We start from the raw sequence: 230,686 nt of genomic DNA, 5'->3' as shown, positions 1-230,686 counted from the left end.
TCCGATGCTGTCCGGAACGCCGTGCTCCGGGGACAAGTGGATCGTCTGGAAATAGACGCAGAGGGCAGGCTGGTGATTGTCGACCTCAAGACGGGCAAACGGCAGCCGGGCAAGGCCGAACTCGCCAGGCACCCCCAGCTCGGTGCCTATCAGGCGGCCGTGTTGCACGGGGCGTTCCAGGAAACCGTTCCAGGATCCGTTCCTGGCGGTGCCGTGCTCGCACAGCTGGGGACCAAGACGAAGACTCCGGCGGTCCAGGTGCAGGAGCCCCTGGATCCGGGAGATAACTGGGCACAGGACCTTGTCAGCGAGGCCGCTGTGCTCATGGCCGGAGCAAGCTTCGAAGCACGTCACGATCCCTCAAAAGGCAGCCACGGAGGCCACGGCTGCCGGCTACCCGATATTTGCCCGTTGTGCGCCAGGGGAAAGCAGGTCACTGAATGAGCGTCCAGACACTCGCAGGAATCGAGGCGGAAGAGTCCGCCGCGGTTGGCGCGGTCTTGCCGGAACCCCGGTTTTCGCCCGGCGAATTGGCCGATATCCTCGGCGAACGGAACCGTCCGACGGAAGAGCAGTCCGCCATCATTGCGTCGCCGTTGACCCCCCGGTTGGTCATCGCCGGAGCCGGATCCGGGAAAACCGCAACCATGGCAGACCGTGTGGTGTGGCTTGTGGCGAATGGATGGGTTCGCCCTGAAGAGGTCCTGGGCGTCACCTTCACCCGGAAGGCGGCAGGGGAGCTGGCCAGCCGTATCCGTGCCAAATTGGCCACCCTGCAACGCATCGCGTCGCCGGGCAACGGGCAGTACGGCTTCCCGGAGGGAGTCGCGGGTTCCGATGAGCTTGAACCCAAAGTCTCCACTTACCACTCCTACGCCAGCGGCATCGTGTCCGACTACGGCTTGCGCCTGGGTATTGAGCGCGATGTGGTGCTGCTCGGCGGCGCCCAGGCCTGGCAGCTGGCGAGCGAAGTGGTTGAAGCGTACGACGGCGACTATGAGCACTTCAGCGCTGCCAAGTCCACCTTGGTCAACGCCGTGATGCAGTTGGCCGGCGAGTGCGCCGAACACTTGCGAGAACCGGCCGAGGTTCAGCGTTGGTTGATGGACCGCGTGTCCGAATTCGCGCAACTGCCCTATACGTCCGCGGCGAAAAAGAACCCGTCCCAGGCTGCGGGCGATCTCGGCGCCATGTTGCGGACCAGGGCCAGCGTCGCGGACATGGTGGGGCGTTACCAAGAGGCCAAGCGAAACCGCGGAGTCCTCGACTTTGGCGACCTCGTGGCGCTCGCTGCGAAGATTGCCCAGGACATACCACTGGCAGCTGCCACCGAACGGGCCCGCTACAAGGTGGTGTTGCTGGATGAATTCCAGGACACCTCACACGCGCAACTTGTCCTGTTTTCCCGCCTGTTCGGGGGAGGTCATGCCGTGACGGCGGTGGGGGATCCCAACCAGTCTATCTACGGATTCAGGGGTGCTTCGGCCGGCCAACTATTCCACTTCGTCCAGGAATTTCCGGTCCGGGTGGAAGATGGCTTCGGAACGGCATCCCTTGCGACGGCACCCACCTCGTACCTGACCACTGCCTGGCGGAACGGGCGCAGCATCCTGGCCGCCGCCAATGTCATCTCTGCGCCGCTCAACAAGGCCGCCGCCACTGAAGGAGCCCCGGGCTCCAGGGCCGAAGACACTGCTGTGGCCGTGCCGCCGCTGCAACCGAGCCCGGCGGCCGTGGACGGCAATGTTGTCCTCGGACGTTTTGGCACGGACGAAGACGAAGCCGCGGCGATTGGGCGGGATGTCCGCCGTTATCGGCGCACCGTCTTTGAAACCGCGGCCGACGGTACGCCGGTTTCCCCCACCATGGCAGTACTTTGCCGCCGTCGGGCACAGATGGAATGCTTGCGGCGTGAATTCGAGGTCCAAGGGATTCCGTATGAAATAGTCGGCCTCGGCGGACTCCTCGACACCCCTGAAGTGGTGGATCTCGTGGCGGCGCTCCGGGTCCTCGCGGATCCCGGCCGTTCAGATGCGCTGATGCGTTTGCTGGCCGGGGCCCGGTGGAGGATCGGGACTGCGGATTTGATGGCTTTCCGCGACTGGTCCCAATTCCTGGCCAGGCGGCGATCACAAGGCGCTACGGTGGACAGCGGTGCCGGAGACGAGGCGTCGGGTGCGGACGAAAGCCCGATGGAGACGGTCGTCGAAAGCGACATTACGGATGCAGCCAGCCTTGTGGAAGCGCTGGACTTCCTGCCGCGTCCAGGATGGACTTCCGGCCATGGGCGCTCCCTCAGCGCGGCAGCCTTGGACCGGCTTGGCCGCTTGTCTGCGGAGCTTCGGAACCTGCGGGGGTTCATCGGAGATGATCTGACCACGTTGATCGGCGAGGTGGAGCGCGCCATGCTGCTGGACATTGAGGTCGCTGCGAAGCCCGGGACGAGCATCCACCAGGCCCGCCGGAACCTGGACGCGTTCCATGACGCCGCGGCGGGTTTCCTGCAGACTTCACAGCGCGTGGACCTGCTGGCTTTCCTGGGGTGGCTTGAAGCGGCCGCAACAGAAGAAGGCGGACTCGACATGGCCGACGCCGAGGTGAACCACGAGGCCGTGCAATTGCTGACCGTCCATGCCTCCAAAGGCTTGGAATGGGACGTTGTCTTTGTCCCCGGCCTCAATGCCGGGGCCTTCCCGAGCAACCGGAACTCCCGGTGGAGCAGCGGTACCGCGGCCCTGCCATGGCCGCTCCGAGGCGACCGGGCGGATCTCCCCCAATGGGATCTGGACCAGCCGGACCAAAAGGGCTGGCTTGACGCCGAAAAGGACTTCAAATCGGAAGTCCAGCACCACGGCGAGGCCGAAGAGCGGAGACTCGCCTACGTTGCCTACACCCGGGCAAAGTTCGTCCTGTGGGCATCGAGCGCCGCGTGGAATGGTTCCCGGGCCGGGATAGCCGAGACTTCGCCCTTCCTTGCTGAGCTGGCGTGCCTTGCCGGCGAGGCAGGCAGCGATTCCGGTGGAGCATCGGCCGCTGCCATCCACCCCCAGTCCCTCAGCGAAGACGCGCTGCCCACAGAGAGCCCCCTGACTGTCGGCACCGAGGTGGCGATCTTCCCCTATGATCCGCTCGAGGGCCCGAGCGACCCTCGAACGGGGGAACGGCTCCGCTTGGTCCCCGGCCGGCGGGCCGCCATGGAGGCGGCGGCGACCAGGGTCAGGAACGCCGTCGACGGACTGCAGAAGGATTCGCCGCTGGTCATGGACGCCTCGCTGGGCTCACTCCGCGGGGCGGCGGCCGGCTGGGCCGCCGAAGCGGAGTTGTTGTTGGAACGGCAACTGCGGCGGAAGCCGGTCCAAGACGTCCATTTGCCCGGACACATCTCGGCATCGATGTTCGTCGACCTGGGAGACGATCCGGCCGCTGTCCTGGGCCAGCTCCGGCGCCCGGTGCCCCGGCAACCCGGGATCTCGGCACGCAAAGGCACCGCCTTCCACTCCTGGGTCGAGGAATACTTCGGAACCACAGGAATGCTGGATCTCGACGAAGCGCCCGGCTCTGACTCCCACATCGACGAAGCCTACGGACTTGATGACATGGTGGCGACGTTCAGTACTTCAGAATGGGCCCACCGGTCCCCGGCCTTCGTCGAAGTTCCCGTGGAAACGAGGATCGGGGACGTCGTGGTGCGCGGACGGATTGATGCTGTCTTCCGCGGGGCGGACGGCACATGGGAACTGGTGGACTGGAAAACGGGCAGGCGCCCGTCCGGCAGGCAACTCAAGACCCGCGCCGTGCAGCTGGCGGTGTACCGGCTGGCATGGGCGCGCCTCAAGGGTGTGCCGTTGGAGCACGTCAGCGCAGCGTTCTACTACGTTGCCGATGACGCTGTGGTGAGGCCCCACGACCTGGGCACGGCCGAAGAACTGGAGAACATCATCGCTTCCGCGCTGGGCCACTGAAACCGCTGGGCAACTGAAACCACCGCAGCCAAGCCGGGACGGACTAGTGGTCCTTGGCGTCCTGCAACGGTGCGGGCTCCACTACTTGGAGGGCCGTCGTCGAGGTGTCGTCTGATTCGGACGGCGCCTCGGGTGCCGGGGCTGTCCCGTTTGTCGATTCTCCCGAACCGTCCTCGGCGGCGACGCCCGTGGCAGCTTCCCCGAGGGGTGCAACCGTGACTGACGGCGTTGCCGCGGCAGTTTCCGGACGGGCCGCGGGAAGGTCGTCGTCAGCAGATTCCGGGATGGCTGTGACACTTACCGTGGGCTTCGCTGAGTCGCCCTCAGCGGCCGCGGCTTCCGAAACCATGACAACTGCGGGTGCCGCAAGCGCGTCCGCAGCGGCAAGCTCCGCGGCTGCGGCCTCGGCCTCCTCGGCTGCCAACGCGTTTTGCTGTTCGATGTCGTCGGCGAGGGACTTGAGCATCGCCTCGGCTTCTGCCGTCATTTCACTGTGGCCGGCCGCCAAGGCCTTGACGAGATACTGGGCCAGGGCGAATTCGGCAAGGAGCGCCGAGCGTCGGAGCAGGTGGCCGTCCGGAGTGTCGCGTCGGGCTTCCGTGTAGTGCCGCATGACGGATTCCACGAATCCCTGTTCGTTTGACGCCACGAGCCAGGCAAAGTCATCGGCGGGATCGCCGATGCGCAGATCGGTCCATCCCGTCACGGCCGTGACACTGTCGCCATCGACCAGCAGATTGTCTTCGTGCAGATCGCCGTGGACCACGCACGGGTTGAAGCGCCACAACGCCACATCCTCGAGTGCGTGCTCCCAGCGACGCAGCAGGGCGGGCGGTATCTTGCCCGTTGTGGCAGCCTGGTCCAGCTCGTTCAACTTGCGCTGGCGGAATTCGTTGGCCGTGTAGCTGGGAAGGTCGGCGTTGTTCACGAGCGATTGGGGGAGGTCGTGGACGGCGGCCAGCGCCGCACCGATCTCCTTGGCCAAGGAGTCACTGCAGGTGGACAGTTCTTCGATGCTGCGCGTGGCCCCGGCCAAGTGGGCATAGACAAAGGTGCTCAGCGCGCCTTGGCGCACCGTTCCGGCGACAGTGGGCATCAGAAAAGGCAGTTCGGCCCGGATTGCCGGCGCGAAAGCCCGCAGAATCATGAATTCGGTTTCCAGCCGCGCGCTGGCTTCCGGATGGCGTGGCGAACGGACGCGCCAACGCTTGCCCTCGGAGTCCACCAGGAGCGCCGAATCGAAATCGGCAGCATCATCCGGGGCAGAGGCGGCAGCCATCGGCGTCAGGCCGGGCACCGCCGCAGTAGCTACAGCGGCCAGTTCGAACGGTGTTCTTCTCACGTCTTCCACGGTAGATTGACATGCGCCTCTGGCAGCGATGCAGTGCGGCGAGTCTTGAGATCCGCTGGAAAACAGCATTCAGGGGTGTGCATCGCTGAAGGTTCCAAATGTCAATTGTCGGTGCGAGTCAGTACGGTAGGTACATGAGTTTCACCGAGTTCCAGGCGCCGGCAAACCACCTTATCGATACCGTTCTTCCGGTGCGCCCAGCCATGGTTGACCGCGGATCTGCCGAACGCCTGAAGCCAGGCATGCTGGATGAAGTGATCTCCTCGGGCGCGGCCAAAGCCATGGTGTTGTCCCAGCGCCAAGCCCTCGTCGTGGGCGACAAGCTGTGGCTGGGCGACGCCGCGCCGCTCTTCGACGCCCTTCAAGCGGCTGGCGGACCGCTCACTGCCATCTATCTCGGCCGGACCCTCGCTGCTTCATCGGCCCCGGAGAAAACGCCCATCGTCCTCTTTGTGCCCGCCGAGCCGCTTTCGCCCGGAGCCGCGGGCCTTCCGGCCGACGGTTCCTGGGCAGGATTCCGGGAGGTCGCTGCCCGTCTCGGTGCCATGGACACGGCCTTGTTTGTTGAGGCCAGCGCCATTTCCAACTGGCATGCAACCCATACCCACTGCCCGCAGTGTGGAACTCCCACGGAAATCGAAGCCGGCGGCTGGGTCCGGCGGTGCCCGCGGGACAAATCGGAACACTATCCAAGGACCGATCCGGCCATCATCGTCACCGTGGTCGGTTCCGACGGCAGGCTGCTCCTGGGCGGAGGAGGGCCGCTTGACGCCAAGAACTACTCCACGCTGGCCGGCTTCGTGGAGCCGGGGGAATCGCTTGAACAGGCCGTGGTCCGCGAAATCGGCGAAGAAGTGGGCGTGCGGGTCACCGCGTGCCAGTACCTTGGATCGCAGTCGTGGCCGTTTCCGGCCTCCCTCATGCTCGGGTTCACCGCAACAACGGACGACGTCGAGGCCCGGCCCGACGGCGTCGAGGTCACCCGGGCGCGCTGGTTCAGCCGCGCGGAACTGCAGGCAGCCGTGCTCAGCGGTGAAATCACGATCTCCACGAGGCTTTCGATTGCGCGTTCCCTGATCGAGCACTGGTACGGCGGCGTCATCGAGGACCTCCAGCAGTGACAGACGGTATTTTCAGCGAGACCGTTTCACTCGAGGACCGGATTCTCGGCGGCCTTGATGCCGAGCAGCGGGAAGTCGCCAGCAACCTCAACGGGCCGATGTGCGTCCTGGCCGGAGCGGGTACGGGAAAAACCCGGGCCATTACGCACCGCATTGCCTACGGTGTGCACTCCGGTGTCTACAGCCCGCAGCGCCTCCTGGCCGTCACCTTCACGTCCCGGGCGGCCGCCGAGATGCGCAGCCGGCTGCGGGATCTCGGCGTCGGAAACGTCCAGGCACGCACCTTTCACGCTGCGGCGCTCAGGCAACTCCAGTTCTTCTGGCCGCAGGCAATCGGCGGCGTCCTGCCGAACTTGCTGGACCACAAGGCGAACATGATCGCCGAAGCCGCGCGGCGGCTCCGGTTGAGTACGGACCGGGCATCCATCCGTGATCTTGCTGCTGAGATCGAGTGGGCCAAGGTTTCCATGCTGACGCCGGCCAACTACCTTGAGAACGCGCACGGCCGCGGCACTCCGGGAGGCTTCGACCTCACCGCCGTCGCACGGGTTTTCCAGTCTTACGAGGACGTGAAGACGGACCGCAATGTGATCGACTTCGAGGACGTCCTGTTGATCACGGTGGGCATCCTCCAGGAGGACCCGAAAGTGGCAGCCACGGTCCGCGAGCAGTACCGGCACTTTGTGGTGGACGAGTACCAGGACGTTTCCCCGCTCCAGCAGAGGCTTCTGGAGCTGTGGCTCGGCGGCCGCGACGAACTCTGCGTAGTGGGCGACTCCAGCCAGACCATCTACTCCTTCACGGGAGCCTCTCCCAAGCATCTCCTCGGATTCAAGGGCCATTACCCTTCGGCGACGGTCGTCAAACTCGTTCGCGACTACCGTTCCACGCCCCAAGTGGTGAAGCTCGCCAACGATCTCCTGGGATCCCGCCGCAGTGGTGGGACGGTTGCCGACGCCGCTTGGGCCAAGCCCCTGCAGTTGGTAGCCCAGCGCCCGGCCGGACCTGAGCCCCGGTTCATGGAATGCCCCGACGACGAAGCCGAGGCGGCGGTGGTCGCGGGCCGGATCCGGGAATTGATCGACGCCGGCACCAAGGCGAGCGAGATTGCCGTGCTTTTCCGCACCAACGGCCAGTCGGAAGCGTACGAACAAGCTCTTGCCTCTGCGGGTATCGGCTACCAGTTGCGGGGCGGTGAGCGTTTCTTCGCCCGCAAGGAAGTCCGCGACGCCATCCTGCAGCTGCGGGCGGCCACGCGTGCCGTTGCCGAGGATTCCGGCAAGGAACCGCTCGGCCAACTGGTCCGGGACATCGTGGCTTCGCTCGGCTACACGGATGCCGCCCCACATAGCGGCGGTGCCCTCCGCGAACGCTGGGAGTCGCTGGCAGCACTGGTGGCACTCGCGGACGAACTTGTTGTCAGCCGTGGGCCGGAATTCACCTTGATGGAATTCGTCAACGAACTCCAGGAACGTTCGGTTGCGCAGCACGCGCCGACGGTCCAGGGCGTGACCCTCGCATCGCTGCACGCCGCGAAGGGCCTGGAATGGGATGCCGTGTTCCTGGTCGGCTTGAGCGAAGGACTCATGCCTATTTCCTTTGCCGACACTCCCGAGAGCGTGGACGAAGAACGCCGACTTCTCTACGTCGGGATCACGCGGGCGCGCGAGCACCTGAACCTGTCCTGGTCCACGGCCCGCACGCCGGGCGGCCGTGCCAACCGCAAGCCTTCGCGCTTCCTCGACGGGCTCCGTCCCGATTCGGTGCTCGGAGCCAGCGCGCGCAGCCGCGCCACTCCACGGCGCAAGGCGGCAGCACCGGCGTCGTGCAGGGTCTGCGGCACGATGCTCGCCACTGGCGCCGAACGCAAAGTGGGTCGCTGTAGCCAGTGCCCGCCTACGTACGAAGAACAGACTTTTGAGGCCTTGCGGCAATGGCGCAAGGAAGAGGCCTTGAGCAACGATGTCCCCGCCTACGTGGTCTTCACGGACGCGACATTGACGGCCATCGCCGAAGCCCGGCCCACTTCGCTTGAGGAGCTTGCGAAACTCGCCGGCGTCGGACCCTCCAAGCTGGAAAAGTACGGCGAAGCCGTGCTGGCGGTTCTGGTCGAGAACGGGTCTGCCTAGTGCCTCCGGTCGCGCGCCAGCCGGCTTTGCCGCTGACCACCGACGACGGCATGCCTGTCGTCGTTCGTCGCTCCGCCCGCCGTCGTCGTACCGTGGCGGCCTTCTGGGAGGACGGGAATGCCGTTATTGCGATCCCTGCCCACTTCACGAAGGCACAGGAGAATGAATGGGTCCGGCGGATGCTGGACAAGCTCAAGAGGCAGGGGGAGCGGGGCGCTCAGGGTTCCGGCAGGAGGAGGCCCGCGAGCGACGCGGCCCTTGCCGCTCACGCCGCGGAACTCTCGTCACGGTACCTGGGCGGGCGTGCGGCCCCGACGTCGGTCCGCTGGGTCAGCAACCAGAAGTCACGGTGGGGCTCGGCGACTCCCGCGGACGGGACCATCCGGCTTTCGGACAAGCTCCGGGCCATGCCCCAATGGGTGATCGACTACGTGTTGCTCCACGAACTCGCGCACCTTCTGGTGGCCGGGCACAATGCCGCGTTTTGGCGCCTGCTGGAGGCGTACCCCGAAACGCAGCCGGCGAAGGCCTTCCTGGAGGGCGTCGCCTTTGCGACGTCGCGGGGGCTTGGACCGGATGAAGAAGGCGCCGGCGCACCAGCCGGGGGCTGGGACGCCGACGCCGACTAGGCGTTTCAGGAGCGGCTATCCTTTGGGCTCTTCGGGTCCCGTGTTGTCGGGGGAATCTCCGTCTTCAGGCTTCGGAGCCTCCGGGGTGCCCTCTGTGTTCTCCTCATCCTTCGGAGCGTCGTAGCCGCCTTCAAGGAGCTTCTGCAATGCATCGTCCACCTCGGTGTCGCTGGCTTCAGCCAAGCGGCGCCGTTCGGTGAAGCCCGCCGGGTCGTCGAGGTCATGCGCGGTGGGGAGCAGGTCGGGGTGCTGCCAGATGGCGTCGCGGCCGGCGATTCCACGTTCGTCCTTCAAAGCGGCCCAGAGCGTCGCGGCTTCGCGCAGGCGCCGCGGGCGCAGCTCGAGTCCCACCAGCGAGGAGAACGCGTGTTCGGCGGGTCCTCCCGTGGCGCGGCGCCTGCGCACGGTCTCGCGGAGGGCGACGGCGGATGGCAGCACGTTCTCGGTGGCGGCGGCCGTGAGTTCGTCCACCCAGCCCTCAACCAGCGCCAGGGCGGTTTCGAGTTTCTCGAGGGCAGCCGACTGTTCGGGAGTGCGTTCGGGGGTGAATACCCCTTGGGAGAGGGCTTCTTGAATGCCCTCGGGGTTGCCGGGATCCAGGTCCCGGGCGAGATCCTCCACGCGGGACAAGTCGATATGGATGCCCCGGGCATACGCTTCAATCGCTCCGAGGAGATGGCCGCGCAGCCAAGGAACCTGCACAAAGAGCCGGGCATGTGCGGCTTCACGGACGGCGAGGAACAACCGGACGTCGTTCTCAGGGACGCTCAGGCCTTCGCCGAACTTCGCCACATTGGCTGGCAGCAACGCCATTTCGAGGTCGGCGAGTGGGACGCCGATGTCGGTGGAGCTGACCACTTCGGCGGACAGGGCGCCGATGGCCTGGCCCAGTTGCATTCCGAAGATTGCTCCACCCATGTTCTGCAACATGGACGAGGTGCCGCCCATCATGGCCTTCATTTCTTCCGGCATCTGCTGGGTCAGCGCGTCCGACAGGGCGTTGGCGATGCTGTTGGCCACCGGCTCCGTGAGCCGTTTCCACGTAGCGAGGGTAGCTTCCACCCATTCAGCGCGGGACCAAGCGCGGCCGATGAGGCCGGTTGCCTGAAGATCGGTCACCGGATCGAGCCAGAGTTCCGCGAGCCGGAGCGCTTCGTCGACCTCGCGCGCCTGCACGGCGTTCACCGAGGGATCAGTGCCGGCAGCGGCAACCCGGCGGGCGTTCTCGTGGGCGAGCTGCCAATTGACAGGGCCCTCGGAAGTGGAGCTCATCATGGCCTGTACCTGGGCGAACATTTGCTGCAGCATGTTGGGGTCGTTTGGCAGCCCTGCGGCCTTTGCCAGTTCGGCGGGGTCGATGTTGCCCATGCCTTGCCCGCCCATCAGGTTCTTCAGCATTTCTGCCAAGGGATCCACGGGTGAATCGTCTCCATTAGGAGGGGTATTGGGGTTGGAGGTCATGGTGCCGCCGATCGTCGGTGTGACTGGTGATCACTTTCAAGGTACCGCGATGCCCGGGGGCTGTCTGCCTCAGGAACGCGTCGTTCGCTCTAGGCAAAGCACGTCTGGCAGGCACAGCAAGTAGGGTGGATCGTTGGTATGTTTACTGGCCTCCACCCTGAGGGGGTCGAAACGGTAGCGTTGGGCACACAGTTCCCGGCGCGGAGAGGCCTTTCATTGACTAGTTTGCCGAGCCCCGGAGCTGCCGCGGAACCCGGACAGCCTCTCGGCCCCTCCACCCCCCAGGGCGTCCCGACGTCGGACGGCCGTTTCGCGGCGGGGGACGCCGCGCCATCGCAGGAACCGCCCCAACCGCCACGTCGCCGGGACGGACGGTACATCGCGATGCTGGTCTCCGGCGCGCTGACCATCGTCCTGGGAATCGCCGCGGCTGTCCTCCCTGTTCCCTACGTCGTGGAATCTCCCGGTCCGACGTTCAACACCTTGGGCACCGACCACAACAAACCGGTCATCAGCATCACGGGACACGCGACATATCCCGCCAAGGGCAACCTGGACCTGACCACCGTCTACATCAACGGCGGCCCCAACGGACCCGTCAACATTTTCGAGGCGTTCCAAGCATGGCTGGACGGTTCGAAGGCGGTATATCCCGAAGAACTTCTCTATCCCAAGGGCACCACCAGGCAGCAATCCGAACAGGAAAGCGCGGTTGCCATGACCACCTCCCAGGAGAACGCCGTTGCCTCGGCCCTCCAGGAGGAAAACATTCCGTACGGGCAGAAGCTTGAAGTCGCGGGGCTGTCCGACGGCTCGGCCTCCTCAGGCAAACTCCAAGCGGGGGATGTCTTTACCTCGATCAACGGCAAGGCGATCACGTCCCTGAACGTCGTCCAAACCGCACTGGCGGCCGGCGCGGGGGCGCCGGCCGCCGTCGTGGTCGACCGGAACGGCAAGCCCGTAACGGTGAGCATCACCCCGGGCAAGGGCTCAAACGGCAAGTACATCCTGGGCGTACTGCTGCAGTACAAGTTCACCTTCCCGTTCGACGTCAAGATCTCCCTGGACCAGGTGGGCGGACCGAGTGCCGGCATGATGTTCGCACTGGGCATCATCGATAGCATCACCCCCGGCGACCTCACGGGGGGCAAGCATGTGGCCGGCACGGGCACCATTTCGCCGGACGGCACCGTCGGCCCGATTGGTGGAATCGCCCAGAAAATGCGCGGAGCCCGCAATGGCGGCGCCACCCTTTTCCTGGCGCCCGCCGCCAACTGCGACGAGGTCGTGGGGCACATTCCGGACGGGCTGCAGGTAGTCAAAGTGGATACTCTGGCGGACGCAAAATCAGCCGTTGAACGACTCGCCTCGGGCCAGGACATGTCCCGCCTCCCGGCATGCTCCAACAACTAGACTGATGATGGAACTTAGCTCCACTGCCACTCGTGGCACTAATGACGGCCTCCGCCATTAGCACCCGGCACCGGGGCCGACGAACACACACGCACTGATGACCGTAAACTGACGACCAGCGATGAGGTATCGAGTTTGTCCCGTCCAGCCAGCACCAGCCCGCCCGGAAGACCGCAGCGGAGACGGGGTGCCCTCACTCCAACTTTGATCATCGTCGCCGTCGTGGTGGTGGGATTCATTTTCTTCGCCAATGTGTGGACAGACGTCCTCTGGTATCAGCAGTTGGGCTTCTTCGAAGTCTATTTCCGGGAGAACCTGGCCCGGATCCTGATCTTCCTCGCGGGCTTCGTGCTGATGGCCGTGCCGATTTTCTACGCAATCCGCGTCGCCTATCACGCACGGCCTGTCTACGCCCCGGACGCCGAGGTCAGGGACAACCTGAACCGGTACCAGGCTCAACTCGAACCTGTGCGGCGCGTGGTCATGATCGGCATCCCCGTGCTGTTCGGCCTCTTCGCCGGCAGCGCGGCCGCGAGCCAGTGGCAAGCGGTGCTCTTGTTCTTCAACCAGGTGCCGTTCGGCCAGAGCGACCCGCAATTTGGCCTGGACATCAGTTTCTATCTCATGACCTTGCCGTTCCTCGGCTTCGCCACAGGCTTCCTCATGAGTGTTGTGGTGATCGCCGGCATCGCCGGAATCCTCACCCACTATCTCTATGGAAGCATCCGGCTCATGGAGCGCGGCATCTTCACCAGCCGTGCAGCCCAAATCCACCTCGCCGTGACCGGAGCCGTTTTCCTGCTGCTGCTTGGAGCCAACTTCTGGCTCAACGTCTACGACACCGTTCAAAACCAAGGCGGTCACTGGGCCGGCGCCCTCTATACCGACGTCAACGCGGTGATCCCCACACAGACAATCCTGGCCGTTGCCGCGGGTCTGGTGGCTATCCTCTTCATTGTGGCCGCCGTGATCGGGCGTTGGCGCCTGCCGGTCATCGGCACGGCCATGCTGATCATCACGTCCATCCTCGCGGGAGGGGTCTACCCCTGGGTCATCCAACAGTTCCAGGTCCGCCCCTCTGAGCAGACGTTGGAAAACAAGTACATCGATCGCAATATTTCGATGACCCGGGCAGCGTACGGTTTGGACAAGATTCAGGTATCCCCGTATAACGCCACCACGGACGCCAAGACCGGGGCGCTTGCCAAGGATGCGCAGACCACCGCCAATATCCGGTTGTTGGACCCGAACCTTGTCTCTTCTGCGTTCTCCCAGTTGGAGCAGTACCGTCCGTATTACCAGTTCCCCAAGTCCCTGAACGTCGACCGCTACACCGTGGACGGCAAGACCCAGGACACCGTGATCGCAGTCCGTGAGTTGAACCAGGACGGGCTCAACGCAAGCCAGCAGACCTGGGTCAACCGGCACATCGTCTACACACACGGTTACGGCGTCGTGGCTGCCAAGGGCAACACGGTCACCGTCGACGGCAAGCCGGACTTCCTGTTGTCCGGGATTCCGTCCATGGGTATCCTAGGCAGCGATACGAGCTACCAACCCCGCATCTACTTCGGTGAGGATTCGCCTGACTACTCGGTTGTCGGCGCCCCGGACGGTGCTCCTCAGCGCGAGCAGGACCGTCCTGCCGCCACGGACAGCACCACCGAGACGCAGTACACCTTCACCGGCAATGGTGGCCCCAGCGTGGGCAACTGGTTCAACCGCCTCCTGTACTCCATCAAGTTCCAGTCCTCGGATCTGCTGCTGTCTGACGGCGTCAATGTGAAGTCCCAGATCCTCTACGACCGCTCTCCGCGAGATCGAGTTGAAAAGGTCGCTCCGTACCTGACCGTGGATGGCAGCGCCTATCCGGCGGTTATTGATGGCCGGGTGAAGTGGATCGTGGACGGTTACACCACCAGCCAGTACTTCCCCTACTCCCAGCAGCAACAACTGCAAACCGCCACCGCTGACTCGCAAACGACCTCCGGGCGCACTGCGGTCTTGCCGAACAGCTCCGTCAACTACATCAGGAACTCGGTCAAAGCGACTGTTGACGCCTATGACGGCTCAGTGACGCTGTACGCCTGGGACGACCAGGACCCCATTCTGAAGTCCTGGCAGAAGATCTTCCCCAGCACCATCAAACCGATCTCGGAGATGTCCGGACAGCTGATGAGCCACGTGCGTTATCCGGAGGATCTCTTCAAGGTCCAGCAGGAGCTGCTTGGCCGTTACCACGTGACCAACGCGGACAGCTTCTACCAGAACAACGACGCGTGGAGCGTGCCGAACGATCCTACAGTCACTGATCCCGTCCGGCAGCCTCCGTATTACCTGTCCCTGCAGATGCCCGGCCAGACCAAGCCGGCGTTCCAGCTGACCTCCTCGTTCATTCCACAGGTAGTCAACGGAAACGCCCGGAACATCCTGTATGGCTTCCTGGCTGCCGACTCCGACGCCGGCAACCAGAAGGGGGTGAAGGCGGACTCATATGGCCAGTTGCGATTGCTCCAATTGCCCACGGATACCCAGGTTCCGGGCCCGGGCCAGGCGCAGAACAAGTTCAACTCTGATCCTGAGGTGTCGCAGCAACTCAACCTGCTCAGGCAAGGAGCTTCCGATGTGCTCAACGGCAACCTTCTGACATTGCCGGTGGGTGGCGGCCTGCTTTACGTGCAGCCGGTTTACGTGAAGTCAACTGGCGAAACGTCCTACCCGACGCTTCAGCGAGTGCTCGTAGCCTTTGGTGACAAGGTAGGTTTCGCGTCCACCTTGGATGCGGCGCTGAAGGTCTTGTTCGGCGGCGATTCCGGTGCCTCGGCAGGAGACTCGGCCAATAACGGCCAGACCACCACCACTCCGCCAGGGAGTACTACACCCCCTGCCGCGGCGGATGCCCAGGCTCAGCTGAAGGCTGCGTTGGATCAGGCAAACAAGGCCATCCAAGATGGACAGGCCGCCCTGGCCAAGGGTGACTTCGCGGGATACGGCGCCCAGCAGAACCTTCTGTCCGCAGCAATACAGAAAGCTCTCGACGCCGAGTCGCGGCTTGGCGTCGCCCCGGCTCCGTCAGCGAGTGCAAGCCCGTCGGCGAGCCCGTTGCCGACGCCGTCCCCTTCGCCGAGCAAGTAGGCAATTCTCCAGCCGGCTGATTTCGCCCTGGCCGGGGGTATGAAAGACCGGGCCAGCCCATAGTGAACTGGTCCCCGAAAGTTGGACTGGCTAAGTAAGATCCTAAGCCGCGAGGGCCTGGGCACGGTATTGCGCCGGGCTCAGGCCCTCGAGCTTTGTCGAGATCCGTTCGGTGTTGTACCAGCGGATGTACTCGTGCAGTGCCGCTGTCAGTGCGTCGGTGCTGATGAACCGGACACGATGGAAGAGTTCTTCTTTGAGATGACCGAAGAAGTTTTCCATCACGGCATTGTCGTAGCAGTTGGCCTTGCGTGACATTGATTGGACCGCTCCGGCAACGCTGAGGAGAGTCCGCCAGGAGTGATGCTGGTACTGGAATCCCTGGTCGGAATGCACCAGCGGTTTCTCACCGTCCTTGAGGGTCGTCAGCGCCTTACTCAGCGATGTGTTGGTGAGCTCCAGGTTCGGCGAGATGCCCAGGGTGTACGAGATGATCTGCCGGTCGAAGAGGTCCATGACCGGTGAGAGGTAGAGCTTGCGATCGCTGACGCTGAATTCGGTCACGTCCGTCACCCACTTCTGGTTCGGGGCGGTCGCTTCGAAATCCCGGTTGAGCACGTTCGGAGCGACGGCGCCTTGTTCGCCGCGGTAGGAGTTGTAGCGCTTCTTCCGCCGGACCTTGCAGACCAGCCCGAGTGTCCGCATCAGCTTCAGCACGGTCTTCTTCGCGGTCCTCCAGCCTTGCTTGGCCAGCTCGATGTGGACGCGTCGGTGCCCGTACCTGCCATGGTTCTTCTTAAAGATCTCCGTGACCGCGCTCTTGAGAGCCTCTTGCGGATCGGGGGCCTGGAGCCGGGCCTGGTGATAGAAGAACGTCGAGCGGGCAATGCCAGCGATGTCCAGGAGCAATTCCAGGCGATGTTGGGCCTTGAGAGCGATGACGGCGCGGACCTTTACCGCGGATCCTCGTCCCTCAAGGCCTGCACTTTTCCCAGGAACGCCACCTCTGCCCGCAAGCGCTCGTTCTCACGGCGCAACCTTTGCAGTTCTGACTCAGGCTGCGACGGCGCCTCGAAAGGCGACTTCGGGCGGCCCCTGGGCTTCGGACGCAGTCCGTCTTCGCCTTCATTCCGATACAGGCTTGCCCACTTCTTGATCAGAAGCGGGGACGACAGCTGGAACTCCTGCGCCAAGGCCACCTGGGTCTCTCCAGCCAGAAACCGCTGCACAACAGCGAGTTTGAACTCAAACGAAAACTGCCGCTTGGTTGGCTTGGCCACTAGCGTTGTACCTCCGCGAACTCTCCACCGGTCATATAACCGGCCTATGGCCCGCTTGCTCACCCCGAGCTTTGTGGCAACGGACTTCGCGCCCCAACCGGTCTCAAACAACGCTACCGCGGCCGCGCGCTGCTCCTCGGACAACGAACTGCTTTTTAACATGAAACTGCTCCCCGTAAGTCAGAACTGAATTCTCAGTCCAACTTTCGGGGAGCAGTTCATAGTGGGTTGGCCCGGTCTTTCTTTTGATCGGGAGGCCGGGGCGAGGGAGACGGAGGTCACGTCGTCTGGATTTGGCCTGACATTCACCTGCGGGTAAAGTAGTTCTTGCGACGCGGGGTGGAGCAGTTCGGTAGCTCGCTGGGCTCATAACCCAGAGGTCACAGGTTCAAATCCTGTCCCCGCAACTGGAGAAAAGATCCGGCACAGTGGAAACACTGTGCCGGATCTTTTTTGTTTTCCGCCGATGTGTGGCTGGGGAGGGCGGAATGGGTAGAGCGCATGCCTGGGACGGCGCCGAGTCCCAACGTGCCGCAGCCCACACCCGGGTGGTCAGAGGTGTCCTTGAATGTGCGGTAGAGTTGATTTTGCGACGCGGGGTGGAGCAGTTCGGTAGCTCGCTGGGCTCATAACCCAGAGGTCACAGGTTCAAATCCTGTCCCCGCAACTAAATAACGAAAGAGTCCGCCCGCCTGGGCGGACTCTTTCGTTTAACTCCTGCTCTTGCGGCTTTCCCGCTTTCCCGGGGGTATGGGACACAGCGTGTGTACTGCCTGGGGACGTCTTGGACACAGTCTTTGACGGCTATGCGGGCCATTCCGGGTGATTCGTTTTTCCACACGTAGAAGCGCTGAGATCCACACTGAGATTGCCGGAAAGTACACTGATTTTGGGCCATTTTGCACGGATTTTGGCCACTTCGCCCCCTGAAAGGCGCAATTTAGGGCTAGTTTCTTGGGCGGGGGATTGTGGCAGTGTTCTCCCGGGTACCGAAGCTTGACGAGTTCCAAGCGGAGCGCCGGGAACAACTCCCGGGGGCGCTCCGCGTTGGCCGGTTCGAGGAGGATCTTTCGATGAAAAAGCTTTTGAAGGTCGTGGGCGCGTCGGCGGATGGAGCGGCTGCGGGCGTCGCACTGGTTTTTGTCCTGTGTATTGCTACCGGCTTGATCGCCATCTTGACAGGTTCGCCCGTCAGTTTGCCCGGATTCCTGGCGGTCGCCGCTGGAAGTGAAAATGGCGCCTTGGCCCTGGAAGCCCGGCCCACGTTTGCCGGATTCGCCGTTGTCGTTGCCTTGACGATGTTGGCCAGGATGATCCAGTTCGCCCGACGCCGGGACCCTGCGACTCCCGCTCCGCGCTGACGATCCAACCCCCTGGAGGCCGCACGCTTGAGGGACTGCGCCTGGGACGCATACCAAAGACGCATACCAAAACCGATGCGGAAAAGCCCGCCTCCCGGAAGAATCACTAGGAGTTCCAAGTATTCCTTCCTTCGCTCCATGGTAAATACTAGGAGTTCCTAGTATTCTCGATTCCAAGCGTCAGCCATTTGCATCGAGGGAGCTGTTGAATGAAGATCGTCGTGCTCGTCAAACAAGTGCCGGATACGGCTGAGGAACGGAAGCTCGACCCGGCAACCGGGCAGCTGGACCGTGAGTCCACCGATTTGGTTGTCGATGAGATCAACGAGCGCGCCCTCGAAACCGCGTTGCGCATCAAAGATACGAACAAGGGCACTGAAGTAGTGGCCATGACCATGGGGCCCGATCAAGCCACCCAGTCGCTGCGCAAGGCCCTTTCCATGGGAGCCGATTCAGGCGTCCATGTCGTGGATGATTCCCTCAGCGGCGCCGATACCGGGCGTACAGCCGCGACCTTGGCGGCAGCGCTGAGGTCCACAGGATTTGACGTGGTGGTGGCCGGGAACGAATCGACGGATGGCCGCGCCGGCGTCGTGCCTGCCATGATTGCCGAACATCTCCAGTTGCCGCTGTTGGGATCGCTGATCTCCGCGGAAATCGCCGACGACGGCGTACGCGGCGTTCGCCAGGGCGAGGGCGGGACTCTCAACGTCCGCGCCGGACTGCCCGCCATCCTCACGGTGACCGAACGTTTCCCGGAGGCCAGGTTTCCCAACTTCAAGGGCATCCTGACGGCCAAGCGCAAACCCGTGATCACCTTGTCCGTCGCAGATCTCGGCGTCGCGGCGACCCCCAGCCGCAGCGTGGTGATCTCCACCGCTGAACGCCCGCCGCGCGCAGCCGGACGGAAACTCATCGATGACGGGGACGCAGCCAGCGAACTGGCCGAGTTCCTCGTCGCCAACCGACTGGTCTGAGGGAGGACAAGAAAATGACGAACATCCTGACACTCATTGAAGTTTCCCACCGCGGCGGGATTGCCGCTTCCGCCCGCGGACTGCTGGCTGCCGCAGCGACGCTCGGTTCGCCGGTCGCCGTCGTCGTGTCGGCTGCTCCCTTGGCGGACGACGACGTCGCGCGCCTCGGCGAGCTGGGCGCGGTCAAGGTCTACTCGGCTGTGACCGCTGCCGCCGGCAGTGTCTTGGTGGCACCCGCAGTGGATGCACTGAGCGGGGCCGTCGATGCCTATAGGCCGGCTGCGGTCCTCACCGCGAACTCCGTGGACGGCCGCGAAGCAGCCGCCCGGCTTGCAGTGCGGGTCGGCGGAAGCGTGCTCGCCGACGTGGTTCGCGTGCGCAGCGACAACGGAACCGTTGTCGCCCAACATTCTGTGTTTGGCGGTGCCTACACCGTCGAGTCCGTGGTGGAAGGCGGACTGCCCGTCCTCACCATCCGGCAGGGGGCGATCGAAGGGGAGGCTCCTGCGGCCACGGCAGAAGTGGACACAGTGTCCCTGGAAGCCACGACGGACGCTGCCACTGTCATTGACCAGTTCAACGACGACGTTGCCGTCTCCGTCCGGCCCGAGCTGCGAACTGCCGCCACGGTGGTCTCCGGCGGACGGGGCCTGGGCTCGTCCGAGAACTTCGTGCTGGTCGAACAGCTCGCCGACGCCCTGGGGGCTGCGATCGGTGCGTCACGTGCCGCCGTCGACGCCGGTTACATAGCCCAGACGGCCCAGGTGGGCCAGACCGGCGTGAGCGTGTCCCCGCAGCTGTACATCGCACTGGGAATTTCCGGAGCCATCCAGCACCGCGCAGGCATGCAGACTGCAAAGACCATCGTGGCCATCAACAAAGACGAGGACGCGCCCATTTTCGAGGTGGCCGACTTCGGAATCGTGGGCGATATCTTCACGGTGGTTCCGAAACTCATCGAGGCCGTCAAAGCCCGTTCCAACTGACGGCGTAACAGGCTTTGGCCGCTTCGGTCCAAAGTCTGTTAGCTTGATGCGTCCCTGATTGCGAAGTTCTTCCGAGAGGTGTCTGAGAAGATGTCCACCCCCGCCAAAAAGTCGACAGCAGCCAAGAGAAAATGGTCCCAACCCCTCTGGGTGGTTCCAGGCGTGCTGCTGGCACTTTTGCTCATCGTCTTGTTGGCCAAATGGTTGACGGGCCTGTCGGGTGTGCAGTCGTTCTTGCACGACTTCCCGGGCGCCTCCAGCCTCCCCGGGAACGCTCCTGTGGGTTTCCCGGCATGGCTCGGATGGCAGCACTTCCTGAATGTCTTCTTCATGGTGCTCATCGTTCGATCCGGTTGGCAGGTCCGCACGGCCAAGAGGCCGCCTGCCCAATGGACCCGCAACAACAAAGGATTCATCCGGACCAAGAATGCGCCGACCAAGATCAGCCTGGACCTGTGGTTCCACCTGACCCTGGATGCCCTGTGGGTGCTGAATGGCATCGTCTTCATCATCGTGATTTTTGCTACCGGGCAGTGGATGCGGATCATCCCCACCAGCTGGGATGTCTTCCCGAATGCCGTTTCCGCCGCCCTTCAGTACGCCTCGTTGAACTGGCCCACTGAGGACGGCTGGGTGAACTACAACGCCCTGCAGTTGCTGACCTACTTCGTCACGGTCTTCATCGCCGCCCCGCTTGCCATCATCACCGGCCTGCGCACCTCCTCTGCCTGGCCCAAGAAGGCCGGGACGGTCAACAAGATCTATCCCATCGAGCTTGCCCGGGCGGTGCATTTCCCGGTGATGGTGTACTTCGTGCTCTTCACCATCGTGCACGTCACCTTGGTCCTCGCTACCGGGGCCCTGCGCAACCTGAACCACATGTACGGCGGCAGCGACGATATCAACTGGGTTGGTTTCGGCATTTTCGCCGTATCCCTCTTGGTCATTGTGGGCGCGTGGTTCCTCGCGCGGCCTCTGTTCCTTCGCCCCGTCGCTTCGCTGATGGGCAAAGTCAGCAAGTAAAAGCATCGAATAGCCAGTAGAACCGGACAACCCGGAGAACTGGGAAGAACTGCAAAGGAGTGCCAATGTTTGAGCTCACGGAGGACCAGCGCGCGGTGGTCGAGATGGTGCGCGACTTCGCCACAACGGCCATCGCGCCCCACGCCGCGGAATGGGACGAGACCAAGCATTTCCCTGTGGATGTCCTGCGTGAAGCGGGCACCCTCGGCATGGGCGGCATCTATGTGAGGGAAGAGTTCGGCGGCTCGGGGCTTTCCCGCACGGATGCGGCGCTGATCTTCGAGGAGTTGTCCAAGGCAGACCCCACCATCGCGGCCTACATTTCGATCCACAACATGGTGGTGTGGATGATCGACGCCTTCGGCAACGATGAGCAACGGGCGCAATGGGTGCCGCAGCTTGCATCCATGGAGGCGCTGGGCAGTTACTGCCTCACGGAGCCCGGGGCCGGTTCGGACGCCGCCGCGCTGAGCACCAAAGCAGTGCTCGACGGCGACAGCTACGTTCTCAACGGCACCAAACAATTCATTTCGGGCGCGGGAGTTTCCAGTGTCTACGTGGTCATGGCACGGACTGCGGACACAGGCAGCCAGGGCATCACCGCAATCGTTGTGCCTGCGGACGCGCCGGGACTGTCCTTCGGTCCGAATGAAAAGAAAATGGGATGGAACGCCCAGCCCACCCGGCAGGTCATCTTCGAAAACGTACGCGTCCCCGTGGCGAACAGGCTTGGCGAGGAAGGCACGGGATTCGGCATAGCCATGAAAGGCCTCAACGGAGGCCGGGTCAACATGGGCGCTTGTTCCCTGGGAGGTGGCCAGGCGGCCCTGGAGAAGTCCATCGCCTACCTCAAGTCCCGATCGGCTTTTGGCGGCCCGCTCATCAACCAGCAATCCCTGCTGTTTGATATCGCCGACATGGATACGGAACTCGAAACCGCCAGGACCCTTGTCCTCCGGGCAGCAGACGCCTTGGATCGCGGCGCTCCGGACACCGTCAGGTTATGCGCAATGGCCAAGCGCGTCGCTACGGACGCCGGTTTCAATGTCGCCAACAAGGCCATCCAGCTGCATGGCGGCTACGGCTACTTGTCCGAGTACGGCCTTGAGAAGATTGCCAGGGACCTGCGCGTGCACCAGATCCTGGAAGGCAGCAACGAAATCATGCGACTCATCGTTGGACGGCTCGCTGTCGGGGCATAAGGCGCGCAACAAAAACGAATGGCCGGGCCTCATGGAAACTGGAGGCCCGGCCATTCGTTTGGCTGGACTAGAGCTTGTCGAAGTCTGCTTCGTCCACAGTGTCATCTTCCGGAGCAGCAGCGCCGGCGCCGATCGCGGCCTTTGAACCACCCGACTTCAAGGCGGCCAACCGGGCCTCGATCTCCGTCTGCTCTCCGAGATCCTCAAGCTGGTTGAATTGTGCGTCCAGGCTGGAGGCGGCCAGCTCCTGCTGGCCGAGGACCTTGGCTTCTTCGCGGCGGATCTTCTCTTCGAAGCGGCCCACCTCGCTGGTGGGATCCATGATGTCGATGCTCTTCAGGGCGTCGTGCACCTGGGTCTGCGCAGCGACCGTCTTGGAGCGGGCAACCAGCTCGTTGCGCTTGCTGGTGAGCTCGTTGAGTTTGCCCTTCATCTGGTCGAGGCCGCTCTTGAGCTTGTCCACGACCTCCGACTGGGAGGCGATGTTGGGCTCGGCCGCCTTGGCCTCGTTCTCGGCCGACATCTGGCGCTGAATGGCCACCTTGGCAAGGTTGTCGAACTTCACTGCGTCGGTTGCGTTGCCTGCCGCGCGGTACTCGTCCGCCTTGCGGGAGGCTGCGAGGGCCTTGTTGCCCCAGTCCTGGGCGTTCTTGATGTCCTCGTTGTAGTCGGCCTGGAGCATGCGGAGGTTCCCGATGGTCTGCGCCACAGCGGATTCGGCCTCGGCGATGTTGTTCGAGTAGTCGCGGACCATCTGGTCCAGCATCTTCTGGGGGTCCTCAGCCTGGTCGAGCAAGGCATTGATGTTCGCCTTGGCGAGCTGTGCGATCCGCCCGAAAATGGACTGCTTAACCATGGTGTTGCCTTTCGTCCTGCTCAGTGGTGCCCACTGAATCCAGTGATCAGTTCTTGTACCGCTTCTACGTGGGGGACCGGCCCCCACCTAGTCTTCGCGAGCTAGAAGCTCCCGTCACCGCCGGAGTCGCCGCCCCAGCCTCCACCGCCGCCGTCGCCGCCGAAGAAGCCTCCGCCGCCACCGCCGTCGCCGCCGAAGAAGCCTCCGCCGCCTCCGCCGTCGTTGTTTCCGCCGCCCCAGCCGCCTCCGCCGCCGTGGAGGATGGAGTTGATGAGGATGCCGCCGAGGATCGCTCCGCCGAGGCCGCCACCATTTCCCCCGCCACCGAACATGCCGCCCCGGCCGTAGCCTTGGTTGGCGAAGCCGCCGAACTGATCGACGTCGGACTGGGCCAGTTGCGCGGCTTGTGCCGCGAGCGCCTGGGCCTGCTGGGCGTACGTCAGCGCCGTCACCGGGTCATTGCTGGAAATGGACAGGGCGTAGTCGAGATTCCGCTGGGCTTCGGCCAAGCGCGTACGGGCTTCGGTGCCGACCCCGCCGCGTCGCGCCGCAATGTAGTCCGAGGTAGCGCTGATCTGGGACTGGGCCGCCATGATGGTCTGCTGGAGCGCGGCCTGTGCACGCCTTGCCTGTTCCTGCTGGTCGCGGATGCCCGAGAGGGACTGGTCCAAGGCCTGGTGGGCCTTCTCCACGCGGTCCAGGGTGGCAATGGGATCGATCTTCCCGCCCTGGATTTCAATCTTGACTTGCGCCAGCGCTGCTTCGACTCCGGCCACCGGACCGGCCAGCTCCGGGTGTTCGCCGGACTGGATCATCGCTTTGGCCTGGGCCAGGTCCTGGCTGGTGTCCGCCACGGCGCCGTCCAGCGAATTCCGGGCTTCGTCGAGGCTGCCAGCGACCTTGGAGATGGCCCCGATCAGCACGTTGGTCTGGTGCAGGCCTTCTTCCGCGGCGCGGACCGCTACCGCGGCAAGGCTGCTCTCGCCGGTGGCAAGCTTTTCCTGTGCCGTGGTGGTCGCATGCCGGACGAAGGCAAGCCGGTCCTTTGCCTGGGTGATGTTGTCGCTCACGTGCCCCAGCGCGCTGTCTGCGTACTTCTCGCGCAAGCCGTCGAGCGATTGCTCCGCGCTGCTGATCTTTGCCTCGGCGTCGTCGGCGCCGGCAGCAACCGTGGCCAAAGCCTGGGGCGCGTTCTTCTCAAGTTCGCGCAGGGAATCGAAATCGGCCTTCTGCTCGCGCAGTGATTCGAGGGCAGCCTCGGAGCGTCGGATGATTTCGCCAAGCCAACTGCGCTGCTGCTCCTCGGTGTCCGGGATGTGGTCATCAAGTTGTTGCTGTAGCTTGAAGGATTCTGTCATGTGGTTCTTTGCGTCCAGCAGCGCCTTGGTGAAGTTCCCGACGGCGGCATCGCCGTATTGCGCCTGGGCGAATCCGAGTTCCTGCTCGCTGGACTTGATGGTGTCATCCGCTTCGATGAGCAAGGATCCGGCTTTGCGCCGCAGGTCCGCGATGCTCAAGGAGGCCAGGGGATCGAGCTGTTCTCCCCGCGGTCCGTAACCCGCAGCGGAGGCCGGGCTCTTCTTGCGACGGTTGCGGAAGTACAAGTACGTGCCTACGCCTCCGGCCGCAACCACGGCGGCACCGACGAGCACGGCCGTGCCTGCGCCGGAATTCTGGGTGTCTCCGATGGCCTTGGCGGCATCGATCACGGCTTGGTCGTAGTTTTTCTTGCCCTGGACAAGGTTCGCCAGGACGGCGTTCTTGAGGATGTCGTCACGCTGGGAGTCGGTGATCTTGCTCCCGGGCCCGCGGGTGATGTTCACCTTGCCGTCGTCCGTGGCGATGGCCAGCAAGACGTCCGTGGATCCGAACGACTTCTTCTTTGCCACTGCGTTGCCCCAGTCGCTGGGCGTGCTCGGGTTGGTGAAGGTCTTTTCGGTCACGACATACAGATTGAACTGGTGGTTGTCGTAGAGGGACTTGATGGCGCTTTGAACCGCGCTCTTGTCGCGAAGGACGCCGGCGTCGTCAGTGATGTTCTGGCCGGACGGGATCGTCACCGGGTCGGCAGCCCAGGCTCCAGCGGCCGGGAGGACCAGAACTCCAGCCAAACCGATGACGGCGAGTACACGTTTCACTATTGACCGCATGTGCAACCCTTCAGCACGTCTGCGATTGGTCCGGGCCGGAGCAATCGAAACAGAATGCATCAGCGCCCCCACGCATGGTTGTCGAGCCGCAGGTCGCTGTGGCAATTCCACTTGATACTATGGTGCACCTTTTGGGCCGTCCACAGCGGTAAATATGCCGCCAGCGAAACGGGGAGAGATCTGCCCTTCTGCAGCGTTGAAGGGCTTGTCGGCGCCATTCGAGGACCCAGGACCGTTCCGATGAGTGCGTTCAGCAAGCTCCCAGCGAACGTCGACTCTTGATCCAGCAAGAGCGACGATAGTTAAGGGGACGAGGAAGAAAGGAAGTCCCATGACGGAGAACCCAGCACAGGGCGCCGCGCCTGAGAACAATGGCCCCGAGAACCATGGTCCTGAGAGCAACGGCAAGGCGGAGGCGGACAAGCAAGCCAATTCCCAGCCTACGGCCCCGCTGCCGGCATACCAGCCGGGTCAGGATTTCACGGCGAAGCCCGAATACCCCGCGCGGCCCGATCACACAGCGCAGGCTCCGGTAGCCCCTGCACCTTGGGCCCACGGGCCGGCCGAAAACCCCACCGAGCAGATCCAGTCCCAGCACAGCGCTCCCCAGAACGGAGCGCCCCAACACGGAGCGCCCCAGCACAGCGCGGCACCGCAGCACCCCTATCCGCAGCACCAGCCCTTCTATGGCGGACCGAACCCTGCGCAGCACTATTCCACGCAGCAGTTCCCGGCCCACCCGGGCGGTCCGGCAGCCGGCCCGAAGCGCAAGCCGGTCTTCGGCGTCGGGACCTTGGTGGCCTGCATCCTGGCAGCGGGCCTTGTGGGCGGAGGCGTCGTGGCGGCCAGCGATCAATTGTTGAGCAGCCGGACCCCGGCGGCGGCCAGCAGCGGCCAAACGGGAACCGTGATTGTCAACAACACGGACAACGTCAACGCCATCACGGCGGCCGCAGCCAAAGCCACGCCAAGCGTCGTGACCATCATGGCTTCGAGCGGAAACCAGGGCGGTACCGGTTCGGGCATCATCCTCGACGACCAGGGCCACATCCTGACCAACACCCACGTCGTGACCCTAGACGGTGCCAGCGCCAATGCCGCCATTGAGGTGCGGCTGAGCGATGGACGTGTCCTCAAGGCGACGGTAGTTGGCACGGACCCGCTTTCGGACCTCGCCATCATCAAGGTGGACAACGCCTCCGGACTCGTCCCGGCCACCCTGGGTGATTCCAGCAAGATCAACGTCGGCGACAACGCCATCGCCATCGGCGCCCCGCTCGGCCTGCCCGGCACGGTCACCGACGGCATCGTCTCCACGCTCAACCGCACCATCAGCGTGGCATCCTCGGCTGTTCCCAACGGCGGCTCCGACAACTCGCAAAACGGCGGCCAGGGCGGATTCCAATTCGCGCCTCCCGGCGGTGGCCAGAGCCAGAGCAGCGCCGGCCAAGGCACCGTTTCGCTCAACGTCATCCAGACCGACGCGCCGATCAACCCCGGCAACTCCGGCGGAGCGCTTGTCAACACCAAGGGCGAGATCATCGGCGTCAACGTGGCTATCGCTTCCGCCGGAAGCAACAGCTCCTCGTCGTCGTCCAGCGGCAACATCGGTGTGGGCTTCAGCATCCCGATCAACAACGCGAAGCGTATTGCACAGGAACTCATCCAGAACGGCAAGGCCACCCACGGGCAGTTCGGCGTCAGCGTGCAGCCCAAGTCGGCCACTGGAAGCAGCTCCGGATTCTCGGTAGGTGCGCAGGTCGCAGCGGTGACAGCGGGTTCCGCCGCTGAGAAGGCCGGGCTCAAGGTGGGCGACGTCGTCACCAAGTTCGCCGGCATGGACATCACCGATCCCGAGCAACTCACCGCGGCTGTCCGTCAGCAGGCGGCAGGTGCAACAGTGAAGGTGACCATCCAGCGCGGCGGCCAGTCACAGGATCTCGACGTGACCCTGGATGCTGCCCCGTAACAGCTGCGCTGTTGCGGCAGATTCCAGCGGGGCAAACAGCCGGCAGTCAACGACGGCGGGCGGCACCACTTGCGGTGCTGCCCGCCGTCGGCGTACGCCCTGTGCTGCTCCGAGCCGGAACGATCCTCGAAACAGGAGTTAATGCGGACACCCGGCGTTGTCCGAGTGGTGGCGCAATATGCTTAGCTAGGACGAGCCCGTACGCTGGGCACTCTTGGCCATGCGCCTAGTTGCTGGCCATTCCCGAGCATGGAAGGCTGCCTCGAACACAGTGGGAGACACATTGAAGATTGTTGTTCTGGTCAAGCACGTCCCGGACGCGCAGTTCGACCGACACCTCACCGGCCCAGGCAACACCACGGACCGCGACGAGAGCATTCTGTCCGAACTGGACGAATATGCGCTTGAAGCTGCGCTGCAGCTCAGCGAGGCCCGCGGAGGCGCGAAGGCAGGCAACGAGGTCATCGCCTTGAGCATGGGTCCCGCCGGTGCCGTGAACGCCATCAAGAAGTCCTTGCAAATCGGAGCCTCCTCAGGAGCGCATTTGAGCGACGACGCCTTGGCGGGTTCCGACGCCGCTGCCACCTCGCTGGCCCTCGCCGCGGCAATCCGGTATCTCGGCGCCGACTCGCCCGTGGACCTCGTCCTGACGGGCATGGCCTCGACCGACGGCGAAACGTCCTTGGTTCCGGCGCAACTCGCCGAGCGGCTCGGACTCCCTCAAGTCACGTTTGCTTCCTCCCTGGAGGTCGACGGCGACCGCGTCCTTGCGCGCCGCGACGGTGACGCCCACGCCGACACCGTGGAGGCAACCTTGCCCGCGCTGGTATCCGTGACGGACCAGATCAACGAGCCGCGATACCCCAACTTCAAGGGCATCCTTGCAGCCAAGAAGAAGAAAATCACGGCACTCACCCTCGCCGATATCGGAGTCGATGCCGCGCAGGTGGGAGCCGCAGGTTCGCTGACCGCCGTCGAGACCGCTGAAGCGCGGCCGCCGCGCACTGCCGGCACCATCATCACCGACGAAGGCGACGCCGGCATCAAGCTGGTTGAGTTCCTGGCCGCCCAGAAGCTGCTCTAAGAGGATTCCGACACATGGCAAAAGCACTTGTATTCATTGACAACCCGGGCGCGGCGCTCAAGAAGAGCAGCCTGGAACTCCTGACGATCGCCCGTTCCCTCGGGGAAGCGGTGGTCGCCGTCAACGGCGAACTGCATGACGACGTCGCCGCCTCCTTGGGGGCGCACGGAGCCTCGGTGATCTACCGTCCGTCCGCCACGGACCTGGACGACTACCTGGTTGCGCCGAAAGCCGCTTATCTTGCCGCGGCAGTCGAGGCAACCGGAGCCGGGATCGTCCTGCTCGAGAATACGGCCGACGGCAAGGAAATCGCGGCCCGTCTGGGCGTGAAGCTCAACGCCGGGGTCATCACCGACGTCGTGGGGGTCGACGCCGACGGCACGGCCCATAAGTCGGTCCTGGCTGGCTCGTACACCACCACGGCCAAGGCGCGCACCGCCGTCGCCGTGCTCACGGTCAAGCCGAACAGTGTTGACGTCGATGCCCCGGCCGCGGCGAACACGCCCGAAGCCGTCACCATCGACGTCCCGGCCGATGCCACCGCGAATGCCGCACGGGTCACCGGGCGGGCGGAAAAGCCGGCCAGTGGCCGTCCCGAGCTCACCGAAGCCCGGATCGTCGTTGCAGGTGGACGCGGGGTCGACGGCGACTTCGGTCCTTTGGAAGAACTGGCCGACGCCCTGGGCGGTGCACTCGGGGCTTCCCGTGCCGCCACGGATGCGGGCTGGATCGGCCATGACTACCAGGTTGGCCAGACCGGCAAAACCGTATCCCCGCAACTCTACATTTCGGCGGGCATTTCGGGAGCGATCCAGCAGAAGGCCGGGATGCAGACCTCCAAGGTCATCGTCGCGATCAACAAGGATGCTGAATCGCCCATCTTCGAAATCGCGGACTTCGGCATCATCGGCGACCTTTTCAAGGTTGTTCCGCAGGCCACCGAAGAGATCAAAAAGCGGAAAGGCTGATCCCTTTGTCTTCTGACGCCACGTCAGCAAAGAGCCCGTTCAACGCCTCCACGGAGCGCGTTGAGCGGGTGCTTTGTTTTACCGCCCACCCGGACGACGTCGACTTCGGCGCGGCCGGCACCATCGCCGCCTGGACCGCTGCCGGCGTCGAGGTCAGCTACTGCGTCATGACCGACGGCGACGCGGGCGGCTTCGATCCTGCCCACCGCGAGGAGATCATTTCCATGCGCGCGGAGGAGCAGGAACAAGCCGCCGCCCTCGTCGGCGTGACGGACGTGCACTACCTTCATGAACGCGATGGATACTTGGAACCGACGCACGCGGTAATCAAGCAAGTGGTGAAGCTGATCCGCGAAATCCGCCCCGACGTCGTCCTCGCCATGCACCCGGAGCGCAACTGGGACAGGATCCAGAAGAGCCATCCGGACCACCTCGCCGTGGGGGAGATCGTGACCCGGGCCGTGTACCCCGCGCTCGAGAACCCCTTTGCCTACCCGGAACTGGCGGAAGCCGGCCTCGAAGCCTACAAGCTGCCATGGCTGTGGCTCTTCGCCGGTCCTGAATCCCGTGAGAACTATTTCGTGGATGTCACCGACCACATCGACGCGAAACTGGCGGCGATCCGGATCCACGCGAGCCAGCACCCCGACCTGGAAGGCATGGAGCGGGCCGTCCGGAGCATGCTCCGGCACAACGCCTCGCGCGCCGGCATGCCGGATGGGCGCAGCGCCGAAGCGTTCCATCTGGTCGAGGTCAACGGTTCCCAAACCATCGCCGGTTTCTGAAATTGCTGATGTGTTAGCTGTGTCATATGCTTACTCTCGTTTAAATCATATTTAATTGAGAGAGGCAGACTTTGATGGCGAAGACTGCACAACAGCCGGTATTGGTGATCATGGGGGTCTCCGGTTCCGGCAAGTCGACAGTGGCCGGCGTATTGGCCGGCCGGCTGGGCTGGGACCTCGCCGAAGGCGACGACCTGCACCCGGAAGCGAACGTTGCAAAGATGCAGGCGGGGCACGCACTCAGCGATGAGGACCGTTGGCCCTGGCTGGACATCATTGCCGATTGGATCAAGGAGCGCACCGCAGCAGGAAAGCCGGGCATCATCACATGCTCGGCCTTGAAGAAGCGCTACCGGGACGTCCTGCGCGGCGAGGGCGTCGTGTTCGTCTTCCTGCAGGGGAGCAAGGACAAGATTTCCGACCGGCTGGCTTCGCGCCACGGGCACTTCATGCCTGCCACGCTCCTGGAATCCCAGTTCGACGCACTGGAAGCGCCCACCGAGGACGAGAACCACATCTCCCTGTGCGTCTCCGCTTCTCCTGCCGAAGAGGCAGACGAAATCATCGCACGGCTTGGCCTCGGGGCGCAGCCGGCACACACAACTGGAGACGCAGCGTGAACTGGACCGGGCACGACACCCAACTCCTCGTGGTCGCGGCTATCGGCATTGCGCTGATCGTGCTGCTGATCGCCAAATTCAAAGTCCACCCCTTCCTCTCCCTGGTACTGGGCTCGGCCTTCGTTGGCCTAGCCTCCGGAGTCGGGCTGGACAAGGTGGTCAGCAACTTCGAAGACGGCGTGGGCGGCGTCCTCAAGGAGGTCGGCCTCCTGATTGCGCTCGGCGCCATGCTGGGCAAGCTCCTGGCGGACTCCGGCGGCGCCAACCGGGTAGTCGATACCCTGCTTGAAAAGGCCAAGGGCAACAGGGTGGTCTGGATGATCACCTTGGTTGCGGTCATCATCGGCCTCCCGATGTTCTTCGAGATCGGGCTCGTCCTGCTGCTTCCGGTGATTGTCCTGGTCACCCAGCGCTCGCAGATGAAGCTCATGCGCATTGCCATTCCGGCGCTCGCAGGCCTCTCCGTGTTGCACGGCTTGATCCCGCCGCACCCAGGACCGCTCATCGCGGTCAGCGCGGTGAAGGCCGAACTGGGCACCACCCTGGCCCTTGGGCTCCTGGTGGCCGTCCCCACCGTCATCATTTGCGGACCGCTGTTTTCCCGTTTGGCCGCGCGCTGGGTTCCCGTGGATGCCCCCGCAGTGGCCGGCGGCGTCGACACCAAGCATGCCGTCGACCTGAGCGAAGTGAAGCGCCAGCCGACCTTCCTCGTCACCTTGCTGACCATCATTTTCCCTGTGGTGCTCATGCTCCTGAAGGCCATCGCAGACATTGTCTGGCCCGACGCCGCCCACGCACCCATGATCCGCACCGTCCTGGACTTCGTCGGGCAGCCCCTTGTGGCGATGACCCTGGCTGTGCTCGCCGCGATGGTGACCTTCGGCTACGCCGTTGGCTTCACCGGAAGCAAGATCACCGCCAAGCTTGGCAACAGCCTTGGACCGATTGCCGCGATCCTGCTGATCGTGGGCGCAGGTGGTGGCTTCAAGCAGACCCTGATCGGTGCCGGCGTCGGTGACGCGGTCAAGAAATGGGCCGAGGGCGCCAATATGTCGGTGCTGGTCCTGGGCTTCATCGTGGCCGTGGCGCTTCGTTTGGCCACGGGCTCGGCGACGGTTGCCACGGTGACGGCTGCGGGCATCGTTGCTCCCTTGGCGAGCAGCCTGAGCCCGACGCATGCCGCACTCCTTGCCCTGGCCATCGGTGCCGGCTCGCTCTTCCTGTCCCACGTCAACGATGCCGGGTTCTGGCTCGTGAAGGAACTCTTCGGCCTGACGGTCGGGCAGACGTTCAAGACGTGGTCGGTGATGGAGACGCTCATCTCGGTGGTCGCCTTCGGTTTCATCATGGTGCTTTCGCTGATCATTTAGCGGGGCTGCCCAAGAGCCAGTACGACGGCGGCCCGCCCCCCTGTGTTTCCAGTGGGGGCGGGCCGCCGTCGCGCTTTTCGGCAAGAATGCCCTACATGAGCTTTTCTGCCGCGTAGACCTTGATGCCTTCGAGCAGGTAGGGCGCCAGGCCGACCCGGACCTTGTCGTAGTTGGCAGTGAACCGGGGGTCGTCCACGTACATCTGTCCGAGGCCCAGGTAGGATTCTGCGTTGGGCGTCCAACTGGCGCAGATCCACTTGTAGTGCCTGCCGACGGCTGCCTGGACGTCCGGGTGGTCCGCCGGAAGGACGGCGTCGAAGCACCGGGCGAGATCCTGGTTCAGCGACGCATACTCCTCCATGAAGGCCTGCTTTTGGGCCGTGGTCATCGCCGAGTGGCGGGCCTTGCTCTCCTCGACGGCCCGATCGCCCCAGCGCTCGCGCGCTTCGGCTTCGTAGGGGTTGTTGTCGAAATCCTTGAAGATGTTCTCCGCGGTCATGGTTTCTCCTTGACGTAGTGCTGCGATAGTGGCGTCGACCGTCCGGGACATGCGGTCCAGTCGGTCGCGCTCGGCCAGCAGCCAGTTCCTGTGCACGGCAAGTGCCTCCACGGGGTCGGCCTGGCCATCCAGAACTTCGCCGATGGTCTCGAGCCCAAGGCCAAGTTCACGAAGCAGGAGGATCCGCTGCAGGCGCAGCAGTTCGGGCTGGCCGTAATACCGGTAGCCGTTGTGTCCCGTTCGGGCAGGTTCCAGAAGCCCGAGCTGGTCGTAGTGGCGCAAGGTCCGCGAGGAAACCTTGCTGGCCTTGGCCAGCTCGGAAATGGTCCAGGTATCTGCCTTGTCCTGCTTCATGTATCCAGCGTAAAAGTTGACGTTACGTCAAGGTCAAGCCCGCCGCCAACGGCTCCTGTCGGGCCAGAGCCGGCCGCTCCTACGCGAGAGGCGCCGCGGCAACCGTGGGAAGGGTTGGTTTCTTGGAGCCGCCCACAGGTTCAACCGTGATGCCGATGGCCGCCGCGCTGGAAATGCCGGAGACAACCGCCGGGTGGCTCAAGGCTTGGGCGTCCATGAGTCCCTGGGATACGGGGTCGGAGCCGTCCTTGGGAATAAGCCACATCTGATATACCTTGCCGGCCGGGGGAGCCGGAACTCCATTCATGCGGACCACCACGGCGTTCTTAGAGGTGGAGATCGACACGGTGGCGGTGCCGCCGCCGTTGACGTCGACGGTCGCTTGCCGGACGTCGTTGGCCTGAAGCACTTGGTTCACGGGATCGTTTTGCCCGGCCACGTAGACGCCCACGCCTACACCGCCAAGCGCGATGACCGCGGCCGCCGCAGCGGCTGCAACCCAACCTCGGACTCCTCCGAAGCGTCGGCGATCCCGTCGGTTCCGTTCCGCGGCGAGGTCCACGACGTCGGGGGAAACGTGCGTTGCGGCGGCGGGCGGCGCTTCGGAAACGGAAGAAGACGCGGACGCTGCGCCGGTTTGTGAACTGCGTGGTTGTTGCGGGAGCTGCCGCAGAATGTCCTCCAGGAGTCCGGGAGGCGGTTCGGCCTCGTCGGCGAAGGACGTGGCAAGGGTCTCGCGTGACTGCCTCACCCGCTCAAGGAACGCCGGGCGTTCAGGCGCGGCGGCAATGTAGTTGTCGATTTCTGCTCGCTCGGCGTCGCTCAGGGCGTCGAGGGCATAGATCTCGGCAAGCTCCAGGACGCGGCCTTCGGCAAGATCAGTAGCTATGTCTGTGGCGAACATCCTGCGGAGGCCTTCCTTCCCGAAGTTCCGGTTGTTTTCATCGTGTTCGGTCATGTCAGCTCACCCCCAGGCAAGTCTTGAGTCGGAGAAGTCCATCGCGGATGCGGGACTTGATGGTCGGAATCGCGGCGCCGAGCTGTTCGGCGACCTCCCGGTAGGTGAGGCCGCCATAGTAGGCGAGCCGCACGGACTCCAGTTGCGTCTCCGTCAGGGTGGCGAGGCAACGGGTGACGGACTCGGCCTCGAGCCGGCTGGTGGCTTCTTCTTCCACGGAATCGTGGTCAAGGAGTTGGCTCGCGGCACCATATTTCGCTTCGCGGTCCGTGGCGGACTGGGCGGAGCGGACGCGGTCGATAGCGCGCCGGTGGGTGATCGTCATGAGCCACGCGAGCGGGCTGCCGGCCTCGGGATTGAATTTGCCCGCGTTTTGCCAGACCTGGATGAACACTTCCTGGGTGGTATCTTCGCTCAGGCCCGCATCCACCAAGACGCGCTTGGCCATGCCGAAGACCCTCCGCGACGTGAGCCGGTAGAACTCGCTGAAGGCGCCGCGGTCGCCCTCGGCCATCAACCCCAGCAATTCCGCAAGCTGCGCATTCGAGCCGGCAATCAGGCTGGGGGCCTCGTGGCCTCGCACATTGGGTGTATCCATCACTGTCCAGCATAGATTGCTCGTGACCCTGGCAGTACCAGAAGCACTGTGAGTCTTGAGAGTAGCCACCTGCGCCCCTTCCACGGCCGCCGCTTCACCGGCCCCTTGATTCGCAGGCCAGCTGCCCGCCCAGGCTTTGTGCCTGCATAGGGTATTCGGCGCAGGGCGAGCTTTGGATGGGTGATACGCGGCGGTCGCCTTGAGGCTGTCCGGGCGGCCGCTTGGCGTGGCTAGAGTTTCGCGCCCGCAAAACCGTGCTGGCGCCAGGCCTCGTACACCGCGATGGAAGCCGCATTGGCAAGGTTCAGCGAGCGGAGGGACGGCAGCATGGGAAGCCGGACGCGGGCCGTGACGTGCGGATCCTGCTTCAGCCAGGCGGGAAGTCCGACCGACTCGGGGCCGAACAGCAGGACGTCGCCTTCCTCGTAGGCGATGTCCGTGTAGGAGGATTCGCCGTCGGACGTGAATGCGAAGACGCGTTCTGGCTGCAGTGCCGCCCATGCGGCCTCGATGTCCTTGTGCACCGTGACTACTGCGAGGTCGTGGTAGTCGAGTCCCGCGCGGCGCAGTTTCGCGTCGGAGAAGTCGAAGCCCAACGGCTCCACGAGGTGGAGCTCCGCGCCGGTGATGGCGGCGAGCCGGATGGCGTTTCCCGTGTTGCCCGGGATTTCAGGGGTGTGGAAGAGGATGCGGAACACGTATCAATCCTAGCCAGCGAAAAGAGGGCGTTGCTCAGTGCATGCCGCGCAGCAGTCGGGCAAGGACCGGGACAACCACGGTGTTGGGCACGGGTCCTGAACTCAGGAACTGCTTGAGCCCGCGTGCCAGCCCGGAGGCGTTGACGATTTGCACCGACCCGAAATCTCCGTCCGTGCGCCTGTAATGGTCGATGACCGGCTCGTGCGGGTTGCCGTCCGGGCTGTGGACTACCACCCAGCCCGTCACATTCAGTTCCGGGAAGATCTCCTGCATGTGGCGAACGATCAGCTCGAGTTGGGGCGGCGGCACCGAGCGGCCGCCGTGCTTGAGGGCCACGCCGTCCCAGGCATAGGCGCCCTTGGGCAGCAGCATGGAACCGATCAGCGCCAAGCGGTAGCCGACAAGCAGGGCGTGATCGATGTGGCTGTCATCCGAGGGGGAGCGAAGCCCGTTGATGAGCCGTGCCGAAGGGATGGCGGGCAGGATCTGGCGGCTGATGAGCTGGACTGTCCGCATTTCGCGCTGAATGCGGGCTTCGGCGCCGAAGATCCCACGCTTCCGGGGAATCCCATGGATCTGCAAGGCGGCCTCGCGCTTGGAAATGAGGGGAATCTCCAAGGGATCATCGAAGGGCGGGACGTAGACGGGGGCGTCGCCGGCGGTGTTCCGCGGGGCATTCGGACGGTGGACCCCAGCCCGGGTTTCCGGTCCGGGAGCGCCGGTGCCGGCGTAGTCAGGCCTTTGCGCCGGGAACGGGGTTGTCCTGCCCGAAACGCCGCTCGCATAGCGGCGGTCGTACTCCGCCCGCCGCTTGGGATCAATCAGGGTCTCGTACGCAAGCGTGACTTGTCGAAAGACTTCGGGATCCCCGCCGTGGTCCGGGTGGGCGTTCCTCGCGGCCTTCCGGTAGGCCACTTTGATCTCCTTGTCCGACGCCGTGACGGGGACCCGGAGGACCTGATAGTGGGAACTGCTGCCCTGAGCCAACCACGGGCCTTTCTCTGGGATTCTGAAGATTCCCGCCGCCCTGTGCCGGAACGGCGATCTTGGCAAGTCTAGCCAGCCCACCATGAGAACGACGGCGGCCGGGGCTTTAGTTCCCCGGATCCCGCCCCTGCCGGTGGCATGATTCATGCTGTGAACTCCCCGGCCGGCCCCGATCATCCCTTTGACCTGCCCACCACCGGCTCCGACGGGCTGGGCGGTCGGCCGCGTCGATGGATCGTGCTGGCAGTCAATCCGACCGCAGCGTTCGGCCGGCACGCCCTTGCCGGGGACGAAGCCGCCCGCTGTCTCCGCGCCGCAGGCCTCGACGTCGTCGTCCTTCGACGCGACAGCATGGACGCCCTGCGGGAAGCCGTCGGCGAAGCGCTTCGTGCGCGTCCCGATGCCTTGGTGGTTGTGGGCGGCGACGGCATGGTCCATTTGGGCGTCAACTCGCTCGGCGGCACGGCCTTGCCGCTCGGGATTGTTCCCGTGGGTACGGGAAACGACATGGCCCGGATGCTTGGACTGCCCCTGAAGGACGTAGCGGGATCGTGTGCCCGTGTGATTTCGGCGCTCGCCGACGGCGGCCGGCTGATCGACGCGGGCCGCGTAACTTCCGGCGGACGCACCATGTGGTTTGCCGGGGCGGTATCCGCGGGATTCGACGCCGCTGTCAATGAACGGGCGAACTCCTGGAAATGGCCCAGGGGTACGCTCCGCTACACCCTCGCGATGCTCCGGGAGCTCGGATCGTTCCGGGCCATCAACTACACCGTGACGGCCGACGGCGCGTCATCGCGGGAGGGCGCCATGTTGATTTCCGTGGCCAACGTCCAATCGATCGGCGGCGGGATGCGCATCGTCCCCGATGCGGCGCCCGACGACGGGTGGCTGGATCTGTTTGTCGTCAAGCCCCTGTCCCGGCTGGCCCTCCTTGCGGTGTTCCCGAAGGTCTTTTCCGGCCGGCACACCTCGCACCCGGCGGTGGAAATCCGCCGGGTGCGCTCAGTGCGGCTTGGCGCGGAGAACGTGGTGGCCTACGCCGACGGCGAGCGGATCGGCCCCCTCCCGCTGGAGATCGACGTGGTTCCGGGCGCCTTGCGGGTCTTGGCCTGACCCTGGCGGTCAGCGGCGCCCGGCGACAGCCAGGCCGAAAAGGACCGGCGCCACGGTGAACACGGTCCGGAGGAACAGGAATGCCTGCCGCCGGGATCCATGGACATCAGCGATCCGGTCTTCGCTTGGGCCCAGGATGATGCGGTACTCATGATGCCTTCTTTCTAAAAGTGGATAATTTGATTTTAGGGAAGGATTAATCAATGAGTGTTGATTTTAGAGATAAGCTGGATGCATGACCGGACTTCCCTGGCTGCGTCGGCTTTCCGCCTTGGCATCCCTCGACGACGGCAATCGCCGCCGCCTGTACGAGCACGTCTGCGGCGCAAATGACGCGGTCAGCCGCGACGAAGCCGCGATGGCCCTCGGTCTTCCCCGCAGCACGGCGTCCTTTCACCTTGACCGGCTGGTCCGTGACGGGCTCCTGAGTGTCGAGTTCCGCAAGCTCGGGGGCAAAGTGGGTCCGGGTTCCGGGCGCCCTGCGAAGTTGTACGCGCCTGTCGTTGAAGAGGTCGGCGCCTCGGTGCCTGAGCGCCACTACGACCTCGCCGGCGAAGTGATGGCCTCTGCCATCCAGGCCTTGATGACACAGGGGGGCTCCCCCCGCGAAGCGCTTCTCGAAACCGCCTACGCCCGGGGCCGCGAGGCCGGGAGCGTCGAGCCGCATTTCGAGGATGTCCTGGCCAACTACGGCTACAGGCCGGAAGCTGACGACGACGGCGGGTACTCCCTGGTCAATTGCCCGTTCCACCGGCTGGCCGAAAGCCACACGACTGTCGTCTGCGCCCTGAACGGCGCCTTCCTGAGCGGAGCGGCCGCCGCGTGCGGAATTGCCGAGGACCGGATCGCCGATGACAACCGGGAGGGCCATTGCTGCGCAAGGATCCTTCCCGCGGATTAGGGGGAGCGCCGGGACGGCACCTGCCGCGCAAGCCTGAATCGGTGTGCCTCGATAGACTTGGGTAGTGCCTGTTTACCTGGACCATGCCGCCACCACGCCCCTGGCCGCTGTAGCTCTCACCGCCATGACCCGCGAGCTGGCGCGGACCGGCAATCCGTCATCGCTGCACGCTTCCGGACGGCGTGCGCGCCGATCCGTGGAAGAGGCTCGGGAAGCGATCGCGGCAGCCGCAGGGGCACATCCCTCCGAGCTCATCTTCACGTCCGGGGGAACCGAAGCGGACAACCTCGCCGTCAAGGGGCTGTACTGGGCCCGCCACGACGAAGACGGCCGCCGCAAGCGGATCCTGTGCTCCGCCGTCGAGCACCACGCGGTGCAGGACACGGTCGAATGGCTTGAACGTCACGAAGGAGCCGAAGGGGTCTGGCTCCCCGTCGACTCCCAGGGCGTAGTGCAACTCGACGCTGTGCGGGCGGAGATGGAACGAGACCCGGGATCGGTGGCCCTGGTCACTGTCATGTGGGCAAACAACGAGGTGGGCAGCATCCAGCCCGTCAAGGAGATCGTGGACATCGCCGCCGCCCACGGCATACCCGTGCACTCGGACGCAGTCCAGGCGTTCGGCTCGATTCCCCTGAGCTTCCGCGACTCAGGGCTCGCCGCGATGTCGGTCTCCAGCCACAAAATCGGCGGACCCGTCGGCGTGGGTGCCCTCTTCCTGGGGCGTTCCACCAAGGTCGTTCCCGTCCAGCACGGGGGTGGGCAGGAGCGCGACGTGCGCTCGGGGACCCTGGACACGGCCTCCATCGCGGCATTCGCCGCCGCGGCTGAGTCTGTTTCCCACAACCTGGTGGCAGAGCGCGAACGGATCGGCGCCTTGCGGGACCGGATCATCGACGGCGTCAAGGTCGCCATTCCCGAGGCGGTGCTCCGCGGCGCGCCCGGCGACGCCCGGCTTCCCGGCAACGCGCATTTCACGTTCCCTGGCTGTGAAGGCGATTCCCTGCTGTTCCTGCTGGACCTCGCGGGCATCGAATCCTCCACTGGCTCCGCGTGCACCGCGGGAGTCCCCAGGCCCTCGCACGTCCTGCTTGCCATGGGGCTGGACGAGGAGACCGCCCGCGGGGCGCAACGATTCAGCCTGGGACACACTTCGAACGACGCCGACGTCGACGCCCTGCTCAAGGCCCTTCCGGACGCGTATGCCCGGGCGAAGCTTGCAGGAATGGCCGGTCACGAGTCCAGCATCCAGACCGCAGCCACGGTGGCCCGGAGCCACGGCAGCGTCCCTGCCGGGATCCCGGCCGGCGATCAGTCTCCGGACAACAACTGATCCAGCGGAACAGCGGGATCCGCCAGGCGGGCCACATCCACGGGTATGCGCCCCGAAATGAGCGCCTTGACGGGCTTCTGTACCCGCTGCCGGTTGACACTCATGCCCGCCACCACCGCACCGTCCCGTAGCCAGAAGGCGAGGAAGCTGTTCTCCTCCAACGCGCCCCGGATGACGGGTACGGAACCTGCCGCGAGGGTGGGATATCCCCAGTACTCCATCGAGACGTCGAACTGGTCCGTGTAGAAATACGGGACGACGTCCAGCATCGCGTCCTGTCCCAGCATCGCCTTGGCTGCGACCTTGCCGCCGTTGAGGGCGTTGGACCAGTGCTCGCTCCGGTGGTGATCGCCGGTGAAGGGGTGGAGGGCGTTGGCGACGTCTCCGGCCGCGAAAACGTCCGGGCTGCTGGTCCGGAGCGAAGAATCCACCACGATTCCGTTGCGGATGTCCAGCCCTGCGGCTTCGGCGAGGCTCGTATCCGGAACCACGCCGACAGCCACCACCACGAGGTCGGCAGGAAGCACTTCGCCGGAGTTGGTGACAACGGCGCTCGCCCTGCCCCCGGTGCCGGTGATCTCCGCTGCGCTCGCAGGGAGCCGGAACTGCACACCGTGCTTTTCGTGCAGGCTGCGGAAGAAGCCCCCTAGTTCGGGGCCGATGGCCGTGCTGAGCGGGACGTCTTCAAGCCCCAGCAAGGTCACGCTGTTGCCGTAGCTGCTCGCGGCTGCGGCGAGCTCCATGCCGATCCAACCCGAGCCGACCATCACCACAGTCCGGCCCCCGCCGGACAGTTCTTCCTTGAGTCGCCGGGAATCATTGAAGGTCCGGAACGTCATGACGCCCGCAAGATCGGAAGCAAGGAGGGGAATCCGGCGCGGCTGCGCCCCGGTGGCGATCAGGAGCTTGCTGAACTTCAGCCCGGTTCCTGACTCCAGCTTCACCGTGTGGGCGGCAGGATCGGCGGTTGCGACCGCCTCGCCAAGGAGGAGTTCGACGTCGTTCTCCCCATACCAGCCGGCCGCCAGCACCGGGACGCTGTCCTCGTCGGCCTTGCCCAGGAGAAATTCCTTGGAGAGGGGAGGGCGCAGGTAGGGGAGCTCATTCTCGGCGCAGACCACGGTGATGCGGCCCTGGAAACCTTCGGAGCGCAGGGTTTTTGCCGCCGTGGCACCGGCGAGTCCGCCGCCTGCGATAAGGATGTGTTCAGTGTCCATGGTGACTCGATTCGCGGGGCGTGGGCGGTTCGCGTGGCCAGGCTGCGTGTGGATGAATGAATGCGCACTCGGCCGGGATCTAAAACTGTTTATTTTGACTTTAGAATCGTCCGCGACGGTGGTCAAGGCATTTTTTGAGGCGGATTCCCGCGGGCGCTAGAATAGTTGGGCGCGCCTCGTCTCTTCCGCGCAAATCTTCCCCCCAACATCAACAGAAAGCCAGCATGCGAGTTCTTGCAGCCATGAGCGGCGGAGTCGACTCCGCCGTTGCCGCCGCCCGCGCCGTCGAGGCAGGGCACGACGTCGTTGGCGTCCACTTGGCGCTGTCCCGCATGCCCGGAACGCTGCGCACCGGGAGCCGAGGCTGCTGCACCATCGAAGACTCCCGCGATGCCTGGCGCGCGTGCGACGTCCTGGGGATTCCTTACTATGTCTGGGACTTCTCGGAGCGCTTCAAGGAAGACGTCGTCCAGGACTTCATCGATGAATATGCTGCCGGCCGCACTCCCAATCCCTGCATGCGCTGCAACGAGCGGATCAAGTTCGCCGCCCTCTTGGAGAAGGCTGTCGCCCTCGGATTCGACGCGGTCTGCACCGGCCACTACGCCAAGGTCATCCAGGACGCGGACGGCAATCCCGAACTCCACCGAGCGGCCGATTGGGCCAAGGATCAAAGCTATGTCCTCGGCGTCCTGACCCACGAGCAGCTTAAGCACTCCATGTTCCCGTTGGCGGAGACCCCCTCCAAGGCTGAGGTCCGCGCCGAGGCCGAGCGCCGCGGCCTGTCCGTGGCGAACAAGCCGGACAGCCATGACATCTGCTTCATCCCGGACGGCGATACCGCCGGCTGGCTCGCCGAGAAGATCGACATGACCACCGGCGACATCGTGGACGAGGCCGGAACCAAGGTCGGGGAACACCCCGGGGCCAACGCCTTCACCGTAGGCCAGCGCCGCGGCCTCAAGCTCGGCACCCCTGCCGCTGACGGCAAGCCGCGCTTCGTGCTGGAAATCCGGCCCAAGGAAAACAAGGTGGTTGTCGGGCCCGAAGCGCTTCTGGCCATCGACGAGATCCGTGGAATCAAGGTGTCCTGGGCAGGCGTGCCCATTGCTGAGGTTTCCACGGGCGCCGAGTTCGACTGCCACGCCCAGGTCCGCGCCCATGGTGATCCGGTTCCTGCCAAGGCTTCGGTCGTGCGGCACACCGACGACGCCGGCATCGGACGCGAAGGCCTCGTGGTGACTCTTGTCGAGCCCCTGCGCGGGGTGGCTCCCGGGCAGACAATCGTGCTGTACCAAGGCACGCGTGTTCTCGGCCAGGCAACCATCGACGCCGCCCGTTCCCTGCAGCGCGCGGAACTCTAGGGCCGCGAATTCCGGCGACTTTCCCGGGGGAGCACCGGCAATATTGTTAGCGCTAACAAGTGCGCTTCTCGACACTGGAAGCGCCCTGACGTGGCCCGCGTAGCCGACTTCGAGCCAAAAGAAAAGTAAATTTTGTGTCTCAACTCACAAAATCAAACGTTTCACCAAAAATGCTTCTGATTGAATCGTGGAGTCAGGAGTATGTGCTCCGAGAAAATTACCCACGGCGGTTCGCCGTATCCATCGAACAGAAAGTTCACTGATGGCATTGAACAAAAAAGCCTTGCGCAGCGTTATCGCGTTCGCGGGCATCTCCGTATTCGCTCTGACGGCCTGCACGGGCCCGGCGGGCGGCGGCGGTTCAGCATCTTCAGCTGCAAGCGGCCCGATCGCTTATGGCACCACCGACAAGGTGACCGCGCTCGACCCTGCAGGCTCGTATGACAACGGTTCCTTCATGGTGATGAACCAGGTCTATTCCTTCCTCCTCAACTCGAAGCCAGGAAGCGCGGACCCGGTTCCGGACCTGGCAGCGTCGGCGTCGTTCACGTCGCCAACCGAGTACACCGTGAAGATGAAGCCCGGACTGAAGTGGGCCAACGGCCATACGCTGGACTCCACGGACGTCAAGTTCTCCTTCGACCGGCAGCTCAAGATCAACGACCCCGCTGGTCCTGCTAGCCTGCTCGAAAACCTGGACAGCGTCAGCGCCCCTGACCCCAGCACTGTCGTTTTCAAGCTGAAGCTCGCCAACGACCAGACGTTCCCGCAGATCCTCAGCAGCCCGGCCGCGCCGATCGTGGACCACCAGGTCTTCCCGGCCGACAAGCTGCTTTCCGATGACGACATCATCAAGGCCAAGGCGTTCTATGGCCAGTACACGATCGACAGCTACAAGAAGAACGAGCTCATCAGCCTGAAGGCATACCCTGACTACCAGGGTGTCCTGGGCAAGCCGGCCAATGACGCCGCCACGATCAAGTACTACGCCGAGCCGACCAACATGAAGCTGGACATCCAGCAGGGCAACATCGACGTTGCAAACCGGAGCCTCAGCGCCACCGACGTCGACGACCTCAAGAAGGACTCGAAGGTCAAGGTCAACGTTGGTCCCGGCGGCGAGATCCGCTACATCACGTTCAACTTCAACACCATGCCGTTCGGCGCCAAGGCACCCGATGCCGACCCGGCCAAGGCACTTGCCGTGCGCCAGGCAATCGCCAACCTCGTTGACCGCCAGGCCATCGCGGACCAGGTCTACAAGGGCACCTACCTGCCGCTGTACTCCAACGTCCCCAGCGGATTCCTGGGCGCCAACGAGTCGTTCAAGGACGCTTACGGTGACAACGGAAAGCCGAGCCTGGACAAAGCCAAGAAGGTCCTTTCCGACGCCGGCGTCAAGGACGTCGTCACCCTGAACCTCCAGTACAACCCGGACCACTACGGCAAGTCCTCGGGCGACGAGTACGCCATGATCAAGGACCAGCTGGAAAAGTCGGGCCTCTTCAAGGTCAACCTGCAGTCCACCGAATGGGTGACCTACAGCAAAGCCAGCCGTGCCGACGAGTACCCGCTGTTCCAGTTCGGTTGGTTCCCTGACTTCAGCGACCCGGACAACTACCTGACCCCGTTCTTCCCGAACGGCGGCTTCTTGAAGAACCACTTCAACGACCCTGCCGTGACAGACCTCATCAATAAGCAGCTGACCACCACGGACAAGTCGGCTCGCGAATCCACCATCAAGGACGCCCAGAACGCTTTGGCAAAGGACATTTCCACTTTGCCGCTGCTCCAGGGTGCCCAGGTTGCCATCTCGGCACAGGGCGTAAACGGCGTCGACAAGACGCTTGACGCTTCCTTCAAGTTCCGATTGGGAACTATTTCAAAGTAAGCAGCCGGTAGGGGGAGGCGGGTGCCAACAGGTGCTTTGCCTCCCCTTATTGCTGATTGCCTCACATTTTGAGCAAAACCCCGCGCGATCCGCGGGCAATGAACTTTAGGTAGCAATGACAACACTTATAGAGGTGCCCGACGTCGAACCGGACGCGGTCGCTCCCAAGAGTAAATCAGCGGGCGGGGGTCTGGGCAGGTACATCGTGGTCAGGTTCTTCCTGATCATTCCCACGATCTTCATCCTCGTGACCCTGGTTTTCTTCCTCATGCGGGTCATCGGAGACCCCATTACCGCAGCCCAGGGCGGCCGGCTTCCTCCGGATGTCCTGGCGCAGAGAATCCACGACGCCGGTTACGACCGGCCGATCATCGTCCAGTACTTCGAATACCTCGGCCAGCTGGTCACAGGCAACTTCGGCACCACCATCACCGACCGGCGCCCCGTCGTCGAAATGCTGTCGACCTTCGGCGCGGCCACCCTCGAGCTGTCGATCAATGCGCTGATCGTGGCGCTCGCAGTCGGCATCCCGCTGGGCATGATCGCCGCTCAACGGCGCGACAGGGCGACTGACGCTTTCCTGCGCTGCTTTGCGATCCTCTGCTACGCCACCCCGGTGTTCTTCTCCGGACTCCTGCTCAAGCTGACGTTCTCCGTTTGGCTCGGCTGGCTCCCCGTGGCCGGGCGTGTGTCCACCCGAACCGAGCTGGCCATGGGCCAATTGGCCGCCCCCACCGGCATCTATTGGCTTGACGCCCTCCGCAGCGGCAATTTCAACGCACTCGGCGACGTCGTGTCGCACGCCGTGCTTCCTGCTGTTGCCCTCGGTCTGCTGACCGCCGGCGTCTTCCTGCGCCTCGTCCGGACCAACGTCATCGGCACGCTGGGCAAGGACTACGTCGAAGCCGGCCGTTCCCGTGGCGTCAGCGAATTCCGCCTCGTGACCAAGCACGCCTACAAGCCGGCGCTGATCCCCATCATCACCGTCATGGGCCTGCAGATCGCCCTGATGCTCGGCGGAGCCGTGCTCACCGAGACCACCTTCGAATGGAAGGGCCTTGGCTACCAGCTGGTCCAATACCTGAATGCGAGGGACTTCGTCGCGGTCCAGGGCATCGTGGTGCTGCTGGCCGTCATCGTCGCATTCACCAACTTCGTCGTGGACGTCGTCGCCGCGCTGATCGACCCGCGAGTGAGGTACTGACATGAGCACTGCAACAATTTCAGGACGAAAGAAGTCCTTCCTGTCCGGACTTCCCGTCATTTCCCACGTCAACAAGAGCGTTGGCCTCCAGCGGGGCATGCTCATCACAGGGCTTGTGCTGACCGGGCTCTTCCTTCTCTCGACCGTGCTTGCGCCGTTCATCGCACCGTACGGCTATTCCCAACTAAGTGACGCTTCCGGCTCGTTCCCCACCCAGGAGGCCCCCAGCAGCAAGCACCTGCTCGGCACCACGGTGGGCGGCTATGACGTTCTTTCCCGCGTCCTATGGGGTTCACAGACCGCGGTGACCGTGATCGTCGTCGCCGTGGCGATGTCCATCTTCCTCGGCGTGGCGCTGGGCCTGCTCAGTGGTTACTTCGGCGGCTGGCTGGACCGGGTGCTGGTAGTCATCGCCGATGCCATCTACGCCTTTCCTTCCCTGCTCCTGGCGATCGTCATGTCGATCGTCATCAGCCGTGGCCAGTCGAGCTTCTGGGGCGGCATCCTCGCCTGCGCCTTCTCGATCACCGTGGTGTTCGTTCCGCAGTATTTCCGCGTGATCCGGGCCGAGACCATCAGGCTCAAGGCCGAGCCGTTCGTGGAATCGGCCATGGTCCTGGGTGCTTCCAGCTTCCGGATCATCACCCGGCACATCTTCAAGAACGCCACCCGGACGCTTCCGCTGATGTTCACCCTGAACGCCTCCGAAGCGATCCTGACCCTGGCCGGCCTCGGCTTCCTGGGCTTCGGCATCGAACCGTCCTCAGCCGCAGAGTGGGGCTTCGACCTCAACAAGGCCATGGCAGACGCGTCCTCCGGCATTTGGTGGACGGGCGTCTTCCCGGGTATCGCGATCGTCCTCACGGTGCTGGGGCTGACCCTGGTCGGCGAGAGCATCAACGATCTCAACGATCCCCGGCTACGTGGTCGCAAGCGTGCTGGAGGCAAGGCCTCCCGCTCGAAGGCCACGGCAGGAACCGACGGCAAGAACACAGGGGCCACCACCACTCCTGAACCAGAAGCAGGTAAGGCATGACCACCAACATCGGCAACATTTCGGACCAGCCGCTGCAATCCGGCCAGCCGGTCCTGGACATCGAACGGCTCAAAGTCACCTTTGCCACGGACAGCGGCGACGTCTACGCGGTCAAGGACGTCAGCCTCGAGGTCAAAGCCGGCGAAGTCGTGGCGATCGTGGGGGAGTCGGGTTCCGGCAAGACTGTTACGGCCAAGACCATCCTCGGCTTGCTCCCGGAGACAGCCATCAGCTCCGGAGCCGTGCTGATCAACGGCAACAACGTCATCAGCGTCAGCGCGTCCAAACTGCGCAAGATCCGCGGCCGCGACGTAGCCATGGTCTTCCAGGAGCCGTCAACGGCCCTGAACCCGGTGTTCACGGTCGGCTGGCAGATCGCCGAAGGCATTCGGGCCCATGCCTCGGACGGACACCGCATCTCGGCCAGGGAAGCCAAGAAGCGGGCTACCGAAGCCCTGCGCAAGGTAGGCATCCCCGATCCGGAGACCCGCGTCAACTACTATCCCCACCAGCTTTCGGGTGGGCAGAAGCAACGCGTGGTCATCGCTGCCGCGCTTGCCTTGAACCCGGGTTTGATCGTGGCGGACGAGCCGACGACCGCCCTGGACGTCACGGTCCAGGCCGAAATCCTTCAGTTGCTCCGGGACCTGCGTGACAAGTACGGCACCTCGATTGTCCTCATCACCCACAACATGGGTGTCGTGGCCGACCTGGCGGACCGCGTCGTGGTCATGTATCAAGGTGACGTCGTGGAAGAGGCTACTTCCAGGGTGCTCTTCGCGGAGCCCAAACAGGACTACACCAAGAAGCTGCTGGCCGCCGTGCCGCACCTCGGCCGCAACTCAGCGTCCGAAGGGGCCACTGAGCGCCTGCACCAAGGCGGAAAGGTCCTGGTTGAGGCAAAGAACCTCACCATCGAGTATCCAGGCCGCCTCGGCAAGCCTGGGTTCAAGGCCGTGGACAACGTCAGCTTCACGGTCTCTGAGAACGAGGTCTTCGGCCTGGTTGGCGAGTCCGGTTCCGGCAAGTCCACGATCGGCCGGGCCATCGCGGGCCTCAACAGGGCAACCGGGGGCAGCCTCAAGGTGCTTGGTTACGAAATGCTGGGCTTCAAGGAGCACACGTTCAAGCCGCTGCGCAAGGACATCGGCTTCGTCTTCCAGGACCCGGCCGCCTCGTTCAACCCGCACCTGACCATTGGTGAGTGCGTGGCGGAACCGCTGCTCATCCATACCCACCCCAGCCCGGCTCAAGCACGCCTGCGCGTGGCGCAGTTGCTCGAATCGGTGCAGCTGCCGGCGTCGTACGCTGAACGCTTCCCGCACGAGCTCTCCGGCGGGCAGCGCCAGCGTGCTTCGCTGGCGCGTTCGCTCGCGCTCAACCCGCGCCTCCTGATCGCCGACGAGCCGACCTCGGCCCTCGACGTGTCCGTGCAGGCAAAGGTCCTGGAACTGTTCAAGGACATCCAGGAAGAGTTCGGCTTTGCCGCGCTATTCATCAGCCACGACCTCGCCGTCGTGGACATCCTCTCCCATTGGGTCGGAGTGTTGTACAAGGGCAAGCTCGTGGAACAAGGGATCGGCAGCCAGATCATGGGCAGTCCCCAGCACGACTACACCCGTAGGCTGATCGCCTCGCTGCCGGTGCCGGATCCTGACGAACAGGCCCGACGCCGGGAAGAGAACCGCGAGCTGCTGGGCATCTAGCCCGCCATCGAAGCGGTGATCCACCAGAAAGGACATGCCCGCCCTTCTCCACGAAGGGCGGGCATGTCCTTTCCGTCTGGGCTATTCGGACACAATGCTGATGTTGAAGAGTTTGTCCTTCGGCTGGCGCATGAAGATCCGGAGCCACAGCGGCATCCACATTTCAAGGCCGCGGGCGGCGTCGAGCCCGCCCAGGTCGTGGATGTGCTCCGGAATCCAACCGAACTCCCGCAGGAGCCCGACGACGGTGGCTTTCGCGTCGTCGTCGTTCCCCGCCACGAAGACGTCATGGGCACCATCGGCAAGCCTGAGCGGATCAACCATCAGCGGAGCAGTCAAAGTGTTGAGGGTCTTTACCACACGGGCCTCGGGGAAGGAACGCTGGATGGTCTCGGCAATACTGTCGGTATTGCAGACGGAGAGCGACGGCGGGAACCCTGCGGAAAAGTCCAGCGGATTGGATACGTCCACCAGGACCTTGCCGGCCAGGTTCGCGGCCCCGGCTTCGCTCAATGCTGCGAGCGAGACCGTGCCCGGGGTTGCGTTGACCACGATTTCCGCCATGCCGGCCGCCTGGGCGAAGGAACCGGAACTCGCTCCCGGCCCTGCCTGCGCCGCCCACTCCGTACCCTTGGGATTGCCGGCCTCCCGGGAACCCATCATGACCTCGTGGCCGACCTCCACCAATTTGCTTGCCAGGGCATGCCCTACCATTCCGGTGCCAAGAACTGCGATTTTCATGCGTGCTCTCCTTATCATCGGCGTGGACATGCCCATTCTGCCCCTCAAGGCCCGGCCGGCACACCCTAGACTGGAGGAATGACCGAGCAGAACCACGCCCTCCCCGACGCCGACTCCTTCGATCCTTCCGCCAGCTCCCTTGCAGGCCGTGTGGACCAGGCCGTCATGGACGAGCTGCTCTCCATCCGCTCCAGCATCGACAACATCGACGCCACCCTTGTCTTCCTCCTCGCGGAACGCTTCAAGGCCACCCAGAAAGTGGGCGTCCTCAAGGCGACGCACAAGCTTCCTGCAGGGGACCCGGGGCGCGAGTCCGCCCAGATTGCCCGGTTGCGCCGGCTCGCCGAAGAAGCGCACCTCGATCCTGCCTTCGCCGAGAAATTCCTGAATTTCATCATCAGCGAGGTCATCCGGCACCACGAGGCCATCGCCGAGGGCCACCAGGCTTCCATCGCGCAGGCCTGACGACGTGCCTGCCGAAACCACGCAGAACCAGGTCACCGCCACGGCCTTGGGTCCCTGGCCCGGGACTGATCCTGCCGAGGCGGCACGGGTGATCCGTGGCGAGCTGGGCAGCCCGCACCTGCCGTTCCTTGCCGAGCTTCCCGACCGCGGTGTCGGCTCGGACGCCCTCGGCCGGACTGCATCGCTTCTGGTCGAGCTGGCGATCGATGTCCAGCCACACGGCTGGCGCCTGGTTGACCGCCCGGGGAAAGACCTGCGGCGCGCCAAGTCTGCGCTTGCCACGGACATCAACGTCCTCGCCGATGTTGCCGGCTCGGAAGAGACCTCCGCCCGGGAACTCAAGATTCAGTTGCGGGGCCCCTTGAGCCTCGCGGCCGGCCTCTATTTGCACAATGGGGAGCGCGCCCTTCTTGATTACGGCGCCAGGAGGGACATTGCCGAGTCCCTGGCGGCCGGCGTCGCCGAGCACGTGTCCCGGATCCGCGATGCCGTGCCGGGCGCCGGGATAGTGGTCCAGCTCGACGAGCCGGACGTCTCTTCCGTGTTGGCGGGCACCATTCCCACCGCGAGCGGTTACCGCACCCTGCGCGCCATCCCGGTCGAAGAGGCCACGGGCGGCTGGCGTCTGGTCATCGACGCGCTGCGGGCCGCGGGAGTCGCGGAGACAGTGGTCTCGGTTCCTGAGATCGAAGCACCCATCCAGCAGATCCTCGCAGCCGGGGCCGACGGCGTCGCGCTTCCGCTCAAAGCACTCACCACGCGCCAGTGGGAACAGCTTGCCACCGCCGTCGAAGCGGGCAAACGTGTGTGGGCCGGCGCCCTCCCCGTAGAGAATCCGCGGGCAAACCTGCCACGCACCGCCGAACTCGTGGACAGCGTGTGGCGGCCTTGGCGCCAACTCGGCCTGCCGGCGTCGAGCCTGGGGGCCGTGCGTGTCACGCCGTCGGACGGGCTGGCCGGGTACTCGCCGTCGGGAGCCAAAGAGGTTCTGAACCGCTTGACCCAGCTTGCTGACGGGCTGAACCAGCTCGCGCTCGGTTAGCCTTTCGTCCGGCGCCTTCTAGACCCGCCGTTCCCACCGGTCCGGCTCGGCGTAACGGGGGAGGCCGACGGCGGCAGTCGCGGTGCGGGCCGCCGCGGCACCATCGGTCGCTGGTAGCGAGGGTGCCAAACGGTAATCGAAGGAGCCTGCGTAGACCAGGACCAGGCCCACATGGCGCTGAAGGACCTTCACCTGGATCCGATGTTTGCCTTCTGCCGCATCCCACCATTGCTCTGCGTAGGCTTTGGCGTCCAGGTAAGCCGGCAGGGCGAGCCTCAGGGGACCCAGGAACAAACGCGAGGCGCCCGAGACGCCGCGAAGCCGCCCCTCGGGCGTGACGTCCAGGTCCAAAGCCGTGGCGAGCCGGCGATACCGGCCCACGTAGTCGACCAGACGGGTGCCGTCGTTGCTGGTTTCCGCGACGGTGGTGTCATGGAACAAGCGGGTGTGCCCGGGGAAGAAGATTTCACGCCGGGCAGTGAGGCTGGAGCGCCCGAACGGGTCAAGGTGCGCATGATTTTCGATGCGGAACGGGATGCGCTCCCCGTATTCGGGGAAGAAGGCCTCTTCCCCGGCGACCGTGGCAAGGAGGGGGCGGAGCCATTTCTGGCGGCAACCGACGACGTCGAAGACGCCCTCGCCGATTCCGTAGTATCCGGAGCCCGGGGCGAGGGAGAAGTAGTCCTGGAGCTCGGGCTGCAATTGGCGGAACTTGGCGCCCAGCGCCAGCTCGTAGATGGGTGTGCTCATGTGCTTTCCTCGGATTCCGGGTAATTGAATTTTGTGGACACGGCGCCCGGCCGGGCTACAAGCGGCCTGCGGCCTTCAGCCGAATGTACGCATCCGCCAGGAGTGGCGGCAATTCCACGGGCTCGGCGTCGACTACCTCCGCGCCAAGCTGCCGCAATTGTGCGCTCACGGCCTCACGGTCCAGCAGGGCACGTTCGGCGGCCGAGGCACGGAAGACCTGGCTCGCCGTTGTGCGTTCCTCCTTCATCCGTCCCAGCAAGGGGTCCCGGACCGATCCAATCAGCACCACGTGCTGCCGCGCCAGTTGCGCTACCAAGGGGATGAGTCCCTCTTCCGGAGCGCCGCTGTCGAGCGAGGTCAACAGGACCACGAGGGAACGGTGCGCCGAAATGGCCCGAATCTCGGCCGGGATCCGGGCCCAGTCCATCTCGATCAGTTCCGCCTCGAGCGGAGCCATGGCCTGGACCAGGGAGCCGAGGAGATTGCCTTTCGCCGCCGAATCGACGCGCCCGCGGACGCGCCTGTCGAAGGCGAAGAAGTCCACGCGGTCTCCGCCCCGTTCAGCCAGCACTGCCAGCAAGAGCGCCGCCTCCATCCCGGTGTCCAGTCGGGGCTCGTCGTCTATCCGGGCTGCCGCCGTGCGCGAGGTGTCGAGCATGATCACGACGCGTCGGTCCCGTTCCGGCCGCCAGGTCCGGACGACGACGGCGGTGCGCCGGGCGGTGGCCCGCCAGTCGATGGAGCGCACATCGTCACCCCGGACGTAGTCGCGGAGGGAATCGAACTCTGTGCCGGCTCCGCGGATCTGCACGGCCGCCTTGCCGTCGAGCTCCCGCAGTTTCCGCAGCTTGGACGGCAAATGCCGCTTGGAATGGAATGGCGGCAGGACGCGCAGACGGCCGGGGAGGGCCACGGTACGTTGCCTGGCAGCCAGGCCAAGCGGGCCGAAGGAACGCAGGGTAACGTGCGGTGCGGTCAGCTCGCCGCGCCGCGTGGGCCTCAGCCGTACCGACACTCGCCGCCGCTCACCAGCCGGGATATCGGCGCGCTGGACCGCGGCGACGGTCCCGGCGGACGGCTGCCAGGCGTCCCGCACCAGCCCGCGGAAGGTTCGCCGGTTGCCGTTCTCCAGCGTCAGAACGGACTCCGTTTCCGAATGCAGGGTGACATTCCCAGGGTCCTTCCGCTGCAGGGCGATTTTCGCGGGCGATGCGGCCAGCACGATGTCGCACAACAACAGCGCGAGCAGGACGGCGGTGGTGAGAAGGACCGTGCTCCAGGCGGGAAACAGGACCAAGGGGGCCAACGCGGCGAAAACCAGCAGCACGAAGCGGCCTGTGATCGCCATTCAATACCCCTGGATGGTCATGGTTCGGACAGTCATGAGGCACGGCCTCTCAACGTGGCACGGGAACAGAAGCCAGGATGCTTCCGAGGACATCGTCTATGTGCACACCGTCCATTTGTGCCTCGGGACGAAGCCCAACACGGTGCCTCAAACACGGAAGGGAGAGTGCTTTGACGTCGTCGGGGGTGACAAAGTTGCGTCCGGACAACCATGCCCAGGCACGCGAGGTGTTCAGCAACGCCGTGGCACCACGCGGGGAGACGCCCAGCTGGAACGACGGCGCCGCCCGCGTCGCCCGCACGACGTCCACGATATAGCCGAGGATCTCTGGGGCAACTGTCACTCCGGCCACCGCGTCGCGGGCATTTTGGAGTTCGGCGGGCCCCGCTACGGGCCTGACTCCCGCCGCGGGCAAATTGCGTGGATCAAAGCCTTCCGCATGCCTTCGGACCACTTCGATCTCTTCTGCACGTCCGGGCAACGGCATGGACAGCTTGAGGAGGAAGCGGTCCAGCTGGGCCTCGGGCAGCGGATACGTGCCCTCGTACTCGACCGGGTTCTGCGTCGCGGCCACAATGAAGGGCGATGGCAGCGGCCGGGAAAGCCCGTCCACCGATACCTGTCGCTCCTCCATGGCTTCCAGCAGCGAAGCCTGGGTTTTGGGAGGCGTTCGGTTGATTTCGTCCGCAAGCATGATGTTGGTGAACACCGGTCCTTCGCGGAAGGTGAATTCCGAGGTGTGCGAGTCGTAGACGAGCGAGCCCGTGACGTCACCGGGCATGAGGTCCGGCGTGAACTGGACCCGCTTCGTATCCAGGCTCAGGGCGGCGGACAAAGCACGCACCAGCAGGGTCTTGGCAACGCCCGGAACACCCTCAAGCAGTACGTGCCCCCCGCACAGCAGCGCGATGAGCATGCCCGTTACCGTTGCATCCTGCCCGACGACGGCCTTGCCTACTTCGTGACGGACATCCAGCAACGCTTTGCGGGCAGTATCGGACGTCGCAGGGGCCGGCGCCGGTTGCCCGTGCGACGCCGGGCCTCCCGAGTAGCCATGGTCGCCGTCTGTAAAGCTGTTCGCTTGATTGCTCATTGTTTGATTGCTGAGCGGTTGATTACTCATGGGGCCGTTGCCTCCTGCTCGAGTCTTTCGATGCTTTGTGCCCAGTGGACCAGTTCTGATTCGCTGCGTGGCCGGTGGTCCAGCAGTACCGTCCGCAGTTCCTGTGCAGGCCGGGTGACCTTCCGGGACACGGCATCGAGGACGGCTTGTGCGCCGGCCTCAGGTCCGAGTCGGAAGTGCTTGGCAAGCCTGTTTAACGTGCCGGCCCGGAGATTATCGGCTGCCCGGCCCACAGCGCGGGAATCCTGGTACAGACGCGCGCGGCCTTCCGCGGTCTCCACGGCCTTGACCACCACCGGCAGCGGCTCGAACACCAGCGGACCAAGCCGCCTGCCCCGCCACAGCACGGCGAGCACCGCGATCACCGCCAACCACAAGCCCAGGAAGCCAACCCACGGTGGCGCCAAATCATTCAGCGTAGGCGGCCCGCCGTCATTCGGTACGTCTCCAAGGCCGGGCAGATACCAGACGAGATCCGGCGCAGGCCCGAGGGTTCGGAGTGCCAACGCGGCATTGCCTTCCACCTGAAGGAGATCATTGCTGAGCAGGGCTGCGCTGCCGAGTACCACCAGCCGTCCGTCCGCAGTGGCCGCGTACATGCCGCCGTCCTTGCTGCTCGGGCGGTAGCACATCGCTTCGGCCCCTGTGTAAAGGAACGCGCCCTTCGCGGAGACACTCCCTGCTGCCAGCGGATCGGCCTGACCGCATCCAGCTTCCAACGTTGACGTACCGTCGGGAACCACCCCGGCGCTATGGATCCCGCTGCCCAGTCCCGTGAGGGTGCGGAGCCCGGGGGCCACGACCACCACCCGCGCGGCCGTTTGCAGCAAGCTGCGCAACTGGGCGGAATCGAGATAGCCGTTGCGGTCATACAGGAAGACGGTGGCGCCCGGCTCCTTCGCCAGCAGCGAGGTGGTCTTCGCGAACGAATCGGATTCCGTGACCGCGACTCCGTGCCGCCGGAGGATTTCGGCGGCGGCCATCGCACCATCCGGCGCCGGATTGCCGGCGGAGAGGGGTGCGCTGTCCGGGTTCGCGGGGGACTGCGTCACCGTGACGACGCCCAATACCGCGACGATGGCACCGATGATGATCCAGGCCACATGGCGGCGCGACCAGGCCCGCAACTGCGCGGGCCATCGGAGCTCCTGGGTGTCGGCGGTCATCGCGGCACCGCCAAACCGATGGCGGGTTGGCCGGCGAAGTCAGGTTTCATGCCCGACAGTCCGGTGTCCAAGGCCAGCACTGCAGCATGATCGGAAGCCGTGGCAGTTGCTTTCCCGTACTTCACGCCATCGAAAATGCGGGCCGCTTCCTCGAGCCGCGAACTGGCTTCCCCGAATGCGCGTCCCAATTGAGCAGCCGCCTCGTCCGCGGTCCGGCCAGCCTGGATATCAATGATTGCCCGGTCCTCCGCGGAGCGGACCACAGCACGGAATTGTTCGACGACGGCCGTTTGCCAGTCCCCGCGGGTTGCCGCAGCAGCTGCCCGAGCGCGGAACGCGCCGGCGTCAGCTGTTGCCTCGCCGTCGAAAACATCCGCCGAGATCTTCTTCCGGGCGTTGAGCCTTGGCCTGACAACGATCACCGCGACCACGATGAGGACCACGGCCAGGGCGCCGATCAACGGCACTCCGATATTCGGCCCGCTGATGGAGTCGCCGTTCAAGGAGCGGAGCCAGTCGATGAACTGGTTCCATATCTGGTCTATCCAACTGGGTTTGGCGGCTGCGTACTGCGGTTTGGACAGTTCCTCAACCGCCCACCGTTGCGCTTCCGCGCGGTCTGGATCAACGGGAGGCTCGGAGGCGGCGAAAAGAAAGGCGAAGGGAGCGGATGCCGGAATCATCCTGTGGGGAAGCCCTGACCGGTGGTCGGCGGCCACGATTGCGCACCGGCTTGACGTGGCCCGCGGCGGCCCGGAACGCCGTCGGGATCTTCCCCGGTTTCCAGGAGGCGCAGGAGCTCCACGTCCAGTCCGTCGCGCCGCATCCTCAGGTCCATATAAATCAGGGCCGCTACCGAGGTTTGGAAAGCGAAGCCAACGGCGCTTACCAGGATCCCGACCACCAGCGAAACGACTGCCAGGACAATGGCCGTGGTGGTCACTTGCGGGGCCCCGGCATGGGGTGCGAACACAGCGGTTACTCCGCCGGACGCCAAGCTCAGGGGAATCTGGATGACCGACCCGATGATACCCACCATGAAGGCCACGAGCAGCGTGATTCCGAAGATCCGCCACCAGTTCCGGGTGGTCAGCGCCCACGAGCGTCGGAGACCGGCGAAGACGCCGAGTTCCTCTACGGTGATCGCCGCGGGGGCCACCATCAGCTTCGTGTAGATCCAGGCATATACGACGATCGCGCCCAGTCCCATTGGGAGAAGCAACAGCCCCCCGACCGGTCCCAATCCAGTCAGGATGAGGACGGCCAACAAGAACAGGACGAGGAAGAACAGCAACGCTCCGGCGAGGATGAGGGCGGCGAAGCCTACCAGGGGCCAGAGACGCGAGCGGGCGAGGGACCACATTTGCTTGAACCCGGTGGGCCGGTTCAACGCCGACCTGGCGACGGGAATCGCCATGACTCCTTGAAGGATGGCCGCCAGCACCATGGAGAGCAACGAGATTCCCATGATCCCGGCAGCCGCGCCAAGGACCGGGCTGAAGTATTGCGTCGCCTCGTCCTGGCTCGTGAAGCCCCCTACGGGAGGTCGGGCGATCCCTAGCGTGGCAAACTCGACCACCCCGCTCAATGCGCCGGTGATCGCCTGGACAATAAGGGCCGATCCAAACATGGTCTTCGCGTTCCGGCGGATGGTCTGGAACGCGCCGTCCATGATCTCACCGAAGAAGAGCGGGCGGAGGGGCACGATTCCGGGTTTCGGGGGAGCCACGTAGCGTGGCTGGCCATAGGGAGGTGGACTGCCGGCCGGCCAACGCGGATCGGCCGGCGCGCCCCACGCTTGCCCCGGATACTGCGGCGCGCCCCACTGTGGTTGCGCGCCCCACTGTGCTTGCGCGCCCCACTGTGGCTGCGCGCCGGGCGGGGGTGCGCCCCACGGCGGTCGGGGTCCCTGCTCAGGCCGGTATGCCGGGTCTGGCTGTGACACGTTTTCCTCCCCAAAAGATGCGTCCGCAGCAGTGCACCGACCCCGGAAGGGGCCGTTCGCACCAGCCTATAGTTCCGCCGTCGTGCCTCATAGCCCATTCGCTTGCGGGCTGCAGCGCGCCATGCCGTGATCGGGCTCAACGGGACAAAGGCTTGGTGATAAGGGAATATATAACTATGAAGGCACGCATCCTGGTAGTAGACGACGACGAAGCGCTGGCCGAAATGATCGGCATCGTGCTGCGGAACGACGGCTTCGACCCGGTTTTTTGCGCGGACGGTGGGCAAGCGCTGGAGGTCTTCCGTTCCTCAAAGCCAGATCTGGTACTGCTTGACCTGATGCTGCCCGGATCGGATGGCATCGAAGTGTGCCGCCAGATCCGCGGGGAGTCGGACGTCCCCATCGTCATGCTCACCGCCAAAGCGGACACCTCCGACGTCGTCCGCGGCCTTGAATCCGGTGCTGACGACTACGTGCCCAAGCCTTTCAAGCCTGCCGAGCTCGTGGCCCGGGTCCGTGCGCGGCTGCGCCCGGGAGACCAGAAGGCGCCCGAGACACTGCGGATTGCCGACGTCACCATTGACGTGGCGGGCCACTTGGTGACCCGCGGCGGAGAGCGGATTTCGCTGACGCCACTGGAATTCGATCTCTTGGTCGCCTTGGCGCGCAAGCCCTGGCAGGTCTTCACCCGTGAACTGCTCCTTGAGCAGGTATGGGGCTATCGACACGCCGCCGACACCCGGCTGGTCAACGTCCATGTCCAGCGCCTCCGGTCCAAGATCGAACGTGACCCGGAAGCTCCCGAAGTTGTATTGACGGTTCGTGGTGTCGGATATAAAGCAGGCGCCTGAGTCTTCCACCGGCGAGCCCGGCACTGACCAAGAGGCCGCGGCGGCCAAGGTCAAACATCCTGTTCCAGGACATCCTGTGCCGGAACACACGGACGCGCGGGCACTGAATCTCCCCTGGATCCTCGAGCGCACCCGCATATGGACGCGCCGCGCCCTCATCCTGGCACTGCGTGTCTCCCGCCTCGTGGTGACCGGACTTCGCCACATCCGGCCGGGAATCCGGTACTTGTGGCGCGCCCTGCTGCGCCGTTGGCGCCGCTCCCTCGAATTCAGGACCGTCGCGGTGACGATTGTGCTGTCGATGGTGTCTTTTGCGGTAGTCGGCGCGTACCTCTCAAACCAAATCGCGAACAACCTGTTCCAGGAACGTTTGAAGCAAGCCGAATCCGAGAGCCGCTACTACGTCAAGCAAGTCCAGGACACCTTCGACGGTTCACAAGCCAACGACCAGTCAAGCGTCATCACCCTCGTGTACGACACGCTCAAGGCAGTGGAGGGCAATGGCTCGGTCATCCAGCGGCGTTATGTCTTCGAAGCGATGCCCGAACAAACCAAGCCGCGCAACCGCTGGGTGGAATCGCGGGCCTCGGACCAATTGACGGTGCGCGTCATTCCTCCGGCACTTCGCAAGGCTGTGCAGGAATCGGGCAAGGACCAATACTGGGCATCCACTGAGTTCCCGGTCGGCAACCAGGACCATCCCGGCATCGCCGTCGGCAACAAGGTCACATTCAACGGCACGGTCTACGAGCTCTATCTCCTGTATGACCTGGATACCGCCCAACAAACCTTGGACGAAATCCAGAACGTGCTGTGGGCCGGCGGGGCCGCGCTCATCCTGATGATCGGCGGCATTGCCTGGTATGTGACCAGGAACGTCGTCAGTCCCGTGAGCCACGCCGCCGTCGTGTCCGAGAAGCTGGCCGCAGGCCAGTTGCAGGAGCGGATGGTGGTCAAGGGCGAAGACGAAGTAGCCAGGCTGGGCGCCTCCTTCAACCACATGGCCGCGAGCCTGCAGGAACAGATTACGCAGCTGGCCACCCTGTCCCAGATGCAGCAGCGCTTCGTCTCCGATGTGTCCCATGAACTGCGGACACCGCTCACCACCGTCCGGATGGCGGCGGAAGTGTTGTTCGATGCCAGGGACGACTTCGACCCCATCAACAAGCGCTCCGCGGAACTGCTCTACAACCAGGTGGAGCGTTTCCAGTCGCTGCTCTCGGACCTTCTGGAGATTTCGCGCTTCGACGCCGGGGCCGCGGTACTGGACGCCGAACCGACCGACATCTTCCAGGTCGTCGCCCACGTCATCGACGGCGCCTCGCCCGTCGCCGCAGAGTACGGCTCCGATGTGCGCCTTACCTCGCGGCACAAGCGCATCATCGTGGAGATGGACGCGCGGAGGATCGACCGCATCCTGCGGAACCTGCTGCTCAACGCCGTCGAACACGGCGAGGGGAAGCCTGTCCACGTTTCCGTTGCCGCCAACCACGATGCGGTCGCGATCTCGGTGCGTGACTTCGGCATAGGGATGACCGCGGCAGAAACCGCGCGGGTCTTTGATCGTTTCTGGCGCGCCGATCCCGCGCGTGCCCGGACCACGGGCGGCAGCGGATTGGGGCTTTCCATCGCCGCGGAGGACACCAAGCTCCACAACGGTTGGTTGCAGGCTTGGGGGCGCAAGGGATCCGGTTCCAACTTCCGGCTGACGCTGCCCCTCAAGAAGGGGGGCACCATCGTGAAATCGCCTTTGCAGCTTGAACCCGCGGACATCCATTTGCCCGGCGCGGCGCCGGAGCGCCACATGCTCGTCTTGGAAGCGGGCGATCCGCCCCCGGAGCGCGGTTCCGCCGTGGAGACTGGCCCGGCGGACGATCCGTCACTGCCGCCCGCACTGCCTGCGGCGCCCGACAACGACGTCGACGATCACCAAGGGGGGACGGCACCATGACTTTCCGACGCACCCGAGGGTCCGGGCGTCCGTACCTATTAAGGGCCGTGATTGCCGTTCTGGCCGTCCTCATGGTGGTTCTCAGTTCCTGCGCGCAGATTCCGCGGTCCGGGCCGGTGGGAAAGAGCAAGGACGAAAGCGCGGGCAACCCGAACGCTCCCGTCTTCTTCCCGCCGCCACCGCACCCCGGAGCCACCCCGGAGTCCATCATTGAAGACTTCTATGGTGCAGGCAGCGGTTACGAGGGCGACTACGCGGTGGCCCGGCAATACCTCACGCAGGCGCTGTCCGTCAGCTGGAAGTCCGACAAGCGCACGCTCGTTTTCCGCAAGGCGACCGTCGTCAAGACCGGCGTGGAGAATGAGTTCAAGTACCAGCTGGACCTCGCGTACTCGGTTGACGCCGACGGCGTTGCGACCCAGTTCCCGGAAGGAACCACCGAGACAATTCCGGTGACGCTGGAACAGGTCGACGGCGAGTGGCGGATCTCCGCGGTCCCGGACGGCACCGCGATCCCCGAAGAGACGTTCAAGGTCATCTACGCGGCCCAACCCATCTATTTCTACGACCCGACGTTTACGTATGCGGTTCCGGACGTCCGGTGGTTCATCAAGAAGAACACTGTGAAGGCCATGACCAGCGCCTTGCTCGACGGCCCTGCGCCCTACCTCCAAGGTGCGGTCGTCAGTGCTTTTCCTTCCGGCATGAAGCTGGCGAGGGAGTCGGTGCCTGTGGTGTCGGGAGCAGCGCAAGTGGACCTTTCCGCGAAGGAACTCGTGGATGCCTCAGCCGAGGACCGGCAGCGCATGCAAAACCAACTGACCCTGACGTTCCGCAGCCAGCCTGACGTGGTGAACGTCCAGCTGCGGGCAGACCAGGACCTTGTCCGGGTGGAGGACAACGGCTCGGTCCTTCCGCCGGTGCTGGAGAAGAACGCTCCTGCGCGCCAAATCGCCATCAGTAACAACGAACTGGTGCGCTACGAGAACAACAGGGTGTCCGCCCTTCCGGACATGCAGCCGGTGGCCGGACTGAACCCGAGCGCTCCCGCCGAGTCTCCGACATCACAGGCGGTGGCCTTCCTCAACGGTGCCGGCACGGTTCTGTATTCGATGATTCCGGGCCAGCCCGCCCGGCAATTGACAACCAGGACCACCCTGAGCCATCCCTCGTTCAGCCCGCAGGACTGGGTCTGGACGGCAGGTCCGGGGGGCAACGGTGCCACCGAGGTGGTGGCGTTCAAACCGTCCAATGTTCCTCAAGGCCAGCCCGTCCCCACTGTGACGATGACGCCGCCATGGCTGGCAGGGCGCGTGGTGAGGGACTTCCGGGTTTCCCGCGAAGGGACCCGCGCACTGGTCATCTCCGAGATGAACGGCAAGTCATCGGTGCAGGTGACCGGTATTCTCCGCAATCCCGACGGCACGCCTAAGGATCTGACGCCACCCACAACCTTGTTCTCGTCCACACCTGTTGATCAAGGGGTCTGGGTCAATTCCACGACGGTCGCGGTGATGAAAGCCTCGTCAACCGATAACGTGGTTCCCGAACTGTTGTCCTTGACGTCGGGCCAGCCGCAGCTGTTGCCTGCATGGCCGAACCTGACAACCATCAGTGCGGGCAACGGACCCGAGCAGATTTTCGGACAGTCGGGGGCCGGTGTGTTCCAACGGGTGGGCAACGGCTGGGAACTGCAACTCAAGGGTCCGATAGACCCTTCGTTCCCCGGCTAGGCGCCTTCTGCGAAACTCGGGTTTCCACATAGCCCGCTTGGGGAGTGTTTGCCGACGGCGATGAGCCGGATGCTGGGGGCATGGGAACTGAAAGCCGTTGCCGGGAGCGCGACCCGGACCTTGCCGTCGTCCCGGGTGGCGGCGCGCGCCATCGGGGAGTCCATCATTCCCGATTGGCGAGGTTTGCGCTGGGCGCAGGGGACTCCTTCCTTGAGTTGCTGGCGGTTCTTGCCCCGGTGGAATGTGTGTGCTGCGGTTCCGAGGATTCGGCGCTCTGCGGCACCTGTGCACGGCACCTCCGCCTTCTGTGCTCCCGACCATTCCGCGCTGAAGGGCAAGCTCCGGCCTTGCTCACGGTGGATGGAACCGTGCTCCTGCCCGTTGTCGCGGGCGGACACTATCGGGACGAATTGGCCCAGGCCCTTCTCTCCTTCAAGCATCTGGGCCAGGGACGGCTTGCCTCGGTGCTCGCGCCTGCACTGGGCACGGCCATCCGGTCTGCCGTTGGCGACGGGGAGGGCATCTGCCTTGTCCCTGTCCCCAGCAGCAATGCGGCCTTCCGGCGTCGCGGATTCAGCCCGGTCCATCTCCTGCTCGGCCGCCTGCGGCGCCTGGACGCCTTGCCGGGCATGCACCTGGCGGATGCGTTGAAGACGGCGCCCGGACCGGGAAACGGGCAAAAGGGTTTGGGCCGCGGCGAGCGTGCGCGCCGTGTCCGCGGCTCCATGACCGTTCGGCTTCTCCGAAAAGGTTCCCTGGAGGGCCGGGCTTGCGTCATCGTCGACGACGTCCTCACCACGGGTGCCACCCTCGCCGAAGCCGCCCGGGCAGTGTCGGCGGCTGGAGGTGTGGTGTGTGGCGCTGTGGTCCTTGCAGCCACCCGGCCACCGGCCGGAAGGGACCTTCCTACGGGCGGACCAGCTGCCCTGCCCGAATCGACTCAAACAAAAAATAAGTGACGAAAGGATGAATTACCCGTGGCGATGAACTAACGTCGGTTATGGGTACCAAGAACAGATGTACCTGTCGATAGCGGCTCGGAAAGGGGCTCGACTGTCCGTCAGATCAGCCCCGAGAAGCGCCCTTATCGTGTCACCTGAGTTGTTTGGAGGGCACCATGGAGTTCATGATCAGCGGCCGTAATCTGACCGTTTCGGATCGCTTCCGCGAGTATGCCGGCGAGAAGATTTCAAAGATTGAATCGCTTGGGGACAAGGTCCAGAGGGTTGACGCGAAGGTTTCTAAGGAAACCAACCCGCGCCAGACACCGGGCCAGCTCACGGTGGAAGTAACAGTTCTGGGCCGGGGCCCTGTGATCCGGGCCGAAGCGAGCGCCGCTGACAAATTTGCCGCCTTTGATCTCGCCTACAGCAAGCTGCTGGAAAGACTCCGCAGGGCCAAGGACCGCAAGAAGGTCCACCACGGCCGCCACACCCCCAAAGCCGTTCGTGAGGCTACTGCGACGCTTGAGCCTGCCAGCGCGAGCGAACCCATCTATGTAGAGGCCAGCAACCACCAGGAGCCAACGACGCCACCGGTGGAGAGCTCGCCCTACGACGTCGACAACGACATTCCGGCCGGTGATTCCCCGGTCCTGATTCGTCGCAAGGTTTTCCCCGCCGCTTCGCTCACCCTTGATGACGCGGTGGACAACATGGAATTGGTGGGCCATAATTTCTACCTGTTCGTGGACAAGGAAACCAACACGCCGTCGGTTGTCTACCGTCGCCGTGGCTGGACATATGGAGTAATCACTCTGGACTCCACATGCGAACCAGGAGACGAACCCGTGGAGGAACAGATCCACGCTTACCGTTCGAAGGACCAGGCCGCCACGGCCTAGGCCGCCTTCGTATTCCCATGAAAGGACTGGCATGGCCGCTTCGCTGAGCCTGTTGCAGGCACGGCGGATTGCATTGGCGGCCCAAGGACTGGACAAGGAACGGCCCACCGGCCCCGTGACTTCACGGGCGGTGGGCCGCACCTTTGCCCGCCTCCAGGTGGTGCAGATCGACTCCGTCAATGTCCTCTCCCGCAGTCACTACCTTCCGTTCTTCTCGCGGCTTGGCAATTACGACCGAAGCATCCTTCACGCCATGGCCGGGCGAAGTCCCCGGCGCATGATGGAGTATTGGGCACACGAGGCCAGCTTCATCCGCCCGGAACACTTTCAGGATCTGCTTCTTTGGCAAAACCGTGCCTGGGTGGGCGCGGCCCACCTGGAACGCGGAATCCGGGAGGACATGGCCAGCCGGATCCTGGGCGCGCTCGCCTCAGGGCGCCCCATGACTGCCGCGCAATTGACCGCGCACCTGGGGCACCAGGAAGATCGGCAGCACGATAACTGGGGTTGGAACTGGAACCTCGTCAAAAGGGTTTTGGAGTACCTGTTTGAAGAAGGACTCGTGACGGCTGCGTCCAGGACGGAGCAGTTCGAGCGCCGGTACACGCTGACGTCGAGGGTTCTTCCTCCGGGGCTGCCTGGAGTCGCTGCCCGCGCGGGATCGCTCCCGGACGGGGACTCCGATCTGTCGGTAGCGGCCATGGACCGGCTGATCGACGCCGCAGCCCAGGCCCACGGCATCGGAACAATCCGTTGCTTCGCCGATTATTTCAGGACTCCGGTGAAGGCCGCTGCGGCATCGATCGACAGGCTTGTTGCCACCGGGCGCCTGGAGCCGGTCACCGTGCGTGGCTGGGACCGGGCCTTGTACCGGCATGTGGACGCCAGGCTGCCGCGGGCGGCCACGGGCCGCGCACTGCTCAGCCCGTTCGATTCACTCGTCTTTGAGCGCAGAAGGCTCGAGGAACTGTTCGGCTTCCATTACCGGATCGAGATCTACACGCCTGCGGAGAAGCGCAAGTTCGGTTACTACGTGCTGCCCTTCCTCCTCCGCGACGCCGTGGTCGCACGCGTGGATCTCAAGGCGGACCGCGCGGCGAAGCAGCTTCTGGTGCGTGCCGCCCATGCGGAGCCGGACGCTCCGGCGGACACCGCCGTCGAGCTTTCCGCTGAGCTGCGCCTGATGGCCGAGTGGCTGGGCCTCGACGACGTCGTCGTGTCCCCGATGGGCGATCTCTCGCCGGCGCTCGCCTCGGAACTGGCCCGCGGCTGAGATCCGGAGGGGCCGGCAGCGGCCTTGCGGGCGTTTGCGCTCCGCTCTCAGGGAAACGGGGCCGCGTGGCGCTGGTCTCTCCCGTAGACTGAAACCGCCAGAATTCGGCAGCTTGAGACTGGGAGCAACTTTACGTGGCATCACTTATCGAAAAACTTCTCCGCACGGGTGACAAAAAAACCCTGAGGCAACTGCGGACCTATGCCGATTCCATCAACGCCCTCGAAGACTCTTTCAAGACCTTCTCAGACGCCGAATTGCGCGAGGAGACGGACAGGCTGCGCGCCCGTCACGAGGACGGCGAGCAGCTGGACGATCTCCTGCCGGAGGCTTTCGCGGCCGTGCGTGAGGCTTCCTCCCGCACCCTGGGCATGCGCCACTTCGATGTCCAGCTCATGGGCGGCGCCGCTCTTCACCTCGGCAATATCGCCGAAATGAAGACCGGTGAAGGAAAGACCCTCGTGGCCACGGCTCCGGCTTTCCTCAATGCGCTGACCGGCAAAGGCGTGCACGTCGTCACAGTCAACGACTACCTCGCCGAATACCAGTCCGAACTCATGGGCCGCGTCTACCGGTTCCTTGGCCTCAGCAGCGGTTGCATCCTGTCCAACCAGGATCCCGAAGTGCGCCGTCAGATGTACGCGGCGGACATCACCTATGGCACGAACAACGAATTCGGCTTCGACTACTTGCGCGACAACATGGCGTGGGACAAATCGGAGCTTGTGCAGCGCGGCCACCACTTCGCGATTGTCGACGAAGTAGACTCCATCCTCATCGACGAGGCCCGTACGCCGCTCATTATTTCCGGTCCGGCCCAGGGTGACACCAACCGCTGGTACAGCGAATTCGCCAAGGTCGTGCAGCGTCTCCAGGCTGAAACCGACTATGAGGTCGACGAAAAGAAGCGCACTGTCGGCGTTCTCGAAGCCGGCATCGAGAAGGTCGAGGACTACCTCGGCATCCAGAACCTCTACGAATCCGCCAACACTCCGCTCATTGGGTTCTTGAACAATGCCATCAAGGCCAAAGAGCTCTTCAAGCGGGACAAGGACTACGTCATCCTGGACGGCGAAGTCCTCATTGTCGACGAACACACCGGGCGCATCCTTGCCGGACGGCGTTACAACGAAGGCATGCACCAGGCGATCGAAGCCAAGGAAAACGTCGAGATCAAGGCCGAGAACCAGACTCTCGCCACGGTGACCCTGCAGAACTACTTCCGCATGTACTCCAAGCTCTCGGGCATGACCGGCACAGCCGAAACCGAAGCCGCGGAGTTCATGAGCACGTACAAGCTTGGCGTGGTGCCTATTCCCACCAACCGGGACATGCAGCGCATCGACCAGTCGGACCTCGTGTACAAGAACGAAATCGTGAAGTTCGAAGCTGTGGTGAAGGACATCGCGGAACGGCACGAAAAGGGCCAACCCGTGCTCGTCGGCACCACGAGCGTGGAGAAAAGCGAATACCTTGCCAAGCTGTTGGCCAAGGACGGCATCCGGCACGAGGTCCTGAACGCGAAGAACCACGCGCGGGAAGCCGCGATTGTCGCGCAAGCGGGACGCAAGGGCGCCGTCACGGTAGCCACCAATATGGCCGGCCGTGGTACGGACATCATGCTGGGCGGCAACGCCGAGTTCACGGCCATCGCCGAACTGGCAAAGCGCGGCCTGGACCCTGAAGAAAACTCCGAGGAGTACGAGGCCGCGTGGCCGGAAGCACTCGAAGCGGCCAAGCAGGCAGTCAAGGACGAGCATGAGGAAGTGCTTGAACTTGGCGGGCTGTATGTCCTAGGCACGGAACGCCACGAATCCCGTCGAATCGACAACCAGCTCCGTGGCCGCTCCGGGCGTCAGGGTGACCCGGGGGAGTCCCGCTTCTACCTCTCGCTGACCGATGATCTGATGAGGCTCTTCAACTCCGGTGCGGCCGAGCGCCTGATGAACAGCTCGGTGCCGGACGACGTTGCCCTCGAATCCAAGCTCGTGTCCCGTGCAATTGCGTCGGCCCAGGGCCAGGTTGAAGGGCGCAACGCCGAGCAGCGAAAGAACGTCCTCAAGTACGACGACGTCCTGAACCGCCAGCGCGAAGCCATTTACGGCGACCGCAGGCGGATCCTGGAGGGCGACGACCTGCACGAGAAGGTCCAGTTCTTCCTGGAGGACACCATCAACGCCCTGATCGATGCCGCCACGGCAGAGGGAACCGGCGATGATTGGGACTTCCACCAACTCTGGACCAATCTCAAGACGCTGTACCCGGTAACCGTTACCGCCCAGGAGATTATTGACGAAGCCGGCGGCAAGGCCCGCGCCTCCGTTGAATTCCTCAAAAACGAGATTCTTTCGGACGCGCAGCTCGTTTACAAGGAGCGGGAAGAAGCCATCGGCGCCGAGAACATGCGCGAGCTCGAGCGCAGGGTTGTCCTCTCGGTCCTTGGACGCAAGTGGCAGGAACACCTCTATGAGATGGACTACCTCAAAGAGGGCATCGGCCTGCGCGCCATGGCCCAAAGGGATCCGCTGGTCGAGTACCAGCGTGAGGGATTCACGATGTTCCAGAGCATGATGGAGGCCATCCGCGAGGAGAGCGTCGGTTTCCTCTTCAACCTGGAAGTGGAAGTAACGCCCGCCGAAGACGTGGTGGTGGTGGACGGCAGCCCCGAAGGCGGTCACGTCGAACATCACGATCCGCAGATCCGCGCGGCCGGCCTCGAAGCCCCGGAGAAGCCTGTCCAGCTGCAGTACACAGCACCTGGAGAGGACGGCGCGAGCCAGACCCGCGTTGAGGGGCGGACCTCGGGACGCTCAGGCAACCCGGCCAAAGCCGCCGCCGATGACAAGCAGCGTGGATCCAACAAGAGGAAGCGCCGCTAACACTGCAGCGAAAACGGAGAGGGACCAGACCACCAGTTCTGGTCCCTCTCCGTTTGCTGCTTTGAACCCCGCCGTCAGCCGATTTCGAGGGCGGTGACCTTCCACGCGCCGTTGTTCCCTTCAAGCCTCATGGCTACGGCGCGGGAGCGGAGCTCTTCGGAGACGACCACGCTGGCCTCATACACTCCGTCCGTCACCGCGCAGAGGTGCACGGAGCGGACCATCGGACTTCGGTGAAGCCTGGATTGCCCGCCCTGGGCACTCGCGGCATGGGCCCTGGTCAGTGCGGCCCTATGCTGCAGTGCGGCGAGGCAGCCCGGATCCAGGGTCCGTGAGAGCTGTTGCACCGGCCGGGTACCGGCAAGGACTTCGACCGCAGCTTGGGCGATGGTACGGGCCAGTGCACGGATTTCCCCGTCGAGGCCAAGGAGCCGAGCTGGTTTACCGGTAGACGATGGCCCCTTATCGGAAGGCCCGCCCACCCCGGCCTTGGCGCGAGGCGAAACCACTGTTGAACGGGAGGCGATGGGTGGCGAAGCTGCCAGTCGGTCTGCATGGGGCGCGGTGTAGATGGCTGGTGATGCACTCATGGGCTTCCTCGGTTGCGAATCGCTGGTCGGCGGCGGATGGCGGTGGATCGGCTGGTGGCTACCCAGGTGGTGGTTGCAGGATCTGGCCCGGGATAAGGAGACCAGGGTCGTCTCCGATGACGTTCCGGTTTGTGGCGTACCATTTCGGCCAGTGGAGGGCAATGTCGACGTCGCTGGCCATGGGGCCGAGCTGCCGGGCGGCAATGGACCACAATGAATCTCCCCGCTTCACCACCACTTCGCCTCGCTCCGGTGAGGCATGCTGTTCGGCTGCCCGCTGTGGCCTGGTTCCCAGAAGCCCCGGGTCGGCGACGGGTGGCCGGGGCTGCCAATGCGGGTCGATCTCGGATGATCCGGACTCACTCAAGGGAACGGCTGAGGGATGGCGAGAGAGGCCGCGGCCGGGCATCCATTGGGCAGAGATGCTGCTGGACGTCGCTGAGTCGTGGGTCGGGCTCCAGGCCGGTTCGAGCTGTTCCGTTGGCGACGCGCTCGCCAACGTAATCCCCGAGAGATTCAGGCCCAGAATCGCAACAGCCAGTCTGCGCATGAAAGCCGGGCTGAGTTTGGCGGCGGCGCCCGCGCAACGATCCTTGCCTGATTGCCGGAGGAGCGCGGCGGCCACTGCCAGAAGGAACGTCGCGATCCACCAGGCCCCGATTCCCAGTCCAGCGGCAATTGCGATAAATCCCAGGAGATCGTCGAACATGGGTGCCTGGAGTCGTTCCGCCGCGGAGTGCCACCGGTCTATCAAGATCAAGCCGGCGACAGCGAGCAAAAGAGAGAGCGCCAGGATGGTCACTGCCATTGCAACGTCGTTCCGAAGGAGTCTTTTGCTCTGTTCCATGGGTTCCCCTTACCCAGTTGATGTTATTTGATGCACTTTGATAGCGATTGATTTATTTTGACCACAATAAGTGAATTTTGTCTAGGATTTGCTTGACTGTGAAGAAGGATTGACCACGGGGGAGTGCCCGCTTACGCTGACGCAATGCGTTGGGATGCTCTGTTTGACGACAAAGGTCCTTAGATACACTCGGTGCGACGATCCCGTCTGCAAGGGAATGGGATCTTGGGGCGTGGAAAGTTCTTCAGCTAGTCCTTGATCGTGCTTCCTGAACTGCGTGCCAAGATGCGGTTGCGGTCCATTCAAATACGGGCTCGCTTGCGTGGAAACCGGTCGCGTTAGCATCTCCCCAAAATTGTGAAAAAAGCTCGCTGGCATACACAGTTGTCCACTTTGAGCACGGCCAGTTGAAGCCTGTGGACGATGGCGTCCTACGGCGTCGGCAGGGGCTCCTGCCGTGGTGGTTGGAAGGTCCATCGAGAGCGCGGAAAAGCCTCTACGTAGTCGTACGCGAATGGCGGCCCAGAGGGCGTTAGGAGGTCAGTTGCGGCTTCCGAGGCCCGCTCTGTGTCCGACGGCACGCAGGGCTCATTGGGTGTAGCGTTCGTGCCTGAAACCGGTTGGGGTCCGTCCGCGCATACCCTAACATCAGACCTTCTACTAGTCTGAAGGGACAAGAATGGGGGCTGGAAGACAGGGACTGCCCCGGATTTCGTTGACTCTCGGGGTTTAGTGTTGTTAGGCGGCTTTGAGGCCGCTATGCATTGTCTCAAACTCGACCGGCGTTAGCCGTCCGAGGCGCCGCTGACGGCGTTTCCGGTGGTACGTCTTCTCGATCCAGGTCACGATGGCCAGGCGCAGATCCACCCTCGTGGACCATCGCTGGCGGTCCAGAACGTTCTTCTGCAGGAGCGAGAAAAACGATTCCATCGCGGCGTTGTCGGCACACGCGCCGACCCGTCCCATCGATCCTTTCAGCCCGTTGCCCTTCAGCGTCCCCACGAACGCGTTGGAGCGGAATTGGGATCCGCGGTCACTGTGGACCACGGTTCCTACCGGCTCCCTGAGTGCTATCGCGTTGTGGAGGGCCGAGACGGCCAGAGACGCTTTCATCCGGGAATCGATGGAGTAGCCCACGATCCGGTTGGAGTAGACGTCCTTGATGGCGCACAGGTAGAGCTTGCCCTCATCGGTCCGATGCTCGGTGATGTCCGTGAGCCAAAGCTCATCAGGCGCCGTCGCGGTGAAGTCCCGCCTGACGTGGTCGTCATGCACCGGCGGGCCGGCTTTGCGGGTCAGACCGCGCTTCTTGGCGAACACGGACCAGATCTGCTGGCTGCTGCACAGCCGCGCCACCCGGTTCTCCCCGGCGCTGAAACCCTGGTCTTCGAGCTCGTCGGCGATAAACCGGTACCCAAATGCAGGGTCGTCCCGATGGACGTCCACCGCTGCGTTGATCAGGTGCGCATCGGACCAGTCACGCTCCGTGACCGGCGCGGCCTTCCACGCGTAGAACGCCTGTTTAGAGAACCCCAGCACCCGGCAGGCCACCGCGACGGGAATCCCATCCGCGGCAAGGTCAAGGACCAGCGGAAACTTCATTTTGGGGGCAGCTCCCGGGCGAAGAACGCCGCTGCCCGGCGGAGGATCTCGTTCTCCTGCTCAAGCAGCCGGATACGCTTCCTGGCATCCCTGAGCTCCGCGGCTTCCTTCTCCGTCACACCGGGACGGGCGCCCTCCTGGATGTCGGCCTTCTTCAGCCAGTTGTGCAGGGTTGCTTCGGAAATCCCGAAGTCTTTAGCGATCTGGGAGATCGGGGCTTCGTGCTTCCGCGCCACGGCGACCACGTCGCGGCGGAACTCAACGGGGAAAGGCTTGGGCATGTGAACATCCTTGCTGCAAGGAGTAAATCCTCACAAGTCAGGAGTCAATCAAACCCGGGGCAGTCCCGACATGACCGAAGAAGCAGCATGTCAGTCGAATGAAGTTGCCGGCGCCGAACCAGCTGAATCAAACCGGCAGCGTAGGCCGGCGTGGCGCCCCTGGCTCCGAGGCGGGTTAACCAAGCTTGCGCGCGGCTGGCGCGTCGCGTTTCCCGCTGCCGGACCAGGTGATCCGGAGTTCGACACCGCAGCGGAACTCATAGAAAAGTACAAACACGAACGAGAGTTCGTCAAGGGAGGCGTCGTAATACTCCCCCTGTTGATGGTGCTCTGGGTCGCGCTGAACCTACTAATTCAGGCTGGCGGCGATGGCCCATTGGCTATAGTCATCGCGTCTCAGATTCCCGTAGGATCTCTGGCTCTGATTGCAGCCATTAACCTTCTTAGTGTCGTCCTTATTGGCCTTGTCATGGTGATACCAAGTGTCGCTGGCGATGATTCTTACGGCATTCATGTACGTGCCGCTTTACGGCGCTTCTACGTGCCTCTTGTCGCCGTCATGCTACTGGTCTATGCAGTCGTGTTTGCGCTGGGTGTGCTGGTCGCGACTTACGTATTATGGCGATTGCAAAAGGACCGTTCGAAGAAGGCAGCACAGCCTATTCCCTTCGCGGACTGGATCGCCAAGAACGACAAACCCAGGGATGCCGTTCTCGCGAGACTATGGGAGCAGGCGCGAGCCGCGCGCGCCCAGGCGAGGGACGAGTCAGCATTCGCGAGTTCGCCGGAGTCTCAAGGTTTCCACGAACAAGTCACTGCTCGCTATCAAGCAATAGCTTCCGCATCCCGGAAGAACATATACAACGCAATTTTTGCCGTCTTCATGGGAGGGCTGGCAGTGTTCGGCATGCAGCTCGTCACGACGCCCATGAGGTTCGGCCACCTTGAGTCACTGCACCTTTCTGATGGCCGCACCCTCATCGGTTACGTGTTGTCGCAGGATGGCCGTAACTTACTTATCACGGACCCTGCAAAGGGCTTGTATCAATATGCATCGTCTGACCAGATTGTGTCTCGGGCCTTCTGTTCAACGCCGGCATCTGTGGCGACTTTCAAAATCGTAGACTTCAGTCGTCGATTGGATGGCGTGGATTGCGCTCCACAATGACTTGGCGGCGAGCGCGAACTTGGATCCTCTGGCCTCCGGGCATTCGACTCCAGAAATCAAGCCTCCAGGAGCAGGACGCTGCGTTTGATGGTTTCAGGAACTGAGAAAGATCTCATTGTTCCCCGTTGCTGAGCCATTTTCTGATGGCCGGTTGACTTGCCGACTCAGGACCAACCTCTTAAGGAGAGTGGCGCGAGTTCGCTGATTCGTCCTCAGGGCGTTCGGAAATCTGCCAGTGTGGCAGGGCTTCGCCGCGCCGCGAATGCGGTTGCGGCTATTCTCAATCCGTTCCCCGCATTTCTGCGTCGCAGTGCGCTGGCTCCGTGACAGATTCTGCAAAAAAATACTCAGCATACACGGTTGTCAACTGCGGCTGTATGACTTCGGCGGCGACCTTCCCAAGGCTCGGAGTCTCAGGGACATATGATCTAGGTGCTGGCTTCGAGCCGGTTTTCTACTGCCTGACTGCCGCTGGGGGCTCCTGAGTCGACTACTTTTGATCAGCTTCTCGATTCCTACCGCGATCTTGCGGATTCGGAACGGATGAAGGGTAACTACTTCGAACAGCTGATCGAGCAATATCTGGAGCATGACCGTGTCCAGGCTCCCCAGTACACGAATGTCTGGCTGTGGCGAGACTGGCCGGGCCGGGACGGCAAGCCGGACACCGGCATCGACCTTGTTGCAGAACGTGCCGACGGCGGCATTACCGCAATCCAGTGCAAGTTCTACTCCGAGAACCACACCATGCAGAAGCATGACATCGACTCGTTCATTTCAGCCTCGGGCAGGGAACCGTTCACGCACCGGCTCATAGTGTCCACCACCTCAAACTGGACCAAGAACGCCGAGGAGATGCTGGACAGCCAGAAACTGCCCATTCAGCGCATCGGCCTCTCAGACTTCCGCCACTCCAACATCGACTGGTCCACCTACGAGCTCACGGACCCGTCTAAGGCCCCCAAACTGCACGAGAAGAAGCAGTTGCGACCGCACCAGCATGACGCCGTCACAGCCACCATGATGGGCTTCATGGACAACGACCGTGGGAAGCTGATCATGGCTTGCGGCACCGGGAAGACCTTCAAAGCGCTCAAGGTCGCTGAGCGGTTCGAGGAGCAGGAGGGGCACGCCCGCATACTCTTCTTGGTCCCGTCGCCTGGCGCTCATGTCTCACTTAAGGAATGGGCTCATGTCTCACTTAAGGAATGGTCAGATGAGACCGAGCAGCCGATGCATGCCTACGCTGTCTGTTCCGATGTCAAAGTTGGCCGGCAGAAGAACTCTGACCTGACGGATGTGGCGATCCATGACCTATAGATCCCGGCCACAACGGACGGGAGGGCCGGGGGCGGCGTCCCGAGCCCACTGTGGTGTCTTGTTCCTTGATGAGGCCCGCGCTGTGCCTTCAATGACGCGTGCGTGGCCTGTCAGAGTCAACTGACAGAATTGACCCTATGACTCCTGACGACTGGGCTGCACTAGCTAAGAAACTCATCGACGCCGTTGAATCGCCAAACTGGGCTGAACAGGGTGGCTTCTGGCTATCCGCTGTGACGCTCATAATAGCCGGTGCTGCTGCATGGGTCGGGCTTTATCAATTGGGAGAGGCTAAGCAGTCACGAGTCCAGACCCGCCAGCTAGAGCGTGAGAGGTCTCAGCCTTATGTCGTCGCCTTCATGACGGAATCCGGTATCGGTCCTGAAGCTCTCGATCTAGTGGTTCGCAACTACGGACAGACCGCCGCTTCAAATGTGCGCATGGTCTTCGAGCCGAAGCTAACGCGAGCTTATATGGAAGGCGACGTATTCATTCCAGAGATACCGTTCCTTGCCCCTGGGCAAGAGTGGCGCACCCTCTTTGATTTCGGTCGTCAGCGTGTAGCCAACAATGACTTCCCATTGAGGTATGACGGAACCGTCTATTACGAAGGGCTTGACGGCGACAAGCGCGAATCACCTTGCGTCCTGGACTGGGGAGCGTACAAAGACAAGACATGGGTTAAGGTCCACGGGATCAACGATCTCGCCATGGCGGTGGGTGAGATGCGTGACCAGGTGAAGAACTGGACTGAAGGCATCAACGACGGTATGAGCGTCGTCGTCAGAAGCGGCGACAAGAAGGATCGGGAGAAACAGGCGTGGTTCGAAGAGATGCAGAGGGAAGCCAAGACTGACGACTCAAACCCATCTCGCCGTGCGTCTGGTGAGGTCTAAACTCCAGCTATGACGAATGAGTTCACCGCCGAAGCTAAAAAGCTGACCGATGTCTGCGGCACCCTCTTCGGGGATGAGTCGCGCTGGATCACTGCCAGAGGATATCCGGACAGCTTGGCCCTCTGCATAGTCGACTCGTTATGGTCGACGGGTCCGTCATATCAAAGTGTTCAAAACGTCGTTTCGAAGTATCGCGCCTATCGGACAGCCGAAGACGGTGACGCCTGGACTGACGGCACGAAAGAACTCCTCAAAACCTTTGGCAACGTCGGTGGGAGTGTAGGTTTTGCCGGCATGGTGAATAACCGCAAGCCAGCGCACACTCACAAAGGCGCACCCCTCAAGGCCGAGGTCGTCAACGAGGCAGCCGTTGCGCTGGAGAATATCGGGATATTCACGATGGCAGATGTTCGCGCAGAGTATGCTCGCGACGAATTTCTCACCCGGATTGAGGACACCTGGCTAGATCTGACCAGCCAATCGTCAGGGGTCACCTTCAACTACTTTGTCGTCCTAGCCGGATACCAATCCGTGAAGCCGGACAGGATGGTTTACCGGTTCATCGAAAAGCACACGGGCCTCACCAAGCGACAGCTCGGTACTAGAAAGGCGACAGAGCTGATCATGCGAGTTGCCGACGCGTACCCGACGCAGGCTAGAAAGCTTGATCACATCATCTGGCGTCACGAGTCAGGTCGCGAGATCTTCAGGGCGGACGAGCTGAACTAGGACGTTGGTACTCTTGCCTGAGTATTCATTCGGGGCAGGGGAGTGGCGTTGAAGGTCTTTATTAGCTGGTCAGGCCAGAGGAGTCTTGCGGTCGCCAAGGAGCTTGATGCATGGCTCCCTCAGGTGATTAACGCGGTCGAGCCGTGGATGAGTGCAAAAAGCATCGAGGCTGGCAAGCTTTCAATTCCACAGATCACCGAAGCGCTGAGTGTCACCAGGTTTGGGATCATCTGTGTTACCCCTGAGAATCAGCACAAGCCTTGGTTGCAGTTTGAGGCCGGGGCTTTGTCTAAAGCAACTGATGGTGTTGTGGGGCATGCGATCCCGCTTCTAATCGGGTTCGACAAGATGGAAGAGCTTGAACTTCCTTTGGGTCACTTCCAAGCCCATATGACGTCCAAGGATGATCTGTGGAACATCGTGATGACGATGAACGCCGCACTTGATGAGGGAGGGCGCTCTGAGACGTCTCTCAAAACAGCGTTCGACAAGTGGTGGCCAGACCTAGAAAAGATGCTGATCCAGGTTACGAATCAGCCTGTAGAGGAGGCTGTTGCCCGCAGACCACCGGAAGCAATTATGGAAGAAGTGCTAGAAACAGTTCGCGGAATAGCGCGGACCGCAAGCTACAATTCTGCTCTAGTAACCACTCTTGTTGGTCCTGCGAAACTGGACACGACTACGCTGCGTGCATTGGACGGAATGGTCTACGAGATTGTTGGAGCTGACATCTCGGCGAACAATCCACAGGTCAATTATTCACCGGGATCGAGTGTCATCACAGTAGCGACTCAAGGGCAACTATCCAGCATATCCGTCGCTCGGATCAGGAGCATATTCGAAAACCTCCCGGTTCTGAAAGAGTATCGGGTGGGCTTTATGGATTTGAATGTGTCCGGTCTGGGTAAGTCAGATGGCTTCTATCAATCACAGCCATCTAGCGATTAGAGCTGCCACTGCGGTAAGAGACTTGCTCGCCGTGACCTTCAAAGTGACACAACTGTTCCTCGTGGAGTTGTCCAGGGAAGCGACGAGATCAAAAGGTTCATCATTCATTTGTTATTTTACCAAATTAGACATTGACTTTGAATAGCATTCCCTCATAATGACGGCAGAAGCGATTGCAATAGGCGATTGCTAGCACATTGCCCGAGGGGGAGCTCCCGTTGCCCAGCGGCGACGCAGTCGTCATCGATGGTTATGTCCGGAGGGACAACGTGATTGGTGCGATGCTGAGCAGTTGCCGGGGTTTCTACGAAGATACTGGGCTCTTCACGGTTCGTGGGGAAATAGATCCCTGGGATGAGCGTCATGCCGCCGTCCGGGCGGCACTTCTCAAGAGAATAACTGATTTGTAGTTGGCGGGGTTGCGATAGCCACGGGCGGTGCGCTTGATATTTTTTATGGCGGTGTTGTTGGCCTCTACCTTGCCTGTGGTGGCGCCGGTAATGATCAAGACCTCGATCTCTTTCCACCACCTGCAGACGGTGCGGTAGAGCCTGTTCGTCTCCGGCCGTGCCGCCTTCTTCACCAGTTCCTCAAGGTCGTTCTTCGCCGCCGTGGCGTCCTCCAGGGAGCCGGTGCGCAGCAAGACCCGCAGCTGTTCCTTGACCTTCCAGACCGCCTGCAGGGTGCCGGTCGGATCGTCGGCGGCGAACACTTCCTCCAGCCGGTGGGCTGCCTTCTGGGTGAGGGTGTCGCCGGCGCGCAGGAGAAGTGGTTGGGTCCCCGGGTAGGAGTCCAGTGTTTGTGTGAGTTTCGTGTCCGAGAATGGACGCAGGAGGAATTTCACGAATCATGGCACGCAGACACACCCCCGAGCAGGTCATCGCGAAGGTCCGGCAGGGCCAGAAGATGCTCAATGACGGACGCCCGATGGTCGAGGTCATCAAGGAGCTCCAGGTCACCGAGGCGACCTGGTACCGGTGGCTGAAGGAGTACGGTTCCGAGAAGAACGCCGAGGCCTCCAGGCGGACCAGAGAGCTGGAGAAGGAGAACGCCCGGCTCAAGCGGTTGCTGGCGGAGAAGGAACTGGCCATCGACATTCTCAATGAGGTGGCGAAGGGAAAATTCTGAGCCCCGAACCGCGCCGCCGTGCCGTGCGCATGGCGGTGGAGAAGTTCGGGGCGTCCGAACGCTTCGCCTGCGCGCTTCTGGGCCAGAACCGGTCCGCGTTCCGCAAGAAGAAACCCGACATGGGATTCGAGGAGGCGCAGCTGCGTGCGGACCTGAGGGCCGTGGCCGTGAAGCATCCCGCGTGGGGCTGGCGGAAGGCCCGCTGGCATCTGCTGGCCCAGCCGGCATGGGCTGGTGTGGCACTGAACAAGAAGCGGGTGCGCCGGCTCTGGCGTGACGAAGGGCTCACGTGCAAACCCAGGGCGAGGAAGAAGAGGCGCACCGGCCCCGGCGCCGGGGAACAGAAGCGTCTCACGGCCCAGTACCCGATGCACGTGGTCAGCTTCGATTTCCAGTCCGACGTGACCTCCTGCGGCCGACACATCCGGTTCTTCAATGTCATCGACGAATACACGCGCACGGCGCTGGCAGTCATTCCGCGCCGGTCCTTCAAGGCCGCCGACGTCATCGCGGTGCTGGAGGACATCATCGCCGAAACCGGCACCGCCCCGACGTACGTCCGCTGCGACAACGGGCCGGAATTCACCGCCGCAGCGCTGGTCGGCTGGTGCAACACCGCCGGGGTCGATACCGCGTTCATCGACCCCGGATCACCGTGGCAGAACGGCTTTATCGAGTCGTTCAACGCCCAGTTCAGAAGGGAACAACTCACCGGAGAAATCATGGACACCATGGCCGAGGCAAGGTATTTGGCCGAGGAATGGAAAGCTATCTACAATCATGAACGGCCCCACGGATCCCTGGATGGCATGACGCCGAATCGGTACTGGGAGAACTGGACGCAAGAAAACCAATTAGCTATCGCATAGACGCTGGACTGCTAACGGGGACCCAACCAGAAGCATCCGGTGCGCCCAGGCCTTGTCCACGGCCCTTCCCCGGCGGCCCTTGACCTGTTGGGAGAGGTTCTGCCGTGTCTCGGTGACGGCCTGGTTGGCCAGGGAGACCAGGTGGAAGTGATCCACGGCGACCGCGGTCCGGGGAAGCCACATCCGCAGCGCCTTGCGGAAGGCCGCGGAAGGGTCGATCGCGACGACCTGCACGGCCAGACGCCATGCCAGGGGCCGGGCGAAGAGCCATTCCCCGACGCCCTTGTGGTCCCGGCCGTCCACGACGCCCAGGACCTGGCCGGTGTCCAGGTCCACGATGGTTGTCATCCACGGCTCGAACCGCGTCCAGGCCTTGGATTCGGGGTCCTGGAAATAGCGCACGGACCGGAAACGGTGCTCATCGATGCCCAGCATTCTCGGGCTCAGCCGGTCCACATCAGGAAGGGTCAGGAAGCAGGCTTCGTTGAGCGCGACACGGACCATCCACCAGGACACCGCGAACGCGGCGGCAGTCTCCGAAACGGCCCGACCCGAACGGATGACCGCCTCCACGAGCTGGTCCCGGAGCCGGCCGGTGGAGCGGGCACGCCGCGGCACCTGGGGCGTGGATTCAAAGAACGAGAGCCGCTCGCACGCGGGTTCCTCGCAGTACCAGCGGTACTTGGACCAGAGGACCTCCACGGGTCCGGCGACGGGAATGTCCCGGATCCGCTGGAAGCGGCGTTCCTTCCGCCGTGACGCAACCACCCCGCACGTGGGGCAGCCCGGTGGCTGGTCGGTTTCGACAATGACTCTGCGGCCGCCATCGGGGCTCAGGCTGGTGGAGATGACGCGGTAGCCGGGCAGGTTGAAGATGCTGGTGGCAGCGTCAGCTGCGACCCCGGTAGGCTCGTTCAAGGCTCGTGGTCCTGTTCCAGGTTGAATGCTTAGACACACTCATCCCAGCAGGGCCACGGGCCCCCTTGTCTTCAACGACACGAACTCATTTCCCCACCAACCACGAAGAGCCAGATACTGCCATAAGCAAGGAAGACATCTTCTACTACGTATACGGTCTGCTGCACAGTCCCGCCTACAAGGAGCAGTACAAGGCCGACCTCGTGAAGATGCTGCCTCGCGTCACCAAGGTCAAGGACTTCTGGGGCTTCAGCACAGGAGGCCGCCAACTCGCTGGTCTGCACCTCAACTACGAGAGAGTCGAGCCTTACGCTTTGGAGGAGATCGTCAAGGTGGCGCCGACCGGCGACGAATACGATTTCCACCGGGTCAACAAGATGTCTTTCGGTGCCCGCAAGGACCGCTCGCGCATCATATTTAACCAGCACATCACCCTAGCCGGCAGTCCGGACGGTGCTTACGACTATCATGCCAACGGCAAGTCTGCGCTCGAATGGATCATCGACCGCTGTCAGGTCACCAACCATAAGGACTCGCAGATCATGAACGATCCCAATGACTATTGCCGCGAAGTCGGTGACCCTCGCTACATTCTCGACCTGATCAGACGGGTGGTGACGGTCTTGGTCGAAACCAACAGGATTGTGGCGAGCTTGCCTGCCTTGGAAATCGTCGAATGATAAGAAGGGGAGAAGATACTCGCGGCTTTCAACGTACCGCACTCCAGAAGGAGGCCGATGTTGACGATCCCTTCGTCACCATTCAGATGTTTCCGGTCTCAGGTAGACCCGACAGAGTCTTTGAAGCCACTGAGATGGAGTGGGACGCGGTGACGGGGGCCGCTAGGCAGTTCGCTCGCGAGATGGGTTATGCCTCCAACCCGCCTATCTTTGGTGACAGCGGAAAGGTTTGGCTGGTGACGGTCAAAGGGGTTCTGCGGACCTATTCACTCGTGTGTGGAGCTGCGGAGATTGACGTAACTGGTGACAGACCTCTGTTGACTTGGATGTGGGTCCACCCCAATTGACGAAGTCGAAAAATTGACCCGTCAAAGGACGCCGCCCGAGTCCTGTGGAACCGCCTGGGCGACGAATACGGAGAGCTCGATCTGGGGGAGCGCGTGTCTAAAGCGATGGATGGCCTTAGACGCAAAAATCAGACTTGATCCCTGAGCGTCCGGACGGAGCACGTCGATCGGCGCTGGGGTTGCATTCGAATCGATTGAATCTCAGAATACCTTGATTTATGCATTCGTCACTTAGAAAATGGGGCGTTGACCACTGTCGCATAAATGATGGTTTGTTGAGAACTCTGGCCTACTTCATTCGGTGGAAATTATTCGCCATTTGCAGACTATTTGACAATCTCACAACTCGTCTCTTAAGCTCTTTATAGTTAATGCTTTTTGAGACGAGAATGTGAGATAAATCGTGGCGGTCATTGGTTACGCAAGGGTGAGCACGCAGGAACAGAATCTTCAACTTCAGCTTGATGCATTGAATAGTGCTGGCGCCGTGAAGATCTTTCAAGACCAGGGCGTGAGTGGCTCAAAGGCGGATAGGCCGGGGCTCGGTAAGTTGCTCGATCACGTGCGGGAGGGCGACGAAGTTATTGTCTGGAAGTTGGATCGCATCGCCCGTAGCACGAGAAACCTATTGGACCTGGTCGACGAGTTCAAGGCGGCGGGCGTTACATTCCGTTCGGTGACCGACGGCATCAGTACGAGCGGCGCCATGGGTAAAGCGATGATCACGATCATGGGAGCACTGGCCGAGCTTGAGCGGGACCAAATAGTTGAGCGAACCAAGGCGGGATTGGCCTCTGCGAAGGAGCGAGGGCGCCTCGGAGGCCGGCCCCGCAAAGCAACGGACGCCAAGATGACCCTTTGCAGAACGATGTTCTCCGACGGCCACAGCGCGAATGAGATAGCCCAGGTACTTGGCCTAAGCAGGGCGACGGTCTATCGATACGTGCAGGTGTGAGTGTGGGGACAACAGTGGGCTGCGTTGAGGTTGGCGGTCAGTCGCGCGTGTTTGAACGAGCCGGTGCTGGGAATAACATCGCCCGACTCAGCCGCCGGCAGAGCCGTGTATCAAGCGTAAGTGATCCGAAAGGGCTCCTGGACGGTATTTGAGTCCCATCAGAAGAGTCGGATCTTTGCCGTTTCCTTGCAAGATTGCTTTCAGTTTCACCACGACGGGAATGGTCACGGCAACCAGGACGAACAGCGGAACACCGAAACGCAGCGAGGCCGGCAATCAACCATGCCCAAGGCCTGGAAGGCTGCTGAAACAGATATAGATCGCCGGCCCAGACAGATCGGTAGTGCAAGGCTTAGCCCTTATAGTTAGGGAATCCGCCAACCATCGCGGGGAGTCATCACCGCACCGCAGAACAATGAAATCGGGGAACATGAAGCGCTACCTCTCTGCCGTCTTGGCAATAACCCTTCTGTGCGGTCTCTCGGCTTGCGGGGGAGGAGTCCAACAAACGGCATCTTCGACGGAAAAATCCACGCCTTCGCCAAGCAAAACCGCAAATCCTGTCCCCGACGTAGCCGGAAAACCTTGGGATGTCGCATTCACCGCGTTGGTGACCAACGGATTCAACGTCGTCGTTATCGGTAAAGACGGAAAGAAATGGGTCACAGGCATTCCGAACCATACTGTAACGGTCGTTTCCCTCAAGCCTTCAGCGGGGCAGCTGTCAGATTCGGGCGACGTGGAGGCAACGGTGAACATGACCGAAGCCGAGTTTGCCGACGCTCGAAAGGCTGATGATAAAGCCGCCGCTGACAAGGCTGCGGCTGACAAAGCTGCGGCAGGCAAGGCGGCTGCTGACGCAGCTGCGGCTGCCAAGGCTGCGGCAGATAAGGCCGCTGCTGACGCAGCTGCGGCTGCCAAGGCTGCCGCAGATAAGGCCGCTGCTGACGCAGCTGCGGCTGGGACGGTCAGTCAGCAGAACGCTCTGCGGAAAGCTGCTCAATACCTCAATTACTCCGCCTTCTCGCGGACCGGTCTGATCAACCAACTGGAGTACGAGAAGTATTCGACCGAGGACGCGACTTGGGCCGTGGACCGTGTGACAGTCGACTGGAACGTGGAGGCAGCCCAAAAGGCCAAGGATTACCTGAAATATACCTCCTTCTCTCGCAGCGGGCTGGTCGACCAGCTGCTCTACGAGGGCTACACCCCGGAGCAGGCCGAATACGGAGTGAGTCAGACGGGTCTCTAGTCCGAAACCATAGCTGAGAACGAGGAAGCCCGCAGCGTCGGCTGCGGGCTTTCTCATTCGGCCAAGTTGTTTAGAGCGTGTTGCGCTGCTTGTTGTCCAAGCAGATGTCGCCTTGCCGGCAATGCCCCAGTATTTGCGGATCGACGAGAAGACGGGCGATTACTTCAGCCCTACCTGGTCGGCGGCGTACCCGGCCTGCGTATCGGTGAACTGGTTGCCGGCAGCGCTGGTTAGCTGGGCGATCAGGCTTTGGCGTGAGAAACCCATGCCTGAGGACATGTAGCCCTTCGCTGCCTTCACGGCCTCCGCATTCCAGTCCGCACCAGAGTTAGCGACGGCGGACTCAGCCTGCGGCGCCGTGAATTGGTTGCCAGCGCTTGCGGTGAGCTGCTTGGTAAGCGAAGCCTGGGAGAAGCCCATGCCTGAGTCGAGATAGCCTTTCGCCGCTTTGAGGGCCTGCCCATTCCAGTCTGCACCGGAGTGATCGACGGCCCACTGGGCGTCGGCCTGCGCGAATCCGTTGCCTGCACTTGCGGTGAGCTGCTTGGTAAGCGAAGCCTGCGAGAAGCCGATTCCTGAATCGAGGTAGCCCTTTGCTGCGGCCAAGGCCTGAAGCTGGGCAGCGGTCCCGCTTGGTGCAGCGGGGCCAGCGGCTTGTGTACTCGCCGCCGAGGTGGCCCCAGCGCTCGTCGCTGCGGTGTCCTTCTTACCGGAGTTAGCAGCAACCGAGCTGATGATGATGATGACCACAAGGATCAGGGGAAAAATGAATCTTTTCTTTTTGAACCAAGGACGCGAAGCCTTTCGGTAAGCCTTGTCCGCTGCGGCTTGGGCCTTGGCATTACTCTTGACACTCTTCTTGTCAATTTGAGTGTTGTTTTCCGTCATTGCTGATCCTGTCTAGATTGCTTCTTGAATGCGAGCAGAGGTCTTGTCCCTGAGAAAAAGACTCCTGGGCTGCACCCCAAGTTCATTTCGTATGACACGATCCCCCAACTAAGTCTTGACAATAGTGCCCGTTTTGGCGCCCGGCAAATATTTCGGGTCAGAGAGTTTCGTGTCGGAAGGGGGCTAACTTTCGAAGGAAATGCCGTTGATCTATCGGTTCCCTTCGGAGGCCCCGAATCTGCACGATTCTGAGGCTTCACGGTGGCGAGATCCGGGACTAAAGTCAGACGGAAGACATAACCGGATGCTCTGTGTTCCACACTGACAGGTGAGCAAACTGTGGCGCGCGTTTTGGGCGTGCGACCCTTATCCCGCCGAATGCTCGGTGTTCGTTTTGAAGGGCGACAGGTTCGCTCGCGAGGCCACCGTGGTCACGGATCGTGAAGATGTCGTGACCGAAAGGTGCGATATTCATTGCGGTCAGTTCGGTTGCCAGTCGGCGTACATGCTGGCCAGGAGTGGCTACCTCTGGAAGTGCGGTTAGCAGCTGCAAGTCCATGGCAATCGCTTGGCTCACCTGGCGATAGTGGCGGAGAAAAAGTGAATGCGTCCCGAATATCTCAATCATCAGAACTTCCCCGCCAATGCCGAAGGCGGCTCCACGCTGACCCTCCAACGGGCGCGGTAGTTCGTACCGTCGTGATGTGGGGACGCTGTTGCTGGCGTTCAGGAGGTCCACCAGGGAGCCGGTGGGGGATGAAGCGTTGACGCCTTGATGGCGAGAGACGCGCTCCCATATGCGCCCCTGGCGGTTACCAGACTGTGGACTGTGGAGCTCTGCTCTCACACTAAGTGGAGCACGCCGGGCGGCGCGGTTGTGGGACGTGTTGCCGCTGCCCCATCGCCCCCTTTCGACGCAGAAAGTTTCGACCTCACGGCTTTCTCCGGCGCCTAGGATGACGTCCCGCGCGCAGATCCGGTGTTGGTGCCCCCCTTCCAGGAGCTCGCCTTCCAGCAACAGCGCCGGCGTAATGCCGTGATTGCTGATGCTAAGCTTGCCCACCTGCGGGCCCGAAGCGAGTTCCGTTACCTCCAGATGGCTGCCGGTTCCGGTGCTGATGCCGAGCTGACCGCTCGCATTGGTCCAAACGGGGAAGAGGGTTAGGGAGCCGAGCTGCGTGCCGGCGCCGATGTGGAGCTGAGGTATTGTCATGTGCTGCCTTTCGCGGGAAGCGATGTTGTAAAAATTGCAAAATGTTAAGCGATGCAAATTTCATAATTCCTTTATCAAAAGATGATTAAGTGAATCTAATTTGCACCTAAACATTTATATCACCAAATAATGCAATTCGTCTTATTGAAATGCATTTAATTTATTGGCATTCTCTGAAATGTTTTATGTTCGCCGTTGCAAGTTTTGCAAAAATCGCGGGGCCTTCCGCCGGAGTTCCTGCACCTCCTGCGGGCCGAGCTTCAAGGCCGAGACGGTGAATGAGGGCGGAAGGGCCCGACTGGGGGGAGGCGTGAATCATCGATTCGCAGGTGGTCCCCGACGTTTCACACGACTCCATGGCAGGTGAATCCTGGGTATCCTGAAGATTGGACCTTCGGAGATTCAACCTATGGAGATTCAGGCGGAAGACCCTCCGTGTGTCCGGTGATTGGGAGCGACTGGGTGAGGATCGAGTATTGATTTGTCTCTTCGCCGACTCCTGTAGCGGAGTGGCAGCTAAGGGCTACGCAATAATCTGGATGGATCAGCTCCGGAAGCACGGAAGGCTACACGCGCTGGCCGGCGGCTTCCTGGAGGCGATGAAAATCTTGAGGATACAGGCGTTTTAGATCGGTGATTTTCCCCCAAGAGCCCCGATGCCAGAGGAAGCACACGAGGCGCTTTTTCCCACCGATGACCATCGGAAAGATGTTGTGCTCCGGATCGGGGTAGCCGTTCTCGCTCTCGACGGCAAAGTTGTCTTTGGTGGCCAGCGCTTCCGGATAAGCGGCCCGGAACGCCAATGCTGCCGGCTTCCCGACGACAACCAAGAGGCCCGCAGGGGCTGCTGAAAGAATCCTGTCCAAGTGGAGGCTGGCGCAATGCGCCGATGCCTCCGGCACGCCATGCTCCTTGTTTGATTTGCAATGGACAACCTCTGTCATGACGGCCTCGTCGTACCAGGTCACGTCATCACCCAGCAGGGCTTTGGTCTGCTTTTCGATCCAGCCCCAGTAAGGCTCCTTGGAGCCCCGGCTGCCGTCGACTTTGAGGTGCCTGCGGTCAATGACTCAGCCGTGGTCGGGGTTGAACCGGTTGACCATGAAATCGGCAATGGCGGTACATGCCTTGAAGCTCCGCTTCATCGACTCCGTCAGCGCGCTGCAACCGGCAACGCTGAGCGCAAGTTCTTCCAGATCAAACTGCTCGAAAGTATCCGAGTACTGCGAGCCCTTCGGAGAGCCGAAAACGCGTGGTCTAGGCTCGAAGCATGTCAGATCCTAACGCCGCCGAATGGCTGGGGGCTTGGTCAACACTGGGTGGGGCTGTTGGCACGGTGGGTGCGCTCCTGGTTGGTTCGATCACCCTGCGCAGGCAGATCAACGACCAGCATCGTCATCAGGCTTCCGGCGTCACGGTCAAGATAAGTGCGGTCCCCCTCATTGCTGGTATACAACAGCATATGGAAGTGGAGTTTCGTAACGACAGCGGGCTACCCGTATACAGGGTCATCCTAAAGGCCACTGGTTACGGCAATGCGATTAAGCTGCAAGAAATGCGAACAGTGGTACCGGCGGTTCACGATAAGTTCAGCTTCCAGTTTAAGGCAGATGCTGAGTATGGGGCTCATGCCGACTTCACAGACGCTGCCGGCGTCAGGTGGCGACGGTACTCTAATGGAGACCTAGAGGAGATAGGCGGCCCAATTCCATGGCGTCGAAGGCCAGTTACCTTTGTGAAGTCCCTGGGGTTCCGTAAAGGGTCCCGATGACCTCGACGGTGTCCGCCCAAATGATGGCCGAGCTTGGCATCATTCATTCTGAGGGAACCGACCGTATCCCGGCGGAGGCGCGCCTGTTTCGCTGCCGCGCCCCTGGTACTTGGACTCTTGGTACTAGCCAGACACACATGGAGCTAGGACGCCTGGAACCATTCGTCGGGAGAATCTGATGGTTCCCAGAATAGGTCCAATTGCGGCCCTTTGGCGGTGGGGTCGGCTTTCTCAGTCACGGTCTGGGGCCGCCCTTCCGACGGAACTATCTTAGAAGTCCGTTTGGCGAAGGTATCGATTGGCCCGCGCCGCCGCGTTGCATCGCTCATCCAGCTCCTCCGCCGTGTAGCTTGGGCCTCGGTAGGGTGAGTCCGTAATGTTGTTCATCTTTTCCTGATACCACTGCGCCATCTTGAACATCGGGATGCGCAGCTCGTCATCTGAGTATCCAGTGATCCAGGACCACGGCTCAGTCTTGCCGTCGTGGCTGTATTGTGGCAGCCACTCGGATTTGGGGAGTTCCGTGAATTTGTACATTTTCCGCTCCTGCGGTTCGTTGTGATAGGAGCGTCGCTACGTCGTTTGGTGTTTGATGCCGATTTTGTAAATCCTCGAATTCTAGGGGTTTTGGACTTTTGGACATTTATAGCAGGTAACTGGGGTTCACTACGGAGCCATAGATAAATAGTGGTGTTTCTTCCCATATTCTCTAGTTACTACTACTAACTCCAATTTAAAAGTCCAAAAGTCCAAAACCTTATACACAAAGGGAAGCGAGCCCTAAGTCGAATGCCAAAGCATGTCCAAGAATTGTCCAATTGGACGTTTCAGCTCACAGGTTCCGGGCTATGTGTGAAAACGAGATGCCGTTGTGGACATCTACTTGCAGTTTTGGACTGTGCTTAAGTCCAACGAACATCCAAGAGCCGGAGCGCTTCTTTCCGTGGTAGAAGTCCGCAACATCGGAAATGAATGTTTGCTTGCCGGGAATGCTCTTGATGCCCTGAGCCTCGGCCCAGTAGCGGAACATTTCGTATGCCGTACCAATGGCAAGGCACCCGGAGACGGGAGCCATGTTGTCCTCTTCGATCAGTCCTGACTCAATGAGGGCCTCCATGAACTGCAAGGAGTGGCTGTTGGCTGTCTTGTTATTGTCCATTGCTGCCATCACCGCTGCCGTTGGCGCCAGCCCTTCAGTCCAGAACATCCCCATTCCTTCCAGTACCCATGACAGGATGCCGGAACGCTCTTCCAACACCTTTGCTTCAAGCTCGCGGTCCATCTGGTGTTCGGGGTCGGTCTCGGTGAATGAGTGCGGGAACGGAACTGGAAGTATCTTGATGAAGGTTGCTTCGTCGCGTGTGTCGAACTTCAGCGGCATGTTGGAGGCAATGAACAAGACGCATTGAGGCTTCCAAACGTTCGGTGTCTGCCTCATCTGCCGTGTCTCTTGCTGATCCCCACCAAGGACGCCTTTTAGGAATCCGTCGTCAAGCGGCTTCTTGCCCTGAACTTCGCTGAAGCCAACGAACCTAGCGCCTCTGAGAGCGTCCTGATAGAAGTTTGTATCCCCATTGTTTAGCTGAATTGCCTGGTTGTTAGGCATGACGGAGTAGGCCTGACCAAGCCTGTTGAAGACGGAGAGGAAGACGCTCTTGCCGGACGCTGGAGCGCCTAGCAGGTTGAAGAGCGCACGCGGCTTCTCTTCTGCGCCGAAAGCGGCTCCCACCGCCTTTTGGAGCAGTCTCACGGTGTCTGAGTCGATGATGCTGGAGGTAAGGAAACGCCTCCACGTCTCGGCTGCTGCTGCGGGGTAGTAGTCGGCATCGAAGTAGCGGTACACCGGACGGGAAGCGCAGTGAGCAAGAAGCTTTACAGCTCCGGTGGCGCGATACCTAGGAATGTCAATGACTCCGTTGCGTACCACAAGCCACTGACGGTCATCCTCGAAGTGTGCGTTGCTCTTGGATACACGGCGGCTGAGTTTGTCCAGGACATCTTTGACGCCTTTGTTGGAGTTCAGTGAAAGTGCGACGCTCTGCCATTCTTTGCGGACCATCGTGATGGGTGCCGTGAAGTTGGCAATGTCCTTGGCCGTCTCACCATCGGTTTTGTTAGCAGCCTTGATGCTCGCAACACCGGTCCTGATGTATTCATCCAGCAAGGCATCGAGATTCTTGAAAGCGTATCCAAGAATGTCGATAAGCTGCATCGGAACGGTGTTGACGGTAAGCGGGGTGTGCACCTTGCCGTTCCATACGTACCATTTTCCTGATTCAGCGTTGAAGCTGAGGCACGAAGGGATTTGATCTGCTATGAAGTCTGCGGCGTCTGTCGCATCCTTCGGGACAGCCTGTTTCAGCTTGTTGAGGTCGATCGTCGTTTGGCTGAGCTTTTGATCGGCAATCTTGTGCATCCAGCTATCGCTGGAAATGTCGAAAGTTTCCATAAGATAGTTTGTTTCCGGGAGATAGTTCATGTCGTACTTTCTGGTTTAATGAGTTCATTTGATCTCGTTTCTCTTGTCGTTTATCCTTGTTGAATCTGTATTTTCCTTGACCCTGAACCTCACCGCATATACCGGAAATTGTGATATACTTAGAAAGGTTCGCGTCACATTTACTGCTTCAGAGTCTGACTAACTCTTACTTGTTTTCAAGACCTCTACCAGTTTCGCTGGTAGGGGTCTTTTCTATTTACGGGCTTTCTCGCAAAGGTCGGCAATCATGCGGTTGATCTTGGTCTCGCTGTCCCTGCGGTGGTCTTCCGCGTGCTGGATACGGTACTTCTCAGCACCTTCCCTTGATGCATTTCTCATAGCGCTTGTCCGCTTCGCTTGGTCCCGTGGTGCCGGACCTGAGCACTCGGTCTAGGAGTGCACCGGTTGGGTCGGCATGTCTTCCTGCTTGCTGTTCTCGCGCTAGATCTCCAACGCGGGCTGTTTCGCGGAACTGCCCTCAATGCCTCTGTCACCTGCTGCCGGAGAAGTTCAAGTCGACCTCAAGACGGGCGACGAGGGCTTCGGCCTCCATGATTGAGAGGAGCACCGATCTGCGCTCCTTCTTGTGCTTGTAGGCGAGGACTTCGCGGTGGTTGCGGCGCTTGGTGAGAACTGACAGGCGCGTTCAAGAGCGGAGCGGCTGGAACCGCGCGGGCGCCCTAAGGCGTGGTCCATATGTGCCGAAGGAGTCTACTTAGGTCAGCGAATTCAACGCTGGTCCGCTTCGAGCCGGGCGATGAGTAGCTCCAGTGTTGCGATGTGGGCCCGGCGCCTGATTACATCCCCGATGTGCTTGTCCTCGTGCTGCTTGAGAATGGTCCTTGCGAAGCTGAGCTGCTTCCTTGCGCGGTGCAGTGGTGATTGTGGTCCGTTCATGGCGACCTTTCGTGGTTGACATCGATGGATGATAGAGGTATAAGCTACGTCAATTCTATCATGAGATTTTGGTGGCGTGGCATTATCCTCTTATTATTTACACTTGTCAACCACTCTGGATTAGAGATCCCGCCAACGCTGGGCCGGCGGGGACTTCTTTTTACTGCTGGATCACCAGACTTTGGCACTCTCTCCGCGTGGGACCACCAAAACCTTCCGGTTAGGCAGCACCAAGACACCGGCAAGCACTTTTCCGACAGCACCGCGCCACTCCTCTACGCTCATGTCCTGTGTCCCTCTGGTGATGGTCTCCCAAACATCCCTCGTGGGAACGTAGCTCGCCTGTATGGCAAAAGCGGTCTCAAGCTGTTCGGTAGCTTCTGTCAGCTCTTTCCGGAACTCCGCCAGCGGACCGGAAATCTCGCTGTCGGGAAGATCAAAGCGGACCGCGCGGGTGATGAGGCCTTCGATCCTGTCCTGTGCGGCGTCCTTCGCGGCCTGGGCGTTGACCACTGCCAAGTCAGCGGCGATGATCGCCTCATCATCGGAGGGCATCGAAGCGGCCCACTCTTCGCGGTGGGAGCCGAACCATGACCAGATGCTGAGGTTGACCTGACTCATGATGCCGGTCACGCCTTCGCACCCGTTGCCTTTCCGACGCCGGGAGCAGTGAAGATACACATTCTTCCCGGAAACATTCTTGACCATGGCGCCGCCGCATCGGGAGCAGTGTACGTAGCCTGCAAAAGCCCATTCGCTCGCCTTGGTCCGTGGTGCCAGCTTTGCCCGTTCCTTGCGCTTGGCCTGATACGTGGCCCACTCGCCGATGGACAGCAGCGACTCATGCTTCCCGTCCTTGAGCTCACCCTTATATGCAAACTTGCCGACGTAAAAAGCGTTATCCATGGTTTTGCGGACCATGTCTTTGTCCCAATGATTGCCTCTCATCGTCTTCGTCCCGGACTCCGTCCAGAAGGCCGCAATCTTTTTGAATCCGATGTTGGATGAGTACATCCGATATCCCTCTTTAACGAGGGATGCTGTTACGGGGTCCGGAACGTAGCCCTCCTCGGTCTTCATGTAGCCGAACTTGGCGTGACCCAGCGGAGGGAGCTTGTTCTCTGCGCGGCGCTCGTGCGCTTGTCTCCACGTCTCGGACTTTTGCTCAGACTCAAATGCGGCCATGGCTAGGAGTACGTCACGGCCAAACTTTCCGGCTGCCGAGGTGTCCATCGGCTCTAGGGCGCTTTCAACGCGCCCTCCGGATTCTTCTACCTCGGAGAGCAGGAGTGCTTGGTGTTGACGGGCGCGGCTGAGGCGTGACCAGCGCCAAACAATCAAGACCTCTGCATCTCCCTTTTTTATGGACGCTAGTGAGCGAGCCAGCGCCTTGCGCTTCGTCAGATTCAGGCCGGAAATGCCGGGGTCCGTCTCTACCCTCAGGATCTCGTAGTCCTTCGATTTGGCGTAGGCAGTGCACGCCTGTATCTGTAGCTCGTGGGAGATGGACTCCTCACGGTGTACTGATTGTCGCGTGTAGATGACTGCATTGGTCTTCGCCTTCATAGAACAAGTGTATCTAAGGGGCGATATTGGAAGACATGGAGGCGCAACTGGCCTCCGAGCGATTACTGGGACTTGAATCCGAAATTTCAGAGCGGGCGCGGGTGGAGATCGCCGGCATCGAGGTGTTCGACAGGCTGCGTGGAGCCATCGGCCGGAAGATTGAGGTGAAGCTCCGGTCCGGGACACAGGTGTCCGGGACGCTTAGCCATGTCGGCAGGGAAACCTTGGTCCTGGACGAAGGTCGCCACCAGTGGTTGGTGCCTGTAACGGCCGCCCTGACATATCAGGGCCTGGGCCGGCACGTCCTGCCGGGACAGTCGAAGGTGTCGCAGCGGCTAGGCCTGGCCAGCGCGCTCCGAATGCTGGCCCGCGACAGGGCGGAACTGGCTGTTCATTTGCTTGAGCCGGTGCGGGAGGAGCGGACAATGCGCGGCGTCATCGATCGCGTGGGCAAGGACCACTTTGACCTCGCCATGATGTTGCCGGGCGAAGTCCGCCGGGCCGGCAATGTTGTGTCGGTGGCGACGGTTCCGTTCCAGTCACTCGCCGCGCTGCGTTCATTGCGGGGCCGGGACACCTAGTGGGGGCAGGCTTCCCGCCGCGACCTGGGCAGTGATCAGGACGACTTTGACTTGGCCTCTTGGATGATCCTGCTGGCCTCGGCATAGCGTTCCTCGATGTACTGCTCCAGCATCTTCTCTTCGACGCGCCACTGGCCCCTGCCACCGACTTGGATGGCCTTGAGTTCTCCGCTTCGCACCAAGGCGTATGCCTGCGGGGAGTTGATCTGAAGCTGTTCGGCGACATCAGCCAGAGTGAGGAATCGGGGCATGCATCCATTTTGCCACTGTTCCACCCACTTGCCGGGGTTATCCACAGTTGACGTAATTTGAGCCATGTGGCTTTCGGATGCGAGCAAAATGCGGTCAGAATATAGGCCAGTGGAGGTCGACGCCGACAAACTACGCAAATGGGGGAGCAAGATGGGTGTAACTACGGCGGCCGCTGGAGCTCGGCTCAGGAAACCGTCATGGAGGGATCCGAGGCTTTTGGTGGGGATTCTCCTGGTCTTGGCATCGCTGGCTGGAGTCATCGCACTCGTTGGAACCGCGGACCGCACCATACAGGTGTATGCGGCGCGAGGGCCGATTGCAGTGGGTCAGAGAGTCAGCAAGGACGATCTTGCGATCGTCAACGTCCGGCTCGACGACATTGAGTCCAGCTACGTTACCCTGGCGGACGGCCTGCCCGAGGGAAGAGTCGCCGTCCAAAGAATTGCCAAGAACCAACTCGTCCCGCAGGAAAGCCTGGGGGCCGCAGACTCCCTTGACCGCAAGCCGGTGGCGATCACGATCCAGGAATCACTGCCTCCCCAGGCGGTGGCCGGATCCCGCGTTGACGTCTGGGTAGCCCTGCCTGATGCGCGCAACGGCTTCGGCACGCCGCAATTGCTGTTGCCCGGCGCGGAGATCGCCCAGGTCACGGAAGGTGCATCCACCCTTGGAGCGTCCAAGGAGAAAGTGGTTCTGGTCCTCGTGAACGATGAGCACATGCCGAAACTTCTTGGAGCGCAGGCAAACAAAGCGAAGATTGCCGTCGTATGGAACCCGGGCGGTGCCGGCAAATGAGCATCCCCGTTGTCACAGTCGGGCAGTCCCGGGAAGACTTGGTCGGGGGACTCGAGCGGCTCCACGGGCCGGTGACTGTGGTGCGCCGGTGCGGTGAACTCGCGGAACTTCTGGGTGCTTGCCAAAGCGGCCTCGCGCGCGCAGCGGTCATAGCCGAAGGTGCGGGAGAGCTGACGGCATCGCTGGTCGACCGGCTCGCGGCTGTCGGAGTCTCCATCGTTGCACTCAGCGACGACCCGGGGGAAGCGGGCCGCCTGCGCAGCATCGGCGTCGTGACGGCGTCGTTGGAGGTGGACTCGGCAACGTTGGCTTCCAAGATCTCCGACGCCGTAGGCCAACTGCCCGGACAAGGTAGGCGACGCGCGGAACCACGGGACTCCGGATATGCGGACACCGCCGCGGAACTCCGTCCCGCTGATGCTCCGGAAGAACCGGAACACCTGCCGGCTGGTGCTGGGCGGATCGTCGCGGTCTGGGGGCCAACCGGGGCGCCCGGCAGGACTCTCGTGGCAGTCAATATCGCTGCGGAGCTGGCGGCTGAAGGCAAGTCGGTGGTCCTTCTCGATGCTGACAGCTACGGGGCAAGTGTCGCGGCGTCGCTGGGCTTGCTCGACGAATCTGCAGGACTGGCGCAGGCTTGCCGGCTGGCGGATCAAGGATTGTTGGATGCCGAATCGCTCAAGCGGATCGCCGCGCCTGTCTTCGCCAAAGGAACCAGCCTCCGGGTCCTCACGGGCATTACGCGCTCTGATCGGTGGACCGAACTCCGGGCCGCCGCGCTCTCCTCGGTGCTTGAACTCGCCAAGGAGATCGCGGAAATTGTGGTGGTCGATGCGGGTTTCTGCCTTGAAGCCGACGAGGAACTCAGCTTCGACACGATGGCCCCGCGGCGCAACGCAGCCACCCTGCGAAGCATAGAACTGGCGGACACCGTTTTCGCCGTGGGCGCGGCCGACGCCATCGGGGTTCCGCGACTCGTGCGTGGCCTCGCGGAACTTGAACGGGCAGTCCCTCACGCGGCTCCCCGGGTGGTCTTGAACAAGGTGCGGGCAGCATCCGCGGGCCGATCGCCCGAACGGGAGCTCCGCGAAGCATGGGAGCGATACGGCCCGGGCCACAGCATCGAGGTATTCCTTCCGTCCGATCCTGGAGCGTGCGACTCCGCCCTGCTATCCGGCGCCGTGCTCTTTGAAGCTGCACCCGAGTCTGCCTTGCGGCTCGCAATTGCAAAAATGGTCTGTGCACCTGTCCAGCAAAATCGTAAATCCTCTGTCATTTATTCCAGAGCAAGGCGAAGTCTAAAGCGTTAGGCTCGCCATGTGGGCTGCAAGGACGCAGCAATCGAGATGTGATGGAGGCGTTTGTCGATGTCGTCAGGATCCAGCGTGGAGGATCGTTCTAAACCTGCAGTAGTCCGGGAAGGGTTCTTCGGAGACTACTACGAGCATCTCGCAGAGGAGGACGCCCGCGGATACGCTGCCGAGCAATTGACCTCCAGGGCGGCTGCCCACCGGGAAGCGGGACAGAGCCGCAAGCCGGGCACCGCCAACGTCAAGATTGCCAACGAGGGTGATCGCAGCATTCTGTACATCGTCACTGATGACATGCCGTTCCTGGTGGACTCGGTGAACGCCGAACTCGTCCGCCAGAACTGCGCTATCCGGCTGGTCATGCACCCGCTCTTCGTGGTTTCGCGTGATCACGTCACCGGCGACCTGTCCGACATCGCGCGGGTGCCGTCGAACATCGGCATCTCAAGCGGTGACACCGCGGCGATGCCGAATATCGCCCATCTGATCTCGCAAGGTGACAACGTCTCCCACATGGAGTCATGGATCGCGGTCGAGGTCGACAGAGTGGCCGACGACTTCCAGAAGGAGCTCGTGGACGGGATCCTCCGCGTCCTGAAAGACGTCCGCGCCGCCGTCGAAGACTGGCCCAAAATGCGCACGAAGGCACTCGAGCTGGCATCATCCCTCGACAAGGTAGCCCACCCGGAAGACATCGCGGAGCTCAGGCAGGCGCAGGATCTTCTGCGGTGGTTGGACAACGGCAACTTCACCTTCCTTGGTTACAGGGAATACGACCTCATCACCGAGAACGGTGAAGACGTCCTTGAGTTGCGCGAAGAGAGCGGCTTGGGACTTTTGAGGGCGGGGGACCACCCCCACCAGATCCAGCACCTCACCGACGCCGGACGCAGGAAGGCTCGCGAGAAGCGTGCCTTGGTCATCACCAAAGCCAACTCGCGGTCCACCGTGCACCGCCCCGCGTACCTGGACTACATCGGCGTCAAGAGCTTCGACGTTGCAGGCAACGTCAACGGTGAGCGCCGCTTCATCGGCCTCTTCGCCACGAGCGCCTACACCGGTTCCGTCAGGAACATCCCCATCGTCCGGGAAAAGGTCGACGCCGTGCTCCGCTCGGCCGGGTTCCCGCAGGACTCGCATTCCGGCAAGGACCTCGTCGGTATTCTCGAGACCTACCCCCGCGACGAACTCTTCCAGATCGAGACCGAGGACCTGGCCGCAACGGCTTTGGGCATCCAGCGTCTGCAGGAGCGCCGCCGCACGAAGCTCTTCCTCCGCCCGGACATCTATGGACGGTTCATGTCGGCGCTCGTCTACCTGCCACGTGACCGCTACACCACCAACGTCCGGCAACGAATCGAGCAGGAACTCCGCGAGACTTTCGAGGCCGACAGCATCGACTACGAGGCCCGGATCACGGAGTCCGCACTCGCGAGGGTGTTCTTCCGTATCCGGCTGCCCCGCGAAGCTGAGCTCCGCGACGTCGACGCCGGTGAACTCGAAAAGCGGCTTGTCCGGGCTTCGCGGTCGTGGGCTGAGGGAATTGCAGAGGTGCTCCGCGAGAACACCAGTGGCTTGGATGCCGAGCGGCTTTCCGCCCTGTGGGGGGATGCGTTCCCGGCCGGCTACCGTGTCGACTACGAAGTCGAGGACGCCCTCAAGGACATTGAGCGCTTCGAGAAGTATGCCGCCACAACCGATCGCGACGCCGTCGCTGTCCAGGCGATCCCCGGAGTGCATGTCTACCTGCCCAACGGTGCCGGCGAACTCCTCGAAGAAGATGCCCGCGTCAAGCTCTACCTCCTGGAACCCAAGAGCCTGAGCCAGATCCTGCCCTACTTCCACAATCTTGGCCTTGAGGTTCTCGATGAGCGACCGTTCGAGATCGAGACTGCGGACCACCGCGACTTCTTCCTCTATGACCTTGGCCTGAAATACCCCGCCGGTGTCGATCCCGTGGCAACCGGCCAGCTCCTGGCAGACTCCTTCAGCGCCGCGGTGACCGGTTCCGTGGAATCCGACAGTTTCGACCGGCTCGTCCTCCGGGAAGGTATCCACTGGCGTCAGGTTGTCATGCTCCGCGCCTATGCGAAGTACATGCGCCAGATGGGGAACACCAACTCCTTCGAGTTCATTGCAGATACCCTTCTTGCGAACCCGGAGGTTGCCCGCGGCCTGATCGAGCTCTTTGGGGCCCGCTTTGATCCTTCTTCGCCTGACACCGCGCGTCCTGCCCGCCAGGAGGGCGCCCGCGCGGCACTGGCCGAAGCAATTGACCAGGTGGCCACGCTCGACGCCGACCGGGTCCTGCGGACTTTCGTCAACCTCATCGAGTCGACGCTGCGCACGAACTACTTCCAAGGCAAGTCGTACGTCAGCTTCAAGCTCGATCCGACCACGATCGACGGCTTGCCGTTCCCGCGGCCAAAGTACGAGATCTGGGTGTACTCGCCTCGCGTTGAAGGCGTGCACTTGCGCTTCGGCAAGGTGGCCCGTGGCGGTTTGCGGTGGTCGGACCGCCGTGAAGACTTCCGGACCGAGATCCTCGGGCTGGTCAAGGCACAGACAGTCAAGAACGCTGTGATTGTGCCGACCGGTGCCAAGGGCGGATTCTTCGCGAAGCAACTTCCGGATCCGGCACTTGACCGCGCCGCATGGATGGCCGAGGGTATTGAAAGCTACAAGACTTTCATCCGCGGCCTGCTCGACCTCACCGACAACCTCGTGACTACAGCCGACGGCGAGAGAATTGTGCCGCCGGCGGACGTTGTCCGCCAGGATGACGACGATTCGTACCTGGTGGTTGCCGCTGACAAGGGCACTGCTACCTTCTCGGACACCGCGAACGGACTGGCTGCCGAGTATGGATTCTGGCTCGGTGACGCATTCGCTTCCGGTGGATCCGTCGGATACGACCACAAGGCCATGGGCATCACGGCCCGTGGCGCATGGGAGTCGGTCAAGCGCCACTTCAGTGAGCTGGACCTTGACACCCAGACCGAGGAATTCACCGTGGTCGGCGTCGGCGACATGTCCGGCGACGTCTTCGGCAACGGAATGCTGCTCTCCAAGCACATCCGCCTGCTGGCCGCCTTCGACCACCGCCACATCTTCCTGGACCCGACGCCGGATGCTGCTTCGTCCTTCGACGAACGGCACCGTCTCTTCGAGCTGCCCCGCTCCTCCTGGGACGACTACGACCGCTCGCTCATCAGCGCAGGTGGCGGGGTCTACCCCCGCCAGGCCAAGGTCATCCCGATCTCGCCGGAGGTCCGCAGGGCCCTCGGCCTGCCGGATGGAACGGTTCAGCTTAGTCCTCCGGAACTTCTGCGTGCGATACTCCTCGCCCCTGCCGATCTCCTGTACAACGGGGGGATCGGAACCTACATCAAGGCCAGCACCGAGTCCCACGCCGAGGTGGGGGACAAGGCAAACGACGTCATCCGCGTCAACGGGCGCGAGCTTCGCGTGAAGGTTGTCGGCGAAGGTGGCAATCTCGGAATGACGCAGCGCGGACGCATCGAGGCCGCACTGCAAGGCGTCATCCTCAACACCGACGCGATCGACAATTCGGCCGGCGTGGATTGTTCCGACCATGAGGTCAACATCAAGATCTTCGTGGACCGGATGGTTGCCGCGGGGAAGCTGGATGCATCCGAGCGCACATCGTTCCTCGCCGACATGACCGACGAGGTCGGGCGGCTTGTGCTCGAAGACAACATCGACCAGAACATCCTGTTGCTCAACGACCGCACTCGCGTTGCCGAATGGAGCCCGAGCTACGAGCGTCTGATGGACTGGCTCGAGAAGTCCGCGGATCTCAAACGGGATCTTGAAGCACTGCCGACCACCGACACGCTTCGTGAGCGGCTGGAGCAGGGCCAGGGGCTGACGTCCCCGGAACTGTCCGTCCTCGCCGCGTACGCCAAGATCGAATTGGGTTCGGCATTGCGCGACAGCGACCTGGCGGATGACCCGTGGTTCCGCAAGACGATTCGCTCGTACTTCCCGAAGCAGCTTCGCGAAAGGTTCGACGCCGAACTGGACACCCACCCCTTGCGTCGCGAGATCATCGCAACCGTGGTGGCCAACGACATGATCAACCTCGGCGGCATCACCTTCGCGTTCCGCACCATGGAGGAAACCTCGGCTACCGAGGTGGCCGTCGCGAAAGCGTTCGTGGCGCTCCGTGAGATCTACGAACTCGACTCGATGGTTCGCGAGCTCAATGCCCTGCCTGCCTCGTTCCCCACGGAACACTGGAGCACCGTCCACCTCGACATCCGGAGGCTTCTGGACCGGGCCGTTCGTTGGCTGCTCAGCCAGGGCAACGCCTCGAAGCCGATCTCGGAGATCGTCGCGGAATTCAAGCCGATGATGGATCCAATGCGGGCCAGGGTGCTCGACTACTTGCGCGGGAGCGACAAGGAGCGGGTTACCGGTTGGCTTGAAAGGGCACGCTCTTGGGGCCTCCCGGACACGCTGGCCCATCGCTGGGCCGAGCTGTTCGAGAGTTTCGTGCTCCTGGACATCGCCAAGATCACGCAAAGCCGCGAGGCCCGTGTCGAAGAGGTCAGCCACGTCTACTACACAGTGTTCGACCGCTTCCACGTGGACTCATTGCTGGAGCGAATTACGGCACTCCCGCGTGATGACCGCTGGCAGGCGCTTGCCCGCGCAGCCCTGCGCGACGACCTTTATTCGACTGTGGCGGACATGACGTTGTCGGTGCTCGAATCGACCGACGCCGGCCTCGACGCCGAGGGTCGGTTGGAGGCTTGGGAGGATCTCAACGCCGAGCAGTTGGGGCGTGCGAAGAGCATGTTCGACGAGGTCAACGCGTTGGAGGCCGACGACATGGCTTCTCTGTCGGTAGCATTGAGGCTCTTGAGGTCAATCGTTCGACGCTAGGGACAAGCCCGCGCGTTATATGGAGGTGCAGTGGCAATCTTTACAGACCCCATCAGGGAGCACGCTGATTTCGGGCCTGGAGATGCTGAATGGCTGCACCTCCTGGTCGGCGACTGGCAGATGGTCGCCGACCTGGCGTTCGCGGACTTGGCCCTGTGGTTTCCGCATCCGGAATTCGGCTACATCGCGCTTGCGCACGTCAGGCCGTCAACGAGCCACACGGTGTTTCATGCGGACTTTGTCGGGGAAGGGATCCGCTCGGATCTGCAACCGATAGTCGACAAGGCCTGGTCCAGCCGTTCCATCGAGCGCTCCAGTGAAACAAGCTGGAGCAGCGAGATGGCCCTGCGGGTTGAAGCGGTACCGATGGTCAGGAACGGACGGACCCTCGCCGTCGTCACCTCGCACATGGACCTATCCAGTTCGCGGATGCCTTCGCGCCTTGAGCTCACGTACAGGCAATGCGCGTACGATCTGCTTCGGATGGGCACGCTGGGACTGTGGCCTGACTTCGCTTCACCGACGGGTTCGCGCCGCGGCGCTCCCCGCGTCGGTGACGGCCTGATCAGGCTCGACGCCGACGGCATCGTCCAGTACGCGAGTCCGAACGGCGTCTCTGCATTCCGCCGCCTCGGCGAGGTGGAAACCTTGGAAGGGCGGTCCCTCGCGGAAGTCACCGCAGGACTTCTCAAGGACCGGAGGATGGTGGACGAGACCTTACCGCTGGTCGTGACCGGCCGGATGCCGTGGCGGAGCGAAATCGAGTCCCGTGGAGTCAGCTTGTCGCTGCGCGCGATTCCGTTGCGCGACGAGAAGCATCGCTTCGGTGCTTTGGTTTTGTGCCGCGACGTCTCCGAACTGCGACGCCGCGAGCTCGAGCTGGTGACCAAGGATGCAACCATTCGTGAAATCCACCACCGCGTCAAGAACAACCTGCAGACGGTTGCTGCTTTGCTGCGCATGCAGTCGCGACGCATGGTGAGCGATGAGGCGAAACAAGGCCTGGAACAGGCTATGCGGCGGGTGGCGACGATTGCCTTGGTACACGAGACGCTTTCGCAGGGGCTGACGCAGAGCGTTGATTTTGACGAACTCATCGGACGTCAGTTCCGGCTTTCAGCGGAAGTGGCGTCCCCTTCGCAGCACGTCCGGACCGAGCGGGCCGGCCTGTTCGGCGAATTGCCGAGCGACTTCGCGACGCCGCTTGCGCTGGTCATCAATGAGCTCGTGACAAATGCCGTGGAGCACGGCCTCGAAGGACGGGCCGGAACGGTATGGCTGATGGCCGATCGTTCAACGGGGGAGCGCGGCGACGAACTCCTGACCGTGACGATAGCCGATGACGGCGTCGGACTACCCGAGGGCTCGTACACGGAAGGACTTGGCCTTCAGATTGTGCGGACACTTGTCACGAGCGAATTGGGTGGCAGCATCCAGTGGATGCCGCGCGACGGCGGCGGCACCGCCGTCGAGATTGTCCTGAATCTGGTCCGAAGCTGACCCCAGCCGTTGAACGTACGAAGATGGCCCGGACCTTTCGGTCCGGGCCATCTTCGTATGTCTTCTTTGCCTGAGACACCGGGCTGTGCCAGCCTCAGGCGCCCAGGACGCGACGCTTAGGAAGCGCGGCGCGCGCGGGCGGCACGACGCTTGAGTGCGCGTCGTTCGTCTTCGCTCATTCCGCCCCAGACGCCGGCGTCCTGGCCCGATTCGAGGGCCCACTGAAGGCATGTGTCCACGACGGGGCAGCGGCGGCAGACACTCTTCGCTTCCTCGATCTGGAGAAGCGCAGGGCCGGTGTTGCCTACTGGGAAGAAAAGCTCCGGGTCCTTGTCAAGGCAGGCTGCGCGGTTACGCCAATCCATGCTGATCAGTCACTCCATTCGTGAGTACTAGTTAAGCCTTTTGTGAAAATATTCACGAGAGGCTTCATAGGAAAGGGGACCCATTGGGCCCCCTTGGTCGTCTGAGTCAAGCGTGTCATGTTAACGCCATGTAAACAAGGGGTTCAAGCGTTTGAAACCGTGAGCGATGCATCACACTGGATGGTGGGCTACTCACAGGTATTCGACTATGTCGGGTAGTGTGCCAGTGTGTCAAGACCCCCTCTGAACCCTAACCATGACCCAGCGGCGCCCGGCAACGACGGCCAAAGGGCCGGCCACGACAACTCCGGCGGAGCAACGCGTCCTGTGGGAATCATTGTCATTTCGATCGTGGTGGTGCTGGAAGCCCTTGCGCTATTGGCAGCGGCGGCACTGTATATATACGAGCTGGTGACCGGAGCTCCGGTGGCCTCCTTCTGGGGTGCCGTGTTTACTTTGGGTCTTCTGCTGGCCTTTTCTGCATTGTTGTTTGCGGTGGGACACTTCCTGTTCCGTGGCTACCGTTGGACCCGGGCACCTGCATTGGTTGCCCAGCTATTTGCCCTGACGATCGGCGTTCCCACCATGACCGGAGGGGTAGTTCCCGCCGGCCTGGCGATGGTGGTGCCGGCTCTGGCCGGAATTCTCTTCTTGTTCGACAAACGTGTCATTGCCTTCGCGTCCCGAACGGGCGGATCCCGCGCCGCGCTCTGACGGATATAACTGCGCCGCATCCCGTTAGCTCGGGGCCGCGATGTGGAGAGAACGTGTTTGTCCGTTCTCAATCAGGACTGCACGCCCTGGCGGTGCGGCTTGTTCGACGTCGACGCGGATGCCGAAGAAATCCCCAGCGGTCGGCGGCCTGTCGCCCAAGAGGATCCCGCTTCCGTGGTTTCGGGCCAGGGAAGCAAGGGGCGTCCGTTGCAGAAGGGCCGGGCTGTACCCGGCAGTTGCCACCACGGTGAAACCCATGCCGGGAAGCTCAGCAAGGAGTATCCCCGTTTCGCTGGTGAGGCGCTCGACGTCGTCCACGAGCGGGATCACCTCTGTGCTCACGCGCTTGCGGGTTGCTTCGCGGTGGAATTCCGCCCAAAAGGCGTCAGGATCGGCATCTCTAGGTGGTGTCCGCCACCGATTGCCTGGATTGAGCAGGGTCAGTGCTGTGAGCAGGGACGACTTGCCCGAACCGGGGCTGCCGAGGGCGAGGAGGACTGCCGAAGGCGGCAGTGTAATCCACGCAGGTTCGTTCTCGTCCCCTCCGACGCCGAGGAGCACCGATCCCCGCGGACGAGCGCTTGAATCTGCAGCGGCTTCGGCTCGGCCGTCCGATGCGAGGTCCGACGCCCGGAGGAATTGCGGCAAGGGATCCACCCGGAACGGGCGCCGTGCAGGCTCTGGGGGCACACAGTACGGCCAGGCCGCGTTCGGAGGGGGCGCCACGAGTTGGGCGGCTGACGCGTCAACGTCGATGAAACTACCAACCACGACGGCGCGGCCCTTCAGGGGCTTCATTGCCGCGAAACGCGGCCATGCCAACCGCCCTTCTTCGGTGGTCCCGGTGGGAAAGAACGCCCGGTTGGTGATGGACGCGAACATACGCGACGTCACCAGTTCGCGGTCGCCAGTGACAAGAACAACCAGTCCTGACTTTGGTCCATCGCGGACAATGGCGTGGAGGAGGTCTTCGGCCCAGGCCAGCGGACCGGTGCGCAATTCGGACATCCACGAACCCCAGCTCGAAATGACCAGCAGAAGGGGGACTTGCCCGGCGCTGGTCCCGGAGGATTGCCGCGTCGACATTTCGGCAGCGAGTCTCTCCAGGATGCGGACGCCTCTCCTGATGTGGCTGAGTGGGGCAATTGCCCCCACGCGTCCCTGGGCTTCGACGTCGGTGAATGAACCGTCTCCGTCAAGGACGTACAGATGGATTTCCTCGGCACTTCCAAGAAGTTGCGCCGCTGCTGCACGACAGGTATCTTCAACTCCGCTTCCAGGAGGGCCAACGAGTCCAAGATTCCCATGGACGAGCGGGTGCCAGCACAGGCCGGCGACTCGTTGCTGCGTCGGGAAGTCGGCCAAGCCAAGATGGGCTGCCGGGCGTGCGGAGGTTCCGCTTGCTGCGTGCTTGCCCGGCAGTGAGCTCATGCCGGGGGACTCGTCACAGGAGATGGACTCCGGGAGCGGAGGTGCAACAGGTCTTCGGAGGGGTCTACGCCCGCGGATGTCCCAAACCCGGTCGATTGCCCTGATGATGGGGCGGACCGCTTCCGCAGGGGTTGCAACGGCACGCTGAGTCTTTGCCTCCGCGGGTTCAGACCAACCACTGAAGCGGAGCGAGACTGCTGTCGCCAAGGTCATGGTCTTCGAGGGTGGCCGGGCTGTTTCGCTTCTTGAGAGCGTCGCTGATTGAAATTGCCCCGCATCTTCCGCTCCGCGAACCATGTAGGCGCGACCAGGAAGGGACACTGGAATCGATGCCGCCGCCGGCGAGCTGATGATGTCCCGGGATTCCAGTTCCGATTGGACGCGAAGGGCAATGCTGGTGGTGACGTTGGCCCGGATGTCCGCACTCAGTGCGCCCTGCGGACGTTGTGTTGCCATGATCAGATGGATTCCCAGGGATCGGCCCAAGGTGGCGATCCGCATCAATCCGGCCAGGGCGTCGGGGGCGTCCTCAATGAGCATCCTGAACTCGTCGATCACAAGGACCAGACGGGGCAGTATCGGAGTTTGGTTTTTTCGTCCCGCCCCGGGACCGTCCGCGGCGTCCCCTGCTTTGGCCCAGTACGCGGGCAAGTCAGGGACAACCGCCTTTGCAAGGATCGCTTCCCGTCTCCGAACTTCGGCACGGAGGGACGTGAGGCTACGCTCGAGCTCGTGTTCGCTGAGGTCGGTAAGCATCCCGACGCAGTGTGGAAGGTCGACCAGTGGCCCGAGCCCCGAGCCTCCCTTGAAATCGACGAACAGGAAGTTGACCCTGTCCGGGCTGTGGGTCAGTGCGATCGACGCAACGATTGTGCGCAGGAGCTCGGACTTGCCCGATCCCGTAGTTCCAGCCAGGAGGAGATGCGGGCCGTCCGAAACCAGGTCGAGGGACCGCGGTCCGTCGACTCCTTGCCCGATGACCGCGGACAGCCCGCCACCTGCCGAGGAATCGATCCAACGGGCGGCGATGCTTGGGGGATCGGTGGGAAGCAGTTCGGACAGCCGGCAGGTGGAGGGGAGAAGTGGCGCCTTTTCCGTCGCCAAGCCCGGCACCCTGGCCAATGAGCGGCAGTAGCGGTCGAACACCTGGAACGGGACAAGGTCAGGGTCGAATTCCGTTGCGGAATGGTGCGAGCGGAGGACTGCGCGTTTGTTCCAAAGCTCGACTACGGAATCGCTTTCGTCCGCGCTCGCCGTGCCTTGGAAGACCCGCCAGCCGGATTCGACCGCCGCCAGCCGCAAGGCGGCGACGGCGGGATCACGCTCGTACCCAAGGAGAAACAGCGCTCCCGGTCCGTCCGTGAGCGCGGAAAGAACAGCCTGGGCTGAAGAGGTGTCCGTGGTCAACGTGGCGCGGGGAAGGAACCGGGCGCTCGACGGCAAGAGAGCGATCGGTCCGTGTACGAGGACACGGAGGTTGATTGCATTGGGAAAGGCCGCCAGCTGCATGAGCAGGAACCTGAACGTTCCTTGGACTTTGGCTTCCGGTCCAGCGAAGGTGACGGTTTGGATCGAGGGATCCAGAACTACCGGAACCCGGCCCAACTGCGGTGGGTGGAAGTTCGGGTCCGGTGGATCGAGTGCAATCCGGGCTTGTTGCGGGGTGGTTCCGAGCCGGAGCCAGACATCGCGGCTCTCCGACCTTCCTTGCGTTGTATCGGTTCTTGGCGGCGTCGACTGGTTTAGCCCTCGATTTCCTGAGGCGAAAGCGGCTGAGCCGACGGCATGGACGAGTTCCGCGGCGGACGGCGAGCACCGCCGTCGTCGGGTTCGGTCTTGTTCGACCGCCGCAGCGATCGCGGCAGCCAGAAGGCGGCGCTCGCGTCTTCCCGACAATGCTGGGGCGAGGACGGCGATGGCGGAAATTGCGGTGAAGCCGAGGAACATCCACATGCCAGTGGCCACGGCCATTCCGACTCCAAGCACGAACGGTAGCCCGGCCGTGAGGAGAAGCTGTGTGCGGCTGCCCGCGTCATGGCGCCGCCGCACCGAGAGCGGCTCCGCAACGCTTTGCCCCGCTGCCCCCAGGAATTCCGTCCCGAAGTCTTCGGCGCCGAAGACCACCGACATGACCGAGGCGCCACATCGGATCCTGGAAGCGGTTGAGAGAGCGGCGGAGCGGACCGTGCGGCCATCCACCACTGTTCCGTTGGCGCTTCCATTGTCGGTTATGGTGACCGCTGTCTCGGAGATTGTCAGGACCGCGTGAACCCGGGAAACATCAGGATCCGCCAGGCAAACATCCGCGTTGCTCCTGCCGATCCTGTAACTGCCACGTTCCAGCGGAACCACCAGGCCCGCGGCAGGTCCGGCGTGCACCAGCAAAGACAAGGCCGCAGGACCGCGTTTGCAGATCGAATCGTTTCGCGCCTCCGAATCAGCGCCGTCGACCAACACGGCTCCGGATATGAGGGGTGCAGAGCCCACGGCGAGATCACTGAGTGGATGCCCGTCGACTGTCAGTTGTCCCGCGCCGAACTCGGCCGCGACGGCGGCCTCGACGACGGTGCCGGGGGTGCCATTGCCAACGGCTAAGGCCAGTTCGACGGGTTCGCCTTGCCGTAGCGCCCGCGGGGCCCGGACCAGAGTGCAATGGAGTGTCACTATGTCCGCTCCTTCGGCTCGCGTGACTGCTGTTCTTCCACGATATTTGTGATGTTGACCGGGTGTTCCTGCTCAGTTTCCCTATGTGGAAAACAGTGCGTTCGCGGGCGGGGAACGGCCTCGGCGGCAATTGGATGCGGCATCTCAGGTAGGCTTGACCTGCAGCAAGTGCACATCATTAGGCTGCCCGCATTCGAACCAGGAGTATTTGTGACCGCTGACCTCGTCATCGTCGGGTCGGGCTTTTTTGGCCTGACAATCGCAGAACAGGCCGCCACTGAGCTGGGCTTGAAGGTTGTTGTCATTGACCGCCGGCATCACATCGGTGGCAACGCCTACAGCGAAACGGAAGAGCAGACCGGAATCGAGGTGCACCGCTATGGTGCGCACCTCTTCCACACCTCAAACGAGCGGGTATGGGAGTACGTCAACCGGTTTACGACCTTCACCAACTACGTGCACAAGGTGTACGGCGTACACAAGGGTGAGGTTTATTCCCTCCCCATCAACCTGGCGACAATCAACCAGTTCTTCCGTGCGAACCTGACGCCCAGCCAAGCGCAGGACCTTATCAAGGAGCAGGCTGGCGAGCTCGCGGGCACCGACCCGCAGAACCTCAACGACAAGGGCATCCAGCTGATTGGCCGCCCCCTGTACGAGGCATTCATCAAGCACTACACCGGCAAGCAGTGGCAGACGGACCCCAAGGATCTCCCGGCCGGCATCATTTCGCGCCTTCCTGTCAGGTACAACTACGACAACCGATACTTCAACGATAAGTACGAAGGCCTGCCGACCAACGGCTACACGGCGTGGATCGAAAAGATGGCCGAGCACCCGAACATCGAAGTGCGACTGAACACGGACTTCTTTGACGAGTCCCACGAGTATTCAAAGAACAAGGTCGTCGGCAAGATTCCCGTCGTCTACACCGGACCTGTGGACCGCTACTTCGACTTTGTCGCCGGAGATTTGTCCTGGCGCACCATCGATTTCGAAGAGGAAGTCCTGGACATGGGCGACTTCCAAGGAACGTCGGTTGTCAACTACAACGACGCCGACGTCCCGTTCACCAGGATCATCGAGCCGCGCCACTTCCACCCGGAGCGCGGCTACCAGACGGAGAAGACCGTCATCATGCGCGAATTTTCCCGGTTCGCAGAAACCGGCGATGAGCCGTACTACCCGATCAACACCCCGGATGACCGCGAAAAGCTGCTGAAGTACCGCGATCTCGCAGCCGCCGAAAAGGACGTCCTGTTTGGTGGTCGTCTCGGCACCTACAAGTACCTCGATATGCACATGGCCATAGGTTCTGCCCTGTCCATGTTTGACAACAAGATCCGTCCGCACTTCGAAAGCGGCGCAGAAATTGAAAGCGGAGGAGTGGACGCGTGAGCGTTTCAACGGAACCCACGAACCAGGACGCTGCGTCCGGACTGGGCGAAGAATGGCAAACCGTCCATCGCGTTGTCTTCCCGACGGATGGCGACTCTGACACACTTCCCTTGTACTTGGACTTCAACGCGGCTCAGCGGGTCGTGTCCGAGGAATCGCAGACGTCCAAGTCGGGCTCGGGCGTCACGGCTGTCACTTCCACTGGTGCAAAGATTCGTTCGGACTTCATTGAGAATCGTCGCCAGCTGCACTTGCCGGCGTACCGACGCATTTCCTTTGGCACGTACTTCAACGCCTTCCCCGCGAGCTACTGGCGAGCTCACACCGATGTCACGAGTGTGCGGCTTACGGTTGCCGTTGATGCCCCGGCTACTGTTGTGATTCTTCGGTCCACCGCGAGGGGCACCTCGAACCGGGTGGAAAGCATCAGCGTAGACGCTGGACGGCCGGTTGATGTTGTTCTGCCGCTGGCCAACTTCGGCGATGGCGGCTGGTACTGGTTTGACCTCGTGGCTTCCTCTGAACAGGTCAAGCTCCTCGGTGCCGAATGGTCCGTAAGGAAGCCTGAAGGATTCGAGGCAGGCACCGCCACAGTCGCGGTAACTACCTTTAACCGCCCGGATTTCTGCGTCAAGCACCTTTCGACATTTGCCGATTCTCCTGAACTCCTGGATGTCATGGACCGGCTCCTGATCACCGACCAGGGTACGCAGAAGGTACGCGACCAGGATGGTTTTGATGAGGCTGCCGCGCGACTCGGGGATAAGTTCGCACTGATTGAGCAGGGCAACCTCGGTGGTTCGGGCGGTTTTGCCCGCGGCATGCACGAGACGGTTGAAGATGGCCGGAGCAAATACGTGCTGCTGTTGGACGATGACGTGATCATCGAAACAGAGGGCGTGCTGCGCGCTATCAACTTCGCTGACTTCACGCGTAAGCCGTCGATCGTCGGCGGTCACATGTTCAACCTGTATGAACGCTCGGTGATGCACAGCTTCGGCGAAGAAGTCAACGAGTACAAGTTCCAATGGGGCGCGGTCGAAAGCACCAAAGAAGCCCATGATTTTTCGGCGAGCAACCTTCGCACGACGCCGTGGATGCATCGCCGGATCGATGTGGACTTCAACGGCTGGTGGATGTGCTTGATTCCGACCAGTGTTCTGCGCGACATCGGACTCTCTCTTCCCGTGTTCATCAAGTGGGACGACGCCGAATACGGCATTCGTGCCCGCCGCCACGGCTACCCGACAGTCACCCTCCCGGGCGCCGCTGTCTGGCATATGCCGTGGACCGAAAAGGATGACACGATCGACTGGCAGGCCTACTTCCACCAGCGAAACCGCTGGCTTGCCGCCCTGGTCTACTCGCCCTACAAAAAGGGCGGATTCCTGCCGCGCCAAAGCTTCATGGTTGATGTCAAGCACCTGTTGTCGATGCAGTACTCGGCGGTCGAGCTTCGCTTGGATGCCCTGGAGGACCTGCTCAAGGGACCTTCCCACTTGCACCAGACAATTCGGACCAAACTCCCTGAAATTCGTGCGCGACGTGCAGACTTCGATGACGCACGTATCACGAAGGAAGTAGCAGCCTTCCCGCAAGTAAAGCGCGTGAAGCCGCCGAAGCGCGGAAAGAAGCCATCTTCGCCGAAGTCTATTTTCGCTGCCCTTGCGACCGCTGCCTCCGCAGGGGTTCGTCAGGTACAAAGCGTAAGGCCGGGAGCCCTGGAGCACCCGGAGGCCCTCGTTCCGGCAATGGATGCCCGTTGGTGGCGACTGTCGCAGCTGGACTCGGCAATCGTCTCTTCCGCTGATGGAACCGGTGCATCCTGGTACAAGCGCCATCCTGAGCATTTCCGCAATATGATGGCCCGCAGCATCAAGCTCCACCAGCAGCTTCTCCAGGACTGGGAAAAACTTTCCGAGGAATATTCCCGGAGCCTGCCCGAGTTCACGTCGCAGCAGGCGTGGCGCGAGACTTTCGACGCGGTGACCACTACGACTCCGCAGGAAAAGGCCAACGGGTGACAACTGCGAGTGACTTCAGTGAGACCGCCCCGCTCGTCCGCCCGGGCGTGGGGGGCGGACTCGCCGACGTGTTCAGACAGCGCTTCCTGCTCAAACTCCTTGTTCGGAAAGAATTGCAGATCCGCTACAAGGGGTCGGTTCTTGGGCTGCTTTGGTCCTACGTAAAGCCGGGCGTTCAGTTCCTCGTCTTCTACATTGCCTTGGGCGTTTTCCTGGGACTTGAGAAGAGCGCTCGAAATCCGGATGGACTGGCAAACTACGCCGTCTACTTGTTCTCCGGAATCGTTCTGATCAACTTTTTCACCGAGGCGCTCAGCAACGCGGCCCGTTCCATAGTGGGCAACGGCGGTCTGATCAAGAAGATCTACTTGCCGCGCGAGCTTTTCCCCGTCGCCTCAGTGTGGGTTTCGGCCGTCCATTTCATTCCGCAGTTGATTGTCCTGGTTGTCGCCTGTGTCTTCGCCGGATGGCACCCGAGCCTGCTGCAGCTTGTGGCGGCCATCGCGGGTTTCGTGATCGTGGCCATGTTGGCTACCGGTTTGGGACTCCTCTTTGGCTCTGCGAATGTCTATTTCCGGGACTCCGAGAACATCGTGGACATGCTGCTGATGGTCGCGACCTGGACCTCTCCCATCATGTACTCCTGGACCATGGTGCAGAGCAAACTCGGCGCGAGCTGGTACGCCGTCTACCAAGTCAATCCCATTACCATCGGCGTCGAAGCGTTTCATTACGCCTTCTGGCTTCCAACCACCGATGAAACCGCCCCCATGCCGCCAAATCTTTTGCCCCTTTGGGTTCCTGTGGGAATCGTGGTTTCCCTTGCAGTTCTCGTTCTCGGCCAGTGGGTCTTCCGCCGGCTTGAGGGCCGATTCGCGCAGGAGCTGTGACGATGTCTGTTGCTATTGAAGTCCAGAAGCTAAATAAGCAGTTCGTGCTGAGGCATACGCGCTCCCTCAAGGAGGCCATTGTCTGGCTTGTCACCGGTCGCAAGGGTGATATCTCGAAGAAGTTCCATGCCCTTCACAACGTCGATCTTGAAATCCAACAAGGCGAGACGGTCGCGCTGCTGGGCTTGAACGGGTCCGGCAAGTCCACGCTGCTCAAGCATATTTCAGGGGTCATGTTGCCTGATAGCGGTTCAGTGCGGACGCGTGGCAGAGTCGCAGGCCTTATTGAGGTAGGCGCGGGGTTCCATCATGACTTGTCGGGCAGGGAAAACGTTTACCTGAACGGCGCGATCCTGGGAATGACGGAAGCCCAGATCGACGAACAATTCGACTCCATCGTGGAATTTTCCGAGATCGGCGAGTTCATCGATACGGAAGTCAGATTCTATTCGTCTGGCATGTACCTCCGTCTGGCATTCTCAGTCGCCGTTCACACGGATCCCGAGGTATTCCTCGTGGACGAGATCCTGGCCGTCGGAGACGAGCCGTTTCAGCGTAAGTGCCTCGCCCGGATCAAGGAGCTTTCCGCGGCAGGCAAGACCCTCGTCGTCGTCAGTCACGACCTTGAACTTGTTTCCCGTATTTGTGATCGCGGTGTGGTTCTCAAGCACGGAAACATTGTTTTTGACGGAGCCATCGACGCCGCAGTGGCCCAGCTTCGCAGCCAAGTCTAAACAGCGCGTTGTAGACCAACGAGTGAGACGCCCCGCTTTTGGCGGGGCGTCTTCACGCCTTTAAGAGGCGCTGGATCTTAGGTTGATGCCGGCCAGTCGGAGCCGACGCCGCGCCAAGCGCGGTCGATGCGTTCCAAGGTAGCGGCCGGGAGTGGGCCTCGGCTGGCGGCTGAGACGTTCCTTCGCAGGTGGTCCAGCTTGGCCGTGCCGGCAATTGCCGTGTGGACACCAGGGGCGTACACCGTGAAGCGCAAGGCGAGTTCGGCCCAATCAAGTTCGCCTGGATCAAGGTCGAGCAACTGAAGCCGTTGCCAATAGAGATCCGCATAGTGCCCGGTCGGTCGCTCGCGGAACCGCCACGGCGCGTTCGCGATCGGGCGCTTGGCGATCACTCCCGGTCCGGGATAGTCGCTGAGCAAGTTTCTGAGATTCCACTGGTCGGCGATGTTGACGCTGGTTTCGACAGCACCGAACCGCCCGGACTCCAGTGCGAATGCGAGCGGCTCATTGTCTCCGCTGTAGCCGGCGACGCCGATCTTGCCAGCCGCGACGGCTTCGTCCAGCGTCTCTTGCAGCTCACCGCGTCGCAGAATCTCAACCGGGCAGGAGTGCAGGAAAAAGATGTCGATTCGTTCAGACCGGGTCAAACGCAAAGACCGTTCGATACTCGCAAGCACGCTGCCCGAGGACCAATCCGGTTCGCCGTTGATCCCATGGCCCCCTTTGGTTGACAACACAAACTCGTTCCGACGTCGGCCGAGGTGCCTCCCGATACGCTCTTCGCTCAAGCCATAACTGTTGGCGGTATCGATCAACGTAACGCCAAGATCCAGAGCTCCGTTAAGCACTTCGGAGGCTTCGGCCTCGGTGACATCACTCTCGCCGATCTGGCCGGCTCCGAGCCCCACGATGGAGACGTTCAAATCGGTACTACCGAATGGCCTTCGCTCCAGCATTCTTGCACTCCTGCTCTCGTAACAGCCCGAACCTTTGAATGGTCAAATTAGCCGCAAGCAGTCACCTTGAACAGCTTCGCTTCACCGACCTGCGCGAGAAGCTGGAAGCCCGGAGTTGTGTTTTCGATCAGGAGTCCCTTGAATCCGTGATCGCCTCCATGGACCTCTTTGGTCCCGAAATTCAACGCATAGCCAACGCCGGCAGTATGGACTGCATTGCACACCTCGGGGTCGCTCGCGGCGTCCTTGAGTCGGTCGTTGAGCATGAGGACTGAGGGAGTGTACGCAGCGAGTGTGTGCTTGGATGTCGTGTTGCGATCGGCCAGCGCAAAGGCCATTGCGGCCCCTGTCCACGGATTCGCGGCGATTGTTGCGTTTTGTGGAACGTAATTATCCAGCTCGTCAATGAGAGTCATCTCGTCCCTGCTCACCAAGGGGGCATCCGGGGCCGTCGAGTAGATGTTGTGAGCCGAAGCAATTTCGCCACCGAGCGGAAGCGTTTGAAGCGGGAGAAACAACGCAAGGAGACCCGCAGGGATCACCAGAGCACTGACTGTTTTAGGACGGCTCTGTGATCCGAACCACCTCCGTCCGCGCTCCCACCCTGAGAGCCAGCTGAGTTGGATTCTTCTGATCAACCAGGCCAAACCGATGGCTGCAAAGGGAACGGCAACTGTTGGCAGCAACGCCGCCAGCCGGTAACTGTCGTTGTACCAGACACCGGTAAGTGCGTTCCGGAACCATTGGTCTGTTCCTGCGGAGACCACGACGAACAATACGGCAGAGACGAGAAACGACCCCACGAACCACAAGTTGTGCCGACTCCGCGCCACAACTGCTAGTCCCAGAAGCATCAACGCGCTTACTGCCCAGGCCGGGGCATGGTGCATAGGTGAATTCGTCACGATTTCACCAACGGCTTGGCCGGCACTTTGGACGGGCGCCCAGGTGGCGGTTTCGGCCGGCGGTCGAATATATTTCCACATCACCACGATGGTGACGAGGGCAAGCACCAAAGCTGCACCAAGGATGACTACTCGGCCATAGCCGGCGCCTTGGTTTTTCCGGCGAACCCAGTAGCAAACGTAGCTCGCGAGAAGGATCGGGGCCGAGAGGGCGATCAACGACATCATGCCGTTGGGGTGCGCGATCGCGAGGCCCAACGCAAGGATTGGTGCCAAAGAGAAGCGGGCGATCACTGGGATTCCATCGATGTTACCGACCGCGAAGAAGACCGCCACGCTAGCCAAGGCGGCGGGGAGCATGCTTAAGGCAAGGAAATTTGGGTAAAGCACACCAAAGTCCAAAAGCAACAGCGGGAACGCGCTGAAGCCGGCGGCGAGGATGCCTGCAGCGGCAACGACGTAGGCGCTGGGACGGGCAATTGCCCGTGTGAGGAACATGCAGCCGAGAGGCCAGACAACCGCAGCAATGCAAATGTTCAGGATGTTTGCCGCAACGCTGATTGGTGCGCCGGTAATTTGGACCACGAGGGATGCGAGATCGTGCCAAGCCGCCGGGTAAAACGATGGCGGGTTGTCGCCGCTGGTCATGGTAGCTATGGACAGTGACGATCCATTGCCAGTGTTCAGAATGTAGCGAATGGCGTTCAGATGGAAGACGTTGTCAAAAGTCTGGGAAATGTTATCGGGTCGGTCGAATGCATCGACCAGTTGTATCCCGATAGACACACCACCGATCAAGAATCCGATTACCGCCGCGTATGTACCCGCTTTGGGACGCTCGAATCGCCAGCGAGATCGCATGGCGAGTTTGTCTCGCGTGAGATAGCTTGCTCCGTACAGGACAACGGCCAAGACCAAGGCCGCGACGACGACAGGCCCTAGGGACCAAGAGAGTCGCAGGAAGGGGAGGACAATGGCCGTGCAGGCGGCAGCACAGACACTGAGCGCTGGTGCCACGGCAAGGAAGGTCAAGCCCCGGAGGCCCAATGCCGCTGCGATCAAGCTTCCGGGTACAAAGAGGACTGCCAAACTGGCAAGAAATACTGGAAGCGTTGAATACCAACTCAATTGGACTCCACCTATTACTAAGGATGTGCGACGGTCGGCAAAATGGAAGCCTAACCGTCGAGAAGACCGAGCAAGTACTGACCGTAGCCGCTCTTGACCAGGGGCTCGGCCCGCTGCCTGAGTTCGTCATCCGTGAGGAAGCCTTGGCGCCAAGCGATTTCCTCAGGCGCGCCGATCTTGAGTCCCTGACGGTTCTCTACCGTGCGGATGAAGTTGGAAGCGTCGTTGAGGTCGTTGAATGTCCCGGTATCCAGCCACGCAGTGCCGCGGGGAAGGATTTCGACGTGAAGCTTCTCCTGCTCGAGGTAAGCGCGGTTCACATCCGTGATTTCCAGCTCGCCTCGTGCTGACGGCTGCAGATTCTTGGCGATGTCGACGACGTCGTTGTCGTAGAAGTACAGGCCTGGAACAGCGTAGTGGGATTTCGGCTTTTCAGGCTTCTCCTCAAGGGATATGGCCTTACCGGAGTCGTCGAATTCCACGACACCGTACGCTTTCGGGTCGCTGACCCAGTAACCGAAGACTGCGCCGCCGTCGATGTTGGCGTGCCGGCGCAACTGTGTCCCCATGCCTTGGCCGTAGAAGATGTTGTCACCGAGGACGAGAGCCACGGTGTCGTTTCCAATATGTTCCGCGCCAAGGATGAATGCTTGGGCAAGCCCATCGGGGGACGGCTGCTCAACGTAGCTGAGGTTTATGCCGAACTGGGAGCCATCTCCGAGGAGTCGTCGGAATTGCTCCGCGTCGTGTGGCGTGGTGATGATGAGGATGTCGCGGATGCCAGCCAGAATGAGCGTCGACAGGGGATAGTAGATCATCGGCTTGTCATACACAGGGACGAGCTGTTTGCTGATGCCGTGTGTGATCGGGTGAAGCCGGGATCCAGTTCCGCCGGCAAGGATAATTCCACGCATGGGCTCAATACTTCCGTACGCCGGGCCGCTCAGCAAACCAGCTTCGCTCAGTCCGAGACGAATTCGAGGTAGGCGGCAGCTTGGATTGACTGTTTTGACCCGACCGGAAGCCATTCGCCAGGGGCTGGTGCGGGTGCATTCGGTCAGATTCTGAAGGATAGCTGCAGTCCGGCGCAGATCTCACGCAGCTTTCGCGGAGACTGGGTCAGCTCATGTAGTCCGAACGAAGGGCCTTGATCGACGGTTTGATCAGGAGTAACAGCACTATGGCTTCGCTTGCTGCCATGCCGAAGGCTATGCCATCAACCGATTTCAGAGTTCCGAACACCACCATTGTGCTGACCCCCGCCAGAGCGGCCGCCACGGTCACTCCAAAAACGAGCGAGGCGCGCCCCGCTGGAATGAGCACGTTTCTCTGGAGCGGAGCGGCAATACACAAGAAGCACAAGGCCAAGCCGTAGAAAACACTGGTGACTTGGCCCGCGGCCAATGCCGGGCCGAACATAATCGACGAAACCAACGGGCCAAAGACCGCGAGGAGCGCTCCGCCAACTACGCCGAGCAAGACGTGTGCCCCAATTGCGGCGAGCTGCCGCCGTCGTCCTTGTTCACCGTCGAACTCCAGCGCCCAACCCTGAAATGCATTGGCAAGGACGACCACGGGAAACAGGGCATAGCGGTACAACTGGTCGGCGGAAGCAAAATTGCTTGCCCCTGGTCCAGAGACTGTGGCTGTTGCAATGGGGACCGGGGTGGAGCCGTAAGCGTTGCCCGCAAGATTGACGCCCGCAGCGGCGGCCTGGGACCTCAGGATGCAGAGCATGTCGCCGAGCTTCCAAACGATTTTCGGAGCCTTTCCCCGTGACCCCGGCGCGAGGTGGAGGAAAATACGCATCGTGACGACGGTTGCGATGATCTGCATTGCCGCGTAGAGCCAGATCTGTCCGGTTATGAGAAGCAGCGGAATTGAAATCAGCGATGCGACCACCCGAGGGATAGTGTCGACAATCCCTAGTAGCCGGGGATTGCCGATGCCGATGAAATACCACGCCGGGGACAAGCCACCCGATGCGGCCGATAGTGCGATCAGGATTGCGTCAAACCTATGCGCGGGGGCCGAAATCAGGTAGACCAGCGCGGCCGCGACCGGCATAACCACGATGCAGAGGAGCAACCGTGTGCCGATGCTCTCTCCGTATATTCGGAGTCGAACCTGAACGTCCCCGGACCTGGCGATCCGGACGGGGCCTTCGATGTTCCACCCGAAGAGGATGACGGTTGAAGCGAAAATACCGATTGCCAGTCCGCTGCCAATGCTGGACCACCCTAGCGGTCCAGCAATGCGGGCAATGATGGGCATGACGAATATCGGCACAACGGCAGACAGAAGAGGAAAGCCAGCGAAGCCCGCCAGACGTGTTAGGACTGTTCTCATTACTATCGGGGCTGCTCGCCGTGGCCAGCCAGCCTCGAAACCTCCTCGACATCGGTAATTCGAATCCCCGTACACTCTCCGGACGATCCAACCTCCTAAGTCTAGGGGGGTCGCCCGGCTGCTATCATCACTGGGTGAACGACAAACCCCAAGCGCTGCCGTCCTTCGGAACAATCGTCCTCGCGGCGTACAAACCGGATCCCGCGCTGTTCGAGCGTCAGCTGTTGTCGATTAGCAAGCAGACACATGCGAACTTTGAATGCGTCATCACGGCAGACGGCGATCCCGAGGGAGTGTCGAGGCTGGTTCGTTCGATTTTGCCCGGTGATGATCGGTTTCGCGTTGCTGGCTTTGGTGATCGGCTGGGGTTCTACGGAAATTTTGAACGTGGCCTGACCTTGGTCCCGCCTTCCGCGGACTGGGTCGCGCTGTCCGACCAGGATGACTATTGGTATCCAGAGAAACTTGAACGTCTTCTGCCGCACCTGGAGAGCGCCGTTTTGGTGACAGGTCAGGCAAGAGTGGTGACCGATTCGGGTCGAGTGGTCGCTGAGTCGACGATGCGGCGGCGGACCGATATTTGTGACCTTTTGGTTCAAAACCAAGTGACCGGCGGATTGTGCGTCTTTCGGCGCGATCTGCTTGAGGTGATTCTTCCTTTCCCACGCCTCTCGACCCTGACCCAGAATCATGATCATTGGATCGGTGTTGCCGCCGCCGCCTTGGATGACTATGTGATCGTTGACGACATTGTGCAGGACTACGTCCAGCACGCAGCCAACGTGATTGGTGAGGCCACAGAGTCGTTCAACCCGCTGAGATCCCTGCGTCGTGCGAGAGAACTTGCCCTTAGATTCGAGAATTCCGCTTCGGTACCCTCGGTGGCGGTCATGGTGGCCAATATGACCTTCGGGTGGAAGGCGCTCATGCTGGGGACGCTCGAAAAGCGGATGCCCGAGCGCACCCATAGTCTCGAGGCTGCCTCGAAGACGTTCAACGGCCCTTGGGCAGGCTTTCGGATTGTCGCGCTGTTGTGGCGTGGCGTCATTGGTTCACGAACCGATCTGGGACCGGCCCTCACACACTTGATAGGGCTCTTTGGCAGGCGGCAGGCAACCCGGCGGTTGACTGCAGCCGAGTCTTGAGCGCCAGTCGAGCTTTAGTCGCAGACGATCAGCCGGAAATGCGCGATATTTCGTCGTGCCTGCTACCGCCGGGGGCTTAGGCTGCTCGCGATGGCAGCATCAGCCTTGCCCAGATGGCCTTTGAATGCGTCTCGAATTCCACGGCGCCACGAAATGGCGTAGGCGCGACGGTCCGGGCCGAATGCAAGCCGTACCAAGTTGCTCTCGACTTCCATCCAAAGCCGTTGGAACATCCAGCCCGGGTTGTCTCGCCAGTAGCGTCGGGCAATGACGAGTGAATTTCTGGTGATGTAGTAGACCCGCAGAGGTGTGTGGTAAGTCAGGGCCAAGGGGCGACCGCGGAAATGGATCCTTCGTTTGAGAATCGTCACTTCACGAGGGTGTCCCAGCTCGTGGACGAGATTGCATCCAGGATCGGCCGGAAGACGGTATCCCAATCTGCGCAGTCGGGCATTGAAATCTGTATCCACCCCGTCGATGAACAAGTCTTCGTCCAAGTCGCCTGCCATGCGGAAGACGGCCGCAGGGATGAGGCAGCCGGACTGCATCGGATCAAATGCTTCGACGAAGTCGCCTTCACTCCTGAGGAGTTTGACGGGGAAACCGTTGTGCTTGCCAGGCGCAACCAATCCAACGTTGACACCCTGTTCCGCCAGCAAGGCGTAGGTTGAGAGCGCGTTCTCAACATAGCCGTCGGTGAGGTCGGAATCTTGGTCCAAGGTCAATATCCATGCATTCGGATCGATTGCGAGTCCGGCGGATACACCGGTATTCAGGGCGGCGGCGATCCCTCGGTTTTCATCATGGTGCAGAACTAGCGCCCCGGCATCCCGGAGTTCCTGCCAGATTTCACGGTTGCCGAAAGTGGAACCGTCGTCTACGACGACGACCCGGGTTACGTGCTTGGAGTGGTTCCTGACCCTGTCGATCAGGGCAATGGATGGGTTGAACGCAGATACAACGGCAACGACGGCCGGGATCCTGTCGGTAATGTTCATTTGGAGCTGTGCGCCAATCGGAGTAGACGGTGGTTACGGCCGGGCGACTGTTGCCGACACTGGCGCACGACGGGTGCTGGACGCCCGCTTGGTTGCCGTGAGCACATTGCGCAGAAAAGCCACGCGCGCACCCAAGATTTTGCGGAAGCTTCGGATCCCGGTAGGAGTGAGGTTACCTCCGTGCAGCCGATGAAGGATGGTATCCGTTTCCAGGTACAGAATGGAGCGGTTGACGATACCGACGAGGGCGATCCACTGATCGTGCGATTCAGTCATGTGGCTCGGGAACGGAAGGACCTGTTCGAGCATGGAACGACGAAAGGCCATCGCACATCCCCAGTGAAGGCGATAGCCCACCACAACCCCGAGGATGTTCCGGAAAGTGTGACCTGAATCCCGGGCCCGGAGACGGATCTCGTGGAAACGGCCCAGATCTCCTTCGATGTGCTGGCAGTTGCTCACAACCATGCCCTTGCTTTGCAGAGCGCCAATCATGATCCCGACTCGTCCTGGAATCCAAATGTCATCCTGGTCCGAGAGGAAAACGTACTCTCCGCGGGCCTCTGACAACGCCCGCTCAAATGTCTTGACGTAGCCGGCGTTCGATTCGGCGCGAATCAGCCGGATGCGGGAGTCCTCGATATCAGCCACCAATTGGGCTGTTCCGTCGGTGGAACAGTCATCAACCACAATGAGTTCGTCGTCCGGGGCTAGTTCGGACAATATGGAGTCGATTTGCTCCGCGATGTGTCGCGACCCGTTGTAGGCGGCCATGCACACGCTGACGCGAGGAACGGCTCCGGATGAGGCATACATGAACGGGAGTCACTTTCTCTTTCCCGCAAGAAGATATGAGCAGAGCGGGGGCTTGGCCAAACTTCCATCATCCTACCAAGCGATGCAACTGCCGCAGGTCCCGACCATTGGGCACCTATATAATCGAGGGAATACAGCCAGAGGTTTCTCGAACCGCATGTAATTTGCCCTCAACGCCTCGCCCGAAACTGGCTGAACCCACCGGAAGGAACAACAGGTCCATGACCGTTGACGTTATGTTGCCCTACTACGGGGACGTCGACCAGATGAAACTGGCGGCCCAGAGTGTCTTGAACCAGCAGTACCAGGACTGGAGGCTGATCGTTATCGACGATGGCTACCCGGACCCGGAACCCCGGCGCTGGTTCTCGGAGATCACCGACTCCAGGGTCACCTATATGCGCAACGAGGAAAACCTCGGCGCCAACGGAAACTACCGTAAGGCCCTGGGGCTCGTTGAGGCCCCTTATGTGGTGATCATGGGTGCCGACGACATCATGTTGCCGAACTATCTCGGCGTCGTTGTGAGCGCTTTCGAGGAGTATCCGAAGGCCGACGTCGTTCAGCCCGGAGTGCAGGTCATAGACGAGAAGGGCATTGCCTGCACGCCTCTCGTTGACGCAGTGAAGAAAGTGTACGCACCGAAAACGAGCGAGCGGATCGAGCTCAAGGGCGAGGCCATGGCCACGAGCCTGGTCCGTGCCGATTGGGCCTATTTCCCTTCCTTGGCCTGGAAGTCGGAAACAGTCACACGCATCGGCTTCACCGAGGGCTTGGACGTTGTCCAGGATCTTGCGCTGCTGCTGGACATCGCAGCAGAGCATGGCTCCATGGTCATCGATCCAGTACTCGCGTTTCTTTACAGGCGCCATTCGGCTTCGGATTCTTCGGTGCGCGCGCTCGACGGCCGGCGCTTCGATGAAGAGCGGCACTTTTTTGAGAGCCAGGCTGAGCGCTTCGCGGCTCTCGGTTGGAAGAAGGCTGCCCGTGCGGCGAGCTTCCACACAACATCGCGACTGAATGCAGCCACACTGATCCTGAAGTCAGTCGGTAAGGGAAAGTTCGACTCCCTTCCCCGGCTGGCCAAGCACATCGTCGGCTAGCGGACGATGGAAACAGAAGAGGGCGCCTCCCAGGAGGCGCCCTCTTCTGTTTCCATCAATTGTTCTGAGAGTCCGGGGGAGTTTCAACCTTATTGTCGAGTGTCTCCGGGTCTCCAGAAGCCGTCTGCTTAGCCTGGATCGCCTTGAATTCCGCCCGCAAGATTGCGAGTTCCTCGGCCAGGATCCGCACTTCGTCTTCAGCTGTGGATTGTTCACGTGACAAGTGAAGGCAAACACCGACGAGCAGAATCAGCGTCATGATGAAGAGCAGATTCGCCGGGATCTGGATGCCCAACAGCTTGCTTGCCCCTGACAGCAATTGCGGGAAGGCCGAAAGTACCAGCGTTCCGATGCCGACGATGATCCAGAGGACGGCGTACTTCTCCCGCAGTTTTTGGCGCCGCAGCATCTCGAACACGTAAATAAGGATCGCCACCACGACGATCGCGCCCATGAGGAGTGCCATGTGGATGTCCTAGTTGGTTGAAGGAATGGATTTTTTGCGGGTCAGCGCAAAGATCAGGGCGAGCCCCGAACGTCCAAGGTAAAGTGCCGCCTTCACGGCGTCGTGGCTCGGTTCTCCGCCTTGGCGTTCACGCATGGAAACACCAACTTGGCGTACTGTGCATCCCGAGCGGATGGCCACGACCAGCGAATCGATGGTGTCGCCGAGGTATTCAGCGGGGTAGTGATCGACGTACTGCCGGATGGCCTTGGCATTGGCAGCGCGGAAGCCGGAGGTCACGTCGGTAAGCTTCGTTCCGGCAACCTTGGACAGGGTCCAGGCCAAGACGATCATGGCCCATTTGCGTGGACCCCTGACCGAGTAGGTCCCTTTATCGGCGAACCGGGCACCGATTGCAATGTCCGCCTCCCGGAGCCCCTCCAAGACGACTTTGATATCCCGTGGGTCGTGCTGGCCATCAGCATCGACCTGAATCACCTGGGTGTAACCGTGCGACTTGGCGTATTTGAAACCAGTGCGCATCGCTCCACCGACGCCCATATTGAAGGGGAGTTGCAGGACCGTGGCGCCGGCGCCCTGTGCCACCGCTGCAGTGTTGTCGCGCGAACCGTCGTCGACAACCAGGACGTCGCACGGCGGCCCGAAAGCGAAGACCTCGCGGATCGTGCTGCCGATGGCCTCGGACTCATTCCACGCTGGCATGATGACCAGAACATCGTGGCGGCGAACAGCGCCCACGGCTAGACCAACCTGTTCCGGACGTACGACGTGAGCCGATCGTCAGACGAGCCCGGCTCGAATCCCGCTGCCCGGATCTTGCTCAGGTCAAGGACACTTTTGAGTGGGCGGGGTGCGGCCGCTTTGCCGCGGAAGTACTCTTCGGTGGTGACGCCCGTGACGGAATCCCGTGCCGCACCGCTGAGCTCGTAGACGTCGGCGGCGATGTCCGCCCAGGACTGCGGCTCACCGGCGTTGCTGAGGTTGTACGTGCCGTAGCTGGCCTTGGAGTCCAGCAAGTGCTTGATTCCCGCGGCGATATCCTCGGTGAAGGTCAAACGTCCGATCTGGTCGTTGACGACGGAAGGTTCAATTCCACGCGCAGCGAGGGAAGCCATGGTGCGGACGAAATTGTTACCCTCGCCAATGACCCAGCTCGTGCGCACGATGTAGTGCCTGGGAACAACGCTGACAACGGCGTCCCCGGCGGCCTTCGTCTGCCCGTATACGCCCAGCGGCGAGACCGGTTCGTCTTCGCCGTGGGTGTCAGCAGCGCCGTCGAACACATAGTCGGAGGAGACATGCACCAGGGTCAGGTCGTGCTCGACGGCGGTCCGGGCCAGACGAGCGACGGCAGTGACATTCGACTCCCAGGCGGCCTGGCGGCCTTCAGCGGTTTCCGCGGCGTCGACGGCGGTATAAGCGGCCGCGTTGATGACAGCGGAATAGTTCTTCCAGTTCTTTTGCGCAATCGCATCCTCTGACGTGAGGTCGAACTCAGCGCGGCCGGCAAATTCAACGGAGGCGTCGCCGTCGTACAGTTCCCGAAGGGCTTTGCCCAGCTGGCCGTTGGCACCCAGAACCAGCGTCTTCTTCGGGCCCATCGGCCGCACATCCGCGAGACGCGGATGTGCTTTGTCTTTGTCCGAGAGCTCGGCCCGCTCGAGTGGAATGGGCCAGTCGATCGCCGCTGTCTCGTCAGCCAGGTTCAGGAAGGTGTACTGGCCCTGCGCATCGGCGCTCCAGTGGTCGTTGACCAGATAGGTGTAAGCGGTATTGTCTTCCAGGGTCTGGAAAGCGTTGCCCACACCCCTCGGGATGAAAATTGCCTGACTAGGGTCCAGCTCGGCGGTGAATACCGCACCGAAGGACGGACCTTCACGCAAGTCCACCCACGCGCCGAAGATCCTGCCGGTGGCCACAGAGATGAATTTGTCCCAAGGTTCGGCGTGGATGCCGCGCGTGGTGCCGGCTTTCTCGTTGAAAGAGATGTTGTTCTGTACCGGCTTGAAGTCCGGAAGCCCGAGGGCCACCATCTTCTCGCGCTGCCAGTTCTCCTTGAACCAGCCGCGGTTGTCGCCGTGGACGGGAAGTTCGTAAAGGACGACGCCGGGAATAGGCGTTTCGCGGGCACTCAGCTGCTTGGAAAACTCAATCGACATCGTCTATTGGCCCTGTTCCTTGTACTTGGCCTCGGTTTCGGCTTTCTGGGGACGCCACCATGCTTCGTTGTCGCGGTACCACTTGATGGTGTCTTCGATGCCGGCCTCGAAGTTGGAGAACTCGGGCTTCCAGTCCAGCTCCGTGCGCAGTTTCGTGGAGTCGATCGCGTAACGGAGGTCGTGGCCTGGGCGGTCCACCACGTGGTCGTAGGCATCGTTGTCCTGGCCCATGTGCGCCAGGATGAGCTCCACGACATCCTTGTTGTTCTTCTCGCCGTCCGCGCCGATGAGATAGGTTTCCCCGATCCTGCCCTTCTCGATGATTGCCAGAACGGCGGAAGAGTGGTCGTTCGCGTGGATCCAGTCGCGGACGTTCTCGCCCTTGCCATAGAGCTTTGGGCGGATCCCGTCGATCACATTGGTGATCTGGCGCGGGATGAACTTTTCCACGTGTTGGTACGGGCCGTAGTTGTTTGAGCAGTTGCTGATGGTGGCCTGCAATCCGAAGGAGCGCACCCATGCCCGCACCAGCAGGTCTGAACCGGCCTTCGTCGAGGAGTAGGGGCTGGAGGGATTGTACGGAGTGTTCTCGGTGAACCGTTCCGGGTCATCGAGCTCAAGATCGCCGTAGACCTCGTCGGTGGAGATGTGGTGGAAGCGCTTGTCATGCTTCCGGGCGGCTTCGATGAGCGTGTAGGTGCCGATGATATTGGTGTCCAGGAAGGGACGCGGGTCATGCAGCGAGTTGTCATTGTGCGACTCTGCGGCGTAGTGGACCACGACGTCGGCCGCGGCCACGAGGGGCTCGACGACGGAAGGGTCCGCAATGTCCCCCTGGACGAACGTGAGCCGCTCGCTCGGTAGGTGCTTGATCGACTCCAGGTTCCCGGCATAGGTGAGCTTGTCCAGCACTGTGACGTGGTGGTCCGTGTTAGCTATGACGAAGTGGACGAAATTTGAGCCGATGAAGCCGGCGCCGCCGGTTACGAGGAGTCGCTGCATAGTTCCATACGTTACCGGATTTACGCCAGTTATCTGTTCCGCAATGGCCGCGGACGAGCGTCGCATTGATCCTGTCAACGACGCCGGTTCACGGCGAGAGCGAAAAACCCTCCACCTACCCCGAAGGCGGGGACCCAGCGATGGGTCCCCGCCTTCGGGCACTTGCTGCAGCTACGGGGTGAGAATCTTGACCCCGCTTGCAGAGCTCCAGGTAATTGTTGCGCCTTGGAACGACTGGGTGCAGCTCGTCCCATCGGGGCTGCAGGTCTGACTCGTCGTCGGATAACCAGCGCGGCCGCCTTCAAAGCCCTGACCGGCCCAAGCTTGTTGGATCGGTCCGGGCACCATGGCTTGCGCACCGCTCGTCGGGGACCACATGATGGTCCCGTTCTCGAAGTTTTCGAAGCAACCGCCATTGCGCAGTCCGCAAATCGTGGCGCTCGTCGGATAACCGAGGCTCCCTGATTCGAAGCCTGACTGCCCCCACCGTGCACGGATCGGGTCGGAGGTCATAGGCTGGGCGCCCGTGGCCTGGGACCACATGACGGTTCCCTTTTCGAAGTTCTGGAAGCAGCCCCCGTTGCGGAGTCCACAGATCTGCGCGCTCGTGGGGTACCCGAGGGTCCCTCCTTCGAAGCCCGATTTGACCCAGGCGTCCCGAATCGGACCCATCAAGAGAGCGTTGGCACTTGTCCCGGCAGACAACATGATGGTGCCGCCTTGGTAATTCTGGAAGCAGCCACTGTTCCGGAGGCCACAAACGACGCCGGAGGCCGGGTAACCGAGACGCCCGCTCTCGAAGCCTCCTTGTTGCCACAGGTCGCGGATCGGACCGTTGATGCTTGGCTGCGCACCGGTAGCCGGCGAGTACATCAAAGCGCCCTTGGCGAACATCTGGAAGCAGCCGCCATCCTTAAGGCCGCAGATTTGAGCAGAGACCGGATAGCCGAGTGAACCTGTCTCCATGCCTGAGAGCTTCCACGCGTCCAGCATTGCGCCCGCGGCTACCGATTGGATGGGTGTCGAGTTCGAATAGACCACGGATCCCTTTTCGAAGGACTGGATGCATCCGGAGTCTGTGAGTCCGCAATTTGCGGACGAGGTCGGATATCCGAGGGATCCGTTCTCGAAACCGGACTTTTGCCAATAATCCAAGAGCCTTCCGGTGAGCGTGAAGGCGCCGGTATTCGGGGAGAACATTATTACCCCGCCTTGGAACAATTGGTAGCAGCCGCTGGCGCGGAGTCCGCAGACTTCCTTGGCCAGAGGGAATCCGATTGGCACTGACTGGGCACGCGCGGTGTTCCACGTGTCCGCGATTCCCAGGATGATCGGCCACGCGCCGGAGGTTGATGTCCAGGCGACCACACCTCCCTGGAATTTCTGCACGCACGAGGAAGCGTCACACGTCGCTTCCGCTACCGGATATCCGAGCACCCCGTTCTCGAACCCGGTTCCTCCCCAGGCATCCAACATGGGTCCGGATTTGACGAGCACGGGTGGCGTGGATGGGCTCGACAGAACCGATCCGGCCTGGAACGTCTGGAAACATCCCCCGTTCTTGAGCCCGCATGTCAGGGAACTGGTCGGATAGCCGAGCGCCCCGCTTTCAAAGCCTTTCGACGCCCAGTAGTCCCGAATTGCTCCCGGTTGGACCAGCGCAGCCCCTGAGGCTGGTGACCACAGGAAACTTCCACCCTGGAAGTTTTGGAAACAGCCACCGTTCTTGAGCCCACAAATGAGCTCGCTCGTGGGGTAGCCGGCCCGGCCGCTCTCCAGTCCGGTACTCCGCCAGGCATCGGCTATGGGGCCGGGGGTGATTGCCAGCGCCCCGGTTGCCGGCGACCACATGATCGTTCCGCCCTGGAATCCTTGGAAGCAGCCGCCGTTGACGAGACCGCAGGTGATCGCCGTCGTCTGGTTCCCCAGGGCCGGGTGGCCGTTGCGATACGCACTGATCTGGTCGGACGCCGCCTGAGGGACGGAGTTCCCCGCGAAAGTCGAGAGTGAGGCGAAGTCGCCGTTCCAAATGTTTGAGTCGCCCGAGAACGGGCCTGTGCTGCTGTATTGCCAAAAGCTGAATTGATTCCAACTGGCCGGAAGCGTCCCCGGCGAACTGCTGGGACTTGAAGGATAGGAAGCGATCCACAGCGGATAGTTGGCGAAACTGCCCGAGTTTCCTGTGCATGTGGCCCACCAGTCAGTGGTGCTGTAAATGACGGGGTATCGTCCGATGAGCGACTTGACGGTATTTCCAAAGTCGGAAATCCACGAGGCCATCTGGCCTGCAGACATTCCATAACAAGTGTTACCGAAATAGAACCCATTGATGGTCTGGCCCTCGTACGGGTTGTATTCGATGTCGAGCACGGGAGGCAGGGTGTATCCGTCAGCGGACCATCCACCACCGTTGGCCACGAAGTACCTGGCTTGGTCTGCGCCGGATGACCAGTTGGGAATGGCAAAGTGGTAAGCCCCCCGGATCATCCCGACGCTGCGTGAACCATCGTATTGCTGGGAGAAATTCCCATTGACGTAATAGTTGCCCTCAGACGCCTTGACGTAAGCGAAGCGCGAACCTTGGTTCCACTGCGCCGCCCAGTCAACGTTGCCCTGGTACGCGCTAACGTCCTGGCCGGCGATCCCGTACGGCGGACTCCAATGGCCCGGGTCGGTCGCCTGGGAAATGGCTAGGGGAATTGCACCGGCTACTGCCCGGGAGCCGGCCACCACATGCAACGACTCTTCCTGCTTGTTTGCCATGACACGAGGAGAGCGTTGACCCATCTCGGCACCGCCGGACGGGATCGCCTTTCGCATTGCGGCCTTCATAGCGTCGGCGGTCGTCGGGTTTCCGCCGGGCATCTTGATCGCATCTGAGGCCTGCGGCGTGGGAATTGCGGGATCAGAGCCTTGAACGCTTGGCGCCGGGGAAGGCGCTGGCGCGGGGACCGACGGCGTTGCCGGATTAGGAGCGCTTGGTTTGGTCGCTGATGTCGTAGCCGGAGACGACGGTGACGGGGCCGTTGGCACCAGCTCCGAGGCGCCGGACTGTGCGGGGGCAGCGACGGTCATCAGCAGCACCAAGGATAGCGCCGCGCCTGCGCGGGCCAAGGGTGAACGACGGGCCGTTTCGGCTTTGGTTTTATTCATTTTCAATTCCGGCAAGGTGCCGCTCAATTGACGGCACATGGTGATAGCTTGCGACTGCAGCTCCAGCAACTAACGCTTCTGCAGTGCACCATAAGGGCCAGCTCCTAACCGGGACACCATAGCATTCGGGGGCAGGAGTGGCCAGAGTTTTATGTGTTGCTGGTGTGACTGGTGGTTGAACAGTTACCCAACGACCACGCCAGCTCGGTCGCCACCCTGTTTCTGTCCGAACGCGGGGTACTCCGAGCCAGACGGTTCACGGCGACCGGACTGGCATCCAGCTGTGCCCGACTGCGGTCCTCAACGTCCGATTCTGGCGTTGTAGCGGTACATGAACGCCGCCATGGCGTCGCGGTTGACGGGGTTCAGCGGCTGGAAGGTGCCGTCGGCATATCCGGTCGTGATGCCGGTGGAGGCCAGCCACGTGATTTCGAGATAGAACGGGCTGACTGGGGTGAGATCGGTGAACGGTGAGACGCCGGGCTGGGTGTATGCGGGTTTACCGGCAAGTCGGTAGAGAAATGCAGCCATGGCGTCGCGGTTGACGGGATCCGAGGGGCGATAGGTGCCGTCGGGGTATCCGGTCGTGATGCCGGTGGTGGCCAGCCAGGTGATTTCTTTGTAGAACGGTGAAAGGGGCCCAATGTCCTTGAACGGAGAGATCGCCGGGGGCACGTAGGCGGGGCTTCCCCTCAGGCGGTAGAGGAAAGCGGCCATGGCCTCGCGGGTGACGGGCTGGATGGGCTGGAACGTACCCTCGGGATAGCCCTTGGCGATGCCGTTGTAGGCCATCCACGTCACTTCCGTGTAGAAAGGGTAGCTTTCGGGGATGTCCGTGAAGGAAGGCGGGCTCGAAGCCGTGAATGCCGTCAGGCCTTGCGCGGTGCCGAGTCCGGTGGGTCCGTCATAGCCGTAGCCGGCGGTGCATAGATAAGGGATGGTGCACGTGCCGTTCGCACCGTTCGCAACGTCATTCAGCGCCCAGGGGGAGCTGTAGGCAAGTTGGGCAGGGGAGGTCCCCGCAGGTGGAGGGCCGGTGAGGGCGTATGTGGCTGCGATGACGGGCGCGGCCGCGCTGGTTCCCCCAAAGACCATCCACCCGCTCATCCCGTTGCTGGGCGTGCTGTCGTAGACGGCGACGCCGGTGCTCGGGTCGGCGACTGAGGCCAGATCGGCGACGGTGCGGTTCGGGCAGCCCGTGTCGTGCTGCCAAGCAGGCTTCGGCTCGTAGGCGGAGCAACCGCTGCCCGGACCGGCAGCGCCGGAGCCGGTGGCTCCCCACGCGCGTTCCGTCCAGCCCCGGACTTTGCTTGTGTCGAGGTTCAGGGTAGTGCCGCCGGCTGCGACGACGTTGGGGGAGGACGCCGGGTAGTTCACCGTGGGCGGGGCGGTGGCGTTCGTGTAACCGTTGTCGCCGGAGCTGGCCACGAGGGGGATCCCGGGGTGATTGAAGTATTCGGCATCGTATCGGGTGATCCCGGAGGATTCCGGTCCACCGAAACTCATCGACACAGCACTGGCACCAAGGTTGACCGCCGTATTGACCGCTGCACCCAGATCGGTGAGGGAATTGGATGTGGCCTCGACCAGCAGGATGTTGCAGTTCGGGCAGGCCGCCGAGACCATCTGGACATCGAGGGACGCTTCCTGCGCCCACCCGGCGTCGGCGCCCGGCAGGGAGTTTCCGCCTGCCTGGTCCACTTTGCGGAAGCATCCCGTGGCTGAGGAACACGGCGCCTGCCCGTACTTCGTCCGGTAGACACCAAGATCAGCCTCGGCAGTCGGGGCATCGTACGGATCCACTACCGCTACGGTTCTGCCGGTGCCTGCGGTGAGTGAAGGCAGCTTATAAGCGGACTGCAGGTCTGCCGGTCCGTATCCAGCTGGAACCAGCTGCCCCACGGCCAGGGGACCGGCAATTTCATCATCGATCTCCGCATGGCACGATGCGTAGCCCGGGGGTGCGTCTGCGCATACCTTTGAATGCCGGTGTCCCTTCAGCCGTGCCATGGACTGGGCGGCCGGCGTGGGCTGAGGGGGTGGGGCAGTTGCCGTTGACGGTCCAGGAAGAAGGCTGGTTGAGCTTTCTTCTGCCTGCGCAGGCGCGACGATCGCGATCGGCAGCATCAGAACCGCCGTGCCGGCTAACCATCGTGGCCGGCTGAACCAGCGACCGCGGGAGTATCCGCGCGGTGTTTTCGGCATGAGATCCTTCTTTGCACGGGATTTGGGCGTCGGGAGTGACCAGAGATTCACGTGTTTCTGGTGTGACTTACGGATAAGACAATTATCCACAAGTCACTCAATTTGACTTGGTCTCGCGTTGAAGCCTCCCCTACTTTTAACCTTGTTGAAGGTTTTCCGCAGCGCCTGGGCGCATGCTGCATTGGGGGGAAAATGGAGGCATTGCGCATCGTCGAGGATGAAGTCCGCGAGCTGATTCGTCGCCGCGGACTGGATCCTTTGAGCCAAGCGGTCGAAGTGCACCGGCTCGTCGAGGCCGCCGTCAATGACTACGATGAGCGGGCACTCCTTGGTCCATTGCCTCCTTTGGGACACTTGGACAGCGCCCGCAAGTACGTGTTCGACGCCGTTGCCGGCTTCGGGCCGCTCCAGCCGCTTCTGGATGACCCCACCATAGAAGAGGTCTGGCTCAACGCGCCCAACGAGGTTTACGTTGCCCGGAATGGCGAATCCGAACTTACCTCGATCAGCCTCGGCGAGCAGCAGGTTCGCGACCTCGTTGAGCGGATGCTTAAGAGTTCCGGGAGGAGGCTCGACCTCTCGTCACCCTTTGTTGACGCAGCCCTCCCCGACGGTTCGAGGCTCCACGTCGTCATTCCCGACATAACCCGCCGCCATTGGGCCGTGAATATCCGTAAATTCGTGGTCAAGGCGACCCGGCTCGAGCATCTAGTGGAGCTCGGGACATTGACCCCCGAGTCAGCCCGATTCCTGGGAGCTGCGGTGGCCAGCGGATTGAACATTCTCGTCTCCGGAGCCACCCAGGCAGGAAAGACGACAATGCTCAACTGCCTGGCAGCCAATATCGGCTCCCGGGAGCGGGTCATCACTGTCGAAGAGATCTTTGAACTCCACCTTCCGTTGCGTGACGTCGTCGGCCTCCAGTGCCGCCAGCCAAACCTCGAGGGTCAAGGCGAAATTCCCTTACGCCGGCTCGTCAAGGAGGCTCTTCGCATGCGGCCGGATCGCCTCGTGGTGGGCGAAGTCCGGGAAGCGGAAAGCCTGGACATGCTCATTGCGCTGAATTCGGGCCTTCCCGGCATGTGCACCATCCATGCGAACTCCGCCCATGACGCCGTGACCAAGATTTGCACGTTGCCGCTGCTGGCCGGCGGGAACATCTCGAGCGCGTTCGTGGTGCCGACCGTCGCATCGTGTATCGACCTCGTGGTCCATTGCAGCCGCCACCCGGACGGACGCCGCCAAGTCACCGAGATCCTTTCGTTGGGTCGGCGCGTGGAGAACGGCATCATTGAGTCGTCACAGGTGTTCGCGATTCAGGACGGCAGACTCCAACCCACGTCGAATTCCATGCCGGCAGCAGAGAAATTTTCCCGGGCAGGTTTCGACGTCGCCGCGCTGCTGGAGCATTACTGATGGCCCCGCTGCTTGGCGTTCTCTGCGGACTGGGGATGTTCCTCATCTGGTGGTCTGCGTGGGAACACCCTCCCGCCGTCAAGGAGCCCAAACCGAAACGCCTTGAGTCCTTGTTGCTCACGGCCGGGATTGAAAAGGTGAGCGGCGGGGGATTCATTGCATCGTGCCTCGGATTGGGACTTTTCACCACACTCGTGATCTACATCGTGACAACGTCCTTTTCGATCGCGGCGTGCTTCGGCCTCTTTGGTGCGTGGCTTCCCCTGGCCGTTGTGAGATGGCGGGCGCGCAGGCGGACCGGCATGCTCCGCGAGCTCTGGCCCGACGTGGTCGACCATTTGCGCTCGGCGATCCGCGCGGGACTTTCGCTGCCGGAGGCGCTTATCCAGCTCGGGGACAAGGGCCCCGAAGAGCTGCGGGCACTCTTCCGGGAGTTTGGTGCGGATTACCGTTCCGGTGGCCATTTCGATTCGGCGTTGAACAAACTCAAGGAGCGCTTGGCAGATCCCGTTGCCGACAGGATCATTGAGGCGCTCAGGCTGACCCGCGACGTGGGCGGATCCGATCTGGGCCGGCTTCTGGGAACTCTCGCTGAGTTCCTTCGTGAGAGCGCGAGGACCCGCAGTGAACTTGAGGCACGACAATCATGGACCATCAACGGAGCGCGCCTCGCGGTTGCGGCCCCATGGATCGTCCTGATGCTGCTGGCTAGCAGGCCGGAGGCTGTTGCCGCTTACAACTCCGCGGCCGGGGTCAGCGTGCTTGGAGGCGGAGTGCTGGTCTCGGCGCTCTGCTACTGGGTCATGCTGCGCATTGGCGCGCTTCCCGAAGATGAAAGGGTGCTTCGATGACGGCGCTGACTGCACCAACCGTATTGTGCGGACTTCTCATGGGCGCCGGACTTTGGCTGATCTTTGTTCGCATGCCGTTCATGCGCCCCATTCCGTTCGCGGAGCGGATCGAGCCGCAGCTCAGGTCCCAGAACCTTGGATCGCGGTTGCTGTCGGCCCCGGACGTCGCACCGTTCGGCCCGCTGGAGCGTATTGTGCGGCCTGTGTTCCAGGACGCGCTCCGCAACCTGGCGAAGTTCAACCTCGGCACCGCGTCCCTTAACAAAAGGCTGGCCAAGGCCGGCTCCGCAAAGTCCGCCCTGGACTTCCGGGCAGAGCAGTTGCTTTGGGCGGCGGCGGGCTTTGCCGCGGCGGTGGTCGTAGTGCTCATGAGTGCGGCGGGGGGACGGTTCAGTCCGGGGATTGCCGTCGTCTCGGTCTTGGTTTCCGCGCTGGGTGGATATCTTTTCCGCGACTACATGCTGGGGATGCGGATCAAACGCAGGGAAAGGCTGATGCTGGCGGAATTCCCCAGCCTTGCCGAACTGATGGCCCTGGCGGTGGGAGCGGGGGAGAGCGCCAGCGGGGCCCTCGATCGAGTATGCCGGACGGCCCGCGGCGAGTTGGCGAAGGAGTTTTCCTTGGTACTGGGCGCCATGCGGGCAGGTACGCCCTTGGTCGAGGCCCTGCACGGGTTTTCGGGACGAACCGACCTCGGCCCGCTGGTTCGGTTCGTGGATGGAATTGTCGTTGCCGTCGAACGCGGTACTCCATTGGCCGATGTCTTGCGGGCCCAAGCTGCGGATGTCCGCGATTCAGCCAAGCGGGAGCTGATGGAAACGGCTGGTCGCAAGGAAATCGCGATGATGGTGCCGCTGGTTTTCGGAGTCTTGCCGCTCACCGTGGTCTTCGCCGTCTATCCCGGCTTGGCCGCGCTGAATCTTGGCTTCTGACGATGACCTCCGGCAAAGCCTTTCCATCACATGAGTATAGGTTCGAATGCCGATACCAAAACCGCAAGGAAATCTACAACGGATTCCTGCACAGCGAAATGGGGGAAAATGAAACAGGGAAAAATGAATAAGCGCGGAGGTCGAGGCCTGCCCGCATTCGGCCTTTTGCTGTGGCAGCTGTGGACACTTCTGTGGCCCGGATCAGCACTAGGAACAAGACCAAACCAACGTCCGATGCCCGACGACGACCATCCCGAGCGGGGCGACGTGCCTGGTTGGGTCATGATCACATTGATGTCCGCCGCGCTTGTCGCCGGTCTGCTGGCGCTGGCCGGCCCGGCACTCGAGGCACTCTTCAACCAGGCCATGAGCAAGGTCGGAAAGTAGTCCATGCCGTTCCGCAGCAGGGGAGCGGGAGACGGCAGTTGCATGAGTGCAGGTCGCGGCGATGAACGCGGCTCCGCCGTCGTGGATTTTGTGCTGGTCGGCGGTCTGTTGACCGTATTTTTCCTTGCCGTCATTCAACTGGCCCTTGTGTTGCATGTGCGCAATACCCTCATTGATGCGGCATCGTCCGGAGCCCGGTACGGCACTCTCGCCGACCGGACTCCGGCCGATGCGCGTGAGCGCACCGCAGACCTGATCGGAACAGCGCTGAACGCAGACTTCGCCCGGGACGTCTCGACGTCGGAGGCTGGTTTCCAAGGAATCCGCACCTTGGAAGTGACAGTGCGGGCACTGTTGCCGGTCATCGGGTTGATTGGACCCGTGGGGGCGTTGGAGGTGAGGGGGCATGCTGCGTCTTCCCGCTGACCTTGGCCGTACCGTCCTTGCCCGTTTCAGGGAGGCCGCCCGCCTGCCGTTCCCGGACGGCCCGGAATCCAGCGGTTCACAGTGTGGCGCGGAGCGGGGAAGCGCGGTAGTCGAGTTCATCCTTATGGCACTCCTGCTCATGGTTCCCTTGGTTTACTTCATTGTCACCATTGGACAAATCCAGGGTGGCTCGTTCGCCGTTGTGGGGGCAGCGGACCAGGCCGCCAAGGTGTACGTCATGCAAAAGGACACCTCCCAGGGGCGCGTCGCCGCTGAACAGGCTGCTCTTTTGACCCTCGCCGACTATGGACACTCCGCGGAGCAGGCGTTTGTGGACGTCGCGTGCGACCGCGGCGATTGCCTGTCCGCCGGGGCAGCGGTCACGGTTACGGTCAAGCTCACGGTTCCGTTGCCGATGGTGCCTTTTGGAGAGGCTCTGAGCCTGGACGCCGCGAATCTGAGTGCGTCGGCCACGCAAATCGTCGGACGGTTCCGGTGAGGGATCTTCCTGGGCAAGGGGATGTGCTGCGGCCACGCGGATCGGAGGGGGAACACGGCCAATTGATGGTCTTGACCATCGGTTATGTGGTGATCGCGTTGTTGCTTGCAACGGTCGTTGCTGCGGCTTCCGCCATCTACATCGAGCATAAGAAGCTCCTCTCCCTGGCGGACGGAGCTTCGGTGGCAGCGGCGGACAGCTATTCCCTTGGCCAGGTAGACGGTGGTGCCGAAACCCCGTCGGCCGTCCTCAACAGCGAGCGGGTGCGCCACGTGACCGGGTCATACCTCAGCCAAAACGGCGCCCATTCACGATTCGATCAACTTGCCGTCGCCCCTGGTACCGGAAGTCCGGACAGCACTACGGCCGAGGTTGTGCTGAGCGCGGTCGCCCATCCGCCCGTGATCAGCTTCATCCTTCCCGCCGGTGTGCCGATCGAAGCCCGTTCCACCGCGCGTTCCCGGTTGACGCGCTAGTTCCAAGCGTCATACGTCCAGTCCCGTGCGGAGGCCACCAACGGATGGCGTACTCTGGAACAACCATGGCTCAGATTGATTTTCCCGCAGAAATCCGCGCGCTCCGCTCCATCTACCGCTCCATCGAACAGGTTTCCGATGTCGAAAAGCTCAAGGAAGAGATCGCTGAACTGAGCGAGCGGGCGGGTGAACCGAACCTCTGGGACGATCCAGCATCCGCGCAAGTGATTACGTCCAAGTTGTCCCACCGGCAGTCCGAACTCGAGCGGTTGAACAGGCTGACGGGCCGAATCGACGACCTTGAGGTCCTTGTCGAGCTCGGCCAGGACGAGGACGACGACGCCTCCATGGTCGAAGCCGCCACGGAACTCGAATCGATCCGCAAGTCCCTCAAGGAACTTGAAGTGGTAACCCTGCTCTCAGGCGAATATGACGAACGCGAAGCCGTCGTCACGATTCGTGCCGGCGCCGGCGGTGTTGATGCGGCGGACTTCGCCGAGATGCTCATGCGCATGTACCTGCGGTGGGCAGAGCGCCACGGCTACCCGACCACGGTCATGGACACCTCATACGCCGAAGAAGCCGGCCTCAAATCAGCGACTTTCGAGGTCAAAGCGCCGTACGCGTTCGGTACCCTCAGCGTCGAAGCCGGGACGCACCGGCTCGTCCGCATCAGCCCGTTCGACAACCAGGGCCGGCGGCAAACGTCCTTTGCCGCCGTCGAAGTCATCCCGCTCATCGAGCAAACCGACTCAATCCACATTCCGGACAATGAGATCCGCGTCGATGTGTTCCGGTCTTCCGGTCCTGGCGGGCAGTCCGTCAACACGACGGACTCCGCAGTACGTTTGACCCACATTCCCTCGGGGATTGTGGTGTCCATGCAGAATGAGAAGTCCCAGCTGCAGAACCGCGCAGCGGCAATGCGCGTTCTCCAATCAAGGCTCCTCCTCCTGAAAAAGGAGCAGGAAGATGCCGAGAAGAAGGCATTCGCAGGTGACGTGAAGGCATCCTGGGGTGACCAGATGCGTTCGTACGTGCTCAATCCGTACCAGATGGTCAAGGACCTGCGCACTGAACACGAAGTAGGCAACACGTCAGCGGTATTCGACGGCGACATCGACGACTTCATCGACGCCGGCATTCGCTGGCGCACGGGTAACCGCAACGCCGAAGGGTAAAGCCGCCTGAGCTGGGAGCCTGATTAGGCGACACACCGCAGCAAGCCCGCGATTCCATGGCGGAGCGTGCGTATAGTCGAAGAGCCGGCGCTCAACTTCCCCCAACGAAAGCCCGTGCGCTGGCGGTTGGACTGGCCGAACGTGGCATGTCCGGCGGGGTTCTGAAGAGTCATGATCCGATTTGAGAATGTCACCAAGGTCTACGACACCAATGCCCGTCCGGCGTTGGATGCTGTCAACCTTGAGATTGACCGTGGAGAATTCACCTTCCTCGTCGGGGCCTCGGGCTCCGGCAAGTCGACGTTTCTACGACTCATCCTGAAGGAAGACCGTGCAACGTCCGGTTCGGTCTACGTCGCCGGCCAAAACGTAGCCAACATTTCAAGCTGGCGGGTCCCCAAGCTTCGCCGTGGAATCGGCGTCGTTTTCCAGGACTTCCGTCTGTTGCCGCAGAAGAATGTCTTCGCCAACGTGGCCTTCGCCATGCAGGTGATCGGCAAGAGCCGCAGCATCATCCGGGAGACAGTCCCTGAAGTGCTGAAGACGGTCGGGCTTGAAGGCAAGGAACGTCGCATGCCCCATGAGCTGTCCGGTGGCGAGCAGCAGCGCGTGGCCATCGCCCGCGCCGTCGTCAACCGCCCGGGAATCCTTCTTGCTGACGAACCCACCGGAAACCTGGATCCCATTACCTCGATGGGCATCATGGGCGTGCTCGACAAGATCAACCAGAACGGCACCACTGTGGTCATGGCAACTCACGACGACGACATTGTGAACGAGATGCGCAAGCGCGTCGTGGAGCTCCGGAACGGAGTGGTGGTCCGTGACGAGGCCAGGGCGCTCTACACCTCGATGATTCCGGTGGTGGGGGAGTCCCGGCGGATGAAGGACGCGAGCGATGCGGAAATCGACCGCGCGCAGGGGGTCCAGCAGTGAGGCTCGCTTTTATCCTGGGCGAGATCGGCAGCGGCCTGCGCCGGAACCTGTCCATGGTGATTTCCGTTGTCCTGGTGACCTTTGTCTCCCTCACATTCGTCGGCGCAGCCGGAATGCTGCAGATGCAGATCAACCAGATGAAGGGCTACTGGTACGACAAAGTCCAGGTCGCTATCTTCCTCTGCAACGACTCCTCGACGTCGACCGGATGCGCTTCGGGCGCGGTCACCAAAGAGCAGCAGGACAACCTGGTCAAGATGCTCGAGTCACCAGCAGTCAAGCAGTACATCAACGATTACCAGTTCGAGTCGCAAGCAGATGCGTTCAAGCACTTCAAGGAACAGTTCTCCAACTCTCCGATTGTTGATTCGGTCACCCAGGACCAGCTTCCTTCGTCCTTCCGGATCAACATGAAGGATCCCCAGAAGTACCAGATCATCAGCGAGACCTTCTCCTCCCAAGCCGGCGTGGAGACCGTGAGCGATCAGCGCCAGGTCCTTGAACGGATCTTCGAGTGGATGAACGGTGCCTCCGTGGCGGCAATGGTGGTCGCGGGAGTCATGATCTTCTGTGCAGTCCTGCTCATCACCACAACCATCAGATTGTCCGCATTCAGCAGGCGACGCGAGACAGGCATCATGCGCCTCGTGGGAGCATCGAAGACCGTCATCCAACTGCCGTTCATCCTCGAAGGCGTCATCGCCGCCGTCGTGGGTGCAGTCCTGGCTTCCGGAACGCTGTGGTTGGTGGCCCAGTTCTGGCTCAACGGGGACTTGTCGCAGCAATTCCTGAATACTCCGTTTATATCCTCGACCCAGGTACTCGTGATTGCGCCTGTCCTGATAGCGTTGGGCGGCGGCCTGGCGGGGATTTCCTCCCTCCTGACCCTCCGCCGATATCTCAAGGTGTAGCCATGAAAAGCACTGATCCCGAGCGAACAGGACAGCCGATGCCCCGGAAGTACCAGGCTGCCCTGCAGCTGCGCATGGCGAGCGGCCGCGCCAAGGTTGCCGGCTCGGTGCTTGCCATCGCGCTGGTTGCGAGCCTTGCAACTGCCCCCATGGCACAAGCGGACGACCTCGACGACCAGCAAGCGGCCCTCAACGCCGAATCGGCGCGAGTGCAGCAGTCGCTGGAATTCGTTGATGCCAACATCGCCAAGGCTGCCGGCGACCTCGTGGTCTACCAAGGCCAGCTTCCGGGAGCGCAACAGGCACTGCTCGATGCCCAGGGCAGGGTCGCCAGCGCAGTGAAGGACGCTGATGCCCTGGCTGCCCGCGTTGATCTGGCGCAGCAGAGCAAAGCCCAGATCACCCAGCAGTTGGAAAACGACAAGCAAAAGATCACTGAGACCAAGAAGCTCATCGGCCAAATCGCGGCTCAGGCTTACAAATCCGGTGGTGTTCCGACGAACGTTGCCTTGCTGTTCGGATCGAACGACGGCGGCAACCTCACGGAATCCATGGACCTCGCCAACCAGGCGATGCGCAGCCAGAACGCCACGATGACGAAGTTGACGCAGCAGAGCGCCACGAACGTGAACTCGCAGGCCCGGCTCGCCGCCGTCGAACAGGAAATCCGAGATCTGAAGGCGAAAGCGGACGCCGCACTGGAGCGGGAAAAAGCCGCCCGCGATGACGCCGCAGCCAAGAAGGCGCAGGTGGACAAGCTCATTTCCGATACCACCCGCCTCAACAGCCAGCTTCAGGCGGCCAAGCCAAGTATCCAGGCCCAGCTCCAACAAGTGAAGGCGAACCAGGATGCCGTCGCGGCGGAAATTTCCGAGCGGGACCGCAAGCTCCGAGAAGCCTGGTTGGCTGAACAGCAGCGAATCGCCGCGGCCGCTGCGGCAGCCGCGCAGGCGCAAAACCAGGCACCCCCGCAACCTTTTGTCCCACCAGCGAGCAACCCGCGCTCCAACTTCGGCTTGATCCACCCGGTACCTGCGAACATCCCGATCACCTCAGGCTTCGGTTGGCGTGCGACGCCGCCAGGAACCATCGATTTCTACGGCCAGGGCGGTTACATGCACACTGGCATCGACTTCGGTGCCCCGTGTGGAACACCCGTGTATGCAGCGGCTGCCGGCACCGTATTTTCCGCCGGTTGGGGCAACGACGGCGGGGGCAACCGTGTCAAAATATCGCACGGAGTCATCAACGGGGATTCCCTGACCACGGTCTACTACCACAACACGAGCGTGGTGGTTTCTTCCGGACAGCAGGTGAGTCAGGGCCAGCTCATCGCATATTCGGGTACCACGGGTAACTCCACTGGTTGCCACGTGCACTTTGAAACCTGGGTGAACGGGCAGGCTGTTGACCCGATGAACCTTCTGTAGCCCGCAGGACAGTGTTCTACTGGCGTAGACTAGTGTGATTCTTCGACAACCAAGGAGTTCTACCGTGCCCAAGGAAAGTGGCCGTAAGGTAGTGGCCACCAATCGCAAGGCTCGGCATGACTACCACATATTGGATACCTATGAGGCTGGCATTGCCCTTATGGGAACCGAAGTAAAGTCCCTGCGTGAAGGCCACGCCTCGATGGTCGATGGCTTCTGCACGTTCTACAACGACGAGTTGTGGATGGAGGGCATCCATATCCCCGAGTACAACCAGGGGAGCTGGACCAACCACGCCGCACGCCGCCGTCGGAAGTTGTTGCTTCACCGCGAGGAACTCAACAAAATCTCCGGCAAGATCCGCGAGACGGGGCTGACGGTAGTGCCGCTCCAGCTGTACTTCCTGGACGGGCGTGCCAAGGTGGAGATCGCCTTGGCCCGAGGCAAGAAGGATTACGACAAGCGGCAGACCTTGCGCGAGCAGCAGGACAAGCGCGAATCGCTGCGTGAACTGCGCGAACGCAACCGCCGCTAAGCTGCGTCGTCAAGGACGTCCGCAGCCAAGCGTGTCCCGGAATGTTCGGGTGCTGCGATGCGTTATGATGATTAACCCGGCAGGTTTTTAGGGTGATCGTTTTCGGGCGACCATCGTGCTGCGGGGATTGATAACAAAATACGGGGATGATCGGTTTCGACGATGTTAGTCGCGACAGGTGAAGCGGGCCGAGGATGCAGAATTATCTCGTAAACGCTGTCTGCAAACCAATAAGTGCCAATTCTAAGCGCACTGACTTCGCTCTTGCTGCCTAAGCAGTAAGACAGTCCGTCAGCCCGAGGTTGCTATTGCCCCGGATCCTGGCGTCATTTAGATAGCCACTGCTGCTTGCCTTCGTCATCGAGGCGAGCGGGACTCTTAGATGACTGGGCCCGGATTAGCTACTTGTTCGTACGATAGCTGGGGCCGAGAAAGTCCGACGCGAACTGCGCCCGGAGAAGCCCTGACAACACGACATCGGACGGGGGTTCAATTCCCCCCATCTCCACTTTTGTGATGAGTCGAGACATCCTTCACGGATGGCTCGGCTCATCGGGAACACCCCGGTCTTCGGACCGGGGTGTTTTTCTTTGTCCGGGTGGGTAACCGCGGGCGGGGTCAGTGGTTCGGACTCCGTGCTGCCGGCTCGCCATCCGCACTGTCGACGCCGTCAGGAGGGTTCCCAGGTTCCCCCTCGCGGTGTTTGGCCACGGGTTTGCGGTCAACCAGCCTTCTTCGCTGGTGTCCAAAGACCATCACAACGGCTACCAGTGCGGCTCCGACAAGGACCATCACGACCCATATCCATTGTTGCCCGTCCACGTTCGCCCCAATCTCAGCCCGTCGGCTGGGTCCTGCGTTGTGCTACGAAAGGCCCTCGTTCCGTCGGCCTAGGCTTGGAGGACAGGACCGGTAAGGAGTCAGTCTTTCTCCTGGTGGTTTGCGTAGGCGATGCACCGACCCCGGTTTTCGGAAGGTGGGTTGTCCATTGAGCAAGGCTCCCTGCATATTTTTTCGCTGCGGCCCCTCGCCGGTCTGGACCCAGTCGTGGCCATCCGCCCATCTTTTTTGGCATGAACGCTGTCCGACACGATAGGACTGCGGGCGGTTGCTTTCTTGAGTACCCCCTACTTGTTTTCGGGGACCCCTACGCAAGGACTGCGCCTGTCCCCACAGCGTGATTGTTAACCAGTGGGCGCCGCTAGTCGATCAAAAAGATCCGCACGACCACCTGATCCGGATGGCGTTCGCCGGTTCCGACAGCCAGCCGGTTGTTGAGGTAGGCGAGTCCGGGCGCAGAACTGGTCAGACGCGGCCAGCAGCGAAAGTAGATGCGGTCCGCCGCGACATCTTCGCCGCGGTTCAGCCGTTCGATGTCCTCTGCCGTACCGTGGCGGAGCGCCGTGTTGTGGACGTAGATGCGTTGTCCCGCATCTGTTTCGAGGGCATATCGGGCATCCAGTTCCGTCAGCTCCCGGCTGCGCAGTATCTGGTAGTCGGCGCCGCCGGGGAGGACCTTGCCTGTGACATGGGGGCCGTCGAAAGTGCCTCCGGTGATTGGCACTATCCGGCGGTGCCCCTCCGGTGTCGTCCCGACGTCGACCGGCAGCCCGACGTCGACGGCCACTTCGGCGAAGAAGGACAGCCCCGGCGCGGCCGTCCGGCCGGTGTTCACAGGACGCCAGCGGTCAGGCGGCTCGGGTGCAGCTCGCCGAAGCGGATGCTTTGCCGGGCAACGACTGAGTGGTCGGAGTTGTAGGCGCGCTTGCCGGTGTTCAGGTTCCTGTCCCAGCGCGGGTGGCAACTGGAAGTCACTTGCACACGGAGCCGTTCGCCGGGCGCGAAGGTATATGCCGTCTGCCAGAGGCTCACGGTGTATTCATGGACGCTGCCGGGTTCGACCAGTGAAGGCTGGTGGCCGGGAGAGTACCGTCCGGTGCCCGCGTAGCTATCCCGCCAGGAGGCGCGGACGATCCCGTCCGCCAACGACAAGGATGTTCCGTCGGGTGCTACGCGGCAAAGACGAATGACGAAATCCGTGTCCACGGCGGAAGTCGAGGCGAAGAAGCTTGCGCGCACTTCCCCGAACACTGTCAAGGACTCGGTGAAGGCTTCGCTGGTGAACACGAGCACGTCTTCCCGCTCCTCAACGGCTTCCTGCCGGGCCGGTCCTGCGGGGAAGGTGCCGTGGATCATCGTGGCTCCTCCCACCGTAGGCACGGGGTCCAGGGGATCGTAGTCGAATTCGGCAATGCCGTCCGCTTCGGGTTCGTGGGAGAGGGATCCGTCCCGTCCGAAATACCAGGACCGTTCGCCGCTTGGAACCGGGAGTTCTTCGAAGCCGCGCCACTGGTTCTCACCCATGAAGTAGAGCAACACCGGGGGAACGCGGCGCAGGCGCTCCGGGTGGTTCTTGAGGACGGCGTCGAACCAGTCGGTGTGGATCCGGGACAAATCCCCCAGGCCGTTCATCATCCCTGACGCCGCGGCGATCCCGAAGTTGATGTCCGGATAGGCGCCAGTGAAGTTCGTGTGGGTCCAGGGGCCGACGATCAGGCGAGGCGCGGGGGAGCCCTGGGCCTTGCTCAAGTCGAGCTGCTTTTCGTACTGTTCGAAGGTGTTGGGTGCGAAGATGTCGAACCAGCCCCCGATGTGCAGGGTCGGCAGCGTGACCGCTTGTGCTGACGCAGCATCCCACAGTTTGGTGAAGCGGCTGCCCGGATCTTCACCCGCGGAGGGCAGCACATGGGAATTCATGAAAGTTCCGAGTTTCGGGGAGAGCCTGCGCAACGGAAGGGTGTCGAAGAGCGATCCGTCGGCGAATCCGCGGTCAAGGTCGAGCCAGGACCCGAGCTCCTTTTCCCTGCGCTCGGGGTCGTCGTGGAACTCGCGCATCAGTTCGTTCACGGAGATTGAGGCGTGGCCCCAGCCGAGCCGGCTGCCGAGTTCGTGGGCTCCACCCCGGTAGAGCGCGCCGTTGTTCGCATTCCCGCCTGCTGAAATGCCGAGGGCGAGGGCACAAAGGGCGGGTGGCGACAAAGATGCGGCCCGCCATTGTGTCTCGGCGAAATAGGATCGACCCCACATCGCGACGCTGCCGTCGGACCAGGGCAGCCCGGCGGCCCAGGCAACGGTGTCGGCGCCGTCGGAGGCTTCGTGGACGGACGGGGTGAACACGCCGTCCGAGCCGAACCGGCCGCGGCAGTCCTGGAGAATCACTCCATAGCCTGCGGCCGCTACGGTTGCGGGGTTGAAATAGGCGGAATTTACCGAGAGGTCCCTGCCATAGGGAGTCCTGGTGAGCAGGACCGGAAACCGTCCGCCGCCGTCGTCCGCAGGGCGATAGACGGTTGACCGCAGGACGGTGCCATCGGTCATATGGGTTTCGACGTCGGTCTCAATGAGTACGGGGAGCGGGCTCACGTGGGCGGTCCTTTAGCTTGGGGGAGTTCGGTCCGCGGAGAAGGCACGAAGCCGCGCCTCCTCCGCGGAAGCCTAAGACGGGCTGGAGGTCTTCGTGCCCAGGGCTTCAGTAGGTACTTTGTAGGTCTCTTTGACCCAGATGGCTGTCACTGCGGCGGAAACGAGGCAGCAACCCGCGGTGAAGGCCGCGACGGGTACCCACCCGGTGGGGCCCGGCTGTACGATTGCCGCTGCGATGGTCGGCGCGAACCCGGTGACAATCAACCCGAGCTGCGAGGCTGTGGCGGCGCCCGTGTAGCGGATACGGGTTTCGAACATCTCCGCTGTCATGGAGGGGCCGAGCGGATTGACCAAGCCATAGCCGACCGTCATGAACATGATGGCCGTGACGAAGATCAGCAGGATCGAGCCGGCGCTGATGGACCAGAAGAATGCGAAGGCCGAAGCGGCACAGATGATGTTGCCGGCAATGAATACGGGCTTGCGACCGATTCTGTCGGCCAGGACGCCCGCGTATGGCTGGACGACAATCGCGAGGGCCGCGGTCACGATGGTGACGGTGAGCATGACGGCGGCGGGGATCCCGAACTTTCCGGAGTAGGCAAGGGCGAAGGCGGCGAAGACCGAGGACACGACGCTCCACAGGCCAAAGAAGATGACCTTGATGATGGTGGTCCAGTGGTCCCGCAGGACGACTTTCAGCGGCAGTTCCGTGGAGCCATCGGATTCCTTTGCCGATTCGAACACCTCGGACTCGGGAAGGCGAAGCCGGATGTACAGGCCCACCGCCACGACAATGATGCTCGCGAGGAACGGCAAGCGCCAGCCCCAGCTCAGCAGTTCGGCCTGTGGAAGGAGGGACACCGCGAGGAACGCCAGGGAGGCGAGCATGATTCCGGCGACGGCTCCGGTGTTGACCCAGCTCCCATAGAACGCCCTCTTGTTGCTGGGGGCGTGCTCCAACGTCATGGTGACCGCGCCCACCGATTCTCCGGCGGCGGAAGCGCCCTGCAGGGCGCGAAGCAGGACCAGGAGAACAGGGGCTGCGGCGCCGATCGCTGCAGTGGGCGGCAGGCAACCGATGAGGAAGGTGGCAACCCCCATCATGACCAAGGTGAGAACCAGCATCTGGCGCCGGCCAATGCGGTCACCGAAATGCCCGATGACACTCGCGGCCAGCGGGCGGACGAAATATCCGACTCCAATGGTCGCCATGGAAAGAAGGGTGCCCAGTGCCGGGTCGATTCCGGGGAAGAAGAGCTTGTTGAAGATCAGGGCCGACGCCGAGCCGTAGATGAAGAAATCGTAGTACTCGAGCGTGCTGCCGATGAAGCTGGCGGCGGCAGCGCGGCGGGCATGTCCGGTGCCGGCGTGGCTGGGTGAAGGGGCGATGTCAGCGGACGGCGTCAGTGCCGTCGGCGGAACGGTGGGACCAGCGGTCATTGCGGATCTCCTGGGTGTGAAGGGGGCTTGGGGCTCGCAGTGCGGCAGGGACTGAGTTCCGCTGAGAATTGTGGTCTGCATCACTCGTAGAAAAATGGTATGCGACTTCTTCCACGTCCGTCAACACAAGTGCATAATAAATTAATTGCGGCGGGAGGACTGAGAGAATGGGTAGGTGACACCAGCTGCTTCCTCCGCTCCGGGGTTGGTCCCAGATGCCCCTGTGGACTTTCCGCGCCCCTTGAAGGGTTCCTCCACCCAGCACCTGATCACCACGATGCTGGGCGATTTCTGGCAAAACACGGACGAGTGGATTCCCGCAAAGCTGATCGCTGCCCTGGCAGCACCGCTTGGCGTGTCGCCGTCGGCCTGCGCGACGGGCCTCAGCCGCTTGGCGAGCAGGGGTGTTTTGGAGCAGTCCAGCGCTGGAAGGTCCTCGCGGTACCGGTTCACCCACCGCGCCCGGGTGCGGCTTCGGATCGGATTCGAGCAAGTGCGCCTGTTCGGCAGCCAAAGCAACGCTTGGGACGGGTCCTGGACCGTGATCGCTTTTTCTGTCCCCGAGTCCTCCAGGGAAATCCGGGACATGTTCCGCTCCCGGCTTCGATGGCGGGGATTCGCCCCTCTTTACGGCGCACTGTGGGTATCGCCGCGCGACCATGCCGAGGAGCTGGAAGAAAACTGCGCGTCTTTTGGCGTCGAGGACTACGTCATCTTCCGGACGGCGGATCGGAGCCTGCGCGGAAAAAGCCTTATCGCGGCGTGGTCGCCCGAGGAGTTGGCTGAGCAGTATGCGCCGTTCATCGAGAGCTACAGTCCGTGGGTGGAGAAGGCGAATTCCGGCCTTGTTACCGCCGCAGAGGCCTTCCGCGTCCGCACGATGGCCATGGACGCCTGGCGCGCTTTTCCCTGGAACGACCCCGATCTGCCCGCAGAGCTCCTCCCCGAGAAATGGCCGTTGGCCGAAGCCCGCAAGGTCTTCGTGCAGGTATACGACGGCCTGGCTGCTTCGGCACTGGCCCACGTGGACGCGATCGTTGCCGACGCCGCACCGTCCCTCGGTGGGTCTGCGTCATGCCTCCCTATCGAGACCGGACGCTGACCAAGCACCGCGGATACGGCACGCAGCGTACCAACCGTCCCCTCAGGAAACGGTGCTTCGGCGAAGCTCGCTCTTGCGGATCTTTCCACTGGCCGTCCGCGGCATGTCGTCCACGAACACCACAGTCTTCGGGATTTTGTAGCGGGCCAGCCTGCCGGCCAAGTGTGCCCTGAGTTCGTCCTCGGTCAAAGTGGCGCCTTCGCGGAGCACCACCACGGCGCGTGGTACCTCTCCCCACTTCTCATCCGGCACGCCGATGACTGCCACGCTCCCTACGGCGTCGAGTTCACTGATCGCTTGTTCCACCTCGGCAGGGTAGATGTTCTCGCCGCCCGAAATGATCATGTCCTTGAGCCTGTCCGAGACGAAGACGAATCCGTCTGGGTCCTTGTAACCCATGTCTCCGGACTTGAACCAGCCGCCGTCCGCATAAGATTCGGCAGTGGCGTCGGGCCGATTCCAGTATTCGTGGATGACGTTGGGGCCTTTGATCTGGATTTCGCCCACCGTGCCCTGCTCAGCAAGGCCTCCGGCGACGTCGGCGATCCGGACGTCGCTGAAAAAGTGCGGGAGCCCGGAAGATCCCGCTTTGTCGCGGGACCTGGCGGCGGGCAGCGTGGTGGCGCCCGGCGCCGTCTCGGTCATTCCGTAGCCGTTGGAGAAGTGCAGTCCGCGCGCCTCGTACGCCTCCAGGACGCGCATCGGAACTGCCGATCCGCCGCAGGTCAGCTTGTTGAGGGATCCGAGGTCCGACGTCGGCCAGTCCGGGTGCTCGCAGAGCATCTGGTAGGTGGTGGGCACCCCGCTGATGGTGGTGGCCCGGTGCTGCTCGATGAGCTCCAGGGTGCGTCGGGGATCGAACCTGGACTCGAGGACGACGGTCCCGCCCTTGAGCAGCGTAGGCAACACCCCCATGTCGAGCGAGGCGACGTGGAACATCGGCGAGATCATGAGGGCTACATCGGTGGAGGAGAAATCAAAGTCGACAATCACGTTGATGCAATTCCAGGTGATGTTGCCGTGGGTCAGGAGCGCTCCTTTGGGGCGTCCCGTGGTTCCGGACGTGTAGAGGATCATGGCCCCGTCATCGAGCCCGACTTCCTCGTCCAGATGCCGGGCCGCTCCGGAGGCGACGACGTCCTCATAGTCTTCCGCCGCCGTCGGGGTCTCACGTCCGGTGCCATCGAAGCCGGAGGTGCTCTCGCCCGGGAGGGAATCGCCGACGACGATCCGCCGGCTCACGCGGGTGCCTTCCGCGCCGCTGGCCGCAAGGCCGTTGAGGCCCGCCGAGTGGATCAGCGCAACGGCACCGCAGTCCGCAAGCTGGAAGTTGATCTCCGGCGGGGCCAACCGCGTGTTGAGGGGTACGAAGATCGCCCCGAGCTGCCCACAGGCAAAAAGCGTTTCCAGGAAAGCCGGATGGTTGTCACCGAGGTACGCCACCCTGTCGCCCTTGGCAACGCCCCCGGCCTTGAGGGCGTTGGCCAGCCTGTCGGATCGTTCCGAAAATTCCGCGTAGCTGAGTTGGCGGTCTCCGGAGATCAGCGCGATCTTGCTTCCGGACTTCGGGCGGCGACGCTGCAGCCACGAACCGATGCCAAAATTCTCCATGTCGGTCCTTTCTTCTTTCCAAGCTAGACCCTTCCCGGGCTCAAGGCCGGACGGTCTGCAAATCGTTGTTCTTCGGTTCCCGGGTCAACAGGATGAAGATGATGGAGACGACGGACATCGTGGCAAGGTAGAAGACCACCGAGCCGGTGTCCTGGCCGGAGTCCTTGAAGATCTGGGCCACGATCCCAGGAGTGAAGCCCGCACCGAGGAGCGTCGCGAGCTGGTAACCCAGTGAGGCTCCGGTGTAGCGGGACGTGGTGCCGAACTGCTCGGACACGAATGCCGCCAGCGGCCCGAAGAGGGTTGAGTGGATCATCAAGCCAATGGTGAAGGCGACGAAGACCAAGAGGATGTTGTTCGAGGACAGCAACTGGAACATCGGAATCAGATAGGCGATGAAGAGCACGAGCCCGCCGATCATGACTGGCCTCCGGCCCAACTTGTCGGACAGCCTGCCGCCCAGGATCACGAAGGCGATGGAGATGAAGGAAGCAGCGGCGAAGGCGTACAGCACGCCCTGGCGGTCGGCGCCCTTGGAGACGGCAAAGGTGACCGCGAACGTTGCCAGCACCACTTGGAGGGCGAAGCCGGCAGCCCCGGCGAGCATGGTGAAGATCAAGGTCTTGGGCCGGCGCAACACCTGGAGGAGCGGGATAACGGCCTTCCCGGCACTGTTGTTCCTGGCGGGGCCGGAGTCCGCGTTCCGGGCCGCCCTTTCCTGTTCGATGGCAGCTTTGAAAATGGGGCTCTCCGAAACCTTGAGCCGGACGAACATGCCCACTGCAAGCAAGACAAACGAGAGCAGGAAGGGAACGCGCCAGCCCCAGGCAAGGAACTGGGAGTTTGGCAGGGCCGAGAAGGCGCCCATGATCAGTGTGCCCAGCACGGCGCCCGACGGCGCGCCCGCATTCACGAACGAGGCAGCGAAGCCGCGTTTCCCCGATTCGGAATGCTCCAACGCCATCAAGGCGGCTCCGCCCCACTCGCCACCCACCGCGATGCCCTGGAAAACCCGGAGCACAACAAGCATCACGGCGCCCCACGGACCGGCCACGGACGCGCCCGGGACCAGGCCGATCAGCGCGGACGCCAAGCCCATGACCAACATGGAGACGATGAGCATCCCCTTGCGGCCCAGGTTGTCGCCGAAGTGCCCGAAGATGACGCCACCCAGCGGGCGCGCCACGTATCCTGCGGCGAAGGTTCCGTAGGCGGCCACGACGCCCACCCAATCATCCATTCCCGAGAAGAAGACTTTGGGGAAGACCACGGCCGCAGCTGTGGCATACAGCAGGAAGTCGTAGTACTCGATGGTGCTGCCGAGGTAGCTGGAAGCAATGACAGTGCGGGCTTCCTTGCGCTTGGTGGCCACGTCCATGGATTGAAGCTGCGATATTTGGGACATCGTTGTTCCTTAAAGCAGGGGTGGGGGAGGGCGGGGTGTAGCGGCTATTTGTAGAAGCGGGCGAGGAATTCGGCCACGACTGCGGGGCGTTCCTGGCCTTCGATTTCGATGGTGTTGGCGACCTTGATCTGGGCGCCGCCCTTGACCTCGGTGACTTCGGCGATGGTGGCTTGCATGCGGATACGCGCGCCCACCTTGACCGGGGAAGTGAAGCGGACTTTGTCCAGGCCGTAGTTCACTTTCGTGGTGACGCCTTCGACGTCGAACAGCTCGCCCCAGAACGGGATGATGAGCGAGAGCGTGAGGAAGCCGTGGGCGATCGGGGCGCCGAACGGGCCGTCCTTGGCGCGTTCCGGATCGACGTGGATCCATTGGTCATCCCCGGTGGCGTCTGCGAACTTGTTGATCTGTTCCTGGCTGATTTCGCGGTATTCGGTGGCGCCGAGATCGGTTCCGGCGAGGGTGAGCAATTTGTCGAAGTCGACGACGAGATTGGGCATTGTTGCCTCCTGTGGTGGTTTTGGATTGTGGCGGGTTAGCGCGCGAAGGCGCTTTCGCCCGCAAGTGCGCGCCCGACGATCAGGGCGTTGATTTCGTGCGTTCCTTCGTAGGAATAGACGGCTTCGGCGTCGGCGTGGAACCGGGCAACGTCACTCTCGAGAGTGATTCCATTGCCGCCCGCCAACTCACGGGCCAGGGCGACTGTTTCCCGCATGGCCAGGCAGCTTTGCATCTTGGCGAGCGCGGAATCCTGGTCGCGGTAGATCCCGCGGGCCTGCTGTTCGGTCAGCCTGACCACGAGGGACAAGCTTGCGGTGAGGTTGCCAAGCATGCGGGCCAGCTTCTCCTGCACCAATTGAAAGGAACCCAGCGGGCGGCCGAACTGTTGGCGCTCGCGGACGTAGCGGAGGGCCGCGTCGAAGGCGCCGGCCTGGATGCCGGTGGCGATCCAGGCGACGTCGGAGCGCATGGCCCGGAGCATCGCCGCTACGTCCTTGAAGGAGTTCACCTTGTGCAGGCGCATGGATTCAGGGACCCGCACGCCGTCGAGCGTGATGTGGGCGTTCTGCATCATTCGCAAGGAAGTTTTCCGGTGGATCTTCTCCAAGGTCACCCCGGGCGCTTCGCGGTCCACGAGGAAGGCCTTGACCTGTCCGTCCGCGAGGTCGCGGGCGAAAACGCACAGCACGTCCGCGGTTGAGGCGCCCCCGATCCACCGCTTGGCGCCGTCCAGGACCCAGGTTCCACCGTCGTGGTCTGCTTCAAAGCGTGCCGTAGTAGAGAGACCGCCGGCGATGTCCGAGCCGTGCTCGGGTTCGGTCAGGGAGAACACGCCTTTCAGCGAGAAATCGATCACCCGCGGCATCCACCCGCGCTGCTGTTCCTCGGAAGCACCGACGCGGATTGCGGTGCGGAAGAGGCCGGCTTGCGCCGTGTACCAGGTGGCCAGCGAAGCGTCCGTGCGGGCGAGTTCGAAGATCCTGAAGCCTTGGTAGATGCCCCGGGCGGGACCGTGAACAGTCAGTTCCGCCGGTTCCATCAGGTCCAGGTCGATGAGTGGCCGGGCCAACTGTGCAGGGAACTCGCCGCGCTCCCAGTAGTCGGCCAACAATGGTTTCGCTTCACCGTCCAGGAAGTCGCGCAAGCGGCCCAGGACCCGGCGCTCGTCCTCGGTGAGGAGGGACTCGGCGTCGTAATAGTCGCAGACGCCGTAGAGGCGCTCCTCCGCCGCTGTCTCCACACGGATCTCCAGGCTCATCTCAGCCGTCCAATCCGAGCAGGCGCACCGCGTTGTCCTTGAGGATCTTGGGCCGGACTTCGTCCTTGAGCGGGAGGTCGGCGAAGGCGCCCAGCCATTTCTGCGGGGTGATGAGCGGGAAGTCCGTGCCGAAGAGGACCTTGTCCTGCAGCACGGAATTGGACATGCGCACCAGTGACTCCGGGAAGTACTTGGGGGACCAGCCGGAGAGGTCGATGAACACGTTGGATTTGTGGGTGGCGATGGAGTTGGCCTCGTCCTGCCAGGGCACCGAGGGGTGGGCCATGATGATCTGCAGCCCGGGGAAGTCAGCGGCCACGGCGTCGAGCAGGAGCGGGTTGGAGTAGGCCAGCTTGATGCCGTAGCCGCCGGGAAGGCCGGCGCCCATGCCGTTTTGCCCGGTGTGGAAGATGGCCGGGAGGCCCAGTTCCTGCAGGGTCTCCCAGAGCGGGTAGAACTGTTCGTCGGAGGGGTCGAAGCCCTGCAGGCTCGGGTGGAACTTGAAACCGCGGGCGCCCAGGTCAATTGCTTGGTGTTTGGCGCCCTGGATGGCCTCGGCACCGGTGCGGGGATCCACGCTGCCGAACGGGATCAGCACGTCGTTGTTCCTGGCGGCTCCGGCGATCAGCTCGGGGATGCTGTTGGGCTCGTGCTTGAGTTGCGTACGGGCGTCCACAGTGAACACGACGGCGGCCATGTTCAGTCCGCGGTAGACCTCGGCGATCCGGTCCAGTGAGGGCGTGCGGTCCTCGGCCCTGAAGTACTTTGCTGAAGCTTCCGTCAACTCACGGGGAAGGGATTCGTGGCCATGGCCGTCCACTTCGAGATGGACGTGCATGTCGATCGCGTCAAGTTTTGAGGCGTCGATGCCGAGTTCGTAACGCTGTGCGGCCATGTCAGCGGACCTCGGCGGCTTCGGGTTGCAGTTCCTCGGGCAATGGCAGAAATTCTTCGCCGACGCTTTGCAGCTTGTCGCCGAACAAGGGGCCGAAGTTCTCCAGAAGGTCCTGATAGCCCCAGCCGCCCTCGCGGTACTCGGTGACGGCTGCTTCGGGGTGGGTCCAGAGCTGCAGGCGGTCTCCGCCGGCGCCGATGGCCTGTCCGGTAATGCCGGCCGCTTCGTCGGAGGCGAGGAAGGCAATGAGCCCGGAGACGTCGTCGGCCGTTCCAAAGCCGAGCTCGTGGCGGAAGAAGTGCGGCATGGCCTCGCCGCGCTCGTCCGCCTCCACAGCTTTCCGGAAGTACGGGATGGTCTTGGTCATCGCCGTAGCGGCTACGGGGATGACGGCGTTGGCTGTGACGCCCGCTTTCTTCATTTCCAGTGCCCAGGTCCGGACCATGCCCACGATTCCGGCCTTGGCTGCGGCGTAGTTTGTTTGCCCGAAGTTGCCGCGCTGCCCGGTCGGGGAGCCGATGGCGATGATACGGCCTGCGATCCCGTTTTCCTTGAAGTAGCCGAAGGCCTCGCGGGCGCACATGAAGGTGCCGCGGAGGTGGACGTTGATGACCAGGTCGAAGTCCTCGTCCGTCATCTTCAGCAGGCTCTTGTCCCGCAGGATCCCGGCATTGGTGACCAGGATATCCAGGCGGCCAAATTCCGTGACAGCCGCTTCCACCAACTGCTTCGCTACTTCGGTGCTGCCGACGGGAGCGACGACGGCGACGGCCCGGCCGCCGTCGGCTTCGATGGTCCGGACCGCTTCGCCGGCCACCTCGGCGTCGACGTCGTTGATGACCACCGCCGCGCCGTGACGGGCGAGTTCCCGCGCGTAAGCAAGCCCCAGTCCCCGGCCGCTTCCGGTGACAATCGCTACTTTTCCTGACAGGCTCATCGCTGCTCCTTTGCTCGATCCCGTGCATCCAGGCCCTCGGCGTGGGATGCTGTTCTGTATCCATGAGAATACGTATAGTTGAAAATGTCAACGATTGATTTTGAAGATTATTGGAGTTTGTTATGACGATCGAGGCGCAGGACGAGCAGCAGGCTGCCGCGAAGGACCGGCTGGTCGCCGCTCCGATCAGCCAGGACGTGGGTTTCCTGCTGGCAAAGCTCCATGCCGGCGGCTCGGTCCTGAACAACCGGGCGCTGGCCGAGTTCGACCTCAAGGAGAGGTCTTACTCGGTCCTGATCCTGGCCAACAGCGGCCTGGAGCCCACCCAGCGGGAATTGGCGGACTTCCTCAGCCTTGACCCCAGCCAGATCGTCGCCTTGGTGGACGAGCTTGAAAAGCGGAAGCTCGTGGCCAGGGCACCAGGCAAGCAGGACCGCCGGGCCAAGACGGTGACTGCGACGTCGAAGGGGAGCCAATTGCTCGACCAAGCAGCCATTGCGGCCCGCCTTGCGGAATCCGAAGTGCTGGCGGCGTTGGACGACGGTGAAGCCGCCCAACTCAAGGCGCTGCTGCGAAAAGCGTTGTGGGGTTAAGCGTCGAGGAGTTGGGTTCCCAATCATCAGTGGCGTGTCAGAGTTCACCCACGGCGTAGGGCGGAACGGACTAACCGAAGCAGTGTATTCGTTGATATAGACACCACCGGTTACAGGAGGTGCACGATGAGTACGTTGCCGGAACAAGTTTTTCCCGAGGACATTCCTGACGCCCCGTCGGATGACGAAGCCTTGGACGCCTACTCGCGGACAGTGATGCACGTAGCAGAGACGGTCACGCCGCATGTTGCAGCATTGGAGATGAGAAGCGCACGCAGGAACGGCCAGGTCAGCATCGGAAGCGGGTCCGCCGTCGTGTTCACGGGCGACGGCTATTTGCTGACCAACGCCCATGTGGTTTCGGGCCTGCGCTCCGGGCGGGCGATCTTCGCCGACGGAACCCATACTGACGTCGAACTCGTCGGAGCGGATCCCTTGTCCGATCTCGCCATTGTCCGCGGGCACCACACGCCGCCGCCTGCCATCCTGGGCAACGCGGAGTCGCTGCACGTCGGCCAATTGGTGATTGCCGTCGGTAATCCGCTGGGGCTGGCCGGATCGGTGACGGCAGGCGTGGTCAGCGGACTCGGGCGCTCCATCCCGGTCAGGTCCGGCCGGCACAGCAGGGTGATCGAGGATGTCATCCAGACCGACGCCGCGCTGAACCCGGGCAATTCCGGGGGAGCCCTGGCCGACACCAAGGGACGGATCGTGGGAATCAACACCGCAGTGGCCGGCTTGGGCCTCGGACTCGCAGTGCCGATCAACACCACCACTCAACGGATCATCGCCGCCCTGTTGAAGGACGGCCGGGTCCGGCGGGCATTCCTTGGCTTGGTGAGCACACCTATTCCGTTGGACGCGAGTGCGGTGATCCGGACGGGCCAGAAGGAAGCGCTCCGCGTCGTGGAGGTCATCGCGGGATCTCCCGCGGAGCGGGCAGGAATGCTCGCGGGCGACCTGGTCCTGAGTGCGCAGTCGCGGGCAGTATCCAGTGCCGAGAGCCTGCAAAAGCTCTTGTTTTCGCAGGCCATCGGTGAGCCGTTCCTCCTGACGGTCCTGCGCGACGGAAAGATCCACGCGATTGTCGCAGTGCCCAGCGAAATGACCGATGCGGATTCATGAGGAAGCACCCCACGGTGAAACCAGTCCGCTAAAAAGCCGGGGCCACAATGAACTGGTCCCCGAAAGTTGGACTGGCTAAGTAAGATCCTAAGCCGCGAGGGCCTGGGCACGGTATTGCGCCGGGCTCAGGCCCTCGAGCTTTGTCGAGATCCGTTCGGTGTTGTACCAGCGGATGTACTCGTGCAGTGCCGCTGTCAGTGCGTCGGTGCTGATGAACCGGACACGATGGAAGAGTTCTTCTTTGAGATGACCGAAGAAGTTTTCCATCACGGCATTGTCGTAGCAGTTGGCCTTGCGTGACATTGATTGGACCGCTCCGGCAACGCTGAGGAGAGTCCGCCAGGAGTGATGCTGGTACTGGAATCCCTGGTCGGAATGCACCAGCGGTTTCTCACCGTCCTTGAGGGTCGTCAGCGCCTTACTCAGCGATGTGTTGGTGAGCTCCAGGTTCGGCGAGATGCCCAGGGTGTACGAGATGATCTGCCGGTCGAAGAGGTCCATGACCGGTGAGAGGTAGAGCTTGCGATCGCTGACGCTGAATTCGGTCACGTCCGTCACCCACTTCTGGTTCGGGGCGGTCGCTTCGAAATCCCGGTTGAGCACGTTCGGAGCGACGGCGCCTTGTTCGCCGCGGTAGGAGTTGTAGCGCTTCTTCCGCCGGACCTTGCAGACCAGCCCGAGTGTCCGCATCAGCTTCAGCACGGTCTTCTTCGCGGTCCTCCAGCCTTGCTTGGCCAGCTCGATGTGGACGCGTCGGTGCCCGTACCTGCCATGGTTCTTCTTAAAGATCTCCGTGACCGCGCTCTTGAGAGCCTCTTGCGGATCGGGGGCCTGGAGCCGGGCCTGGTGATAGAAGAACGTCGAGCGGGCAATGCCAGCGATGTCCAGGAGCAATTCCAGGCGATGTTGGGCCTTGAGAGCGATGACGGCGCGGACCTTTACCGCGGATCCTCGTCCCTCAAGGCCTGCACTTTTCCCAGGAACGCCACCTCTGCCCGCAAGCGCTCGTTCTCACGGCGCAACCTTTGCAGTTCTGACTCAGGCTGCGACGGCGCCTCGAAAGGCGACTTCGGGCGGCCCCTGGGCTTCGGACGCAGTCCGTCTTCGCCTTCATTCCGATACAGGCTTGCCCACTTCTTGATCAGAAGCGGGGACGACAGCTGGAACTCCTGCGCCAAGGCCACCTGGGTCTCTCCAGCCAGAAACCGCTGCACAACAGCGAGTTTGAACTCAAACGAAAACTGCCGCTTGGTTGGCTTGGCCACTAGCGTTGTACCTCCGCGAACTCTCCACCGGTCATATAACCGGCCTATGGCCCGCTTGCTCACCCCGAGCTTTGTGGCAACGGACTTCGCGCCCCAACCGGTCTCAAACAACGCTACCGCGGCCGCGCGCTGCTCCTCGGACAACGAACTGCTTTTTAACATGAAACTGCTCCCCGTAAGTCAGAACTGAATTCTCAGTCCAACTTTCGGGGAGCAGTTCACAATGGCTCCGGCTTTTTTTGCTACTTCTTCCTCATCCTCAAGTGGGCCACCGGATCGGCAGCGGCGTCGGATTCGTGCTTGGCACGCTTCACTGCCCGTTTCTCCTTGATGGACTTCATACTCTTCTTCGCCTCGTGCTGGTGCGGCGCTTTGTCAGGCATGTCATGCTCCCTAACTACGGGTCTTCCGTGAAGATCCTGCAAAGAGGGTCCTGAAGGGCCCTCTCTTTGTAAGCTACGCCTGTTTCAGGCGAAATCAACCGGCCCCCAAACGCCCAGTATTTAGGCTTCGGACGCCGGAACGTCAACGATACCCACGAACCGGGAGCCGATTCCCTCGTACTCGCTCCGGACCTCTCCAGGCAGGATTCCGGGAACCTCGCTGTTCCGGTGGTGGCCACAGAAGACGTAGGTGAACTCGGGCCACCATTTCTTGGGACGCGCGGCCTCGGTGTAGCCGCACACCACGCAGCTGAGGTGCACCCACACGGGACGCTTGCCGGTACGGTTGGCGCGGGATTGGACGAGCCATGGCGGTGGATTGTCTTGCAGCTCCCTCAGCTCGGCTTGTGAAAGCCTGGAGGGGATGCCGTGGCGTTGGGCCATTTCCATCGGGATATCAAGGGCCAGTGCGGCGTCACGTCTGCTAATCACCATTCAACGATACGGGACTTTCGCCGTTGCAGAACTGCGGCAGAACCGCCGCAGGACCGGGCAGGAATCCGGACGGCAAAGGACAAGCAGGCGTAGGCTGTGCTCATGACCGACGCAGCGGCCCTGCTGCCAAGCACCCCGCTTCAAAAGCGGGTCCTTGTTGTGGCTATTGTGGCTTCCTTCATCGCCATTTTGGATGGCTTCGTGGTGAACCTCGCGCTCCCCGCGATCGGCCGCGAACTGGGTGGCGGCCTCGTTATCCAGCAATGGGTGGTGGATGCCTACCTGCTGACCCTGGGCGCGCTGATCCTGGTGGCCGGATCCCTGTCCGACCACTTCGGCCGCGCCCGCATCCTGGAATGGGGACTCGCCGGCTTCACCCTTACCTCCGTCACGTGCGGCCTCGCCTGGAACGGCGAGGTGCTGGTGGTTTCGCGGGCCCTCCAGGGGATTGCCGGGGCCTTGCTCGTCCCGAGTTCGCTTGCCATGATCGTTACGTTCTTCTCCGGGCCCGCGCAGTCCAAGGCAATCGGCCAATGGTCCGGTTGGACCAGCGCGGCCGCCATCGTCGCTCCGCTGATCGGCGGCGCATCGGTCGATCTGCTGTCCTGGCGCGTAATCTTCTTCATCAATGTGATTCCTGCCGTTGCAGTCTGGCCGATCCTCGCCGGGCTGCGGAAGTCCGATGCCGCCGTGGACAGGAGCAAGAAGATCGACTACCTCGGCGCGTTCCTGGCCATGGTGGGCCTGGGCGGTCCGGTCTACGCCTTCATCGAACAGGGGCGCATGGGCTGGAGTAACATGGTCGTCTGGATGCCGCTCGCCCTCGGGGCCGTAGGGTTGGCCCTCTTCCTGGTCCACGAAGCCAGGACCCCGGAACCGATGCTTCCCCTGCGGCTCTTCGGCATCCGCAATTTCGGCTGGGGAAACATCGCCACGCTCGCCATTTACGGTGCCCTGTCATTGGGCTTCTTCGCCGTAGGCATCTACTTGCAGCAAGTGGGAGGGATGAAAGCCACCACCGCGGGCATCGCGTTGCTTCCCGCGACTGTCCTCCTGATGCTCACGGCTTCATTCTTCGGGGGACTGGCGGGCAAGTACGGTCCGCGGTGGTTCATGACGGCCGGTCCGTTCATCTGCGGGGTCGGGTTCCTCATGACCTTGGCCGTCCAGGAGCCCTTGAACTACTGGACCCAAGTGTTGCCCGGGCAGATCGTCTTCGGGATCGGCCTCAGCACCTTGGTGGCGCCCCTGACCGCGGCCATCCTCGGCGCGGTACCGACTCAAGAGGCGGGGATCGGTTCCGCTGTGAACAACGCCGTTGCCCGGATCGCAGGCTTGATCTGCATCGCGTTTGCCGGGCTCATCATCGGTCCTGTCTTCAGCCGCCAAGGCCTCATGAATGCCGTGGTGGTCACCGCCTCGCTGTTCTTCCTCGGCGCGGTGGCATCCGCCGTCGGGATCCGGAACCCGGTGGTGGGCGCGGCGGTAGTGGACTCGTCGCAAGGTCCAGCCCCCGACGACGGCGGGACGGCTGCCCAGCGCGCCTGAACAGTGCGCTCCAAGACGCTGTGACGGTTCCGTCAGCTTTCCGCGAGGACGCAGCCTTCGTGTTCGACGTCGGTGGCCACCCAGAGCGCGGAAGCGACCTCGTCCGCGAGATCGTAATCGCGGCTTCCCGGGCCCTTCCCGATCCGGACCACCAGCGCACCGCCGAACGGCTTGCGGCCAATCACCTCGATGCTGGCGTCGAGGTCGATTTCCTCGGCTGAAAGGTAGCGCAACAGCTCAGGGTTTTCGTCGCTGATCCGGGTGATCTTGCCGGAATGGCCGTCGTCGAGCTCGATCATCCGGTGCGCGTGCGGCAGGCTCACCGAACCGTCCGCGGCGGGGATGGGGTCACCATGGGGATCGCGTCCCGGGTTGCCCAATTTGGCGGCCATGCGATCGATGAAGGTGTCCGAGACAGCGTGCTCGAGCATTTCGGCCTCGTCATGGACTTCATCCCAGCTGTAGCCCAACTCCCTCACCAGGTAGGTTTCGATCAGGCGGTGCCGGCGGACCATGCCCAGGGCAAGATGCATTCCTTGGGGGGTCAAAGTGATGGCGCTGTACGGCTGGTGGTCCACCAGGCCTTGGTCCTTGAGCTTGCGGACCATCTCCGAGACGGAGGAGTTGGCGACACCGAGCCGCTGCGCGAGCTGTGAGGACGTGATGGGTTTGTCCTGCCACTCCGTAAAGGAGTAGATGACCTTGACGTAGTCCTCGATGGAGGAGGAGGGCGCACTGGTCTTCACGGTTCCAAGCCTATCGTGTGCCGGCGGCATCAGGCTTTGCGCGCCCGCCAGCTCTGCGTGAGATAGGGCAGGGGGATGACCTTGTCCTCTGCATGGCCCAGATGTTCGAAGAGATACCACCGGAGATTGCCCATGACCTTCGCCCGGGTGGCATCGTTCGCCCTGAGATAATAGCTGCGCGACTTCACGAGTTCGAGGATGTCTGCCGGAGCCAAGGGATCCTCCCAGCGCGTGACGTGGTTTTCGAGGCCGGTGAACTCGGGGCCCACCACTGGCCGGAAGTCCGGTTTGTGGACATCGCCGGCATGCATGATGCGGGACAGGCGATGGACCCAGGGCACCGAAGTGTCCAATTGGTTCCAGATCAAGCCGATGACGCCGTGGGGTCGAAGGATCCGGGCGATCTCAGTGCTCGCGGCGAGCGGATCGCACCAGTGCCAGGCTTGGGCAACGCTGACGACGTCGAATGCTGAGTCCGCCAGCCCGGTTGCCTCTGCCGTGCCCTCCAGGGCGATCACCTGTGGATACGCTTTGCGCAGTTGGGTGAGCATGTCCGTGGAGGGGTCCACTGCCGACACCGCCAGCCCCCGCTCGACGAGCAGCGAGGTGAACTTTCCGGTGCCGGCGCCGATGTCTGCCGCGTCCCGAGCCCCCTCCGGCAGCAGCCAGTCGGCTGAATCCGCCGGGTAGCCCGGTCGGACCCGCTCATAGTGTTCTCCGCCGTCCTGGAAACTCCGACCGAGTTCGAGTCGGCGTTCCTCATAAAGCTTGGGGCCGGCTGAGGTGCCTTTGGGTCGCGGGGCCACGCGGGGACTCCTTCGTAGGACAGGAAAAATACCCTACGAATCTATCGCAATCAGTCGGTGCTGCAGGGTGCGGCGCCTGCGGTCCCGGGAGTATTGGGAGCCCACTCCGGGTAGCTGCGGTGATCGTTCGCGGGCACCCAACGGCCGGCATCCACCACGTAGTCCCAGCCGAGGCCGTTGCTTTTGAGGGCCTGGATGCCCGCGATGAGCCGGGTGGCGTCTTCCAAACGCGACCCCACGCCGAAGCTGGCTCGCAGCGATCCGGAGGGAAGGCCAAGGCGCTTGAGCAGGGGGTGGGCGCAAAAGCGTCCGTCCCGCAGGCCGATGCCGTGCTCGGCCGCGAGATAGGCCGCGACGAGTCCGGCGTCGTAGCCCTGGAGCGAGAAGTTCACGACGCCGATCGTGTCCTGGGGATCCGTGTCGCTGAAGATCTGGTGCACGGTCACGCCGTCGATTTGCTTGAGGCCCTCGACCAGGTGCGAGCGGATGGCGGCCTCGTGGGCGTGCCATTCTTCGTGGTCGAGGCTGGCAATGACCTGTGTGGCCCGGGCCAGGGTGGCCGCGCCGAGCACGTTCGGAGAGCCCCCTTCGTGCCTTGCCGGCCCCGTGGCCCAGCTGACGGAATCAAGGCGTGCCTCGCGGACGGCGCCGCCTCCTGCCAGGTGCGGTGTGCCGGCGTCGAGCCAGTCGGGGCGCCCCACCAGGACGCCGGCACCGAACGGTGCATAGAGCTTGTGCCCCGAGAAGACCAGGTAGTCCACCTCCGCGGCGGCGATATCGATCCGGCGATGAGGGGCGAGTTGCGCCGCGTCCACCACGATCCGCGCCCCGAATTCGTGGGCCAAGGCTGCGAGGTCCTTGATGGGCAGGATCTCGCCGGTCACGTTCGACGCGCCGGTGACCGCCAGAAGGCTGACGCCACCCTGGGAGAGTGCCGTGCGGACAGCGGCAACAGTCTCGGACAATGTTCCGGCGGCAACGATGCTGCGATGGGGGACACCTTGCCATGGGAGCAGATTGGCGTGGTGCTCGATGTCCAGGTACAGGACTTCGCCGGTATGCCTTCCGTCCTCAACCGGCAAGCAACCCGCCAGCAGGTTGAGGGAATCGGTGGTGTTGCGCGTGAAAATGACGGAATCGTCCGGCCTGCCGCCAACGAAGTCACGGACGATGTTACGGGCGTTCTCGTAGACCGAGGTGCTGATTTGCGAGGCATAGCCGGCGCCGCGGTGGACGCTCGCATAGTACGGCAGGATTTCGTTGAGGTATGCGGAGACCACGGTCAGTGCAGGCGCGGAAGCGCCGTAGTCGAGGTTTGCGTAGCGGATCTGGCCGCCCTGGATCAAGGGCGCCTGCAGCTCCGCTCCAGTGACGGCGGCCAATGGGCGCGATGCCGGAGTCCGGGACTCACCGTGCCGCTGCGCAGGATCATGGTGCTGCGAAAGAGCCGTGGAAGAAATTGTGGCTGTGCTCATGGGACCTCACTCAAGAGGGACCCCTGCGTGCAGGGGGTCCGCGCTTGCCGCATCCGTTCCGGACCGGCCCGGTCGTCACCCGGGGCACCCCGCCGCGATGGAGGGTTGCCGGCCAGCAAACCGGGGTTTCGCGCTGGCACTCGTGACCTGTAAAGAGATTAGGACACCGGCAAGGCCGGTTCCAATGTGACCGCGATTGTTAAGCGGATTGTTACACCGCCCGAAAAATGTGCCTTCCGCCGAAGAAAAAGCAGCGGACGCCCCGGAAAGGGGGCGTCCGCCGTCGTTTGTTCAGTGAATGGGCGGATTAGAGGAGGTCGTCGAGTTCGGGGTTGAGCCTCTTGAGGACCTCGGAGTGCAGGATCGAGTTAGTGGCGACGGCGTTTCCGCCGAAGGGGCCATCCGCGCCATCCAGGGACGTGAAGCGTCCGCCGGCCTCGGTCACGATCGGCACCAAGGCGGCCATGTCGTAGACCTGGAGTTCCGGTTCGGCGGCGATGTCCACGGCGCCCTCGGCCACGAGGCAGTAGGACCAGAAATCCCCGTACGCACGGCTGCGCCAGACATCGTTCTCGAGGCCCAGGAAGTTGTCCAGCTTCCCGTGCTGCTTCCACTCGGAAAGCTCGGAGTAGGAGAGCGAGGCGTCTTCGAGCCGGGACACGTTGGAAACTTTCAAGCGGGTGGCCGCGGCCAGCGACCGGCCCATGTAGGCGCCCGAGCCCTTGGCCGCCCACCAACGCTTGCCGAGCGCCGGAGCGCTCACGAGCCCCACCACTACCTCGCCCTCGTCCACGAGGGCGATCAGCGTTGCCCAGACGGGTACGCCACGCACGAAGTTCTTGGTCCCGTCGATGGGATCGATGATCCAACGCCTCGAGCCGTGGCCCGTGCTGCCGAATTCCTCCCCGAGGACGGCGTCACGGGGGCGGGAACGGGAAAGCTGCCCGCGGATCGCTTCCTCGGCGGCTTTGTCGGCATCGGTGACTGGGCTCAGGTCGGGTTTGGTCTCCACCTGAAGGTCCAGCGCCTTGAACCGCTCCATTGTCAGGGAATCGACGGAGTCGGCCAAGACATGTGCCAGCCGCAGGTCGTCGTTGTAGCTCGAATCGGGTTGGGTCATGGTTCCAAACTACCGTCTCTTCGCCGGTGAGCCGGGGAGGTAGGACGGCAGCGGCGCAGTTAGTTGACTGTACCCAGTTCCTTGGTTTCCTGTGCTTCCATGCGCGGGTCCGCGCCGAGGAGCCGGCGCAACGATGCCAAACGGGCCGGGCCCGACTCGCCAGCGTGGCCATCGGCGACCCACGAATCCAGCCCGCACCGAACAGCGTTGGCATCGTGCTTGCAGCCCCGCTCGCACATTTCGGTCCCGGGTTCGAGGTCCGGGAAGGCATGCAGGATGCGGTCCGGGTTCACGTGGGCGAGGCCGAAGGAACGGATGCCGGGCGTATCGATGATCCAGCTTCCGCCGGGGGCGTCGCTGAGCTTCAGGGCAAGGGCAGACGACGAGGTGTGCCGTCCGCGCCCCGTCACCGCGTTGACCCCGCCGGTGGCGCGCTCGGCACCGGTCAGGGCATTCACCATGGTGGATTTCCCGACGCCGGAATGGCCCAGGAGCACGGTGACCTTGCCGTCGAGGTAGTCCCGCAGCTGGCCGACGGCGTCACTGTCGAGGCGTGCGGACAGACCGTCGTCCGAACGGGCGTCGATGCCGGAGGCGCCTGCGTCGGCCGTCCGGCTGATGATGATGGGGAAACCCAGGCTCACGTAGTTGGCGAGCAGTTCCGTCGGATCCTTGACATCCGCTTTGGTGACGAGCAGCAGCGGCTCGATCCCGGCGTCGTACGCTGCCACGAGGGCGCGGTCGATGAATCCGGTACGCGGTTCCGGGTTGGCGGCCGCCACCACCACCACGAGCTGATCGGCGTTGGCGACGACGGCGCGTTCGATCGGATCGGTGTCGTCGGCACTTCGCCGCAGGAGGGTCTTCCGCTCCTCGACCCGCACGAGGCGGGCGAGGGTGTCCGGGGCTCCTGAAACATCGCCGACGAGCGCGACGAAGTCCCCCGGAACCACGGGGGAGCGCCTCAGTTCCCGTGCGCGGGCGGCAATGACAATGCGCTCGTTGTCCGAGCTTTCATCCACGATCGCGGTGTAGCGGCCGCGGTCGACGGTGACGATGCGCCCGATCACGGCGTCGTCGTGGCTGGGGCGGTCCTTCGTGCGGGGGCGTGTGCCCTTCTTGTTGGGGCGGATCCGGACGTCGGACTCATCCCAGGAGCGTGCGTCGCGGGCCATCGTCAGTTGCTTGTCTCCGTTGAACCGGCGGCCGCGGCCGCTGGCCCTGCACTGAGCATCGACGTCCAGATCTGCGGGAATTCGGGCATGGTCTTGGACGTCGTCGCGATGTCTTCGACCCGGACACCCTCGACGGCGAGCCCAAGGATGGCGCCCGCCGTAGCCATGCGGTGGTCGGCGTAGCTATGCACGACGCCGGAGTGCAGCGCTGCGGGCCGGATTACCAGGCCGTCGCTGGTTTCCTCGGCGTCGCCGCCAAGCCGGTTGATTTCGGCGACGAGCGCGGCCAGCCTGTCCGTCTCGTGTCCGCGCAGGTGCGCGATGCCGGTGAGCCGGGAAGGGCTGGTTGCCAAGGCGCACAATGCCGCTACCGTGGGGGCGAGTTCGCTCGTTTCGTCGAAGTCCGCGCCCAGGATCTCGGAACCGCCGGTGACTGTCAGGGTCCCGTTGTCCAGCGTGACGGTAGCGCCCATGGTGGCAAGAATGTTCCGCCAGAGATCTCCGACTTGCGTGGTGCTGGCAGGCCAGTTGGGGATCCGCACGGTTCCCTTCGTGGCGAGCGCCGCGGCGAGGAAGGGACCCGCGTTGGAGAGGTCCTGTTCGATTCGCTCGTCGAACGCCTGGATGGCGCCGGGGGAGACTCGCCAATGGTTCGGCACGGAGTCATCTACCTGGACTCCAACCCCGCGCAGGACCGCCACAGTCATGTTGATGTGGTCGAGGCTCGGCACGGGCTTGCCGACATGCTCGAGGTGCAGGCCCTCTTCGAAACGGGCACCGACGAGCAGCAGGGCGGAGACGAACTGCGAGGAAGCGCTCGCGTCGATCACCAAGTGGCCACCGCGCACTGAGCCCGTGCCGGAGACCTTGAACGGCAAGGAGCCCGGCGCCTTCCCGTCCATGGCGCTGACGTCCACTCCGAGGGTCCGGAGGGCTTCGATGATGGTGCCCATGGGACGCTGGCGTGCGTGCGGATCGCCGTCAAACACCGAAGCGCCGTTGCGAAGTGCCGCAAGCGGCGGCACGAAGCGCATGACCGTGCCGGCCAGGCCGCAGTCGATGGCGGTCTCCGATGCCGCCGCCGCAGGGTCGATCGGGGTGACTTCAAGGTCCGGTCCGTACTGTCCATCGCCGGGAACCTCTGTAATGGTGGCGCCAAGCCGGCGCAGGGCCTCGACCATCAGCGCCGAATCGCGCGAATGCAAGGGTGCACGCAACCTGCTGGGGCCGTTGGCCAATGCCGCCAGGACCAGATAGCGGTTGGTCAGCGACTTCGAACCAGGAACCGTGACCGTGGCATCCACAGGGTGGCTGGCGAAGGGTGCGGGCCACAGGGGAAGCGCGGAAGCTGTGCTCGTCCCTGAATCGTCTGTCTGCGTGGCGGGGGTTCCTGGCATGCTTCCTTATGCTCCAACTGCGTTGTCTACGGCCTTGCGGACGGCCCGGTCTGTCTTCTTGAACTGCTTGCCTGTGGCCTTCTTGGCGTCGATGGCGAGGTGTTCGGCGCGCCATGCGAGGCTCGGTTTGCCGGCAGTGTCGACGGCGGCAAGGAGAACCCCGCCGGTCAGGGAAATGTTCTTGAGCAACTGGGCGCGACGGGCGAGCCGGCCTTCCTTCGTGCTGATGTCGGCAGAACGCCACTCAACAAAGGTGTTCAGGACCGAGATCCCCGCAAGCAGCGTTGCCGAGAACCGGGAGCACTTGCCGAGGGCGAGCAGGGCGCCTGCCCCCACCTGGGTGCCGCCAATGAGCCGCGCCAGCATCTTCTCGTTCGCCGGGAAAGGTAGCGACTCGGAAGCGCGGCGGAGCAGCGGAGAGAGCTGCTTGGCTGTGTCATCCGCATTCTTGAGCTTGTCCAGCCCTGCGACGACAAAACTGGAAGCCAACATTGGCCTGGCGAGAAAACGGACGAGGGACATGTCTTTGCCTCCTGGATGGCTTGCCACGGTGTTCAGGTGGTGCTGCGTTGAAGTGGTGCGGTGTTCACGGGGTGCAGTCGGATCTAGTCTTGCATCTTTGCGGAATATTTGCCCGGAGCTTGCCGTTGTCAGAAGAAGGTGCGGTTTGGGCCGGACCTTGGATTGTGGCGTGTGCGTTGTGCCGCGCTTAGTCGTGTCGTTTGAGTGGAGATGGTTTTTTGGCCTTGGTGAAGGACCGCGAAGGACGCTTGGCGCGTGCGCGGGAGCTGCCACTGGACTCCCGGCGGGTGACAGTAGACTTGGATGCAATGAGCACCATGGATCCGGCCGCAGCGGCCATGTACAAAGCAGCGACGGAAGTCACGGACGCAACGTCCGACGGCGACGCAACTGTTGAGGCCGACGTCGAGATGGCAGTGGACTTCGCAAGCGAGACGCCCGAACAGCGGAGGGCCCGCTTCGAACGGGACGCCATGCAATATGTCGACCAGCTCTATTCGGCTGCCATGCGCATGGCCAGGAATCCGTCAGACGCCGAGGACCTGGTCCAGGAGGCCTACACCAAGGCATTCTCGGCCTTCCACCAGTACAAGCCGGGTACCAACCTCAAGGCGTGGCTGTACCGCATCCTGACCAACACGTACATCAACCTGTACCGGAAGCGACAGCGCGAACCGTTGCAGTCGAATTCGGACTCCATCGAAGACTGGCAGCTGGCGCGGGCGGAATCCCATACATCCGCGGGGCTGCGCTCTGCGGAGGCGGAAGCTCTGGATCATTTGCCCGACTCGGACGTGAAGAGCGCGCTGCAGTCCATTCCGGAGGAATTCCGGCTCGCGGTGTACTTCGCTGACGTCGAGGGCTTCGCATACAAAGAAATATCAGACATCATGAATACCCCGATCGGCACGGTCATGTCCCGGCTTCATCGCGGCAGGAAGATGTTGCGCGATCTGCTGGCGGATTACGCCGCAGAACGGGGAATCAGCGCCGGCGCGGAAGAAAAGGCCTTGGCCGTGGGCGCGGCCACAAGCAAAAAACAGGAGAAAAGGAAATGAGCTGCCAAGGATTGGGCGACTGCGACGATGCTCGGATGCAGCGTATCTACGAGTACCTCGATGGTGCGTTGACCCGCGAGGACATCGCGGAGATCAAAGTGCATCTGGAAGACTGCCCGGAGTGCACCGAGCAATACGACCTTGAGTGCGTCATCCGTACTGTGGTGAAGCGCTCCTGTACGGAAGCGGCTCCTGAGAATCTCAAGAACTCGATCCTGGACAGGATCCACGCTATGAAGTCCGTGGACGTCTAAGAGCCTGGAACGGCAAGGGCCCCGGAAACCTGATGGTTTCCGGGGCCCTCCGCATTAAGTCTTACGCTAAGCCGCTGGCTTAGGTGTTGGGACGCTTGCCGTGGTTTGCGCCGCCGCGCTTACGGTCACGACGCTTACGTGCACGCTTGCTCATAGCTGGCCTCCTTAGATTCTTGATACTCAATAAAGCTGCCCTCCAGTCTCCCACATCCGGGGGCCGCCCCGCGAACCGCGGGCTGGGACCCAAGGGAAAGAGGGCTGCCCCAGCAGGAAGCCCGGGCCTAGCCCCGCAGGGAATTCCGGATGGAGATCCTGGCCTGGTCCAGGACCGTCCGCACGGTCTCAAGGGCGATCGGAGTCAAGGCCTTGGAGCCGGCGTGCTGTCGCAACTCCACGCGGATGTCGTCGCGGAAGGACTGGACCATCATTTCGGCTTCCTTCAGGATGCGGTGTCCCTCCGGAGAGTAGCTTCCGGCCCACGACTGGAATTCCGCGGACTTCGCGTTGGCTCTGGCGGCTTCGGCGGTCGCGGCGAGGTCTGCGCGCAGGCCGCGCATGTTGCTGCGGATGTCGTCGCGGAGGTTATCGGCCAACCGTCGCACGGAGGCCGAGATGTTGTCCTCGACGTCGGCGAGTTCCTGCCGCCGGCTGTTGAGTTCCGCCAGTCCCGCCGCGGTGATGGAGTAGTTGGTGCGGCGCCCGTCGCTGCTCGTCGCTACCAGTCCTTCCTCCTCGAGTTTGCCGAGGCGCGGGTAGATGGTTCCGGCGCTGGGGGAGTAGGTCCCCCCGAAGCGTTCGCCGAGGGCCTTGATGAGCTCGTAGCCGTGCTTGGGGCCCGATTCCAGGAGCGCCAGCAGATAGAGCCGCAGGGCTCCGTGGGCGAAGACGGGCGGCATCAGACTTCCTCTTCTCCGGGGACCGAGTGCGTTGTTCCGGGTGTTGGCGCACCGCCATGGATGATGGAGGTCTTTCCGGATACCGAATTGGTGCGCGCCACCATGAGCCGCTGGTCGGGGCCGGCGATGGTCTGGACCTTTCCGCCGGACTGGGCGTACAGCCGGTCGTCGATCATCACGGTGCCGCTCGCCGTTTTGGCGACGATATCCACGCCGACGTCATGCGGGAGGCGGATGGTGAGGTCGCCTGAAACGGAATTGGCTCCGAAATCCTGGGTATAGCCGTGAAGGTCGAAGCTGAGGTCTCCGCTGACAGTATTGGCCCGGATGTTCTTGAAGCGGCCCGACGCCGTGACTTCGCCCGAGACGCTCTTGGCTGTCATGACGCCGTCGTGGTTGCGGGCGATGACTTCGCCGCTGACAGTGTTGACGTGAAGCTCGCCCCGCGTACCGTCCGCGAGGACGGACCCGGACACCGTGTTGAGGCGGATATGGCCGCTGACGCCGGAGACCATGCCGTCACCGCCCACGGTTCCCGCTTCGACATCGACGCCGGCGGGCAGTGCGATGCTGATGGCGATCGTGTTGGTGCTGGTGTTGTTGACGGTCCCCATGAGGTTGCGGAACCAGCCCTGCGGGCCGTGCAATTGGTGGCGGACTTCGAGCCGGTCGTCAACGAGGCTGACGCTCAATGGGTCGCCGGCGATTTCCGAGACTTCGATCCGGGTGATTGCTTCGTCGTGCGCGACGACGTCGAAACGGCCCTTGACGATCCCCAGCTTGAGTGAGCGGACGCCGTCGACGTCGATGGTCTGCGGACCGGTAACGGTCCAATTCTCTTCTGTCATGACCCCTCCAATGGTGCGCCATTAGTTGCGATATATCGCGTATGGAAATCAAGATATATCGCGAATCCCATCGTGGCAATGGGTTCTGCTGGAGGAGAGGTGTTTCTTGGTCCCGGTTATTCCGGCTGGGCGATCCTCAGCCATTGGAACCAGCCGCGGTGCAACACAAGCCATGCCATGAGCCCGTAGCCGGCTTGGCCCGGCGTACCGCCATTCGCGGCGAGGTCGGTGCGCCATTGTTCGTGGTTGATCAACGGCGAGAACGTGTCGACATACTGGTGGTTGCGGCGGGTGGTGACGTCGGCGAAAGCGGCATTGAGTTCCGCGATCCGGCGGTTCTTGGCCGGGTCCAGCGTAGGCGGCGGGCCGACCACGAATACTTCGATGTTGCTTTGGGACGCCCCATCCAGGATGTTGGCCAGATTGAGGCGGCTGCGCGCGGTGGAAAGGCCGAATTCGATGTCGCGGCCGGACAGACCGATCACGAGGCGGTTTTCGTGGACGTTGCTGAATCGCCTTCCGGCTTCGTCGAGCCAGCGCGCCGCAAGGCCTTCCGTTCCCTCCATGGGGCAGGGAAGAGAGTAGCTCTCCACGAGGACGGAGTCCTGGGGAGTCCGCGCGAGAACCCTTCCGAGCCAGCCCAAGGCCCTGGGGTCACCGAGCCCGGCGAGTAGTTCATCACCAACAGCTGCGATGCGCAGCTTCCTGTCTTCCACAGTTACCTCTTCACCAAACGTTGCGGTCCTTGCACTGTGTCCGGCCGGGCGGCTTGATCACCGGACACTTGTTCCATTAAACAGAACTGCCCGGCTGGAAGCGGGTATTGAACCTCCAGCCGGGCAGCCGCCGTCTTACTTGCGTTCGAATGCCTGCTTGAGCAAGGTGGCCTGCTCGGCGCTGTGGCGCTTCATGGAACCGGCCGCCGTGGAGGCCGATGCCGGACGCGAGACGAGCCGGACCGTGCGGTCCAGTGCCTGCGGCAGGTTCAGGCCGATGAACGGCCACGGACCCTGGTTGGCGGGTTCGTCCTGCGCCCAGACGATATCGGCGTTCGGGTACTTGGCCAGTTCCGCCTCGAGCTGGGCCTGGGGCAGCGGGTACAGCTGCTCCAGGCGGATGATCGCCGTCGAGGTGTCGCCGGTCTTCTGGCGGTTGGCCAGAAGATCGTAGTAGAGCCGGCCGGAAACCAGGATCACGCGATCGACGCTCTGGGCTTGAAGGGACTCGTGCTCGCCGATGACCGGCTTGAACCCGCCCGTGGTGAAGTCCTCCACCGCAGAAGCCGCACCCTTGAGGCGCAGAAGCTGTTTCGGGGTGAAGATGATGAGCGGCTTGCGGGGACGGCTGTAGGCCTGCCGGCGCAGCAAGTGGAAGTGCGAGGCAGCGGTGGTCGGGTTCGCCACGATCATGTTGTCTTCGGCACAAAGCTGCAGGAACCGCTCGATGCGTGCGGACGAGTGGTCCGGTCCCTGGCCTTCGTAGCCGTGGGGCAGCATGAGCACGAGCGAGGAACGCTGGCCCCACTTCTGCTCGGCAGAGGAGATGAATTCGTCGATAATGGTCTGCGCACCGTTGACGAAGTCACCGAACTGGGCCTCCCACAACACCAAGGCGTCCGGGCGTTCCACGGAGTATCCGTATTCGAAGCCCATGGCTGCGTATTCCGACAACAAGGAGTCGTAGATCCACAGCTTGGCCTGATCGTTGCTCAGGTTGCCCAGCGGCATCCATTCGCTGCCGTTCGCGCGGTCGTGGAAGACGGCGTGACGCTGCACGAAGGTGCCGCGACGGGAGTCCTGGCCGGCGAGGCGGACGGGGACGCCCTCCATGACGAGCGAACCAAAGGCTGCGATCTCGCCGAAGCCCCAGTCGATGCCGCCTTCGCGGGACATCTGCTCACGCTTCTCAAGGAGCTGCTTGAGCTTGGAGTGGACCGTGAAGCCTTCCGGAATATCGAGGTGTGCCTGGCCGATCCGCTGCAGCATTTCGGCTGAGATGGCGGTGGTGGCAGGCGCGTTGGTGCCGAAGTCCGCCTGCTGGGCGATGGGACGCTCGATGTCCGAGACCGCAGCGGAGTCCGCCGTGATGATCGGGATAGGCGAAGTCTGTGCGGCATGGGTCTCCGCGAAGACGCGCTCGAGGCGTTCCTGGTAGTCGCGCAGCAACTGTTCGGCTTCGTCCTCGGTGATGTCGCCGCGGCCGATGAGGGATTCCGTGTAGAGCTTGCGGACGGAGCGCTTGGCTTCGATGAGGTTGTACATGAGCGGCTGCGTCATCGAGGGGTCGTCGCCCTCGTTGTGTCCACGGCGGCGGTAGCACACCATGTCCACGATGACGTCCTTGTGGAAGCGCTGGCGGAACTCGTAGGCCAGTTGCGCGATGCGCACGACGGCCTCGGGGTCGTCGCCGTTCACATGGAAGATCGGGGCCTGGATCATCTTGGCAACGTCGGTGGAGTACGTCGAGGAACGCGACGACGACGGCGCGGTGGTGAAACCGACCTGGTTGTTCACGATGATGTGGATGGTTCCACCGGTGCGGTAACCACGCAGCTGGGACAGGTTGAGCGTCTCCGCCACAACGCCCTGGCCGGCAAAGGCAGCGTCACCGTGGACCATGATGGGCAGCACGGGGAAGTCCTCGCCCTGGTCCAGCCGGTCCTGCTTGGCCCGGACGATGCCCTCGAGCACGGAGTCCACCGCTTCAAGGTGGGACGGGTTGGCGGCGAGGTAGACCTTGGTCTCATTGCCGTTGTCCGAAGTGAAGGTGCCCTCGGTGCCGAGGTGGTACTTGACGTCGCCCGAACCCTGCACGGAGCGGGGGTCCTGGGTGCCTTCGAATTCGCGGAACACCTGGGCGTACGTCTTGCCCGCGATATTTGTGAGCACGTTGAGGCGGCCGCGGTGGGCCATGCCGATCGCGACCTCGTCGAGTCCGTCGTCGGCGGCGTCGGAGATGATGGTGTCCAGCAACGGAATCAGGGATTCCCCGCCTTCGAGGGAGAAGCGCTTCTGGCCCACGAACTTGGTCTGCAGGAAGGTCTCGAAGGCCTCTGCAGCGTTGAGCTTGGAGACGATGCGCAGCTGCTCTTCGCGGCTCGGCTTGGAGTACGGGTGCTCCACCTGGTCCTGGAACCACTTGCGTTCTTCAGGCTCCTGGATGTGCATGTATTCAATGCCCGTGGTCCGGCAGTAAGCGTCGCGGAGAACGCCCAGGATGTCGCGGAACTTGAGCATCGGCCTGCCGCCGAAGCCGCCGGTGGGCCACTCGCGGTCCAGGTCCCACAGGGTGAGGCCATACGTCAGAACGTCGAGGTCCGGGTGCTTGCGCTGCACGTACTCAAGCGGGTTCGTGTCTGCCATGAGGTGGCCACGGACCCGGTAGGAATGGATCAGCTGCTGGATGCGGGCAACCTTGTTGATCTCGTCAGCCGGGTCGACCTGGAGGTCGGGGCTCCAGCGGACGGGCTCGTAAGGAATGCGCAGCGCTTCGAAGATCTCGTCGTAGAAGTTCTGGGCGCCCAGGAGGAGCTGGTGGACGAGCTTGAGGAACTCGCCGCTTCCGGCGCCCTGGATGACGCGGTGATCGTAGGTGGAAGTCAGCGTGAGGATCTTGCTGATGGCGTTCTGGGCGATGATCTTCTCGCTGGCGCCTTGCCATTCAGCCGGGTAGTCGAGGGCTCCGACGCCGATGATGGCGGCCTGGCCCTTGGAGAGCCGGGGCACGGAGTGCACGGTGCCGATGCCACCCGGGTTTGTGAGGGAAACGGTAGTGCCTGCGTGGTCGTCCGCCGTGAGCTTGCCGTTGCGCGCACGCTTGATGAGGTCTTCGTAGGTGTGCCAGAACTCCGCGAAGTTCATGGTCTCGGCCTTCTTGATGTTGGGAACCATCAGGAGGCGCGTGCCGTCGGGCTTGGGCATGTCAATGGCGATGCCGAAGTTGACGTGTGCGGGCTGCACGGCAACCGGCTTGCCGTCTACTTCGTCGTAGTACACGTTCATCGACGGGAACTGGGACAGGGCGCGGACCACTGCGTAGCCAATGAGGTGGGTGAAGGAGACCTTGCCGCCACGGGCGCGGGCAAGGTTGGAATTGATGACGACGCGGTTGTCGATCAGGAGTTTGGCAGGAACGGCCCGGACGCTCGTGGCGGTGGGAACCTCAAGGCTCATGACCATGTTGGAAGCGATGGCCTTGGCCGGACCGCGGAGGACGGACACGACATCCTCTTCCGGGGGAGTGGGGGCCTTGGTGCTCTTGGGAAGCTGTGCCGGGATCGGCCGGGACTGGCTGCCGTCCGATGGTTTCTGCGCGCCGTCCTTGGCGACAGTGGCCGGAGCCTTCTTGACCGGCACCGCAGGAGCGGCCGGAGCAGGGGCAGCTGCCGGGGCAACCACGGGAGCAACCGGCGTCATTGCCGATGCGGCGGCCTGTGCCACGACAGGAAGTTCGCGAGTGGGAGGGTTTGCAGGGGCTGCGGATGTTCCGTTGGAGGAAGTGCCGTCAGCGGTATCGAAGGACTCGAAAAGCGGCCACCACTTGGCGTCGACCGAATTCTTGTCCTGCTGGTACCGCTCGTACAGTTCGTCAACGAGCCACTCGTTTCCGCCAAATTCCTCGGGTAGACGGTGGCTTGGCTGCTCTGGCACTTGAAATACGCCTCTTCCGTGAGTGTTGATTTCCAGCTGGCCCGGGAAACTGCAAGGGGTGCAAAGGCGAGCCAGGGTCTGGGTCCCGCGAACTCAGACCCTAGCCAGTCTAGTGACGAGCGGCGGCTATCTGCCAATAGTGGTGACCTAAATCATGTTGATCCCGATATGGCTCGGCCTCCGCTCCCTGAGAGGGCTCTTCTTCCCCGGGTTCTTCCAGCCGTTTGATGCCTCGGGAACCTTGCCTCCGCGGGGTGAAGCCGCGTGAAGTCGCGCCGCGGCCGGACTGTAGACTTGAATTCTTATGGACAGTAATTCTAGGTGCCGGCCTGGGAACTGCAGGGGACGCCGTTCGGCAATCTCCGCGCAGCGCACCCGCCGAGCCGGCAATGCCCGTACACATGCCCATCGCACACCGGAGCTCCAGGCCGGCCGGTCGGCGGATCGCCCATCCGCAGCGTCCGACCAACCCCCGCCGGGTCAACCAGCCCATAGCCCTTCCGGTGCCTTGCGCCAGCCGTTCGCACCATCCGGCGGCCTCTGATGGAGTGGCTTTTCCTTCTCGCCGGCGTGCTCCTGATTCTGGGCACCGGCTTCTTTGTCGCCGTCGAGTTCTCCCTCGTGGCGCTCGACCAGTCAACGGTCCAAAGAGCGGTGGACGGCGGCGACCACGCCGCCGCGGCGTTGCTCAAATGCCTGAAATCCCTTTCCACCCAGCTCTCGAGCTGCCAATTGGGTATCACCCTCACGACCTTGCTGACCGGCTTCGTCATGGAGCCGTCCGTCGGTGCCCTCTTGCACGGACCGCTGCTCTGGGCAGGACTGCCTGAGGCTGCCGCGCAGTCCGTGTCGCTCGTCCTGGCCATGACGTTCGCCACCGCCCTGTCGATGCTCATCGGTGAACTCGTCCCCAAGAACATGGCCCTGGCCTTGGCATTTCCGCTCGGCCGCGCGCTGGCGCGTCCGCAACTGGTGTTCACTGCCGTGTTCAAGCCCGCAATCGTGGTGCTCAACGGCTTCTCCAACAAAATGCTCAACCTCGTGGGGCTGGAGGCCAAGGAGGAGATCTCCGGTGCCCGCTCGCCTTCTGAACTGGCGTCCCTGGTGCGCCGTTCCGCGGAGCTGGGAACCCTCGACGCCGGGACGGCCAACTTTGTCGCCCGGACGCTGAACTTCTCCGCGCGTACGGCGGCCGACGTGATGACCCCGCGCATCCGCATGGAGACCATAGATGCCGATCAGCCGGTGTCGGACATCATCGAAGCAGCCCGGCGGACCGGCTATTCGCGCTTCCCGGTCATCGGCGAATCGGCGGACGACATCCGGGGCGTGGTGCACATCAAGAAAGCCGTGTCCGTCCCGTCGGAACGCAGGAGCCGTCTTGAGGCCGGAGCCATCATGTCCGAGGTCCTGAGCGTTCCCGAGACCATCCACCTTGACGCACTGCTTCTGGAACTCCGGGAGGGCAACCTGCAACTCGCCGTCGTGCTTGATGAGTACGGCGGAACCGCGGGGATCGCCACCCTTGAGGACCTCGTGGAGGAGATCGTCGGCGAGGTGGCGGACGAGCACGACAAGGTCCGGCCTGGATTGCTGCAGAGCGCATCGGGGGACTGGTACTTCCCTGGACTGTTGCGTCCGGACGAGGTCAGCGAACAGATCCCGGGCCTCACCGTTCCCGACGACCCCGCCTACGAAACCGTGGGCGGTTACGTCATGAGCCAACTTGGGCGGATCGCGATTGTGGGCGACGTCGTCGAGGCCGGCGGCGGCACCCTGGCCGTCACCCGCATGGACGGCCGCCGGATCGACCGGATTTGCTTCCACCCCGCGGCGCCCGACACACATGATGATGAAGACGATAAAGGCACTGCCGAAAGCGACTCAAGCGGATGGCAAAGCAGGAAGCAGGCCAACAAGCGGCTGAGCAAGGGCTCGGGCGGTTCGGCAGGCGATGCAGTCGGCAACCCCGTGGCCAAAACCAGCCGTAGAGGACGTGCGGCATGAGCGACTGGGCAGGAATCCTGTGGCTCGTGGTGCTGTTGATCGGCAACGCCTTCTTTGTCGGCGCCGAGTTCGCTGTCATGTCTGCGCGCCGCAGCCAGATAGAGCCTTTGGCCCAAAGCGGGTCCAAGCGCGCGCAGACCACCCTGTATGCGATGGAGCACGTCTCGCTGATGCTGGCGTGTGCCCAGCTCGGCATTACCGTGTGTTCCTTGCTGATTCTCCTCGTGGCCGAGCCCGCCATCCACCATTTGCTGGGGGCGCCGCTGGAGTCCGTGGGCATCCCGGTCGAATTGTCGGACGTCATCGCTTTTGCGGTTGCCTTGCTGGCGGTCACGTTCCTGCATGTGACCTTCGGCGAGATGGTGCCCAAGAACATCTCTGTTTCCGTGGCGGACAAGGCGGCCTTGCTGCTGGCGCCGCCGTTGGTCCACGTCGCCCGTTTCGTGAAGCCCGTCATCTGGACGTTGAACTGGCTGGCCAACCGCATCCTGCGCTTGATGAAGATCGAGCCCAAGGATGAGGTCACCTCTTCCTTCACGCTTGAAGAGGTGCAGTCCATCGTCCAGGAATCGACCCGCCACGGGCTGGTGGACGACGACGCCGGCCTGCTGAGCGGCGCGTTGGAGTTTTCCGAGCACACCGCGGCGCACATCATGGTGCCGCTCGGCAAGCTCGTGATGCTCAAGTCCGGTTCCACACCTCGCGAACTGGAGAAGGCGGTCAGTCGCACCGGATACTCCCGGTTCCCTGTGTTGGACGACGACGGCGAGTTGACCGGTTACCTGCACATCAAGGACGTGCTTTCCATCCCGGAGGAAGGACGACGCTATCCGATCGCGGAAAGCCGGATCCGGTCCCTCGTGAACCTCGCACCCGAGGACGAGATCGAGGATGCCATGGCCGTGATGCAGCGGACCGGCTCGCATCTCGGCCGGGTTGTGGGAACGGACGGCGCGACCCTGGGTGTGTTGTTCCTGGAGGATGTTATCGAGCAGCTTGTGGGCGAGATCCGTGACGCCACCCAGGCGCGGGGAATCCGGCGGCTGGGCGGACCCGAATCGGTGTGACCTCTTGCCGGTCCCGCGGGGCCGGCACGAGTCGCCGGGAATTCTAAATAGGAATCATTCCCATTTATGGATACACTCATTGAGTCCCCTGTTGTGCTTGATTCGGTAGATCCGAGGTTTCCCGTGCGTCGTAGTGCCGCCCGTCCTTCCCTGACCGCTTTGCCGGCCGCGTGCGCGGCGTTCGCCGTCCTGCTTGCCGGGTGCGCGGCACCCGCAGCGACGGCGCCGTCGTCGTCCTCCGGGGTGATCGACGTCGTCGCCTCCACCAGCGTGTATGGCGATATCGCCAAGAGCGTCGGCGGTGACAAGGTGTCCGTCACCTCCATCATCAGCAAGACGAACCAGGATCCGCACTCCTACGAGGCAAGCACCCAGGACAAGCTGGCAGTCTCCAAGGCCCAGCTGGTGATCGACAATGGTGCGGGCTACGACGACTTCTTCAACAAACTGGCCGATGACAGCAAGGTTGCCGCGGATAAGACCATCACGGCCGTCAGTGTGTCCGGGCTCCTTCCTGCGGCGACCACCGGTGCATCTCCCTCCGCGGTGCCGGAAGGGTTCAACGAGCATGTTTGGTACAACTTCGGTGCGATGGCGAAAGTGGCCGATGCCGTGGCTGCGAAGCTTGGAAACCTGAACCCTGCCGATGCCAAGACCTTTACGGCCAACGCTGACAAGTTCAAGTCCTCGCTGACCGGGCTCAGCGCCAAAGTGGCCGAAATCAAGGCCTCCAAGGCTTCCGCTCCCGTAGCCATCACGGAGCCCGTCCCTGGCTACCTGCTTGAAGCCGCCGGCCTGGAGAACAAGACCCCCGAGGAATTCAGCCACGCCATTGAGGTCGGCTCGGATGTTCCGCCCGCAGCCGTCAAGGAAACGAGCGATCTGATTACCTCGAAGTCCGTCCGATTCCTCGCCTACAACGAGCAGACCGCGAGCGCCGAGACCGAAAAGCTGAAGTCCGAGGCAACCGCAGCCGGTGTCCCGGTGATCGGGTTCACCGAGACACTTCCCGAGGGCAAGGACTACGTCGCCTGGATGACGGACAACGTAGGCAACGTTTCTGCTGCCCTGAACAAGTAAGCGGACCCAAGCGGCGAAGAACAGGCGGGCCCCGCAATCGTCCTAAGATGTACAGGGCGGCTGCGGGGCCCTCTCCGTTCATCCAAGCGCCGGCCGCCAGCTTCATAGCTTCGCGAACCCCATGGATCGAGGAATCTTTTTGACACCGGTAGTGAGCCTTCGCGGCGCGGGCCTCCAGTTCGGCCAACGGGCCCTCTGGAAGGACCTCGACGTGGACATCCAGGCGGGTGAGTTCTTCGCTGTGCTCGGTCCGAATGGCAGCGGCAAGACCAGCTTCCTCAAAGTCCTCCTTGGACTGCAGCAGCTTCACTCCGGGACGGTGACCGTGGCCGGACATCCCGTGGAACGCGGCAGCCGGAAGATCGGTTACATACCGCAACAGAAGTCCTTTGCCCCGGACACGCCCCTGCGTGCCAGGGACCTGGTTTCCCTCGGCGTCGACGGTCACCGCTGGGGTCTGCGTATCAAGGCGAAAGCCGTCAATGAGCGGGTCGACGCGCTCCTGGACTTAGTGGGGGCGAGTGACTATGCCCGCGTGCCGGTTGGTCAATTGTCCGGCGGAGAGCAACAACGGCTGCGTGTTGCGCAAGCCCTCGCCGCGGAACCTGAACTCCTGCTCTGTGACGAACCGCTGCTGTCCTTGGACCTGCACCACCAGCAGGCCGTGAGCTCCCTCATCAACCGGCAATGCCACGAGCGCAACAGCGCCGTGGTCTTCGTGACCCACGAGATCAACCCGGTCATCGACTACGTCGACCGTGTGCTCTACCTCGCCGGCGGCAGGTTCCGCGTGGGAACACCGGAGGAGGTCATGACCACCGAAGTCCTCTCCGAGCTCTACAACAGCCGCGTTGAGGTCATTCGCGCGAACGGCCGGATCGTCGTCGTCGGGCTTCCGGACGCCACCACCCACTATCACGATGACGCCCACGCCGGTGTGGAAGAAGGCCACTAAATGGATCTCGGCAGCATCCTGCACACCATCTTCAACTTTGAAAACTACGGCGAACTGCTGGCGCTGGTCCAGAATTCCATCTTGGCCGGTGCGGTCCTCGGCCTGCTCGGCGGCCTCATAGGAACCTTTGTCATGAAGCGGGACCTCGCTTTCGCGGTGCACGGCATTTCGGAGTTGTCCTTCGCCGGTGCCTCTTTTGCCCTGCTCATCGGGGCGGACATCATTTTCGGTTCGCTCGCTGGGTCCGTCGCGGCTGCGCTGCTTCTGGGACTCATGGGTGTCCGGGCCCGGGACAAGAACTCGATCATTGGCGTCATCATGCCGTTCGGCCTGGGCCTGGGCATCTTGTTCCTGGCCCTCTACCAGGGCCGGGCGGCCAATAAGTTCGGGTTGCTGACGGGCCAGATCGTTTCGGTGGACACGGTCCAGCTCCAGGTCCTGGCCGGCACGGCCGTGGTGGTCATGCTCGCGCTGGCCGCGATATGGCGCCCGCTCAGCTTCGCCAGCGTGGACCCCGAGATGGCGGAAGCCCGGGGAGTTCCTGTCCGCGGACTGGCGATTGCCTTCATGGTGTTGCTCGGCGTCAGCGTTGCCTTGTCCATCCAGATTGTCGGCGCGCTTCTGGTGCTGGCACTGCTGATCACGCCCGCAGCCGCTGCGCTGCGGGTGACCACTTCGCCGCGGCTCGTGGTCTTGTTGAGCGTGGTCTTCGCGATCACTGCCACGGTGGGCGGGATCCTCCTGGCCCTGGGCAGCAGGATTCCCATCAGCCCGTATGTCACCACGTTGTCGTTCCTGATCTATGTGGTGTGCCGGATCATCGGCAACGTACGCGCCAACCGGGGAATCAACGGCAGGATTGTCCGCCCCGGCGCGGCCATGGGCCAGGCAGCGGAAGACCAGGCGGTAGCCGGCTAGAGCAGGCCCGCTGCCTTCTTTGCGGTGCACTCCGGGCAGAGCCCGAAGATCTCCACGGTGTGCGCCACCTCGGTGTAGCCGTTTTCGGCGGCGACCCGTGCTGCCCACGTCTCCACGGCCGGAGCTTCCACCTCGACGGCCTTCCCGCAATTGCGGCATAGCAAATGGTGGTGGTGGCCCGTGACCGCGCAGCGGCGGTAGACGGCTTCGCCGTCGGCGTTTCGCAGGACATCGATGAGACCGTCGTCGGCAAGCGACTGCAGGATGCGGTAGGCCGTGGCCAGGGACACCGAGACACCTTGGTTCTGGAGGAGCCGGTACAGTTCCTGCGTGCTCACGAAGTCGTCCAGTTCGTCCAGCGCGGCACTGACGGCCAGTCGTTGCTTGGTGACGCGCTGCTCCCTGACGGCGGGATCCTTCGCGGCCGGAACCGGCTCGGCTGCGGGCCCGGACGTGGCGGCATTGGCGCCCTGTGACATTCGTGGACTCATTTCGATATGGATGTTCGCAAACACCAACGTTACCAGCCGGCGGTCCCCGGATGTCGGTTCGTGGACACCATGGGAGGCCCGCCCTAGGCTGGCTGCATGAAGCTCACCAAGTTCACCCATGCTTGTGTCCGCCTGCAAAAGGACAGCCAGGTCCTCGTGATTGATCCCGGGACTTTTTCCGAGTCCGAGGAAGCCCTCGCAGGGGCCCACGCCGTGCTCATCACCCACGAGCACGCGGACCATGTGGACGCCGACGCCGTCGTCGCGGCACTCAAGGGAAACCCCGGACTGCAGGTGCATGCGCCCGCGGGGCTCGCATCCGATCTGGCCGCGAAGGCGGGCGACGACGGCGGGCGGGTACACGCCGTCGAACCCGGCTCGTCCTTTGACGCAGGGGGCTTCGCGATTCGTTCCTTCGGAGGGCAGCATGCCCTCATCCATCCGCAGATTCCGGTCGTGGCCAACATCGGCTACCTCGTGGACGCAAACGTCTTCCACCCTGGCGACTCGTTCGTCGTCCCGGACGGCATCGAGGTGCAAACCCTGCTGGTGCCCATCCACGCGCCCTGGTCGAAGATCGGCGAGGTGGTTGACTTCGTGATCGCGGTCCGCGCACCCAAGGCCTACCCGGTCCACGATGGGCTGTTGAACGAACTCGGGCGCGGTCTGGTGGAAGGCCACGTGACCCGCATCGGCGCGAAGTACGGTACCAGCTATGCGAGGTTGTCGCCGCGGGAATCGGTGGAGGTCTAGCTCAGTCCGCCGCGCCGCCTATATGCTGCCCGGCCACGTGCCTGTCTCGAAGAAGTCGGCCAGGACGGCCTCGTACGGGGCCGGGTCCAGGCCTCGCTCGGCGATCCAGTCCGGGTTGTAGTAGCTCCCCGCGTAGCGATCGCCGGCGTCGCACATGAGCGACACGATGCTGCCGCGCTGTCCCCGGGCCACCATCTCGGCGACCAGCTGGCAAACACCCCAAAGGTTGGTTCCCGTGGAAGGCCCGGCATGCAGCCCGGCCAGCCGGCGCAAGTGCCGCATCGCGGCGACGGAGGCGGCATCGGGAACCTGGATCATGGTGTCGATGACGGCCGGGACGAAGCTGGGCTCCATGCGGGGCCGGCCAATGCCTTCAATCCTGGACGGCATCCCCGTGGAGTAGTCCGGCACGCCGTCGCGCCAGCCGGGATAGAACGCCGAGTTTTCGGGATCGACCACGGCCAAGCGGGTGGAGTGGCAGTGGTACCGCAGGTAACGGCCGATGGTGGCGCTGGTTCCGCCGGTGCCGGCGCCCACCACGATCCACTCGGGCACCGGATGCTCCTCGAGGGCGAGCTGCTCGAAGATCGATTCCGCGATGTTGTTGTTGCCCCGCCAGTCGGTGGCGCGCTCGGCAAAGGTGAATTGGTCCATGTAGTAGCCGCCGGACGTCCGGGCAACTTCCTCCGCCATAGCGTAGACCTCCGAGGCGTGGTCCACGAGAAGGCAGGCGCCGCCGAACTCTTCGATGAGGGCGATCTTCTCAGGGCTGGTGGTCCGGGTCATCACGGCGATGAACGGGAGCCCGATCAACCTGGCGAAGTACGCCTCGGACACTGCGGTGCTCCCGCTGGAGGCCTCCACGATGGTGGTCCCTTCCGTGATCCAGCCATTGACCAGGCCGTAGAGGAAGAGCGAGCGCGCCAGTCGATGCTTGAGGCTGCCGGAGCGGTGCGTGGACTCGTCCTTGAGGTAGAGCTGGACACCCCAGTGTTCGGGGAGCGGCACCGCGTAGAGGTGCGTGTCCGCCGAGCGGTTGTTCTCGGCCTCGATGCGTCGGATTGCCTCGCTGGCCCATGCCCGGTCCTGGTTGCGTAGAGTGCTCACCGATCCAGCCTACCGGCGGCGGCTGCCGCCCAGGGATAGGCTGGTAGCCGGTTGGCAGCTGCACGGCAGCAGCTTCGACGTCGTTTGGTAGAAGCAGCAAAGCGAAGGAGATTCGATGGCCACCCTCATTGACGTAGCCGCGCTCAAGGACCGCATGGATGCGGGCAAGCGGACAGTCTTGCTGGACGTCCGTTGGGTGTTGGGCGACCCGCACGGCCATTCGCACTTCCGCCAGGCCCACATTCCCGGCGCAGTCTATGTGGACCTGCATCACGAACTCGCCGATCCCACGGCCGAGGGCCAAGGCCGGCACCCGTTGCCGCCCACCGCGGCGCTGCAACGGAGCGCCCGAGCGTGGGGCATCAACGACGGCGACACCGTGGTTGCGTACGACGACAGCGGCAGCACCGCAGCGGCGCGGTTGTGGTGGCTGCTCCGTGACGCCGGTTTCCATTCCGTCTTCCTGCTCGACGGCGGATTGGGCGCTTGGCGCGCGGCCGGCTATCCGCTGGCGCAGGACGAACAACCGCCGGTTCCGGGCGACGTCGTGCTTGGACACGGCCACATGGATGCCATCGGCATGGACGAGGCGGCGGACTGGCACAGCCGTGGAATCCTTCTCGATGCCCGGGCGGGGGAGCGCTACCGTGGCGAATTCGAACCCATTGATCCCCGCGCGGGACACATTCCCGGCGCGCTGAGCGCTCCCACTGCCGGAAACCTCGGACCGGACGGCACGTTCCTCCGCGCAGCGCAGCTCCGCGACAGATTCGCTGCCCTGGGCATCGACGAGGGCAGCAAGGTGGCGGTCTATTGTGGCTCCGGGGTCACCGCAGCCCATGAGATCGCCGCCCTGGAGATCGCAGGATTCAGGGCAGCCCTCTTCCCAGGCTCCTTTTCGCAGTGGTCCTCGCTCGAGTCCAATCCCGTCGTCACCGGAGCAGCGCCCCTGGGCATTTCGGACCAATGAGTCTTGGCTTGCCGTGAAGCCAGCGGGCGTGGCGGCGCAGAGTGGCAAAAAATCAGCCCGCAGGGGTAGCGTCGAGGCATGACTCCCGGACGCCCCGTTCCTCCGCCCCTTGGCAAGCCGCTCGTCGTGGATGACGCGACGGCGGATACCTCGCCGTCAACGCCCGCAGCTGCGAAGGGAACGCCGACCCTCGCGGCCGCCTACGGCGCCACGTCGGCCCACAGCGGCCTTGTCCCGCTGACCGTGGCCCGCCGCGTTCCCAAGGAAGACGACGTCGAGATCGAGATCGATTTCTGCGGCCTCTGCCACTCCGACGTCCACGCGACACGGGGCGAATGGGGCGCCCAGAACTATCCGTTGGTCCCGGGCCACGAGATCGTGGGCCGGGTCCGCCGGGTGGGCTCCGCCGTCGACGACTTCGCACCCGGAGACCTCGTGGGCGTCGGCTGCTTGGTGGATTCCTGCCGCGAATGCGGCAGCTGCCTCGAAGGCCTGGAGCAGTACTGCGAACGCGGAAACGTCGGAACTTACGGGGTGAAGGACGCCCGGAACGGCGACTCCATCACGCAGGGCGGGTACTCCACCTCGGTGGTGGTCGATCGCCGCTTCGTGCTGCGCGTGCCCGAGGGCCTCGACCCGGCCGCCGCGGCGCCGCTGCTGTGCGCGGGCATCACCACCTACTCGCCGCTGCGTTACTTCGACGTCAAGGAGGGCGACGTGGTGGGCGTCGTCGGACTCGGCGGACTGGGCCACATGGCGGTCAAGATTGCGAAGGCCATGGGGGCGCGCGTGGTGGTATTCACGACGTCGGACGCCAAGTTTGAGGCGGCAATCGAGCTCGGTGCCGACGAGGTGATCCTCTCGAAGGACCCCGAAGCCATGGAAGGCGCCAACCGTACCATCGACGTCATCATCGACACCGTGGCTGCGCCGCACGACCTGAACCCGTACTTCCGCACCTTGCGGCTGAACGGTGCCCTCTTCCAATTGGGGCTTCCTCCCACCGACATGCCTCCGGTCAGTCCCGGCGCGCTGATCCGGCGCCGGCTCTCCTACGCGGGTTCGTTGATCGGCGGCATCGCCGAAACCCAGGAAATGCTCGACTTTTGTGCCGAGCACGGCGTAGTAAGCGACGTCGAGGTCGTCACCGCCCGGCAACTCAATGAAGCCTACGACCGCATGGTTGCCGGCGACGTCAAATACCGTTTCGTCCTCGATACCAAGACCCTTCAACCCGCGTCGGAAAAGGCAGACATATGAGCACCCTGTTCACCAAGATCATCAACGGCGAGATTCCGGGACGCTTTGTCTGGAAGGACGACGACGTCGTTGCCTTCCTGACCATCGCCCCGCTGACTGATGGCCACACGCTCGTGGTGCCCCGCGAAGAGGTGGACCGCTGGACCGACGTCCCCACTGGGCTCCTCAACAAGGTCATGTCCGTCGCGCAGGCAATCGGCAAGGCGCAAGTGGAGGCGTTTGGCGCGCCACGGGCAGGACTGTCCGTGGTGGGCTTCGAAGTGGAGCACTTCCACGTGCACGTCTTCCCGGCAACCTCGCTGGCCGATTTCGACTTCGGGACCGTAGAGCACAACCCGGACCCTGCCCGGCTCGACGCGAATGCGGCGAAACTCCGGGCAGGCCTCGCCGCCGCAGGACACGGGGAGTTCGTTCCCGCGGATTGAGGGCGCGACGATGTGCAGGAAGGTTTCGGTTTAGATCCCGTCATGAGTGCATGAGGGTCGACAGAATGACCGCTATAAGTGAGCGGGCGTTTGGGGTTGGGGGCAGCTACGCGGGGGCCAGCGCCTGGTTGAGAACCGTCCGGATGCGCTTTTCCGAGACCGAATAGGCCGTGCCGAGCTCGACGGCGAAGAGGCTGACGCGCAGTTCCTCGATCATCCAGCGCACCCGTGTTAACTCGGCTCCTGCCCGTCGGCCGGGCAAGAGCGCGGAGACGGCGTCGTCGTAGTCGTCCTCCAGTGCCTGCACGACCGACATGTTCAGCCCGTCGCGCTGGACATTGTTCGGGAGCTTTTCGAGGCGCTTCTCGATTCCGGCCAGATAGCGCGGCAACTGGCTCAATTGGGCGTAGCCCGTCCGCGCCACAAATCCGGGGAAGACGAGCTGCTCCAGTTGGCTCTTCATGTCATTGAGCGCCCTGATCAGGGCAAGGCTCGTGCTGCCCTTGAGTTGCTTCTCGATCCGCCGGGTGCTCCCCAAAATGCGTTCGACGACGGCGGTCACCGTGAAGACGGTGTCGATCAGTTCCGCGCGGACCAGCTCGTACAGGGCATCGAACGCCGTCTTGTCCCAGGGAAGTTCGGCGGGAGTCAGCTTGTCGATGGCCGCCAGGACGCAGTCCGCGATCAAGGCGCTCACCGAACCATGGGGATTCTGGCTGAACGTCAACTTCTCGGTGTTGTTCAAATGTTCCAGCACGTAGCGGTCCGGCGCGGGAACCCGCAGGGCGAGCAGCCGGATAACACCGCCGCGCATTGCCGACTCCTGCTCCGCCCGGGTCTGGAACACGCGCAACGCAACGGTTTTGCCCTCATCCACGAGAGCTGGATAACCGGTGACATCGTGTCCTTTAACCGTCCGCGTCACGTGGCGCTCGATAGCCCCGAAAGTCCATGCGGTCAGCCCGGTTTGCTCTGAGAGGAAACCGGCTCCCTGAGGGGTCGTCCCGCCGCCGTTTCCCCCGGAGGCTCCGGCACCCGCGGCACGTGGGCCGTCCTTCGAACCTTGGGCGCGTGCGGTCGTCGCGGGTGTTGCGCCCAGGGATTCCGCGATGGCCCGGCGGGTGGCGGGGGCCAGCTGCTCCTGGAGGGCGGCGAGGTCCTTGCCTTCGTCGAGCACCTTGCCGCGGCTGTCCACTACCTTGAAGCTGACGCGCAGGTGCGCCGGAACGGCGTCCCAATTCCAGGATCCCGGAGGAATGATGTGTCCGCGGATACGGCGCAGCACCAGCTCGAGCGAGGCCTCGAGATCGTCCGAGGCGGGGTCGAAGTCGCTTTCCAAGGCAGCAGCAGCCTGCCGGGCCACATCAGGGGCCGGCACGAAGTTCTTGCGGAGATGTTTGGGCAGCGACTTGATCAAGGCCGTGACGAGCTCCACCCGCTGGCCGGGTATCTGCCAACGGAAGGGTGCGTCGTCGAGCTGGTTCAGGAACAGCACGGGTACCTCGGCCGTGACGCCGTCCGAGGGATTGGGCGGCGAGCCGGGCGCCACGGGATGGAACTCGTAGCTCAGGGGCAGCTCAAAGCCCTTGTGAAGCCAGGTCCTCGGGTAGGCGGAATCATCCAGGGCTTCGGCGTCCTCGCTGATGAGCAGCGATTGGTCGAAGTCCAGCAAGGTGGGATCCTGCTGGCGGGCTTCCTTCCACCATTTGTCGAAGTGGCGTTCGGAGACCACGTCCTTGCCGACCCTGGCATCGTAGAACTCGAAAAGCGCGTGGTCGTCCACGAGGATGTCGCGGCGGCGCATCCGTGTCTCGAGTTCCTCGATCTCATGGAGCAAGGCGCGGTTGCGGTGGAAGAATTTGTGGTGGGTTTTCCAGTCGCCCTCTACGAGCGCATGCCGGATGAAGAGTTCGCGGGAGAGTTCGGGATCGATCCTGCCGTAGTTGATGCGGCGGTTCGGGATGATGGGAACTCCGTAGAGCATCACCTTTTCATGGGCCATGACCGAGCCCGTCCGGGTGGACCAGTGGGGCTCGCTGTAGGAGCGCTTCACGAGGTCCGGTGCAACCTGCTCTGCCCACACAGGATCGAACTTCGCGGCCACCCGGGCCCAGAGCCGGCTTGTTTCAACCAGTTCCGCGGCCATCACAAACGCCGGCGACTTCTTGAACAAAGCCGAGCCCGGGAAGATGGCGAAACGGCTGCCTCGTGCTCCGGCGTATTCGCGCTTGCGTTCATCCAGCATGCCGATGTGGCTCAGCAGTCCCGACAGCAGGCTGATGTGGATCCCCTCGTTGTTGCCAACAGGGTCGGCCTCGCGCTTGTTGTCGATCGTGATGCCCAGCGGCTTGGCGAGCTGGCGCAATTGCTGGAAGAGGTCCTGCCATTCCCGGACGCGCAGGTAGTTGATGAACTCGTTCCTGCACAGCCGGCGGAATTGCGTGGAGGAAAGCTCCTGCTGTTTCTCCTGGATGTAGTTCCACAAGTTCAGGAATCCGGTGAAGTCCGAGTTCTCGTCCCGGAAGCGTGCGTGCTTCTCCGCCGCAAGCTGCTGCTTGTCCGTCGGGCGCTCGCGCGGATCCTGGATCGTCAAGGCCGCCGCCAGGATCATGACTTCCTTGACGCAGCCGCGCTTGCCAGCCTCGACAATCATCCTGCCGAGCCGGGGGTCCACTGGGAGCTGCGCCAACTTCTGCCCGACGGCGGTCAGGCCGCCGCGGTTGTCCGCGCCGCCCCCGCGCGTGTTTCGGCCGTCGACGGCTGGGGGAGCGCCGCCGTCGCCCGTGCGGGCAGCGCTCAAGGCGCCGAGTTCGCGCAGCAGCGTGACGCCGTCGTTGATGGCACGGGAGTCCGGCGGCTCAACGAAGGGGAAGTTCTCGACGTCCTTGGGGCCGCGGGCAACGCCCATGGCAGTCATCTGCAGGATGACCGCGGCAAGGTTGGTCCTCAGGATTTCGGGATCAGTGAACGGGGGGCGGGACTCGAAATCCTCCTCGGAATAGAGCCGTATGGCGATACCCTCTGACACGCGCCCGCAACGGCCGGAACGCTGGCTTGCCGATGCCTGCGAGACGCGTTCAATCGGCAGCCGTTGCACCTTGGTGCGGTGCGAGTATCGCGAGATGCGGGCCGTGCCGGTGTCGATGACGTACTTGATCCCGGGCACCGTCAGGGACGTTTCGGCGACGTTGGTGGCGAGGATGATCCGCCGCTTGCCGCCCGGGTTGAAGACCCTGTGCTGCTCCTGCAGGCTCAAACGGGCAAACAACGGCAGGACCTCCGTGCCCGCCAGCCTGCGGTTGGCTTGGATCCGGCCGTTCAGGGCTTCCGCGGCGTCACGGATCTCGCGCTCGCCGGAGAAGAACACCAGGATGTCTCCGGGAGACTCCAGCGCGAGCTCGTCGACGGCGTCGCACACGGCGTCGAGGGGGTCGCGGTCTTCCTCGAGCTCGTCGTCGGAGGCGTCCTCATCCTCGCCGGAAGCGCCGCCGGCCGGCTGGGACAGCGGCCGGTAGCGGATTTCCACCGGGTAGGTCCGGCCCGATACTTCAATGATCGGAGCAGGTTCTTCTTCGCTGCCGAAATGCTTCGCGAAACGCTCGGGGTCGATGGTGGCCGAAGTGATGATGACTTTCAGGTCCGGCCTTTGCGGCAGGATCCGCTTGAGGTAGCCCAGGATGAAGTCGATGTTGAGGCTGCGCTCGTGTGCCTCGTCGATGATGATGGCGCTGTACTTCCGCAGCAGCTTGTCCCGCTGGATCTCGGCCAGCAGGATGCCGTCGGTCATCAGCTTGATCTTGGTAGCCTTGCTGACCTCGCCGGTGAAACGGACCTGGAAGCCCACTTCCTGCCCGATCTCCACGCCCATCTCGAAGGCGATGCGTTCCGCAACGGTGCGCGCGGCAAGGCGACGCGGCTGGGTGTGGCCGATCAGGCCCTTGTCCCCGAGGCCGAGTTCCAGGCACATCTTGGGGATCTGCGTGGTCTTGCCGGAACCTGTTTCGCCGGCGATGATGGTCACCTGGTTTGCGGCGATCGCCGCCATCAAGTCCTCGCGGCGCTCGGAGACGGGCAGCTCTGCGGGGTAGGAAATATGAAATGTCATGGCTGCTGACAGTCTACTGTGGCGGCGCGCCGCCTTGCAGTGCATGGGTCCCTGCGGCTTTTTCCAATCGCCCTGCCAGGGTGCGGGCGTACTCCTTGAATTCCTCGGGAGAAATGATCTCAAAGTCCATGTCCAGCGCTGCGAGGTGTGCCGCCGGCTGCGCCAGGCTGTCCCAACCGGCGCGGAGCAGGGTGGCCTTCCCGCCGTCGTCGCTCAGGCTCGCGAGCTGTGGGCCGACGACGGCGGCCACCTCGCCGATCGGGGCATGGAGGCGCACGACGACGTCGTAACGGTAAGGCGAGCGGGTCACGGAGCGCTGGACATAGTCCGCGAGGTCCTCGGCAGGCAGGGGGCGCGGCACGTACTTCTTCCGTTCCGCCGGAAGCGTGGCGATGCGGTCGGCGCGGAACGTGCGCCAGTCTTCCCGGTCCACATCCCACGCGACGAGGTACCAGCGCCGCCCGGTGTCCACCAGCCGGTATGGCTCCACGAGACGCCGGCTGGCCTCGCCGTCAGCCTTGACATAGTCGAAACTGAGTTGCCGCTTGTCCGTGATCGCCGCGGAGACCACCGTGAGCTGCTGGGGGTCTACCGACGCCGCGTTGCTGGGCAGTGTGGTGACCGCGGCCTTGAGCATCGCGAACTTCGGGCGGAGACGTGAGGGAAGCACCTGTTCGAGCTTGGCAAGCGCGCGAACCGATGCTTCGCCGATACCGGCCACGGGACCCGCCGCCACCGAGTTCAGCCCCAGGGCGACGGCGAGAGCTTCATTGTCGTCCAGCAGCAGCGGCGGGAGCTGCGCCCCGGCGCCCAGTTGGTAACCGCCGGCTATCCCTGGCGAGGCGTGGATGGGGTACCCCAGGTTCCGGAGCTTGTCGATATCGCGGCGGACGGTGCGCTCCGTGACACCCATCCGTGTGGCCAATGCCGGGCCGGTCCATTCACGCCGGACCTGCAGCAAGGACAACAATTGCAGCAGCCTCGCGGACGTCTGGATCATGCCATTGAATCTAGCCCAGGATGCGGACAAAAGTCGTCCGTGTTGAGGGACAGGCTGTCGTTAGTACGAGCGCAATGTCCAGCATGAGTTGTCAGGCAGGTCCCGCGCGGTCCAAGGCTCCGAACGGTCGGGGGGAAGGTGGCCGCGGCCGTCCCGAAGGACCGCTGAGATGGAAGCGGCTGCGGTGATGATGAGGATGATGAACAGCAAGGCTCCGATGAATTCCATGACTCCATCGTGTTCCGGGTTAACCTCAAGAAACAGTGGCAGAAACGACCCATTTAGGCAATTTTCTGCCACACTGGATCTATGTTGAAAACAGTGGCGATCATTGTTGTTCCCAACTTCTCGATCTTCGAATTCGGGACCGCCTGCGAGGTCTTCGGCATTGACCGCGCGGACCGGGGGAGTGGCGTTCCCGCCTTTGACTTCAGGGTCTGCACTCCCCTCCCTGGAGACGTGAAGATGAAATCCGGGCTGTCAATGAACGTTGGCCTGGGCCTTGAAGCCACGGCCGATGCCGACCTGGTCATCATGGCCCCGTACGGACGGGATGAGGACGTGCCGGAGCCCGTGTTGGAAGCTCTGCGGGCGGCGCATGAACGGGGTGCCTGGGTCATGTCGATCTGCTCCGGCGCTTACGCGCTTGCGCGCGCAGGGCTCCTTGACGGGCGCCGCTGCACCACGCACTGGCACTATTCACAGGACCTCGCCAACAGGTATCCGCAGATTCACGTCGACGAAAATGTGCTCTACGTCCAGGACGGAACGATCATCTCAAGTGCCGGCACCGCCGCCGGCATCGACGCCTGCCTGCATCTGATTCGCGTCGAGCTTGGCGCCCACGTTGCCGCAGCCATCGCCCGCGACATGGTGGTTCCTCCGCACCGCGACGGCGGCCAGGCCCAGTTCATCGACCGGCCCATGCCCACGTGCGGCTCCGCGCCGATGGAGGCCTTGCTGCGCTGGATGGTGGAGAACCTTGAGCGGGACCACAGTGTCAACGAGCTGGCGGCCCGCCTGCACATGTCTGCCCGGACGTTCGCACGCCGTTTCCGTGCAGAAACCGGGGCCACACCGGCGGCGTGGCTCAACTCGCAACGCGTGCTCCGGGCGCAGGAGCTTCTGGAAACCACCGAGATGAACATTGACGAAATTGCGCGCGAGGCCGGATTCGGACATTCCGTGCTGCTGCGTCACCACTTCGCCAAGGTCCTGGCCACGAGTCCGCAGTCGTACCGGAGGGCTTTCCGCGGCCAGTTGGCGGAGGTTGGCTAGCGGCGGAGGGTCTCGTGTCCCTCTACCTTGGCGTTCTCCACGAGGGTGTGCCACGGCCCGGTGACTTCGGTCTCGGGAAGCGTGGCCCGGTGTTGTCCGGCGCGGATTGAATACATGAACCTGTCGGCTTGCCTGGCTGCTTTCCCGGTTGTCCGCGCAAGCGCTTGTTCGCTGGCGCGACCGCGGGATGGCACCTGGTCCCAAGGACAGGCCTCCACGATTGGCATCCAGCGCTGCTTATCTTCCGAGGTGGCGGCGTCCACGGTCCAGACGCGGGTGATCGCGGCGACGCCACCGCTGCGCTGGACAGTGATTTTCATGTTCTGCGGCTTCCACTGCTCTGGAGGGTATTGCTAGAGCTTTACCTTCACAGTTTCCCATGCCTTACGGACTGCGTCATGCTCGCGTGAGCCGGCGCCGAAGAGTTCCTCCGCCGACGCGACCGTGGCTTTCGCAAAGCGGCCGAACGTGCAGGTGGCGGGCAGTGAGCCGCTGGTCAGCGTGTTGTACCAGATCTGTCCCGGAGCTTCCCAGGCATTGCCACCCAGCTCCAGGGCAAGAAGGGAGAACGCCCGGTTGGGGATGCCCGAATTGATGTGGACACCGCCGTTGTCCGCGGTGGTGCGGACGTATTTGTCCATGGAGTCCGGTTGCGGATCCTTGCCGAGAACGTCGTCGTCATACGCAGTACCGGGTGCTTTCATGGACCGGAGCGCGGTGCCGTGGACGGCGTCGGTGAACAAGCCCTCGCCGATGAACCAGCTGGCCTCGGCAGCAGTCTGCTTTTTGGCATACTGCTCCACGAGTGCCCCGAAAACATCCGACATGGATTCGTTGAGCGCTCCGGCCTGGTTCCGGTAGGCGAGTGCTGCCGTGTATTGGGTGACGCCGTGGGCGAGCTCGTGTCCGATCACGCTGAGCGACTTGGTGAACCTCTGGAAGATCTCGCCGTCGCCGTCACCGAAGACCATTTGGCCGCCGTTCCAGAAGGCATTGTCGTACAGCTCGCCGTAATGGACGGTGGCGTCGAGTTTCAGGCCGGCGCCGTCGATCGAATTCCGGCTGAACGCCTCCGCATAAAGGGCGTGGGTTCCGCCGAGTCCGTCGTAGGCTTCATCGGCGGCTGCGTCGCCCGTCGCCGGGCCTTTCTCCTTGCGGACGGCCTTGCCCGGCAAGGCTTCGGTGGAGCCGGCGTCGTAGATGGTGCGCTTGGGCGGGCCGGGCTTCGCCTGGCGCGCAGTGGGCACCGGGGCCGGCACCGGAAGCGAGCGGACCGCTTGGAGGTTCTTGATGTGGAGCAGGGATTCCTTGGCCGCCCGCGCAATAACGCGCAGGCGGGGCTCATGTTGGGCCGCCAGCCTTCGCAGCATGTACGGCGGAACGATGGAACAGATCACGGCGAACCCTTTCGTACCTCGTGGACGGGTACGAACAGCTTAGGAGCGGCCACCGACTTTTTAGCCGGCCCGCTGCGGCATGTCCCGGATCACGACGGCGGGTGGGCCCCGTGCGGGCACGCCGACTGGTCTGTAACCCAAAACCGGCAACGCGGCCGGGCAAAGAAAAAACCCCGCCGGTTCCTTGAACTGGCGGGGTTTTCTGTTGTGCCCTCGATAGGATTCGAACCTACGGCCTTCTGCTCCGGAGGCAGACGCTCTATCCCCTGAGCTACGAGGGCATCCGGGGCTCCCGTCCGTTGCCGGAGGGACGTCCATGAGCTTAGCAGGTCACCGCGCCGCAACGGAAAACGGGTGCGGGCGAGCCGTCAGTAGCCCGCGAAAGCGTCCACATGGATTCGTCGGGCTCCGGCGTGGCGGGCGGCCGAGCGAAGGGCGTCCACGTTTGCCGGAGACCCGGAGACGTACACGTCCCGTTCGGCCACATCGGGGATGAGCGCCCGCAGGGAGTCGCCATCGATGCGGCTCCGCCCGGCGTCGTGCATGAACGACGGCGGGAGGGAACCGTCCGAAAGCCGGGCGATGACCCGTGCCCCCGAGGCCTCGAGGACATCGCACCCGGCGAGTTCGGCGGCGCTGGGGGCGAGATACAGCACGATGATGTCCCTTCGTGCTGAGTCGCCGGCAGCCAGCTGGGAAAGGAAAGGTGCAATCCCGATTCCCGCCGCGATGAACAGCAAGGGTTTGCCGGCGTCGGGCGGGAGGACGAAGTCGCCGCCCACGGCGGTTCCATGGACGCACTGTCCAGGCTCAAGCGCGAGCAACACGCGCTTGGCTGCCGAGACGGGTTCCGCCGTGCCGACGCCGAATGTCATCTCGGGCGAGTCAGGCGCGCTGGTGATGCTGAACACCCGTCGCCGCCCTTTGCCGTCCGAGCGCGAGTGCGGAAGGTTGAGCTCCATGAACTGCCCCGGAAGGAAGCGGACGGGCCGTCGTGGCTCAAAACGGAACTCGGCGGTGAAGGGGGTCAGGGGACGCGAGCCCTTGAACGTCAGCACGATTCCGCCCCGCTGCCCCACAAGGAACGCGAGGAGGTTTCCAATGAGCAGAGCGAGTTCCGGCGAGTTGGCGACGCCCGCCACGTTGTAAGGCACCGCGAACAACAAGGCCACGACGGCGGCCAGCGCCACCTGCTGCCAACGGCGGGGAGGCAAGGTAAGTGGTTCGGTGAGCATGAAGCCGACGAAAAACAGAAGCGGCTGCTGCGCGATCGGTTGCCACACGGCGGGTCCGAAGGTCATGCCGCCCCGCAGGAGCAAGACGCACACCACCGAGACCGCCACCACCAGGAAAGTGCAGGCCATGAGCACCTTCAGCGTCCGGTACAGCACCAGCAGCACGCCGGGCACCAGGAGCCACAGCATGGCCGGGGTTGCTGCCCACCACGTGGCGATGTTCAAGCCGGTGAGCCCCGCGATGAAGGCGCCCGCGGCGGCGGGATTGAAGATGTGCCGCCCGCGGAAGGCCAATACATACTTCGTTGCCGAGGCCAGGACGCACGCCACGGCGACTCCGGCGAGATCGAGGACCTGGACCGAGGGAACCAGCTCAGTGGGCCAGAACAGGAAGTACAGCAAAAGGCCCGTGATCAGCGAGGACTCCGAATGCGGCCGGACCTGGAAGAGCATGGCCACGAGCCGGTTGGACGCGTACGTCAGGCCCAGGCACAGCACAAGGTGGACCAGCATTTCAGGCAGCCCGAAGGTGAGCCAGCCCAGCGCGTTCAGCACCAGGCTGTACACCGCAAGCACGCCAAGGACCCAAAGAATCAGCCGGTACATCGTGAAATGGCCGAGCCAGGCATCCACGCGCGCTTTGATGGCAATCATGTGAACAGTGTCCCTTCGAAGCCGGCCGAATAGGCGGCATGTCCGTCCGAATAGACCTTGAGCCAGGAGAATTCGAAGTCTGTCTCCAGCACCGGCGGATCAACCATGAAGAGTGCTGTGGCCAGGGCATCGGCTTCCATTGCCGTCGCAGCCGTGGTCCACGTGGCCACGACCGTCTCGATGGGGCGCCCGGTGGCGCCGTCGAGGACATGGTGCAGGCCGTCGCCCCACGTCCGGCGGTTGGCGGCGGAAGCGCACAACGCGCCGTCGCGCAGTTCGACGACGCCGATCGCCTGGGTGGGGTCGTAGGGGTGTTCGAGGGCCACGCGCAATGGTTCCGTGCCGGAATGGAGCATGTCGCCGCTCGCATCGACCAGGAACTCCGCGGTTCCCGCTCCGCGCAGGACCGAGGCCAGAAGGTCCACCAATTGGCCCTTTCCCGCAGCGCCGATGTCCAGGACCACGGGAGCGGAAGCGGAGATCGACGTGCCGCTCCATACGAGGACGTCTTCCCAACGCGGCGCCGGCACCGGATGGCCGAGGGGCCGCAAAGCGTAGTCTGCGCCATAGCCCAGGCGCTCGAGGCTGCTGCCAATGAGCGGAGTCATGGCACCGTTGCTGAGGTGGTATAGCTTTTTGAAAAGCTGTTCCAGCTTGCCGGCCCCGGCCGGAAGGGTGACGGTGCCGGGTTCACGGGCGAGCACTGCAATCAGGGAGTCGTCCCGGAAACGCGAGTAGCTTCGGTCGAAGTCCTCCACGACGCCGAGCAAGCCGGCGCGCACCCGCTCCGGGAGGTCCTCCGGCGTCGAGATTTCCCACGTGGTCCCGATGCCGTCGAAGCTGAAAACGCTCCAGCCCGTGAGCGTCATGCCGCTATTTGGCCTCGGACTTGATGGTTTCCACGGCCTTGTTGAATCCTTCGCTCGTCAGGGAGGAGCCCGCTACTTTCGAGACGTTGATCTCGTCCAGTTTCTTGCCGACAACCTGCGCGGCGATGCCGTTCTTGAACTGTCCCTGGAACTCCTGGGTGTTCGGGTTGTTGGCATGGACGGTGATGTCCACAGCGGAAATGGTGTTGCCGGCCAAGGTCAGTTGAACGCCGACGGTTTCGCCGCCGTTGGGTGAAATGTAGTCACCGTCCGCACTATAGGTTCCGTCCTTGTACGGGCCGGAAATCGAGGAGGTCTTCTGCGGGGTGCTGCCTTGGGCCGAAGGGGCGCAAGCTGCCACCGAACTGGCCAGGGTGAGGCCGGCGGCGCCTACCAGGAGGCCCTTGCGGAGTGGCGTAGTCATGGTTCTGCTCGTTTCAACTGGACTCGAAAAGGGTCAATGCATAGTGCTCCAGGCCGTGGGCCGATCACACGATTGACGTTGATTTCAGCCTATCGGTTCAGTCTGGGAGCTCTACTGGGCGAAGCTGGGCGTCGGCTGGGTGCGCGCTGGTGCCCGCATGTGCGCATTGCCAAGCATAAGAATTCCACCAGTTGCAAGCCCCACCGGTAGGCTAGACGGGTGACTCCCGAAGAACTCTCAGCCGCCATATCCGCCTGCCTGAAAGACGCTGTCGCCGCTGGCGAGCTTGCGCTTTCCGAATCTGCCCTCCCCGAGGACGTGCGCGTGGAGCGACCCAAGAACCGGGAGCACGGCGACTGGGCCACCAACATCGCCTTGCAGCTTGCCAAGCAAGCCGGGACCAACCCGCGGGAATTCGCCACGATCCTGGGCAAGCGGCTCGAAGCGATCGACGGCGTCACCGCCGTGGACATCGCTGGCCCCGGCTTCCTTAACATCACCGTGGACGCGGCCACCGCCGGCGCGCTGGCCAAGGTCATCGTCGAGGCGGGAAGCTCCTACGGAACCAACCAGGCGCTCGCAGGCCATGTAGTCAACATGGAATTCGTCTCGGCCAACCCCACGGGGCCGCTGCACATCGGCCACACGCGATGGGCCGCACTGGGCGATTCCATCGCCCGCGTCCTCCGCGCCTCCGGTGCGGACGTCACCGCGGAGTACTACATCAACGACGCCGGCTCGCAGATGAACGTTTTTGCGAACTCGGTGCTCTCCCGCCTGCACGGACGCGGCGTTCCGGAGGGCGGCTACCCGGGCGAGTACATCCGGGAACTCGGCGACGAGGTCCTCAAGGCCCACCCGGCAATCCGCGAGCTGACCGACGAGGCAGCGCTGCCGGTCATCCGCGCCGCCGCCTACAAGGCCCAGATGAAGGACATCAAGGACACCCTGGCCGGATTCGGCGTGGCTTTCGATGTCTTCTTCTCCGAGCAGGAACTGCACGACGGCGGCGCGATCGAATCCGCCGTCGCCCGCCTCCGGGAACAGGGCCACGTGTTCGACGACGGCGGGGCAGTCTGGCTGCGCACCACGGACTTCGGCGATGACAAGGACCGCGTGATGATCCGTGCCAACGGGGAACCCACGTATTTCGCCGCCGACGCCGCGTATTACCTGTCGAAGAAGGACCGCGGCTTCACGGAGAAGATCTACCTGCTCGGGGCCGACCATCACGGCTACATCAACCGGCTCAAGGCCATCGCCGCCTGTGCGGGCGACGATCCCGAGGTCAACATCGAGGTCCTGATCGGACAGCTGGTGTCGGTCAACGGCGCCAAGCTGTCCAAGCGCGCCGGCAACATCATCGAGCTCAAGGACCTTATCGAGTGGCTCGGGAAGGACGCTGTGCGTTACTCGCTGGCGCGCTTCCCCGCGGATTCGCCGCTGACACTGGACCCGGAGCTGCTGAAGAAGAACAGCAACGAAAATCCTGTGTTCTACGTGCAGTACGCGCACGCCCGTTCCCGGGGAACGGCACGCAACGCGATCGACGCCGGCGTGGACCACAGCGCGTTCGACGCGTCGCTGCTGGACCACGCGACCGAAAACGAGCTGTTGTCCTACCTCGGCAGCTACCCGTCCATCGTGGCCAAGGCCGCGGAGCTCCGCGAGCCGCACCGTGTGGCCCGCCACCTCGAGGTCATCGCCGGTGCCTACCACCGCTGGTACGACGCCTGCCGCGTTTCGCCGCTGGGCGATGAAGCCGTCCAGGACGTCAACCGCACGCGGCTGTGGCTCAACGACGCCACGAGCCAGGTGCTGGCGAACGGACTTGAACTCCTCGGCGTTTCAGCTCCGGAACGGATGTGATCAGCGTGCAGAACAACGCCCCCGCCTCGCCCCTTGCGCCCGGATGGCTCGCCGTGCCGGAAGACCTGAACGCGCTGCACGCGCCGATGTGGGCCGAAGGTGTCCGGAGGAACGACGACGGCGAACTCGCCATTGATGGCGTTCCCGTCAGCGAACTCAAGGCTCAGTTCGGCACCCCGCTGTTCGTCATGAGCGAAGGCGATTTCCGGGCCCGTGCCCGCTCCTTCAAGCATGCCTTCGACGAAGCTTTCGAGGACATCTGCGGGGGAGTGGATGTCTATTACGCCGGAAAGTCCTTCTTGTGCACTGCCGTGGCCGCCTGGGTGGCGGAAGAAGGCCTGCGCCTGGACACGTGCTCCGGGGGAGAACTCGCCGTCGCGGCGCGCGCCGGCATCGACGGTGCCCATCTGGGACTGCACGGCAACAACAAGTCCGACGCCGAAATCAACCGCGCACTGGACATGAAGCTCGGCCGCATCGTGGTGGACAGCCTCGATGAGCTTGAGCGGGTTGCCAAGGTAGCCTCCGGCCGCGGCGAGACGGCGAAGGTCATGCTGCGGCTGACTCCCGGCGTCCACGCCCACACCCACGAATTCATTGCCACGGCCCACGAGGACCAGAAATTCGGTCTCTCCATGGCCGGGGACACTACCGAGTCGGCCGGCCTTTCGGCCGCCGAAGAAGCCGTCGCGGCGGCCACCTCGTACTCCAACGTGGAACTCCTGGGCCTGCACTGCCACATCGGTTCCCAGATCTTCGAGCCCGACGGCTTCGCCCTGGCAGCCGAGAAGCTGCTGGGATTCCTCGCAGCGATGCAGGCGAAGTACTCCATCGTCCTGCCGGAACTGGACCTGGGCGGCGGCTACGGCATCGCCTACACCCCGGTGGACACCCCCCGCCCGCCTGCCGAGATCGCGCAGGCGATGGCCGCCGTCGTACGCTCCACGTGCGCTGGGCTGGGGATCACCCCGCCGCGCATTTCGATCGAACCGGGCCGCGCGATCGTGGGCACCAGCACGTTCACCTTGTACGAGGTGGGAACGCTGAAAACTGTTCGAGTGGACGCACCCGCGGGTGCCGAGGCCAAAGAAAACGTTACGTTCCCGCGCCGCTATGTGTCGGTGGACGGCGGCATGAGCGACAACGCCCGTCCGGTGCTGTACGACGCGGATTATTCGGCCATTCTCGCCTCGCGGGCCTCGGGTGCCGCCCCGCAGCTGTCCCGAGTAGTGGGCAAACATTGCGAGAGCGGCGACATAGTTGTTAGAGATGTATATCTGCCCGAAGACGTGGCAGCCGGTGATCTGCTCGCTGTACCGGGAACCGGCGCTTACTGCTGGGCCCTCTCAAGCAACTACAACTATCTGGCCAGGCCTGGCGTTGTCGCTGTGCGCAATGGATCCGCCCGGCTGATCGTCCGCGGGGAAACCGAAGAAGATCTCTTGAACCGCGACATGGGAGTGGCGAATGTCTGAAGTGCGAACCCTGAAGGTGGCCCTGCTGGGCTGTGGCAATGTCGGGGCCCAAGTAGCGCGGATTCTCCTTGACGACGCCGACGCCCTTGCGGCCCGCACCGGCGCGCGCTTGCAGTTGTCCGGCATCGCCGTGCGAAACATCGATTCAGAGCGCGACGTCGAACTGCCGCGCGAACTGTTCACCACCGACGCCGATACCCTGGCCAAGGACGCCGACCTGGTGATCGAGCTCATGGGAGGCATCGAACCGGCCCGTTCGCTCATCCTGACTGCCATGCAGAATGGTGCCTGCGTCGTGACCGGGAACAAGGCGCTCCTGGCACAGGATGGCCCGACGCTCTACGAAGAAGCCGACAAGGCCGGCGTCCAGCTCTCGTATGAGGCCGCCGTCGCCGGAGCCATTCCGATCCTGCGCCCCATCCGCGACAGCCTCTCGGGCGACCGCATCACCCGGGTCCTGGGCATCGTCAACGGCACCACCAACTTCATCCTCGACCAGATGGACAGCACCGGTGCGCAGTTCGCCGACGCGCTGGCCGAGGCCCAACGCCTCGGATACGCTGAAGCCGACCCGACTGCCGACGTCGAAGGCCATGACGCCGCGGCCAAGGCCGCCATCCTTGCGTCGTTGTCCTTCCACACGCGCTTCGCGCTCGAAGACGTCTACTGCGAAGGCATCACCAAGGTCAGCGCGGCTGACATTGCCGCCGCGAAGGAAGCGGGCTTCGTCATCAAGCTTCTCGCCATCGCCGAGAAGATCACCAGCGCAAACGGCGACGACGGCATTTCGGTCCGCGTCCACCCCACCCTCCTGCCCCGCGAACACCCGCTCGCAGCAGTCCGTGGTGCGTTCAACGCAGTCTTCATCGAAGCCGAGAATGCCGGCGAGCTGATGTTCTACGGCCAGGGCGCCGGCGGAACCCCCACGGCGTCCGCCGTCCTGGGCGACCTCGTTTCGGCCGCCCGCCGGGTGGTGCTCGGCGGTCCCGGCCGCACCGAGACCACCACCGGCTACGTGCCCGCGCTGCCGATCGACGCCTCCACGACGAGCTACTACATCGGCCTCGACGTCGCCGACCAGGCCGGAGTGCTGGCCCGGATCACCCACATCTTCGCGGAGAACGGCGTGTCGATTGAGATCATGCGCCAGACAATCCACCGCGACGCCGGCTCGAAGGTTGAGTCGGCCGAGCTGAAGATCGTCACCCACCGCGCATCCGAAGCCGCACTCGCGGCAACCGTCGAGGCCGTCAAGGGCCTGGACGTCATCAATTCTGTGACATCCGTCCTGCGGGTAGAAGGGGTCTAAGTGGCTCACCAATGGCGCGGAGTAATCCGCGAATACGCTGATCGTTTGCCTGTGACGGAAGCCACGAAGGTCATTACCCTCGGCGAGGGCGGAACCCCGCTGGTCCACGCGCAGAAGCTCTCCGAACTCACCGGTTCCACGGTCTACCTGAAGGTGGAGGGCATGAACCCCACCGGATCCTTCAAAGACCGCGGCATGACGATGGCCATGACGGCGGCTGTCGAAGCCGGCGCCAAGGCCGTTGTCTGCGCCTCCACGGGCAACACCTCGGCCTCCGCCGCGGCCTACGCCACGGCCGCCGGGCTGAAGTGTGCCGTGCTCGTCCCCGAAGGCAAGATCTCCATGGGCAAGCTCAGCCAGGCGATCGCGCACGGTGCCACGCTCCTGCAGGTGGACGGGAACTTCGACAATTGCCTGGACATCGCCCGGAAGCTCGGCGAGTCCTACCCGGTGTTCCTCGTGAACTCCGTCAACCCGGCGCGCATCCAAGGCCAGAAGACCGGTGCCTTCGAAATCGTCGACGCCCTCGGAGACGCTCCGGACATCCACGTCCTGCCGGTCGGCAACGCGGGCAACATCAGCGCGTATTGGAAGGGCTACAAGGAGTACTCCGCGCCCTTCGAGTCCGCAACGGCCGGCACCCTTCCCGCCGTCTCCACCAAGACTCCGGCCATGTGGGGATTCCAGGCGGCAGGCGCGGCACCGTTCGTGGCAGGCCACCCCATCACCGAACCGGACACGATCGCCACGGCCATCCGCATCGGCAATCCGGCATCCTGGGACACTGCCATCGCGGCACGCGATGAATCCGGCGGCTTCATCGACGCCGTGACCGACGAGGAAATCCTCGATGCCCACCGCTGGCTCTCCGCCAAGGAAGGCGTCTTCGTGGAACCCGGTTCCGCCGCAGGCGTCGCCGGCCTCATCAAGAAGCACGCGGCCGGCGAGGTTCCCACCGGAAAGACGATCGTCATCACGGTCACCGGTCACGGACTCAAAGACCCGCAGTGGGCCCTCCGCACCGAAGACGGAAGCGACGTCCAGCCGGTCAAGGTACCGAACGACGTCGTGACCGTGGCATCCGAACTGGGACTGGAAGAAAACTAAGAGTGGAAACCACGCAGCCCACCGCGACGGGTCTCAAGCTTGTCGCGGCAGGCCAGCAGCTGACCGTCAGGGTCCCGGGCACCAGCGCCAACCTGGGCCCGGGCTATGACAGCCTCGGCCTGGCATTGTCGATCTACGACACCCTGACTGTCGAAACGCTCAGCACCGGAGAGCTCGAGTTCGAGCTCTCCGGCGAGGGATCCGAGTCCCTCCCTCGCGATGGCAGCCACCTCGTAGTGCGTGCGCTCACCATGGCCCTGGAACGCCTCGGTTTCCGGCACAGCGGCCTCAAGATCACCGCGGACAACGTCAATCCGCACGGCCGTGGACTTGGCTCCTCGGCGTCGGCCGTGGTTGCGGCCGTTACCGCTGCCAACGCCTTGGTCCCCGAATCCGCCCAGCGCGACCGCGAATGGATTCTGCAGCTCACGAGCGAGATGGAAGGGCACCCGGACAACGTCGCACCCGCGATTTTCGGCGGACTGGCCTTGTCGTGGCAGGACAGCGAGCAGTACAGCAGCACCCGTGCGGAGGTGGTCCCGGCGGTCATCCCGATCGTGGCCGTCCCCGACTACGAACTGTCCACCGAAACCGCCCGCGGGCTGCTGCCCGCTTCCATCGGCCACCACGCGGCAGCGATGAACGCAGGGCGTGCCGCCCTCCTGGTCCACGCTTTGACGTCCGATCCCCGTTTCCTGCTTCCCGGGACCGAGGATTACCTGCACCAGAGCTACCGCGCAGAGGCAATGCGGCCAAGTGCGGCGCTGATCAAGGCATTGCGGTCTGCGGGACATGCGGCCGTCGTTTCGGGAGCGGGTCCCACCGTTCTGGCGCTGGCCAACGGCGCGGACGAAGCCGGGGCGGTTGCGGAATTGATTAAAACGTTCACCGCGGACAACACACCGGACGTTGCGTGGCGCGTGATGACACTGGCAGTGGACGTTGAAGGTGCTAGAGTGGACTTGCACCGGCGGTAGAACCGCGGGCAGTTCCCTGACATTGGATCCCGGCTAGATGCCGTTCCCGTCTCCTACTGTGTCGAAGTCTGCCGGTGTCGTCTCCTTATCGGCCTGTCGCAGGTGCCACAGAACCCTTTCTGTTACCCGGACCGTCAGCCCGCGCCCCGCCCGCCGGAGCATCGAAGACGTATTAGTATCCGGCCCTGCTGAAACTAAACCGGCAAGGCCGAAATCACGGCTGCAGATCTGAACTGCAGTCCAGAACAAATCATCGCGTCCAGCTCCAGGTCTGGACGCCGTCGAGGGGGAAGGATCCTTCGTGACAGAAACCACTGAGCTGGCTTCAGCTGTGGACACCACATCTTCTGCAGCTGAATCAACGGCCGCAACCGCTAAGAGCAGCGGCCTTGCAGGCCTCAAGCTCGCGCAGCTCCAGGCTCTCGCCAGTCAGCTGGGCATTTCGGGCGGATCCCGGATGCGCAAGGGGGACTTGGTTTCGGCTATCTCGGCCCACCGCGCCGGTGCAACCACCAGCAAGGCTCCTGCCGCGGCCAAAGCCGTGGCAGCGAAGGCCGCGCCTGCATCCCCGGAAGCTGAGACCCCTGCCGCACCTGCCGCAGCATCCACCGAAGCCGCGGCGCAGGATGGCACCCGGGCACGTGGCCGTGGCCGTAGCCGCCGCGCCACGAGTGACGGCGTTGTTGCCGCTCCCGCCGCCGCGGAAGCCGCGGAGGCTCCCGCCGTCGTCGTCGAGGCTCCTGCAGCTCCTGCCGCCGAAGCAAGCGAGGCCGCCGGCGAACGCCGCCAGCCGCGCACGCGGAACCGTCGTCGTGGCGAGGCCGTTGCTCCCGTGGAGGCCGGTGAAGCCGGCGAGACCCGCGCTGCCGAGCAGCCGCAGGCCGAACAGCCCCGCACAGAACAGCGCCAGGCAGAACAGCGCCAGCCCGAGCAGCGCCAGGCCGAGCAGCGTCAGGCACAGCCGCGCCAGGGCGAACAGGCCTCGGCCGACGCCGGGGAATCCGGCCAGCGCGAACGCCGCGACAACACCCGTACGCGTCGCGAAGACACGAACGACGGCGATGACAGCGGCAACCGTCGCAATCGTCGCAATCGTCGCGACCGCAACGACCGTCCGGGTCCGCAGGACAACCGCGACAACCGTGACAACCGCGATGGAAACACCCGCAGCGACCGCTTCCGCGACCGCAACGAGCGTCGCCGGGGCCGCGGCCAGGGCCCGGACGTCGACGACGTCGAGGTCACCGAAGACGACGTCCTGCTGCCGGTTGCCGGCATCCTGGACGTACTGGAGAACTACGCGTTCATCCGCACCTCTGGCTACCTGCCCGGTGCCAACGACGTGTACGTGTCCCTCGCCCAGGTCAAGAAATACAACCTGCGCAAGGGTGACGCCGTCGTCGGCGCCATCCGCGCCCCGCGTGACGGCGAGGACCGCAACCAGCAGTCTGCGCGCCAGAAGTTCAACGCGCTCGTCCGCGTCACGTCGGTCAACGGCAAGACGCCCGAAGAGCTCAAGGACCGTGTCGAATTCGCGAAGCTCGTCCCGCTGTACCCGTCCGAGCGCCTGCGCCTCGAAACGGACCCCAAGAAGATCGGCCCGCGCGTCATCGACCTCGTGGCCCCGATCGGCAAGGGCCAGCGCGGCCTGATCGTCTCCCCGCCGAAGGCCGGTAAGACGCTCATCCTGCAGTCCATCGCGAACGCGATCACCACCAACAACCCTGAGGTCCACCTCATGATGGTGCTGGTTGACGAACGTCCCGAGGAAGTCACGGACATGCAGCGCACCGTCAAGGGCGAGGTCATTGCCTCCACCTTCGACCGTCCCGCCGACGACCACACCACGGTTGCCGAGCTTTCCATCGAGCGCGCCAAGCGACTCGTGGAAATGGGCATGGACGTGGTGGTCCTCCTGGATTCCATGACCCGCCTGGGCCGCGCCTACAACCTGGCAGCGCCGGCCTCCGGCCGTATCCTGTCCGGTGGTGTCGACTCCGCTGCGCTCTACCCGCCGAAGCGTTTCTTCGGTGCTGCGCGCAACATCGAAAACGGTGGCTCGCTCACCATCCTGGCAACCGCGCTCGTGGAGACCGGTTCCAAGATGGACGAGGTCATCTTCGAGGAGTTCAAGGGCACGGGCAACATGGAGCTCCGCCTGTCCCGCCAGCTGGCGGACAAGCGCATCTTCCCGGCCGTGGACGTCAACGCTTCGGGTACCCGTCGCGAAGAGAACCTGCTTTCGGCCGAAGAAGTCAAGATCATGTGGAAGCTGCGCCGCGTCCTGTCCGGACTCGAGACCCAGCAGAGCCTTGAACTCCTGACCAACAAGATCCGGGAGACCGGGAGCAACGTCGAGTTCCTCATGCAGGTACAGAAGACGACTCTTGGAGCCAAGTCGGATAACGACAAGTAGCTGTTTCAGGGGCGGGCGCTAGTTCGTTCGTGCGGTTGATTCCGCGCGGATGTTCAGCTCCCGCCCTTTCCCGTTGCAACGCGGGGTCACTTACGGCCCATGCCGGGGGTCAAGATGGGCCGGAAGTGACCCCGCGTCGCAGTTATTAGACTTGTAGAAGTCGAAAGAGGTTTGAAAATGTTTGAGTCCGTACAGGGATTGCTTGACGAACATGCCGCCATCCAGGCGCAGTTGAGTGATCCTGCCGTTTATGCCGACCAGGCTTTGGCCCGCAAGTTGGGGCGGCGCTCGGCCCAGTTGCAGGGCATCGTTGAGGCGTACAACCGTTGGCGCGGGCTCATGGACGATCTCGAAGCAGCCAAGGAAATGGCTTCCGAGGACGCCGAATTTGCTGCCGAGGTAGACGAAATCGAGGCGAAGCTTCCGGCAGCGCAGGAGAAACTGCGCAGGCTGCTGATCCCGCGCGATCCCGACGACGCCCGCAACGTCATCCTTGAGGTCAAGGGCGGCGAAGGCGGCGACGAAGCTGCGCTCTTCGCCGGAGACCTGCTGCGCATGTACATGCGTTACGCGGAGTCGCGCGGCTGGAAGACCGAACTCATCTCGGCCACGGAATCAGACCTGGGCGGCTACAAGGACGTCCAGATGGCCGTCAAGGGCAACTCGAACGATCCCGCAGAAGGCGTCTATGCCCGCTTGAAGTTCGAGGGCGGCGTGCACCGCGTCCAGCGCGTTCCCGTCACCGAATCGCAGGGCCGCATCCACACTTCCGCCGCCGGTGTACTCGTGCTCCCGGAAGTGGATGAGCCCGAAGAGCTCGAAATCAACCAGAACGACCTGAAGATCGACGTCTACCGGTCCTCGGGCCCCGGTGGCCAGTCCGTCAACACCACAGACTCGGCAGTCCGCATCACGCACCTCCCTACGGGCATCGTGGTGGCCATGCAGAACGAAAAATCCCAGCTGCAGAACCGCGAAGCCGGCATGCGCGTCCTCCGTGCCCGCATCCTCGCCCACCAGCAGGAGCAGATCGACGCCGAGAACTCGGCCCAGCGCAAATCCCAGATCCGTACCATGGACCGTTCCGAGCGCATCCGGACGTACAACTTCCCGGAGAACCGGATTGCCGACCACCGTACCGGCTACAAGGCCTACAACCTCGACGCCGTCATGAACGGCGACCTGGAACCGGTCATCCAGTCGGCCATCGAAATGGACGAACAGTCGCGCCTGGATGCCCTGGGCGAGTAGCAGCCTGCAAGGATCCTGATGACGCTCTTTCCGGGCCAAAGCCTCGCCGACGCCGTCCGCGAGGCAACAACCATCCTGTCCGACGCCGGAGTCCCCACTCCGCGCGTGGACGCGGAACTTCTAGCGGAACATCTCCTGGGTGTCGGCCTCGGGCGGCTACGCGCCATGTTGCTCGGTGACACCGCAGCTCCGGAAGGGTACGCGGACCTGGTGGCCGAACGGGCACAGCGCGTTCCGCTCCAGCACATCACCGGCGTCGCGCATTTCCGTTACCTCACGCTTGCCGTGGGTCCGGGCGTGTTCATTCCGCGGCCCGAAACGGAATCCGTGGTCCAGCTGGTCATCGACCACCTCCAGGGTCTCCGGCACCCCAAAGTGGTTGATCTTGGCACCGGGTCGGGTGCCATTGCCGGTTCGATTGCCCACGAAGTGCCCGGAGCCGAGGTCCACGCCGTCGAATTCAGCACCTTCGCCCACGCGTGGGCCACCAAGAACCTGAAGCCGCTCGGGGTGAAGCTCGTGCAGGGCGACCTCCGCAATGCCTTGCCCGAACACGACGGAACGTTCGACGTCGTCGTTTCCAATCCGCCCTACATCCCGGCTGAAGCCGTTCCGAACGAACCCGAAGTGGCGCTGCACGATCCGCCCGAGGCGCTGTACGGCGGGGGAGCGGACGGAATGGATCTCCCGACGGCGGCTGCGGCCTCGGCTGCCCGGCTCCTCAAGGACGGCGGCTTCTTCGTGATGGAGCACGCTGAGGTGCAGGCAGGGTGGATTTCCGAACACCTGAAGTCGGCCGGCTGCTGGACCCAGGTCACCACCCACCTCGATCTCAACGGCAAGGAACGTGCCACGAGCGCAGTGTTGGCAATCGCTGCCTCCGGGAAATGAAAGAATAACGCTGTGACCACAAGCTACAACTGCACGTCAGAGGAACAACGCGCCGAAGGCCTGGAGCATGCGCAGCGCGCCATCAGCGAGAAAAAGTGTGTCGTCATGCCGACGGACACCGTCTACGGCATTGCCGCCGACGCGTTCTCGCCGCAAGCCGTGACCATGCTGCTTGTCTCAAAGGGCCGCGGCCGCCATATGCCGCCCCCGGTGCTGATCCCGCGGATCAATGCGCTCGACGGGCTGGCGACCGATGTATCGGAAGAAGCCCGGAAACTGGCGGAAGCCTTTTGGCCCGGCGGCCTGACGCTGATCTTCCACGCCCAGCCGTCCTTGGACTGGGACCTGGGGGAGACCCGCGGAACCGTCGCTCTTCGCATGCCGGACGACGCGATTGCGCTTGAACTGCTCAACCGCACCGGGCCGCTGGCAGTGTCCTCGGCCAATCGCACCGGCCAGGCGGCCGCGCAGACAGCAGCCGAGGCAAGGACCCAGCTTGCCGAGTCGGTCGAGGTGTACCTTGAGGGCGGATTCCGGCCGGTCGAAGGAACCGAGTCCGTGCCGTCCACGATCGTCGACGCCACCGCCTTGCCGCTCCGCGTAGTGCGCGATGGTGCCATTTCCCTGGAACGCCTCCGCGAAGTCGTGCCCGGAGTGCTGGCCCTCGGGGAAACCGCGCCGGAATCTGAACCGGAGCCGGAAACCGCGCCTGAGGCCGCCGTGCAGCAGGAGACGGCGCCTGAGACGGCGCCGGATGCGCAAGCTGAGACCCCTGCGCCTGAGACCCCTGTTCAAGCCGAGACCCCTGTTTCTGGCGAAAATGCTGTCCACACGGAGACCAGGGCCGAATGAGCCTGGTCCGGGATCGTGTTCCCCTTCTGGACGTAGACGTCACCGCCTTGTGCGCCGACGAACTTATCGAGGCCATCAGCGGGTACGTTTCGGACGGCACCACCAAGGTTGTCCTCGGACACAATCTCCACAGCGTCACGTTGTTTCATTCGAGTCCGGACTTCCGTCGTCTGTATGAACGCAGCGATGTGGTGCTCATGGATGGCGCGCCGGTCGCGATGCTTTGGGGACTTGGGCACCGCGGAGGTTCACGTGACGATGCTGCCGGGTTGATGGAATACCGTTTGGGTTCCACTGACTGGGTGCCGGCGCTCGGCCGCGTCGATGGACTGCGCCGGATCGCCGTCGTCGGCGCTGGTCCCGAAGCCAACAGCAAGACAGTGGAACGCCTCCGCGACATCGTGCCCGGCGCCGTGGTATCCGGGCGCCCCGGGGAGAATTGGAACGATGCCGGCGAAGAGGCCGCCGTCGCCTGGTTGACGGAATTCCGCCCCCAGCTCGTCCTTCTTGGCCTGGGAATGCCGCTGCAGGAATCGGTCCTCCACCGGCGCCTGGACGAGCTTCCCCCTGCCGTCTACTGCACAGTCGGCGGCGCTATCGAGCAGCTGGCCGGCCTCCAGAAGCTCGCTCCACGCTGGCTGGGCCGCCTCGGGCTTGAATGGGCATGGCGACTTGCCCTGCACCCGGGACGCGTCGCCTACCGGGTCTTCGGCGAGCCGTGGGTGCTCCTCGGCCTGCTGGTACGCCGTCGGCTTTCCTCCAAGAACCGCGAGGCCGGAACACCACGCCCTTAGAACTTCTGGTCCTCCAGCGGACCGAAGCCTTTGTCCCGCAAACCCGCGGAGAACGCCCGGAACCACTCAGCGAGCCCGCGGAAGTCACCTCGGGGCAGGAAATAGCCCAGGTAGCCCCCGACGTCGGCCACCATCGACTTCCCGCGACGGTAGCGGCGGATCAAGTAACCCCGGTTGCGGTAGTAGAAGTACCGCTTGAACGCTGAATCGGGCACGATCACATGCCAGCGGGCGCCGAAGACGTGCTTTGTCTCGGAAAACGCGTGCGGGTGGGTGATCCATGCCGTAGCGACCGTGCCGAAGCGTATCCCGGCTTTCCTGAGGCGGATCATGAAGTCCACCTCGTCGCCGCGGATGAACAGCCGGATATCCGGCACTCCCACCTTGAAGAAGACGTTCGAACGGATGAGCGCCCCGTTGAAGAAGTGCCCGACGTCGGGCAGGAACCCCGCCTTTTCGACTTCGGCTCGGTCGTGGGTCACCTTGCCGTCAATCCGGAAGAAGAACGAGAGCTTGTCCGGATGCCCGGGAGCGACGACGAGCGGGACAACGGCATCCAGTCCGCGGGCCTCCGCTTCGCGAACGAGGGTTTCGAGGCATGCGGGATCGCCGGGCTCGGCGTCATCGTCCATGATCCAGACCCATTCGGCACCGCTGGCCACCGCCTTGAGGATCGCGAGGGCGAAGCCGCCCGCCCCGCCCAGGTTCGCCTCCGAGCGGACGTAGTCCACCTTCGGATGGCTCGACGCGAGCTCCCGAGAAGGGGTGGTTCCGCTGTCCACGAGGCAAATCGTGTCCACGGGCATGGACTGTTTGTTGATAGCGTCGAGCAGGACTGCTAGCTCTCCGGGGCGGTCAAAAGTCACAGCCGCAACGGCAACGGAGACAGTCATGTAGGGTTCCTTCCGGGCAGTGGCGGGGAGGTCTTCCCGGCTCGCCCTAGGGGCGCGTGAAACGGAGCAAAGCCGCCGTTGCCGCTAGTATCTTGACAGAGTCCAACTGTAGTACAGCAATATTCGGCGGTGCGCAGAGGTGTTGCGGGTGTTGTGCCGGCAGCTAGTCGCCAGGGACAAATTCCACCACCACCGCCAACAGGAGCCGCCACGTGATCATGTATTCGCTCATGATGCTCACGGCTGCCGTCGTGTCGTATCTCGCTACGTGGGTAGCCCGCCAGATGGGTAACAAACTCCGGCTCTTTGCCCCCATCCGCAGCCGGGACATGCATTCAGTCCCGATTTCCAGGCTTGGTGGCCTGGGACTCTTCGCGGGCTTTGCCATCGCCCTCGTGGTGGCCAGCAATTCGTTCTTCGTGAAGGACATCTTCCACGGGAACAGTGCACCGTGGGGGATCCTGGCAGGTGCCCTGGTGATCGTCGCGGTCGGTGTTGCCGACGACGTGATGGACATCCGCTGGTGGGTCAAGCTGATCGGCCAATGCACGGCGGCGACGATCGTTGCGGTCTGGGGCGTGCAGATGTCCGTGGTTCCCTTTGTTCCGGAGCCCATACGGATCGAAGCGGAACCGCTGCGGATCGTCCTGACCGCACTCGCGATTGTGACCACGATGAACGCGGTCAACTTCATCGACGGACTTGACGGCCTGGCTGCCGGAGTTGCAGCCATTGGCGGCGCTGCTTTCTTCCTGACGGCGTACTGGGTCCACCGCAATGCCACGCTTACCGACCGCTCGGACCTGGCCGCGCTGCTGATGGCCATCACGGTGGGTTGTTGCATCGGGTTCCTGCCGCATAACTGGTTCCCGGCCAAAATCTTCATGGGCGACTCCGGCGCCATGCTCCTGGGCCTCGTGATGGCTTCGGCCGGTGTCGTTTCCACGGGCCAGATCAGCTCAGGGCTTTACGACCGCGCCAACGGTATTCCAACCATCGTGCCCATCCTGTTGCCGTTCGCGATCCTGTCGCTACCGTTGCTGGACCTCGGCCTTGCGGTGTTGCGGCGAACGGCACGTGGCCAATCGCCTTGGTCGGCGGACCGGGGACACTTGCACCACAAGCTCATCGAACTCGGCCACACCCACCGCACGGCGGTGCTGATGATGTACGTGTGGACCTGCATTCTGGCGTTTGGAGGCCTTGCCTTTGCCATCTTCCCGTGGCAGATGGTCCTCACGGTCGACATCGTCGCCGCGCTCATCATGGCCGCAGTGACGGCATGGCCGTACTTTGCCCGCAAAGGGCGCGCCGCCCGGTAGACGGTGTGTGACAATGGCGTTAACATCACAGTTCTATCTCATGTAGAATTCTAGGGCGGACAGTCACTCGCCCGCGCACCCACCCTTTTTGAGAATTCGGCATTTTTGCCACGACGATTGGCATCCCCATGACCTCCAACGCCGGCGGACAGCAGTCCGACTCGAGCGGCGTTGCTGCCCCCCGCTCCACGTCCTCGCTGTGGCTGCGGCTTCTTTTCCTCAGCTCGACGACGGCGGTAGCGGCCCTCGCGGCGACGTCCGTTGTCGCGGTGGTCATGAACGGTGGCGTAGGCGTGCTTTCCGCTGTATTCGGCGGGGCGCTGGTGATGGCCTTTTTTGCCATCAGCCTCCTGATCGGCCACTTCGTCGGGCGGGATAACCCTTCCGGCGCGGTCGGCCTCTTCGTTGCCAGCTACTTTGTCAAGGTCGTCGGCTTCGCGGTGGTGCTGTTCGTCTTGGGCGCCCCCGCATGGCTGCACGGACGCTGGTTCGTGATTGGCGCCGTCGTCACGGTTGTCTCGTGGCAAGCCGCCGAAATCTACGGCTTCAGCAAGGCCCGGCTCCAGATCTACAACGACCCCGCAGCAGGCAAAGGGGGCGACGATGTTCACTCCTAGGAACAAGCGACGCTCCACCACACTCAACGCCGCAAAACCCGGCGATTCCGCTGGGCAAGCGAGCGACGGAAACGACGGCGGATACAACGCCGGCATTGCCGTCTTCAGCTACATTGTTGGCGGAATCATAGTCTGGAGTTTGATAGGCTGGGGTCTGGATAATCTGTGGGGGACTCGCTGGATTGTGCTCCTTGGCGCTCTGCTTGGAGCCGCAGGAGGGTTCTATCTTTCCCATATGCACGGCCTCACCAGTCATCGCTCGTCTTCCGGTGAGAGCAAAGCAGACAGTGGTCCGTCCCAGGACGGGAACAGTAATGCCAAATAATTTCACACGGGAAATGGCTGCAGGAAACGCGGCCGGATCCTCAACAACGCCCAATGATGGACACTGCAGAGAGGAAACGCGTTGATCGCGCTTGCGCTCCCGGCCCAGGATTCAGGGACCTTCACTCCTCCCGGAATCGACCAAATGCACCTGCCGGCTATCCTGCCGTGGGGTGCGAGCGATGGCTTCTCCAAGCAGATGTTGCTGGTGATCCTGTCGGTCGTCCTTATCGCTTCATTCTTTATCGCCGCTGCACGCAAGCAGCAGCTGGTTCCCGGCAAGTTGCAGTTCGCAGGCGAGATGGCCTACGGCTTCGTCCGCAACAGCATCGCCAAGGACATCATCGGCGGCCGCGACTTCATGAAGTACGTACCGCTCCTGTTCACCTTGTTCTTCTTCATCCTGGTGAACAACATCTACGGCGCAATTCCCGTGATCCAGCTTCCGAGCTTCTCGCACGTCGGCGGGGCCTATGTGCTGGCCGCGGTCGTATACGTCACCTGGATCGGCATCGGCATCAAGAAGAACGGCCTGAAGTACTTCAAGCTGGCCACCGTTCCTTCGGGCGTCCCGTGGTTCATCCTGCCGATCGTCGTACCGATCGAAATCATCTCCAACTTCCTGGTCCGCCCGGTCACCCACAGCCTCCGTCTCTTCGCGACCATGATGGCAGGGCACCTCATTGTCATGATCGCCGGCTCGGGTATCGAGTTCCTCGTCATGCAGGAAAACGTGCTTCTCAAGGGCGCGTCTGTGCTCGTGCTCGTTGGCGCCGTCGCCATGTACATGCTCGAAGCCCTGATCATGGTGCTGCAGGCATACGTCTTCACCCTTCTGACTGCGATCTACATCGAAGGCGCACTCCACGCCGACAGCCACTAGGCACAACCCTCAATCTTCCCCTCCGGGGGTTGAAGCAAACCAAACAACCTGCCGCGACTGCGGCATCTTGAAAGGAATACAATGAACGGCGACATCAACGGCTCCCTCAACCTCATTGGCTACGGTCTCTCCGCCATCGGCGGTGGTATCGGTGTGGGTCTCGTATTTGCTGCTTACATCAACGGTGTTGCACGTCAGCCGGAAGCCCAGCGCGTGCTCCAGCCGATCGCGTTCCTTGGTCTGGCTCTGACGGAAGCCCTCGCCATCCTCGGCCTGGTCTTCGCTTTCGTTCTCAAGTAAACCGCTAAGAACCAAGCGAACATTCAGAACCGAGTAGATAAGGACGGGTGAAACATGAATCAGCAGATCATCTCAGCCGCCGCTCAAGGTGCCGCCGAGTCGGCTAATCCGCTCGTTCCCAACGTCTGGGAAATGGGCGTCGTCTTCGCCGGCTTCGTGGTCCTCTTGTACATCGTGGTCAAGTTTGTTGTCCCGATGTTCGAGAAGACCTTTGCCGAGCGCGCAGAGGCGATTGAGGGCGGCATTGCCAAGGCTGAAAAGGCCCAGGCTGAAGCTTCTGCAGCTCTCGAAGAGTACAAGCAGCAGCTCCACGACGCCCGCGCCGAGGCCAACCGCATCCGCGAAGAAGCTCGAGCCGAAGGTGCCCAGATCCTCGCGGAGCTGAAGACCAAGGCAGCAGCCGAGTCGGCTCGCATCACCGAGCAGGCATACGCCCAGATCGAATCCGAGCGTCAGGCAGCTGTTGTCTCCCTGCGTTCCGAGGTGGGCACCCTGGCCACGACATTGGCAGAGCGCATCGTTGGCGAATCGCTCAGCGATGACGAGCGTGCCGCCCGCGTGGTGGACCGCTTCCTCGCAGATCTGGAGACCCAGAGCGCAGGTGCAGCTAAGTAATGGCAGGTGTATCGAGCGAATCGCTGACCAAGGCGCTGGAGCAGTTGGAAGCCACGCTTCCGACCGCCTCGCTGCAGTTGGCTAAGGACCTCTTCGGAATCCTGGGAACGGTGGACAGCTCGGCTGGCTTGCGCCGCGCCCTGACTGACCCCTCCCGCAGCGGAGAAGAAAAGTCGGCGCTGGTCAAGCAGCTGGTTGGCGGGAAAGTCTCCGCTGATGCTGCGGAAATCGCGAGTGGACTGGCCAGCTTGCGCTGGGCATCGGCACGCGATATCGGCGATGCACTCGAGACTCTTGCCGCCACGGTGGTCATTGCCGTGGCTGAAAACAAGTCGGCCGTTTCTGCCTCCGGAATCACGGGGCTGGAAGAGCTGGAAAACGATCTGTTTGCTTTCAACCAGATGGTTGCTTCCAGCCACGAGGTACAACGTGCTCTGGGAGAGTCGCAGGCAAGTGCTGCGGCCAAGATCGGTCTGGCGGAGAAGCTGGTTCCTGGTGCAAGCCCGGAAGCCCAGCTCCTCATCGGCCAGGCTGTGTCGCAGCCGCGCGGCGTCAAGCCGAGCAAGCTCATCGACAACTTCGCCAAGCTTGCAGCCAAGCGCCAGCAGCGCTGGATCGCAACTGTCCGCGTTACCCGTCCGTTGACGGATGCGCAGGCCAGCCGTCTGCAGGGCGGGCTTAATGCCCTCTACGGCCGCGAGCTGAAGGTCAACGTCAGCGTTGATCCGACTCTGATCGGTGGAATCCGGGTCCAGGTGGGAGACGAAGTGCTTGATGCTTCCGTTGTAGCCCGCCTGTCCGAGCTCCGCCGGCAACTCGCCGGCTAGCCGGAAAAGCACAACTTAACTGATACAAAACCCGGTCATCGTGAGCAACGATGATCACGAAAACAGGAGAGCAGGGACTGCAGATGGCCGAATTGACCATCAACGCCGACGACGTCCGTAATGCGTTGAACGAGTTCGCGGCGTCCTACGAACCCGGAAACGCAGAGCGCGTAGAGGTCGGCCGCGTGACCGCCGCAAGTGACGGCATCGCCCGTGTTGAGGGCCTTCCCTCGGTCATGGCGAACGAGCTGCTTCGCTTCGAAGACGGCACCCTGGGCTTGGCCCAGAACCTCGACGTCCGCGAAATCGGCGTCATCATTCTCGGTGACTTCACCGGCATCGAAGAAGGCCAGGAAGTCCACCGCACCGGTGAAATCCTGTCCGTCCCGGTAGGCGACGCCTTCCTGGGCCGTGTAGTTGACCCGCTGGGCCAGCCGATCGACGACCTCGGCGAGATCAAGGCCGAGACCACCCGTGCACTGGAACTCCAGGCTCCTGGCGTAACCCAGCGCAAGTCGGTCCACGAGCCCATGCAGACCGGTCTCAAGGCTATCGACGCCATGATTCCGATCGGCCGTGGCCAGCGCCAGCTGATCATCGGTGACCGCCAGACCGGCAAGACCGCAATCGCCGTGGACACCATCATCAACCAGAAGGCCAACTGGGCTTCCGGGGATGTCACCAAGCAGGTGCGCTGCGTTTACGTCGGCGTCGGCCAGAAGGCTTCCACCATCGCTGCTGTCCGCCAGACCCTTGAAGACCACGGCGCGCTGGAATACACCACCATCGTGGCTTCTCCGGCATCCGACCCGGCCGGCTTCAAGTACTTGGCTCCGTACGCCGGCTCGGCCATCGGCCAGCACTGGATGTACGGCGGCAAGCACGTCCTGGTGATCTTCGACGACCTGTCGAAGCAAGCCGAGGCCTACCGTGCAGTGTCCCTGCTGCTCCGCCGCCCGCCGGGACGCGAAGCGTACCCGGGTGACGTTTTCTACTTGCACTCCCGCCTCCTGGAGCGTTGTGCCAAGCTCTCCGACGAGCTGGGCGCAGGCTCGATGACCGGTCTTCCGATCGTCGAAACCAAGGCAAACGACGTCTCGGCCTACATTCCGACCAACGTCATCTCCATCACCGATGGCCAGATCTTCCTTCAGTCGGACCTCTTCAACGCCAACCAGCGCCCCGCTGTTGACGTCGGCGTGTCCGTGTCCCGTGTCGGTGGTGCGGCACAGGTGAAGTCCATGAAGAAGGTCTCCGGTACCTTGAAGCTGGACCTGGCCCAGTACCGCGACATGCAGGCGTTCGCGATGTTCGCGTCCGACCTGGATGCCGCTTCACGCCAGCAGCTGACCCGTGGCGCCCGCCTGATGGAACTGCTCAAGCAGGGCCAGTACTCGCCGTTCCCGGTCGAGGACCAGGTTGTATCCATCTGGGCCGGTACGAAGGGCTACTTGGACGATGTTCCGGTTGAGGATGTCAGCCGTTTCGAGTCCGAGTTCCTGGAGCACCTCAAGCACAAGTCCTCCATCCTGACCACGCTGGCGCAGACCAACGTCCTGGACGACGACACCGCTGAAGCGCTGAAGTCCTCGATCATCGACTTCAAGAAGGGCTTCTTCGGAGAAGGCGACAACCGTCTGGTTGGCGCCGGCCACGAAGAGCACGAAGCGATTTCCGGTGGCGAAGTCGACCAGGAAAAGATCGTCAAGCAGAAGCGCTAGAGCATTGGTTCCCGGGCCTGCGGTATCCGCAGGCCCGGGGCCTTCGCCAAAGCCTTAGCCGCTGATCCATCGGGATCTTAGGAAAGGAAATGTATGGGAGCCCAGATCCGGGTCTACCGCCAGAAGATCAGCTCGACGACGTCGATGCGCAAGATCTTCAAGGCGATGGAACTGATCGCTACCTCGCGCATCGGTAAGGCCCGCGCCCGCGTTGCAGCTTCGACGCCCTACGCAAACGCGATTACCCGTGCTGTTTCTGCTGTCGCAAGCCAGAGCGAAATCGATCACCCGCTAGTCACCGAGCCGGAGCAGATCCGCCGCGCCGCAGTCCTGGTCATCACTTCGGACCGTGGCTTGGCTGGTTCTTACTCCGCAAGCGTGCTCAAGAAGGCCGAAGGCCTCAACGAGCTTCTCCGGGCAGAGGGCAAGGAAGTCAAGACCTACCTGGTTGGCCGCAAGGCGCAGGCATATTTCGACTTCCGCAGCCGTTCGTACTCCCGCGTGTGGACCGGCGGAACCGACGCACCGGAATTCGAGACTGCCAAGGAAGTCGGCGCCGCTCTTCTCGAAGAGTTCGCCAACGACTTCGCCGAGGGTGGCGTGGATGAGATCCACGTCGTTTACACCCGCTTCAAGTCGATGGTGACGCAGGAACCCACGGTTGTCCGTTTGCTGCCGCTCGAAGTTGAAGAGCAGGCGGTCACTGAGTCCGAGCTTCTGCCGCTGTACGAGTTCGAACCGGAATCGGAGCAGGTGCTTGACGCACTGCTTCCGCGTTACATCGAGTCCCGCATCTTCGCAGCAATGCTGCAGGCAGCAGCTTCCGAGCTCGCCGCCCGCCAGCGCGCCATGAAGTCGGCAGGCGACAACGCGACCGAATTGATCAAGAAGTACACGCGTCTGCGCAACACGGCCCGCCAGGCTGAGATCACGCAGGAGCTTTCCGAAATCGTGGCCGGCGCCGACGCCCTGAACGCGTAGTTGCCGGTGCATGGTTCGGCGCAAGCCACACCTGCACCAAATAGATAAACTTAACCCCACGCCATCTACTGAGTGAAGTGAGAGAGATGACTGCCACCGCTACCGAGCACGCAGCCGCAACGGCCGGCGCCACCGGCCGCATTGCCCGCGTCATCGGCCCGGTTGTCGACGTCGAATTTCCGGCTGACGCAATCCCGTCGATCTACAACGCACTCACCACCGAGGTAACCCTCAACGGTGAGACCAAGACCATCACGTTCGAGACCTCCCAGCACCTGGGTGACAACCTCGTCCGTGCCATCTCCCTGCAGGCTACCGACGGACTTGTCCGCGGTACCTCCGTGCAGGACTCCGGCTCCCCGATCTCCGTGCCTGTCGGCGACGGCGTCAAGGGCCACATCTTCAACGTTCTCGGCAAGCCGCTGGACGTCGAAGAGTCCGAGATCAACGCTGACGCTTACTGGCCGATCCACCGCAAGGCTCCGTCCTTCGCGTCCCTCGAGGGCTCCACGGAGATGCTCGAGACCGGCATCAAGGTCATCGACCTCCTCACCCCGTACATCAAGGGTGGAAAGATCGGCCTGTTCGGTGGCGCCGGTGTCGGCAAGACCGTTCTGATCCAGGAAATGATCACCCGTGTGGCCCGCAACTTCGGTGGTACTTCGGTATTCGCCGGTGTTGGCGAGCGTACTCGTGAAGGCAACGACCTCTGGGTTGAAATGGAAGAGGCAGGCGTCCTCAAGGACACCGCCCTTGTTTTCGGCCAGATGGACGAACCGCCGGGAACGCGTCTGCGCGTGGCACTGTCGGCGCTGACTATGGCGGAATACTTCCGCGATGTGCAGAACCAGGACGTGCTGCTCTTCATCGACAACATCTTCCGCTTCACCCAGGCCGGTTCCGAGGTCTCCACACTGCTCGGCCGCATGCCGTCCGCTGTTGGTTACCAGCCGAACCTCGCCGACGAGATGGGCCTCCTCCAGGAGCGCATCACCTCGACCAAGGGCCACTCGATCACGTCGATGCAGGCCATCTACGTGCCTGCTGATGACTACACCGACCCGGCTCCGGCAACGACCTTCGCACACCTCGACGCGACCACGGAACTTTCCCGTGAAATCGCCTCCCGTGGTCTGTACCCGGCTGTTGACCCGCTGACGTCGACGTCCCGCATCCTGGACCCGCAGTACATCGGCAAGGACCACTACAACACGGCTGTCCGCGTGAAGCAGATCCTGCAGAAGAACAAGGAACTCCAGGACATCATCGCCATCCTCGGCGTTGACGAACTGTCCGAAGAAGACAAGATCGTCGTGTCGCGTGCACGCCGCATCCAGCAGTTCCTGTCCCAGAACACCTACACCGCCAAGCAGTTCACCGGCGTCGAGGGCTCCACCGTCTCCATCAAGGACACTGTGGAAGGCTTCACGGCGATTTGCGACGGCGAGCTTGACCACATCGCAGAGCAGGCGTTCTTCAACGTCGGTGGCCTGGATGACGTCGAGCGCCAGTGGGCCAAGATCCAGGAACAGACCAAGTAGTATGGCTGAGCTCGAGGTTGAGATTGTCGCAGCGGACCACTTCGTGTGGTCCGGTGCGGCCAAGATGGTCAAGGCCCGCACCAGCGATGGTGAAATCGGGATCCTGCCGGGCCACTCGCCGCTCCTCGCCATTCTGGCCGCGGGCGAGCTGGCCATCGAGCCGGTTACCGGAGACCGCCTGGCAGTAGTTGTGGACGGCGGATTCTTCTCCGTCGACAACAACCGCGTGGTGATCGTCGCTGACAACGCCCAGTTGGGCGATTCAGCTACTGCGGGGATCCGATAGCAAGACCTTGATGGACGATTCTGCTCTTCCGTTCATCGCCTTGGCAACGGCGTTTGCGTTGCTGATCTTTACACTGTGCCTCGTCGGGGTGCGCCGCTTCAATTTGCGGCGCGCCCTGGGCACGGTCGACGCCTCCATTTGCACGGCTGGAAACAGCTGGCGGATGGGGGTTTGTCGTTATCAGGACTCGGAGCTTGAGTGGTTCCGCCTGCTGTCCCTCAGCTTCCGTCCCAAACACAGCTTCCGCCGCAGTTCCTTGGAGCTCCTTGGCCGGCGGAAGCCAACGGAGGAAGAACTGACGAGGCTCCAACCCGACGTCGTCGTCGTCGAACTCCAACATGAAGGCCAGCGGTTCATGCTGGCCATGAGATTTGATGCCTACGCCGGGCTGTCGTCCTGGCTCGAGGCCGGCCCTGTGGTGGGCGTCGGCACCTGGCGCTGAGGCCAGTGGACTTCCTCTACAACGTGAGGCTTGTTGACGGTCCGTTCTACTGGACCGTCGTTGGTGCCGGAGTTGCCGGGAGTGTCTTCCTCCTCCTGCGACGGGACCGGCGCTGGTTGCTTTCCATCGTCCTTTCGCTTGCCGCGGCGAGCGGAGTTGTCGCCGTCATCCACTGGCTGCTCGTCAATGTCCTGACCGTGTTCCCCGAGGACCTCCCCATCGATGTCCTCTTGTGGTCGACGGTTGCTTTCTCTGCGTTGGCCCTTTTCCTTTTCCGGCTCCGTGGTTCCTCGTGGCGCGGCAGGAGCGCCGCAGGGATTTCGTTCGCCTCCGTGCTGCTCCTCTCCGCGCTTCAGATCAACAGCTACTTCGGACTCAACCACACGGCTGCCGATCTCTTCGGCCACTACGTGGGACGGATCCCCGAGCTTGAGGCAGGATTCAAAAGGGGTGTTTCCGGTAACACCCCGGTGGCTGCGCTGGAGGGAGGTATTGTCCGCAGGGCGTCGATTCCCGGAATTGAATCCGGATTCACGGCCAAGGACGCTTTCATCTACCTGCCGCCGGCCTACCTGGCTACCAACCGCAGCCAGCTACCCGTCCTGGTTCTCTTTGCCGGCCAACCGGGAAGACCCGCCGATTGGCTGACGGGCGGACTGCTGGAGCAGAACATGAATTCCTTCGCCGCACGGCACGGAGGCGTGGCACCCGTCGTCGTGGTTGTCGATCCAAACGGTTCCGATACCGCAAACACCATGTGCATGGATAGCCGGATCGCACGTGCCGACACCTACCTCGCGATCGATGTTCCGCGCTGGATCAACTCGACGCTCGAGGTTTCCGCCGATCCAAGAAAGTGGGCCGTCGGAGGGTTTTCTTTCGGTGCAACCTGCGCCGTGCAAATGACCACGCTGCATCCTGAGACCTACCCTTCCTTCATCGCCTTCTCGGGAGAGCGGGAGCCTTCGCTTGGTCCTGACCGCGGGCGGACCATCCAGACCGCATTCGGCGGCGACGCTGCAGCCTTCGACGCCCTGACGCCGTTGACCTTGATGAAGCAACGTAGCTATGACGGCCATGCCGGCTACTTCGCCGTCGGGGCCGCGGACAGCGAATTCGTCCGTTTCGCCCGCGAGCTGGCGGCGGCCGCACGCATGTCCGGGTTCGACGTCAGGCACGCTTCGGTTCCCGGAGCCGGACACTCGTGGGCCGTGGCCGTTCAAGAGCTTCCCTCGGCGATGGAATTCCTGGCCCCTCGATGGGGACTCGTTCAATGAGCACCCAGGAAGCCCAGTTGTCCAAAGAACAGGCGCCTGACTCCGAAGATGCCAGGCCCGCCCGGAAGATGGTGGCAGTCCTCGCCCGGGCCATGCTGGGCAACGTGGCTGCCCACATCGGCGCGATCCCCTTCACCGTGATTGTGCTCGCGCTGTACCTGCTCACTCCGGCGATCTTCGACCCCGATCTCGGCTACGGTCCGGATGCGCTGCGGCATCTCTCGAGCGTGAGCGGTGGGGGATTGAAGGCGGGGGACTGGTGGTCCATCTGGACATCCATGTTTTTCGCCGCAAACCCCTTTGACTACGTCATGAGCTCGTTGTTGTTCGTTGTGCTTTTGGGTGCTTCAGAGCGGAAGCTGGGGTGGTTCCGCACGGCCGTGGCTTTCGTTGGCGGCCAGTTTGCGACGGTCACCGCCTTTTTGCTCGTGGTCCAGTTGGCAGCCTACGCCGGCGACGGCTGGCTGGGGCGGATGATGGATGCCGGGACCTCCGGACCGCTTCCGGCAACCCTCTTGGTCTCGATGGCGGCAAGTGGCCTCCTCCCGACTCTGTGGCGTCGGCGCCTGAGGGCGACGGTCGTATCTTTGGCGCTCCTCTTGGTCCTGTATGTAGGCGATCCATCGGCTGTCATGGCCCTGACCGGAGCGCTGCTTGGACTGGGGACCGGTCTGTGGCTCCAACTCGACCACGGCATTCAACCAAGCCACCGTGCCACCAGGCGTGAAACGCGAAACCTGCTGTCGCTCATGGTGGCGATTTTCGGCGTCGGGCCGTTGGTGGCGGGCGCCGTGAGGAGCCCGGCGGGGCCGCTGGCGCTGCTCCGCGAAATGGTCCTGAACCCTGTACCGACGCTCAACCAATTGCAGGCGAACTGCGGTGGAACCGTGGATATCAGCTGCCTGGAACTCGGACGCCAGGGCTATCCCGGGCCGGCCGGCGTCGCCCTCGCAGTGGTGCCCGCGCTGCTTCTCCTGATCTGTGCGGTGGGCATGCGCCAAGGAAGGCGCTTGGCGCTGAAAATCGCCATCGGCGTGCAACTTGGCGTGGTGGCGCTGTCCTTCGCCTACCTCGTGTTGTTTGCCAGCATTCCGCATTTTCCAGGCAGGGGCCGCACCGTCGTCATGGGCTCCGCGGTGTTCCACATCCTGACCCTCGCCTTGGTTCCCCTGATCCTGGCAGTTCTGCTTTTCCTGTTCAGGGGCAATTTTGTGGTCGGCTCGAGGGCTCCGCTCCGCCGGAAGATGGCGTGGCTGGTTGGCAGTACGTGGCTCATCTTGGCGAGTGGATACACCGGGGCCTGGCTCGGCTCGGGCGGTCTGGCGCACGACGGCGGCATCCTGGGTCTCGGTGCGGAACTCGCCCGGCAGTATCTTCCCTTGCCCATACCCACGGCCTTCGGCCGCGTGTTCGCGGACCGAAGTGCCGCCGAGTCACTGCTGTTCGCGTGGTCGGGAATCATCTTCTGGCTTGTGGCACTGGCAGCGGTGTGGACGCTGCTTCTCAAACGGCAGCACGGTCCCGACGGCGATGATCCCGCTCGACTGGCGGCCAGGGATCTGGTCAAGCGGGGCGGGGAGTCGCTTTCCTGGATGGCGCTATGGGAGCCGAACAAGTTCTGGTTCACTCCCGGAAAGGACGCCGGAATTGCCTACCAGCAGCATGGAAACGTCGCACTGACCCTCGGCGGACCGTTCGGTGATCCCGCACAAGCCGCTGCCGCGACCGAGGGTTTTCTGGACTACTGCGCGCACCATGCATTGGTGCCGTGCCTCTACTCCTGCACGGAGGAATTGTGGCCGATGCTGCAATCCGCGGGATTCCGCAGAATTGCGGTCGCGCAGGAAACCCGGCTATCGATCCGCGACCTCGAATTCACGGGCAAAGCATGGCAGAACGTGCGCACGGCCAAGAACCGTGCGCTCAAGGCCGGCGTTCTGGCCCGGTGGGGGCGCTATTCGGAGTTCCCGCAGTACATTCGCTCCCAACTCAGCGAGGTGTCCGAAGAGTGGGCCGCCCGGAAAAAGGTACCCGAAATGGGCTTTACCCTGGGTTCCCTCGACGAGTTGATGGACGATGAAGTGCTGTGCTGCGTCGCCGTCGACGGCAAGGGGTTTGTCCACGGGGTCACCAGCTGGCTCCCTGTGTTTCGGGATGGCCAGGTGATCAGCTGGACATTGGACTTCATGCGGCGGCGCAGCGATGCCTTCCCCGGCCTCATGGAATTCATGATTGCCTCGGCTGTCCACCAGTTGCGGCAGGGTGTGGAGGTCATATCCCTGTCGGGCTCGCCTTTGGCGGGGGAAGCCGAGGAATTCTCCAGCGGAGAAGCCGGCATGGCGGGCATTCTGGACCTCGTCGGCAGGACCTTGGAGCCTGTTTACGGATTCCGCTCGCTGGCCCGCTTCAAATCGAGGTTTCAGCCGGAGTACCGGACTTTGTATATGTACTACCAGGACAGCCTGGAGATTCCCGCGATCGGCGCTGCCCTCAGCCGGGCATATTTGCCGGGGCTGTCCGTCCGGCAAACTGCGAGGCTTCTCCGCACCCTCGTCGCCTGAACACCAAACTTACTCGCATTTGTTGTCGTTTTGACGCGCCATAACGACAACAAATGCGAGTTAGCGGATGAGCGCCGCTGGTGCGCCGTGGGCCGGGAAAGTATGCGTCTGGCTCACCAAGACTCTGGCTCTCTCCGGGCGGCTCGGTGATCATGGAGGTGTTCGTCTCGGTGAACGCCGACCCAACTTGGTGCCTTGAGTCCGTGAGTTAGCGTGGCGTGGAGGACTTCCACGGGAACCGTGGATTGTTGCTTTGAAGCACGGGTATTAGATTCCTGAATATTTTCCCTGTCCTCCCCGAGACGGACACAGTAGATGGCCGTCTGAGGGTGTTGGAGGGAAGTCGTTATGGACATTGTTCACGAGCGGGCCGCGGGGTTGGATATCTCCAAACGCGACGCGAAAGTCTGCGTGCGGGTCCCGGGCCCGCGGGCCGGGACCTACACATCAACGGTTACGACCTGGGCCGCGAACACGCATCAGATCCTGGAGCTGCGTGAGTTCCTGGAACGCGAACATGTGAGCACGGTGGTGATGGAAGCGACCAGTGATTACTGGAAGCCCTTCTACTACCTGATGGAGGAGACGCTGCCGGTGATGCTCGTCAACGCCAAGGCGGCCCGGAACATCCCCGGCCGCAAGACGGACGTCTCCGACGCGGCCTGGCTGGCGCAGTTGGCCGCTTTCGGGTTGTTGCGGGCCTCGTTCGTGCCGCCGGAACCGATCCGTGAGCTCAGGGACCTGACCCGGGCCCGTGCGATCGCCACCCGCGACCGGGCCCGGGAGATCCAGCGGCTGGAGAAGTTCCTGGAGAGTTCCGGGATCAAGCTCTCCTCGGTGGTCTCGGATCTGACAGGGGTCTCCTCCCGGAACATCCTCGAGGCCCTCATCAACGGAGAACGCAACCCAGAGGTGCTGGCCGGGATGGCCCGGGGCATGCTGCGCTCGAAGATCCCGGCCCTCGTCGACGCGCTCACCGGCCGGTTCAAACCCCACCACGCGTTCATGGCCCGCCTGCACCTGGACCAGATCGACACCCACACCCGGGTCATCGAGGCCCTCACGGCACGGATCGAGGAGGCGATGGAACCCTTTCGCGACGCCAGGGAAGCCCTGGCCGCCATCCCCGGAGTCTCCCGCAGGGTCGCCGAGGTGATCATCGCCGAAACCGGAGCGGACATGGCCGTGTTCGAAACCCCCGCCCGGCTCGCGTCTTGGGCCGGCGTCTGTCCCGGCGCGAACGAATCCGCCGGACGGATCAAATCCGCGCACATCCTGCCCGGGAACAAATACCTCAAGGGAGCCCTCGGCATCGCGGCTATGGCGGCCGCACGGTCCAAGAACACCTACCTCGCCGCGAGATACCACCGCATCACGGCCCGAAGCGGACGCAACAAAGCCCTCGTCGCCGTCGAGCATTCCATCCTCACCGCGGCCTGGCACATGCTCGCCAACGGCGAGTGCTACAACGAGCCCGGAGCTGACCACTTCACCCGCATCAACCCGACCCGCGCCAAGAACAACGCCATCAAGCAGCTCAACAGCCTCGGCTACGACGTCACGATCACTCCGGTCACCGCAGCCTGATCCACCCCTACTTTTGTATTAGTTGGGAAGGGAAAAGGGGTCCCGCAGCCTGTGCGGAACCCCTTCCCTGAATCTGCCAGGCAGAATTCAAGCGGTAAAACTAGACGGCGGTGACGCCGGTGGCCTGCGGGCCCTTGGCGCCCTGACCGATCTCGAACTGAACACGCTGGTTCTCATCGAGGGTGCGGAATCCGCCGGTCTGGATCTCGGAGTAGTGGACAAAGACGTCGCCTTCAGCGTCGTCCGGGGTAATGAAGCCGAAGCCCTTTTCAGCGTTGAACCACTTGACGGTGCCCAGTGCCATTTTTGTTTCTCCTCATTGTGGAACTTTTAAGTCCGGCACACCGCGTGCCGGCCTCGGTTACTCCGCGAGAAGACCTGGTTTTCCGTCCAAGCAAGGCTTGGTTGGCTTCGCAGGAGCTTCACGCTCGCAACACGTCTTGCGAGCATGAATCACACCTACACAAAGACTGCTACAACACTTTCATGGCCGAAACTGGAGGTCAACGGTCTGCTGGGGAATTCCGACAAATTTTAAGTAAAAAGAAGGTAACGGAAGAAAGCGCGGCCACGACAGGATCCGCCATTGGGTGCCTGCGAATTCGGCCTATGCGAGCCAATCTCGCTAAGCCAGCCAATCACCATTGCGCAATACACCCGCGAGCTGCAGTTCCTTGTCGACGACGACGAGATCGGCCCGCAGGCCGCGGCGAAGGCCGCCAAGTTCATCGGAGAGGCCGAGGACTGCGGCGGGAACCGCCGTCGCCGAGGCAACCGCGTCGGCGAGCCCGACGCCGGCCGCCACGGTGCGCCTGACGACGTCGAGCATGGTGGCGGTGCCACCCGCGATGGATCCTGTGGCATCCAAGGTAGCAACGCCGTCCGTCACAGTCACCGGCGAGGGGCCCAGCATGTAGTTTCCGTCGGAGAGCCCCGCCGCCGCCATTGAATCAGTGACGAGGACAACGTTTGAGGCGCCCACCAGCTGAAAGACGGTCACGACGGTGCTGGGGTCAAGGTGCGTGCCGTCCGCGATGAGTTCAACCACGGCCTTGCCTTCCTGGGCCGTGCGAAGGGACGCGGCCACGGGGCCAGGGGAGCGGTGGTGCATGGGAGGCATGCCGTTGAACAAGTGCGTGACAGTCGGCAGCGAGCTGACGCCGTCGAAACCGGCGGACTCCAAGCCCTCCCGCGCCGCAGTGAGGGAAGCAGCCGCCGTCGCGTCGTCGCAATCCGTGTGGCCCAAAGACGGCGTTACCCCGTGGAACGTCATCAGGTCCACGAGTGCGGCGGCGCCGGGAAGCTCGGGCGCATAGGTCATGGTGGCGAGCTTGCCGGCAGCGGCTTCAACCAGCTCGGTCATGAGGTCCAGGTCCGGCTCGAGCAGATAGGCGGGGTTCTGCGCGCCGCAGCGGGCATGCGAGAGGAAGGGTCCCTCCAAGTGGATTCCAGCCACGAGTCCTTCATCGGCCAAGCGCACGAAAAGCTCGATGCCGCGAAGCAGGTCCTCCCGGGGCGCCGTGACCATGCTGGCGAGGAGGGTGGTGGTCCCGGAACGGTGCAGGAAATCGATGGCCTTGCGCGCCGAGGATTCATCGCCTGCGGGGAAGTCGCCCCCGTTGCCGCCGTGGCAGTGGACATCCACGAATCCGGGAACGATGTACCGTTCCGCAGGGAAATCGGTCCGGGGAGTTTCCTCGAACCCTTCGAAGGCTGCCTCGTGGAATTCGGCGGCCGGTCCGGCGAAGGCGATCCGGTCGTCCTCCACCGCCACCAGGCCATCTTCGATCACCGCACCGTCGCTGACGATGGTTCCGGTAATCAGGTGGCGCACAGGCGCAGGAGAAGATGCAGGCCGGTCTGGGACAGTCATGCTTTGATTCTAGTTGCCGGGGGCCGCACGTGACCCGGGTTACCCGGGATGAAGGCCCGGACAACTAGAACAGGCGCGACTCGCTGTCGTCCACGCCACGCATGGCGTCATAGTCCAGGGTGACGCAATCGATTCCGCGGTCGTTGGCAAGCACCTTCGCCTGCGGCTTGATCTGCTGGGCGGCGAAAATGCCCCGCACCGGCGCGAGAAGCGGATCCCGGTTGAGAAGTTCGAGGTATCGCGTAAGCTGCTCGACGCCGTCGATGTCGCCGCGCCGCTTGAGTTCGACGGCGACCGTCCTGCCGTCGCCGTCCCGGGCGAGGATGTCCACCGGGCCGATGGCAGTGAAGTACTCGCGCCGGATCAGCGAATAGCCTGCACCAAGGGTTTCGATCTGCTCGGCGAGCAGTCGCTGCAGATCCGCTTCGACGCCGTCCTTGATGAGTCCGGGGTCCGTGCCGAGGTCGTGGGACGTGTCGTGGAGGTGCTCATAAATGTTGATGATGAGCCGGTCATCGGTCTTGGCAGACTGCACGGTCCACTGTTCCACCACGCCTTCTTCGACCTCGGTCTCCTCCGGCGTGGTCACTCGCAACGTAGCGGGCGGGCTCATCCAGTTCAGCGGCTTGTAGGAACCGCCGTCGGAGTGGACCAGCACGGAACCATCGGATTTGACGAGCAAAAGCCGGGTGGCAAGCGGGAGGTGGGCCTTGAGGCGGCCAACGTAATCAACGGAACAACGGGCTATGACGAGTCGCACCCGCTCCACTTTACTTCCTCTACCGCGCGCAACCAGCGACTGGGGCAGAATGGAGTCATGCCCCGCTCCAACCGCCCCCGACGCACCGAATCAGCCAAGGCAAGCTGGAAACGGACAGGCGAGTCGCCGGAACTGGATCTGGAACGTGCCCGTTCGGGCATTGCCCGCAGGGAAAGCGCCCCCGACGGCGACTGGATGGTCCGGACGATGACCGCACGGAACGCCGAGAAGACCTACGTCTGCCCCGGTTGTTCGATGGCCATCATGCCGGGAATCGCCCACTTGGTGGTGTGGTCCGAAACTCACCTCTTCGGCGATGCCGCAGGCCTGGCGGAACGCCGGCACTGGCACAACAACTGCTGGACCGGCCGAACCTACAGGTACCGCTGAGGACTGAAGCCGCAGCTCCGGCCCCTCTGCGCGTCGCACGACGGCGCCGAGCACTTAAGCTTGGAAGCATGAGTTTCGATCCTGCTTCCCTAGTCTTCAGCCAGCCGGAGTCTGCCACGGACATCAGGGCATCCACGGTATTGCCGGCGCGGCGCGAGAACGTGGAGTTCCTCACCGAGGACGGCAAATTGCTCGTGGGTGAGCTGGCATTGCCGGAATCCGGTGAGATCTCGGCGACGCTCATCACGCTGCACCCCTTGCCGACCCACGGCGGCTTCATGGATTCGCATGTCTACCGGAAGGCGTCCTATCGCCTTCCCGCGCTGGCCGGCGTCGCGGTTCTGCGCTTCAACACACGGGGGACCCATTCGCCACGAGGTACCAGCCAGGGGCAGTTCGACGAGGGAATCGGTGAACGCTACGACGTCGAGGCTGCCGTTCGCTTCGCAGTGGAGCGCGGGCTTCCGAACCGCTGGTTGGTGGGATGGTCCTTCGGCACCGAGTTGGCCTTGATGTACGGCGCCATTGAGCCCGTCGCTTCCCAGGTAGAGGGCGCCGTCCTGCTGTCCCCGCCGCTGCACCGGGCCACGGATGTGCATTTGAAGGAATGGGCTGCCTCGGGGAAACCGCTGACGGTCCTCGTTCCGGAGCACGACGACTATCTTCAGCCCGCCGAAGCCGCCGAACGATTCAGTGTGGTGCCCCAGGCCCGGGTCCTGGGGATCGACGGCGCCAAGCACTTGTGGGTCGGAGAGAAGTATGCGGCGCGGGTTTTGGACGAGATCGTCGACGACGTGACGGAAGCAGGCGCCGGACCGGAGGGCCTGCCGCGCCAATGGTCCGGTCCAGTGGCAGCGGCCTAGTGCCGGTCCTGGCGGGCGATGAAGACTTCCTTGAGCAGCAACATGATGGCCGCCGCGGTCGGGATGGCGATCAAGGCACCGAGCACGCCCAGTAGGCTGCCGCCCGCGATCACCGAGATCACGGCAACAGCACCCGGGACGGCAACGGCTTTCTGCATGATGCGCGGGGAGATGAAGTAGGCCTCGAACTGCAGGTAGGCGAAGTAGCAGATGGCGTAGATGACGGCGGTCTGCCAGCCCGCCGTCAGGGCCACCAGGATGACCACGACGGCGGCAATCAGGCCGCCCACCAGCGGGATGAACGCAAGCAGGGCAACCACGAAGGCCAGCAGGACGCTGAACGGAATGCCCAGGATGCTCATGACGATGAAGGCGAACAAGGCATTAAGCAGGGCCACGCACACCTGGCCGATCACGTAGTTGCCCACCGAGCGGGTGATTTCCTCGGAAAGCGCCTCCACCCGGGGCCTGCGCGACCGCGGAGCGAGCCGGTATCCCCATCTCTTCATGGCAGGCAGGGCCCCGAGGAAGTAGAGACTGAGGACCAGGACGATCAGCGTCCCGAAGACCCCGTTGGCCACCGTGGATCCGAAACCAACGACGCCGCCGAAGATGCCGCCCATCGCGTCGGGATTCTTGACGAACTTGTCGAGTTCCTGGCTGATCTTGTCGCGGACGCCGAATTGGCTGTCGAGGGAGCGGAAGAAGTCGGAATCCACGAAGCTGCGGATCCAGTCCGGCGCTTGCCGCACGATCTGCGAGACCTGTTCCACGATGGTGGGGATGAGGGTGGCGAAAAACGCCGCCACTCCGGCTACGAGGACTCCGACGGCGATGACGACGCCAGCAGGGCGCGGCACCTTGCGCTCCTCGAGCCCGCGCACTACCGGGTCAAGTCCCAAGGCAATGAACAGGGCCGTGACGATCCACAACAGCAGCTGTGCGGTATTGGTGCCGATGTAGTACAGCATGAGGGCGACCCCGACCCCGGCCGTGCCCATGAATCCGAGGTATAGCGGATGTTGCGCGGACATCCTCGGGCCGGGGGAACCGAAGCGCGGACCGTCTGTGTCATCCTGAGCGGGCTCGGTTGCCGCGTCGTGCTCAAGTTCGGGAGGCATTTCGAAACGGAGCCGTGGCTGGGCGCCCGGAATGGGCTGGCGTAGGCGGCGTACGAAGGACGCCATCAGGCCCTCGCCGTGATCCTTGCCGTCCTGGGCAGGCCCCTTGGCCAAGCCGTCCGGGCCAGTCCCCGGTTCTTGTTCCGCGGGAGTGGGATCCTTGCGCTCTTTCACGTGTTTCAGCTGCCTTTTCGTTCCGTGGTCAGGCTCGAGGAGTGCTCGATGCCATGTTGTTCGCCACACTATCAGCAGGCCGGAATTGGCGAATTCTAGAGGTTGAGCCGCGCGTCGGGAAGTCCTTGGGGAGGACCCCGAACTGACTCTTTGGTAACAAAACCGTTACCCTTGAAGTTCAACGACCGCTGATGATTGGTATTCCTGTGCGATTGAAGACTGCAGTTTCGCTGGTGCTGCTTGGCCTGCTGACACTGTTGGCCGGCATTGGCCAGCTGACCTTTTGGGCCCCGGCCGAGACCGTAACCGCGTCCGCTCCCGGCGGCTCCAAAGCCGCTCCGCTGACCGTGATCACCCAAGACGTGTTGACCCACCAGGGTGGTCCCAGACAAATCAACATCAAGGGCGACGGCAAGTTCGTGGTGGCCGTCGGACGTCCTGATGACGTGGATGCGTGGGTCGGCAAGACCGCCCACAACAGCATCACCGGAGTCTCCGCGGACGGCAAATCCCTCCAGGTTGCCGGCACCGACGGCGAAGCAACCGCTCCGTCGCCTGCCGGATCGGATATGTGGGTGCAAACCGAGAACGCCAACGGACAGTTGGACTACACCTTTACACCGCCTGCGAGTGGCAATTGGTCGCTCCTCCTGGCAAGCGACGGAACCAAGCCGGCGCCGTCGTCGGTCTCCATCACATACGCCAACGATGCCACCATGCCGTGGGCCGTCCCGCTGATCGTCATTGGCGCCATCCTCATTGTCGCGGGTGCGGCGTTGCCGTTCGTCAGCAAGTTCACGAGGGGCAGGGGCCCGCGCCGCAGCGGTCCGCGAGGCGGCGGCAGCACCGGAGCCGACAGGGACTCTATCGGCGAGGACACCCCCAAGGACTCCGAGAAGCACCTCATCGGCGAGGACACCCCCAAGGACTCCGAGAAGCCCCTCATCGGCGGGGACACCTCTGCCGGGGACACCAACAAGGGCACGGCCGGGGGGCCCGCACTTCGCATTTCGCTGATAGCCGCCGCCGTTGTGACCGCCCTCGTGGGTGGCACCGCCGCAGGCGCCCAAGCGGCCGAGACTCCTTCTCCTTCCGGATCGGCGACGACGGGCTCCGGATCCGCGACGGCGAGCCCGGCTGGGGTCGCCGCTGCGCCCGCTGTCCCCGTGCTGGTGGACGCGCAGCTCAAGCGCATCCTGGACCAGGTGGCCGGCGCGGTGGCCGCCGGGGATGCCGCACGCGATGCCTCCAAACTCGCTCCCCGGGTTGACGGCACCGAGCTGCAGGTACGCACGCAGAACTACAAGATCCGGTCCCAAGTCGCCACGCATGAGGCGCGGATGCCGGTCCGGTCCAGCAAACTGCTGGGCAGTGTCATCTCCACCCAGCGGACCTGGCCGCGCACCGTGATTGCCCTGACCCAGGGCGATGGCAACGTGGTTCCCCAGGTGCTGACCCTCGTGCAGGCCTCGCCGCGCGAGAACTACAAGCTGCAGAGCACTTCGCCGCTTCAACCGGGAACATCCTTCCCGGCGATCCCCTTGGGCGGAACCGCGCAGCTGGCGGCCGGAGACAAGACCGGACTGCAGTACAGCGGGACCGAAGCAATGGCAGCCCTGGGCGATCGCTTGACCAAAGCTGATTCGGCGTTCAAGGACAAGCTCGTGGAAGGCACCAATTCGCCGTACATTGCCGATGTCCTTGACTACCAGGCGAGCACGGTCAAGTCCGGCACCAATGGCGACTTCACCTTCACGCACACGCCCTCTCCGGCGGATACCGCCGTGTTCCGGACCTCCGACGGCGGCGCAGTAGTGGTGGGAAAGCTGGACTTCAATTTCACCAGCAAGCCCAAGGCCGACGGCGACACGTTGACCGTGGACAAAGCCGCGGCAGTGCTCGCGGGCGGGGATTCCACGAAAATCGGCCTCGTGCAGACCTTCTCGGAGTCGGTGGCCATTTACATCCCACCGGCAGGCTCCACCGCTCCCATGAAGCTTGTTGCCGCGGTCCGCGGTCTGGTGGGAGCCAGCTTCCAGTAGGCAAATGCTGTTGGCGCAGCGGCTAGAGTGGACGGTATGAGTTCGCCAGGATCCCGTCCCGTCTCTCCAGCCGCTGCCAGCCAGCTCAACCTGCGCGGCGCCGTCGACCTCTCTGCATTGCGGCGCCCTGCGCCGGCGGCACCGAGCGGTGCCCCGGCTGCGTCCGGCGGCAGCCCCGGAAGCGGCCAGCCGCTTCGCGTCGATGCCACCGAGGCCAATTTCCAGGACCTCGTCCAGCTGTCCGCGCAGATTCCCGTCCTTTTCCTTTTGTGGTCAAACCGCTCCTTGGAGGCTTCGACCCTCCTGCATAGCCTTGAAGGCGTCGTCGAAGGCTACGGCGGCAAAGTGGTGCTGGCCGCGGCGGATGTTGACGCCTTCCCGCAGCTTGCGCAGGCATTCCAGGTCCAGGCCATCCCCACCGCGATCGCGGTCCTGAAGGGCCAGCCCGTGCCGCTCTTCGAGGGGCCCGCTTCGGACCAGGAAATCCGCAGCCTCATCGACGAACTCCTCAAGGTGGCCGAAGCCAACGGCGTCACAGGCAGCATCGGTACGGGTGACGCCGGTGCGGAGGCCCGTCCTCTGCCGCCGCTGCACCAGGCCGCCTTCGACGCCATCGAAGCCGGGGATTACGCCGCTGCCGCCACGGCTTACCGCCAGGCGCTCGCCGAGAAGCCGGCGGACGCCGAGGCCAAGGCAGGACTCGCCCAAGTGGAGTTGATGGGCAGGCTCGAGCTCCTGACGGCAACGGAAGCCGAAACCATGCGCCAGCGGGCGGCAGAGGAGCCGGACGACATCGACGTGCAGCTCACGGTGGCCGACCTCGACATCTCGGGTGGACACATCGAGGACGCGTTCAACCGCATCATCGCGTTCATTGGCCGCAACTTCGGTCCCGAGCGGGAAACGGCGCGCGTGCGCCTGCTGGAGCTGTTCGACGTCGTCGGCATTTCGGACCAACGCGTGGCCAAAGCCCGTCAAGGTCTGGCGCGGGTCCTCTTCTAATGTCTCAGCCGGCGCTGTTCAGTCCGCTCTCATTGCGCTCTCTGACGTTGCCGCATCGTGGCTGGGTTTCCCCGATGTGCCAGTACAGTTGCTCGCCCGACGGCGGGGGAGGCGTACCCAACGATTGGCACCTGGTACATCTTGGAGCTTTTGCGACGGGAGGCGCGGCCCTCATCCTCACCGAGGCGGCGGCGGTCAGTCCCGAGGGCCGGATCAGCCCGCGGGACGCCGGAATGTACACGGACGAGCAGGCGGCGGCGTGGGAGCGGATCGTGGACTTCGTCCACCGCAACAGCGCCGTGGGCGGCAAGATCGGCGTCCAGCTGGCCCACGCC

200 protein-coding genes, 3 tRNA genes, 1 other RNA gene and 1 riboswitch (2 of these 205 running past the window's edge) are annotated in these 230,686 nt (G+C 63.0%); of the genes, 117 read left to right on the top strand and 87 right to left on the bottom strand.

Annotation, left to right across the window (positions count from 1 at the left end; all coding sequences use genetic code 11):
- Positions 1–444, top strand: the 3' portion of a protein-coding gene (locus OIT41_RS14145; protein WP_264637962.1) for an ATP-dependent helicase. Its footprint begins 2,820 nt before the window's first position; 444 of the gene's 3,264 nt are visible here — the last part of the coding sequence; its start codon lies off the left edge, out of view; its stop codon occupies positions 442–444.
- On the top strand, positions 441–3,962 hold the full coding sequence (locus OIT41_RS14140) for an ATP-dependent helicase (protein WP_264636647.1): 3,522 nt from the start codon (positions 441–443) through the stop codon (positions 3,960–3,962). The genes OIT41_RS14145 and OIT41_RS14140 overlap by 4 nt, the downstream gene beginning before the upstream one ends.
- 43 nt (positions 3,963–4,005) lie before the next feature.
- Here OIT41_RS14140 and OIT41_RS14135 read toward each other — a convergent pair whose 3' ends face one another.
- Positions 4,006–5,304, bottom strand: a complete 1,299-nt coding sequence (locus tag OIT41_RS14135) for a macrolide 2'-phosphotransferase (protein ID WP_264636646.1) — start codon at positions 5,302–5,304, stop codon at positions 4,006–4,008.
- A 143-nt stretch (positions 5,305–5,447) separates the two neighbouring features.
- Here OIT41_RS14135 and nudC point away from each other — a divergent pair, with 143 nt between their 5' ends.
- The 3 genes from nudC to OIT41_RS14120 are packed head-to-tail and all read left to right on the top strand — an operon-like array spanning position 5,448 to position 9,192.
- A complete protein-coding gene (gene nudC / locus OIT41_RS14130) occupies positions 5,448–6,434 on the top strand; it encodes an NAD(+) diphosphatase (protein WP_241710501.1) in 987 nt (328 codons plus the stop codon).
- Positions 6,431–8,563: an ATP-dependent DNA helicase UvrD2 gene (locus tag OIT41_RS14125; protein ID WP_241710502.1), complete on the top strand. Its 2,133-nt coding sequence runs from the start codon at positions 6,431–6,433 to the stop codon at positions 8,561–8,563. Before nudC ends, OIT41_RS14125 begins: the two co-directional genes overlap by 4 nt.
- A 50-nt stretch (positions 8,564–8,613) precedes the next feature.
- Positions 8,614–9,192 (top strand): M48 family metallopeptidase, encoded by a 579-nt coding sequence (locus OIT41_RS14120; RefSeq protein ID WP_241710507.1) that lies wholly within the window; start codon positions 8,614–8,616, stop codon positions 9,190–9,192.
- A gap of 15 nt (positions 9,193–9,207) precedes the next feature.
- On the opposite strand, the gene OIT41_RS14115 is transcribed toward OIT41_RS14120, so the two are convergent.
- The gene (locus OIT41_RS14115; protein ID WP_078108345.1) at positions 9,208–10,653 is read right to left on the bottom strand and encodes a zinc-dependent metalloprotease; all 1,446 of its coding nucleotides are present in this window, start codon (positions 10,651–10,653) and stop codon (positions 9,208–9,210) included.
- A gap of 216 nt (positions 10,654–10,869) precedes the next feature.
- On the opposite strand from OIT41_RS14115, the gene OIT41_RS14110 reads away from it, so the two are divergent.
- Both OIT41_RS14110 and OIT41_RS14105 read left to right on the top strand, forming a co-directional pair.
- Positions 10,870–12,066 carry a PDZ domain-containing protein gene (locus OIT41_RS14110; protein ID WP_372489704.1) on the top strand — a complete coding sequence of 399 codons (1,197 nt, stop codon included), beginning with the start codon at positions 10,870–10,872 and terminating at the stop codon, positions 12,064–12,066.
- 135 nt (positions 12,067–12,201) lie between these two features.
- Positions 12,202–15,201, top strand: a complete 3,000-nt coding sequence (locus OIT41_RS14105; RefSeq protein WP_078108347.1) for a UPF0182 family protein — start codon at positions 12,202–12,204, stop codon at positions 15,199–15,201.
- A 102-nt stretch (positions 15,202–15,303) separates the two neighbouring features.
- Here the strand turns inward: OIT41_RS14105 and OIT41_RS14100 are convergent, their stop codons facing one another.
- Both OIT41_RS14100 and OIT41_RS14095 read right to left on the bottom strand, forming a co-directional pair.
- On the bottom strand, positions 15,304–16,110 hold the full coding sequence (locus OIT41_RS14100; protein WP_241711084.1) for an IS3 family transposase: 807 nt from the start codon (positions 16,108–16,110) through the stop codon (positions 15,304–15,306).
- 44 nt (positions 16,111–16,154) lie between these two features.
- Positions 16,155–16,643 carry a helix-turn-helix domain-containing protein gene (locus tag OIT41_RS14095; RefSeq protein ID WP_241711087.1) on the bottom strand — a complete coding sequence of 163 codons (489 nt, stop codon included), beginning with the start codon at positions 16,641–16,643 and terminating at the stop codon, positions 16,155–16,157.
- Positions 16,644–16,814: 171 nt separating this feature from the next.
- Here OIT41_RS14095 and OIT41_RS14090 point away from each other — a divergent pair.
- From OIT41_RS14090 to OIT41_RS14060, 7 genes are all read left to right on the top strand, one after another.
- Positions 16,815–16,888: transfer RNA gene (locus OIT41_RS14090), tRNA-Met, on the top strand.
- Between the two features lie 186 nt (positions 16,889–17,074).
- Positions 17,075–17,148: transfer RNA gene (locus OIT41_RS14085), tRNA-Met, on the top strand.
- Positions 17,149–17,554: 406 nt separating this feature from the next.
- A complete protein-coding gene (locus OIT41_RS14080) occupies positions 17,555–17,842 on the top strand; it encodes a hypothetical protein (protein ID WP_241709150.1) in 288 nt (95 codons plus the stop codon).
- A gap of 209 nt (positions 17,843–18,051) precedes the next feature.
- A complete protein-coding gene (locus tag OIT41_RS14075) occupies positions 18,052–18,819 on the top strand; it encodes an electron transfer flavoprotein subunit beta/FixA family protein (RefSeq protein ID WP_264636645.1) in 768 nt (255 codons plus the stop codon).
- A gap of 14 nt (positions 18,820–18,833) precedes the next feature.
- Complete coding sequence (locus tag OIT41_RS14070; RefSeq protein ID WP_264636644.1) at positions 18,834–19,805, top strand: electron transfer flavoprotein subunit alpha/FixB family protein; 972 nt, start codon at positions 18,834–18,836, stop codon at positions 19,803–19,805.
- 90 nt (positions 19,806–19,895) lie between these two features.
- Entirely contained in the window at positions 19,896–20,828 is a 933-nt protein-coding gene (locus OIT41_RS14065; RefSeq protein ID WP_264636643.1) for a cytochrome b/b6 domain-containing protein, read from the top strand.
- A gap of 65 nt (positions 20,829–20,893) precedes the next feature.
- On the top strand, positions 20,894–22,030 hold the full coding sequence (locus tag OIT41_RS14060; RefSeq protein ID WP_078108352.1) for an acyl-CoA dehydrogenase family protein: 1,137 nt from the start codon (positions 20,894–20,896) through the stop codon (positions 22,028–22,030).
- A gap of 67 nt (positions 22,031–22,097) precedes the next feature.
- Here OIT41_RS14060 and OIT41_RS14055 read toward each other — a convergent pair whose 3' ends face one another.
- Both OIT41_RS14055 and OIT41_RS14050 read right to left on the bottom strand, forming a co-directional pair.
- Positions 22,098–22,886: a PspA/IM30 family protein gene (locus OIT41_RS14055; RefSeq protein WP_078108353.1), complete on the bottom strand. Its 789-nt coding sequence runs from the start codon at positions 22,884–22,886 to the stop codon at positions 22,098–22,100.
- A 101-nt stretch (positions 22,887–22,987) separates the two neighbouring features.
- Positions 22,988–25,036, bottom strand: a complete 2,049-nt coding sequence (locus OIT41_RS14050; RefSeq protein WP_264636642.1) for a TPM domain-containing protein — start codon at positions 25,034–25,036, stop codon at positions 22,988–22,990.
- Between the two features lie 331 nt (positions 25,037–25,367).
- On the opposite strand from OIT41_RS14050, the gene OIT41_RS14045 reads away from it, so the two are divergent.
- From OIT41_RS14045 to OIT41_RS14020, 6 genes are all read left to right on the top strand, one after another.
- On the top strand, positions 25,368–27,005 hold the full coding sequence (locus OIT41_RS14045) for a S1C family serine protease (protein WP_241709159.1): 1,638 nt from the start codon (positions 25,368–25,370) through the stop codon (positions 27,003–27,005).
- Positions 27,006–27,288: 283 nt separating this feature from the next.
- Complete coding sequence (locus OIT41_RS14040) at positions 27,289–28,089, top strand: electron transfer flavoprotein subunit beta/FixA family protein (RefSeq protein ID WP_078108537.1); 801 nt, start codon at positions 27,289–27,291, stop codon at positions 28,087–28,089.
- A 14-nt stretch (positions 28,090–28,103) separates the two neighbouring features.
- Complete coding sequence (locus OIT41_RS14035) at positions 28,104–29,057, top strand: electron transfer flavoprotein subunit alpha/FixB family protein (RefSeq protein WP_241709160.1); 954 nt, start codon at positions 28,104–28,106, stop codon at positions 29,055–29,057.
- Positions 29,058–29,062: 5 nt separating this feature from the next.
- Positions 29,063–29,842: a PIG-L deacetylase family protein gene (locus tag OIT41_RS14030; protein WP_264636641.1), complete on the top strand. Its 780-nt coding sequence runs from the start codon at positions 29,063–29,065 to the stop codon at positions 29,840–29,842.
- A 74-nt stretch (positions 29,843–29,916) separates the two neighbouring features.
- Positions 29,917–30,462: a gluconokinase gene (locus OIT41_RS14025; RefSeq protein ID WP_264636640.1), complete on the top strand. Its 546-nt coding sequence runs from the start codon at positions 29,917–29,919 to the stop codon at positions 30,460–30,462.
- Positions 30,459–31,832 carry a gluconate:H+ symporter gene (locus tag OIT41_RS14020; RefSeq protein ID WP_078108359.1) on the top strand — a complete coding sequence of 458 codons (1,374 nt, stop codon included), beginning with the start codon at positions 30,459–30,461 and terminating at the stop codon, positions 31,830–31,832. Before OIT41_RS14025 ends, OIT41_RS14020 begins: the two co-directional genes overlap by 4 nt.
- 91 nt (positions 31,833–31,923) lie before the next feature.
- Here OIT41_RS14020 and OIT41_RS14015 read toward each other — a convergent pair whose 3' ends face one another.
- The 5 genes from OIT41_RS14015 to OIT41_RS13995 all read right to left on the bottom strand — a co-directional run bounded on the left by OIT41_RS14015 (position 31,924) and on the right by OIT41_RS13995 (position 35,927).
- Complete coding sequence (locus OIT41_RS14015) at positions 31,924–32,685, bottom strand: MerR family transcriptional regulator (RefSeq protein WP_241709164.1); 762 nt, start codon at positions 32,683–32,685, stop codon at positions 31,924–31,926.
- A 79-nt stretch (positions 32,686–32,764) separates the two neighbouring features.
- Complete coding sequence (locus tag OIT41_RS14010) at positions 32,765–33,643, bottom strand: anti-sigma factor domain-containing protein (protein WP_241709165.1); 879 nt, start codon at positions 33,641–33,643, stop codon at positions 32,765–32,767.
- Position 33,644: 1 nt separating this feature from the next.
- Entirely contained in the window at positions 33,645–34,241 is a 597-nt protein-coding gene (gene sigK / locus OIT41_RS14005; protein WP_241709175.1) for an ECF RNA polymerase sigma factor SigK, read from the bottom strand.
- Between the two features lie 230 nt (positions 34,242–34,471).
- Positions 34,472–34,939, bottom strand: coding sequence for a tRNA (cytidine(34)-2'-O)-methyltransferase (locus OIT41_RS14000; RefSeq protein ID WP_078108363.1), 468 nt, complete (start codon positions 34,937–34,939; stop codon positions 34,472–34,474).
- A gap of 34 nt (positions 34,940–34,973) precedes the next feature.
- Positions 34,974–35,927 carry a J domain-containing protein gene (locus tag OIT41_RS13995; protein WP_241709177.1) on the bottom strand — a complete coding sequence of 318 codons (954 nt, stop codon included), beginning with the start codon at positions 35,925–35,927 and terminating at the stop codon, positions 34,974–34,976.
- 210 nt (positions 35,928–36,137) lie between these two features.
- On the opposite strand from OIT41_RS13995, the gene OIT41_RS13990 reads away from it, so the two are divergent.
- The 3 genes from OIT41_RS13990 to OIT41_RS13980 all read left to right on the top strand — a co-directional run bounded on the left by OIT41_RS13990 (position 36,138) and on the right by OIT41_RS13980 (position 39,277).
- Positions 36,138–37,043 (top strand): diacylglycerol/lipid kinase family protein, encoded by a 906-nt coding sequence (locus OIT41_RS13990; RefSeq protein WP_242598745.1) that lies wholly within the window; start codon positions 36,138–36,140, stop codon positions 37,041–37,043.
- A gap of 235 nt (positions 37,044–37,278) precedes the next feature.
- A complete protein-coding gene (locus OIT41_RS13985) occupies positions 37,279–37,944 on the top strand; it encodes a helix-turn-helix transcriptional regulator (RefSeq protein ID WP_241709180.1) in 666 nt (221 codons plus the stop codon).
- A 64-nt stretch (positions 37,945–38,008) separates the two neighbouring features.
- Positions 38,009–39,277 (top strand): cysteine desulfurase family protein, encoded by a 1,269-nt coding sequence (locus OIT41_RS13980; protein WP_264636639.1) that lies wholly within the window; start codon positions 38,009–38,011, stop codon positions 39,275–39,277.
- On the opposite strand, the gene OIT41_RS13975 is transcribed toward OIT41_RS13980, so the two are convergent.
- Complete coding sequence (locus tag OIT41_RS13975) at positions 39,256–40,494, bottom strand: NAD(P)/FAD-dependent oxidoreductase (protein WP_264636638.1); 1,239 nt, start codon at positions 40,492–40,494, stop codon at positions 39,256–39,258. The two genes, OIT41_RS13980 and OIT41_RS13975, sit on opposite strands and share 22 nt — an antisense overlap.
- Before the next feature lie 224 nt (positions 40,495–40,718).
- Between OIT41_RS13975 and mnmA the strand changes: the two genes are divergently transcribed.
- From mnmA to OIT41_RS13950, 5 genes are all read left to right on the top strand, one after another.
- The gene (gene mnmA, locus OIT41_RS13970) at positions 40,719–41,858 is read left to right on the top strand and encodes a tRNA 2-thiouridine(34) synthase MnmA (protein ID WP_264636637.1); all 1,140 of its coding nucleotides are present in this window, start codon (positions 40,719–40,721) and stop codon (positions 41,856–41,858) included.
- Positions 41,859–42,120: 262 nt separating this feature from the next.
- Complete coding sequence (locus OIT41_RS13965; RefSeq protein WP_241709184.1) at positions 42,121–43,749, top strand: ABC transporter substrate-binding protein; 1,629 nt, start codon at positions 42,121–42,123, stop codon at positions 43,747–43,749.
- Between the two features lie 115 nt (positions 43,750–43,864).
- The gene (locus OIT41_RS13960) at positions 43,865–44,953 is read left to right on the top strand and encodes an ABC transporter permease (protein WP_241709190.1); all 1,089 of its coding nucleotides are present in this window, start codon (positions 43,865–43,867) and stop codon (positions 44,951–44,953) included.
- A gap of 1 nt (position 44,954) precedes the next feature.
- Positions 44,955–45,989 (top strand): ABC transporter permease, encoded by a 1,035-nt coding sequence (locus OIT41_RS13955; RefSeq protein WP_078108372.1) that lies wholly within the window; start codon positions 44,955–44,957, stop codon positions 45,987–45,989.
- Positions 45,986–47,695 carry an ABC transporter ATP-binding protein gene (locus OIT41_RS13950; protein ID WP_078108373.1) on the top strand — a complete coding sequence of 570 codons (1,710 nt, stop codon included), beginning with the start codon at positions 45,986–45,988 and terminating at the stop codon, positions 47,693–47,695. Before OIT41_RS13955 ends, OIT41_RS13950 begins: the two co-directional genes overlap by 4 nt.
- An 81-nt stretch (positions 47,696–47,776) precedes the next feature.
- Here OIT41_RS13950 and OIT41_RS13945 read toward each other — a convergent pair whose 3' ends face one another.
- Positions 47,777–48,436 (bottom strand): NADPH-dependent F420 reductase, encoded by a 660-nt coding sequence (locus OIT41_RS13945; RefSeq protein ID WP_264636636.1) that lies wholly within the window; start codon positions 48,434–48,436, stop codon positions 47,777–47,779.
- A 78-nt stretch (positions 48,437–48,514) separates the two neighbouring features.
- On the opposite strand from OIT41_RS13945, the gene OIT41_RS13940 reads away from it, so the two are divergent.
- Together OIT41_RS13940 and OIT41_RS13935 are read left to right on the top strand one after the other, a co-directional pair.
- Entirely contained in the window at positions 48,515–48,901 is a 387-nt protein-coding gene (locus OIT41_RS13940) for a chorismate mutase (RefSeq protein WP_059387536.1), read from the top strand.
- Positions 48,902–48,905: 4 nt separating this feature from the next.
- Positions 48,906–49,943: a hypothetical protein gene (locus tag OIT41_RS13935; protein WP_241709194.1), complete on the top strand. Its 1,038-nt coding sequence runs from the start codon at positions 48,906–48,908 to the stop codon at positions 49,941–49,943.
- Between the two features lie 18 nt (positions 49,944–49,961).
- Here the strand turns inward: OIT41_RS13935 and OIT41_RS13930 are convergent, their stop codons facing one another.
- The 6 genes from OIT41_RS13930 to OIT41_RS13905 are packed head-to-tail and all read right to left on the bottom strand — an operon-like array spanning position 49,962 to position 56,059.
- Positions 49,962–50,693, bottom strand: coding sequence for a DUF4166 domain-containing protein (locus OIT41_RS13930; RefSeq protein WP_241709196.1), 732 nt, complete (start codon positions 50,691–50,693; stop codon positions 49,962–49,964).
- A gap of 55 nt (positions 50,694–50,748) precedes the next feature.
- The gene (locus tag OIT41_RS13925) at positions 50,749–52,041 is read right to left on the bottom strand and encodes a DUF58 domain-containing protein (protein WP_241709198.1); all 1,293 of its coding nucleotides are present in this window, start codon (positions 52,039–52,041) and stop codon (positions 50,749–50,751) included.
- 49 nt (positions 52,042–52,090) lie between these two features.
- Positions 52,091–53,134 (bottom strand): AAA family ATPase, encoded by a 1,044-nt coding sequence (locus tag OIT41_RS13920; RefSeq protein WP_241709199.1) that lies wholly within the window; start codon positions 53,132–53,134, stop codon positions 52,091–52,093.
- A 26-nt stretch (positions 53,135–53,160) separates the two neighbouring features.
- A complete protein-coding gene (locus OIT41_RS13915; RefSeq protein WP_241709200.1) occupies positions 53,161–54,330 on the bottom strand; it encodes a DUF4350 domain-containing protein in 1,170 nt (389 codons plus the stop codon).
- The gene (locus OIT41_RS13910) at positions 54,327–55,013 is read right to left on the bottom strand and encodes a DUF4129 domain-containing protein (protein ID WP_241709201.1); all 687 of its coding nucleotides are present in this window, start codon (positions 55,011–55,013) and stop codon (positions 54,327–54,329) included. Before OIT41_RS13910 ends, OIT41_RS13915 begins: the two co-directional genes overlap by 4 nt.
- A complete protein-coding gene (locus OIT41_RS13905) occupies positions 55,010–56,059 on the bottom strand; it encodes a hypothetical protein (protein ID WP_241709202.1) in 1,050 nt (349 codons plus the stop codon). The genes OIT41_RS13910 and OIT41_RS13905 overlap by 4 nt, the downstream gene beginning before the upstream one ends.
- 392 nt (positions 56,060–56,451) lie before the next feature.
- Between OIT41_RS13905 and mtrA the strand changes: the two genes are divergently transcribed.
- The 7 genes from mtrA to secA all read left to right on the top strand — a co-directional run bounded on the left by mtrA (position 56,452) and on the right by secA (position 66,805).
- Positions 56,452–57,126: an MtrAB system response regulator MtrA gene (mtrA, locus tag OIT41_RS13900; protein WP_028264852.1), complete on the top strand. Its 675-nt coding sequence runs from the start codon at positions 56,452–56,454 to the stop codon at positions 57,124–57,126.
- Complete coding sequence (gene mtrB / locus OIT41_RS13895; RefSeq protein WP_241709210.1) at positions 57,098–59,077, top strand: MtrAB system histidine kinase MtrB; 1,980 nt, start codon at positions 57,098–57,100, stop codon at positions 59,075–59,077. The genes mtrA and mtrB overlap by 29 nt, the downstream gene beginning before the upstream one ends.
- 71 nt (positions 59,078–59,148) lie before the next feature.
- Entirely contained in the window at positions 59,149–60,810 is a 1,662-nt protein-coding gene (locus OIT41_RS13890; protein ID WP_413542332.1) for an LpqB family beta-propeller domain-containing protein, read from the top strand.
- A gap of 80 nt (positions 60,811–60,890) precedes the next feature.
- On the top strand, positions 60,891–61,769 hold the full coding sequence (locus OIT41_RS13885) for a ComF family protein (protein ID WP_241709212.1): 879 nt from the start codon (positions 60,891–60,893) through the stop codon (positions 61,767–61,769).
- A gap of 158 nt (positions 61,770–61,927) precedes the next feature.
- Positions 61,928–62,653 carry a ribosome hibernation-promoting factor, HPF/YfiA family gene (gene hpf, locus OIT41_RS13880; protein WP_241709213.1) on the top strand — a complete coding sequence of 242 codons (726 nt, stop codon included), beginning with the start codon at positions 61,928–61,930 and terminating at the stop codon, positions 62,651–62,653.
- Positions 62,654–62,684: 31 nt separating this feature from the next.
- Positions 62,685–63,926: a winged helix-turn-helix domain-containing protein gene (locus OIT41_RS13875; protein ID WP_241709214.1), complete on the top strand. Its 1,242-nt coding sequence runs from the start codon at positions 62,685–62,687 to the stop codon at positions 63,924–63,926.
- 134 nt (positions 63,927–64,060) lie between these two features.
- Entirely contained in the window at positions 64,061–66,805 is a 2,745-nt protein-coding gene (secA, locus tag OIT41_RS13870; protein WP_241709215.1) for a preprotein translocase subunit SecA, read from the top strand.
- Positions 66,806–66,879: 74 nt separating this feature from the next.
- On the opposite strand, the gene OIT41_RS13865 is transcribed toward secA, so the two are convergent.
- From OIT41_RS13865 to OIT41_RS13855, 3 genes are all read right to left on the bottom strand, one after another.
- Positions 66,880–67,395 (bottom strand): Rv3235 family protein, encoded by a 516-nt coding sequence (locus OIT41_RS13865; protein WP_241709216.1) that lies wholly within the window; start codon positions 67,393–67,395, stop codon positions 66,880–66,882.
- 58 nt (positions 67,396–67,453) lie between these two features.
- Positions 67,454–68,242, bottom strand: a complete 789-nt coding sequence (locus OIT41_RS13860; RefSeq protein ID WP_241709217.1) for a LysM peptidoglycan-binding domain-containing protein — start codon at positions 68,240–68,242, stop codon at positions 67,454–67,456.
- Positions 68,243–68,980: 738 nt separating this feature from the next.
- Positions 68,981–70,125 (bottom strand): IS3 family transposase gene (locus OIT41_RS13855; RefSeq protein ID WP_264636635.1). Its coding sequence is split into 2 segments (ribosomal slippage): positions 68,981–69,852 and positions 69,852–70,125, totalling 1,146 coding nucleotides; the frame shifts between segments, so codons are not numbered across the junction.
- 70 nt (positions 70,126–70,195) lie between these two features.
- Here OIT41_RS13855 and OIT41_RS13850 point away from each other — a divergent pair.
- The 5 genes from OIT41_RS13850 (at position 70,196) to OIT41_RS13830 (ending at position 75,186) form a co-directional block, all read left to right on the top strand.
- Entirely contained in the window at positions 70,196–71,293 is a 1,098-nt protein-coding gene (locus OIT41_RS13850; protein WP_264636634.1) for a hypothetical protein, read from the top strand.
- Between the two features lie 543 nt (positions 71,294–71,836).
- Complete coding sequence (locus tag OIT41_RS13845) at positions 71,837–72,613, top strand: DEAD/DEAH box helicase family protein (protein WP_264636633.1); 777 nt, start codon at positions 71,837–71,839, stop codon at positions 72,611–72,613.
- Positions 72,614–72,750: 137 nt separating this feature from the next.
- The gene (locus OIT41_RS13840; protein ID WP_264636632.1) at positions 72,751–73,509 is read left to right on the top strand and encodes a hypothetical protein; all 759 of its coding nucleotides are present in this window, start codon (positions 72,751–72,753) and stop codon (positions 73,507–73,509) included.
- A gap of 9 nt (positions 73,510–73,518) precedes the next feature.
- Positions 73,519–74,238: a hypothetical protein gene (locus OIT41_RS13835; protein WP_264636631.1), complete on the top strand. Its 720-nt coding sequence runs from the start codon at positions 73,519–73,521 to the stop codon at positions 74,236–74,238.
- Positions 74,239–74,286: 48 nt separating this feature from the next.
- Positions 74,287–75,186, top strand: a complete 900-nt coding sequence (locus OIT41_RS13830) for a TIR domain-containing protein (protein WP_264636630.1) — start codon at positions 74,287–74,289, stop codon at positions 75,184–75,186.
- A gap of 361 nt (positions 75,187–75,547) precedes the next feature.
- On the opposite strand, the gene OIT41_RS13825 is transcribed toward OIT41_RS13830, so the two are convergent.
- The gene (locus tag OIT41_RS13825; protein ID WP_264636629.1) at positions 75,548–76,030 is read right to left on the bottom strand and encodes a transposase; all 483 of its coding nucleotides are present in this window, start codon (positions 76,028–76,030) and stop codon (positions 75,548–75,550) included.
- A 5-nt stretch (positions 76,031–76,035) separates the two neighbouring features.
- Between OIT41_RS13825 and OIT41_RS13820 the strand changes: the two genes are divergently transcribed.
- Positions 76,036–77,183, top strand: a protein-coding gene (locus OIT41_RS13820; RefSeq protein WP_241711096.1) for an IS3 family transposase whose coding sequence is annotated in 2 segments (ribosomal slippage) — positions 76,036–76,309 and positions 76,309–77,183 — 1,149 coding nt in all. Because the reading frame shifts where the segments join, the coding sequence is not laid out codon by codon here.
- Here the strand turns inward: OIT41_RS13820 and OIT41_RS13815 are convergent.
- The gene (locus tag OIT41_RS13815) at positions 77,169–78,101 is read right to left on the bottom strand and encodes a transposase (protein WP_264636628.1); all 933 of its coding nucleotides are present in this window, start codon (positions 78,099–78,101) and stop codon (positions 77,169–77,171) included. The two genes, OIT41_RS13820 and OIT41_RS13815, sit on opposite strands and share 15 nt — an antisense overlap.
- 65 nt (positions 78,102–78,166) lie before the next feature.
- Here OIT41_RS13815 and OIT41_RS13810 point away from each other — a divergent pair, with 65 nt between their 5' ends.
- The 3 genes from OIT41_RS13810 (at position 78,167) to OIT41_RS13800 (ending at position 81,335) form a co-directional block, all read left to right on the top strand.
- Positions 78,167–78,781 (top strand): type ISP restriction/modification enzyme, encoded by a 615-nt coding sequence (locus OIT41_RS13810; protein WP_264636627.1) that lies wholly within the window; start codon positions 78,167–78,169, stop codon positions 78,779–78,781.
- A 774-nt stretch (positions 78,782–79,555) separates the two neighbouring features.
- The gene (locus tag OIT41_RS13805) at positions 79,556–80,083 is read left to right on the top strand and encodes a recombinase family protein (RefSeq protein WP_264636626.1); all 528 of its coding nucleotides are present in this window, start codon (positions 79,556–79,558) and stop codon (positions 80,081–80,083) included.
- A gap of 430 nt (positions 80,084–80,513) precedes the next feature.
- Complete coding sequence (locus OIT41_RS13800; protein ID WP_264636625.1) at positions 80,514–81,335, top strand: Ltp family lipoprotein; 822 nt, start codon at positions 80,514–80,516, stop codon at positions 81,333–81,335.
- A gap of 159 nt (positions 81,336–81,494) precedes the next feature.
- Here OIT41_RS13800 and OIT41_RS13795 read toward each other — a convergent pair whose 3' ends face one another.
- The 7 genes from OIT41_RS13795 to OIT41_RS13765 all read right to left on the bottom strand — a co-directional run bounded on the left by OIT41_RS13795 (position 81,495) and on the right by OIT41_RS13765 (position 90,149).
- On the bottom strand, positions 81,495–82,223 hold the full coding sequence (locus OIT41_RS13795) for an Ltp family lipoprotein (RefSeq protein ID WP_264636624.1): 729 nt from the start codon (positions 82,221–82,223) through the stop codon (positions 81,495–81,497).
- A 283-nt stretch (positions 82,224–82,506) separates the two neighbouring features.
- Positions 82,507–83,436, bottom strand: a complete 930-nt coding sequence (locus OIT41_RS13790) for an ARPP-1 family domain-containing protein (RefSeq protein WP_264636623.1) — start codon at positions 83,434–83,436, stop codon at positions 82,507–82,509.
- Positions 83,437–84,002: 566 nt separating this feature from the next.
- Complete coding sequence (locus tag OIT41_RS13785) at positions 84,003–84,404, bottom strand: hypothetical protein (RefSeq protein ID WP_264636622.1); 402 nt, start codon at positions 84,402–84,404, stop codon at positions 84,003–84,005.
- 1,073 nt (positions 84,405–85,477) lie between these two features.
- Positions 85,478–85,744, bottom strand: coding sequence for a hypothetical protein (locus tag OIT41_RS13780; RefSeq protein WP_264636621.1), 267 nt, complete (start codon positions 85,742–85,744; stop codon positions 85,478–85,480).
- A gap of 295 nt (positions 85,745–86,039) precedes the next feature.
- Positions 86,040–87,686 carry a DUF5906 domain-containing protein gene (locus tag OIT41_RS13775; RefSeq protein WP_264636620.1) on the bottom strand — a complete coding sequence of 549 codons (1,647 nt, stop codon included), beginning with the start codon at positions 87,684–87,686 and terminating at the stop codon, positions 86,040–86,042.
- Between the two features lie 729 nt (positions 87,687–88,415).
- Positions 88,416–88,583, bottom strand: coding sequence for a hypothetical protein (locus tag OIT41_RS13770; RefSeq protein WP_264636619.1), 168 nt, complete (start codon positions 88,581–88,583; stop codon positions 88,416–88,418).
- A 171-nt stretch (positions 88,584–88,754) separates the two neighbouring features.
- Positions 88,755–90,149 carry a recombinase family protein gene (locus OIT41_RS13765; RefSeq protein WP_264636618.1) on the bottom strand — a complete coding sequence of 465 codons (1,395 nt, stop codon included), beginning with the start codon at positions 90,147–90,149 and terminating at the stop codon, positions 88,755–88,757.
- A 35-nt stretch (positions 90,150–90,184) separates the two neighbouring features.
- On the opposite strand from OIT41_RS13765, the gene OIT41_RS13760 reads away from it, so the two are divergent.
- Positions 90,185–90,730 (top strand): hypothetical protein, encoded by a 546-nt coding sequence (locus OIT41_RS13760; RefSeq protein WP_264636617.1) that lies wholly within the window; start codon positions 90,185–90,187, stop codon positions 90,728–90,730.
- 35 nt (positions 90,731–90,765) lie between these two features.
- On the opposite strand, the gene OIT41_RS13755 is transcribed toward OIT41_RS13760, so the two are convergent.
- Entirely contained in the window at positions 90,766–90,981 is a 216-nt protein-coding gene (locus tag OIT41_RS13755) for a helix-turn-helix domain-containing protein (RefSeq protein WP_059387549.1), read from the bottom strand.
- Positions 90,982–91,132: 151 nt separating this feature from the next.
- Here OIT41_RS13755 and OIT41_RS13750 point away from each other — a divergent pair, with 151 nt between their 5' ends.
- Genes OIT41_RS13750 through OIT41_RS13735 form a run of 4 tightly spaced genes read left to right on the top strand, consistent with a single transcriptional unit; the run spans position 91,133 to position 99,498 of the window.
- A complete protein-coding gene (locus tag OIT41_RS13750) occupies positions 91,133–91,777 on the top strand; it encodes an SAF domain-containing protein (protein ID WP_241709275.1) in 645 nt (214 codons plus the stop codon).
- Positions 91,774–93,087 (top strand): AAA family ATPase, encoded by a 1,314-nt coding sequence (locus tag OIT41_RS13745; RefSeq protein ID WP_264636616.1) that lies wholly within the window; start codon positions 91,774–91,776, stop codon positions 93,085–93,087. Before OIT41_RS13750 ends, OIT41_RS13745 begins: the two co-directional genes overlap by 4 nt.
- 57 nt (positions 93,088–93,144) lie before the next feature.
- Entirely contained in the window at positions 93,145–97,998 is a 4,854-nt protein-coding gene (locus OIT41_RS13740) for an NAD-glutamate dehydrogenase (RefSeq protein ID WP_241709220.1), read from the top strand.
- Between the two features lie 30 nt (positions 97,999–98,028).
- On the top strand, positions 98,029–99,498 hold the full coding sequence (locus OIT41_RS13735; RefSeq protein WP_078108392.1) for a sensor histidine kinase: 1,470 nt from the start codon (positions 98,029–98,031) through the stop codon (positions 99,496–99,498).
- Between the two features lie 116 nt (positions 99,499–99,614).
- Here the strand turns inward: OIT41_RS13735 and OIT41_RS13730 are convergent, their stop codons facing one another.
- Positions 99,615–99,863, bottom strand: coding sequence for a WhiB family transcriptional regulator (locus OIT41_RS13730; RefSeq protein ID WP_003804966.1), 249 nt, complete (start codon positions 99,861–99,863; stop codon positions 99,615–99,617).
- A gap of 327 nt (positions 99,864–100,190) precedes the next feature.
- On the opposite strand from OIT41_RS13730, the gene OIT41_RS13725 reads away from it, so the two are divergent.
- The gene (locus OIT41_RS13725; RefSeq protein ID WP_372489665.1) at positions 100,191–100,577 is read left to right on the top strand and encodes a hypothetical protein; all 387 of its coding nucleotides are present in this window, start codon (positions 100,191–100,193) and stop codon (positions 100,575–100,577) included.
- A gap of 24 nt (positions 100,578–100,601) precedes the next feature.
- Here the strand turns inward: OIT41_RS13725 and OIT41_RS13720 are convergent, their stop codons facing one another.
- Entirely contained in the window at positions 100,602–104,672 is a 4,071-nt protein-coding gene (locus tag OIT41_RS13720; RefSeq protein WP_241709224.1) for an FtsK/SpoIIIE domain-containing protein, read from the bottom strand.
- A 210-nt stretch (positions 104,673–104,882) separates the two neighbouring features.
- Between OIT41_RS13720 and glf the strand changes: the two genes are divergently transcribed.
- The 4 genes from glf (at position 104,883) to OIT41_RS13700 (ending at position 109,718) form a co-directional block, all read left to right on the top strand.
- Positions 104,883–106,070: a UDP-galactopyranose mutase gene (glf, locus tag OIT41_RS13715; protein WP_078108395.1), complete on the top strand. Its 1,188-nt coding sequence runs from the start codon at positions 104,883–104,885 to the stop codon at positions 106,068–106,070.
- 116 nt (positions 106,071–106,186) lie between these two features.
- Positions 106,187–108,094: a glycosyltransferase gene (locus tag OIT41_RS13710; protein ID WP_264636615.1), complete on the top strand. Its 1,908-nt coding sequence runs from the start codon at positions 106,187–106,189 to the stop codon at positions 108,092–108,094.
- The gene (locus OIT41_RS13705; protein WP_078108397.1) at positions 108,091–108,984 is read left to right on the top strand and encodes an ABC transporter permease; all 894 of its coding nucleotides are present in this window, start codon (positions 108,091–108,093) and stop codon (positions 108,982–108,984) included. The genes OIT41_RS13710 and OIT41_RS13705 overlap by 4 nt, the downstream gene beginning before the upstream one ends.
- Before the next feature lie 2 nt (positions 108,985–108,986).
- Positions 108,987–109,718, top strand: a complete 732-nt coding sequence (locus tag OIT41_RS13700) for an ABC transporter ATP-binding protein (RefSeq protein WP_241709229.1) — start codon at positions 108,987–108,989, stop codon at positions 109,716–109,718.
- A 77-nt stretch (positions 109,719–109,795) separates the two neighbouring features.
- Here the strand turns inward: OIT41_RS13700 and OIT41_RS13695 are convergent, their stop codons facing one another.
- The 4 genes from OIT41_RS13695 to OIT41_RS13680 form a co-directional block, all read right to left on the bottom strand.
- Positions 109,796–110,674, bottom strand: a complete 879-nt coding sequence (locus OIT41_RS13695) for an aldo/keto reductase (RefSeq protein WP_241709231.1) — start codon at positions 110,672–110,674, stop codon at positions 109,796–109,798.
- A gap of 47 nt (positions 110,675–110,721) precedes the next feature.
- A complete protein-coding gene (locus OIT41_RS13690; protein WP_264636614.1) occupies positions 110,722–112,611 on the bottom strand; it encodes a DUF6541 family protein in 1,890 nt (629 codons plus the stop codon).
- 146 nt (positions 112,612–112,757) lie between these two features.
- Positions 112,758–113,621: a glucose-1-phosphate thymidylyltransferase RfbA gene (rfbA, locus tag OIT41_RS13685; RefSeq protein ID WP_078108401.1), complete on the bottom strand. Its 864-nt coding sequence runs from the start codon at positions 113,619–113,621 to the stop codon at positions 112,758–112,760.
- Positions 113,622–113,826: 205 nt separating this feature from the next.
- Positions 113,827–114,774, bottom strand: a complete 948-nt coding sequence (locus OIT41_RS13680; RefSeq protein WP_264636613.1) for a polysaccharide biosynthesis protein — start codon at positions 114,772–114,774, stop codon at positions 113,827–113,829.
- 416 nt (positions 114,775–115,190) lie between these two features.
- Between OIT41_RS13680 and OIT41_RS13675 the strand changes: the two genes are divergently transcribed.
- Positions 115,191–116,201, top strand: coding sequence for a glycosyltransferase (locus OIT41_RS13675; protein ID WP_241709236.1), 1,011 nt, complete (start codon positions 115,191–115,193; stop codon positions 116,199–116,201).
- Positions 116,202–116,263: 62 nt separating this feature from the next.
- Here the strand turns inward: OIT41_RS13675 and OIT41_RS13670 are convergent, their stop codons facing one another.
- A complete protein-coding gene (locus tag OIT41_RS13670; RefSeq protein WP_241709237.1) occupies positions 116,264–117,199 on the bottom strand; it encodes a glycosyltransferase in 936 nt (311 codons plus the stop codon).
- Positions 117,200–117,232: 33 nt separating this feature from the next.
- Positions 117,233–118,015 (bottom strand): glycosyltransferase, encoded by a 783-nt coding sequence (locus OIT41_RS13665; protein WP_241709238.1) that lies wholly within the window; start codon positions 118,013–118,015, stop codon positions 117,233–117,235.
- A gap of 221 nt (positions 118,016–118,236) precedes the next feature.
- On the opposite strand from OIT41_RS13665, the gene OIT41_RS13660 reads away from it, so the two are divergent.
- Entirely contained in the window at positions 118,237–119,118 is an 882-nt protein-coding gene (locus OIT41_RS13660) for a glycosyltransferase family 2 protein (RefSeq protein ID WP_078108406.1), read from the top strand.
- 55 nt (positions 119,119–119,173) lie between these two features.
- Here the strand turns inward: OIT41_RS13660 and OIT41_RS13655 are convergent, their stop codons facing one another.
- From OIT41_RS13655 to OIT41_RS13630, 6 genes are all read right to left on the bottom strand, one after another.
- Positions 119,174–119,584, bottom strand: a complete 411-nt coding sequence (locus tag OIT41_RS13655) for a DUF2304 domain-containing protein (RefSeq protein WP_241709239.1) — start codon at positions 119,582–119,584, stop codon at positions 119,174–119,176.
- 9 nt (positions 119,585–119,593) lie between these two features.
- Complete coding sequence (locus OIT41_RS13650) at positions 119,594–120,286, bottom strand: glycosyltransferase family 2 protein (RefSeq protein WP_078108542.1); 693 nt, start codon at positions 120,284–120,286, stop codon at positions 119,594–119,596.
- A 38-nt stretch (positions 120,287–120,324) separates the two neighbouring features.
- Positions 120,325–121,743 carry a sugar nucleotide-binding protein gene (locus OIT41_RS13645; protein ID WP_241709240.1) on the bottom strand — a complete coding sequence of 473 codons (1,419 nt, stop codon included), beginning with the start codon at positions 121,741–121,743 and terminating at the stop codon, positions 120,325–120,327.
- A gap of 3 nt (positions 121,744–121,746) precedes the next feature.
- Positions 121,747–122,745 (bottom strand): dTDP-glucose 4,6-dehydratase, encoded by a 999-nt coding sequence (gene rfbB / locus OIT41_RS13640; RefSeq protein WP_078108409.1) that lies wholly within the window; start codon positions 122,743–122,745, stop codon positions 121,747–121,749.
- Between the two features lie 171 nt (positions 122,746–122,916).
- The gene (locus OIT41_RS13635) at positions 122,917–125,508 is read right to left on the bottom strand and encodes a GH25 family lysozyme (protein WP_241709242.1); all 2,592 of its coding nucleotides are present in this window, start codon (positions 125,506–125,508) and stop codon (positions 122,917–122,919) included.
- 690 nt (positions 125,509–126,198) lie between these two features.
- Positions 126,199–128,103 carry an S-layer homology domain-containing protein gene (locus tag OIT41_RS13630; protein ID WP_241709243.1) on the bottom strand — a complete coding sequence of 635 codons (1,905 nt, stop codon included), beginning with the start codon at positions 128,101–128,103 and terminating at the stop codon, positions 126,199–126,201.
- 192 nt (positions 128,104–128,295) lie between these two features.
- Between OIT41_RS13630 and OIT41_RS13625 the strand changes: the two genes are divergently transcribed.
- The 13 genes from OIT41_RS13625 (at position 128,296) to ssrA (ending at position 138,594) form a co-directional block, all read left to right on the top strand.
- A complete protein-coding gene (locus OIT41_RS13625; protein ID WP_241709245.1) occupies positions 128,296–129,519 on the top strand; it encodes a CpaF family protein in 1,224 nt (407 codons plus the stop codon).
- Positions 129,519–130,370, top strand: a complete 852-nt coding sequence (locus tag OIT41_RS13620; RefSeq protein ID WP_241709247.1) for a type II secretion system F family protein — start codon at positions 129,519–129,521, stop codon at positions 130,368–130,370. The genes OIT41_RS13625 and OIT41_RS13620 overlap by 1 nt, the downstream gene beginning before the upstream one ends.
- Positions 130,367–131,302 carry a type II secretion system F family protein gene (locus OIT41_RS13615; RefSeq protein WP_241709248.1) on the top strand — a complete coding sequence of 312 codons (936 nt, stop codon included), beginning with the start codon at positions 130,367–130,369 and terminating at the stop codon, positions 131,300–131,302. The genes OIT41_RS13620 and OIT41_RS13615 overlap by 4 nt, the downstream gene beginning before the upstream one ends.
- A gap of 123 nt (positions 131,303–131,425) precedes the next feature.
- Entirely contained in the window at positions 131,426–131,689 is a 264-nt protein-coding gene (locus OIT41_RS21005; protein ID WP_372489664.1) for a hypothetical protein, read from the top strand.
- A 42-nt stretch (positions 131,690–131,731) separates the two neighbouring features.
- Entirely contained in the window at positions 131,732–132,115 is a 384-nt protein-coding gene (locus tag OIT41_RS13610; RefSeq protein ID WP_264636612.1) for a TadE family protein, read from the top strand.
- Positions 132,096–132,614, top strand: a complete 519-nt coding sequence (locus tag OIT41_RS13605) for a hypothetical protein (RefSeq protein WP_241709251.1) — start codon at positions 132,096–132,098, stop codon at positions 132,612–132,614. Before OIT41_RS13610 ends, OIT41_RS13605 begins: the two co-directional genes overlap by 20 nt.
- Before the next feature lie 65 nt (positions 132,615–132,679).
- Positions 132,680–133,090, top strand: coding sequence for a pilus assembly protein TadG-related protein (locus tag OIT41_RS13600; protein WP_241709252.1), 411 nt, complete (start codon positions 132,680–132,682; stop codon positions 133,088–133,090).
- 65 nt (positions 133,091–133,155) lie between these two features.
- Entirely contained in the window at positions 133,156–134,271 is a 1,116-nt protein-coding gene (gene prfB / locus OIT41_RS13595) for a peptide chain release factor 2 (RefSeq protein WP_241709253.1), read from the top strand.
- 171 nt (positions 134,272–134,442) lie between these two features.
- Positions 134,443–135,207 (top strand): cell division ATP-binding protein FtsE, encoded by a 765-nt coding sequence (ftsE, locus tag OIT41_RS13590; protein WP_241709255.1) that lies wholly within the window; start codon positions 134,443–134,445, stop codon positions 135,205–135,207.
- On the top strand, positions 135,204–136,118 hold the full coding sequence (gene ftsX, locus OIT41_RS13585; protein ID WP_241709256.1) for a permease-like cell division protein FtsX: 915 nt from the start codon (positions 135,204–135,206) through the stop codon (positions 136,116–136,118). The genes ftsE and ftsX overlap by 4 nt, the downstream gene beginning before the upstream one ends.
- A gap of 74 nt (positions 136,119–136,192) precedes the next feature.
- Positions 136,193–137,548 (top strand): M23 family metallopeptidase, encoded by a 1,356-nt coding sequence (locus tag OIT41_RS13580; RefSeq protein ID WP_241709276.1) that lies wholly within the window; start codon positions 136,193–136,195, stop codon positions 137,546–137,548.
- A gap of 64 nt (positions 137,549–137,612) precedes the next feature.
- Complete coding sequence (gene smpB, locus OIT41_RS13575; RefSeq protein ID WP_028264808.1) at positions 137,613–138,083, top strand: SsrA-binding protein SmpB; 471 nt, start codon at positions 137,613–137,615, stop codon at positions 138,081–138,083.
- Positions 138,084–138,225: 142 nt separating this feature from the next.
- Positions 138,226–138,594: a transfer-messenger RNA gene (ssrA, locus tag OIT41_RS13570) on the top strand.
- Positions 138,595–139,284: 690 nt separating this feature from the next.
- Here ssrA and OIT41_RS13565 read toward each other — a convergent pair.
- The 3 genes from OIT41_RS13565 to OIT41_RS13555 all read right to left on the bottom strand — a co-directional run bounded on the left by OIT41_RS13565 (position 139,285) and on the right by OIT41_RS13555 (position 142,949).
- On the bottom strand, positions 139,285–139,758 hold the full coding sequence (locus OIT41_RS13565; RefSeq protein WP_241709258.1) for a DUF3237 domain-containing protein: 474 nt from the start codon (positions 139,756–139,758) through the stop codon (positions 139,285–139,287).
- Positions 139,755–141,506, bottom strand: coding sequence for a CocE/NonD family hydrolase (locus OIT41_RS13560; protein ID WP_241709259.1), 1,752 nt, complete (start codon positions 141,504–141,506; stop codon positions 139,755–139,757). The genes OIT41_RS13565 and OIT41_RS13560 overlap by 4 nt, the downstream gene beginning before the upstream one ends.
- A 72-nt stretch (positions 141,507–141,578) precedes the next feature.
- Positions 141,579–142,949, bottom strand: a complete 1,371-nt coding sequence (locus tag OIT41_RS13555; RefSeq protein ID WP_078108422.1) for an MFS transporter — start codon at positions 142,947–142,949, stop codon at positions 141,579–141,581.
- A gap of 175 nt (positions 142,950–143,124) precedes the next feature.
- Here OIT41_RS13555 and OIT41_RS13550 point away from each other — a divergent pair, with 175 nt between their 5' ends.
- On the top strand, positions 143,125–144,051 hold the full coding sequence (locus OIT41_RS13550; RefSeq protein WP_241709260.1) for a PaaX family transcriptional regulator C-terminal domain-containing protein: 927 nt from the start codon (positions 143,125–143,127) through the stop codon (positions 144,049–144,051).
- Positions 144,052–144,093: 42 nt separating this feature from the next.
- Here the strand turns inward: OIT41_RS13550 and OIT41_RS13545 are convergent, their stop codons facing one another.
- The 6 genes from OIT41_RS13545 to OIT41_RS13520 are packed head-to-tail and all read right to left on the bottom strand — an operon-like array spanning position 144,094 to position 150,658.
- On the bottom strand, positions 144,094–145,662 hold the full coding sequence (locus OIT41_RS13545; RefSeq protein ID WP_241709261.1) for an acyl-CoA synthetase: 1,569 nt from the start codon (positions 145,660–145,662) through the stop codon (positions 144,094–144,096).
- 40 nt (positions 145,663–145,702) lie between these two features.
- A complete protein-coding gene (locus tag OIT41_RS13540; protein ID WP_241709262.1) occupies positions 145,703–147,067 on the bottom strand; it encodes an MFS transporter in 1,365 nt (454 codons plus the stop codon).
- 44 nt (positions 147,068–147,111) lie between these two features.
- Positions 147,112–147,567 (bottom strand): MaoC family dehydratase, encoded by a 456-nt coding sequence (locus OIT41_RS13535; RefSeq protein ID WP_241709263.1) that lies wholly within the window; start codon positions 147,565–147,567, stop codon positions 147,112–147,114.
- 35 nt (positions 147,568–147,602) lie between these two features.
- Positions 147,603–148,826 (bottom strand): acyl-CoA dehydrogenase family protein, encoded by a 1,224-nt coding sequence (locus OIT41_RS13530; protein WP_241709265.1) that lies wholly within the window; start codon positions 148,824–148,826, stop codon positions 147,603–147,605.
- Between the two features lies 1 nt (position 148,827).
- Positions 148,828–149,721, bottom strand: coding sequence for an amidohydrolase family protein (locus tag OIT41_RS13525; RefSeq protein WP_264636611.1), 894 nt, complete (start codon positions 149,719–149,721; stop codon positions 148,828–148,830).
- A 1-nt stretch (position 149,722) separates the two neighbouring features.
- Positions 149,723–150,658 (bottom strand): SDR family NAD(P)-dependent oxidoreductase, encoded by a 936-nt coding sequence (locus OIT41_RS13520; protein ID WP_264636610.1) that lies wholly within the window; start codon positions 150,656–150,658, stop codon positions 149,723–149,725.
- Between the two features lie 122 nt (positions 150,659–150,780).
- Here OIT41_RS13520 and OIT41_RS13515 point away from each other — a divergent pair, with 122 nt between their 5' ends.
- Complete coding sequence (locus tag OIT41_RS13515) at positions 150,781–151,251, top strand: MarR family winged helix-turn-helix transcriptional regulator (RefSeq protein WP_241709274.1); 471 nt, start codon at positions 150,781–150,783, stop codon at positions 151,249–151,251.
- Positions 151,252–151,377: 126 nt separating this feature from the next.
- Positions 151,378–152,376 carry a S1C family serine protease gene (locus OIT41_RS13510; RefSeq protein ID WP_264636609.1) on the top strand — a complete coding sequence of 333 codons (999 nt, stop codon included), beginning with the start codon at positions 151,378–151,380 and terminating at the stop codon, positions 152,374–152,376.
- An 87-nt stretch (positions 152,377–152,463) separates the two neighbouring features.
- Here OIT41_RS13510 and OIT41_RS13505 read toward each other — a convergent pair whose 3' ends face one another.
- The 4 genes from OIT41_RS13505 to OIT41_RS13490 form a co-directional block, all read right to left on the bottom strand.
- Positions 152,464–153,270 carry an IS3 family transposase gene (locus OIT41_RS13505; protein WP_241711084.1) on the bottom strand — a complete coding sequence of 269 codons (807 nt, stop codon included), beginning with the start codon at positions 153,268–153,270 and terminating at the stop codon, positions 152,464–152,466.
- Between the two features lie 44 nt (positions 153,271–153,314).
- Positions 153,315–153,803 carry a helix-turn-helix domain-containing protein gene (locus OIT41_RS13500; protein ID WP_241711087.1) on the bottom strand — a complete coding sequence of 163 codons (489 nt, stop codon included), beginning with the start codon at positions 153,801–153,803 and terminating at the stop codon, positions 153,315–153,317.
- A gap of 80 nt (positions 153,804–153,883) precedes the next feature.
- The gene (locus OIT41_RS13495) at positions 153,884–154,024 is read right to left on the bottom strand and encodes a hypothetical protein (protein WP_171983543.1); all 141 of its coding nucleotides are present in this window, start codon (positions 154,022–154,024) and stop codon (positions 153,884–153,886) included.
- A 120-nt stretch (positions 154,025–154,144) separates the two neighbouring features.
- Complete coding sequence (locus OIT41_RS13490) at positions 154,145–154,519, bottom strand: hypothetical protein (RefSeq protein ID WP_241707371.1); 375 nt, start codon at positions 154,517–154,519, stop codon at positions 154,145–154,147.
- Between the two features lie 102 nt (positions 154,520–154,621).
- Between OIT41_RS13490 and OIT41_RS13485 the strand changes: the two genes are divergently transcribed.
- On the top strand, positions 154,622–156,067 hold the full coding sequence (locus OIT41_RS13485; protein ID WP_241707372.1) for an MFS transporter: 1,446 nt from the start codon (positions 154,622–154,624) through the stop codon (positions 156,065–156,067).
- Between the two features lie 32 nt (positions 156,068–156,099).
- Here the strand turns inward: OIT41_RS13485 and OIT41_RS13480 are convergent, their stop codons facing one another.
- From OIT41_RS13480 to OIT41_RS13450, 7 genes are all read right to left on the bottom strand, one after another.
- Positions 156,100–156,813 carry a metal-dependent transcriptional regulator gene (locus OIT41_RS13480; protein ID WP_078108433.1) on the bottom strand — a complete coding sequence of 238 codons (714 nt, stop codon included), beginning with the start codon at positions 156,811–156,813 and terminating at the stop codon, positions 156,100–156,102.
- A gap of 29 nt (positions 156,814–156,842) precedes the next feature.
- Positions 156,843–157,619: a class I SAM-dependent methyltransferase gene (locus OIT41_RS13475; protein ID WP_241707374.1), complete on the bottom strand. Its 777-nt coding sequence runs from the start codon at positions 157,617–157,619 to the stop codon at positions 156,843–156,845.
- A 50-nt stretch (positions 157,620–157,669) separates the two neighbouring features.
- A complete protein-coding gene (locus OIT41_RS13470; protein ID WP_241707375.1) occupies positions 157,670–159,094 on the bottom strand; it encodes an aminotransferase class V-fold PLP-dependent enzyme in 1,425 nt (474 codons plus the stop codon).
- 35 nt (positions 159,095–159,129) lie between these two features.
- Positions 159,130–159,242: riboswitch (SAM riboswitch) on the bottom strand.
- A gap of 159 nt (positions 159,243–159,401) precedes the next feature.
- Entirely contained in the window at positions 159,402–160,214 is an 813-nt protein-coding gene (hisN, locus tag OIT41_RS13465) for a histidinol-phosphatase (RefSeq protein WP_078108436.1), read from the bottom strand.
- Between the two features lie 59 nt (positions 160,215–160,273).
- Positions 160,274–161,389, bottom strand: coding sequence for a ribosome small subunit-dependent GTPase A (rsgA, locus tag OIT41_RS13460; protein ID WP_078108437.1), 1,116 nt, complete (start codon positions 161,387–161,389; stop codon positions 160,274–160,276).
- A 2-nt stretch (positions 161,390–161,391) separates the two neighbouring features.
- On the bottom strand, positions 161,392–162,786 hold the full coding sequence (aroA, locus tag OIT41_RS13455; RefSeq protein ID WP_241707376.1) for a 3-phosphoshikimate 1-carboxyvinyltransferase: 1,395 nt from the start codon (positions 162,784–162,786) through the stop codon (positions 161,392–161,394).
- A gap of 6 nt (positions 162,787–162,792) precedes the next feature.
- On the bottom strand, positions 162,793–163,308 hold the full coding sequence (locus OIT41_RS13450) for a DoxX family protein (protein ID WP_241707377.1): 516 nt from the start codon (positions 163,306–163,308) through the stop codon (positions 162,793–162,795).
- A gap of 218 nt (positions 163,309–163,526) precedes the next feature.
- Here OIT41_RS13450 and OIT41_RS13445 point away from each other — a divergent pair, with 218 nt between their 5' ends.
- A complete protein-coding gene (locus OIT41_RS13445) occupies positions 163,527–164,366 on the top strand; it encodes a sigma-70 family RNA polymerase sigma factor (protein ID WP_372489613.1) in 840 nt (279 codons plus the stop codon).
- The gene (gene rsrA / locus OIT41_RS13440; protein ID WP_028264789.1) at positions 164,363–164,620 is read left to right on the top strand and encodes a mycothiol system anti-sigma-R factor; all 258 of its coding nucleotides are present in this window, start codon (positions 164,363–164,365) and stop codon (positions 164,618–164,620) included. The genes OIT41_RS13445 and rsrA overlap by 4 nt, the downstream gene beginning before the upstream one ends.
- A gap of 79 nt (positions 164,621–164,699) precedes the next feature.
- On the opposite strand, the gene OIT41_RS21000 is transcribed toward rsrA, so the two are convergent.
- The 5 genes from OIT41_RS21000 to OIT41_RS13420 all read right to left on the bottom strand — a co-directional run bounded on the left by OIT41_RS21000 (position 164,700) and on the right by OIT41_RS13420 (position 171,013).
- Positions 164,700–164,774, bottom strand: coding sequence for a 50S ribosomal protein bL37 (locus OIT41_RS21000; protein WP_369299106.1), 75 nt, complete (start codon positions 164,772–164,774; stop codon positions 164,700–164,702).
- 127 nt (positions 164,775–164,901) lie between these two features.
- The gene (locus OIT41_RS13435; protein WP_234747938.1) at positions 164,902–165,516 is read right to left on the bottom strand and encodes a PadR family transcriptional regulator; all 615 of its coding nucleotides are present in this window, start codon (positions 165,514–165,516) and stop codon (positions 164,902–164,904) included.
- Entirely contained in the window at positions 165,516–166,364 is an 849-nt protein-coding gene (locus OIT41_RS13430) for a DUF4097 family beta strand repeat-containing protein (protein WP_264636608.1), read from the bottom strand. The genes OIT41_RS13435 and OIT41_RS13430 overlap by 1 nt, the downstream gene beginning before the upstream one ends.
- Before the next feature lie 116 nt (positions 166,365–166,480).
- Positions 166,481–167,080, bottom strand: a complete 600-nt coding sequence (locus OIT41_RS13425) for a GDSL-type esterase/lipase family protein (protein WP_241707379.1) — start codon at positions 167,078–167,080, stop codon at positions 166,481–166,483.
- 135 nt (positions 167,081–167,215) lie between these two features.
- Positions 167,216–171,013 carry a multifunctional oxoglutarate decarboxylase/oxoglutarate dehydrogenase thiamine pyrophosphate-binding subunit/dihydrolipoyllysine-residue succinyltransferase subunit gene (locus tag OIT41_RS13420; protein ID WP_241707380.1) on the bottom strand — a complete coding sequence of 1,266 codons (3,798 nt, stop codon included), beginning with the start codon at positions 171,011–171,013 and terminating at the stop codon, positions 167,216–167,218.
- A 543-nt stretch (positions 171,014–171,556) separates the two neighbouring features.
- Here OIT41_RS13420 and OIT41_RS13415 point away from each other — a divergent pair.
- From OIT41_RS13415 to OIT41_RS13395, 5 genes are all read left to right on the top strand, one after another.
- The gene (locus OIT41_RS13415; protein WP_241707381.1) at positions 171,557–173,020 is read left to right on the top strand and encodes a hemolysin family protein; all 1,464 of its coding nucleotides are present in this window, start codon (positions 171,557–171,559) and stop codon (positions 173,018–173,020) included.
- On the top strand, positions 173,017–174,087 hold the full coding sequence (locus OIT41_RS13410) for a hemolysin family protein (RefSeq protein ID WP_241707382.1): 1,071 nt from the start codon (positions 173,017–173,019) through the stop codon (positions 174,085–174,087). Before OIT41_RS13415 ends, OIT41_RS13410 begins: the two co-directional genes overlap by 4 nt.
- Positions 174,088–174,153: 66 nt before the next feature.
- A complete protein-coding gene (locus OIT41_RS13405; RefSeq protein ID WP_241707383.1) occupies positions 174,154–175,167 on the top strand; it encodes a metal ABC transporter solute-binding protein, Zn/Mn family in 1,014 nt (337 codons plus the stop codon).
- A gap of 121 nt (positions 175,168–175,288) precedes the next feature.
- Positions 175,289–176,122, top strand: coding sequence for a metal ABC transporter ATP-binding protein (locus OIT41_RS13400; protein ID WP_372489614.1), 834 nt, complete (start codon positions 175,289–175,291; stop codon positions 176,120–176,122).
- Positions 176,123–177,040 carry a metal ABC transporter permease gene (locus tag OIT41_RS13395; RefSeq protein ID WP_241707385.1) on the top strand — a complete coding sequence of 306 codons (918 nt, stop codon included), beginning with the start codon at positions 176,123–176,125 and terminating at the stop codon, positions 177,038–177,040. It begins immediately after the preceding gene.
- On the opposite strand, the gene OIT41_RS13390 is transcribed toward OIT41_RS13395, so the two are convergent.
- Entirely contained in the window at positions 177,037–177,519 is a 483-nt protein-coding gene (locus tag OIT41_RS13390; RefSeq protein ID WP_241707386.1) for a Fur family transcriptional regulator, read from the bottom strand. The two genes, OIT41_RS13395 and OIT41_RS13390, sit on opposite strands and share 4 nt — an antisense overlap.
- Positions 177,520–177,627: 108 nt before the next feature.
- Here OIT41_RS13390 and OIT41_RS13385 point away from each other — a divergent pair, with 108 nt between their 5' ends.
- Positions 177,628–178,284 carry an MBL fold metallo-hydrolase gene (locus OIT41_RS13385; RefSeq protein ID WP_241707387.1) on the top strand — a complete coding sequence of 219 codons (657 nt, stop codon included), beginning with the start codon at positions 177,628–177,630 and terminating at the stop codon, positions 178,282–178,284.
- A gap of 18 nt (positions 178,285–178,302) precedes the next feature.
- On the opposite strand, the gene OIT41_RS13380 is transcribed toward OIT41_RS13385, so the two are convergent.
- Positions 178,303–179,391 (bottom strand): PLP-dependent cysteine synthase family protein, encoded by a 1,089-nt coding sequence (locus OIT41_RS13380; protein WP_241707388.1) that lies wholly within the window; start codon positions 179,389–179,391, stop codon positions 178,303–178,305.
- Between the two features lie 115 nt (positions 179,392–179,506).
- Here OIT41_RS13380 and OIT41_RS13375 point away from each other — a divergent pair, with 115 nt between their 5' ends.
- The 3 genes from OIT41_RS13375 (at position 179,507) to OIT41_RS13365 (ending at position 182,046) form a co-directional block, all read left to right on the top strand.
- On the top strand, positions 179,507–180,361 hold the full coding sequence (locus OIT41_RS13375; RefSeq protein ID WP_241707389.1) for a sulfurtransferase: 855 nt from the start codon (positions 179,507–179,509) through the stop codon (positions 180,359–180,361).
- Between the two features lie 78 nt (positions 180,362–180,439).
- On the top strand, positions 180,440–181,621 hold the full coding sequence (locus OIT41_RS13370) for an NAD(P)-dependent alcohol dehydrogenase (RefSeq protein WP_241707390.1): 1,182 nt from the start codon (positions 180,440–180,442) through the stop codon (positions 181,619–181,621).
- Positions 181,618–182,046, top strand: coding sequence for an HIT family protein (locus OIT41_RS13365; RefSeq protein ID WP_241707391.1), 429 nt, complete (start codon positions 181,618–181,620; stop codon positions 182,044–182,046). The genes OIT41_RS13370 and OIT41_RS13365 overlap by 4 nt, the downstream gene beginning before the upstream one ends.
- 106 nt (positions 182,047–182,152) lie before the next feature.
- Here OIT41_RS13365 and hrpA read toward each other — a convergent pair whose 3' ends face one another.
- From hrpA to OIT41_RS13350, 3 genes are read right to left on the bottom strand one after another with little or no spacing between them, the layout of a single operon-like run.
- Positions 182,153–186,151, bottom strand: coding sequence for an ATP-dependent RNA helicase HrpA (hrpA, locus tag OIT41_RS13360; RefSeq protein WP_241707392.1), 3,999 nt, complete (start codon positions 186,149–186,151; stop codon positions 182,153–182,155).
- 13 nt (positions 186,152–186,164) lie between these two features.
- Positions 186,165–187,151, bottom strand: a complete 987-nt coding sequence (locus OIT41_RS13355) for a helix-turn-helix transcriptional regulator (RefSeq protein ID WP_241707393.1) — start codon at positions 187,149–187,151, stop codon at positions 186,165–186,167.
- A 60-nt stretch (positions 187,152–187,211) separates the two neighbouring features.
- Positions 187,212–187,379 (bottom strand): hypothetical protein, encoded by a 168-nt coding sequence (locus tag OIT41_RS13350; protein ID WP_241707394.1) that lies wholly within the window; start codon positions 187,377–187,379, stop codon positions 187,212–187,214.
- Between the two features lie 81 nt (positions 187,380–187,460).
- Between OIT41_RS13350 and OIT41_RS13345 the strand changes: the two genes are divergently transcribed.
- Complete coding sequence (locus OIT41_RS13345; RefSeq protein ID WP_264636607.1) at positions 187,461–188,429, top strand: GlxA family transcriptional regulator; 969 nt, start codon at positions 187,461–187,463, stop codon at positions 188,427–188,429.
- Here OIT41_RS13345 and OIT41_RS13340 read toward each other — a convergent pair.
- The 6 genes from OIT41_RS13340 to OIT41_RS13315 all read right to left on the bottom strand — a co-directional run bounded on the left by OIT41_RS13340 (position 188,426) and on the right by OIT41_RS13315 (position 193,008).
- Complete coding sequence (locus tag OIT41_RS13340) at positions 188,426–188,749, bottom strand: protealysin inhibitor emfourin (protein ID WP_264636606.1); 324 nt, start codon at positions 188,747–188,749, stop codon at positions 188,426–188,428. The two genes, OIT41_RS13345 and OIT41_RS13340, sit on opposite strands and share 4 nt — an antisense overlap.
- A 33-nt stretch (positions 188,750–188,782) precedes the next feature.
- Entirely contained in the window at positions 188,783–189,799 is a 1,017-nt protein-coding gene (locus tag OIT41_RS13335; protein WP_264637961.1) for a M4 family metallopeptidase, read from the bottom strand.
- 235 nt (positions 189,800–190,034) lie between these two features.
- Positions 190,035–190,107: transfer RNA gene (locus tag OIT41_RS13330), tRNA-Arg, on the bottom strand.
- 87 nt (positions 190,108–190,194) lie between these two features.
- A complete protein-coding gene (locus tag OIT41_RS13325) occupies positions 190,195–191,715 on the bottom strand; it encodes an FAD-dependent oxidoreductase (protein WP_264636605.1) in 1,521 nt (506 codons plus the stop codon).
- Positions 191,712–192,584 (bottom strand): FAD:protein FMN transferase, encoded by an 873-nt coding sequence (locus OIT41_RS13320; RefSeq protein WP_241707398.1) that lies wholly within the window; start codon positions 192,582–192,584, stop codon positions 191,712–191,714. The genes OIT41_RS13325 and OIT41_RS13320 overlap by 4 nt, the downstream gene beginning before the upstream one ends.
- Positions 192,585–192,588: 4 nt before the next feature.
- Positions 192,589–193,008 carry a hypothetical protein gene (locus tag OIT41_RS13315; RefSeq protein ID WP_078108462.1) on the bottom strand — a complete coding sequence of 140 codons (420 nt, stop codon included), beginning with the start codon at positions 193,006–193,008 and terminating at the stop codon, positions 192,589–192,591.
- Between the two features lie 219 nt (positions 193,009–193,227).
- Here OIT41_RS13315 and argS point away from each other — a divergent pair, with 219 nt between their 5' ends.
- The 10 genes from argS (at position 193,228) to OIT41_RS13265 (ending at position 205,949) form a co-directional block, all read left to right on the top strand.
- Positions 193,228–194,877 (top strand): arginine--tRNA ligase, encoded by a 1,650-nt coding sequence (argS, locus tag OIT41_RS13310; protein WP_241707399.1) that lies wholly within the window; start codon positions 193,228–193,230, stop codon positions 194,875–194,877.
- A gap of 5 nt (positions 194,878–194,882) precedes the next feature.
- Positions 194,883–196,352: a diaminopimelate decarboxylase gene (lysA, locus tag OIT41_RS13305; RefSeq protein WP_241707400.1), complete on the top strand. Its 1,470-nt coding sequence runs from the start codon at positions 194,883–194,885 to the stop codon at positions 196,350–196,352.
- Positions 196,345–197,661 carry a homoserine dehydrogenase gene (locus OIT41_RS13300; RefSeq protein WP_241707401.1) on the top strand — a complete coding sequence of 439 codons (1,317 nt, stop codon included), beginning with the start codon at positions 196,345–196,347 and terminating at the stop codon, positions 197,659–197,661. The genes lysA and OIT41_RS13300 overlap by 8 nt, the downstream gene beginning before the upstream one ends.
- Positions 197,662–198,768: a threonine synthase gene (thrC, locus tag OIT41_RS13295; RefSeq protein ID WP_078108465.1), complete on the top strand. Its 1,107-nt coding sequence runs from the start codon at positions 197,662–197,664 to the stop codon at positions 198,766–198,768. It begins immediately after the preceding gene.
- 2 nt (positions 198,769–198,770) lie between these two features.
- Entirely contained in the window at positions 198,771–199,745 is a 975-nt protein-coding gene (gene thrB / locus OIT41_RS13290; protein ID WP_264636604.1) for a homoserine kinase, read from the top strand.
- A gap of 301 nt (positions 199,746–200,046) precedes the next feature.
- Positions 200,047–202,161 carry a transcription termination factor Rho gene (gene rho / locus OIT41_RS13285; protein WP_264636603.1) on the top strand — a complete coding sequence of 705 codons (2,115 nt, stop codon included), beginning with the start codon at positions 200,047–200,049 and terminating at the stop codon, positions 202,159–202,161.
- 177 nt (positions 202,162–202,338) lie between these two features.
- Positions 202,339–203,412 (top strand): peptide chain release factor 1, encoded by a 1,074-nt coding sequence (gene prfA, locus OIT41_RS13280; RefSeq protein ID WP_028264759.1) that lies wholly within the window; start codon positions 202,339–202,341, stop codon positions 203,410–203,412.
- Between the two features lie 18 nt (positions 203,413–203,430).
- On the top strand, positions 203,431–204,303 hold the full coding sequence (gene prmC / locus OIT41_RS13275) for a peptide chain release factor N(5)-glutamine methyltransferase (RefSeq protein ID WP_264636602.1): 873 nt from the start codon (positions 203,431–203,433) through the stop codon (positions 204,301–204,303).
- Between the two features lie 12 nt (positions 204,304–204,315).
- Positions 204,316–205,155 carry an L-threonylcarbamoyladenylate synthase gene (locus OIT41_RS13270; RefSeq protein ID WP_264636601.1) on the top strand — a complete coding sequence of 280 codons (840 nt, stop codon included), beginning with the start codon at positions 204,316–204,318 and terminating at the stop codon, positions 205,153–205,155.
- Entirely contained in the window at positions 205,152–205,949 is a 798-nt protein-coding gene (locus OIT41_RS13265) for a WecB/TagA/CpsF family glycosyltransferase (RefSeq protein ID WP_264636600.1), read from the top strand. The genes OIT41_RS13270 and OIT41_RS13265 overlap by 4 nt, the downstream gene beginning before the upstream one ends.
- Here OIT41_RS13265 and OIT41_RS13260 read toward each other — a convergent pair.
- Entirely contained in the window at positions 205,946–206,842 is an 897-nt protein-coding gene (locus OIT41_RS13260) for a glycosyltransferase (RefSeq protein ID WP_078108471.1), read from the bottom strand. The two genes, OIT41_RS13265 and OIT41_RS13260, sit on opposite strands and share 4 nt — an antisense overlap.
- Positions 206,843–207,054: 212 nt before the next feature.
- Here OIT41_RS13260 and OIT41_RS13255 point away from each other — a divergent pair, with 212 nt between their 5' ends.
- From OIT41_RS13255 to OIT41_RS13185, 15 genes are all read left to right on the top strand, one after another.
- The gene (locus OIT41_RS13255) at positions 207,055–208,164 is read left to right on the top strand and encodes an MraY family glycosyltransferase (RefSeq protein ID WP_078108472.1); all 1,110 of its coding nucleotides are present in this window, start codon (positions 207,055–207,057) and stop codon (positions 208,162–208,164) included.
- A gap of 128 nt (positions 208,165–208,292) precedes the next feature.
- Positions 208,293–208,781 carry a hypothetical protein gene (locus OIT41_RS13250; protein ID WP_078108473.1) on the top strand — a complete coding sequence of 163 codons (489 nt, stop codon included), beginning with the start codon at positions 208,293–208,295 and terminating at the stop codon, positions 208,779–208,781.
- Positions 208,768–209,106 carry a hypothetical protein gene (locus OIT41_RS13245; protein WP_241707406.1) on the top strand — a complete coding sequence of 113 codons (339 nt, stop codon included), beginning with the start codon at positions 208,768–208,770 and terminating at the stop codon, positions 209,104–209,106. Before OIT41_RS13250 ends, OIT41_RS13245 begins: the two co-directional genes overlap by 14 nt.
- An 81-nt stretch (positions 209,107–209,187) precedes the next feature.
- The gene (gene atpB, locus OIT41_RS13240) at positions 209,188–209,988 is read left to right on the top strand and encodes a F0F1 ATP synthase subunit A (protein WP_078108475.1); all 801 of its coding nucleotides are present in this window, start codon (positions 209,188–209,190) and stop codon (positions 209,986–209,988) included.
- A gap of 81 nt (positions 209,989–210,069) precedes the next feature.
- Positions 210,070–210,288, top strand: coding sequence for an ATP synthase F0 subunit C (atpE, locus tag OIT41_RS13235; RefSeq protein ID WP_028264751.1), 219 nt, complete (start codon positions 210,070–210,072; stop codon positions 210,286–210,288).
- A gap of 54 nt (positions 210,289–210,342) precedes the next feature.
- Positions 210,343–210,903 (top strand): F0F1 ATP synthase subunit B, encoded by a 561-nt coding sequence (locus OIT41_RS13230; RefSeq protein WP_241707407.1) that lies wholly within the window; start codon positions 210,343–210,345, stop codon positions 210,901–210,903.
- Positions 210,903–211,730, top strand: a complete 828-nt coding sequence (locus OIT41_RS13225; protein ID WP_241707408.1) for a F0F1 ATP synthase subunit delta — start codon at positions 210,903–210,905, stop codon at positions 211,728–211,730. The genes OIT41_RS13230 and OIT41_RS13225 overlap by 1 nt, the downstream gene beginning before the upstream one ends.
- Positions 211,731–211,813: 83 nt before the next feature.
- Positions 211,814–213,451 carry a F0F1 ATP synthase subunit alpha gene (atpA, locus tag OIT41_RS13220; RefSeq protein ID WP_078108478.1) on the top strand — a complete coding sequence of 546 codons (1,638 nt, stop codon included), beginning with the start codon at positions 211,814–211,816 and terminating at the stop codon, positions 213,449–213,451.
- 93 nt (positions 213,452–213,544) lie between these two features.
- Positions 213,545–214,432 (top strand): F0F1 ATP synthase subunit gamma, encoded by an 888-nt coding sequence (locus tag OIT41_RS13215; protein WP_078108479.1) that lies wholly within the window; start codon positions 213,545–213,547, stop codon positions 214,430–214,432.
- Between the two features lie 86 nt (positions 214,433–214,518).
- A complete protein-coding gene (atpD, locus tag OIT41_RS13210; protein WP_078108480.1) occupies positions 214,519–215,973 on the top strand; it encodes a F0F1 ATP synthase subunit beta in 1,455 nt (484 codons plus the stop codon).
- 1 nt (position 215,974) lies between these two features.
- Positions 215,975–216,259, top strand: coding sequence for a F0F1 ATP synthase subunit epsilon (locus tag OIT41_RS13205; RefSeq protein WP_059387616.1), 285 nt, complete (start codon positions 215,975–215,977; stop codon positions 216,257–216,259).
- Positions 216,260–216,269: 10 nt separating this feature from the next.
- Positions 216,270–216,701, top strand: coding sequence for a DUF2550 domain-containing protein (locus OIT41_RS13200; RefSeq protein WP_078108481.1), 432 nt, complete (start codon positions 216,270–216,272; stop codon positions 216,699–216,701).
- Between the two features lie 5 nt (positions 216,702–216,706).
- Positions 216,707–217,978: an alpha/beta hydrolase gene (locus OIT41_RS13195; RefSeq protein ID WP_264636599.1), complete on the top strand. Its 1,272-nt coding sequence runs from the start codon at positions 216,707–216,709 to the stop codon at positions 217,976–217,978.
- Between the two features lie 68 nt (positions 217,979–218,046).
- Positions 218,047–220,539, top strand: coding sequence for a bifunctional lysylphosphatidylglycerol flippase/synthetase MprF (locus tag OIT41_RS13190; protein ID WP_372489621.1), 2,493 nt, complete (start codon positions 218,047–218,049; stop codon positions 220,537–220,539).
- 348 nt (positions 220,540–220,887) lie between these two features.
- Positions 220,888–222,126, top strand: a complete 1,239-nt coding sequence (locus OIT41_RS13185; protein WP_241710937.1) for an IS110 family transposase — start codon at positions 220,888–220,890, stop codon at positions 222,124–222,126.
- Positions 222,127–222,226: 100 nt separating this feature from the next.
- Here OIT41_RS13185 and OIT41_RS13180 read toward each other — a convergent pair whose 3' ends face one another.
- From OIT41_RS13180 to nucS, 3 genes are all read right to left on the bottom strand, one after another.
- A complete protein-coding gene (locus OIT41_RS13180) occupies positions 222,227–222,430 on the bottom strand; it encodes a cold-shock protein (RefSeq protein ID WP_028264741.1) in 204 nt (67 codons plus the stop codon).
- A 321-nt stretch (positions 222,431–222,751) separates the two neighbouring features.
- Positions 222,752–223,999, bottom strand: a complete 1,248-nt coding sequence (gene nagA / locus OIT41_RS13175; protein ID WP_264636598.1) for an N-acetylglucosamine-6-phosphate deacetylase — start codon at positions 223,997–223,999, stop codon at positions 222,752–222,754.
- 64 nt (positions 224,000–224,063) lie between these two features.
- Complete coding sequence (nucS, locus tag OIT41_RS13170; RefSeq protein WP_059387620.1) at positions 224,064–224,759, bottom strand: endonuclease NucS; 696 nt, start codon at positions 224,757–224,759, stop codon at positions 224,064–224,066.
- 57 nt (positions 224,760–224,816) lie between these two features.
- Between nucS and OIT41_RS13165 the strand changes: the two genes are divergently transcribed.
- Together OIT41_RS13165 and OIT41_RS13160 are read left to right on the top strand one after the other, a co-directional pair.
- Positions 224,817–225,149 carry an ATP/GTP-binding protein gene (locus OIT41_RS13165; RefSeq protein WP_078108485.1) on the top strand — a complete coding sequence of 111 codons (333 nt, stop codon included), beginning with the start codon at positions 224,817–224,819 and terminating at the stop codon, positions 225,147–225,149.
- Positions 225,150–225,217: 68 nt separating this feature from the next.
- Positions 225,218–226,012 carry an alpha/beta hydrolase gene (locus tag OIT41_RS13160; RefSeq protein ID WP_264636597.1) on the top strand — a complete coding sequence of 265 codons (795 nt, stop codon included), beginning with the start codon at positions 225,218–225,220 and terminating at the stop codon, positions 226,010–226,012.
- Here OIT41_RS13160 and OIT41_RS13155 read toward each other — a convergent pair.
- Positions 226,009–227,199, bottom strand: coding sequence for an AI-2E family transporter (locus OIT41_RS13155; protein ID WP_242598481.1), 1,191 nt, complete (start codon positions 227,197–227,199; stop codon positions 226,009–226,011). The genes OIT41_RS13160 and OIT41_RS13155 overlap by 4 nt on opposite strands.
- A 299-nt stretch (positions 227,200–227,498) precedes the next feature.
- Between OIT41_RS13155 and OIT41_RS13150 the strand changes: the two genes are divergently transcribed.
- The 3 genes in view from OIT41_RS13150 to OIT41_RS13140 are tightly spaced (at most 36 nt apart) and all read left to right on the top strand, a layout consistent with a single transcriptional unit that may run on beyond the window.
- The gene (locus tag OIT41_RS13150) at positions 227,499–229,349 is read left to right on the top strand and encodes a hypothetical protein (RefSeq protein ID WP_264636596.1); all 1,851 of its coding nucleotides are present in this window, start codon (positions 227,499–227,501) and stop codon (positions 229,347–229,349) included.
- Positions 229,350–229,385: 36 nt separating this feature from the next.
- Entirely contained in the window at positions 229,386–230,351 is a 966-nt protein-coding gene (locus OIT41_RS13145; protein ID WP_264636595.1) for a tetratricopeptide repeat protein, read from the top strand.
- On the top strand, positions 230,351–230,686 hold the 5' end (the start) of the coding sequence (locus OIT41_RS13140; protein ID WP_264636594.1) for an NADH:flavin oxidoreductase/NADH oxidase. The gene runs 768 nt beyond the window's last position; only the first 336 of its 1,104 coding nucleotides appear in the window; its start codon is at positions 230,351–230,353; the stop codon falls past the right edge of the window. Before OIT41_RS13145 ends, OIT41_RS13140 begins: the two co-directional genes overlap by 1 nt.

This window comes from Arthrobacter sp. YA7-1, assembly GCF_025960325.1.
Lineage (GTDB): Bacteria > Actinomycetota > Actinomycetes > Actinomycetales > Micrococcaceae > Arthrobacter > Arthrobacter bambusae_A.
This window is presented reverse-complemented; position numbering and strand designations above follow the sequence as displayed.

Coding starts and splice junctions, on each gene's coding strand:
- OIT41_RS14140 (WP_264636647.1), top strand. CDS start 441: ATGAGCGTCCAGACACTCGCAGGAATCGAGGCGGAAGAGTCCGCCGCG.
- nudC (WP_241710501.1), top strand. CDS start 5,448: ATGAGTTTCACCGAGTTCCAGGCGCCGGCAAACCACCTTATCGATACC.
- OIT41_RS14120 (WP_241710507.1), top strand. CDS start 8,614: ATGCCTGTCGTCGTTCGTCGCTCCGCCCGCCGTCGTCGTACCGTGGCG.
- OIT41_RS14115 (WP_078108345.1), bottom strand. CDS start 10,653: ATGACCTCCAACCCCAATACCCCTCCTAATGGAGACGATTCACCCGTG.
- OIT41_RS14095 (WP_241711087.1), bottom strand. CDS start 16,643: ATGTTAAAAAGCAGTTCGTTGTCCGAGGAGCAGCGCGCGGCCGCGGTA.
- OIT41_RS14080 (WP_241709150.1), top strand. CDS start 17,555: ATGAAAAAGCTTTTGAAGGTCGTGGGCGCGTCGGCGGATGGAGCGGCT.
- OIT41_RS14075 (WP_264636645.1), top strand. CDS start 18,052: ATGAAGATCGTCGTGCTCGTCAAACAAGTGCCGGATACGGCTGAGGAA.
- OIT41_RS14070 (WP_264636644.1), top strand. CDS start 18,834: ATGACGAACATCCTGACACTCATTGAAGTTTCCCACCGCGGCGGGATT.
- OIT41_RS14065 (WP_264636643.1), top strand. CDS start 19,896: ATGTCCACCCCCGCCAAAAAGTCGACAGCAGCCAAGAGAAAATGGTCC.
- OIT41_RS14060 (WP_078108352.1), top strand. CDS start 20,894: ATGTTTGAGCTCACGGAGGACCAGCGCGCGGTGGTCGAGATGGTGCGC.
- OIT41_RS14055 (WP_078108353.1), bottom strand. CDS start 22,886: ATGGTTAAGCAGTCCATTTTCGGGCGGATCGCACAGCTCGCCAAGGCG.
- OIT41_RS14050 (WP_264636642.1), bottom strand. CDS start 25,036: ATGCGGTCAATAGTGAAACGTGTACTCGCCGTCATCGGTTTGGCTGGA.
- OIT41_RS14045 (WP_241709159.1), top strand. CDS start 25,368: ATGACGGAGAACCCAGCACAGGGCGCCGCGCCTGAGAACAATGGCCCC.
- OIT41_RS14035 (WP_241709160.1), top strand. CDS start 28,104: ATGGCAAAAGCACTTGTATTCATTGACAACCCGGGCGCGGCGCTCAAG.
- OIT41_RS14025 (WP_264636640.1), top strand. CDS start 29,917: ATGGCGAAGACTGCACAACAGCCGGTATTGGTGATCATGGGGGTCTCC.
- OIT41_RS14015 (WP_241709164.1), bottom strand. CDS start 32,685: ATGAAGCAGGACAAGGCAGATACCTGGACCATTTCCGAGCTGGCCAAG.
- OIT41_RS14010 (WP_241709165.1), bottom strand. CDS start 33,643: ATGACCGAACACGATGAAAACAACCGGAACTTCGGGAAGGAAGGCCTC.
- sigK (WP_241709175.1), bottom strand. CDS start 34,241: ATGGATACACCCAATGTGCGAGGCCACGAGGCCCCCAGCCTGATTGCC.
- OIT41_RS13985 (WP_241709180.1), top strand. CDS start 37,279: ATGACCGGACTTCCCTGGCTGCGTCGGCTTTCCGCCTTGGCATCCCTC.
- OIT41_RS13975 (WP_264636638.1), bottom strand. CDS start 40,494: ATGGACACTGAACACATCCTTATCGCAGGCGGCGGACTCGCCGGTGCC.
- mnmA (WP_264636637.1), top strand. CDS start 40,719: ATGCGAGTTCTTGCAGCCATGAGCGGCGGAGTCGACTCCGCCGTTGCC.
- OIT41_RS13965 (WP_241709184.1), top strand. CDS start 42,121: ATGGCATTGAACAAAAAAGCCTTGCGCAGCGTTATCGCGTTCGCGGGC.
- OIT41_RS13960 (WP_241709190.1), top strand. CDS start 43,865: ATGACAACACTTATAGAGGTGCCCGACGTCGAACCGGACGCGGTCGCT.
- OIT41_RS13955 (WP_078108372.1), top strand. CDS start 44,955: ATGAGCACTGCAACAATTTCAGGACGAAAGAAGTCCTTCCTGTCCGGA.
- OIT41_RS13950 (WP_078108373.1), top strand. CDS start 45,986: ATGACCACCAACATCGGCAACATTTCGGACCAGCCGCTGCAATCCGGC.
- OIT41_RS13945 (WP_264636636.1), bottom strand. CDS start 48,436: ATGAAAATCGCAGTTCTTGGCACCGGAATGGTAGGGCATGCCCTGGCA.
- OIT41_RS13940 (WP_059387536.1), top strand. CDS start 48,515: ATGACCGAGCAGAACCACGCCCTCCCCGACGCCGACTCCTTCGATCCT.
- OIT41_RS13930 (WP_241709196.1), bottom strand. CDS start 50,693: ATGAGCACACCCATCTACGAGCTGGCGCTGGGCGCCAAGTTCCGCCAA.
- OIT41_RS13925 (WP_241709198.1), bottom strand. CDS start 52,041: ATGGCGATCACAGGCCGCTTCGTGCTGCTGGTTTTCGCCGCGTTGGCC.
- OIT41_RS13920 (WP_241709199.1), bottom strand. CDS start 53,134: ATGAGCAATCAAGCGAACAGCTTTACAGACGGCGACCATGGCTACTCG.
- OIT41_RS13915 (WP_241709200.1), bottom strand. CDS start 54,330: ATGACCGCCGACACCCAGGAGCTCCGATGGCCCGCGCAGTTGCGGGCC.
- OIT41_RS13910 (WP_241709201.1), bottom strand. CDS start 55,013: ATGATTCCGGCATCCGCTCCCTTCGCCTTTCTTTTCGCCGCCTCCGAG.
- mtrA (WP_028264852.1), top strand. CDS start 56,452: ATGAAGGCACGCATCCTGGTAGTAGACGACGACGAAGCGCTGGCCGAA.
- OIT41_RS13890 (WP_413542332.1), top strand. CDS start 59,149: ATGGTGGTTCTCAGTTCCTGCGCGCAGATTCCGCGGTCCGGGCCGGTG.
- OIT41_RS13885 (WP_241709212.1), top strand. CDS start 60,891: ATGGGAACTGAAAGCCGTTGCCGGGAGCGCGACCCGGACCTTGCCGTC.
- hpf (WP_241709213.1), top strand. CDS start 61,928: ATGGAGTTCATGATCAGCGGCCGTAATCTGACCGTTTCGGATCGCTTC.
- OIT41_RS13875 (WP_241709214.1), top strand. CDS start 62,685: ATGGCCGCTTCGCTGAGCCTGTTGCAGGCACGGCGGATTGCATTGGCG.
- OIT41_RS13865 (WP_241709216.1), bottom strand. CDS start 67,395: ATGAGTGCATCACCAGCCATCTACACCGCGCCCCATGCAGACCGACTG.
- OIT41_RS13860 (WP_241709217.1), bottom strand. CDS start 68,242: ATGGAACAGAGCAAAAGACTCCTTCGGAACGACGTTGCAATGGCAGTG.
- OIT41_RS13850 (WP_264636634.1), top strand. CDS start 70,196: ATGACCGAAGAAGCAGCATGTCAGTCGAATGAAGTTGCCGGCGCCGAA.
- OIT41_RS13845 (WP_264636633.1), top strand. CDS start 71,837: ATGAAGGGTAACTACTTCGAACAGCTGATCGAGCAATATCTGGAGCAT.
- OIT41_RS13840 (WP_264636632.1), top strand. CDS start 72,751: ATGACTCCTGACGACTGGGCTGCACTAGCTAAGAAACTCATCGACGCC.
- OIT41_RS13835 (WP_264636631.1), top strand. CDS start 73,519: ATGACGAATGAGTTCACCGCCGAAGCTAAAAAGCTGACCGATGTCTGC.
- OIT41_RS13800 (WP_264636625.1), top strand. CDS start 80,514: ATGAAGCGCTACCTCTCTGCCGTCTTGGCAATAACCCTTCTGTGCGGT.
- OIT41_RS13795 (WP_264636624.1), bottom strand. CDS start 82,223: ATGACGGAAAACAACACTCAAATTGACAAGAAGAGTGTCAAGAGTAAT.
- OIT41_RS13790 (WP_264636623.1), bottom strand. CDS start 83,436: ATGACAATACCTCAGCTCCACATCGGCGCCGGCACGCAGCTCGGCTCC.
- OIT41_RS13780 (WP_264636621.1), bottom strand. CDS start 85,744: ATGTACAAATTCACGGAACTCCCCAAATCCGAGTGGCTGCCACAATAC.
- OIT41_RS13775 (WP_264636620.1), bottom strand. CDS start 87,686: ATGAACTATCTCCCGGAAACAAACTATCTTATGGAAACTTTCGACATT.
- OIT41_RS13770 (WP_264636619.1), bottom strand. CDS start 88,583: ATGAACGGACCACAATCACCACTGCACCGCGCAAGGAAGCAGCTCAGC.
- OIT41_RS13765 (WP_264636618.1), bottom strand. CDS start 90,149: ATGAAGGCGAAGACCAATGCAGTCATCTACACGCGACAATCAGTACAC.
- OIT41_RS13760 (WP_264636617.1), top strand. CDS start 90,185: ATGGAGGCGCAACTGGCCTCCGAGCGATTACTGGGACTTGAATCCGAA.
- OIT41_RS13755 (WP_059387549.1), bottom strand. CDS start 90,981: ATGCCCCGATTCCTCACTCTGGCTGATGTCGCCGAACAGCTTCAGATC.
- OIT41_RS13750 (WP_241709275.1), top strand. CDS start 91,133: ATGGGTGTAACTACGGCGGCCGCTGGAGCTCGGCTCAGGAAACCGTCA.
- OIT41_RS13745 (WP_264636616.1), top strand. CDS start 91,774: ATGAGCATCCCCGTTGTCACAGTCGGGCAGTCCCGGGAAGACTTGGTC.
- OIT41_RS13740 (WP_241709220.1), top strand. CDS start 93,145: ATGTCGTCAGGATCCAGCGTGGAGGATCGTTCTAAACCTGCAGTAGTC.
- OIT41_RS13730 (WP_003804966.1), bottom strand. CDS start 99,863: ATGGATTGGCGTAACCGCGCAGCCTGCCTTGACAAGGACCCGGAGCTT.
- OIT41_RS13700 (WP_241709229.1), top strand. CDS start 108,987: ATGTCTGTTGCTATTGAAGTCCAGAAGCTAAATAAGCAGTTCGTGCTG.
- OIT41_RS13695 (WP_241709231.1), bottom strand. CDS start 110,674: ATGCTGGAGCGAAGGCCATTCGGTAGTACCGATTTGAACGTCTCCATC.
- rfbA (WP_078108401.1), bottom strand. CDS start 113,621: ATGCGTGGAATTATCCTTGCCGGCGGAACTGGATCCCGGCTTCACCCG.
- OIT41_RS13680 (WP_264636613.1), bottom strand. CDS start 114,774: ATGCCGGTCGCGGCCGCGCTGGTCTACCTGATTTCGGCCCCCGCGCAT.
- OIT41_RS13670 (WP_241709237.1), bottom strand. CDS start 117,199: ATGAACATTACCGACAGGATCCCGGCCGTCGTTGCCGTTGTATCTGCG.
- OIT41_RS13665 (WP_241709238.1), bottom strand. CDS start 118,015: ATGTATGCCTCATCCGGAGCCGTTCCTCGCGTCAGCGTGTGCATGGCC.
- OIT41_RS13660 (WP_078108406.1), top strand. CDS start 118,237: ATGACCGTTGACGTTATGTTGCCCTACTACGGGGACGTCGACCAGATG.
- OIT41_RS13655 (WP_241709239.1), bottom strand. CDS start 119,584: ATGGCACTCCTCATGGGCGCGATCGTCGTGGTGGCGATCCTTATTTAC.
- OIT41_RS13650 (WP_078108542.1), bottom strand. CDS start 120,286: ATGCCAGCGTGGAATGAGTCCGAGGCCATCGGCAGCACGATCCGCGAG.
- OIT41_RS13645 (WP_241709240.1), bottom strand. CDS start 121,743: ATGTCGATTGAGTTTTCCAAGCAGCTGAGTGCCCGCGAAACGCCTATT.
- rfbB (WP_078108409.1), bottom strand. CDS start 122,745: ATGCAGCGACTCCTCGTAACCGGCGGCGCCGGCTTCATCGGCTCAAAT.
- OIT41_RS13635 (WP_241709242.1), bottom strand. CDS start 125,508: ATGGCAAACAAGCAGGAAGAGTCGTTGCATGTGGTGGCCGGCTCCCGG.
- OIT41_RS13630 (WP_241709243.1), bottom strand. CDS start 128,103: ATGCCGAAAACACCGCGCGGATACTCCCGCGGTCGCTGGTTCAGCCGG.
- OIT41_RS13625 (WP_241709245.1), top strand. CDS start 128,296: ATGGAGGCATTGCGCATCGTCGAGGATGAAGTCCGCGAGCTGATTCGT.
- OIT41_RS13620 (WP_241709247.1), top strand. CDS start 129,519: ATGGCCCCGCTGCTTGGCGTTCTCTGCGGACTGGGGATGTTCCTCATC.
- OIT41_RS13615 (WP_241709248.1), top strand. CDS start 130,367: ATGACGGCGCTGACTGCACCAACCGTATTGTGCGGACTTCTCATGGGC.
- OIT41_RS21005 (WP_372489664.1), top strand. CDS start 131,426: ATGAATAAGCGCGGAGGTCGAGGCCTGCCCGCATTCGGCCTTTTGCTG.
- OIT41_RS13610 (WP_264636612.1), top strand. CDS start 131,732: ATGAGTGCAGGTCGCGGCGATGAACGCGGCTCCGCCGTCGTGGATTTT.
- OIT41_RS13605 (WP_241709251.1), top strand. CDS start 132,096: ATGCTGCGTCTTCCCGCTGACCTTGGCCGTACCGTCCTTGCCCGTTTC.
- OIT41_RS13600 (WP_241709252.1), top strand. CDS start 132,680: ATGGTCTTGACCATCGGTTATGTGGTGATCGCGTTGTTGCTTGCAACG.
- prfB (WP_241709253.1), top strand. CDS start 133,156: ATGGCTCAGATTGATTTTCCCGCAGAAATCCGCGCGCTCCGCTCCATC.
- ftsE (WP_241709255.1), top strand. CDS start 134,443: ATGATCCGATTTGAGAATGTCACCAAGGTCTACGACACCAATGCCCGT.
- OIT41_RS13580 (WP_241709276.1), top strand. CDS start 136,193: ATGGCGAGCGGCCGCGCCAAGGTTGCCGGCTCGGTGCTTGCCATCGCG.
- OIT41_RS13555 (WP_078108422.1), bottom strand. CDS start 142,949: ATGACCGCTGGTCCCACCGTTCCGCCGACGGCACTGACGCCGTCCGCT.
- OIT41_RS13545 (WP_241709261.1), bottom strand. CDS start 145,662: ATGGAGAATTTTGGCATCGGTTCGTGGCTGCAGCGTCGCCGCCCGAAG.
- OIT41_RS13540 (WP_241709262.1), bottom strand. CDS start 147,067: ATGTCCCAAATATCGCAGCTTCAATCCATGGACGTGGCCACCAAGCGC.
- OIT41_RS13535 (WP_241709263.1), bottom strand. CDS start 147,567: ATGCCCAATCTCGTCGTCGACTTCGACAAATTGCTCACCCTCGCCGGA.
- OIT41_RS13530 (WP_241709265.1), bottom strand. CDS start 148,826: ATGAGCCTGGAGATCCGTGTGGAGACAGCGGCGGAGGAGCGCCTCTAC.
- OIT41_RS13525 (WP_264636611.1), bottom strand. CDS start 149,721: ATGGCCGCACAGCGTTACGAACTCGGCATCGACGCCTCAAAACTTGAC.
- OIT41_RS13520 (WP_264636610.1), bottom strand. CDS start 150,658: ATGAGCCTGTCAGGAAAAGTAGCGATTGTCACCGGAAGCGGCCGGGGA.
- OIT41_RS13515 (WP_241709274.1), top strand. CDS start 150,781: ATGACGATCGAGGCGCAGGACGAGCAGCAGGCTGCCGCGAAGGACCGG.
- OIT41_RS13510 (WP_264636609.1), top strand. CDS start 151,378: ATGAGTACGTTGCCGGAACAAGTTTTTCCCGAGGACATTCCTGACGCC.
- OIT41_RS13500 (WP_241711087.1), bottom strand. CDS start 153,803: ATGTTAAAAAGCAGTTCGTTGTCCGAGGAGCAGCGCGCGGCCGCGGTA.
- OIT41_RS13495 (WP_171983543.1), bottom strand. CDS start 154,024: ATGCCTGACAAAGCGCCGCACCAGCACGAGGCGAAGAAGAGTATGAAG.
- OIT41_RS13490 (WP_241707371.1), bottom strand. CDS start 154,519: ATGGTGATTAGCAGACGTGACGCCGCACTGGCCCTTGATATCCCGATG.
- OIT41_RS13485 (WP_241707372.1), top strand. CDS start 154,622: ATGACCGACGCAGCGGCCCTGCTGCCAAGCACCCCGCTTCAAAAGCGG.
- OIT41_RS13470 (WP_241707375.1), bottom strand. CDS start 159,094: ATGAGCACAGCCACAATTTCTTCCACGGCTCTTTCGCAGCACCATGAT.
- hisN (WP_078108436.1), bottom strand. CDS start 160,214: ATGACCCAACCCGATTCGAGCTACAACGACGACCTGCGGCTGGCACAT.
- rsgA (WP_078108437.1), bottom strand. CDS start 161,389: ATGGCCCGCGACGCACGCTCCTGGGATGAGTCCGACGTCCGGATCCGC.
- aroA (WP_241707376.1), bottom strand. CDS start 162,786: ATGCCAGGAACCCCCGCCACGCAGACAGACGATTCAGGGACGAGCACA.
- OIT41_RS13450 (WP_241707377.1), bottom strand. CDS start 163,308: ATGTCCCTCGTCCGTTTTCTCGCCAGGCCAATGTTGGCTTCCAGTTTT.
- rsrA (WP_028264789.1), top strand. CDS start 164,363: ATGAGCTGCCAAGGATTGGGCGACTGCGACGATGCTCGGATGCAGCGT.
- OIT41_RS13435 (WP_234747938.1), bottom strand. CDS start 165,516: ATGCCGCCCGTCTTCGCCCACGGAGCCCTGCGGCTCTATCTGCTGGCG.
- OIT41_RS13430 (WP_264636608.1), bottom strand. CDS start 166,364: ATGACAGAAGAGAATTGGACCGTTACCGGTCCGCAGACCATCGACGTC.
- OIT41_RS13415 (WP_241707381.1), top strand. CDS start 171,557: ATGGAGTGGCTTTTCCTTCTCGCCGGCGTGCTCCTGATTCTGGGCACC.
- OIT41_RS13410 (WP_241707382.1), top strand. CDS start 173,017: ATGAGCGACTGGGCAGGAATCCTGTGGCTCGTGGTGCTGTTGATCGGC.
- OIT41_RS13405 (WP_241707383.1), top strand. CDS start 174,154: ATGGATACACTCATTGAGTCCCCTGTTGTGCTTGATTCGGTAGATCCG.
- OIT41_RS13400 (WP_372489614.1), top strand. CDS start 175,289: ATGGATCGAGGAATCTTTTTGACACCGGTAGTGAGCCTTCGCGGCGCG.
- OIT41_RS13395 (WP_241707385.1), top strand. CDS start 176,123: ATGGATCTCGGCAGCATCCTGCACACCATCTTCAACTTTGAAAACTAC.
- OIT41_RS13390 (WP_241707386.1), bottom strand. CDS start 177,519: ATGTCACAGGGCGCCAATGCCGCCACGTCCGGGCCCGCAGCCGAGCCG.
- OIT41_RS13385 (WP_241707387.1), top strand. CDS start 177,628: ATGAAGCTCACCAAGTTCACCCATGCTTGTGTCCGCCTGCAAAAGGAC.
- OIT41_RS13375 (WP_241707389.1), top strand. CDS start 179,507: ATGGCCACCCTCATTGACGTAGCCGCGCTCAAGGACCGCATGGATGCG.
- OIT41_RS13370 (WP_241707390.1), top strand. CDS start 180,440: ATGACTCCCGGACGCCCCGTTCCTCCGCCCCTTGGCAAGCCGCTCGTC.
- OIT41_RS13365 (WP_241707391.1), top strand. CDS start 181,618: ATGAGCACCCTGTTCACCAAGATCATCAACGGCGAGATTCCGGGACGC.
- hrpA (WP_241707392.1), bottom strand. CDS start 186,151: ATGACATTTCATATTTCCTACCCCGCAGAGCTGCCCGTCTCCGAGCGC.
- OIT41_RS13355 (WP_241707393.1), bottom strand. CDS start 187,151: ATGATCCAGACGTCCGCGAGGCTGCTGCAATTGTTGTCCTTGCTGCAG.
- OIT41_RS13350 (WP_241707394.1), bottom strand. CDS start 187,379: ATGGAATTCATCGGAGCCTTGCTGTTCATCATCCTCATCATCACCGCA.
- OIT41_RS13345 (WP_264636607.1), top strand. CDS start 187,461: ATGTTGAAAACAGTGGCGATCATTGTTGTTCCCAACTTCTCGATCTTC.
- OIT41_RS13340 (WP_264636606.1), bottom strand. CDS start 188,749: ATGAAAATCACTGTCCAGCGCAGCGGTGGCGTCGCCGCGATCACCCGC.
- OIT41_RS13335 (WP_264637961.1), bottom strand. CDS start 189,799: ATGCTGCGAAGGCTGGCGGCCCAACATGAGCCCCGCCTGCGCGTTATT.
- OIT41_RS13325 (WP_264636605.1), bottom strand. CDS start 191,715: ATGATTGCCATCAAAGCGCGCGTGGATGCCTGGCTCGGCCATTTCACG.
- OIT41_RS13320 (WP_241707398.1), bottom strand. CDS start 192,584: ATGACGCTCACGGGCTGGAGCGTTTTCAGCTTCGACGGCATCGGGACC.
- OIT41_RS13315 (WP_078108462.1), bottom strand. CDS start 193,008: ATGACTACGCCACTCCGCAAGGGCCTCCTGGTAGGCGCCGCCGGCCTC.
- OIT41_RS13300 (WP_241707401.1), top strand. CDS start 196,345: ATGTCTGAAGTGCGAACCCTGAAGGTGGCCCTGCTGGGCTGTGGCAAT.
- prfA (WP_028264759.1), top strand. CDS start 202,339: ATGTTTGAGTCCGTACAGGGATTGCTTGACGAACATGCCGCCATCCAG.
- prmC (WP_264636602.1), top strand. CDS start 203,431: ATGACGCTCTTTCCGGGCCAAAGCCTCGCCGACGCCGTCCGCGAGGCA.
- OIT41_RS13265 (WP_264636600.1), top strand. CDS start 205,152: ATGAGCCTGGTCCGGGATCGTGTTCCCCTTCTGGACGTAGACGTCACC.
- OIT41_RS13260 (WP_078108471.1), bottom strand. CDS start 206,842: ATGACTGTCTCCGTTGCCGTTGCGGCTGTGACTTTTGACCGCCCCGGA.
- OIT41_RS13250 (WP_078108473.1), top strand. CDS start 208,293: ATGACCTCCAACGCCGGCGGACAGCAGTCCGACTCGAGCGGCGTTGCT.
- OIT41_RS13245 (WP_241707406.1), top strand. CDS start 208,768: ATGTTCACTCCTAGGAACAAGCGACGCTCCACCACACTCAACGCCGCA.
- atpE (WP_028264751.1), top strand. CDS start 210,070: ATGAACGGCGACATCAACGGCTCCCTCAACCTCATTGGCTACGGTCTC.
- OIT41_RS13230 (WP_241707407.1), top strand. CDS start 210,343: ATGAATCAGCAGATCATCTCAGCCGCCGCTCAAGGTGCCGCCGAGTCG.
- OIT41_RS13225 (WP_241707408.1), top strand. CDS start 210,903: ATGGCAGGTGTATCGAGCGAATCGCTGACCAAGGCGCTGGAGCAGTTG.
- atpA (WP_078108478.1), top strand. CDS start 211,814: ATGGCCGAATTGACCATCAACGCCGACGACGTCCGTAATGCGTTGAAC.
- OIT41_RS13215 (WP_078108479.1), top strand. CDS start 213,545: ATGGGAGCCCAGATCCGGGTCTACCGCCAGAAGATCAGCTCGACGACG.
- atpD (WP_078108480.1), top strand. CDS start 214,519: ATGACTGCCACCGCTACCGAGCACGCAGCCGCAACGGCCGGCGCCACC.
- OIT41_RS13205 (WP_059387616.1), top strand. CDS start 215,975: ATGGCTGAGCTCGAGGTTGAGATTGTCGCAGCGGACCACTTCGTGTGG.
- OIT41_RS13200 (WP_078108481.1), top strand. CDS start 216,270: ATGGACGATTCTGCTCTTCCGTTCATCGCCTTGGCAACGGCGTTTGCG.
- OIT41_RS13190 (WP_372489621.1), top strand. CDS start 218,047: ATGGTGGCAGTCCTCGCCCGGGCCATGCTGGGCAACGTGGCTGCCCAC.
- OIT41_RS13185 (WP_241710937.1), top strand. CDS start 220,888: ATGGACATTGTTCACGAGCGGGCCGCGGGGTTGGATATCTCCAAACGC.
- OIT41_RS13180 (WP_028264741.1), bottom strand. CDS start 222,430: ATGGCACTGGGCACCGTCAAGTGGTTCAACGCTGAAAAGGGCTTCGGC.
- nagA (WP_264636598.1), bottom strand. CDS start 223,999: ATGACTGTCCCAGACCGGCCTGCATCTTCTCCTGCGCCTGTGCGCCAC.
- OIT41_RS13165 (WP_078108485.1), top strand. CDS start 224,817: ATGCCCCGCTCCAACCGCCCCCGACGCACCGAATCAGCCAAGGCAAGC.
- OIT41_RS13160 (WP_264636597.1), top strand. CDS start 225,218: ATGAGTTTCGATCCTGCTTCCCTAGTCTTCAGCCAGCCGGAGTCTGCC.
- OIT41_RS13155 (WP_242598481.1), bottom strand. CDS start 227,199: ATGGCGTCCTTCGTACGCCGCCTACGCCAGCCCATTCCGGGCGCCCAG.
- OIT41_RS13150 (WP_264636596.1), top strand. CDS start 227,499: ATGATTGGTATTCCTGTGCGATTGAAGACTGCAGTTTCGCTGGTGCTG.
- OIT41_RS13145 (WP_264636595.1), top strand. CDS start 229,386: ATGAGTTCGCCAGGATCCCGTCCCGTCTCTCCAGCCGCTGCCAGCCAG.